Annotated in this window: 138 protein-coding genes, 3 tRNA genes and 1 riboswitch (1 of these 142 only partly in view); of the genes, 69 read left to right on the top strand and 72 right to left on the bottom strand. The window is 43.1% G+C overall.

Annotated elements, in window-relative coordinates:
- Positions 1-374 precede the first annotated feature (374 nt).
- From ACFQ21_RS26870 to ACFQ21_RS26830, 9 genes are all read left to right on the top strand, one after another.
- Complete coding sequence (locus ACFQ21_RS26870; protein ID WP_377584952.1) at positions 375-914, top strand: RNA polymerase sigma factor; 540 nt, start codon at positions 375-377, stop codon at positions 912-914.
- 35 nt (positions 915-949) lie between these two features.
- Positions 950-1,723: a hypothetical protein gene (locus ACFQ21_RS26865; RefSeq protein ID WP_377584949.1), complete on the top strand. Its 774-nt coding sequence runs from the start codon at positions 950-952 to the stop codon at positions 1,721-1,723.
- Positions 1,724-1,846: 123 nt separating this feature from the next.
- The gene (locus ACFQ21_RS26860) at positions 1,847-2,611 is read left to right on the top strand and encodes a DUF4097 family beta strand repeat-containing protein (protein WP_377584946.1); all 765 of its coding nucleotides are present in this window, start codon (positions 1,847-1,849) and stop codon (positions 2,609-2,611) included.
- A 61-nt stretch (positions 2,612-2,672) separates the two neighbouring features.
- Positions 2,673-3,413 carry a hypothetical protein gene (locus ACFQ21_RS26855; protein ID WP_377584944.1) on the top strand — a complete coding sequence of 247 codons (741 nt, stop codon included), beginning with the start codon at positions 2,673-2,675 and terminating at the stop codon, positions 3,411-3,413.
- 512 nt (positions 3,414-3,925) lie between these two features.
- Positions 3,926-4,037: riboswitch (SAM riboswitch) on the top strand.
- 313 nt (positions 4,038-4,350) lie between these two features.
- On the top strand, positions 4,351-5,199 hold the full coding sequence (locus ACFQ21_RS26850; RefSeq protein ID WP_377584941.1) for a phytanoyl-CoA dioxygenase family protein: 849 nt from the start codon (positions 4,351-4,353) through the stop codon (positions 5,197-5,199).
- Between the two features lie 41 nt (positions 5,200-5,240).
- The gene (locus tag ACFQ21_RS26845) at positions 5,241-6,176 is read left to right on the top strand and encodes an ATP-grasp domain-containing protein (RefSeq protein WP_377584938.1); all 936 of its coding nucleotides are present in this window, start codon (positions 5,241-5,243) and stop codon (positions 6,174-6,176) included.
- A gap of 348 nt (positions 6,177-6,524) precedes the next feature.
- Positions 6,525-7,802 (top strand): YeiH family protein, encoded by a 1,278-nt coding sequence (locus ACFQ21_RS26840; RefSeq protein ID WP_377584936.1) that lies wholly within the window; start codon positions 6,525-6,527, stop codon positions 7,800-7,802.
- A 210-nt stretch (positions 7,803-8,012) separates the two neighbouring features.
- Positions 8,013-10,940: a TonB-dependent receptor gene (locus ACFQ21_RS26835; protein WP_377584934.1), complete on the top strand. Its 2,928-nt coding sequence runs from the start codon at positions 8,013-8,015 to the stop codon at positions 10,938-10,940.
- A gap of 364 nt (positions 10,941-11,304) precedes the next feature.
- Positions 11,305-11,889 (top strand): SET domain-containing protein, encoded by a 585-nt coding sequence (locus tag ACFQ21_RS26830; protein WP_377584932.1) that lies wholly within the window; start codon positions 11,305-11,307, stop codon positions 11,887-11,889.
- A 163-nt stretch (positions 11,890-12,052) separates the two neighbouring features.
- Here ACFQ21_RS26830 and ACFQ21_RS26825 read toward each other — a convergent pair whose 3' ends face one another.
- The 9 genes from ACFQ21_RS26825 to ACFQ21_RS26785 form a co-directional block, all read right to left on the bottom strand.
- Positions 12,053-14,992 carry a tetratricopeptide repeat protein gene (locus ACFQ21_RS26825; RefSeq protein ID WP_377584929.1) on the bottom strand — a complete coding sequence of 980 codons (2,940 nt, stop codon included), beginning with the start codon at positions 14,990-14,992 and terminating at the stop codon, positions 12,053-12,055.
- A gap of 95 nt (positions 14,993-15,087) precedes the next feature.
- Positions 15,088-15,375, bottom strand: coding sequence for an Asp-tRNA(Asn)/Glu-tRNA(Gln) amidotransferase subunit GatC (gatC, locus tag ACFQ21_RS26820; RefSeq protein ID WP_377584927.1), 288 nt, complete (start codon positions 15,373-15,375; stop codon positions 15,088-15,090).
- Positions 15,347-16,129 carry a lysophospholipid acyltransferase family protein gene (locus ACFQ21_RS26815; RefSeq protein ID WP_377584924.1) on the bottom strand — a complete coding sequence of 261 codons (783 nt, stop codon included), beginning with the start codon at positions 16,127-16,129 and terminating at the stop codon, positions 15,347-15,349. The genes gatC and ACFQ21_RS26815 overlap by 29 nt, the downstream gene beginning before the upstream one ends.
- Positions 16,130-16,300: 171 nt before the next feature.
- Positions 16,301-17,632 (bottom strand): M24 family metallopeptidase, encoded by a 1,332-nt coding sequence (locus tag ACFQ21_RS26810; protein ID WP_377584922.1) that lies wholly within the window; start codon positions 17,630-17,632, stop codon positions 16,301-16,303.
- A 5-nt stretch (positions 17,633-17,637) separates the two neighbouring features.
- Positions 17,638-18,195, bottom strand: a complete 558-nt coding sequence (locus tag ACFQ21_RS26805) for an acyl-CoA thioesterase (RefSeq protein WP_377584919.1) — start codon at positions 18,193-18,195, stop codon at positions 17,638-17,640.
- A gap of 181 nt (positions 18,196-18,376) precedes the next feature.
- The gene (locus ACFQ21_RS26800; protein WP_377584916.1) at positions 18,377-18,616 is read right to left on the bottom strand and encodes a hypothetical protein; all 240 of its coding nucleotides are present in this window, start codon (positions 18,614-18,616) and stop codon (positions 18,377-18,379) included.
- 105 nt (positions 18,617-18,721) lie between these two features.
- The gene (locus tag ACFQ21_RS26795) at positions 18,722-20,299 is read right to left on the bottom strand and encodes a DHA2 family efflux MFS transporter permease subunit (RefSeq protein ID WP_377584914.1); all 1,578 of its coding nucleotides are present in this window, start codon (positions 20,297-20,299) and stop codon (positions 18,722-18,724) included.
- Entirely contained in the window at positions 20,300-21,376 is a 1,077-nt protein-coding gene (locus tag ACFQ21_RS26790; protein ID WP_377584912.1) for an HlyD family secretion protein, read from the bottom strand. It abuts the gene before it with no gap.
- Between the two features lie 23 nt (positions 21,377-21,399).
- Positions 21,400-22,731, bottom strand: coding sequence for a TolC family protein (locus tag ACFQ21_RS26785; RefSeq protein WP_377584909.1), 1,332 nt, complete (start codon positions 22,729-22,731; stop codon positions 21,400-21,402).
- Between the two features lie 141 nt (positions 22,732-22,872).
- Between ACFQ21_RS26785 and ACFQ21_RS26780 the strand changes: the two genes are divergently transcribed.
- The gene (locus ACFQ21_RS26780; protein ID WP_377584906.1) at positions 22,873-23,364 is read left to right on the top strand and encodes a MarR family winged helix-turn-helix transcriptional regulator; all 492 of its coding nucleotides are present in this window, start codon (positions 22,873-22,875) and stop codon (positions 23,362-23,364) included.
- A gap of 80 nt (positions 23,365-23,444) precedes the next feature.
- Here the strand turns inward: ACFQ21_RS26780 and ACFQ21_RS26775 are convergent, their stop codons facing one another.
- Together ACFQ21_RS26775 and ACFQ21_RS26770 are read right to left on the bottom strand one after the other, a co-directional pair.
- The gene (locus tag ACFQ21_RS26775; protein ID WP_377584903.1) at positions 23,445-24,800 is read right to left on the bottom strand and encodes an MATE family efflux transporter; all 1,356 of its coding nucleotides are present in this window, start codon (positions 24,798-24,800) and stop codon (positions 23,445-23,447) included.
- 1 nt (position 24,801) lies between these two features.
- On the bottom strand, positions 24,802-25,359 hold the full coding sequence (locus ACFQ21_RS26770) for an NUDIX domain-containing protein (RefSeq protein ID WP_377584900.1): 558 nt from the start codon (positions 25,357-25,359) through the stop codon (positions 24,802-24,804).
- Positions 25,360-25,566: 207 nt separating this feature from the next.
- Between ACFQ21_RS26770 and ACFQ21_RS26765 the strand changes: the two genes are divergently transcribed.
- From ACFQ21_RS26765 to ACFQ21_RS26755, 3 genes are all read left to right on the top strand, one after another.
- Entirely contained in the window at positions 25,567-26,163 is a 597-nt protein-coding gene (locus ACFQ21_RS26765; protein WP_377584898.1) for a ribonuclease HII, read from the top strand.
- A gap of 105 nt (positions 26,164-26,268) precedes the next feature.
- A complete protein-coding gene (locus tag ACFQ21_RS26760; protein WP_377584894.1) occupies positions 26,269-27,687 on the top strand; it encodes a serine hydrolase in 1,419 nt (472 codons plus the stop codon).
- Between the two features lie 43 nt (positions 27,688-27,730).
- On the top strand, positions 27,731-28,357 hold the full coding sequence (locus ACFQ21_RS26755) for a JAB domain-containing protein (RefSeq protein WP_377584892.1): 627 nt from the start codon (positions 27,731-27,733) through the stop codon (positions 28,355-28,357).
- On the opposite strand, the gene ACFQ21_RS26750 is transcribed toward ACFQ21_RS26755, so the two are convergent.
- Positions 28,350-28,820 carry a CPBP family intramembrane glutamic endopeptidase gene (locus ACFQ21_RS26750; RefSeq protein WP_377584889.1) on the bottom strand — a complete coding sequence of 157 codons (471 nt, stop codon included), beginning with the start codon at positions 28,818-28,820 and terminating at the stop codon, positions 28,350-28,352. The genes ACFQ21_RS26755 and ACFQ21_RS26750 overlap by 8 nt on opposite strands.
- A 228-nt stretch (positions 28,821-29,048) precedes the next feature.
- Here ACFQ21_RS26750 and ACFQ21_RS26745 point away from each other — a divergent pair, with 228 nt between their 5' ends.
- The 4 genes from ACFQ21_RS26745 to ACFQ21_RS26730 all read left to right on the top strand — a co-directional run bounded on the left by ACFQ21_RS26745 (position 29,049) and on the right by ACFQ21_RS26730 (position 32,254).
- Positions 29,049-29,819: an NRDE family protein gene (locus ACFQ21_RS26745; RefSeq protein ID WP_377584886.1), complete on the top strand. Its 771-nt coding sequence runs from the start codon at positions 29,049-29,051 to the stop codon at positions 29,817-29,819.
- Between the two features lie 50 nt (positions 29,820-29,869).
- Positions 29,870-30,751 (top strand): alpha/beta hydrolase, encoded by an 882-nt coding sequence (locus ACFQ21_RS26740; RefSeq protein WP_377584884.1) that lies wholly within the window; start codon positions 29,870-29,872, stop codon positions 30,749-30,751.
- Between the two features lie 166 nt (positions 30,752-30,917).
- Entirely contained in the window at positions 30,918-31,643 is a 726-nt protein-coding gene (locus ACFQ21_RS26735; RefSeq protein WP_377584881.1) for an ABC transporter ATP-binding protein, read from the top strand.
- Positions 31,644-31,705: 62 nt separating this feature from the next.
- Positions 31,706-32,254 carry a cob(I)yrinic acid a,c-diamide adenosyltransferase gene (locus ACFQ21_RS26730; protein WP_377584878.1) on the top strand — a complete coding sequence of 183 codons (549 nt, stop codon included), beginning with the start codon at positions 31,706-31,708 and terminating at the stop codon, positions 32,252-32,254.
- A 119-nt stretch (positions 32,255-32,373) separates the two neighbouring features.
- On the opposite strand, the gene ACFQ21_RS26725 is transcribed toward ACFQ21_RS26730, so the two are convergent.
- Positions 32,374-35,118, bottom strand: coding sequence for a putative LPS assembly protein LptD (locus ACFQ21_RS26725; protein WP_377584876.1), 2,745 nt, complete (start codon positions 35,116-35,118; stop codon positions 32,374-32,376).
- A 46-nt stretch (positions 35,119-35,164) separates the two neighbouring features.
- Between ACFQ21_RS26725 and ACFQ21_RS26720 the strand changes: the two genes are divergently transcribed.
- The 3 genes from ACFQ21_RS26720 (at position 35,165) to ACFQ21_RS26710 (ending at position 38,741) form a co-directional block, all read left to right on the top strand.
- The gene (locus tag ACFQ21_RS26720) at positions 35,165-35,947 is read left to right on the top strand and encodes an N-acetylmuramoyl-L-alanine amidase family protein (RefSeq protein ID WP_377584873.1); all 783 of its coding nucleotides are present in this window, start codon (positions 35,165-35,167) and stop codon (positions 35,945-35,947) included.
- Between the two features lie 47 nt (positions 35,948-35,994).
- Complete coding sequence (locus ACFQ21_RS26715; RefSeq protein ID WP_377584871.1) at positions 35,995-36,948, top strand: MlaD family protein; 954 nt, start codon at positions 35,995-35,997, stop codon at positions 36,946-36,948.
- A 161-nt stretch (positions 36,949-37,109) separates the two neighbouring features.
- A complete protein-coding gene (locus ACFQ21_RS26710) occupies positions 37,110-38,741 on the top strand; it encodes an acyl-CoA carboxylase subunit beta (RefSeq protein WP_377584869.1) in 1,632 nt (543 codons plus the stop codon).
- A gap of 147 nt (positions 38,742-38,888) precedes the next feature.
- Here ACFQ21_RS26710 and ACFQ21_RS26705 read toward each other — a convergent pair whose 3' ends face one another.
- Positions 38,889-39,590 carry an SIMPL domain-containing protein gene (locus ACFQ21_RS26705; protein WP_377584866.1) on the bottom strand — a complete coding sequence of 234 codons (702 nt, stop codon included), beginning with the start codon at positions 39,588-39,590 and terminating at the stop codon, positions 38,889-38,891.
- Positions 39,591-39,793: 203 nt separating this feature from the next.
- Between ACFQ21_RS26705 and ACFQ21_RS26700 the strand changes: the two genes are divergently transcribed.
- Complete coding sequence (locus ACFQ21_RS26700) at positions 39,794-40,648, top strand: transglutaminase-like domain-containing protein (protein WP_377584864.1); 855 nt, start codon at positions 39,794-39,796, stop codon at positions 40,646-40,648.
- 180 nt (positions 40,649-40,828) lie between these two features.
- Here ACFQ21_RS26700 and ACFQ21_RS26695 read toward each other — a convergent pair whose 3' ends face one another.
- From ACFQ21_RS26695 to ACFQ21_RS26655, 9 genes are all read right to left on the bottom strand, one after another.
- Positions 40,829-41,584: a LytR/AlgR family response regulator transcription factor gene (locus ACFQ21_RS26695; protein ID WP_377584861.1), complete on the bottom strand. Its 756-nt coding sequence runs from the start codon at positions 41,582-41,584 to the stop codon at positions 40,829-40,831.
- A 9-nt stretch (positions 41,585-41,593) separates the two neighbouring features.
- The gene (locus ACFQ21_RS26690; protein WP_377584858.1) at positions 41,594-42,115 is read right to left on the bottom strand and encodes a GNAT family N-acetyltransferase; all 522 of its coding nucleotides are present in this window, start codon (positions 42,113-42,115) and stop codon (positions 41,594-41,596) included.
- Between the two features lie 51 nt (positions 42,116-42,166).
- Positions 42,167-43,186 carry a sensor histidine kinase gene (locus ACFQ21_RS26685; RefSeq protein ID WP_377584856.1) on the bottom strand — a complete coding sequence of 340 codons (1,020 nt, stop codon included), beginning with the start codon at positions 43,184-43,186 and terminating at the stop codon, positions 42,167-42,169.
- Positions 43,187-43,278: 92 nt separating this feature from the next.
- Positions 43,279-43,428 carry a hypothetical protein gene (locus ACFQ21_RS26680; protein ID WP_377584854.1) on the bottom strand — a complete coding sequence of 50 codons (150 nt, stop codon included), beginning with the start codon at positions 43,426-43,428 and terminating at the stop codon, positions 43,279-43,281.
- 100 nt (positions 43,429-43,528) lie between these two features.
- The gene (locus tag ACFQ21_RS26675; protein WP_377584851.1) at positions 43,529-44,200 is read right to left on the bottom strand and encodes an ABC transporter ATP-binding protein; all 672 of its coding nucleotides are present in this window, start codon (positions 44,198-44,200) and stop codon (positions 43,529-43,531) included.
- Between the two features lie 19 nt (positions 44,201-44,219).
- Positions 44,220-45,464, bottom strand: a complete 1,245-nt coding sequence (locus ACFQ21_RS26670) for an ABC transporter permease (RefSeq protein ID WP_377584848.1) — start codon at positions 45,462-45,464, stop codon at positions 44,220-44,222.
- 6 nt (positions 45,465-45,470) lie between these two features.
- On the bottom strand, positions 45,471-46,589 hold the full coding sequence (locus tag ACFQ21_RS26665) for an efflux RND transporter periplasmic adaptor subunit (RefSeq protein ID WP_377584845.1): 1,119 nt from the start codon (positions 46,587-46,589) through the stop codon (positions 45,471-45,473).
- Positions 46,590-46,752: 163 nt separating this feature from the next.
- On the bottom strand, positions 46,753-47,385 hold the full coding sequence (locus ACFQ21_RS26660) for a peroxiredoxin (RefSeq protein ID WP_377584843.1): 633 nt from the start codon (positions 47,383-47,385) through the stop codon (positions 46,753-46,755).
- A 94-nt stretch (positions 47,386-47,479) separates the two neighbouring features.
- Complete coding sequence (locus ACFQ21_RS26655; protein WP_377584840.1) at positions 47,480-47,920, bottom strand: RrF2 family transcriptional regulator; 441 nt, start codon at positions 47,918-47,920, stop codon at positions 47,480-47,482.
- 74 nt (positions 47,921-47,994) lie between these two features.
- Between ACFQ21_RS26655 and ACFQ21_RS26650 the strand changes: the two genes are divergently transcribed.
- From ACFQ21_RS26650 to ACFQ21_RS26630, 5 genes are all read left to right on the top strand, one after another.
- Positions 47,995-48,066 (top strand) — tRNA-Thr (locus ACFQ21_RS26650).
- A 13-nt stretch (positions 48,067-48,079) separates the two neighbouring features.
- Complete coding sequence (gene crcB, locus ACFQ21_RS26645) at positions 48,080-48,460, top strand: fluoride efflux transporter CrcB (protein ID WP_377584838.1); 381 nt, start codon at positions 48,080-48,082, stop codon at positions 48,458-48,460.
- A gap of 73 nt (positions 48,461-48,533) precedes the next feature.
- Positions 48,534-48,617, top strand: a tRNA-Leu gene (locus ACFQ21_RS26640).
- Positions 48,618-48,680: 63 nt separating this feature from the next.
- Positions 48,681-48,762, top strand: a tRNA-Leu gene (locus ACFQ21_RS26635).
- Positions 48,763-48,941: 179 nt separating this feature from the next.
- Complete coding sequence (locus ACFQ21_RS26630; RefSeq protein WP_377584835.1) at positions 48,942-49,484, top strand: lipocalin-like domain-containing protein; 543 nt, start codon at positions 48,942-48,944, stop codon at positions 49,482-49,484.
- Between the two features lie 66 nt (positions 49,485-49,550).
- Here the strand turns inward: ACFQ21_RS26630 and lysS are convergent, their stop codons facing one another.
- Both lysS and ACFQ21_RS26620 read right to left on the bottom strand, forming a co-directional pair.
- A complete protein-coding gene (lysS, locus tag ACFQ21_RS26625; RefSeq protein ID WP_377584832.1) occupies positions 49,551-51,278 on the bottom strand; it encodes a lysine--tRNA ligase in 1,728 nt (575 codons plus the stop codon).
- Between the two features lie 129 nt (positions 51,279-51,407).
- Entirely contained in the window at positions 51,408-52,607 is a 1,200-nt protein-coding gene (locus ACFQ21_RS26620; protein WP_377584828.1) for a proline dehydrogenase family protein, read from the bottom strand.
- Between the two features lie 108 nt (positions 52,608-52,715).
- On the opposite strand from ACFQ21_RS26620, the gene aroB reads away from it, so the two are divergent.
- A complete protein-coding gene (aroB, locus tag ACFQ21_RS26615; RefSeq protein WP_377584825.1) occupies positions 52,716-53,759 on the top strand; it encodes a 3-dehydroquinate synthase in 1,044 nt (347 codons plus the stop codon).
- Here the strand turns inward: aroB and ACFQ21_RS26610 are convergent.
- On the bottom strand, positions 53,750-53,941 hold the full coding sequence (locus tag ACFQ21_RS26610) for a hypothetical protein (protein WP_377584822.1): 192 nt from the start codon (positions 53,939-53,941) through the stop codon (positions 53,750-53,752). The two genes, aroB and ACFQ21_RS26610, sit on opposite strands and share 10 nt — an antisense overlap.
- Before the next feature lie 97 nt (positions 53,942-54,038).
- Here ACFQ21_RS26610 and ACFQ21_RS26605 point away from each other — a divergent pair, with 97 nt between their 5' ends.
- Positions 54,039-55,253 carry a 3-phosphoshikimate 1-carboxyvinyltransferase gene (locus ACFQ21_RS26605; RefSeq protein WP_377584820.1) on the top strand — a complete coding sequence of 405 codons (1,215 nt, stop codon included), beginning with the start codon at positions 54,039-54,041 and terminating at the stop codon, positions 55,251-55,253.
- Between the two features lie 60 nt (positions 55,254-55,313).
- On the opposite strand, the gene ACFQ21_RS26600 is transcribed toward ACFQ21_RS26605, so the two are convergent.
- The 17 genes from ACFQ21_RS26600 to ACFQ21_RS26520 all read right to left on the bottom strand — a co-directional run bounded on the left by ACFQ21_RS26600 (position 55,314) and on the right by ACFQ21_RS26520 (position 80,556).
- Positions 55,314-56,096 carry an ABC transporter substrate-binding protein gene (locus tag ACFQ21_RS26600; RefSeq protein ID WP_377584818.1) on the bottom strand — a complete coding sequence of 261 codons (783 nt, stop codon included), beginning with the start codon at positions 56,094-56,096 and terminating at the stop codon, positions 55,314-55,316.
- 13 nt (positions 56,097-56,109) lie between these two features.
- Complete coding sequence (locus ACFQ21_RS26595; RefSeq protein ID WP_377584816.1) at positions 56,110-57,576, bottom strand: hypothetical protein; 1,467 nt, start codon at positions 57,574-57,576, stop codon at positions 56,110-56,112.
- A 113-nt stretch (positions 57,577-57,689) separates the two neighbouring features.
- Positions 57,690-58,067: a hypothetical protein gene (locus tag ACFQ21_RS26590; protein WP_377584814.1), complete on the bottom strand. Its 378-nt coding sequence runs from the start codon at positions 58,065-58,067 to the stop codon at positions 57,690-57,692.
- 61 nt (positions 58,068-58,128) lie between these two features.
- The gene (locus ACFQ21_RS26585; protein ID WP_377584812.1) at positions 58,129-58,431 is read right to left on the bottom strand and encodes a hypothetical protein; all 303 of its coding nucleotides are present in this window, start codon (positions 58,429-58,431) and stop codon (positions 58,129-58,131) included.
- Between the two features lie 144 nt (positions 58,432-58,575).
- The gene (locus ACFQ21_RS26580) at positions 58,576-59,157 is read right to left on the bottom strand and encodes a hypothetical protein (RefSeq protein ID WP_377584809.1); all 582 of its coding nucleotides are present in this window, start codon (positions 59,155-59,157) and stop codon (positions 58,576-58,578) included.
- 6 nt (positions 59,158-59,163) lie between these two features.
- Positions 59,164-64,473 (bottom strand): Ig-like domain-containing protein, encoded by a 5,310-nt coding sequence (locus ACFQ21_RS26575; RefSeq protein WP_377584807.1) that lies wholly within the window; start codon positions 64,471-64,473, stop codon positions 59,164-59,166.
- A 43-nt stretch (positions 64,474-64,516) separates the two neighbouring features.
- Positions 64,517-64,942, bottom strand: coding sequence for a hypothetical protein (locus tag ACFQ21_RS26570; protein ID WP_377584804.1), 426 nt, complete (start codon positions 64,940-64,942; stop codon positions 64,517-64,519).
- Positions 64,943-64,968: 26 nt separating this feature from the next.
- A complete protein-coding gene (locus ACFQ21_RS26565; protein ID WP_377584802.1) occupies positions 64,969-68,970 on the bottom strand; it encodes a PKD domain-containing protein in 4,002 nt (1,333 codons plus the stop codon).
- Between the two features lie 363 nt (positions 68,971-69,333).
- Positions 69,334-70,230 carry a BT_3987 domain-containing protein gene (locus tag ACFQ21_RS26560; RefSeq protein WP_377584799.1) on the bottom strand — a complete coding sequence of 299 codons (897 nt, stop codon included), beginning with the start codon at positions 70,228-70,230 and terminating at the stop codon, positions 69,334-69,336.
- A gap of 20 nt (positions 70,231-70,250) precedes the next feature.
- Entirely contained in the window at positions 70,251-71,813 is a 1,563-nt protein-coding gene (locus ACFQ21_RS26555; protein ID WP_377584796.1) for a SusD/RagB family nutrient-binding outer membrane lipoprotein, read from the bottom strand.
- 19 nt (positions 71,814-71,832) lie between these two features.
- Positions 71,833-74,967, bottom strand: a complete 3,135-nt coding sequence (locus ACFQ21_RS26550) for a SusC/RagA family TonB-linked outer membrane protein (RefSeq protein WP_377584793.1) — start codon at positions 74,965-74,967, stop codon at positions 71,833-71,835.
- A 498-nt stretch (positions 74,968-75,465) separates the two neighbouring features.
- The gene (locus tag ACFQ21_RS26545) at positions 75,466-76,110 is read right to left on the bottom strand and encodes a response regulator transcription factor (RefSeq protein ID WP_377584790.1); all 645 of its coding nucleotides are present in this window, start codon (positions 76,108-76,110) and stop codon (positions 75,466-75,468) included.
- A gap of 471 nt (positions 76,111-76,581) precedes the next feature.
- Positions 76,582-77,649 (bottom strand): PAS domain-containing sensor histidine kinase, encoded by a 1,068-nt coding sequence (locus tag ACFQ21_RS26540; protein WP_377584788.1) that lies wholly within the window; start codon positions 77,647-77,649, stop codon positions 76,582-76,584.
- Between the two features lie 44 nt (positions 77,650-77,693).
- Entirely contained in the window at positions 77,694-78,206 is a 513-nt protein-coding gene (locus ACFQ21_RS26535) for a YfiR family protein (RefSeq protein WP_377584785.1), read from the bottom strand.
- Between the two features lie 93 nt (positions 78,207-78,299).
- On the bottom strand, positions 78,300-78,812 hold the full coding sequence (locus ACFQ21_RS26530; RefSeq protein WP_377584782.1) for a YfiR family protein: 513 nt from the start codon (positions 78,810-78,812) through the stop codon (positions 78,300-78,302).
- A gap of 109 nt (positions 78,813-78,921) precedes the next feature.
- A complete protein-coding gene (locus ACFQ21_RS26525) occupies positions 78,922-79,992 on the bottom strand; it encodes a M42 family metallopeptidase (protein ID WP_377584780.1) in 1,071 nt (356 codons plus the stop codon).
- A 156-nt stretch (positions 79,993-80,148) separates the two neighbouring features.
- Positions 80,149-80,556, bottom strand: a complete 408-nt coding sequence (locus ACFQ21_RS26520; protein WP_377584777.1) for a C40 family peptidase — start codon at positions 80,554-80,556, stop codon at positions 80,149-80,151.
- Positions 80,557-80,688: 132 nt separating this feature from the next.
- Here ACFQ21_RS26520 and ACFQ21_RS26515 point away from each other — a divergent pair, with 132 nt between their 5' ends.
- The 3 genes from ACFQ21_RS26515 to ACFQ21_RS26505 all read left to right on the top strand — a co-directional run bounded on the left by ACFQ21_RS26515 (position 80,689) and on the right by ACFQ21_RS26505 (position 83,398).
- Positions 80,689-82,104 (top strand): FAD-binding oxidoreductase, encoded by a 1,416-nt coding sequence (locus ACFQ21_RS26515; protein ID WP_377584774.1) that lies wholly within the window; start codon positions 80,689-80,691, stop codon positions 82,102-82,104.
- 92 nt (positions 82,105-82,196) lie between these two features.
- Positions 82,197-82,523 carry a hypothetical protein gene (locus tag ACFQ21_RS26510; RefSeq protein ID WP_377584772.1) on the top strand — a complete coding sequence of 109 codons (327 nt, stop codon included), beginning with the start codon at positions 82,197-82,199 and terminating at the stop codon, positions 82,521-82,523.
- A 98-nt stretch (positions 82,524-82,621) separates the two neighbouring features.
- Entirely contained in the window at positions 82,622-83,398 is a 777-nt protein-coding gene (locus ACFQ21_RS26505) for a 3-keto-disaccharide hydrolase (RefSeq protein ID WP_377584769.1), read from the top strand.
- 179 nt (positions 83,399-83,577) lie between these two features.
- On the opposite strand, the gene ACFQ21_RS26500 is transcribed toward ACFQ21_RS26505, so the two are convergent.
- The 4 genes from ACFQ21_RS26500 to asnB all read right to left on the bottom strand — a co-directional run bounded on the left by ACFQ21_RS26500 (position 83,578) and on the right by asnB (position 89,957).
- Positions 83,578-84,612: a glutamine synthetase beta-grasp domain-containing protein gene (locus tag ACFQ21_RS26500; RefSeq protein ID WP_377584766.1), complete on the bottom strand. Its 1,035-nt coding sequence runs from the start codon at positions 84,610-84,612 to the stop codon at positions 83,578-83,580.
- A 108-nt stretch (positions 84,613-84,720) separates the two neighbouring features.
- Positions 84,721-85,890, bottom strand: a complete 1,170-nt coding sequence (locus ACFQ21_RS26495; RefSeq protein WP_377584763.1) for an outer membrane beta-barrel protein — start codon at positions 85,888-85,890, stop codon at positions 84,721-84,723.
- Positions 85,891-86,140: 250 nt separating this feature from the next.
- Entirely contained in the window at positions 86,141-87,499 is a 1,359-nt protein-coding gene (locus ACFQ21_RS26490) for an ammonium transporter (RefSeq protein WP_377584760.1), read from the bottom strand.
- Positions 87,500-88,055: 556 nt separating this feature from the next.
- Positions 88,056-89,957: an asparagine synthase (glutamine-hydrolyzing) gene (asnB, locus tag ACFQ21_RS26485; protein ID WP_377584756.1), complete on the bottom strand. Its 1,902-nt coding sequence runs from the start codon at positions 89,955-89,957 to the stop codon at positions 88,056-88,058.
- A 63-nt stretch (positions 89,958-90,020) separates the two neighbouring features.
- Here asnB and ACFQ21_RS26480 point away from each other — a divergent pair, with 63 nt between their 5' ends.
- The gene (locus tag ACFQ21_RS26480) at positions 90,021-91,169 is read left to right on the top strand and encodes a carboxylate-amine ligase (protein ID WP_377584754.1); all 1,149 of its coding nucleotides are present in this window, start codon (positions 90,021-90,023) and stop codon (positions 91,167-91,169) included.
- Here the strand turns inward: ACFQ21_RS26480 and ACFQ21_RS26475 are convergent.
- Positions 91,166-95,164, bottom strand: a complete 3,999-nt coding sequence (locus tag ACFQ21_RS26475; protein ID WP_377584751.1) for an AAA domain-containing protein — start codon at positions 95,162-95,164, stop codon at positions 91,166-91,168. The genes ACFQ21_RS26480 and ACFQ21_RS26475 overlap by 4 nt on opposite strands.
- A 90-nt stretch (positions 95,165-95,254) precedes the next feature.
- Positions 95,255-96,163, bottom strand: a complete 909-nt coding sequence (locus ACFQ21_RS26470) for a ComEA family DNA-binding protein (RefSeq protein ID WP_377584748.1) — start codon at positions 96,161-96,163, stop codon at positions 95,255-95,257.
- 292 nt (positions 96,164-96,455) lie between these two features.
- Between ACFQ21_RS26470 and hemA the strand changes: the two genes are divergently transcribed.
- From hemA to ACFQ21_RS26450, 4 genes are all read left to right on the top strand, one after another.
- Positions 96,456-97,715 (top strand): glutamyl-tRNA reductase, encoded by a 1,260-nt coding sequence (gene hemA / locus ACFQ21_RS26465; RefSeq protein WP_377584745.1) that lies wholly within the window; start codon positions 96,456-96,458, stop codon positions 97,713-97,715.
- A gap of 30 nt (positions 97,716-97,745) precedes the next feature.
- Positions 97,746-98,216 carry a DinB family protein gene (locus tag ACFQ21_RS26460; protein ID WP_377584742.1) on the top strand — a complete coding sequence of 157 codons (471 nt, stop codon included), beginning with the start codon at positions 97,746-97,748 and terminating at the stop codon, positions 98,214-98,216.
- Between the two features lie 9 nt (positions 98,217-98,225).
- Positions 98,226-98,711 carry a 1,2-phenylacetyl-CoA epoxidase subunit PaaD gene (paaD, locus tag ACFQ21_RS26455; RefSeq protein WP_377584739.1) on the top strand — a complete coding sequence of 162 codons (486 nt, stop codon included), beginning with the start codon at positions 98,226-98,228 and terminating at the stop codon, positions 98,709-98,711.
- A gap of 142 nt (positions 98,712-98,853) precedes the next feature.
- Positions 98,854-99,465 (top strand): hypothetical protein, encoded by a 612-nt coding sequence (locus tag ACFQ21_RS26450; protein WP_377584737.1) that lies wholly within the window; start codon positions 98,854-98,856, stop codon positions 99,463-99,465.
- A 65-nt stretch (positions 99,466-99,530) separates the two neighbouring features.
- Here the strand turns inward: ACFQ21_RS26450 and porU2 are convergent, their stop codons facing one another.
- Complete coding sequence (gene porU2 / locus ACFQ21_RS26445; RefSeq protein ID WP_377584734.1) at positions 99,531-104,456, bottom strand: putative type IX secretion system sortase PorU2; 4,926 nt, start codon at positions 104,454-104,456, stop codon at positions 99,531-99,533.
- Positions 104,457-104,952: 496 nt separating this feature from the next.
- Here porU2 and ACFQ21_RS26440 point away from each other — a divergent pair, with 496 nt between their 5' ends.
- From ACFQ21_RS26440 to paaA, 8 genes are all read left to right on the top strand, one after another.
- Positions 104,953-105,288, top strand: coding sequence for a PadR family transcriptional regulator (locus ACFQ21_RS26440; protein ID WP_377584731.1), 336 nt, complete (start codon positions 104,953-104,955; stop codon positions 105,286-105,288).
- 29 nt (positions 105,289-105,317) lie between these two features.
- Positions 105,318-107,738 carry a PspC domain-containing protein gene (locus ACFQ21_RS26435; protein WP_377584728.1) on the top strand — a complete coding sequence of 807 codons (2,421 nt, stop codon included), beginning with the start codon at positions 105,318-105,320 and terminating at the stop codon, positions 107,736-107,738.
- A gap of 327 nt (positions 107,739-108,065) precedes the next feature.
- Positions 108,066-108,500 carry a carboxypeptidase regulatory-like domain-containing protein gene (locus ACFQ21_RS26430; RefSeq protein ID WP_377584725.1) on the top strand — a complete coding sequence of 145 codons (435 nt, stop codon included), beginning with the start codon at positions 108,066-108,068 and terminating at the stop codon, positions 108,498-108,500.
- Positions 108,501-108,584: 84 nt separating this feature from the next.
- Complete coding sequence (locus ACFQ21_RS26425) at positions 108,585-109,172, top strand: RNA polymerase sigma factor (protein WP_377584722.1); 588 nt, start codon at positions 108,585-108,587, stop codon at positions 109,170-109,172.
- Positions 109,156-109,932 carry a hypothetical protein gene (locus tag ACFQ21_RS26420; protein WP_377584720.1) on the top strand — a complete coding sequence of 259 codons (777 nt, stop codon included), beginning with the start codon at positions 109,156-109,158 and terminating at the stop codon, positions 109,930-109,932. The genes ACFQ21_RS26425 and ACFQ21_RS26420 overlap by 17 nt, the downstream gene beginning before the upstream one ends.
- Positions 109,933-109,938: 6 nt before the next feature.
- Complete coding sequence (locus tag ACFQ21_RS26415; RefSeq protein ID WP_377584717.1) at positions 109,939-110,928, top strand: hypothetical protein; 990 nt, start codon at positions 109,939-109,941, stop codon at positions 110,926-110,928.
- A 176-nt stretch (positions 110,929-111,104) separates the two neighbouring features.
- The gene (locus ACFQ21_RS26410; RefSeq protein ID WP_377584714.1) at positions 111,105-111,698 is read left to right on the top strand and encodes a TetR/AcrR family transcriptional regulator; all 594 of its coding nucleotides are present in this window, start codon (positions 111,105-111,107) and stop codon (positions 111,696-111,698) included.
- 113 nt (positions 111,699-111,811) lie between these two features.
- Positions 111,812-112,795, top strand: coding sequence for a 1,2-phenylacetyl-CoA epoxidase subunit PaaA (gene paaA / locus ACFQ21_RS26405; RefSeq protein ID WP_377584712.1), 984 nt, complete (start codon positions 111,812-111,814; stop codon positions 112,793-112,795).
- Here paaA and ACFQ21_RS26400 read toward each other — a convergent pair.
- Positions 112,792-113,016, bottom strand: coding sequence for a hypothetical protein (locus ACFQ21_RS26400; RefSeq protein ID WP_377584709.1), 225 nt, complete (start codon positions 113,014-113,016; stop codon positions 112,792-112,794). The two genes, paaA and ACFQ21_RS26400, sit on opposite strands and share 4 nt — an antisense overlap.
- 194 nt (positions 113,017-113,210) lie before the next feature.
- On the opposite strand from ACFQ21_RS26400, the gene ACFQ21_RS26395 reads away from it, so the two are divergent.
- Positions 113,211-113,819 carry a phenylacetic acid degradation b gene (locus ACFQ21_RS26395; protein ID WP_377584707.1) on the top strand — a complete coding sequence of 203 codons (609 nt, stop codon included), beginning with the start codon at positions 113,211-113,213 and terminating at the stop codon, positions 113,817-113,819.
- Between the two features lie 29 nt (positions 113,820-113,848).
- A complete protein-coding gene (gene paaC / locus ACFQ21_RS26390; RefSeq protein WP_377584704.1) occupies positions 113,849-114,598 on the top strand; it encodes a 1,2-phenylacetyl-CoA epoxidase subunit PaaC in 750 nt (249 codons plus the stop codon).
- 171 nt (positions 114,599-114,769) lie between these two features.
- Here the strand turns inward: paaC and ACFQ21_RS26385 are convergent, their stop codons facing one another.
- From ACFQ21_RS26385 to ACFQ21_RS26375, 3 genes are all read right to left on the bottom strand, one after another.
- Complete coding sequence (locus ACFQ21_RS26385) at positions 114,770-115,750, bottom strand: helix-turn-helix transcriptional regulator (RefSeq protein WP_377584701.1); 981 nt, start codon at positions 115,748-115,750, stop codon at positions 114,770-114,772.
- A gap of 98 nt (positions 115,751-115,848) precedes the next feature.
- Entirely contained in the window at positions 115,849-116,166 is a 318-nt protein-coding gene (locus ACFQ21_RS26380; protein WP_377584698.1) for a hypothetical protein, read from the bottom strand.
- A gap of 192 nt (positions 116,167-116,358) precedes the next feature.
- On the bottom strand, positions 116,359-117,645 hold the full coding sequence (locus ACFQ21_RS26375) for a hypothetical protein (protein ID WP_377584695.1): 1,287 nt from the start codon (positions 117,643-117,645) through the stop codon (positions 116,359-116,361).
- Between the two features lie 121 nt (positions 117,646-117,766).
- Between ACFQ21_RS26375 and ACFQ21_RS26370 the strand changes: the two genes are divergently transcribed.
- On the top strand, positions 117,767-119,167 hold the full coding sequence (locus ACFQ21_RS26370) for an alpha/beta fold hydrolase (RefSeq protein ID WP_377584692.1): 1,401 nt from the start codon (positions 117,767-117,769) through the stop codon (positions 119,165-119,167).
- An 82-nt stretch (positions 119,168-119,249) separates the two neighbouring features.
- Here the strand turns inward: ACFQ21_RS26370 and ACFQ21_RS26365 are convergent, their stop codons facing one another.
- Together ACFQ21_RS26365 and ACFQ21_RS26360 are read right to left on the bottom strand one after the other, a co-directional pair.
- Positions 119,250-119,939 (bottom strand): DUF2461 domain-containing protein, encoded by a 690-nt coding sequence (locus ACFQ21_RS26365; RefSeq protein ID WP_377584689.1) that lies wholly within the window; start codon positions 119,937-119,939, stop codon positions 119,250-119,252.
- Positions 119,940-120,027: 88 nt separating this feature from the next.
- On the bottom strand, positions 120,028-120,723 hold the full coding sequence (locus tag ACFQ21_RS26360) for a hypothetical protein (RefSeq protein WP_377584686.1): 696 nt from the start codon (positions 120,721-120,723) through the stop codon (positions 120,028-120,030).
- 196 nt (positions 120,724-120,919) lie between these two features.
- Here ACFQ21_RS26360 and ACFQ21_RS26355 point away from each other — a divergent pair, with 196 nt between their 5' ends.
- A complete protein-coding gene (locus ACFQ21_RS26355) occupies positions 120,920-121,117 on the top strand; it encodes a GldL-related protein (RefSeq protein WP_377584684.1) in 198 nt (65 codons plus the stop codon).
- A 23-nt stretch (positions 121,118-121,140) separates the two neighbouring features.
- Here ACFQ21_RS26355 and ACFQ21_RS26350 read toward each other — a convergent pair whose 3' ends face one another.
- Positions 121,141-123,051 (bottom strand): GAF domain-containing protein, encoded by a 1,911-nt coding sequence (locus ACFQ21_RS26350; protein WP_377584681.1) that lies wholly within the window; start codon positions 123,049-123,051, stop codon positions 121,141-121,143.
- 575 nt (positions 123,052-123,626) lie between these two features.
- On the opposite strand from ACFQ21_RS26350, the gene ACFQ21_RS26345 reads away from it, so the two are divergent.
- Both ACFQ21_RS26345 and ACFQ21_RS26340 read left to right on the top strand, forming a co-directional pair.
- Entirely contained in the window at positions 123,627-124,430 is an 804-nt protein-coding gene (locus tag ACFQ21_RS26345; RefSeq protein ID WP_377584678.1) for a CPBP family intramembrane glutamic endopeptidase, read from the top strand.
- A gap of 47 nt (positions 124,431-124,477) precedes the next feature.
- The gene (locus ACFQ21_RS26340) at positions 124,478-124,981 is read left to right on the top strand and encodes a M23 family metallopeptidase (protein WP_377584676.1); all 504 of its coding nucleotides are present in this window, start codon (positions 124,478-124,480) and stop codon (positions 124,979-124,981) included.
- 101 nt (positions 124,982-125,082) lie between these two features.
- Here the strand turns inward: ACFQ21_RS26340 and ACFQ21_RS26335 are convergent, their stop codons facing one another.
- Positions 125,083-125,682, bottom strand: coding sequence for an FMN-dependent NADH-azoreductase (locus tag ACFQ21_RS26335; protein WP_377584673.1), 600 nt, complete (start codon positions 125,680-125,682; stop codon positions 125,083-125,085).
- A 211-nt stretch (positions 125,683-125,893) separates the two neighbouring features.
- Here ACFQ21_RS26335 and ACFQ21_RS26330 point away from each other — a divergent pair, with 211 nt between their 5' ends.
- The 7 genes from ACFQ21_RS26330 to ACFQ21_RS26300 all read left to right on the top strand — a co-directional run bounded on the left by ACFQ21_RS26330 (position 125,894) and on the right by ACFQ21_RS26300 (position 131,001).
- Positions 125,894-126,301 (top strand): winged helix-turn-helix transcriptional regulator, encoded by a 408-nt coding sequence (locus tag ACFQ21_RS26330; protein WP_377584670.1) that lies wholly within the window; start codon positions 125,894-125,896, stop codon positions 126,299-126,301.
- A gap of 98 nt (positions 126,302-126,399) precedes the next feature.
- Entirely contained in the window at positions 126,400-126,912 is a 513-nt protein-coding gene (locus ACFQ21_RS26325; protein ID WP_377584668.1) for a GyrI-like domain-containing protein, read from the top strand.
- A complete protein-coding gene (locus ACFQ21_RS26320) occupies positions 126,885-127,517 on the top strand; it encodes a Crp/Fnr family transcriptional regulator (protein WP_377584665.1) in 633 nt (210 codons plus the stop codon). Before ACFQ21_RS26325 ends, ACFQ21_RS26320 begins: the two co-directional genes overlap by 28 nt.
- Positions 127,518-127,578: 61 nt before the next feature.
- Entirely contained in the window at positions 127,579-128,430 is an 852-nt protein-coding gene (locus tag ACFQ21_RS26315; protein ID WP_377584663.1) for an acyl-CoA thioester hydrolase/BAAT C-terminal domain-containing protein, read from the top strand.
- Between the two features lie 43 nt (positions 128,431-128,473).
- Positions 128,474-129,418, top strand: coding sequence for an MBL fold metallo-hydrolase (locus ACFQ21_RS26310; protein WP_377584661.1), 945 nt, complete (start codon positions 128,474-128,476; stop codon positions 129,416-129,418).
- Positions 129,419-129,468: 50 nt separating this feature from the next.
- Positions 129,469-130,248, top strand: a complete 780-nt coding sequence (locus ACFQ21_RS26305; protein ID WP_377584659.1) for a VanW family protein — start codon at positions 129,469-129,471, stop codon at positions 130,246-130,248.
- 75 nt (positions 130,249-130,323) lie between these two features.
- Positions 130,324-131,001: a 2'-5' RNA ligase family protein gene (locus tag ACFQ21_RS26300; protein ID WP_377584657.1), complete on the top strand. Its 678-nt coding sequence runs from the start codon at positions 130,324-130,326 to the stop codon at positions 130,999-131,001.
- A 24-nt stretch (positions 131,002-131,025) separates the two neighbouring features.
- Here the strand turns inward: ACFQ21_RS26300 and ACFQ21_RS26295 are convergent, their stop codons facing one another.
- The gene (locus ACFQ21_RS26295; RefSeq protein WP_377584655.1) at positions 131,026-135,300 is read right to left on the bottom strand and encodes a hybrid sensor histidine kinase/response regulator; all 4,275 of its coding nucleotides are present in this window, start codon (positions 135,298-135,300) and stop codon (positions 131,026-131,028) included.
- 334 nt (positions 135,301-135,634) lie between these two features.
- On the opposite strand from ACFQ21_RS26295, the gene ACFQ21_RS26290 reads away from it, so the two are divergent.
- Positions 135,635-136,513: a c-type cytochrome gene (locus ACFQ21_RS26290; protein WP_377584653.1), complete on the top strand. Its 879-nt coding sequence runs from the start codon at positions 135,635-135,637 to the stop codon at positions 136,511-136,513.
- Between the two features lie 187 nt (positions 136,514-136,700).
- Here ACFQ21_RS26290 and ACFQ21_RS26285 read toward each other — a convergent pair whose 3' ends face one another.
- Positions 136,701-137,180 carry a YHS domain-containing (seleno)protein gene (locus tag ACFQ21_RS26285; RefSeq protein ID WP_377584651.1) on the bottom strand — a complete coding sequence of 160 codons (480 nt, stop codon included), beginning with the start codon at positions 137,178-137,180 and terminating at the stop codon, positions 136,701-136,703.
- A gap of 243 nt (positions 137,181-137,423) precedes the next feature.
- Between ACFQ21_RS26285 and ACFQ21_RS26280 the strand changes: the two genes are divergently transcribed.
- Genes ACFQ21_RS26280 through ACFQ21_RS26270 form a run of 3 tightly spaced genes read left to right on the top strand, consistent with a single transcriptional unit; the run spans position 137,424 to position 139,424 of the window.
- A complete protein-coding gene (locus ACFQ21_RS26280; protein WP_377584649.1) occupies positions 137,424-137,915 on the top strand; it encodes an RNA polymerase sigma factor in 492 nt (163 codons plus the stop codon).
- Positions 137,916-137,917: 2 nt separating this feature from the next.
- Positions 137,918-138,529, top strand: a complete 612-nt coding sequence (locus ACFQ21_RS26275) for a hypothetical protein (RefSeq protein WP_377584647.1) — start codon at positions 137,918-137,920, stop codon at positions 138,527-138,529.
- Complete coding sequence (locus ACFQ21_RS26270; protein WP_377584645.1) at positions 138,513-139,424, top strand: TraB/GumN family protein; 912 nt, start codon at positions 138,513-138,515, stop codon at positions 139,422-139,424. Before ACFQ21_RS26275 ends, ACFQ21_RS26270 begins: the two co-directional genes overlap by 17 nt.
- A 16-nt stretch (positions 139,425-139,440) precedes the next feature.
- Here ACFQ21_RS26270 and ACFQ21_RS26265 read toward each other — a convergent pair whose 3' ends face one another.
- The gene (locus ACFQ21_RS26265) at positions 139,441-139,791 is read right to left on the bottom strand and encodes a hypothetical protein (RefSeq protein ID WP_377584643.1); all 351 of its coding nucleotides are present in this window, start codon (positions 139,789-139,791) and stop codon (positions 139,441-139,443) included.
- 82 nt (positions 139,792-139,873) lie between these two features.
- Between ACFQ21_RS26265 and ACFQ21_RS26260 the strand changes: the two genes are divergently transcribed.
- From ACFQ21_RS26260 to ACFQ21_RS26235, 6 genes are all read left to right on the top strand, one after another.
- A complete protein-coding gene (locus ACFQ21_RS26260) occupies positions 139,874-140,857 on the top strand; it encodes an alpha/beta hydrolase (protein ID WP_377584641.1) in 984 nt (327 codons plus the stop codon).
- Positions 140,858-140,988: 131 nt separating this feature from the next.
- Positions 140,989-141,996, top strand: a complete 1,008-nt coding sequence (locus ACFQ21_RS26255) for a patatin-like phospholipase family protein (RefSeq protein ID WP_377584638.1) — start codon at positions 140,989-140,991, stop codon at positions 141,994-141,996.
- Positions 141,997-142,203: 207 nt separating this feature from the next.
- On the top strand, positions 142,204-143,151 hold the full coding sequence (locus ACFQ21_RS26250; protein WP_377584635.1) for a hypothetical protein: 948 nt from the start codon (positions 142,204-142,206) through the stop codon (positions 143,149-143,151).
- 286 nt (positions 143,152-143,437) lie between these two features.
- Positions 143,438-143,800, top strand: a complete 363-nt coding sequence (locus ACFQ21_RS26245) for a hypothetical protein (protein ID WP_377584632.1) — start codon at positions 143,438-143,440, stop codon at positions 143,798-143,800.
- 96 nt (positions 143,801-143,896) lie between these two features.
- On the top strand, positions 143,897-144,778 hold the full coding sequence (locus ACFQ21_RS26240) for a LytR/AlgR family response regulator transcription factor (RefSeq protein ID WP_377584629.1): 882 nt from the start codon (positions 143,897-143,899) through the stop codon (positions 144,776-144,778).
- A gap of 166 nt (positions 144,779-144,944) precedes the next feature.
- Positions 144,945-145,358 (top strand): hypothetical protein, encoded by a 414-nt coding sequence (locus tag ACFQ21_RS26235; protein ID WP_377584626.1) that lies wholly within the window; start codon positions 144,945-144,947, stop codon positions 145,356-145,358.
- 59 nt (positions 145,359-145,417) lie between these two features.
- Here the strand turns inward: ACFQ21_RS26235 and ACFQ21_RS26230 are convergent, their stop codons facing one another.
- From ACFQ21_RS26230 to ACFQ21_RS26210, 5 genes are all read right to left on the bottom strand, one after another.
- Positions 145,418-147,997, bottom strand: coding sequence for a membrane or secreted protein (locus tag ACFQ21_RS26230; protein ID WP_377584623.1), 2,580 nt, complete (start codon positions 147,995-147,997; stop codon positions 145,418-145,420).
- Between the two features lie 81 nt (positions 147,998-148,078).
- Positions 148,079-149,290 (bottom strand): glycoside hydrolase family 53 protein, encoded by a 1,212-nt coding sequence (locus tag ACFQ21_RS26225; RefSeq protein WP_377584620.1) that lies wholly within the window; start codon positions 149,288-149,290, stop codon positions 148,079-148,081.
- Positions 149,291-149,330: 40 nt separating this feature from the next.
- The gene (locus ACFQ21_RS26220) at positions 149,331-150,506 is read right to left on the bottom strand and encodes a glycoside hydrolase family 53 protein (protein WP_377584617.1); all 1,176 of its coding nucleotides are present in this window, start codon (positions 150,504-150,506) and stop codon (positions 149,331-149,333) included.
- Positions 150,507-150,599: 93 nt separating this feature from the next.
- Positions 150,600-152,099, bottom strand: coding sequence for a RagB/SusD family nutrient uptake outer membrane protein (locus ACFQ21_RS26215; protein ID WP_377584615.1), 1,500 nt, complete (start codon positions 152,097-152,099; stop codon positions 150,600-150,602).
- 13 nt (positions 152,100-152,112) lie between these two features.
- Positions 152,113-155,217, bottom strand: a complete 3,105-nt coding sequence (locus ACFQ21_RS26210; RefSeq protein ID WP_377584612.1) for a SusC/RagA family TonB-linked outer membrane protein — start codon at positions 155,215-155,217, stop codon at positions 152,113-152,115.
- A 101-nt stretch (positions 155,218-155,318) separates the two neighbouring features.
- Between ACFQ21_RS26210 and ACFQ21_RS26205 the strand changes: the two genes are divergently transcribed.
- On the top strand, positions 155,319-159,572 hold the full coding sequence (locus tag ACFQ21_RS26205; protein ID WP_377584609.1) for a hybrid sensor histidine kinase/response regulator transcription factor: 4,254 nt from the start codon (positions 155,319-155,321) through the stop codon (positions 159,570-159,572).
- A gap of 21 nt (positions 159,573-159,593) precedes the next feature.
- Here the strand turns inward: ACFQ21_RS26205 and ACFQ21_RS26200 are convergent, their stop codons facing one another.
- The 6 genes from ACFQ21_RS26200 to ACFQ21_RS26175 form a co-directional block, all read right to left on the bottom strand.
- The gene (locus tag ACFQ21_RS26200; RefSeq protein ID WP_377584607.1) at positions 159,594-163,751 is read right to left on the bottom strand and encodes a two-component regulator propeller domain-containing protein; all 4,158 of its coding nucleotides are present in this window, start codon (positions 163,749-163,751) and stop codon (positions 159,594-159,596) included.
- 8 nt (positions 163,752-163,759) lie between these two features.
- Positions 163,760-164,272 (bottom strand): phosphoheptose isomerase, encoded by a 513-nt coding sequence (locus ACFQ21_RS26195; RefSeq protein WP_377584604.1) that lies wholly within the window; start codon positions 164,270-164,272, stop codon positions 163,760-163,762.
- A gap of 119 nt (positions 164,273-164,391) precedes the next feature.
- The gene (locus ACFQ21_RS26190; RefSeq protein ID WP_377584601.1) at positions 164,392-165,525 is read right to left on the bottom strand and encodes a glycoside hydrolase family 26 protein; all 1,134 of its coding nucleotides are present in this window, start codon (positions 165,523-165,525) and stop codon (positions 164,392-164,394) included.
- A 256-nt stretch (positions 165,526-165,781) separates the two neighbouring features.
- Complete coding sequence (locus ACFQ21_RS26185; RefSeq protein WP_377584598.1) at positions 165,782-166,843, bottom strand: cell shape determination protein CcmA; 1,062 nt, start codon at positions 166,841-166,843, stop codon at positions 165,782-165,784.
- A gap of 27 nt (positions 166,844-166,870) precedes the next feature.
- Positions 166,871-168,439 carry a RagB/SusD family nutrient uptake outer membrane protein gene (locus ACFQ21_RS26180; RefSeq protein ID WP_377584595.1) on the bottom strand — a complete coding sequence of 523 codons (1,569 nt, stop codon included), beginning with the start codon at positions 168,437-168,439 and terminating at the stop codon, positions 166,871-166,873.
- A gap of 23 nt (positions 168,440-168,462) precedes the next feature.
- The gene (locus ACFQ21_RS26175; protein ID WP_377584593.1) at positions 168,463-171,621 is read right to left on the bottom strand and encodes a SusC/RagA family TonB-linked outer membrane protein; all 3,159 of its coding nucleotides are present in this window, start codon (positions 171,619-171,621) and stop codon (positions 168,463-168,465) included.
- Between the two features lie 539 nt (positions 171,622-172,160).
- Here ACFQ21_RS26175 and ACFQ21_RS26170 point away from each other — a divergent pair.
- Positions 172,161-172,552 carry the 5' portion of an FKBP-type peptidyl-prolyl cis-trans isomerase gene (locus ACFQ21_RS26170; RefSeq protein WP_377584590.1) on the top strand. The gene runs 79 nt beyond the window's last position, so 392 of the gene's 471 nt are visible here — the first part of the coding sequence; it begins with the start codon at positions 172,161-172,163; the stop codon falls past the right edge of the window.

Raw genomic sequence — 172,552 nt, 5'->3', positions numbered from 1 at the left:
CGACTGTCTGTTTAAATTCTTCGCTAAAAAGACGTCTGTTCGCTAATGTAATTCGCTTTGTCATAAGTTAACCTTTTGTGGTCAACCTATTTCAGGGACTGACAAGTATGGCCGCTGGCTTCAGACTGCCTGCTACAGGAAAAAGACAAAACGGCATCTAGAGTATATTTCCTTTGTGCCCCTTTGTGTCTTCTTCGTGCTCTTTGTGTCATTGGATTTCGGGACACTCTTTAGTAAACGCATCAACACCTCAACAAAAATCACTCTCGCAGCTGACAGCTAGCAACTAGCAGCTATTTTTTTTATCTTCTGCTCTGTAACCTTTCCTCCCCCTTCCGGTAACTAACACGAATTTGACAAAAAGAGCGTACCTGATGACAGACGAACTACTTATGGAGGCCGTAAAAAACGGTGATCTTCAGCAGGCCTCTGCGCTTTTTGAGCGCTATAACAAGCGCATATTCAATTTCCTGGCACGCTTAACCATGGATCGTGCCCTGGCCGAAGACCTTACGCAAAATGTTTTCCTGCGCATTATAAAATACAGGAACAGTTATCGCGAAGGAGCCCGGTTTCAGTCGTGGATATACCAGGTAGCCCGGAATGTTTTCTCCGATCACTACCAGGTACACAAAAACAAGTTCTCTGACTTTGTTGATGTAGAAAAGGTGAGTGATGCTTTATACGATACCGAAGATAGCGATGTGCTGGATGAGCAGGAAAGACTTCTTCAACGGTCGATGGCGAAGCTCAGTGATGAACAACGCGAGCTGCTGATCTTAACACGGTTTCAGCACATGAAGTATGAAGAAGTTGCTGCCATCATGGATACAACGGTGGCGAATATAAAAGTAAAGGTGCACCGCGCTATACTGAAATTACGCGAACACTATTTTGAACTTGAAAAAATATAAACAGAACATACGCTGCAACGTGGTTCTATAGCATTATGGACAGAGAAACACTCGAAACACTTCTGATTGATTACATCGATGGAAGGCTTGCACCCGAAGAGAAACTTCAGGTAGAGCAGGAATTGGTGAACAACAAGGAAGCATATATACTATATGAGCAGCTGAAGGAAGTGATTCACAGCATGGAACGCTCTTCTAAACTTGAGCCGACTGCTAAACTAAAATCATCTTTTGATAAACTGATTGAAGAAGAAATACGGTCTTCAAAAAAAAATAAGACCATTTTCTTTCAGCCTGCCTTCTATCGCGTTGCAGCTGCGGTGGCACTGGTGGTGCTGGGCGGAGGTATAGGATACTGGATCAGTAAATATGAGCGACAACAACAGGAGCTTGCTGATATACGGAAAGAGATGCAAGCCACCAAGAACATGATGATGACGATGCTCGACAATCATCAGTCAGCAAGTCAACGAGTGTTGGGTGCAACGGTAGCACTGAAGATGGAGCGGCCCGATGATGAAATTATACTTGCACTTGCCAACGCGATGAATGAAGATTCAAACACCAATGTACGCCTGGCTGCGCTGGACGCACTCAGCAAATTCAACAAAGAACAAAACGTACGCAAAATATTGATTGCATCACTCACCACACAGAAGGATCCGATCGTACAAATAGCACTCATCCGAATACTGGTAGAGATACGGGCACAAGGCACCGTGAAAGAGCTTCAACGCATTACGAACGATGAAGAAGCTTTAAAAGAGGTAAAAGATGAAGCACACGCAGGAATACTGAAACTTTCATGAAGATATATTATAGCATGCTAAATCACACCCACACAACTTTCAAACTCGAAGCTCAAAGCTAAAAACTCGAAGCTGAGAAAATTCAAGTCACATTTAGTAAGAAAATCAAAACATCAACGAAATATGAAAAAGGTATTTGCAGCGGTAGCCCTGGTGGTTTTTATAACAGGGTTTATACAGGCACAGGAATATAAACTTGCCAAGAGCACAGGTCGCCTGGAAATTAAAGAAGTAAACCACGTAGAGATTGAAGGCTACGCTGGCAATGAGATAATCTTTACATCGCGCAATGGTAAAAAAGATGATGACGAACGCGCCAAAGGACTACGCGCCATCAGCAGCATGGGCCTGGAAGATAACACCGGTATAGGTTTATCGGTAGTAGAAAAAGGCGGGGTAATTGAAGTGCAGCAATTGAAGAAGATGGATGGTCCTGATGTCATCATCAAAGTTCCCAAAGGAGTCGTGGTGTCTTATTCCCATACATCACCGTATGGCGATCGTGTAACATTCAAGAACTTTGAAGGTGAGATCGAAGTATCAACTGTACACAACGGTGTTGTACTAAACAACACAACCGGCCCGATGACGATCAAAACTGTACACGGTGACATTGACGCTTCCCTGAGTCCGAATATAAAGAACCCTGTATCGATCATATCGGTACACGGCCATGTAGATGTAGCCTTCCCTACTACACTGAAAGCAAACCTAAAATTAGGCACGGTATACGGAGAGATCTTTGTTGATCCAGATTTCAAGATCGAGATCGAGAAGACCAACAACATGGTAAAATATAGCGACAATGTAAGCGGCAAGCTCAACGGTGGTGGATTGGACATCTACTTGTCTTCCACACACAGCAATGTATACCTCCGGAAGAAATAAAATCTGACTGCTTCGATCTATACCTATCGATCGGAGCAGCTTCACCCCCAAACTTCTTGCTATGAAAAATATACTGTTCATCATAGTCGGGCTTATTATTCCGGTAAAGGAATACGCGCAAACCGCTATCAACAAATCTATCGCGGTTAAGCCCGGACAAAATATAGTCATGCACTTCGATTACCCCGAACTGGTCCGGGTTAGCACCTGGGATAAAAATGAAGTCTCCATCCAGGGAACTGTAAGTATCAACAACGGAGAAAATGATAATGCGTTTACATTAGACCTCTCTGTATCTGGTAATACGGTTAACATTCGCAGCCAGATTGCTGACATGAAAAACCTGCCCCGGTTCTATACAATTAAAGATGGTACGCAAACCATCACTTTTAAAAACAAGGAAGAACTCGATAAATACAAACAGCAAACCGGCAAGAGTAAATTTGATATGATGTCTAATGGCGTTGATATTGAAATTGTACTGGAGATTAAGGTACCGCGTAACACCGACACCCGTGTTGAATCTGTTTATGGAACGGTGGAGATCAAAGAGTTTACCGGGCCGCTCTCCGTTACATCTACATACGGTGCTGTAGATGCAGCCCTGGTTGAAAAAGCAACGGGAGAGCTAGTCGCTGAAACAAATTATGGCGAGATCTTCACTAACCTGGAAGCCAAGTTTGGCGGCATGGACAAGGATGAACATTTTCACACCTATGTCTCTGCAAAACCGGGCAATGGTCCACGCTATAGCTTCGAATCAAAATATGGCAATGTATACATACGCAAGGCCAATCCATAAAGTATATCCCTGCTATATATCCGGTGAAACAGGGTCGATGGTTTATTGGTTAAAAAAACTTGCTGCAAAAGCTGTCTCATTGATTTGGTTGCGCAAAACACCCTGACCACCCGATAATGCCGGGGATGAAGAGCTCGCTATACTGCGGGCTCTTTACATGTATACAATGTGGTATCTTTATTGCTTCTGAAGAAATACCTGAACCCACGCATTATGGAACTTAACTACCATTGGATCAACCTGCTCGTTTGTTCGGAGCACTGCAAGGCCCGCTCTTCTGCGTAATACCAGGCAACTGCTTTTTACCATGAAAATTTATGACTGGGCGCGGTAGCCCATTTTTGAAGTAGATGACGAACTATTTCTGACATCGATTCGCAAATCATGGCAGCCAATGAATTATAGCGGTGCTTTAAAATTCTAAATATTTTTTTCAAAAAGATTTGCACGTTAACGATTAATACTGATATTTGTCTATCGATTTAGTAGACAAATCAATTCTCACCAGATTGGTTTTATACAGAAGGGAGTAGAGACTAGGCTCAGCGATCCCCTAGCAACCTATCAACCGCAGGTTGAAAAGGTGCTAATTCCTACCAATAAAAAAAATTGGAACTATAAAATTTTTAACCAACATGAAACACACAAAAAATTTCTCCGTTCGTAACAGTATGTACGCCCAGGCCATCAACATGAATTACTGTATGAACAACTGTTGTTGTTGATTTCGCCTTTTCAAAAATCCCCTATAGAAATTTTAATGACTTGCAAACACTGCATCCTCGCGCGGGGAATGCACAGGGAATATTTTGTACCGCAAAAAACAAGCGTATGAAAATGAACTGTTTCCATATACTATACCGATGTTGATGAGCACTGAATTCATCACACCCTTACTAAATATATACTTATACGTCCACCTTAACATTGAACGATCATGGCTTCTTATAAAAAATTCACATTCGAAGGTACATTAACAACAGAACAAATTGAGTTCTTTCAAAAGAACGGCTTCATTCACTTTGAAAACTATGCGTCACAGGAAACTGTTGATACTATTATTAACTCTACCGAGCAGGTGCAACGCCAGTGGGTAAAATCAAATGTTCAGAAAGTAAATGGTGTGCCGATCAAATATGGTACAGATGAAAATGGTGATACCATTGTACAACGTTTTGCATTTACCAATCAACACAGCGATGCCGTAAGAGCATTCGCCAACAACCCGGCTCTGCAGGCATTAAAAGTCTTAATGCCGGAAGGCGCACGCCTCGGTCTCGAAGAGAAAGATGGTGTGGTATTCAATCACTATGTCAATACAGAAGGAAGTAATTTCTACCACATGGGCTGGCATACCGATAGCGCACGTGATATATTCTACGGTAAGAAAGTAGCGCCTATGTTAAACATCGGCTTTTACCTGGATGATTCTACAGCCGATAAAGGCGGACTCCGCGTTTTGCCCGGCACCCATAAACAAGGACTGTGGGATTTACTCTTCCGAAAAAAATACTACCTGAATAACTATGGCGATAAAGACGAGGTATTGGTAGAAGCAAAAGCAGGCGACCTCGTTATTCACGATGGCAGAATATGGCATCGCGTGGCGCCATCGCCACTGACCGGTGCAGCCAGTCGCAGAAGAGTAATGTATATACCGATGATCGTGGGTAAGTATAAACCTAAAACGGAGCAAAGCACAACACCGCTATACCTGCACCTGCTGCCACTGGTAGGAAGTAAGAAACATAAAAATCTTATTCCGGCATTCCGCAAGGCTGCCTGATGGACTATATAAAACTGTTACGCTAAAATTAAACTACAACCATGTTCACATTTTTTGAAAGACCGGTCGGCATTATATACGGCCACCCTGAACAATATAATCCCTTGTTTGAAAAGCTGCTGACGCGGGGAATTCCCTATGAAATAATAAATCCGGCAGACCACCTGTATGATCCTGCCCAATATGAAGTGCCCTATAGCCTCGTGTTCAACGACATGAGTTCACCACCTTACCTGGCGCACAACGCACTGGGTATTGCTCAAACCGTAGAATATGTAAAACATGTGGAAAAGGTAAGTGGTGTACACAACAGCAGTCAGGTTGTAAACGGGTCGCGCGTTACGGAGATTATCAGTACCCGGTCGCGACAACTGGCCCTGTTCGCTTCGCTGGGTATACCTTTTCCGAAAACACGCATCGTGAGCAGCATTGACCAGTTGCTGGCCGCCAGCAATGAACTTCGCTTCCCAATCATTATAAAGAGTAATGGCATCAGCGATCCTGCTGTTACCATGCGCTTTGAAAGTGCAAACGAACTGGTGAATGCCCTCGTAAAAGATGAACTGCATTTACAAAACGATAAGTCATGGCTGGTGCAAGAGTATATCCGGCCCAAGGGCAACCATATCAACCGCGTTGAGATTCTGAATGGTCGCGTGCTCTATGCTGTTAAAATATACCATGCCGGTGACGAACCCGAGCGCTGGCCGATTGAAGTTAAAGCGAGTGTATTTGCACCATCCCTGGAAATTCTGAACACGCTGGAGAGAATAGCGCATGCAGCTTTGATCGATACCGGCAGCATCGAATATGTTACCGATCGAAAAACAAACCAGGTATATTTCTATGCGATCCGCCCGCATACAAGTTCACGCAGCATACATATTGAAGGCATTGATTTTAATCCGCTAGATCACCTCAGTCAATACCTCGAGCAGCGGTTGCAAAAGATAAGAGAGATCGCGCTTACCATTTAAAAAAAATTATAGCACGAATACTTGCATATAAAGTATCGTTACTTACATTTGTCTATAGATTTGGTAGACAATAAAAATTATACCGGGTAACAGTGACGTAAAACGGTATATACAAATCTGGTCAGGTGAGTTGAGATCCTCTTCCGGCCATGAACAAAACGGCTTCCGGATGCACCGGTCTTAAAAAGAATTTTGGTGGAATTTCTCGAAAGACACTGGTGCATTCCGTAGCCACCAAGCCACTCTCCTGCTACATTCTCCGTTCATGAAGCTTCACCGTTTTTGTTTTCATATGTTCTTTCGGGTTGAGTACATTTATACATTCTTAGTTTATCACGCGCCCAACATATGAGTACTGCAACACAGACCTTAAGCGAAAAAAAAGGATTTGTATTACATGAAGACTGGACAGCCGTAGCGCTGGGAGGTATCACAATTCTTTTTTCACTTCTCTGGTTTATTATACCAACACCGGCATTCTCCTGGAAAGAAGGAAACGACATCACTGAAAAAATATTAGCCAGTGAAAATCTCTTCAAGATCGGTGCGCAATTCCTCTATAGTTTCGCGATTGCTATACTGGGAACGCTGTTAACCGGCAAACCTGTAAAAAATATGCTCGTTGTTTTTCCGGTGTTATATATACTTACGGTAATAGCCGTAGCACTGGCCGGGAACAGCGCGATAAAATCATTGAACCTGGAAGCTGTTATCTTCAGTCTCTCCATCGGTTTACTCATCAGCAATACGCTTCCGCTTCCGCAGTGGTTTCGTTCGGCACTCTCTACTGAATTATTTGTAAAGACCGGGCTCGTGTTACTCGGCACCGGAGTTATTTTCTCCGATATACTCAAGGCAGGTGGTCTCGGTCTCATTCAGGCACTCGCGGTTGTAGTGAGCGTTTGGTATTTCGCATACTGGATCTGCAAGAAGCTAAAGCTTGATGAAGAGTTAACCATGATGATCTCCAGCGCAGTTTCCATCTGCGGTGTATCGGCTGCCATCGCTACGGCCGGTGCTATACAAGGTGATTCTAAAAAGCTCTCGTATGTTATATCATTGGTACTGATCGTTGCTATTCCGATGATGATCTTCATGCCCTATATCGCGAACTACTTTCACTTTCCGCAGGAAGTTACGGGCGCATGGCTCGGGGGTAGTATTGATACAACGGGTGCGGTAGTGGCTTCCGGAACGCTCGTAGGTGAAACAGCACTCAAGATCAGCACGATCGTTAAATTTTCTCAAAACGTTTTGTTGGGTGTTGCTGCTTTCGCCATCAGTATATATTGGACGTATACTGGTAAAGATCAGGCTGATGGTAAAGTAACCAAACCATCGCTCGGTGTTATCTGGGAGCGCTTCCCTAAATTTGTGATCGGCTTCGTTGCTGCCTCACTCCTTTTTTCATTCGCATTAAGTGCAGACGCCGTGAGCAGTGTAAAAGAAAGTTTAAAGAGTATACAAACACTATGGTTTGTGCTGGCCTTTACAAGCATCGGGCTTGAGACTAAATTTTCAGACCTGTTTAACGCCAATAGCCGGAAACCTTTATACGCTTTTCTTATCGCCCAGGGTTTCAACATCATTATTACGCTGATTGTAGCATTCCTGCTGTTCAGCTAACAAGTATTCCGACTCCTATATACAGTAAGAGTTTGTTGATGAAAAGCGTGTCGTAAAAAGCCTCTGCAGCGTTTCGGAGGCTTTTACTATTGTCCGTTAGGCAAAAAATTCTACAATATTTTCATAAAATTCTTTTAAGTCTATTGATTTAATAGGGATTACTCCTAGTTTTGCTAAAAATCTACCAAAGCTATAGACTTAAACTGCTATATGAACAACTTTTACCACCGATTGCTTTTCTTACTCGTATTGATTTCCGCTACAACATTTGTCCAGGCGCAAAACCTGATTAGTGGTAGCATTGCCGATGGCGAAACGCAGGAAACACTGGCAGGTGTTAACATCGCTGTGAAAGGGACTGTGCTTGGAACAGTAACCGGTGCTAACGGAGACTTCAGTATATCTGTAAAACAATTACCGGTAACATTAGTAGCTTCTTTTATAGGGTATAAAACAGAAGAGATCGAAGTAACTGTACCTAATACAGTATTAAAGTTTCAACTGAATCCAAGTGCGTTGCTCGGTGAAGAAGTTGTTATCACGGCATCGCGTGTAGAAGAGTCTCAACTCAAATCTCCGGTAGCCATTGAAAAGCTTGACCTGCGCGCGATCAGGGAAACACCTGCACCAAGCTTTTACGATGCGTTGGAAAATGTAAAAGGTGTACAGATGACGACCTCGAGCATTACCTTTAAAGTACCGAATACACGCGGCTTTAATATACCCAACAACTTTCGCTTCGTACAAGTAGTAGATGGTGTGGATATGCAGGCCGCTACATTGGGTGTTCCGCTCGGCAACGCTATAGGCCCCACTGAACTCGATATAGAGAGTGTCGAGATTACCCCGGGTGCTGCATCTGCACTCTATGGTATGAACGCCATCAACGGTATGGCTAACCTCATTACCAAGAGTCCATTTTTATACCAGGGGTTAAGTATATATCAAAAGACTGGTGTAAACCATGTTGACGGTATCGATTATGATCCGAGTGTATTAACTGAAACAGCATTGCGCTATGCCAAGGCGTACAATAACAAAATAGCGTTCAAAATAAATGCAAGTTACCTGCGTGCTACAGACTGGCGCGGCAATACCAAAACCGATCAGAATCCAAACTCTACGCCCGGTACCGGCAATCCTTCGTATCCTGAGTTAAATGTTGCCGATCACCCGGCATACGATGCGTGGAATAAGTATGGTGATGACAGCGGTAGCAATGCTGTAACCGTAAGTGGCATCACGTACAACGGTGTAGCTAATCAATCTTTTGTAGTTCGCAGAACCGGCTATTGGGAAAAAGACCTTGTGCCCGGTAAAGTAGATAACATCAAGCTCGATGCTGCTATACATTATAAGATTGGCAGCAATGCAGAATTGTCCTATAGCTACCGTTTCGGTTTACTGGATGGTTTATTTCAGCGTGGTAACAAAATACAACTCAACAACACGCGTGTGCAAAATCACAAGCTTGAACTGAAAGGTGCCAACTATTCTATCCGCTCGTATGTATCGCTTGAAAACACTGGTGACTCCTATAACCTCAAACCGCTTTCTGACAACCTCGACCTCGCACATCTTTCCAACAATGCATGGCGCGATAAATTCAAAGCGTCTTTACAAAGTACATTGAATGCCAACCCCGATATAGAGCTGGCAGAAGCGATGCGTATAGCACGTGCCAATGCAGACGCTGGTCGTTACGAACCGGGCACCTATCGTTTTGATTCCATGAAGAATGTTATCATCGGTATCAATAACTGGGATCATATCAGTGCTGTGCCTACCGGTACATCTTCCGGCGGAGCCAAGCTTCACCAGATGAGCCGCATGTACCACACCGATGCACAATGGGATCTATCCAAGAAAGTAAAGATTGTTGATCTGCTGGTAGGCGCTGATCTGCGCATTTATCAAATTATACCCGATGGAAATAACTTCGTTGATTTCTCTCGTCCGGTAGCAGAACGCAACACACCGCTGGAAGATGGCAGCTTTGGTAACAATGTATACTATACTAAATATGGTTTCTTCACGCAGGTCACCAAAACTTTATTCAATGAAAAACTGAAACTGTTCGGATCGCTTCGCCTGGATCACAACCTCGAATTCAATCCGAAAGTAAATCCGCGTATAGCAGCGGTATATACCGTGGCCGAGAAACATAATTTCCGCGCATCATTCCAGAATGGTTTCCGCTTCCCTTCGCTGTTTGAAGCGCTTTCATTTGTGAACAACGGAAACATCAGACGTGTAGGTGGATTGTCCTATATCAACGATGGTCTCAACTACCTCGACAACTCCTATACGCTCGCATCCATCAATACATTCAATGCTGCCGTAAATACGGATGTAAAAAACGGTATGGCCGCCAATGATGCAGCGTTGAAGAACCGTGCATTGCTGGAAGCGACCAACCTGTCGCCTACACGCCCGGAACGCATCAACTCCTTTGAAGTGGGCTATAAAAGCGTATTGTTTGATAATACTGTGGTGGTCGATATAGATGCCTATACCAACCAGTACGATGGATTTTTAGGACAAGTAGAAGTAGCTGTTCCATACCTCGCAGATGTTTCCGGTAAATATCCTGATCCTGACAAGCAAGTACAGGTGGGTACAGATGACGCTGTGATCTCGATGCTGGCTGCCAACCGTACTCCACGCCAGGTTCGCTACCGCGTATATACCAACGCCAAACAGAAGTATAACAACTACGGTTCTTCACTTGGCCTTACCTATAACTTCTATAAGAAATTTACCATCGGTGGTAATGTGAACTATAACAATATATCGAAGAATAAAGAGAAAGATGTTTTTGTTACCGGCTTCAACACACCGAAGTGGGCAACCAATATCTCTTTCGGAAACCGCGAAGTAATTACCAACCTCGGCTTTAACATTGTGTGGAGATGGCAGGATTCATTCCTGTGGGAAAGTCCGCTGGCCAACGGTAGCATACCAGCCTATAGCACGATTGATGCACAGGTTACATACCGCCTGCCGGCTATCAAGACGAGCATTAAAGTTGGCGGAACCAACATTCTCAATAACCGCTATATCCAGTATGCAGCAGGTCCTACCATTGGTGGATTGTACTATGTATCGCTTACACTGGACGGTCTGTTAACAAATTAACCTAAACTGGAGGGCGCTTCCGGAATTCAAAAAAAACAATTTTGTTTCCGGCAAGTACCTCAAGGGGCAAAAACGTTTGGGTTATGTATTTCTGGTTGTGAGAGCTTGCTGCCACGAATTGGCAGCAAGCTTTTTTATGGCAAAGCAATCGTTGGCTGGCACAATTCTTTAAATATTTTACGCGAATACGTGTCGATTGAAAATAGTGTAAATCATATCATCACTCCCGCCCACATACTACACGGCCATGTTTGTTTTGATGTGACTGAAGACACTCTGGAATACCAGTGCTCTTTCGAGTGATTTTTTTGGAATGCTATTTATTTTATCTTCACGCACTTTTATTTAAGATCTGATAATTTAAATGGCACTCCTGGAAAAACAACTCTACGTTAAGAAGTCAACAATCCCTAACGCAGGGAAAGGTTTATTCACCAAGAAATTTATACCCAAAGGAACTCGCATACTGGAATACAAAGGCGTGATCTCTTCGTGGAAAGATGTGAAAGACGAAGACGGGCGCAATGGCTATATCTTCTATGTAAAGCGCTCTCACGTAATTAATGCACTGCCAACACCCAAGGCTCTGGCGCGTTATGCCAATGATGCCAACGGGTTAACCCGCGTACCCGGCCTTAAGAATAACTGCGATTACGAAACGGAAGACGTTCGCGCATTTATCGTTTCCATTAAAGATATACCGGCAGGTTCCGAAATTCTGGTAGACTATGGTAAGGATTACTGGAAAGTAATTCGCGAAAACATAAAGCTCTGGGCAAAAGAAGCGAAGGAAAAAGAGCAGAAAGAAAAAGCCAAGACAAAGAAGGAAGAAGCAAAAGCAAAGAAAAACGGAAAGGCTTCGAAGAAGAACGGAAAAACTTCCAAACACGCCACCCAGGTAAACGGCCGCAAAGTGAAAAAGAAAACCACCAAGCGCGTAGCCGCCTAATATCATAAAAAAGTCAGGTTAACCCTGACTTTTTTATTTATATAGGTGTTGGTGTGCTGATGTATTGAGGTCTTGATGTTAGGACAAAAACTAAAGAGAGCAGAATTGTCCTAAAGAGTATATCAATACATCAACACTTCAACACATTAACACATCAACACAATCAGGGTGCCAGTTCCTGCAGACGTTGCTGCGCACTTAATGCATATTCATCGAAGCCCTGCCGGACAGCTTCTGCTGCATACGCCCGAAGCAATCTATAGGAGTTTGAATTAACCTGGATCGCTTCCGAAAGAATAGTATAGGGTTTTAAACTCCCGGCATCCCGGCTGCGATAGAAATCGGCTGCAGCCAGTATACCTTCTTCAAAGTATGGATTATAGTGGCTCAGGATATCAAAGTTTTTCCGGGCATTCAGTGTGTCTCCGTTGGCTTCGTTAAGTAGTGCCGTATAGAGTGTTTTCTCCAACAGTCGCGAGGCAGGAAACTCAATTCCTTTATTGATCTGTGTGGCCAGCGCGCGCAGTTCTTTTCGCGATGCCAGCATGCGCAGCTCAAAATGACGTACATCATCATACAACAGTTTATCGCTTAATTCAAGCCCTGCAATGCGGTTGAAAAAGCGTATAGCCGGACCGTATTGTTCTGCCTTATAGTATTTCCGACTGATGTCGAGTAGTGCCTGCGCTTTATAGTTTGCATTGCTGAATGTGTTCACGATACGATCGAACAACACTGAGTCCCGCAGCCCGATGCGATAACGGCAGAATTGATACTTTTCACCATCACTCAGCTCCAGTGGGTTCTGTCCGGGCAACAACAGTATATTTTTAACTGTAGCTGCAATGCGTTGCTGAGATTCTTCTTTGCCGATCGCTACAGTGTCCCACGCAGCCAGTGCCGAACCCAGCAATCCCGCTTCGGTCAATGCAATGGCGTGATAGAACTTTGCATTTTTATAATCATACGTATCAGCATAGCTGAAGTACTGCGCTGCTATAGCAGGATTACCCTGCTCGAGTGCCCACAGTCCCATTACATAATTATACTTACCCTGGTTGGCTTGCCCTACATATACCTGTTCTGCCAGGATGGCCAATGCCTGTGTTACATTTCCCTGGTGATAGAATGCGTGCGCCAATGCTGCTTTCAGGGCAATGCCATAGTCGCTGTTGAGCGAATCAGAAGCTATAGCGTACGCTCTCCGCGTAAAGGTTGTATCCAGTGTAGCAGCATTTTTAAGAATATAGTTATTCAACAGGGTTGCTGATTTCAGGTCCAACCGTTTTACAGCCAACGGATCAATGTTGACTTTTATAGGCTGACCATACAACCCGGCTAAAGCAAGTGCATTGGCCGTGGTGGCAGGCGATGTAGTATTGAACACGGTGAGAATGGAGTCAGCCTGCAGCGGCAATAACTCGGTTGCTGCCATGGCGAAGAAATTAGTCTCCGCTATATCTTTGGAAACGTTGTGCTCGCGTGCCTTGCTGAAATATACCAATGCGGAATCCAGGTTATGAATCTTGGCGTACGCCAGTCCCAGGTTGTTGGCAACAATACCTGACTCCGGAAGAATGCCATACGCTTTACGATACTCACGAATGGCATCGAATATTTTTCTGTCCCATATAAAAACATTACCGGTATTGGTAAGCGAATATTCCGAAGGATGTATATAATTAGCCGATGAATAATCTTTGAGTGCACCTTCAAAATTATAGCGCATTCCTTTCATTGTAGCCAATGCATAGTTGGAGCGGTGATTGGCGAAGCCGTGCGTTCTGCCCTGATCATAAAACGACTCGGCATATACATCGTTTCCCTGCAGGGTATACAGATCACCAGCTGAATTATAGAAGGCAGCCATACCGTTGTAAACATAGCTCCTCCAGTCGGCCACAAATACAAACCCCAGCATCGCGATAATACCCGCGAAACGATACGTGAAATAAGGCATGCGATTAGGCTTGTACAATACGCGGTATACCGGCATGTTCTGCGACAGCATTACGATATAGTTCGAGAACACATACGTGAGGAATATAATACCAAAGCCTGCATGACTGAAGATGATTACTTCACGAATGATCTTTAGTCCCGGATCGTTGGCGTTGCCTAGTAGTTGTCCCGTGGTAGCGAAGCATATAGCTCCCATGGCCAGATAGAAGTATGCACCAAACGGGTAGAACGGAAAGATGCTGCCATAGATAGGCTCACGCTCGCGATAACCCCATATACCCAATACAGCCGAAATGGTAAGCAGCAGGTATATATTGATATAAATAAAGTTCCACTCCACAACGCCCAACTCGTGCAACGCAGTGATGATTACGTTAGCCATGTAGATAACGCTGATGATCGAAAGATGCTGCAGACTTTTGGAAGACCCCTGACTCACTACATTAATAAACGTTGCCAGTATTTCATGCGCCACCATAATGATGAACAACAGCGTTAAGATGAGACCTGGCGTATACCCGGTAAGTGTGAGATGATATAGCGGAAATTCAACTTGCGAGAAGAACGCTACTGCGAGCGCCAGCAACATGGTTATAAATGCAAACAAAAGCAGACGTGTTACAAAGGCAACCGATGTTCTGAAGCGATTAAAATAAAATGAAGGTATACCGTATAGCAACAGTATAACAATAGAAGGTATACGGTTGAACTGTCCGCCAATACCCAATACCTCCAGGCGCAGACTCACAACAAAAAGAATGAACAGGGCCATGGCCACAAAATACCAGAAGCCTTCAATGGTAGTAATTACCGCCAGCAGCACCACGGCACTTACGGCCAGCACCGCCAGGAATATATAGGATGCCGTAGTGTTCGGCTCGATACCGCTGCCATTAAAGTATTCTACAAGGGCATAGTTTTCAGCGGGTACATTTAGTATAAACGGCCCCACGCGAAAAGTGTGAACCGTTGTCTCAACTGTTTTTTGTTCCTGTATAGTGTCCCAATGGATAACACCATCCGTTCCCTGAAAGTACGAGAACCAAAGAAAGAACAGTGCGAAGAAAAAGACAGCAGCAGCAAGGTATCCGGTCCAACGGTAATCTTTCAGCCAGTTTTTCCAGAAAAAAAGTGATTGCATTTTATAACAGATGAGGTTTGTTAAGCTTACAAGTATAAAAAAATAAACCCGGAAGGTTTTACAGTCTTCCGGGTTTACTCCTGAACAGGAAAAGATTATTCAAGTACTTTCGGCACTCTGAAATAATCGGCATCTTTTTTCGGTGCATTGAACAGCGCGCGCTCGTGACTCAAATGTTCTTTTACTTCATCTTCACGCAGTGCATTAATTTCGTGGCTCATGGTGGTGAGCGGTTCCACACCGTCTGTATTTACTTCTTTCAGTTTCTCAACCCAGTCCACAATGGCCGTCATGTCTTTCATCATCTTCTCGGCATCCTTCTCATCAAATTCGAGGCGGGCGAGGTGAGCAATTTTATCCAGCAGGGCGCGATCTATATTCATTGTTTATGACGTTCGTTGCTACAGGCAGGTTTGCCAAATGTTGTTTCAATTCCGTATCAATTACGCTGAACACCCGTTCTTTCAACGCATCCACATCGTTTAACGTGAGGCCTGTGGTTTCCACAGGTTCATGAAAAATGACTCTCAGCGGATGCCAGTGCAGCTCAAACTGATCGGCTGGCAAAATTATCCAATTATATGGAATGGTTACAGGCACAATAGCAATTTGTTTCTCGATCGCCACGCGAAATGCCCCGTCTTTAAAGCGTCCTAACACCGGGTCGCGTTCCGTTACTATACCTCCTTCCGGAAAGATCACGAGGCTTTTTCCTTCATCAATAGCTTCCAGCGAACGCTTCAGCGAGGTGTACCGGCTTTTCAGTTTGCTGCGGTCTACCGTAATATGAAGTTTTCCATACATATAGCCGAACAGCGGAATTTTTTCAATCTCATTCTTGCCGACAAAAATTGTATTGAAGTGATTCAACCCGGCCGTCGGGATATCGATGTATGAAAAATGATTGGGACAAAAGATATATTGTTTTTTCCGATCGAGCTTTGTACGATACTCAACGCGGAACGGAATAAATACAAAAAACAGCAGCAGTCTGGCCCACCAACGGTTAACGATACCGGTTAATTTGAACTGACTTGGAAAAATAATGGGAATGAGCAGGAATGGAAGCAAGATCGCAAACAACAAGGCAAACACAAGCATGCCATAACAGGTATGTATAACGCGCAGTATCTTCATGGTCTTCCAACAACCGCATTCTTCAGGGTTGTTTCCGAAATATGGAAGATAAAAATAGTTATTTATTCTGTTTAAAAATAGAAGCCAGAAGTAAGAAGTAAGACGTTTGGGTTGATGAATTGATTCCTCACCTGTGGTTAAGTATATATGTGCTATATCTGTTACTCGTTTTTATCGATTGATGGCATCTTTATCGGGGATGGCGATCAGTTTGGTTTGGCGGCCATCGATATAGCGGAAGCCGCCTTCATCAAAGTAGCCGTCTTCTTCCAGTTTTATCTGTATATCTTTTTTCCATTCGGCTATGTTTACTGTAACGTTGAGCTCGATGGAGTATGCTGTGTTGTAGTATAGCGGATAATCGCCTTGTACGGGCACCCCCTGCTGCATGTCCCACATCCCGACTGTCATGCCAGCGGCATGACCATGATAGCCAATAGGATGTGTATAAATGGATGGACGCAACCCCTGGGCTATTGCTTGTTTACGAGAATCAGCGAGGATAGCGTTGCCGCTTTTTCCCTGTACAAAGTTTTTGGTGAGTATATCCTGTAATGCATTGCCTTTGGCGAGTGCGTCTTTCAGATATTCGGGAGCATCTGTCTCACCTGGTTTTAATATATAGGCGTGCTGTTGCGTGTCGGTGTTCAGTCGCAGGTACGTGATGCCGAAGTCAACGTGTAGCAGATCGCCCGGCACAATTACCACGGGCTGCGGACGCCTGGTAAAGATGGCGTCCGGCTCGCTTCGCTGTATTGATACAGACGGATGAAACCACGTATCTAATTTTAATTCCTTGATACGCTCGCGATACCACCAGCTCACATCATCGGTAGTGGTTACGCCCGGTTGAATTACTTTATCAGAGAAACCTTCCTGGATTATAGCATGTGCTATGCGGCAGATCTGTTGATAGATCACCATCTCGCGTTCGCTGCGTGTCTCCAGCCAGGCGATGGCAATCTTCTCGGCAGACACAACACGTGACTGATATTTTTTATCGAGCGATTTCAATAGCTCATCGTAATCATTCGATGATATACCATCAGCCAATCCAAAGTGCACCGACTTGTTCACGGCAATTTTCTTCGGATTTCGTTCTGCTATAATTCCGGCAAGCTGTGCCCACTGATCCGGTTGACTTTCCGGATTCCACGCAGGTCTGAATACTTTCCCGACATTGTAGCGCGACACAGCTATATATTCCATGTCTTTTCCCTCACCCGGATCGAACATCACCAGCATGGTTGTTCTGCGTGCAGCCATCCACGTTGCAGGCAGTAATGTTTCAATTACCGGGTCTTCGTTGTACTCGCGCGATATCACCACCCACATATCTATACCTTCCCTGCGCATCAATTTTGGAAGAACGGTGCGCAGGCGATCATCGAGCAGCTCATCAATCACACGTGCCTGATCGCGCTGTGAGAGGATGAGCGGTGTTTGTGCCGCTGCTATAGATACAACGAGTATATAGAGTGTGGTGAATAAATATCGGAACATAGCGTTTACAATAAATGAATATCGATTATACAGCGTTCATTTTTCAGAAGCTCTCTTGCTTCCGGAAGTTCGATTTGAGACTTGGCATCATCAAGTGCTTCGCGTATGCGGGTCTTGATTTCTTTCATACGAAGTGCTTCTACAAAACGTCTTACCTCTTCTTCATTTTCAAGAATCAGTTTAGGCACCTTGGTTGGTTTATCATCATCACCTTTTGCCACCATGGTAAAGTATGATGAGTTGGTATGCGTAATGGTGCCTAGTTTTACATTCTGTGCTTCCACGCGTATGCCTACAATCATGGAAGAATTACCAACGTAATTTACAGAAGCGTGCATAGATACCAACTGTCCTACTTCAACGGGTTGAAGAAATTCAACTTTGTCTACTGTCACCGTTACACAATAGGCACCGGCATGTTTACTGGCACAGGCATAGGCTACTTTATCCATCAATGAGAGTAAAATACCCCCGTGAATTTTACCACCAAAATTGGCATACGAAGGGATCATCAGTTCGGTAATCGTTGTCTGCGAAGCGCGAACAGGTTTAGAGTCTGTCATGGTTAGTGTATGAAATCAGGAGGAAATATAGCTATTATCCGTTATTCGTTAATCGTTATCCGATAACAGAAATACGAAATGCTAGGAAGGCACTGAAAATCACGAGTGAAAAACCTGTGACTTCTGTGCCTTCCCGAAAAGGTACGTTAAAATAGATTTACTAAATCGTAACGGGTTCGCTCTACATATCCGAAAGTATAGATGCACAAAGTAGCGATGCAAATTCCAAGTGATCGCAATCGATATCATAAATAGTATCCGCCTCTATTTCATCCTGAACAAAAAGCATCGCGAGTATATCAAAGGCTATACCGGATGCAATCCATGTACAGGCGGAGTATATACAATATCCCGCAAACTCCTTCACATGCTCTGCTACTGAAACTTCCTGATCCTTGGTACCTGCTACTCTCCCTTCCATGTATATATTTACTTTTAACGATTTTGAATAAGGCGCTATAGCAACGTATCCTGTCAACTACAACTACCCTGTTGTGTCGCTATAGCGCAATGTCTTTATGTGCTTTTAGTGTACACCGCCAACGTCAACCACTTCTCCTTTTTTGATCTTTGCCAGAAATACCAACGGCAGAATGATGGCACAAATTATACCGATCATCATAAAGCCTTCGCCATAGGCTATGATAGCAGACTGTGTTGATAGCGAACGATCCATTATACTCATGGCCATTTGTTGTGCCTGCTGACCCGAAGTTCCATCGGCAACCAGTTGGGTTGTGATGGATTGCAATCTTTCATTGGAGGCGGGATTATATATAGACAAGTTTGCCATCAGGTCAATGCGATGCTCAGCTGTTCTGCGCGTTACATACGTGTTGATGAGCGCGAGACCTACCGAGCCACCCAGCAACTGCAACATGTTGGAAAGACCAGAAGCCTGCCCTATATCTTTACCTTTCAACCCCGCCAGCGTAAGACTTGCAGCCGGCACAAAAATGAAACCGAAGCCTAACCCTCTTACAAGCTGTGGCCAGAAGAAATCCCACTCGCCTGCCGCAGGGGTAGCTAACATATAGGTTATATATTCATAGGCTATTACGGCACTAAAACCAAAGATGAGTAATGCTTTAGGACTTATACCTTTCTTTATCAATGCACCATTTACTCCCATAAGCATACCGGTGAGAAAAGCGGAAGGCAGAATGAGTAAACCGGTTCGCGTAGCATTCCATCCTAAAAAGCTTTGAACAAAAACCGGGTATAGAAATATGGAGCAATATATACTCAGTCCGAATGCAAACCGCAGGGCAGAGCCTACGGCAACATTTCTGAATCGCAGCACACGCAAGTCTACTACTGGGTTTTTAGCTTTGAGTTCGCGCAGTATAAAAAACACGATTCCACCGATGGCGAGAATAGAGAAAACAATAATGAACATACTGGAGAACCAGTCTTTTCGTTCACCTTCTTCCAGCACCATTTGTAAACTACCTATACCTACGATTAGTGCCAGTATACCCCAGTAGTCGATCTTGCCTGTAAATTTACCTTTGGTACCCTTTATAAATTTCCACGAGAGAATGGTGGCCACTATACCGATGGGTATATTGATATAGAAGATCCAGTTCCACGAGTAATTATCAGTGAGGTAGCCGCCCAGCACCGGGCCGAGCGTTGGCCCCATCACGATGCCGGCACCAAATATACCATTGGCTTTGTCCAGTTCTTCCGGGGGAAATGTTTCCACCAGCACTGTTTGTGCTGTAGCCAGTAACGCACCACCGCCTATACCTTGTACAAATCGCCATGCCACCAGCATCCATATCGAACTTGATACACCACACATGAACGATGCGATGGTAAATAACAACACCGAGGCTGTGAAGTAATTTTTACGTCCGAAGATATCACCGAGAAAACTTGTGAGCGGTATAACAATGATGTTGGATATAGCATACGCTGTAATTACCCAGGCCGTTTCTTCCACCGTGGCTCCAAGATTACCGGCAATCTGTCGTGTGGCTACATTTACAATCGAAGTATCAATCAGTTCCATGATGGCGCAGGTGATCACGGTGATCGTGATCAGCCATTTGCGCGCACCTACTTCATAAGCAGGCTGCTCTATTGCTATAGCACTCATCTAGTTTGTTTTAACCGTTACATATACACTCATGCCGGCACGGAGCGGATAGCGCGAATCTTTACTTTCCGCCAATGTGATCTTAACCGGAACACGCTGTGTAACTTTTACAAAATTACCGGTAGCATTATCAGCCGGTAAAAATGAGAAGCGGGCACCGGTAGCCTGTGCGAGTGATTCTACTTTACCAGTAAACGTGGTATCCGGATATGCATCTACTTCCACTTCTACATCTTGTCCGGGACGTATATCTTCCAACTGCGTTTCTTTGAAGTTGGCTACCACCCAAATCTTTTTATTATCTGCTACGGCCATCAATGCTTGTCCTATGGATACTACCTGACCGATCTGTACATTTTTCTTCGAAACAATTCCATCAGCCGGTGCTACTATCGTACAATATGAAAGCTGAAGATTGGCCGCATCCAAATCCGTTTGTGCTTTCTTCACAGCGAGTTCTGCCAGTGATATATTCTCCGTGTTACTCGATAGGTTGTTGCGTGAGTTTGCAACCTGATATTCGCTGGCATCAATCTGTTTCAGCAAAGCATCACGCTGACCAATGGCAGCCTGCAACCTGGCCTCTGCTTCTACCTTCTCTGCATTTACCTGGTCGAACTGTTGCTGGGTTGCCGAGTTACTCTTCAGCAGTCGTTCATAGCGTTCATAATTTTTCTGCGCTACCGCGAGACGCACCTTTGCTGATTCAATAGCTGCATTTGCAGATGAGAGCGTAACAACAACAGCTCTTGAGTTTGCCGTAGCATTGGAAACATCTACATGCGATACGGTTTTATTTATACCCGCTACTTTCAGATTCTGTTTGGCCTGCAGTAAAGCTATACGCGCTTGTTCTACTGCTATAGTAAAGGTTGCGTTGTCCAGCAGCACAAGTGTATCGCCTTTCTTTACCGGTTGATTATCTGCTACGAGAACCTCCACTACCGTACTGTTTACTTTTGGTATTACCGGGCTTATATCAGCTTCCAGTTGTGCGTTATCGGTGCCTTGGCTGGAACATGACAACAGAAGCGATGCGAGAAGAACAAAAGAGGGAAAAGTATATATGGTTTTCATGATGTGATTAAATTTTCAGTTTACTATTGAGCGGTTTCACCGGTTGATGTTATCAGCTTGCGATAAGCCAGTTCTGCATTAGCCTTTGCTGTGGCGAGATTCAATTGTGCCTGCAAAAATTTTACGTTGGCATCGAGGAAATCAGTAGGTGTTGTAGTCTGCGCATCGAGCTTATTTTGTTCAACTCTGAAATTTTCAGATGCCTGTTCCAATTCGATTTGGACAAGCGTCATTTTATCGAGTGTCTTTTTAAACTCGAGGTAACTTGTATTTACCTCCATGCGGATATTGTCTTGCGTCTGCAATATATTCCGATCGAGTTGCAGTGCACTCAATTTGGTTTCCCGCACGCGGGTATGATTAGTATAGAATGCAGATATTCGCCATGTTAGGTTTGCTCCCGCGTATGCCGAGTATGTAAATTTATTTTCGCTGGGTATAACACGCTGGTTAGGCTTATCATAATTATAGGAGCCGATCAGGTTAATGGTCGGAAAATAATCTGACCGTGCTGATTTAATTCTATAAGAAGCAGCCTCGCTTCTGAATTTGAAACTTTTCAACTCTGGTCTCTTCGCTAAAGCATCATCGATATATACCTGCAACGGAGCTATTGCTACAACGGCCTGCAAGTATGCATCCGGAATTTCAATGGTTGTTGCCGGATCTGTACCCGTTGTTAAACATAAATTATAGTTCAGGCTTCCCGCGAGACTTGCCATGTCGGCCAGGCTGGAGCGAAGGCTTGTTATGGAGAGGTCAATCTTCAGCACATCGTTAGCCAATGCTATACCTTCCACACGAAATGTTTCAAGGTCAGCGCGCTTCTTGTTGAGCACCTCTATATTCGCCTGTATAATTCTTTCGGATGCTCGTGCATTGTAGAGATTGAACCAGAGATCCGTTACTTGCTGATCCAGTGCCAGTATATTTTTCTCATAGTCAGATCGCGAAGCTTCGAATTCACTCTTTAATGCGCGACTGGTATATGTAACTTTCCCTCCGCTATATAACAGTTGTGTAAGTTCTACAGAATTATAAGACTGATTTAATATCTGCGGATTAAGGGTAAAGGAAACATCAGGCGACAGGTTTATGACAAACGGTGTAATGTTATTACTCATGCGTCTGTAGCTGGCGTTAGCAACAAGCTGCGGCAGTGCATTGGTCTTGTTCTGTGCAACACGACTTTGTGCAATGTGATATTGCATGCTATCGGCTTGCAGCTGGTTGCTATGCTTGCGTGCCAGCGTTAACGCCTCGTGCAACGTCATCGGTTGTGTTGGTTGTGCGTAGATTACTGAGGGCAGTAGCAGTAAAAGAGGCAGCAACCTCTTCTTGAACTTGTCTGACATTTTAGAATTGGAGTTAATAGAAACTATAAATGAGTTACCGGGCAAAATTTCAGCGCTTTAAATTCTGACCGAGGCAAATGTAAACATTGTTTACTATTTTAGTAATCATTGTTTACTAATTATTTTTATTACCTTTGGGCTATGAAAATTGATGATCGTTTGAGAGAAATCGAGAACCAGAAATACAGAAATTGGCAACGATTGATTTATATTCTGAGAAGACACCTTGATATATGGTCTCATAAAAACATCCGGCCGGAATGGGGCCAGATGAAATTATCGTACTGGCCGGTGATCTGTAATATAGCTGCAGAAGGCAGCACGGCCATGGAGATATCCCGCAGCTCGATGGTTGCCAAACAATCGATGAGCCGTACGATAAAAGAGCTGGAAGAAAAAAAGATGATCACCAGCAAACCCAGCAAAGACGACCGGAGAAGCGAACGTCTGCAACTCACCGCCAGCGGCAAACAGTTAATTGTTGATGCCAACGACAACGTGTTTAAATTAATGGAGACCTATAAGGAACTCGTGGGCGAGAAAAACCTGGAGACTACGATCAATACATTGAACAAGATTATCGAGTATCATGAAAGCCTCGCTATGAATGATGATGGAGATAATGATGAGTAAGTATATATAGTGACTCCAACAATCCAATTGCACAAAGGGCACGAAAGAGACACAAAGGGGCACAAAAGTTTTGCTGATATTTATACTGGCTGCCTACGATTAACGGCTAATGAATAACGATTAACCATCCACTGGAGTCGCCAGAACATACCCAGGGCCGTAAGTGTAAGTCCGATGAAAAGTCCCAGCCATATACCGATAGCTCCGTAGCCTGATTTAAAGGCAAGCCAGTAGCCCAGTGGCAGACCGATGATCCAATATGAAATAAGAATAAAGACGGATGGTATTTTAACATCCTGCAATCCGCGAAGCGCAGAGGCACACACCACCTGCGTGCCATCCGATAGCTGAAATAATGCCGCAACCACCAGCAACGATGCAGCAATGGGTATAACTTCCGAATCATTTATATATAAAGTAGGAAGCCAGTTGTTACCGATTATAAATATACTGGCAAATATAGTCATGAGCAGTAGTGCCATGCCGAGTAAAGTATATACTGCGAGGCGCATGTTCTTGTAATCGCGCGTGCCGGAGAAATAACCAACGCGAATGGTGGCAGCCGTGGCAAGTCCGGTGGTGATCATGTAACTCAGCGTTGCCAGGTTTATAGCAATCTGGTGAGCGGCCTGCGTTTTGGTGCCGAGCCATCCCATCATTACCAATGAAAAATCGAATGCTGCAGCTTCAAATATAAATTGTACACCGCTGGGTATACCGAGGTGCAGCATCTTTGAGAACAATCGCTTTGAATAATTACCCAACGAAAAACCATCACGGAATTTTCTGAATGACGGCATGTAGTATATATATACCGCTATCGCGATAGCCATAAAAACACGCGATGTAAATGTTGCCCATCCTGATCCGACCAAACCCAACGGAGAGAAACCCAAATGTCCGTAGATCAAAATATAGTTTAGTATGACATTCAGAATGTTGGCGAGTATCATCACCACCAGCGCCACGCGTGTATTGGACATTCCTTCAGCAAATTGCTTGAAGGTTTGAAAGATCATCATCGGCACCAATGAAAAAGCAATGATGCTCAGAAATGGTATAGCACGTTCTACAACTTCTGCCGGTTGATTGATGTGGTATAGCAAGTTCTTACCAACCTCCACGACACCAATCAGTATAGCAGCATTTATAACGTTGATGACGAGTCCATGACGTAACGTCTCGGTTATTGTGCTATCATTTTTCTCGCCATGCGCAGCTGCAACAAGCGGTGTTATAGCATACGATACACCTATACCAAACAGCATAAAGACATTGAACACCACTAAAGCAAGACCAGCCGCAGCCAGCGACTCTGCATTGAGGTGTCCCACCATCACCGTATCCGTAACTCCCATCAGCACGTGACCGAGATTACTGAGCATTACCGGAAATGCCAGGTGTAAATTTTCGCGTACGTGTGAGCGAATCGTCATCTTAAATTCCCTTCAGGCGACCCAGTGTGAGCAGGCCTATAACGCTTGGGCTATCGGTTATTTCGCCACGCATTACCATGTCGATCGCTTCTTTAAGCGGAAGCTTCCATACTTTCATATCAGCTTCGGTTTCTTCAAGGTTATTCGCGCCATGCTCAAGGTCTTCTGCCAGGTAAATAAAACCTTCTTCGTCCGTTACAGAGTTAGAGGTGTGCAGGCGCGCAATCTTGGTCCAACGTTTCGCTACAATACCCGTCTCTTCGCGCAGTTCGCGTTTGGCAGCATCGAGCGGATCTTCATCCAGCGGAGCACCACCTTCCGGAATCTCCCAATGAAATTCATTTAATGTATAGCGGAATTGTCCTACCAGCCACGTGTTACCTTCAGCATCCACAGGAATCACACCAATCGCTTTATTCCTGAAATGTACTTTACCATAAATACCTTTTCCTCCGGCCGGATTAATAACCTGAAACTCGGTGACCTGTATCCAACGGTTGGTATATTTCTCTTCGCCTGATAAAGTTGTCCAGGGATTTTTAATTTCTTTTTGATTCATAAACGTGTTTCGCGATTAGCCAATGACATTTTTAACTGAAGTCAAACCTTCGACTTCAAAGCTATTGATTTCTTTTTTGTATGAAATCAAATCTCTTTTAAGTTTGTGGGAATGTTATCCGCGATTCAGTTAGTCGTTATCCGTAACTGAATCGCGGATACAACTAACGGATAACGATTCACGGATAACTGATAACGAATAACGAAGGTGCTACGATCGTCTTTCACAAAAGATCTGACTGAAGCTGGCTGCGATGAAGCCGGGCGCGGCTGCCTTGCAGGACCGGTTGTAGCGGCTGCTGTTATCCTTCCAAAAAAATTCAGACACAAATTACTCAACGACTCCAAGCAACTTAAAAAAGAAGCGCGCGAAGAACTGCGTGAGGTTATTCAAAAGTCTGCTATAGCATGGGCTGTTGCTGAAGTGAGTCATGCGGAGATCGATGAGATCAATATTTTAAATGCTTCGTTCAAAGCCATGCACCTGGCGCTTGATAAACTGCACGAGCAACCTCAGCTGTTATTGATTGATGGTAACCGATTCAAGCCTTATCGTGATGTGCGGCATGAATGTATTATAAAAGGAGATGCTACTTATTTCTCTATTGCAGCAGCTTCCGTGCTTGCTAAAACATACCGCGATGATCTGATGCAAGGCCTGGCCAACCAATATCCCGGCTACGGTTGGGAAACAAATGTAGGCTACCCTACAGAAGCACATCGCGATGGCATCAAACAACTGGGCATCACTCCGTATCACCGCAGATCGTTTACGCTGCTGCCCGAGCAGCTCGAGCTTTTTTAAAGCACTTCCTATCCAATAGTGCACACATACTACCTCTCATCCCCAAAATAATTTCAGCTTCAAAAGCATTCCTTTTATCTTTATCAGTACCAGAGACCCTATACCATGATGCTGAAGAAATTATTTTGTCTGCTCTTTTTTGCCCATACTTTTATTGCACACGCACAAACCGCTTCAACTGAAAATGAAGACGCTTTTAAATTGCTGGACGAGTGGTTCAAGGCACAGACAGAGTTTGATAACCTTCCGGGGATTTCAGTAGGCATTATAAAAGACCAGGAGCTTATCTGGAGCAGTGCGTATGGCAAAGCTGATATAGCGAAGAATGTGCCGGCACAACCCAACACGATCTATAGCATCTGTTCTATATCCAAACTATTTACAGCCGTTGGTATTATGCAGTTGCGCGATGCGGGTAAACTGCGTCTCGATGATGAAGTATCATCTATACTGCCGTGGTTCAGTATAAAACAATCCGCGAGTGATAGCGGGCCTATTACGATACGAACGTTACTTACGCACTCCTCCGGACTGCCACGTGAATCTGATTTTCCGTATTGGACAGACGCCAACTTCCCTACCAAAGAACAGGTAAAACAAAAACTTAAAGAGCAACAAACGCTATACCCTGCATCAACTTACTTTCAATACAGCAACCTGGGTATATCACTGCTCGGGTATATCATTGAAGAAGTATCGGGTATACCCTACGAGAAGTATATTGAAGACAACATCATCAAGCCGCTTCGCATGAGCGACACGCGCACATACTTTCCGCAGGAGTTATGGCATGGGAGAATGGCTACCGGCTATAGCGATGCGAGTCGCAAAGGTGAACGCAGAATGCTTGACAGGTTTGATACGAAAGGTATAACGCCTGCTGCTGGTTTAACATCAACGGTTGAAGACCTGGCACGTTTTGCTTCGTGGCAGTTCAGATTATTGAAGAATGGCGGTTCTGAAATTCTGAAATCTTCTACGTTGCGCGAAATGCATAATGTACAGTATATGGATCCGAACTGGCGTACTTCGTGGGGTCTGGGATTCTCGGTATCGCAGGTGGATGGGAAGACGTATGTGAGTCATGGAGGCTATTGCCCGGGCTATCAAACACTCATCATGATCAACCCGAAAGATAAACTTGCCTTCGTGGTTATGATCAATGCTATAGGGGTTGATCCGAATAAATACTTTGAAGCGATGCGCGCGGTATATAACAAGGCGTGTGACGACAAGCTGAATGAAAAGAAAGAGAAAAAGTTTGAGGAATACTGCGGAACCTATGGTTTTAAACCTTGGGGTGGCGAGATGATCGTTTCCCCTTGGGGCGATAAGCTTGCTATACTATATATGCCGAACGACAATCCTAAAAATATAACGCTGCTCAAGCACGTGGAGAAAGATACTTTTAAGCGCGTGCGCGATGATGGTGAGAATGGCGAGGAAATAACTTTTGAACGCGACAAGAACGGAAAAATAACCAAGCTTTGGAGAAATAGTAATTACAGGTTGAAGTTGAAGTAAACAAAATTCATACTTTTGTTTACATTCCCTTTACCACGTTAACATGACTATTGAACTAAGCGATAAACAAAAGATCAAGCTGCTAAACTCTGACGATGTTTATACCGTGATGCAGGGTATTCTTCTCCGTGAGGAAAAGATAGACCAGGAGAAAGAACATTTCTGGATGATTGGCCTTGCCAACAACAACCGTATACTATATATCGAGTTGGTGAGCCTGGGGAGTGTAAACGCGGTTACTGTGGAGCCCATGAATGTATTTCGTGTGGCTGTATTAAAGGGAGCAGTAAAAGCAATTATAGCCCACCCGAGCGGAGAACTGAAACCATCGGATGCCGACAAAGATCTGACCGACCGGCTTATTCAGGTAGGGAGAATTCTAAATATACCGGTAATTGATCACCTGATTATATCTGTAAATTCATATTTGAGTTTTGTTGATACCGGTTTGTTCGAGCAACTGGAAGATAGCACAAAATGGGTTCCGGCATTCGAATTGATTGAGCGCATAAAAAAGGAAGAAAAGAAAATTCGTGATCAAGCCGTTCAGGAAGAAAAAGAGAAGACCATTAAGAAGGTCGTAAAAAATGCTCGAAGAAAAGGATTATCTGTTGATGACATTGCAGAACTAACTGGTTTAACTCCCGAGGAGATCGCAAAGATTAAATAGGATTCATCCAATTGTCAATAAGACCTATCAGATTATAGCAGGCGTGAATTATTGTTGTATGAAGCAATGGCCTGGAATGCAGGCGAAGATAAAATGCCGTTGAAAAAAGTAAACCTCCCAAAAAAGTAAAGACAAAATAAAGGGGGCTATAGGCAAGATGAAACGATCCAAAAAAAAGGGCTGACAGCAGAATAACAGCGCGCGGCCGCATATACTTTAACAGGTAATGAAACGGCATATACTGGCATAGGTATGTTTCAAAAAAAGGTCCCACACATACAGCAAGAATAAACTGCTCTAACGGGCTGCCGAAACTCGGTCCGCCAAGAGATTCGTGCTCAACGAACGACAACACGATCGAAAAAACAATTGCCAGCAAAACCTTCAGCGTAACAAACACGCTAATAAACAGCAGTGAATTATTGATTATTGTTTGCGCTATTTTTCCTTTGAAAATTTTCATGCTGCTTATCTCCATATTAAACGTATATCCAGATGAAGCAAAATCACTTTAAGCAATTGGTATCAACCTGTAAGCATGGGAAATTGATTGTGTTTGATATAGTATAGTATCGATAGCAACAACATTTTGTAGCAATAGATTTCAGTTGCGCTATTTTTGAAAAATTCAGTTCGATAACGATAGACGTTTGTAAATCAAAATAATACCTTTAACAACTTAATTTGATCTATGTGTCTGATCTTCTTCTCTGTTCACAACCATCCAACCTATAAATTAATTGTAGCGGCTAACCGCGATGAGTTTTACAATCGTAAAACGGCAGCGGCCGCGTATTGGGAAGATCACCCGGAGCTATTGGGCGGTCGCGATCTGGAAGCATGCGGCACGTGGATGGGCATGACAAAGTCAGGACGCATCAGTATGCTTACCAACTATCGCGATCCGCTTAACATCAACCCGAATGCACCTTCGCGCGGAAACCTGGTAAGTGATTACCTGCTATCGAAAGAAGAGCCCGAACAATATCTGAAACGCATTGAGCAGAACGGCAAAGTATATAATGGTTTCAACCTGCTAGCCGGCACAATTAACGGACTATATTATTACTCGAACTATAGAGAAGGTGTGGATAAAATAGAACCAGGCTTTTACGGCATCAGCAATCACCTGCTGGAAACACCATGGCCTAAAGTTGTGCGTGGTAAAGAAAAAATGAAACCGGTGTTATCGAAGTCCACTATAAATCCTGACGACCTGTTTGAAGTTTTATACGATAATGAAATTGCAGACGACAATAAATTACCCAACACGGGATTGACCATCGAGCGTGAGCGAGCGCTGTCGTCTATGTTTATCAAGACCGAGAATTATGGTTCGCGTTGTTCTACCGTTGTACTGGTCGATCATGATAACCACGTGCTCTTTGCCGAGCGCGTTTATGATCTGAAAACTTTCCAGTTCACCACGCAAACCTTTCAGTTCACAACAGAAGCATCGTAAGTATATACACGCAGCAAACGCGAGTTGAAAAGTTTTCGTAAACTTCGGTTATGAAGAAAGACAAGACTCCCTTTATGTTGAAAGCCGTGCGCTGGATTTTTCCGAGAGCCGAGCGGATCGCCCCCACGCTTACGCATCGCTACTTTGTTAATCTTTTCTTCACGCCTCTTCGTTATCCAACGCCCGAAAAAGAACGCAAGGCTGAAACGTTCAGCAACACATTTTCATTCGAGATCGAAAATAAAAAAGTACAGGCCTATACCTGGGGCGATAATACCCGGTATATCCTGGTCGTTCACGGATGGGCCGGTCGCGCTACACAGTTCAGACGATTTATTAAACCTCTTCTTGCAGCAGGCTATAGTGTAATCGGTTTTGATGCACCGGCACACGGCAACTCTGAGGGCAAGCGCACAACCATCTTTGAGTTTGAACAGGTACTTCAGAGTATATATGAATTGAAAGGAGAACCCGAGGCGATCATAGCACATTCCTTCGGAGGCGGAGCAGTTTTACATGCAGCGATGAACGGGTTGCCAGTAAAGAAACTCATCAACATTGCCAGTCCTACCATTGGCGATGAGATCATTCGTACATACCTCCGAACTATTAATGGCTCACCGGCAGCTGCGGCATTCTTCAAGAATTTTATAATCAGCACATACGGCAAACCGTTCGATGAGTTTACTGCACTACATTTCATTAAACATTTACCTTATCCACTGGAGCTTTTATTGATCCATGATACTGATGACAAGGAAGTCGTTATACAACATGCCAAAGCATTGATAACAGTCTATCCCTCCGCCCGTCTCATCAGCACGCAAGGTCTTGGTCACACACGCATTTTAAAAGATAACGCAGTTATCGAGGCTGCCGTAACATTTATCACTGCCGGGGCGTCTGTCAAAAAAAGTAACACTGCGTTGTAACCGCTGGTGGATTAATGCACTGAATTTGCAACCAAACGTGGGATTAAGAGTATATTGAAAGGAAACTTTTCAATAATTATATACATCCTTGTAATTAGAACGTTAAAACACAAACTAATACCCACAACGCACACCAAAGCTTGTTAAGCCCCTAAAACAGCAGCCGATGAAAATTATTGAGACACATCACATTGCCAAAGTTTATCGCATGGGTAACAACATTGTTAACGCCCTGCAGGATGTAACCATTTCCATAAACAAAGGCGAGTATGTTGCCTTTATGGGTCCTTCCGGATCAGGAAAGTCAACACTCATGAATATTGTAGGTTGCCTGGATACTCCAACCAGTGGCACCTATAGTCTCAACAATCACCTGGTAAGTGAAATGACGGAGAATCAACTGGCGGAAGTTCGTAATAAAGAAATCGGCTTTGTGTTCCAGACGTTTAACCTGTTGCCTCGTGCTTCTGCTTTGGAAAATGTAGCGTTGCCGTTGATCTATGCAGGCTATAGCCGGTCGGAGCGTGAAGAGATGGCCATGGCTGCGCTGGAAAGTGTAAGCCTTGCCGATCGTCATCATCATAAACCCAACGAACTCTCCGGAGGTCAGCGTCAGCGTGTAGCCATCGCGAGAGCATTGGTTAATAATCCTTCCATAATCCTGGCCGATGAACCTACCGGGAACCTCGACACTAAAACATCTTACGATATCATGAATCTCTTCCAGGAGCTTCACGATAAAGGCAACACCATTATTATGGTAACGCACGAAGATGATATAGCACACTATTCCCACCGCATTATTCGTCTGCGCGATGGACTCATTGAATGGGATCGCAGGAATGAAAATGTTACCCGCAGCAAGCCGGTGGAAGTGGCGGCCGAAAGCTGATGCTTTAAATCGTACTGCAATTAAAATCTTTCCTATAACTTCCCGTCTGCAAAGGAAGTGTTATGAAAATATATACCAAGACGGGAGATAAAGGTACTACGGCTCTTTTTGGAGGCAAGCGTGTATCGAAGGCCGATCTGCGCATTGATACGTACGGCACCATCGATGAGCTTAACTCGTGGATCGGCATGGTACGCGACCTCGAAGTAAACCAGAAACGAAAAGATGTGCTGGTTGAAATTCAGGACAGGCTCTTCACTGTCGGGTCAATTCTCGCCACAGAGCCCGGCAATACTAAAGTTAAAATTCCTTCTTTAACGGAAGCAGATATACTCTTTCTGGAGAAAGAGATTGATGCCATGGATGCTGCATTACCGCCTATGCGTTTCTTTGTTTTACCCGGTGGACATACCGCTATATCGCATTGCCATGTAGCGCGCACCGTATGCCGCAGAAGCGAACGACTTATCATTGCATTGAATGAACAGGAACCTGTTCCGGATGATGTGATCAAGTATATAAATCGCCTCTCGGATTATCTTTTTGTACTCTCCCGAATGGTAGCGCACGAACTTGGCGCTGAAGAAACCCCGTGGAAACCGCGGCTTTGAAATCCGTGACTCGTTATCCGTTAATGGTTATTCGTTAATTGAAAAATCCAATTGCACAAAGAACTCAAAGAAGACACAGAGTTACGCAGAGTAAAATACGGATAACGCTTAACGGTTAACTAGAAGTTATCCAGGAATGACTTACGTCTTTCAAGTTTCAAATCCTGGAGGATGCTTGCCTTTACATTGATGGTAAAGTTGAACGACTGGAATCTTCCGAACGGTGTCCAATTCAAATGCATCGTCCAGCAGTGGAGATCGCGCGATATACCTAAGTTCGTTTGTGTAAATTCTTTCGACTCGAAGTGATAGCCGGTGCTATAGGTAATCTTCCATTTCTCCGAGAGCGACAGATCTCCGTTCGCAGATACGGTCTGTATAACATTCGGATCGGAATTTACAGCATGGGTATAGCTCAGGTTATAGCTAACATTGAGACTCCACGGTATTTCAAAATCTAAATAGGCATCCGGGTTTTGTATCAGGAAGTCTTTCTCCTGCTGTGGTAAATTTGACTTCGCTATTTTTTCACGACTCGTTGTCTCCTTATTTCTCGCTTTCGGGTTCAGGTTCGTACTCATGGCTAATGTAGCACTGGTTATACGACCTACTCGTCCGCTTTTCCACGCGAGTTGATCTCTGCGTCTTTCTTCGGGCTCCTCTCCCTCTATCGGCATCATCACATAGTTATAAGGATCCAATGTAGCAGACAAGTTGAGGTTAAGTTTGTTGTCAAGTATGTTCGTGTTAGCAGATATACCTATAGGAGCGAGTTTAAATGAGTCTGCAATAATATTATAGCTGGTACTGAACGAAAGGTTGTTTAACAACATTACTTTACGTGCTACAGAATCTTGCGGGCCTTGTACTTTTGCTTCGAGGTTGTTTCCTAAACTAAAACCGATGGAACCGCTTTTTCCAGTGTTAGAGCCTCCGTATACAAAACCGTCATGATAGGATTTATATACATTGAGGGGCTTTCCTTCGCTATCAACAGTTTCAAACTTTTGAAAATAGTTTTCATTTCCGGTAAAGTCAGGAGTATACCCAAAGGATATCGATGGGTTAACGATATGTCGTATAGCCTTGATCTTACTAGTTTTCTTTTTAAAGAAGTGAGTACCGTATACCCTTGTTGTTAAACTTGTACTGAAAGAATAATTTGAAATGCGATTAAATCCTTTGGTCGTATCACCCCGTACAATTGATCCGTTCTCTTCTTTCCATCCAACTTTCTCAAAGTACCACTTCTCTTCATAGCTAACCGATGGAGAAACTGTAAAGAAACGAAGTGCTTTAAAAGAGAATGATGCCGGTATAGAATGCCGTATACCTTTCTTACCATTTTCGAAGAAGGTGCCGAAGTTGTTCATGTTGAATGATGCTATACTATCGGTAGACGATGTCCCAATCTTTCCGAGGTTGTTGGTTACACGATTCGATGCCGCCATTGACCATGATACCGAGAAGTTATCCAATGGACCGTTGCCGGCTCCGGTCTTCTTCTGGAATGGATATATATTGGTCATGTTAACGGTAAGGGTAGGCAACGATAAGTCAACAATTTTAGTAACAAGGTCCTGGTTGTGACTCATGTTCAACCCCATGGTAAATGGTGTTCCTGTAAAGCGTTTGCTATACGATATGTTTGAACTGAGCTTGGTAGATATATTACTAAGACTTGACGTAGTCAGATCGTACGATGTACCATAGCCGAGATAGTTATTCTGGTTATAGGTAGTCGTGGCAGCGTTCACCGAAGCAGAAAAACGTCCTGTTCCTTTTGATTGTGGCGAGTGGCTCCACGTTAAACGAAAGTCTTTTGTAAAGTTTTGTGTTTCGATCTTATCATCCTGGTCAGGGTTCTTTGAGTATGAGAAGTTCAGTGAGCCACTATAGTGATAGCGTTTCAGGTAGCTGGAGTTGGCATATAGTGCATGGCCGCCTTTGGAGTAAATATCTCCCGTAAGGGCAAGCTTCATATACTCGCTGATGTCGAAGAAATATCCACCGCCCCTCAAGTTAAAACCTCTTCTCCGTTCCTCGCCATACGAAGGTACAATTATACCCGAAGCACTTTTACGGGGTGAAGGGAACATACCAAACAGAAACCCAAGCGGCAACGGTATATCATTGAACTCCATATAAAACGGTCCGGCAACAATCTTATCGTTGGGTATAGCCTTGGTTTTAGTAGCCCGAATGCGGAAGTGCGGGTGTTCAAGGTTACAGGTAGTATAGCTGTTGTGTACGCTCAATATTTCATTCTTCTCGTTCTTAAAGGCAGCCTCACTGTGTAGATAACCTTCGCCCTGTTGTGTTACCACTTCGCTGATGCGGGCGCGCTTCGTTTTAAAATTATAGACAATGTCTTTCGTCTCGTATAGTTCAGGGCCGTTCTTAAATACCGGATAGCCTACACGTTGGCCCAGTGAATCGCGCCTGCCATGTGCAGTAAGTGTACTGTTGGCATAATCAATTACTATTTCATCGGCTTCCAGTTCAATCTCTCCATATACTATTTTTGCTTCACCGTATAGCCATACCATCTGGTTATCGAGGGTAGCGCGTATAGAATCTCTGGCAGAATAGTTGATCGTAGTTTCTATATCACCTTTGGGTGGTGGCGTATTGGTGGTATCAGATTTTAAAGTATCGGCTTTTGCAGGAGGAGGAATGGTATCGGCCGGAGCTTGTTTGAGTGAATCGGTCTTTAACCGCAGCGTATTCCCTGGTGTTTTAACGGTCGGCTCCACCTGCGCATAGGAGGCAATTGATAGGATGAAAAGTAAAGTAAATATAGAAAGTCGCTGCACAGGTGCTGAGTTGAATGTCAGGGCTTTAGCTTTTAGTGAAAAATTCACATTTTTGCGTAAAGTTATTGCAAATAGATTGAACATTGTAAGGCCTGTGAAGAATATTGGATTAACTGTGCTTCTGATAGCAATAACCTTGCTAAATTCATCATCTACCTGTTTCCGTACAGACGCGAAGGTAGATGTAGTGGTAATTGATGCCGGCCACGGAGGCAAGGACCCTGGAAATATAGGGAAGCAAGCAAGGGAAAAAGACATCGCGCTGAAGCTGGCGTTAAAGCTTGGCGACTATATAGAAAAGAATATGCCGGATGTAAAGGTAATTTACACCCGTAAAGATGATCGTTACCTGGCGCTTGACGAACGTGCGGAGATCGCCAATAAAAACAAGGCTGACCTCTTTATCTGTATCCACGCTAATTCGCATTCCAACACCAAAGCCTTTGGCACCGAGACCTTTACCATGGGTATGCACGTAGATGAACGCAACCTGCAGGTGGCCAAGCGTGAGAACTCTGTTATCCTGATGGACGAAAACTATAAGGAGCGATACGAAGGCTTTGATCCGAACAGTCCGGAGTCCTATATATTATTTACACTTACTCAGAGTGCTTACCAGGAAAGTAGTCTTAGCTTTGCCCAGAAAGTTGAAGCACAATTCAAAAATAAAGTGGGTCGCTTTAGCCGCGGTGTTAAGCAGGCGGGTTTTGTTGTACTGTGGCGCACCACTATGCCGAGCGTACTGATCGAAGCCGGCTTCCTGTCCAATCCTCCTGAAGAAAAATTCTTAATGACTGGCGATGGCCAGGATTTAATTGCCTCTGGTATTTACCGGGCCTTTAAGGAGTATAAAAATGAAGTAGAATCTATAAATTGATGACCCAAAAGGTTATTCTGAAATAAACAACTTTCACTTTCCTCTGCATGAAATTATCCAAAGAATTTAAGGTGGGCCTCTTTATGGTAGTAGCCCTCGCGTTGCTGTATTTCGGATTTAACTTTCTTAAAGGCATCGACTTTTTCTCAACCACCAATAAATACTATGCGATCTACCAGAATGTAGATAAGCTTACGGAGTCTAACCAGATATTTTTAAACGGTTATGCCGTAGGTCGCGTAAGCAATATTGAAATTCAGCAGAGCCGGGATCGTGTTATTGTTGAACTTGATATTGATTCAGATATCGTTCTTACCGATTCATCGATCGCTATGCTGAATGGTGAGATTCTCGGAGGACGCTTTATTCAGCTCGATGTTCGGGGAGGCGGTAAAAAACTTGATCCAAAAGACACCATGCGTTCTGAAGTAGCCAAAGGTATCATGGACTTCATTACTCAAAATGCACAACCGGTAGCTTCCAGCCTTACTACAACTTTAAAGAAAGTAAATGAGTTACTGGAAAACCTATCGGGAAACAGCAAACGTCTGGATACATTGTTTGCCGGCTTGCAATCAACACCGCGGCTGCTGAACACAACACTCACTACTGCCAACACGAACATTAACGACCTCGGTGCCAATTTCAAAACTGTAGCAACTAACCTGAATGGTACACTGGAGGAATTGAAACCTACTATTGCCAACCTTCACGTTGTATCTGACTCTTTAAAGATGATGCAATTGAATGGCACGGTTAAGAAAGCTCAGGAAAGTCTCACAAAACTGAATGAGACACTGGCCAAGCTGAACAAAGGTGATAACACCGCGAGTAAACTGTTAACGGAAGATACACTCTATGTTAACCTGAACAAGATGCTCCAGTCAATCGATTCTTTGGCTCAGCATTTCAATAATAATCCGCGTCACTTCCTGTCACCGCTGGGTAAAAGCAGCAAGAAGATCGAAAAGGAGTTGTCACGCCAGCGCAAGAGTAATTAACAACGAAAGGCTATAGTTACTATAGCCTTTCGTTTTGAAGATCCGATATTTTAGTTCACCTCTCTTTATAGCGATAGTCTATACCGTATAGACTATGGACTATTCAGTATTTTTCCAATCTTTAGGTCTTTCATTATCTTCAATTCAATCCATCATTCAGCATGACGCGCGATCTTGAATTCAACAAAAACGAAGATCAGTTTAAGCAGCTCATTTATCAGCTTCAATCAAAGGCAAAGAAGACCAAGCTTGGCGGAGGCGAAAAGAAAATTGATGAGCAGCATCAACGCGGAAAACTTACCGCTCGTGAACGCATCGATTATTTAACAGATGATGGTTCATCGTTCGTAGAGATCGGGTTGTTTACCGGCGATGGTATGTATAAAGAGCAAGGTGGATGTCCGTCCGGAGGTGTTGTTGCCGGCCTCGGCTATATACATGGAAGGCTCACCATGATTGTAGCAAATGATGCTACCGTAAAAGCTGGCGCATGGTTCCCGATCACAGCCAAGAAAAATCTGCGTGCGCAGGAGATCGCGATGGAGAATCACCTTCCTATAGTATATCTCGTGGACAGTGCAGGTGTATTTCTGCCCATGCAGGATGAGATCTTCCCTGATAAAGAACACTTCGGCCGACAGTTCCGAAACAACGCAAAGATGTCTGCGATGGGTATTGTACAAGTTGCGGCTATCATGGGAAGTTGTGTTGCCGGTGGTGCCTACTTACCGATCATGTCGGATGAAGCTATGATCGTTGACAAAACCGGATCTATATTTCTGGCAGGCTCTTATTTAGTAAAAGCAGCCATCGGTGAAGACATAGATAACGAAACATTAGGAGGTGCTACAACCCATTGTGAGATATCCGGTGTAACAGATAATAAATTTCCGAACGACCAGGCTTGTCTTGACTATATACGCTCGCTCTTCAGCAAATTCGGAGCGACCGAAAAAGCTGGCTTCGATCGCAGTACTCCTGCCCCGCCCTCACTCGACCCGAAAGAACTATATGGCATCATGCCGGTAGATCGTGTGAAGCCTTACGACATGGTGGAGATCATTAAACACATCGTTGATAATTCTGAGTTCGATGAGTATAAAGCGCTCTATGGCAAGAGTATCATCTGCGGTACAGCACGCATTGATGGTTGGGCTGTTGGTATAGTTGCCAATCAACGTAAAGTTGTCAAGACTAAAAAAGGCGAAATGCAAATGGGCGGAGTTATATACTCTGACTCTGCCGATAAAGCTGCACGCTTTATTATGAACTGCAATCAGCGAAAAATTCCGTTGGTATTTATACAGGATGTGAGTGGCTTTATGGTGGGCAGTAAAGCAGAACACGGTGGTATAATTAAAGATGGCGCCAAGATGGTAAATGCCATGGCAAATTCAACAGTGCCTAAATTCACAATCATTGTAGGTAACTCATATGGAGCGGGTAATTATGCCATGTGTGGCAAAGCGTACGATCCGCGCTTAATTGTAGCATGGCCTACTGCACAGATAGCAGTAATGAGTGGCGCCTCTGCTGCGAAAACTTTACTACAGATTCGCGTGAGTACATTAAAGGCTCAGGGCCAGACGATCAGCAAAGAAGAGGAAGAAAAGTTATTGAAAGAAATTACGGATCGCTATAACGAGCAACTGAGTCCGTATTATGCAGCGTCACGTTTATGGGTTGATGATGTGATTGATCCGCTCGAAACGCGTAAAGTTATATCGATGGGTATAGAAGCCGCAAATAACGCTCCTGTCGAAAAATTCAATGTAGGAGTTATTCAAACATAACTGGCGCAAGTCTGAAGACTTGTGCCAGCATTGTCAGCAGTCTTCAGACTGTCTTATTATATTCTTAACTATATATTTCTATATATACTAGCTTTCAAGTCTGAAGACTTGAGACACTTGTGGTACAAGTCTTCAGACTTGCACCAGTTATTTGATTTCGAACTGGGCTGTTACCTGAGCCTGCAGCGTAATTTTTCTGAATGCGGTAGGATCTTCCGCTGGCATATCACCGGCAGCTTCGTAGTTAGCTTTGCTGCGTACCATTACATTGGTAGCCATGTTATCCATCGGATAGTAATTTTCGAATTCTCTTACCATCAATGTCTTGCCCATTTCTGAACCGATAGACTTCAGCAATGCGTCTGCTTTTGCTTTGGCTGCCTGCAACGCCTTCACTTTCAATTCAAGTCTATATTTCTCAAGTTCGGTGTGTGTAATTTTTGTCAGTGTGATCTGGTTAACTTTTACAGGCTCAACTTTCTCCAGCAGCTTTTCAAGTTCTGCACCGCTGCTTAAAATTACCTGGTATGTTTTCTCGCGGAAGGCATCTTTATCTTTGCGACCCAGTTTACCAAACTGTGAACCTACATTGGCGATGGTAACTTTTTTACGATCGATCGATGCGTTCTTGATAGCATCCCAGAATTCCTTATCAAGTTTTTCCAGCGATACTTTCTCACGATTCTCTTCAAACTCACGGAGTTGTACGTTCACATAAATTTCGTTCGGCTCTACCTCCTGACGTGCCGTGCCGCTCACTTCTATAAAATGTTCACCTTTAAATCCCTCCTGCGCAAATGTTATGGTCGTCAGAAAAAAGAAAACGGAAAATAAAACAGTAGACTTCATGATTGTTATTTTAAATGAATAATTGGTTTTCTAAGTTTATCAAAAAATATTCCAGACAATTTTCAATGCTGTTTTTTGCTGATCGTGAGAGATTAGACACTGCAACGGGATAAAAAGTGGGTAAGCGTTGCACTTTTTTTAAGTGCATTATTCGCATGAGTATCGAATAGTTTTTACTTTAGCAACGACCATTTATCAATTACTTGAAAGACACTGAATTAAAAGCTCTTGTTTCCCTGCTCGATGATGAGGATGTGCAAATAGTTTCCCATGTCGAAGAGAAAATTCGTTCGCTGGGTACTGCTATTATACCTTTTCTGGAGCAAGAGTGGGAAAGTAATTTCAATCCGCAGGTACAGCGAAAGATTGAAGAGCTGATCCATGCTTTACAGTATGAGTTATTGAAAGAACGAATCAAGTCGTGGTACGAAACGCCTGAACAAGACCTGCTCACGGGTATGTGGCTTGTGGCAACGTACCAGTATCCTGATCTTGAGCTTATTAAATTAAAGCAGGAGCTTGAGCAGATCTATTACGAAACGTGGCTTGAGTTCAAACCCGATCTATACCCGTTCGATCAGATTAAAGTTGTAAACAGTGTACTGTTCAATAAACTGAAATTCGGTGCCAACACCAAGAATTTTCATTCACCCGGCAACTCGATGCTCAACGTTGTGCTGGAAACGCGCAAGGGAAATCCGATAACATTGTGTGTGATTTATTTACTGGTGAGTCAGAAGTTAAAGCTGCCGGTACATGGCGTAAATCTTCCGAACCTGTTTGTTCTCACCTATAAAGATGAGCGACACACGCAATTCTATATAAACGCCTTTAACAAAGGGCTGATCTTCTCCCGACAAGACATCGAGAACTATATCAGTGAGCTTCACCTCACACCACAAACATCGTTTTTCGAACCTTGCTCCAACCTCGAAATCATCCGCAGAGTATTCCGCAACCTCATCATGTCGTTCGATAAAATGGGCGAACACGCGAAAGCGGAAGAAGTAAAAGAACTGCTGCTGTTGATTGCAGACGGAGCTGACCTGGGCGTGTGAAATAGCTGCGAGCTGCCAGCTGCTAGAAGATGATATTTATACCGCTATTTCGTTACATAATGCAGATTTCAGCCTCACTCAAAGACGTATATATACATCATTACTACGAATAATTCACTCTATAAATTAGCAGTAACGTCCTGTAGCCAGAGGCCAGCCGCCATTTCTCGTAGCTCACAGCTAATTCCCTATCCACTTCTTAAACGCTACGGCTTTTTCACGACTGATGTCGAGTTCGAGGTTAATCGGTGGTTTGAGTTGTACGGTGAGGCCTTTGTGGGTGGTTTTTATTTTGGCTACCGATTGTATATGTATTATATATTGGCGATTAACGCGAAAGAATACTTCGGGACTCAGCAGACTTTCAATTTCATCGAGGGTGTGATGTTCGGTAATATACTTTTCATTATTAAGCGTGTGCAGGTATATAAGTTCTTCCTTATGAAAGAACGCGATCTCGTTTTGCATTACCGGGATCAGTGTGTTACGATGTACGGTTAGAAATCGCTCTTTATACTTTCGTGACTGATTACCCCACGTACTCATTAAGGATTTCAGTTGTTCGCCTAATATAGTCTCGGTGGAGAGCGATTTATACTTGGCTACTGCCGCACGTAATTCAGCTTCATCCACCGGTTTTAATAAATAATCTATACTGTTGAGTTTGAATGCACGAATAGCATATTCATCGTAAGCCGTAGTAAAGATGATGGGACAATGAATGTGCAGTGTCTCAAATATTTCGAAACTTATACCGTCTGATAATTGAATGTCAGACAGTATCAGGTCGGGTAAATTATTTCCATCGAACCAACCCCTGGCGGCCTCCACACTTGTAATGGTGTCGAGTATCTTTGCTTCCGGCTCTGCCTTTGCGATCAGGTTCTTCAGATCCTGCGCAACCAGTGGTTCGTCTTCGATGATCAGTATATTCATTACCGTTTCTTAAAATTCGAAATTAGGATTCTGCCACCCCATCGGTATATCTGCCTCGTAAAGTCCTGCAGGTGTTTTAATTCGCATCTCCATTCTTCCTTCAATCTTGAAACCAAGCGCCTGATAGAACTTGATCGCTTTCTCATTCCCCTCGCGTGTAATCAACTCTACCTTGCCTATATCCGTTCGGTTAAGTGCTATCTCTTCGAGGAAAATGGTAAATAACGTGCGACCGATCTTTCGTCCCTGAAACTCCGGATGCACAGCAATCGTCAGGTCTGACAATAAATGCTTGAATACATGTATACCTGGTTTATAGGCGTGCATCTCTCCTATAAATCGCTCCGGGTCTTCGGGATGTATAGCCACCAGTATCAAGCCATCCGCAATACTCTTCTTAACAAAGTTCTCTACGTATTCTTCGGTAATTTCGTTTTCCAATCGTGCGATACCGCCTTTGATCCTGGCAACTTCTTTATATAGTTGAACGATCTTCGATACATCATCCATTGCAGCAGTTCGTATATGCATAAGTATTTATTTCATTTCGCTGCAAAATACTATTCTTTGTCGTGGCTGCCATTATATCAACGGCACTTTCACATAGAAACGATCTGTAGTCGGTTCAATCAACACTGGTTTGTCACTAAAAAAACTATACAGTGAACGCAGATTTTCGAGCCCCAGCTTGTTGGATGTCTCTACGCGTTTGCGTAGTTGCAGGTTGTTGCTTACCACCAGGTAATCGCCAATGGAAGTGATCTCGATAGTTAACGGTTTCGTCTTGTCAACCACATTATGCTTGAGTGCATTTTCAATCAATATCTGCAAGGTTACGGGTACAATTGCCTGACTCCGGGCATCATCGCGTATATCAATTTTAAAGTGAATAGCATCTTTAAACCGTGTATCCAGCAACGATATATAGTGTTGAATGAAGTCCAATTCCGTTTGCAGTGTAACAAAGTTTTTGTCTTTGTTCAGCAAAACATAGCGGTATATTTTAGAGAGCTGTTGCAGGAACTGCGAAGCGAGCTTCTGATCTTCAAAGATTAAACTGTTAAGCGAAGTAAGCGCGTTGAATAAGAAGTGCGGATTAAGCTGGTTCTTGAGATTATCGAACTGCACCTGCGATTTCTCTTTCTCCAATCGCTCCGCCAGCACAAGCGAATCTTTCCAGCGATCAATAAAATAATTGGAAATAAAACCGAGGTTGATGGCGGTGGGCACGATCATGTAGATTGCCCACGTTGCTGCCAGAAAAAGACTATCGAGTTTAAAAGGCAGAGCCGGCTCTCCAAAGAAATATACTATAAATCGAACTGTCAACCCGATGCCTACACCACAGCTGATCTGGATCAGCATACGTTTGACAAGATTCACTTCAAAGGGATACACTTTATTCAGCAACCGATGAACTAAGCGAAGCGATTCCCACATAACCACCACCAGCACTATGGATGCGATGGTTGTTTTTACCTGAAGGCCTACGCTGAATTCTCTCCACTTAGACAGCCTCACGAGCAGGCCTGCCACGGTAATAGAAAGAACTATACTATAGGTAATGAGAATTTGCCGGGTATTTTTATATCCTAATATCACTGTATGAATATACTATATTTCACTGTAAGTGAGGCAGGATATATCTTCTGGCCTGATGAGTTATAGCTTGCCTCAACGGCCAAAACAAAAAATTAATCCCGCGCCTTAAGCTGACGTTTACTTTTTTCGATACGCTTCTGCAGTCTCTCCTCCTCAATCAACTTGTTAAAATTGCGTTGCGCTACATAGAACTGTCGCAAATAAGGATTTACAGAAGTAAAAAGGTTGATCTTGTTCTCCATAATCGTGTTATTTCCGTTATGACACCCATACTAACGTAAACCCCTATGGGTTGTGTTGTAAAAATCTGAACGACTTGCAGAAAAAGTCGACCAAAGACCGTTACGACACGATCTTTCCATCACTCATCTCTACAATACGATCTGATTTTTTTGCGAATTCCTCATCGTGCGTCACGGCAATAATCGTTTGTTTATAGCGCTGCGTGAGCTCGTTGAATATATCAAAAACTACATGCGTGTTGTAGGAGTCGAGGTTACCGGTAGGTTCATCACCCATAATTATATCCGGGTCATTAATCAATGCACGTGCTATGGCAACTCTTTGCTGCTGTCCTCCTGAAAGTTTGTTTGAAGGTTTCAAGGCTTGCTCCTGTACACCCAGCATCGTTAACTTTTCATAGGCACGCTCTTCTATTTCATGTGGCGAATAGCGTGCAAGTTTCAATGCCGGTATCATTACATTCTGCAACACGCTAAACTCGGGCAACAAATAATGAAACTGAAAAACGAATCCTATATGTGCATTTCTGAACTTTGAAAGTTGATTCTGATCCTTACCGGTAAGGCGTTGCCCGGCAATTTCAAGCTCGCCTTCATAATCTGTATCCATAGTGGAAAGTACATACAGCAATGTAGATTTACCACAACCTGATTTGCCTACCAGGGAAAGAAACTCACCTTTACTTACAGAAAGGTCAATCGCTTTCAACACCTGGAATTTTTCAGGCTCATAAAAGTATTTCGTTACCTTATGTGCTTTTAATACCTGCATATACTATAGACGCTTGAATTTATCCTCGCAAGATTTCAATCGGATCAACATTGGCTGCTTTGCGTGAAGGCATATACCCGGCTATAGCTGTGGTGACTATACCAAATACGATACCCACTATATAATATTTTGCCTTGAAATTTACCGGCAGGTGATCAATGCTGATTACATCGCCACCATCAAACGGAGCGCGCACAATAAGCGATGAAAGTAAAAAGCCAATAGCAAGACCAGCCAGACTTCCGATGAGACCAATGATCAACGATTGTATCATAAAGATCTTCCGCACATCGCTTCCGGAAAATCCCATCGCTTTAAGAATGGCTATATCTTTCATCTTGTTCATGATCGTCATGTTCAGAATATTATAGATCCCGAAGCCTGCAACAATCAACAAAGTTATTGAAACAGAGTAGGTAAGTATATTTCGGATAATAACGCCCAGCAACATCGTAGCATTCGCAGTCTCCCAGTCTTCTGATTTATAGCCAAACGTCTTTTGCAGTTGTGGTGCCATCGCTTTTGCAAGATGAAAGTCTTTTAGCTTGATATTGATATCTGTGAGATAACTCTTATCGCGTTGCAGTATATTTTGTACCATCGAAATGTTGGCGTAGCTCTTTACGTTATCGATCGTTCCTACGCCCATTTGAAAAAGGCCTACGACCTTCAGGGTCATGGTAAAGCCTTGCGGGGTAGTAATTACTACGCGGTCGCCTGTTTTGGCGTTCAGTTTTTTAGCGAGTCCTTTACCCATAATGATTCCTTCCGGATTTACAATCAGGTCTTCAATACGACCTTCCCGCATTTTGGCTTTGATATCAAAGAGACGATCCTCCTCCACGATATCTACACCGGCAATCGTACCATTCAGTTGCACAGGTCCATAATTGTAAAACACCTGTGACGTAAGCTGAGGCGACACGCCCCGCACCTCCGGGTTCTTCCGAATCATCTCTGCGATCTTCAACGCATTGTGCACCTTCTGACTTTCATTCTTGGGCTTTGTGTGATACACTATATTTATACCTTGTGGATTTACCTGCTCCGCGAGCGAAGAACGATCGGCTGTGATATCGTGGTATATCCGTATATCCGGTGACGATGTCATGGCGAGGTCTTCCGTCATATCATTCAACCCGGTCATTAAACTTACCATCGCTATGAACATACCTATACCAAACGTTACCCCCAGCATGGCAACAATAGTTTGCTTGGGTTTTGATACCAGGTGTGTACGCGCTATGGTGAATGGCAGTGACATATCGTATCAATGTATAGTGGTGAATGATACCAAAGGCTGATCAGCTTTTATGCCCTCTGTTATCTCTACTTCATCGAGTGTCTTAATGCCGGTAGTAACATGAATCTTTATATCGCCATCATCGGTCTTGATGATCACCGAATCACCGGGCAATAGCGCTGTCTTCGGCACAACGATGGCCTTCTCTTTTTGCCGGATCACAATATTCGCTTCAACAGCGAGTCCTGAGTAAGACTCCGGTAATTTACCTTCCAACACAGCATCAACCCGCAGCGACTGCTGCTGCCGGTTTACCATCGGGTATATTTTACGAACTTTGGCGTGAAAGATTTTATCCGGAAAAGCATCGATCTTTACCAATACCGTTTGCCCTTCTTTGATGCGTTGTATATCGAGTTCATCTACGCTTAACTGCAGGTAGAAGCCGGTGTCTCTTCCCACAACCGCGAGCAGTTCACTTCTTCTTACCAACTCACCTTTTTCTTTCACAGTTTTAAATATTCTTCCATCTACTTCGCTCTTCACTATATATTTACCGCTTTCGTCTCCGGCTATCTTTAGCTGGTTGGTGGCATTCTGTAACTCAAGTGCCACTTGGTCTTTCATACGTCTCAGCCGGCTGTTTTGCGCGGTATATTCGTTGCGCGAGTTCTTATACAGTAATATATACCTATCGTATTCCACACGCGTAGTGGCACGCTGGTTCCACAAGTTGGTATAGCGTTCTGCATTGATCGAATCGAATTCCATTTTTGATTTTGCAGCGTCTGCAGCTGCGCTCAGTTCATGTAATACGGGAGAGTTGTCGCTTTTATTCCGAAGGGCAAGTTCATAATTCTCTTTCGCGATGCGGAAGCGTGCTGACTGCTGGCCGGATTCTATGATAAATATAGGAGCGTCTTTTGAGACAACATCTCCATCGTTCGCCAGCTTGGCGGTTATCGTTCCATCAACCTCGGAGAAGATCTGGTGTTCGTCTTCCGATACCACAAAGCCAGATGCATATACCGCCTCCATCAATGGCTTTACCACGGGTGTTACTACATCTCCGCGGTTATTGCAGGAGTATGCCACAAAAAGCAAACCGAGTATTGTTGTCCTATTGCGTATCGGGCGCGTATCCATACCGTTAATGTAAATAGAAACACGATGCCCGTTGGTGACGAAAATCAGGAAGTGTATGAAAAGTAAATCAAAGTGTAGCGAATAGCGATTGAACCGTATATAAAAAAAGCTCCCGTTGCAATAACCGGAGCTTCCTTATAAGACTATATTCCAAAAGAACGACTTACAAATTAGGCTGTGGTGTTGTTCTCAGGTAAGGCTTCACACGCTTGTGGCCTTTCGGGAATTTAGCGGCTATATCTTCATCTTTCACAGCTGCCGTGATGATCACATCTTCACCATGTTTCCAGTTAGCAGGTGTTGCCACGCTATAGTTGGCAGTAAGCTGAAGACTATCAACCACACGAAGGATCTCATCAAAGTTTCTTCCGGTAGAAGCCGGGTATGTAAGCGTCAGTTTAATTTTCTTATCCGGACCAATCACAAACACAGAGCGTACCGTAAATTTATCTACCGCCGGGTGAACCATGCCATACAGGTTGGCTACTTTAAATTCAGGATCTGCAATGAGAGGATATGTTACCGTGGTGTTTTGTGTCTCATTGATATCGCCAATCCATTTGTTATGGGACTCGAGTGGATCTGCACTAATCGCCAGGATTTTTACATTACGTTTATCAAACTCTGGTTTCAGTTTCGACATGGAGCCAAGCTCTGTTGTACAAACCGGAGTAAAATCTGCAGGGTGCGAAAACAAAATGCCCCAGCTGTTGCCGAGCCATTCGTGAAATTTAACAGTACCTTGAGTGGTTTCTGCTGTGAAGTCGGGGGCTACATCGCCTAGTCGGAGTGACATATTCTATCGTGTTTAAGTGAAACAAATTATACTGAAGTCCTAAAATACTTAATCCCTATTGAATTAATAGAGTTATACTGAATATTGTGTAGGGTTAACGCTTTTTACGCGCTTTCAGTTTCGCTTCTTTCTTTACAAGCGATTCAAGTGTATCAGCTTTCAACATCTCGACCGTAGCGTTTCGTATTTGTAAAAACGCATCGTGCACGGTACAGGTCTCTTCATCTTCACATTCTGCACAAGGCTCATAAAATTTATGAGCCGCACAGGAAACGAGTGCTATAGCACCATCGAACTGACGCACAACTTCTGCCAGGTTAACATCTGCGGGTTTCATCCGAAGAAAGTATCCGCCTCCTTTACCCTGCTTGCTGCCCAGTACACCGGAGCGCTTCAGGTCAAGCAGAATGGCTTCCAGAAATTTTTTCGGAATGTTACAGGCTTCAGATATATCCTTGATTAAAAATTTTTCTTCCGGGTCCCGGGCCATATGGACGAGGGCATGGATAGCATATTTACACTTCTTCGATAGCATAACTGGGACAATTTAATGGATTTACAGGTTTTGTAGTTACCTTCTTTCGCTTAATTTTGATAACACCACGACAGGCCGAGGTAGCTCAGGGGTAGAGCATCCCGCTCGTAACGGGAAGGTCGTGGGTCCAATTCCCATTCTCGGCTCTATATTTACTTCATGGATCTTATTAAAATAGTACTGGTTGGTATAGGAGGCTTGCTTGGAAGTATTGCCCGCTATATAACGGTTAAGTCTATAACTATTAAAATACCCGCAGCGTTCCCGTATGGTACGCTCACGGCTAACCTGGTGGGGTCGTTTATCCTGGGATTTGTTTATGGATTAGCACTTCGAAAGACAGATATGTCGGAGAATGTAAAATTGTTTTGGGGTGTTGGTTTCTGTGGCGGGTATACTACGTTTTCGTCTTTCGCGTGGGAAAGTGTAACGCTCTTTAATCAGAAGATGGCGGCTACTTCGCTATTATATATTTCCACAAGCCTGGTACTCGGCATTCTTTCTTTGCTGGCCGGGATGTGGTTAAGTCGTTTTTTATAACGACTGTTTTTTGTTTAATCTAATAAAGCTTCTTACTTTTGTCGCCCTTGCAAAAAGGGAAATTTTACACCTTGCCCAGGTGGTGAAATTGGTAGACACGCTACTTTGAGGGGGTAGTGCCTTAACCGGTGTGCTGGTTCGAGTCCAGTCCTGGGCACATTGTTTAAAGGATAGATAACGTTGGCCAGTTGTTTTTAACGTAAAGCAACGGTCAACATAAACCGAAGTGGTGGAATTGGTAGACACGCACGTTTCAGGGGCGTGTGTCGCAAGACATGAGGGTTCGAGTCCCTCCTTCGGTACGAAAGCTTTCAGTAAAAAAACTGGAAGCTTTTTTATTTATAGCCCATCACACCCTTACTCTAAATATTTTTGATCGCACAAAAGATTTAAGAAGTTTTTAACAAGCGAATCTTTTCAGTGAGCTACCTTCGTCAACGCCACCCCTATCCGTCATTTAAACTAAATAATAACCCGACTCATGAAACGACTATTGCCCCTCGTGCTTCTCATTGGAAGTATAACCGTGTTGCATGCCCAGCAGAAAGACAAAGCATCTAACGCTGATAAAAAAGCATCCGCTTCGAAAAAGTCATCGACTCATAAACTAGTTGGAACATGGACGCTCGTGTTGGTTGACAATATACTTCCCGATGGCAGTCGCGTGGAACTATACGGACCATCACCACAAGGTATACTTATGTTTGATGCTCGGGGTAATTACTCACTCCAGATATTGCGGGCCAATCGCGCGAAGTTTGCTGCAAATGACAAAGGTCAGGGTACACCAGAGGAGTATAAAGCTGCTGTGCAGGGAAGTAACACCCACTTCGGCAAATATACTGTTGATGAAACCACCGGTACGATAACATTCTACATTGAACATGCTTCGTATCCGAACTGGGAAGGCACTGAACAGAAACGACTCTTTACCATCAGCAACGATGAACTTAAATATACCGTACCTACACCCACTACCGGAGCAGGTGCTACCGGTGAAGTGGTTTGGAAGCGTATCCAGTAATGCACAAAAAAAATAGCAGCAAGCTTTCTAAACTTGCTGCTATAGCTTTTGGTTATTGATCCTGATTTATTTCAACCAACCTTCTACATCTTGTAATGTAGGGTTCGGTATTTCAAGTTTCATCTTCTTACGTGTTCCGCATACATCGTTGAACAGCTTGGAAGCTTTCATCTCTTTCATTTGTGCCAGCGACTGGATGCCGAGTTTCTGTATTACCGGTATCAAATCAGCGCGAACACCGGCATCTAAAAATTCTTTTTCATCAAAACCAGCAACGGCTTTCTCCGGCTTCATCTGCGGGAAGAAGAGTACATCCTGGATTGATGCTGAGTTGGTCATGATCATCGACAGACGATCAATACCGATGCCTAGCCCAGCCGTTGGCGGCATACCAAATTCCAGTGCACGAAGGAAGTCTTCATCGAGTGTCATCGCTTCTTCATCACCACGTTTACCGAGTTCGAGCTGTTCTTCGAATCGCTCGCGCTGATCGATCGGATCGTTCAACTCAGAGAACGAGTTTGCTATTTCTTTACGATTACAGATTGCCTCGAAACGCTCAACTAACCCAGGCTTGCTTCTATGTTTTTTAGCAAGTGGCGACATCTCCAACGGATAATCCGTAATGAATGTTGGCTGAATCAGGTTCGGCTCGCATTTCTCACCGAAGATCTGATCGATCAGTTTTCCTTTACCCATGGTAGGGTCCATCGGCACATTCAATTGCTGACAAGTATCACGCAACTGTTGTTCATCCATGGCAGATATATCTACACCCGTGAAATGTTGAATTGCTTCAAACATGGTATAGCGTTTCCATGGACGTTTAAAATCGATAACATTCTCGCCTACTTTTACTTCGGTAGATCCGTGGAGATCGAGTGCTACTTTCTCAATCATCTCTTCCACAAGGTCCATCATCCAGTAGTAATCTTTATAGGCTACATACAATTCAACCTGCGTAAACTCCGGGTTATGGAAACGTGACATCCCTTCGTTACGGAAGTCTTTCGAAAATTCATATACACCGTTGAACCCGCCTACGATGAGGCGCTTCAGGTACAACTCATTGGCTATACGCAGGTATAGCGTCATGTCCAGCGTGTTGTGATGTGTTTTGAACGGACGAGCCGCAGCACCACCATACAAGGGCTGAAGTATAGGCGTTTCCACTTCCAGGTACCCTTTTACATTGAGGTACTGGCGCATGGAGTTTACCAGTTGCGTACGTTTGATGAATGTATCGCGCACGTCTGGGTTTACGATCAGATCCACGTAACGCATGCGGTAGCGTTGCTCTGAATCCGTAAAGGCATCGTGACGTTGCACATTGCCTTGCTCGTCTGTTGTTTCTTTAACAACTGGTAACGGACGAAGTGCTTTTGTTAAAACCGTAAAGGCTGTAACGTGAATGGAGATCTCACCGGTTTGTGTTGTAAAGCCGTAGCCTTTCACACCGATGATGTCTCCTATATCCAGTAATTTTTTAAATACGGTATTGTATAAAGTTTTGTCTTCACCGGGACAGATATCGTCTCTGCGAATATAGATCTGTATGCGACCGGTCTCATCCTGTAACTCAGCAAAGGCAGCGCTTCCCATGATGCGGGTGCTCATGATGCGGCCTGCAATGGAGATCTGACGATAGTCGCTCTTCTGACGTTCGTAGTTTTCCAGGATTTCCTTCGCAGAGGCATTCACTTCAAAAAGTTCTGCCGGATATGGATCGATACCTAATTTCCTGAGATCGTCCAGTTTTTGTCTGCGGATGATCTCCTGTTCGCTAAGTTGCATGATTAAAAATTTTCGCAAAAATACTCTAAATAGGGAGAAAAGGAATACTTTGACGCACGAAGGTAGCGCACCGAAAAACGGTTTGTCTTTCGTTTACACCACGTTACGCCTTGTACATCATTGGCAGAATTACTTACGATTCGCTTTTTCGCGCTTTCGTCTCTCGAGTTCTTTTCTGATTAAAATTAACTCACGGCTGCTCTGGCCGGCCACGGATGTATTTTCCTGCGCCCTGCGGAAGAGGTATGGCATCACCGAACGCACCGGACCGTACGGAACATATTTGGCTACTTTATAGCCAGCCTTCGCCAGGTTAAAAGAAATGTTATCGCTCATGCCATAGAGCTGGGCAAACCACACACGCTCATCGTTGTGTTTAATGCCATACTTCTGCATGAGTGTAGTGAGATACTGGTTGCTGTACTCGTTATGTGAGCCGCACATAAAACCAATACGTGCTATATTTTCAACGCAGAATTCCAGTGCTTCATTAAAGGCTTTATCGGATGCTTCTTTACTAGGTTGTATCGGGTCTGCATAGCCCATCGCTTCTGCCCGCGCACGTTCTTTTTCCATATAGGCACCACGCACAAGCTTGGCACCGATGTGATAATTTTTTCGCGAAGCTTCCGCGAAAGCGTTCTTCAGATTTTGCAAGGTGGCAGTGCGGTATAGCTGGTACGTGTTGAACACAATCGCTTTGTCCTGATTATACTTCGCCATCATTTCATAGGCGAGTGCATCGATGGGATCTTGTATCCAGGTTTCCTCTGCATCGATAAGTACCGGAACATTTGAAGCGTGCGCCCGTGCGCAGATTTTATTTACGCGTTCGCGAACGCGTTCATAGGCACGTTGCTCTTCAATGGTAAGTACCTCTTCTTTCTGAACTTTCTCCAGCAGATCGCTATCCCCTATACCGGTAACTTTAAAAACAGAGAAAGGTATACCGGCCGGATTAAGCTTTGCTTTATCGATGGTGTGTAAAAGTTCTTCTGTTACCAGGTCAAAACCTTTTTCGGACTTCTCTCCTTCCACTGAATAATCCAGGATGGTGCCCACACCATACTTTGAAAGTTGCGCGATCTCTTCATCACAATCATCAATGCTTACACCTCCACAAAAATGGTCGAACGCAGTTTTGCGAATGATGCCTTCCACCGGAAGATGTGCCTTCAATGCGAACTTTACAGAGCCTATCGCTATCGCGGAGATCCATGGATGATTAACCATAGAAAAAATAAAGTTTGCCTTGCGCAGAGCTGCGTCTGATTTGTAAGAGAATGCTACGGATGTGTCTTCAAATGAAATCCTGGGTGATGCTTCCATGCCGAAAAAATTCGGGCAAATATACTGCTTACAATTGTTAGCCCAAGTTCTGCCGTAACAGTTCTGATGTTTTTAATAACTTTCGAGCGAAAGAACTAAAAATCACACATGCTACCCGATAACATTTTGTTTTCTACCGATCCTTCCAACGATTTGCTGGCATTCCTGAATCAAAAAAAGTATAGCAAGATCGCTGTGCTCACCGATGAGAACACACGCACTCATTGTTACCCGATTCTGGAGAAGAAACTTCCAGGGCATGTTGTTATCGAAGTGAAGAGCGGTGAAGAACAAAAGAACCTGGACACGTGCGCAAAAATCTGGAAAGACCTGACGGAGCTTGCGCTTGATCGTCATGCCGTGTTAATCGTGTTGGGTGGTGGTGTGCTTGGTGACATGGGAGGCTTCTGTGCTGCTACCTACAAACGCGGAATTGATTTTATACTTATACCAACAACATTGCTCGCACAAGTGGATGCTAGCATTGGCGGCAAACTTGGTGTTGACTTCGAACATCTGAAAAATCACATTGGGGTGTTTCAACAGCCAGCCCTCACGTTGCTTTATACCGGCTTCCTGAAAACTTTACCGGAGGCAGAACTTCGTTCAGGTTATGCTGAAGTCATCAAGCATACGCTGATCTCCGATAAAGCGATGTGGCAACAGATCAGCGCAAAGTCATTACAACAGCAAGACTGGGATGGACTCCTGAAGCATTCGGTAATTTTTAAAGCGCACGTAACCACGGAAGATCCGAAAGAGAAAGGCCTGCGTAAAATTTTAAATGCCGGTCACACGATAGGTCATGCCGTTGAAAGTTATCTGCTGGCAAGCGGCAACCGTATTTTACACGGTGAAGCTATAGCACTTGGTATAATCGCTGAAGGCTTTATTGCACATCAACGCACCATGTTAACAGCTGCAGACTTTACCAGTATAACAAACTATATACTTTCTGTTTACGGCAAGGTTGCCCTGAATGATATGCAGATAGAAGAAGCTTCACAGCTAACGGTTCAGGACAAGAAAAATAAAGGAAATAAGATACTATGCGTTCTTCAGGATGGTATAGGAAGAGCGCGTTGGGATTGCGAGATCAGTCTTGATGAGGTAAAACGTGCTTTAGCATTTTACCAATCGCTTCAGATGTAGTGAGCGTCTGAATCATCAAAGGAACGTTTCTTTTCGGTTTTAATGGCATTCTTCAGGCCGTCAGCTTTTTTGGAGATATACTCTTTGGTTTTCTTTTTCCGATTGCCGGTAAGCAACCAGGCCGCCAACAAAGCACCCGATGCAATGCCTAATCCTACTGCTATTTTACGGGTTGTACTCATATATACAATTTAACCTTTTTCAGAATTAAAAGTTTCAACCATCTGTTAAAAAATCTTTTTACAAAGAGTAATTTGCCCGCTCAAATTTCTGATACCATTGGACACAACAATTCATCTCAAGCGAACGAATGTTTTGAAGGGAACTGCAACCTTGCTTCCTGCATCGAAAAGCATTAACAACCGTGCACTCATCATTAACGCACTGGCCGGAAGTAAATCTGAAATTCAGAACATGTCGGATGCCAACGATGTACAACTGATGCTGCGCCTGGTAAATTCAAAAGATGAGACCATTGATGTGGAAGATGCCGGAACAACGATGCGCTTTCTTACTGCATACTTCTCCATCACCAATCAACACAAGGTGCTTACCGGAACATCGCGCATGAAAGAGCGCCCCATCGGTATACTGGTTAATGCATTGCGAAGCCTGGGAGCAACAATAGACTATATAGAAAAAGATGGTTACCCTCCGTTAAAGTTATCGGGCTTTGCCGGGCAGAAAACCGACACGATCAAGATTCGCGGTGATGTAAGCAGTCAGTTTATATCTGCGCTTATGATGGTAGCCCCTATATTACCGAAAGGACTTACGCTTGAGCTGGAAGGGAAGATCGGAAGTCGCCCCTATATAGAAATGACGGCTTCTATCATGAAACACTTTGGTGTTAGCAGTGATTTCAAAGACAATAAAGTTATTGTTGCACCGCAGAAATATATACCTGCACCATTCACAGTAGAATCTGACTGGTCAGGTGCGAGTTACTGGTTTGCATTTGCCGCGCTTGCTGAAAAAGCTGAGATATATTTACCAAAGCTATATCTTGAATCACTGCAAGGCGATAGCGTGATTGTAAAGATCATGGAGCAACTCGGTGTGCAAGCCTCTATGGAAAACAGTTTGTTGAAGTTGACGAAAAAAGAAAGTGTAAAAGAATTGCATTGGGACTTTACACATTGTCCTGACCTGGGCCAGACCGTTGCTGTTGTTTGCGCGGCAAAAGGTATAAAAGGATACTTTACAGGATTGGAAAGTCTGCGCATTAAAGAGACCGACCGCATTGCTGCACTTCAGAATGAGTTGCAGAAGATCGGAGGAAACCTCGTAGAAGTAGATGCGGCTCACTGGACGCTTATACCATCATCGTCTTTGCCGGATAAAGCTTTCTTCAATACATATAAAGATCACCGCATGGCGATGGCGTTTGCTCCACTGGCTACGTTGATGAATGTTGAGATTGAAAAGCCTGAAGTGGTAAGAAAGTCGTATCCTAATTTCTGGAATGATTTGAAGGAATTTGGATTAGTTTAAAATCTATTGCACCAAGAAGACAAAGGAGAAATCACGGAGTTTCGCAAAGTATATATACAGTTAGCGGATCGCGTCTTGCAGAGAATTGAAATATAGAGGGGCGTGCAGCAGGCGACTTCCATACCAGGAGAACATTTCTCCGTCTACCAGTATAATTTTGGATGATGGGCATAGTTCCCGCAACTCAGCTATATGTTTCTCCTGAAAAGGGTAAGGTTCTGACGACAGAAATATATACTCTGGCTTTAGTCTTTGGATTTCATCATTGCCTAGGTCAGGATATCGCGAAGACGTTACAACGTTTCGAAGGTTCAACTTCTCCAACATCGTATGGATGAATGTATCTCTTCCGGCAACCATCCACGGCTTCCACCAGATAAAGTAAAGAACGGATTGTGATGAGAACGTTATTAACGATGCAAACGCCTCGTTAATAGAATTGATGATATCAAGTGCCCCTGCCTCTCTATCGGTGATTCTCCCGATACCGTGAATCATGCTGAAGACATCGCTCCAATTAACAATATCACTCATCCACACAGGATACTTCTTCTGCAGCTCATATATACCTTCCTGGTAATTTTCTTCTTTGTTACCGATAATCAGGTCTGGCTGAAGTTCATTGATAATATCATAATGAAAATTTTTAGTGCCGCCAACGATCGTCTTGGATTTCAGCCATGCAGCAGGATGCACACAGAATTTTGTTACGCCTACAACTTCATTTTGAAGTCCTAATGATGCCAGTAACTCCGTCTGTGAGGGCACCAACGATATAATTCGCTTGGGAGGAAAGGAGATTGAGACTTCTTTGTTAAGTTGATCTGAGAAGGTGTATAGCATACATAAATATATACTATTCCTGTGGCTGTTGCTTTTTGATTTTCTTCTTCATCGGGAATTCAAAACCAACACGCATATTCAACACATCACCATACGGGCTTTTGTTTTCATGATTGAAAACGCGGAGCATAATCTGTGCTGTGCCTTTTACTTTCCGCATGAATTTATACTCCTTCTTCAAGCCCACAAATACACCCGGTACCCATTCTCTGCCCACCGGATCAGCGGGTCCGGAATGAAGTCTCGGAGGAACATATGTATTCATTAACTCAGCTTCTGCCCTTGGAGAAAAGCCTTTACCGATTTTGAATTCGGAATAAACACGAGGGCCGTATATTCTCGTTCCCGGACTAAACGTATTACGATCTGTATCGTAGCCATACCGTTGGTTCCAGCCTAGTCCGGAAGTGAGTCGACCAGAAAGACGGTAGCCTATATAAGGATTGAAATCTACGAGTATATTATCTCCTTTACGTTGTATTTGTAATGCTATACCCGGAAGCAGCCGCTCGATCAACGGCTTACCTCGCATTTCATTCGGACGCTTCTTTCCTACTTCGCTCAGGCTGTTGAGACTTGAATATTTATTCTTCAGCTTCGACATTTTTTCCATCGCTTGCTGCAGTACTTGTTCTTTGCCAGCAAAGTGATTCACCGCTACTTCCTTTACTTTCTTCACAGCCTGTTCTTTCATCGCATCCGGGTTTTGCGCTGCGTCCAGCATAGGATTCAATGACTCTGCTGATTTCTTAAGATCACCAACACCTGCCACATCTCCAGCCTTGGATTCCAGTGCATTCGGCAATTGTTTAACGTCCTGCAAATTACCTTGTGCTAAATTTTGAATATCACTTTGATAACCACCGGCCTGTTGTGTGATTGAAGAAAGGTTACCAGCTTTTCCGGTTATCCCTTGCAGACCATCCAATTCCCCAATCTTGCCAACAGGCGAATCGATTGATGTATTCAGTCCATCCAGATTTTTCAACGGGCTATCAGGCAAGTCCAGTGATGGTATATTCATATCCTTTACCGGAAGTTTGAATCCCTGTATGTCTCCTGTTAATGCATCCGCTTTGCTTTGAAGCTCGGGAGAGAGTTCCAGTTTATTAATTTTATCGGTAGCCTTTGACTTAAGATCATTCATCTTTTCATTCAATGAAGCCACCGCTTTTTCGCGCTGCTGCATTACGCTGTCAAGTTTGTGGGTGTACTTGTCGGTGGGGAGTTGTAACGCATTCAGACTATCAATATTTGCCTGAAGTCCGTTTCGTGTTGAATCAATCGAATTAAATTTCGATTTATATTCAAGCTTCAGACTGTCTGATTTACCGTAAAATGAATATTGAATGGAATCTAAAGCATCTGTTTTCGCAACAGGAATGCTATCCAGAGACAACCTGTTTAAAAGGCTATCTACTTGTTGCGCCTGTAAAGAAGCCGCAACGAAGGACAGGAAGATTAGGAGCGCATAACGCATGCGGCAAAGATAGGCGTTTCGGGGGGAAGTTTAAAGGCAATATTTACAGAGCTCAGTAAAAAAACAAAACCCGGTGTAATGCCGGGTTGCTTTTTACTGCTTCTCGATGTTCTCTAGTCCTCCGTTATCGTCCTGTTGGCAACAAAGGTGTACTTCTTTTCATTGTGTATTAAAACAATCGTATCGGAAAATTCTTTCTTAAGCAAAATATCTCCTTCTGTTACAGCACGTGTTAAACTCACTTCTTGGCCATGCTCGAATATCTTCGCCCAAGGAAGAGTAAATTTTTTATTTGAAGTCGAAGTTATTCTTACAGAGCCACGTCCGTCAGAGATGACTTGGCTGACAGTGTCTTTAAGGGAATCGCTTGTTTCTATTGTCGGGTATTTTCTTGTCAAGAAAATACCACAAAAGTATAGCCCAATGGTTATCAGTATAAATAATAAAATAATCATTATAATGAATCGTAAAGTATAGCCTATCTTGTTCATTACTTAATCAATTTAGTTTCCCCAATATTTACGTTCCCGCTCACCGGAGTACCTTCGATGCCTACCCTAAAGAAACTGTCCTTGATAAAATGAACATCTTGGAATTAAGTCCGTTAACGGGGGCGATCGAAAAGCCCACTCCCACACTAAGTACACCAAAAATATTTCCATCAAGTCCTGCCGAAAGTCTTGGTCCAGCATGGTCGCTGATTGTAAAGTTATATGGCTTGCCTGAAAGATTAACATAGTAATATTCCGTAAAGACAACATTTGCACCATCATCAATACCAACTAATCCAATACCAACATCTTGATATTTGCTTTGGCCGCCTTCCATCAAGCATATATATTTTTCCTCTTTCATAAACTCCACCTCCCGTCAAAGGAATTGCCTCAACATTTCCACCAAAGGAAATCGCATTCGGCATGTGAACAAGCATGCGTAAATACAATTCGAATACATTTGTACTAGGATTTGAAAGTGGTCCTGGCCTTCCTTGCTGTGCTGCTATTGTTCATTTGTTGTATTTTCTACGAGAAATTTGTATTCAAACGGAACTGATGTTGAATCAGACAAAAGTGTTCCTCTGAATGAATAAATACCTTCCGCAGAACACTCAAATTCGTAATTATAATAATCCTGTATTATTTCACTTTTAATTATTAGCTTTTCAGGCTCTTCAATCTCTATTACATACTTCTTATACTTAGCCCAAACAGAAGCAGTAAATATCTCTCCAACATCCAAAGTATCATCATTAATCGTGACACCATATGAATCATTCCTGTAATTGTCCTTATATATAATTCTACTAATCTTACCAAACTTATCGTATGTTGGGTCACCATTATTATCTATATCAAAAGAGTATGTGACCCTACCGTTAATTGAATTAGGAACTTCTTCAATTTTTGAGTTAAATTTTAGAATCACCTTATTCCCATTTTCATCTATGTAAATGGAATCCTTTTTGATTTTTGATATATTCTTCCAATCACTGGCCGAAATCTCACCAGTACTTTCTTTTTTACATCCACATATTGTGAGTAGAATTATTCCTATCAAGTATAATTTCTTTATCATTTTCATTTCTAGTTATTTTTGAATTGCCGGATGAATCACTTCAATCATATAATGATCACTCCCTTTCATTACATACTTAAATGCAATATTGGGGTATTTATAATAGTAGTTATCTGTTAAAGTTGATGGTCCTGGAGTATAGTATCCAGGATAACCAGGAATTGGATAATAATACATTAAACCGTTCTTGTCGTATCTGTTTCTTGGATCTTGTTGTCGTATATTAACAAAAGTCGAAACACCATCCAATTCATTAGAGATCACAAGCATAGACAACACTGATAAGAGGTTAGAATTATCATTCAAATCCAAGACACCAACCATTTTATTTCCCTTATCCTTCTGCGAATAATCAACTTGTACTTTTTGACCGTTGGAACCAATAATTATGATCCCAACTCCTTTATTTAAAACTTTACTATGCAATCCTATAGCATCTGCTAGATTCCACCAATAGCTATCCCAAGCACTCTTCCACACCGAAGGATCACCTGGCCCTCCTTGCTGCGCCTCATATTCTTTTGATGCCTGCACATATTTATATCCCGTAACACCATAGCTTATTTTAGCCGTTGCTCCATTATACTTGAAGTTTTTTATACCATACGTGGCCTCAACAGAGCCACCACCTCCATCATTCATCATTTGTTGAAAAGCAGCAACCCACATATCTGCTTCATTGCTCGATCCGAACATGTGCTGTCCACCATCATCACTCCAGGTACCACCATTGCCGGCTAATGCTTTGTCTATAAAATTATTTAGTTCTTCCCTGGTAGCTTTCAGTAAACCTGTAGGGTCATTGAACAATATAGGATTATTTCCGGCATACGCAAACGGAGACACCGAGTGATCAACGTGAGCGAGCGGATCTACCTGCATAAACCTTCCCAGCGTAGCATCATATCCACGGTACATGGTTTCATACCACCCGCTAGTTGTATTCAGTTCAGATGCTTCGTTATATAAAAAGTTATTCTTATTGGTTTCTCTTGTCCAGCTTGTACTTGCCTGAAGACCAAACGGATAGTAATCGTTGTATTGAATCACATTCGTTTTGGTATGCGTTACTTTAAAATCATCAAAATATACCCAGTTATCGGAAGCATCGTCATAACTCAGCCAGGTATAGATATAGCCTTCTTCCTTAATGTTTTTTGTTGGGAATGAAATTTTCTGCTTCGTAAAGGTTGAAGCCGGAGCCAGTTGCCAGCCTGCATCGAGTACATTGTAATTTTTATCAAACAGTATATAGTTCAGATATGCCGCCGGCCTTGAATCTCCTTGATTCCCCCCTGTACCATAAGCTGTGATAGCTGTATTCACACCACCATAGATTGCCCCACTTTCACCTATAGCTCCGCTTACACCGTTAAAGGCCGCTGCTACATTCGTAATTAGAGTATTAAGTGGCGTACCCGTGGTACCAAAGCCGCTAGCCCCTTCATGATATTCCCATACTTCTATATCGATTTTGTCACCCGGATATACTTTCACACTTTTGGATGGACCTATCTTATAGCTCTGGTTCATGCGCACCACCTTACTACCACCGGTGGTATGGTTAGCACTACCAAACGATACAATGTTGGCAGCATTGATTGTATATTGTGATGCACCATCATTGGCATCACCTTCCAGCGTAGCCAGCGGTGCATCCGCTGTAGGTGTAACGGAACTGAATACTACGCGTGTATTTCCCTGGTTGTCGGCTATTGCGTACTGATATTGCAAAGTTCCATTGTTATTCACCACTCTTCCTTCCGGTGAGCCGAAGAAGCTCAACGTGTTATTCTCATATACAAAACCGTTCACATAATCTGTAGTGGTTTGTGGTATGGAGCTGCCGGCTGCGTAGCTCTTCATGGTGAGTTTGCTTCCGAATACATCGTATATATACTCAATCTTGCGGCCATCGGTGAAAGTCATCACAGCAGGTTTACCCAGAATGTTATAGGTTATATTGCTGATGCCCTTGTTCAGATCAGAAAGTGCATTTCCGTTAACATCGTAGGTATACTCGGTTGCTGCGTTTGTTCCATTGACAAAACCACCCGTACTGGCAGCGGCATCTTCTACTTTTAGTAGCTGCTCACCAATGCTTCCGCTATAGGTATAGCTTAGGTTATCGATGGCATCGCTGGTATACGAAGGCGTTGTGCCTACAAGTCGGTGTTTACGCTGATTGCGCAGGAGCGAACGTATGTTACCGTTTTGGTCGTAGGTCATACTTTCGCTAAGCGTACCGGCTTCTTTCGTCCAGGCACTGCCGGTATACATCTTCGAGGTTGCTGTTTTCAGTTTGCCACTCTTGTCGTAGGCATAGGTATAGCCACGCTGGTCTGTAGTTCCTGAGCTTCCCCCTATACCTTTCCATTTTACGGCACTGATGTTCCCATTCCAGGCCGCGCTATTTCCCAGCGAAGCATCGGCTGTGTTATACAGCAGCTCCATGCCGAAGTAATCTGTAGCTTCATCATTGTTCGCTGCATTTACCGCAAGCTGCGCATTGTTGATTGACTCAAGTTGTCCACGAATGGTATAGCGGTAATCCACGGATTGCAAAAACGTATTCCCCGTGGTATTGTGCAGTTTTTTATCTACGAGCTGGCCGAGTTCGTTATAATCGTATTGCACCAGCAGTTGGTCGGTAGCAGCACCGTTGTTGTTCTGATATACCTTGAGCGGACGACCCTGATTATCGTAAGTATATTTGTTCGTTATGGTCGTGATCTTTCCTGCTCCTGCATTATGGTATTGCTTTTGAACAGTGACTTTACCTTCAAAATCATATACCTGCGTAACCAGGTTATCTACGGCAGCACTGAGGTGGTTGTTGCTACGTACTTGTACCGGGCGGCCGTATTCATCATAAAATATATAGGTATAGAGCCATGTGGTTGTTCCCAGTACCAGTCGCTTGGAACCGGTAGCCACACCGTAAAGGCTTGCCGGAGATGTTACACTTTCACCTGCCAGACCTTGATTGGTATAGGTATAGTCAGCAACACCATCGGCATCATCAAAATCATAGCCATCGTAGAAATTCACGGCCAGTATTTCCAGTGCGGTATTGTCTGCATTCGTTTTTGGAAAACTTATATTGGTATAGCCATGCAGCGCACCCCCGCGTACATCATACATAGCCGAAGCCGGGTAGGTTACGTTGGCTGCTGTATATAGTGCATCTACCAGTGTTTGCACGGCAGCGCGGGTCGTGTTCGTAGTATTTTTATATAGCCCTTGCAGGATAATCCGGCCTCGGTTATCGTACTTAATAAAGCTCCATTTACCGGATGCACGCAGTAGTCCGTCCTGCGTCAGCACCAGGCGATCCAGTGCATCGTACACAAAATATACCCAGGCCTGTCCGGGTATTTTCTTCTGTACAAGTCTTCCGTGCTTGTCATAAAGAAAATGGTGTACATAATTGTCTTTAATACTCTGGGTAAACGACCATCCGCTGGCTTTAAGCGCAACGGTACCCTTGGGCGATATCATACAATTTACACGACCGAAGTCATCGTATATATAGTATGTTTCGAGCCAGTTTACAGTAACACCATCAATCACCTCATCCAGTTGTTTTTTTATGGCGAGTGTTTGTCCCTGCGCGTTGCTATACGTAATCTCTTTATTGCCGTTTTCATCTTTACTTTCTACGCGACTTAATATATTGGCAGCGTAGAATCCTGTGCTGGAACCATCGGCATTGAGCTGGCGTACTTCTTCGGCAGCATTGGCGGTAGCCCCGGTATTGAAACTATATATAGCCGTATAAGTATGATTTGTGCCGGGTTGAAACGCCTGCCCTACGGAACCTTGTTCAACCGCTCTGCCGAGTGGAGAGTCTTCATATTTTGTTAGCGCATACGCAGCATTGTCGTTCGCAACCTTGTCGTTTGCTGCCGTATAGAAAGTTGCTTGCTCAGCTTTGAATGTTGAATGAAAAGCTCCATTGGTTGTAGCCGGTATATACGGTGCATAGTGTTGCGATATTCGCCCGTAAGCATCGTACTCCACTGGCTGCACAATATCTTTTCCGAAAGGACTTCCTCGCAGCACAACCTGCTGATTGACCCGTGCCATTCCATCGAGATACTCGAACGTTGTAGTCTTTTCAGCATCGGTAAGTGTTACCAGATCAGCATCTGTCTTTTTTCCCTTTGCACGAATTGCATCGGTCTGAACACTTGCTGAAGCCAGAATAGGTTTTACAACAGCGATAAGCTCGGACAGACTACTTACACAGTTGCTTGTTATACTTCTGGCACGCGCATAATATGAGGTGGTGGTGGTTAGCGGAGGCGTGGTATAGCTGCTACCCGTGGCTATAGGAGTAACAACCGAAGTGGCATCAGCAAACCACTGTATTTCTGTGTCAGCCTCATTACCTCGCACCCCGGCATCGAGCGTAATAGTACCGGAGCCGAGTATAATATCATCGGTCAGGTTTAAAGGCCTTAACATGTTTACAACGGTAGCCGTAACAGGTGTGCGTTCTGTTGAAATGCAACCGGCAGTCGTATTGTAGCTCGCGGCATAGTAGGAAGTAGTTGTACTCAGCGAGGGCGTAGTATAGCTTGTACCCGTAGCAACGATTGCTTCACCGGTTGGCGTGGCATACCAGATTATACTGTTGGCATCGGAAGCCGGTGTAGCCGCAAGTGCAACACTTCCGGGTTGACAGTTTACTACCGAGGCCGCTGCCGGTGCTGCCGGTATCGGATATAATATTACTGTTACGGGTGTACGTGGAGAACTCTCGCAGCCCATGGTGGCATTGTAGGAAGTTATATAATACGTGGTGGTACTGGTGAGTACAGGAGTATTATATAGCTGTCCCTCCTGTATATAACTACCCGACTCGGTATACCATCGTACAACTGTACCGCTACCACGCGGTGAAGCGGTTATCAACACAGAACCGGATGTACCACAGAGGTAATTCTCAAAATCAAATACAGGTGCTTCGATGGTTGGACAAGTAACGGTAACAGCCTTCGTACTGGTTACGCGTGTGCCTTGCTTAAACGTAACGGTAGCAGCGCCTACAGTATTCCATTTTACAACAGCGTATGCAGTCAGTTTATCGCTGCTTAAATATTGGCTGGTAATGGTACCCTGGCTTGTTACAACCCAGTTCGGACTGGTAAACCAAGTGTCCACGGCATCAATCGGATCGATGGCATAGCTATAGGTTACCGAGCTGGTGGCTGTTATGGTAGCTGGCCCCAACATGGTATAATATTGCGCAGACAAGGAGGCAACCGGCACAACGATCAGAAAAATCAGAAATATTATCGGGTAGTGTTTCTTCATTTGTACATTCAATTTCATCGTATAAACAAGCGCGGTTCGCGGATCAATTATTTACCTTAACCTTGTCGATTATAAATTTTCGCTTTACACCATCCGGTGAGGAACCCGTTGTATCAATGATCAGGGATGTATCAGTAGCATTTTTCTCAAGCGTCACAATACCTTCCTTCCCATTCATCAGCACAGAGTAAACAAGTTTACCGGGAAGCTGAAAATCATTCCATATACCTTCAACTTTTGTTACCTGTATATCGCTTAGCATTCGATTCGGTATATCTATACCCTGGTCACCACGTGTTGTAAAGACTACATTTTTCGTATAAGTTTTACCGATAAGCAAGTCGATGCTTTCAGAGGCGGTCCCGGTGATGGTGTTCTTTCGTACATCTACAGCTTGTGCTGTGCTAACGCTGGCGCTAATCAGGCAAGCCAGAAATGTAACCAGTACATATATAATCTTACTGTTCATACTGAAACTATATATTTTAAAATTCTTTATTGGGATACAGTAACCGTCATGATGTCGGAAGAACCTGTGCGCCCTGTATCCGTGTCGGTTACATCACATTGTACTTCAAAGGTCTTGGTAGTACTTACTACTTTGACATAGTTGTATTGAATACCAGTACCTACTTGTGTCCAGGTATAAGACCCGGCATTTCTCAGCTTCCATTTATAAACAAGTTCACCATCCGCATTCATACCACTCACACGGAAAATCACTCCATACGGAGACGGTGTATCTGCAATAGATGAACAGGAATAACTGGACACAACAAGGTTATTGGAAGCACTGTACTCCTGCACTCCTTTAGCACATATTGTCATCGATATAGGCCGTAACGATACAGTGATCGTTTGTGAAATAGTCTTCACCAGACTACCAGCTGTTACCCGCAACCGTATTGTTTTTGTACCGGATGATGAAAAAGTAAAAGATTGCACGCGGTTACCGGTAGTATATCCGCTTCCAAAATCCCAGTCGTATACTACCCCCGATACACATGGATTGTCAGATGCAGTAAAGGAGATTGGCTCCAGGGCATATAACAAAACCGGCACCGAGAAGTTAGCCACCAGTGGCACCTGGTCAGTAGCAAATGTGTAGGTTTTTCTTGCTACGATGTTTTTATCTTTATCAAGCCTATATTTTTCACGTCCCAGTTTATCATATACTGTATGGGTCGTTATCCCCCCCTGCGATATGCTTTTTGTACCATATGGTATTTCATAGGTATAGGAAGTTACCGAAGCGTTTTCAGGATAGAATGCTACATCATCAATTACCGGCAGCAATCCGGCTGAAGAACTGACAGGATTGGTAAGTCCCTGCGCGATAAACTCCATCCGAAACATACCGACTGGTACAGTCGTAACCGGTACTGTGAATTCTATATACCTGAAATCGGTTCCACCGGAAGTGGGTACTGAAAGTGTATTGGTATAATACGTGGTAGTGGCTGCAACATTTTTTAGCGTGATGACAAAATTCTGATTCGCGGTATTCTTTACCCAGAACGAAAGTATATAGTTACTTACAGGAGCCTTATCGATGTTCTTAAATAGTGTAACAGCCGGATATAATGCATTGGCTCCGGTACGCCCTGTTCCGAAACGCGCATTGGTTGCTTGCAGCTCCTGCCCCGTTGTTGTTTCAAAATCTGTAAAACCAAATTGCAGATGCGTGGCATTGATAGCTTGTGCCACCGGTAAGGTGTAATTATACCCCCACGTAACAGCTTGTGCTATTCTGTTTGTACCTGTAACACTAGACGAATTATTATAATTAAAATAATCGTTATAGGATACAGTCTGCTCATAAGCAGGGTCAATATCAAATTTATAGGAGCCCTGTAAGATTACAGACGACACGCGGAAGCTATCGATGCGAACAGGCTTCTGTATTCGTAGCATCCACTCCGAGATCGGAAGCGGTCGGCCCAGGTTGAACGAACTATACTTGGTTACGCTTCCATTGAGCACACGTTCATAGTCACCGGGCTTTTTTACTGTGCTATACTGTTCTATCGGAAGTCCATGTCTACTATTGTTTTGCATGTTTGTTAACATCAACACAGTCTCTTCTGCATTGCTGGTAGCTTCCGCATAATCCTTGGGGTATCGGATATAGGAAGTGTATTGCGTACCATCCGGTGTAGTTTTTCTCACTTGCGCCAGCAACTTATGGTTAGGACTGGTATAATTATACTCCGTTGTCTCAGCGGTGAACCTGGCCGTTGAGGTGGCATCATAGGTAGTTACCTTCTCCTGTTTCAGTACTTTGTCAACATCTGTCAATAAATAATATTTACCATAAAAAAATGCTTTGCTACTGTTATCACCACTGAAAGGATATTTATCGTAGCGAAGTCCCCATACCTTCAGTGGTGCTGTACCGAATCGGTACAGGTATTGGTACGTGTTCTCGGTAAGACGAACTATATTTCCGCTGGAACTATATTCTGTTTTCTTCCACAACAATCCGCGCTCATAATCATAGTTGGGATTGCGTGTATAGGGCAACGCCCAGGCACCCCACGCAGAAGCTACTCCCATTTCCAATGCAGGTGTAACGGAAGGTCTCGCAAACCTGTTCTGTGTAGCAGACCATTCGCCATTGGAAGTTTCGCCATAAATACCCGGTTCATAATATTCAAACTTGGCCGACCCGGCTCCTGGTCGGGTAACAGTAACTGTAGTATAACCTACCGGGCTTCCATACGTTTCTTCATTCGCGGCAAGATCTATATCTGTACGAAGCGTCAAAAACTTCCACACATCATTTCCGGAGAGGCTGGAATATAGCTTTGAGTCAGCGGTGTTAGTGCTATTCAGTTTATTGGGATCTTTCCATTTATAGGCCGGCATAAAAAATACAGGCTTCACCAAAAGTCTTCCGGAAGAATTAGAGACAGCATCCTGGTATTGAATCTTCTTGGTGATCGTAACAGGATTTATACCATCCCAATACGTGGCAGAAACAATACGCATGCCCCCTCCCGGCAGCGATTGTCCGGTGCGGGCATCATAGTAACTGTTAGGTTCAAATTCCAACCGGGTTACGCCACCCCCGGGGTATATAATGGAGTATAATGTACCCATCGTCATCAAACGACTGGGCGAGCGGTCGGCTCCATTCAGTATAATTTCGGTTCCGGTATATCCGGGTATGGTGGTATAGCGGTATCGCTCTGCCAATGGTTCATTGGGATATATGTATAGCTTGGGGAAAAGAGTTGTATTGCTTCTTCCGTTATAATACCCCCAAAGATCTATGGCATTGCCGGGATATGGAAGTTCACCTTGACTGTTAAGACCGGCATAGCTAAAAGTATAAGGGGCCAAAACATCGCAGCCGGAAAGTTCTGTTACCTTTTCCAGGAATTGCCTGCTATAGATTGTCGCATTGTTCTCGGTATATGCCACCAGCCGGTAGCTGAAACTAAATTGCTTTACCAGGTTATCGCTACCCCGGCGATTATCTTTTATATACAGGGCATTCAGCGTTTTTGATGCACTGGTATAATTAAGCTCTACAACCGTGCCTGACGAAGCGGTAATCGAGGAAACATACTGCCGGGTAACGGATTGCTTAACGGTATATAGCTTCATAGGCTGTAAATCCGTTGATCCTAATTCTATGGCACTAATGGTCTTATAAAAACCTACATTCAGATCATCGTTATCCTCAAACGTATCCGATATATAGGAGAACGTGAGGTATGCACCGGAGGGAGAATCAATACGGGATACTTTCCATTCTGAGTTATAGGTTACTGCCGTCTTATATAGCTCATACTCCGTATTCTGCGCAAAGATATCGTTCAGAAAAGGGTTTTTCTCTACTGTTTTCGTGGTGGTTGCTATCTGTGAGAATGTATAGCTATAACCAGTGTTTGTAGTGATCTTGAAACTGCTGAGCTTCTTGTCTGTGTAAAGGGTGTATTCAATTCTCAGATCCCTGTATGGAATCATGCGAACCGTCATGTTTCCATCAAATACGAAACTTCCGGAATAACCTCCTACGCTATAGTAAAAGATATCAGGCTCCGGGTCTGTACGATAATTGTAGCCTGTAATCGTTTCGTAATCGGTTGCTTCATCTGTAAGCGTTGCTGCACTTTGGTCTGCCGTATTCGGAAAACTTGCAATATCCAATCCACAGGTCTCTCCGGAATTGTTGACACTGAACCACCCCTTGCGCACATCATTATTTCCCCAGTCATCTGGAAGGCCTCGTACCTCGCGTGAAATGGTATAACCAGCTTGCAATCCCCACCCAAGACCATAAAACCCTGACGGTCCTCCGGCCTTTACACTATTGGGATTATACACAAGTCCAACCGGTTCACTCAAATCATGATCCGTAATAGTCCAGAGTGGAATTGTAATGGCGGGAGATCCTGTATACATATTTACAGGCACTTCTATTTGCGCTTCACTAACAGAAGTATAAAACAATAGCACTGATAACAGTAGCTGTAACTGTCTCTTCATAGGCAGATTAGATTTTAAGTAAAGATTACAAGTATATATGCAATAAGTAGCGCTTCAGATTACCACTGTTACCCAACGCTTCATCGACATTGATTAATCGAATTGTATATATCAAACATCTTTTTACGAAACAAATATGCAGAAAAAATGATCTACAGAATCAATATATACTATAATAAATTATTATCAATATGTAAGCAACGTAGTTAATAATATATTCACAAATACTATCATCACCTATATAGTGTTATCATTTATAAAATCAAAAGATCGGTGAGCTTTAAAAGCTAAGGTTGATTTTCCACAAAAGAAAAAGAGGCTAGCATTTACCAGCCTCCTTTAAAAAACTTCAAAAATCCAATTTTATTTCTTTACGAGAATCTCATCAAATTTTCGATACAATCCCGAGGCATTTACATACTCATAGTATAAATGAAAAGTTTTAGTTTCAGCGTTATACGTTGATGTCTTTCCTGCAGTGGGACCAATTGTTATACCCGCCTTTACTGCATCTTCATCAGAAGTGATGGTTACAGTATTGTCAGCATTCACCGAAAATCTGAATTTGATACTGCTATTACCAAAAAAAGCATATCCAGCCAATGCTTTAAGTGTTTTAGAATCTACAGCCTCAATATTTTTAGGATCTTCCGAAAAATTCTGAACAGCATTACCCTGTCGCTCCAAAGTATAATTCGACACATAAGGACCGGCCAAAACATTACCAATAAACGCAAGTTTAGCGGTTCCGAGATTAGCTGCTACTATAGCTCCATCAGCACCATTAATCTTTACCGGCAGTAAATAGTTCTTCGATTTATCCATTTTATACTGATAAATACGAATATAAAAAGGAGCTTCAGTGGTGTCCTTAGGAACAGTAATGCTGGTTGAAAGCACATCATATACCGAATCTGGTAACAACGTATACTTTTCATCAGCGCTCGTAATGGAAGCATTTACCTGAGCCACTACGGTTTCGTCAATTGAAACAGTTACAGTAACATCCTTATTAACAATATGCGATGAAGTTGCCGATATATTGAGCTCATAGTCAACAGTATCCTTACCTGCCGTCAATTGAACCGACTGAGTACTCGTTGTACCTACATTGCCATAAAAACTTAAGATAATATTATCACTGTTAACTCCGTCAATAATATCCGTATAAACTTTATCCTCTAAGCAAGAAGTTAAAAATACTCCTGCTGCTATTGGTGTCACTAGCATTGCCAGTAATAGTCTTATTCGATTTTTCATAATAACCAATACATTAAAATTTACTGTGCGTCCCAAAATATTTTACTTGTGAATTGATTGATATCACCTTGTGCAGAAACGTTATCTGCATTATTGCTATACTCTGATAACGGATAAAGAAGTCGCGCAGGATGTTGAGTACCTTGAGCACGAGTAGACAAAGGAACATTCGGGATACCTGTTCTCCTATATTCTGTCCAAGCTTCAAATCCACCGTAATTAGCCAGTGCAATCCACTTCTGAGTAATGATGGCTTCAATTTTATTTGAAGAAGCTGACCAATCAACATTATTGATACCTGAGCTTAGATATTTTTTCAATCCTTTCTTTACACCAAGGCTTGATGGCCAGCTATTTTTTAAGGTAGTAGTATCAGCTTGTGATGCCAGCGTATAATAAGATTGCGCTACACCTTTTTCATATAACTGTTGTGCAGAAAGATTACTCGTTAATAATCCACGCTGAACAGCTTCAGCTTGCAGAAAGAAACTTTCTGCTGCACTCATTACAATCTGATCATTCTTGTAAATGGAAGAAGCCTTCACTGTATTATCGTTAGGAAGGAACGCAGGACCGAATCCTGAAATTTTTGAATATAAATAAGTATCATTCCCCTCACCGAATGGAACTCCGATAATTTTTTTATCGGTACCTGTACCCACAGGATATGTGAGAAGTTTTATACGAACACTGTCTTGAGTATTCGACAAAAATGAAATGAAGAAATTGCTCCAGCAATAAAAATCGTGGCTACCAGCTCTTTGATCAGCAGCAGAATATCCATAATTTTCATACCAAGGATTTTCTTTCCCTGCAGTTTTCAGATAACCCGGATTTGCAGAAACATTCTCTCCACTATCTAGGAACACTGTATTTGATTTAAAAGAAGCTAATTCAGATGCTATCAATGCTTGTTTGTCGGATACGTTGGTAAGTCTGAGAAGCATTCTCAACTTGAGTGTATTAGCAAACTTGACCCACAAAGCATTATCCCCGTTAAAGTAAATATCCGCTGAACTAGCTGATGGGTTTGTAGACGAAATGGGAACACTCAAATATGTAATAGCAACATTGATATCACGAATTAAACTATCATATATAGCGCTTCCATTATCATATGCAGGGCGAATAGCTACGGTTCCTTTAAGTGCTTCAGAATAAGGCGCATTGTTGTATGCATCTACTATAATCTGAAAATTAAAGGCTTTCATAACGCGGGCAATACCAGCAATAGCCTGTTTGCCTTGTTTCAATGCAGTCTCTTCTACATATTTATAGTCTTCAAGGTTATTATAGGGGCTTGTCCAAATTCCCGTCCTGAAAGTTGTTTGAATATCATATGTCTTCTCAGGGGTAAAACCAGAAACAGATCCGGACGGAGACCACTGGCCAACCCAGAAAGCACCAATTTCATGGTGAACAAGTCGAGACGCTGTTACATTTAACGCATTTGTCAGCACAGTCTCAGGAGTTGCAGAAACAGCTTGGTTTGGATTGGTATTGACATCCAAATAATCATCACCGCAGCTCATTATAGTTACCGCCATTGCTGACAGTATGTAGTATATAAATTTCTTTTTCATAAAAATGACTCTAAGGAGATTAAAATGTTATTGATACATTGAAACCATAGGTTCGCGTAGGTGGCGTTTGAGCAGTGCTGTTCAAGCCAACTGAGTTACTGTTATCAAGCGCATACTCAGGGTCGGTATATTTATTCTCTTTCGGAAGGAACATCAATAAATTTCTACCAACTAAACCTACGGAAGCTGATTTGATAAACTTAGCAGAGGATAGAATGCTTTTCGGTATATCATAAGTCAGAGATACTTCTCTAAGCTTCCAAAAACTACCACTGGTAACAAAGTTTTCTCCAACCGTTCTCAAGTTAGAGTCCCATGCGCCTAGTCCACCGTCTTTGGTAGCGATAGTTGTATTTGCTACATAATTACCATCGGCATCCTGATAGGATGAATTCGGGAATATAAAGCGTTCACGTCCGTAAGCAGCTGTTGCCTCTGCCACACCGGTGAACCACATTGAACTCGCCAATCCATGATATACAACATTTCCGCCTCTGTATTCGGCCAATGCATTAAAAGTAAATCCTTTGAATTTCAAACTTGATTGAATGCCCAGGAAATACCGGGGGTTTGCTTGTCCGTACGTTTTGAGATTTGGATCCTTCAGAGGATATCCTGTAGATGGATCAACAACTACTCGCCCTTCAGGATCTCGCTGGTATGAAACTGCTTTTATGATTGGGTATTGACTACCCACCTGAGCAAATACTTGTCCTAAGCTTGCATCACCAGTTTGTCCGTAATAGTTTGATAAGTTAATACTGCTGAGTCCTTGATAAAGCTCCTTTATTTTTGTGCCTCTATCAGCATAGTTTATGTTCACATCCCATTTCAGACCACCGGAAGTCGATACAGGTGTAGTCTTTAACGTGATTTCATATCCACTATTCTGAAGAGTACCTGCATTTACAGTAGCTCTTGAATATCCGGTAGATGAAGCAATGTCTATATTAACGGTTTGGTCAACTGTCTTTTGAGTATAGTAGGCCAACTCCAGGTTAACACGGTTATCTAAAAATCCGAACTCACCACCTACCTCGTATGAAGTAGTTAATTCAGGTTTCAGGTTAGGGTCTGCATATGTATCGCCCAAAGTATATCCAGCTAAACTTCCATATGGGAATCCTGCCCCGGCGTTAAAAACATTTTGTAGTGCATATGCACCAACGTTAACGTTACCAACTTTAGTAGCTGAAGCTGTTATTTTAGCGTCACTTAATATGCTGCTGTTTTTAAGAGCAGAGATCGCTTCTGATGCGACAAAGGATACATCTACACCAGGATAAAATGTATTTCTATTGTCCTTTGAAAGAACAGAATATGCGTCTCTTCTACCGGAAGCATGCAAATAGAGATATTCATTGTAACCAAGAGTTAAATCTCCATAATATCCGACAACGCGAGTGGTTGACTCAAACTCATTTGCAGAAGCTTCACCTACACGGTTGCTCACATTGTACAAGTCAGGCAATACCAATCCATTTGCTGACAGGCTTACAAATTTTGCCTTCTCTTCGCGTACGTTACTTCCAACGATCAGATCAGCTGTTACTGGACCTATATTTTTCTTAAATGTCAGGATGAAGTCCTGAACAATTTTATTGGTATAACCAACTGCGTCTGTCAGACCACCTGCTATATCCGACTGTGCTATATATTTTCCTGTGGATTTAGCATAGGCATTATAGCTATACTTCTCCTGAGTGAATTTATAATCATAACTCTGATAAGTCATACCGGCTCTATAAAGAGCACTCATCCAGTCTGTGATCTGATAACTTACTTCTGCATTACCCTGTAAGTTTCCATAACGATCTTTCTGACGATTCATATCTTTTGCCATGAAAGGATTATAGAAGTAATCGTTGAAGTAGTTGTTTGGATTAGCATAGTTCAACGACCCATCAGCGTTTTTATAATTTCTCCAGTTTCTATATTCATTCAGCGGAATATGTCCAGGCGTATTTAATACGTTAAAATAAAAGTCAGACGTTGTCCTATCTGTTTGTCTTAAAGCATAAGCGACATTAAAACTCGTCTTTAATTTTTCAAACATGGTACGGCTGGCATTAAATCTAACAGAGGTTCTTCTGTTTTTATCACCCGGCACTATACCTGTTGTATTCACATCCTGTAGGGAAAGGAAATAACTGCTGACCTTATCTCCTCCGGTTAGTGACAAGCTGTTCTGAACTGTGTGACCCACATCATACGATTTACGCTTTGCATCTTTTTTATATGAATAGGTTGTCTTCTGAATTGTACCGTCTTCCAATGTTCTACCTAAATCTACAGTACTGCCATCAAACTCAGGGCCATAAGACTGATTTTCAAAAGGTATATATACTCTGCTGTAATTTTCAGTTCCAGAACCAAAACGCTCCTGAAACTTGGGCATGAAGCTTATGCTTTCCCAATATGTAGTATTTGAGAAATTAATTGTTGAAGCTGCATTTGTACCTTTCTTTGTTGTAATGATCAAAGCACCGTTAGATGCATCTGCACCATATAGTGCCGCTGCGTTAGCACCTTTCAGCACTGTTACACTTTCTATATCATCCGGGTTCAGATAATTAATAGCATCGGATGTTGATTGTGTTCCATCAATTACGACCAGTGCCTGGTTGTTTCCTGTTAACGAGCGATTACCACGAAGCGTAATACGAGTTGTAGGGTTAATACCGTTGTTAATAGTATTGATCTGCAAACCTGCAACTTTACCCGAGAGAGCAGTAGCAACATTTACTGCCTTGGATTGAGTAAGATCTTCATTCTTAACTTTTGAAACAGCATAACCAATTGATTTTGCTGATTTCTCTATACCTAACGCTGTAACTACAACTTCATTTAACTGCGTAAGGTCTTGGCCCATCGGAACATCTACAACAGAACGATCACCAACCTCTACTTCTGAGGACTTCAATCCGATGAAAGTAAATACAAGTACGGTACCTGAAGAAGGAACAGACAGCGAGTACGCTCCGTTAGCATCTGTTACTGTACCTATTGTTGTACCCTTTACCACAACGTTAACTCCCGGCAGTGCAGAGCCGTCTTCCGCCGAGGTTACTTTGCCAGAGATTGTTCTGTCCTGGCCCACGCTTTCAAAACTTATCCATAGCGAGATAAGCAGAAACAGTAGAGTTTTCTTCATACTTTAATGTTTAGGTTATAAAGCCTTAAAGTTGAAGAAGCTTAAACCAGCAAAAAATCGCGTTGTCGAGGTAATCTTAAAAATATATAACCACTACAAATGGGGTACATATATCCATAACTCAGAGCGCAAACGATGTCTTCACGCTGAATTGTGACGACCTTGCCTCTTTCATTTAAAGAAATATATGTTCGCTTGTTGAAATAAGCTTTACAAAATTACCTCCAACTGCCTCCAGGAACACGGGTAAAGAACAACTTCCTATATCACCACAATATCGTATGGAGGCGTCATGCATAACATATATAGTCTTTCGACATTCTATGATATTTAATGGATATATAGCCGAAGGAATTCAATTATATACTTCTAATTTCGTATAGCTTAACGTGACAGAGAAATAAAAAAAGAAAGGCCATCAGATGATGGCCTTTCAAAGAACCCGATTAATCAGGTATACTTCATGTGAAATTATTTATAGTTTTATCTATAGCAGTCTTAGATAATCGACACAAGCTTATCGTTAATAGCTTTCTTAACCACTTCCGATTTACTTCCCACTTTCAATTTGCGATATATATTCTTGATATGTGTTTTGGAAGTTTCCTGCGATATCTGAAGTTGCGCTGCTATCTGGGTATAGCTTTTACCTTCTGTTACAAGCTTTAATACTTCGGTTTCGCGGTCAGATAATGGAGATACAGGGTTTACCCAGAAGGTTTCCAGCAAGGTGCGAGTAAATACAGGGCTTAGGTATGCGCCTCCGTCAAGAATTTTATCCAATGCTGTTAAGAAATGCGACAGGCCTGATTCCTGCAATACATACCCGGTAACACCGGCTGCTATAGTTGACAGGAATAATTCACGCTGACGCTCTCCGGTAACAACCAGAAATTCTGTCTGCGGACGTTTCTCACGAATACATTTGATGGCTTCGATTCCTTCAATACCCGCAAAAACCAGATCCATTACAATAAGATCCGGAGATGTCTTATTGAGTTCTTTTATAGCTTCTTCGCATGAGCTATACGAGTTAATGAGTGAACAACGGCTATTTGATTCAATAGCGTAACTGAGTCCTTCACGTGTTCTGGCATCTTCTATAATCAGAATCAGCCTTGCCTTAAATCTTCCTTGTATCATGTTACTCTTTTTAGATAAATCGTTTAAATCCTTTCAATTTCGCATAGAGAACAGTTCTCATTTGCTTTGTCAAACTTATCTAAGAAGGTATATGTGGCACAATCCTGTTATTACTCACTACCATGTGGGTAATTCACTCAGTAGGGTATCCGTATTTTTACTTATATAGTGGTAGAGATTGCATGAGAAATACTACGGAATTCAGACTATATATGAATACTGCTGTTGCCAAACGATTTTATCTGAAACTATCCGCGTGATGTGATGGAAACGCCTGAGAATGGAATCTAAACAAAGAACGCACAGAGTACGCAGAGAAAAGACCCTCTCTATAAAAACTCTGCAACCCCGTGCGTAGACTTTCAATGTTTAAAGAAGCACAGCCTGCTTCTCTCTATTTCTTAAAAACGCACAGAACTCACAAAGAAAAGACCCTCTCTATAAAAACTCTGTGGCCCCGTGCGTAGACCTTTATTCTATTTCTACCGGCTGGTGGTATAGCTGATTAGGAATTTGTATTCTGAAGATTGTTCCTTCTCCTACTTTCGATTGAACTTCAATCTTTCCCTTCAGCCGTTCTATTGTATCTTTTACAATGAACAAACCTAAACCTGTTCCTTGTCCTTGATCGGTAGCGCGAAAGAACAAGTCGAATATTTTATCCAGGTAGGCTTGTGCTATACCTATGCCGTTATCTTCTATTCGAATATCACAAACTTCTTCCGTGATCAATGCTGCAATTTTGACGAATGGATTTTGCTTTTGCAAGTCCATGTACTTTATAGCGTTGGAAAGAATATTTGTGACTATAGTTTGTACTCTGACCTTATCTGATAATAACTCAACATCCCCCGCTATATTCCATACTATACTAACGGACCGATCGGGGTAAACATTTTTAAGGTTCTCTACTTCTTCTGAGAGAAGTTTTTCAAGGTCTATCCTTTCGCGCTGCAACGCCAGCTTCTCATTACGATAGAAATTATTCATTTCATCGATAAATGAATCCAGCCGCTGCAGGCTTTTCTTGATCAAACTTAGGTATTGCGCCTGCTCTTCGAAGGAGGCTTTCTCTGCTATTTTAACCAATCCGAGTGCCGACATGAGGGGGGCTTTCATATCGTGTGTGGTCTTATAGATAACCTGATCCAACTGTTGGTTCGAGCGGATCAGTTCCTGCTCACGTAATTTTTTCGGAGTAATATTATATAGCTTTAATACTAATCCCTGAGGTTCGTTCTGATCAAAGAGCTTCGTGACATTCACATCGAAGTAAACCTCGTGGTTGTTACCATCGGTGAATACAAATTCATCTGTTATATGATCTTCGCTTTTATGCAGACTGCTGGTCCACTTCAGCAATCTCTGCTGATCCACGAAGTCAAGAATACTCCGTCCTAGCAAGGAGGGTATTTCAACTCCCAGCACTTTGGTAACAGACGATGAAACATACCGGATGTGAAACAACCGGTCTATCACTATAAAAATGTCCTCAGAGTTTTCAACAAGCTCTCTGAACAGTTCTTCCCTACATTTCATTCTCCACAAGCAAGTAAAAAACCTGCTCTTTTGTTCCTGAACTACTAAATCAATATCGCCATGCTGCTTAGCTGGCTTGATATCTTAAGATTTGAACCATTAACCGTTGCCTGGTTTAATTCAAATTTCAATTTTCCATCTACTACTTTGAAGTTTATGCAACTTCCCTTCTGTCCTAAACCATTACCATCGGTTATGGTTAGAATAGACTTTCCTGCAGTTGTATTTTTAATGGTGTCGAAATCTTTGTTCTTTGATTTACCGACATACACTACCTGGCAATCAGAAGATTCGGCAGGTGAACTCAATTTCTTGATCACATACTTCTTGCTTCCTTTTGGCTTGCCATCGTACCACTGCTTGAGGGTATTGAAGACGTTGTCATCTCCGATAACTCCAACTACAAACTCACCAGCTTCACCTTCATTGGGCCACTGCACATACTTAATAAAGTTGTACAACATAGCTGCATGAATTTCATGGGGTGGCCTTTCCTGAGCTACACCCGTCCCGATCGTAATGAAGATCGAAAAAACTAACAAAATAGAGGTTCTCATAGATTAAGTTTATTTGGGCTCTTACTACTAAATCTATGAATTAATATGGAAAAAACCCCGAAGAGTAACCTCCGAGGCTTTCCAAACAACCCATTAAATCAATATCGCCATAGAGGAAAGCGAACCGGATACCTTCAGGTTAGATGCTTCGATAGCTTTCTGGTTCAATTCGAATTTAAGCTTGCTATCAACTGTCTTGAAGTTGATACCACTTCCTTTCTCTCCTAATCCGTTCTTATCCGTAATTACCAGGGTACCTTTACCCTTTACCTTTGAATTTACCGCATCAAACTCGCCACTTTTCGATTTGTCAATGTAAAGTACGTGACAATCACCTACTTCAGCAGCGGAGTTGAATTTCTTAATAACATATGTCTTAGATCCTCTTGGTTTACCACCATACCATTCAGTAAGCGTTTTGTAAACGTCATTGCTTCCAATTACACCTATTACAAACTCGCCACCAGTTGCCTGATCAGGCCACTGAACATAGCGGGTGAAATTGAAAACCATCATGGAATACACTTCGTGCATGGGCCGCTCTTGCGCCCGTAGGCTCCCCGTTATAAGAAGGAGGGCTACTGCAAGGGTACTTAATTTTCTCATAAAACTGTTGATAGGTTGTTGTTTGATGACACAAAGATAGATCAGCCCTAATAATTGGGGGATTCCCATATATGGGTTAACCTTATCGATGTAAGTTTTTTCCCAATGATTACTTAATATAGCGGAAATCGTGGCCCGCCTTTAACTGAAGTAGAAACTCATAAATGAGATTGATAACGTTTTCTACATCATCTTTGTGAACCATTTCAACTGTGGTATGCATATATTTAAGTGGTAATGAAATGAGTGCAGATGCTACTCCTTCTGCAGAATATGCAAAGGAGTCAGTATCAGTACCTGTAGAACGCGATACGGCCTGGCGCTGGAACGGAATCTTGCGCTTCTGGGCTGTTTCGATAACCATTTTAAGAACGTTGTTCTGCACTGCAGGACCGTAACAAACTACCGGACCGCTTCCGGCCTTCAGGTTACCACTCTCCTTTTTATTATACATAGGCGACTGCGTATCGTGCGTAACATCTGTACAGATAGCCAAATCCGGCTTCAGTCTGCGGGAAATCATTTCTGCTCCGCGTAAACCGATCTCCTCCTGTACAGCATTTACTATATATAGTCCAAATGGCAACTTCTTTTTGTTTTCGTGTAATCGGCGCGTTACCTCTGCGATCATATAGCCGCCCATGCGATTGTCCAGCGCACGACCTACGAGCCAGTTCTTATTCAGCTCCATCAGTTCATCTTCAAACGTTATCACGCAGCCTACGTGCACCCCCATATCTTCGACTTCTTTCTTGGAAGCGGCACCTATATCAATAAATATATTCTTTAATGAAGGAGCTTCCTCTTTAGCAGCATCGCGCACGTGTATAGCGGGCCAGCCGAATACACCTTTAATAACTCCTTTGTCTGTATGAATATTTACGCGCTTGGACGGTGCTATCTGATGATCTGATCCTCCATTTCTGCGCACATATATATAGCCATCTTCGGTAATATAGTTTACAAACCACGAGATCTCATCAGCATGCGCTTCGATAACAACTTTGTAAGATGCTTTCGGATTGATAATACCTACAGCTGTTCCGTATACATCTACCATGTGATCGTTGATATAGGGCTTTATATAATCAAGCCAGATTTGCTGTCCTGACGATTCGAAACCGGTTGGCGATGCATTGTTAAGATACTCGTAAAGAAATTGTTTGCTTTTCTTATCCATGGTCTGTTTAAAAATTTAAAGTTCTTAATACTATTAATTTAATAAGATGGTAATTCTACATTACCGCTATATATCTTCTTACTCCACTGCAGGTATATATTTCATCGCGACAACGCCTGCAACAGACTGGTTTATTATACTATACTATAGCTATACTTAATCAATGATACGCCTCGCTCCGCGAAACCGTTTTATATAGTAATCCGAAAAAATATTAGTCTCCACCACTCCCAGTGAAGAGGAAGCGTGAATAAATTTGACATTGTCTTTTGACTTCACATCAGTAACAAGACCTACGTGTGTTACCTTCCTCTTCTTTTTACCGGTTGCAAAGAACACCAGATCGCCCGGCTCAATGTCGTTCATCTTTTTTATTTCCTTGCCGATCTTGCTCTGATCTTCCGAGCTGCGTGGAAGTGATACATCGATGGCGCGAAAAGAATTGATAAGTAAACCGGAGCAATCCATACCCGATCGTGTTGTGCCTCCGTACTTATAGGGAGTACCTATAAATGTACGGGCCGTGTTGATCACTTTGTCCACTTGCTTATCCCTAACATTCACTTGTTTGTGAGAAGCACAAGAGAAAAAAAGTGTTGCTACCCCAGCGATTGTAAGAAGAAGCTTTTGATTAATTTTGAGTTGAAAAAATGGCTTCATAATCTAGCTTAAAAAGTAAAACAAATATACTGATTCATGGCATTTGCAGAAGTATCCACCGGCATCATTAGCGAATTTGAGGCCATTGTTGGCGAACAAAATGTAATTATTGACCCCGAAAAACGCTACAATTACTCACACGATGAGACTGAGGACTACTCGTTTCTTCCGGACGTAGTGCTTAAACCTGGCACTCCGGAAGAGATCAGCCAGATATTAAAACTCTGCAACAAACATCTGATTCCCGTAACACCTCGTGGTGGCGGAACCGGCTTGAGTGGCGGAGCACTGCCGATCAACAAAGGTGTTGTGATCTCGATGGAGCGCTTCAACAAGATCCTTGAGATTGATGAACTCAACCTACAGGCTACTGTTGAGCCGGGCGTGATCACAGAAATATTTCAGAATGCGGTTAAGGAGAAAGGTCTCTTCTATCCTCCAGACCCGGCAAGCCGCGGAACCTGTTTCATTGGCGGAAATGTATCGGAGAACAGTGGCGGTCCGAAAGCTGTGAAGTACGGTGTAACCCGCGACTATGTGTTGAATCTTGAAGTTGTGTTGCCAACCGGTGACATCATTTGGACTGGCGCGAACGTTCTGAAAAATTCAACCGGCTATAACCTTACACAGTTAATGTGTGGCAGCGAAGGCACACTGGGTATCATTACCAAAATTGTTTTCAAGCTGCGAGGTTTTCCTCAAAAATCAGTAACCCTGCTGATGCCCTTTGTTACCAACGAAGAAGCATGTAAAGCTATAGCAGAAATATTCAGAGCGGGAGTTCAACCTTCCGGGATGGAGTTCTTTGAACGCGAAGCTGCGATGAAGACGATCGATTATTGCGAGAAGATATATGCCGCGAAAGTAACAACACAGTTCCCGGAGAACATGGATGCATACCTGCTCTGCGAGTTGGATGGTAACGATGATGAAGTATTGATGCGCGATGCAGAGCGTGTGATGACAGTAGTAGAACAATTCCAGGTGGGAGAAATTCTATTCGCTGACACGGCTGCACAGAAAGAAGAGTTATGGAAAATCCGTAAGAATATATCTCCGGCTGTTAATGCGTACTCATTGACAAAATCAGAAGATGTAGTGGTGCCACGCGCGAATCTTCCGAAGCTGATTGTCGGTATAAAAGAGATCGGCAAAAAATTCGGATTCAATTCGGTATGCTACGGACACCTGGGCGATGGCAACCTTCACGTAAACGTAATGAAGGAACAGATCAACGATGAAGATTGGAATACCAAAGTAGTAGAAGGTATAGGCGAGATCTTTAAACTAACGGTAAGCTTGGGCGGCACACTATCAGGCGAGCACGGTATTGGCATTGCCAAAAAGCCGTATATGCCGATAGCCATGCGCGAAGCAAACCTGGTGGTGATGCGAGGTATAAAAAAAGCTTTTGATCCGAATGGTATATTAAATCCCGGTAAGATCTTTTAAACCCATACAATTTTAACACGAAAGTCCTGTTGTTATAGCTATATACTTCAGGACTTTTTTATTTCATACCGATATCATTTCTTTGCCTGCTTATGACGAACACCATTATTACCATACTCGTTATTGCCGCAGTTATTGTTGTGCTATATATACTCTTCAAAATCTTTAAACTTATTACGAGGATTCTCCTGATTGCTATCTTTTTGATTATAGCATACCTTACCAATCCCAGCCTGGAAAAGCATACATTGAAGGTGAAAGAGAAAGCAGAGAAAGACAACGTAAAGTTTCATAACAAGAGCGTTGCTGTCAGCGATTTTAAAATCTTCTCATTAACAAAAGTGGTTGATGGTGATGATGAGCGATTGGTTGGCGCAGGATTATTCACGCGGGTCTGGATCTTCCGCGCATTGGAATAAAGAAGTCTCTTTTACAACCTATACTCCGCTGATAAAAAATACCGATCGCGATTTCCATGCGTTTCATTAACTTCCGCTTAATTAAAAAAAACGCAACCATGAAATCACGTTTATCGATTGTCTTTGCCCTTGCCGTTCTCGTGGCGTGTCAGCCTAAAAAACAAGACGAACAACCCGATGCTCCCACCAATACTGCTGCGGATTCAGTATCAGAAACCGGTGGAGAGAATCATGTATCAAAAGCACAACACGCGGAAGGCTGGGTGTCTTTGTTTGATGGCAGAACTACAGAAGGATGGCACTTCTTTAAGAATAAAGAGAATAACAGCTGGGAAGTTAGCGAAGGCACGATTCACTGTAAACCCTTTGTTGAGAATGCAACCAACCATCGTTCTGACCTCACCTCTAACAAACAATACGAAAACTTTGAGCTCACTTTCGAGTGGAAGATATCAGCACAGGGAAATAGCGGTGTTATGTTCCGCGTAAGCGAAGATTTTGATGAGCCCTATGCTTCAGGTCCTGAATACCAAGTGATCGATGACGAAGGCTATCCGGGCGATCTGAAAGATGGTCAGTTAACCGGTGCCAACTACGATATGCACCCACCATCAGCGAAAGCAGCCAAGCCTGTAGGCGAATGGAATCAAAGTAAAATAATCGTTCAGGGAAATCACGTTGAACATTGGCTCAACAACACCAAGGTGGTTGAATATGAACTTGGATCAGAAGACTGGAACAAACGCAGAGCTGAAAGCAAGTGGAAAGATTTTCCGGGATATGGTTTAACCAAGAGTGGCTATATCGATCTGCAGGATCACGGCAACGAGGTATGGTATAAGAATATATTCATCAAACCGCTTAACAATCTTTAACCGGATATAGCGGATATATTATAGTATATATATAAAAGAAGTCATCGCAGATGTTGCTCGACCAAGATCAACCCTGCGATGACTTTATTTTTTTCAGATCGCTGCTTTTTTAAAAAGAAGCCGGACATTTCTGCCCGACTTCAACTACAACCAGACGCCCTGAAAGAAAAGGGGTATTTTTAGTGCCCGTTCGAAGTAGCGTACTCCGGAACGGTCTTCACTGTCTTAATAATACGTGCTGCTACTTTATATGGATCAGCAGCAGAGTTTGGTCTTCTGTCTTCCAACCAACCTTTCCAACCGTTATCAACAGTTGCAATAGGTATACGGATTGAAGCACCACGATCGGATACACCATACGAGAATCTATCGATTGATTGTGTCTCGTGTTTACCTGTTAAGCGCAGGTGGTTATCAGCACCGTAAACAGCAATGTGTTCTTTCACTACAGGAGCGAATGACTGACACACTCTGTCGTAAATTTCTTTTGAGCCTGCTTCTCTCAACAAGGAGTTAGAGAAGTTTGCGTGCATACCAGAACCGTTCCAGTCGGTTGCACCCAGCGGCTTGCAATGCCAGTTAATAGCAATACCATATTTCTCTGCAGTTCTTTCAAGCAGGTAGCGAGCAACCCAAACCTGATCGCCAGCAGCTTTCGCTCCTTTGGCAAACACCTGGAACTCCCACTGACCTGTAGCAACTTCTGCATTTATACCTTCTACATTTATACCTGCTTCGATGCAGTAGTCAAGATGCTCTTCTACAAGCTCGCGACCAAATGCATTCTTGGCACCAACAGAGCAATAGTAAGGACCTTGTGGTGCAGGGTATCCGCTTGAAGGGAACCCGAGAGGTTTGTTGGTTTCAGGATTCCACAGGAAGTACTCCTGCTCGAAGCCGAACCAGAAATCATTATCATCGTCATCGATCAATGCACGTCCGTTAGATGGGTGTGGTGTTCCATCCGGGCTCAATACTTCGTTCATTACGAGGTATGCATTTTTACGTGCAGGATCTGGAAATATAGCTACTGGTTTAAGTAAACAATCAGAAGAACCACCTGGAGCTTGTTCTGTAGAACTACCATCAAAGCACCAAACCGGGCAGCTTTCCAGTTTACCATCGAAATTCTTTACAATTTTAGTTTTGCTGCGAAGGCTTTGCGTAGGCACATAACCATCAAGCCAGATGTACTCTAATTTAGTCTTTGACATAGGGCGTTGTCGTTAAAGTTAATTGTTGTTTATAGTTTAAAATTTGTTTCGGTCTGTTGTTATACTTTACTATAGCCGGGTGATGTGCTCACCCGACTATAGTTGATTTTAAAATTTATATACTGCTGCCAATGTTAAAGTTGTCATCGCATCTTTTGCATCGCCATCCTTGTCTGTAAAAGAGTTTTCAGAAGTTTTATCAAATCTGATTTCCGGGATGATGGTAAGACCACCAACTTTATAGTTACCGGAAAGCGTTGCTGCCACAACATTACCATCGCCACTTGCATCTACACCGATCGGTGATGCCAACACGTGTCCTTTTGCTGTGGAGAAGTATTCACCGCGCAAACCGAGTGCAAATACATCCGACAATGTTAACTTCGGATATACTGCTACACCGAAGAAAGAAGTTGCATCGCCATCGATATCCACCACATCACCAGCTAATGTATAGCGCTCACCTGAAGCGATTGTCTGGTAAGAAGCATTTGCTCCCAGGAAAAATGCTTCGCTTAAAGTCCAACCGGTAGTGACATCTACTTGAAAGAGAGTTCCGGCAGAGCTTACCACGGTTCCGGTAAAGTCTTTTTCATCCAAAGTACCATCCTGATCTCCGTACAGAAGGTTTAACCAAATACCACCAGCATCTGTTGTCTTTCCAATCTGAGCACCCAATGTATAGGTGTTCACAGGATTGAATTCAAGCATATCGGTAGGGTTCATGATCGCTAACTTTGCTACACCACCGTCACCAAATGAGAAATCAGCGCGAAGACCAGTATGATTGAATGGTCCGTTTGAAAACAGGTATGATGTAGAGTAATTAACATTCACAGCCGGGGAGATCACTTCATAACCAACGAAGGTGTTGAACTGTCCCATGTTCAGTGTAACCGCATCTGATATTTTATAGTAAGCGTACATTTGGTTGATGATACGCTGGCCTGTATAAGAACCTACAGAAGCGTTGCTGTAAAACACAGCATCACGACCTCTTGGACCAAATACAACATCCGCAACAAAACCGGCTTTCTCACCCTGGTATGATGCAATCAGGTTAACCATACCCAATGAGAAGCCCTTGAGGTTTGCAAAAGCTGTTGTAGGTCCGTGTGTTCCAAATGCATCATTGGTAGCACCCAGTGACGTGTGCACATAAGTATCTACTGAACCAGACAAAGTAAATGTCTTGGTTGAGTCAGATTGGCTATATGCAGAGAACGAAAAAATCATTAGGGCTACAGTATATATAGTGCGTATATTTTTTGAATTCATCTTTTTGTAATGTGTTGGTTTAACATAAGGCCATAGTTATCCTGGGAGAGGTCTCTCACACCTCACACAAGGAATTTTAGTTTGCTGTCACCTTGTATAGACAGCTTGGGTCTCTAAATAGAATCGGGCAATTTCTTCAAGTACTTCCCTTGGATTGAGATGGGCAGTTTTTCATAAGGTTTAGGTTTTAGGTTTGGTTTGTTGAAATTGGTTAATGAGTCTATTTAGAGGCCGGTTTCCCGGCCTTCCGTTAAACAACTTTCTCTTTCAGCTCGCTGAAATCCATAGGGTATAGATTTTCACCATGCTGGCTGTAGTCTGAACCTACCTTCTTCTCTTCCGGAGTAATGCTTAGTCCGAAGATGAGGTCGGTAACTTTCAGAAGTACAAGTGCTCCAACAAATGAATAGGCTACTACCACTACAAGCGCCTTAAGGTGTACAATGAACAGTGTGGTTTCACCGAAAAATAAACCGTTACCCGTTGTGTTCGCTGCGTTAACAGCTACGTTAGCAAGTAAGCCGGTCATAACCATACCTACCGCTCCACCCACACCGTGGCAAGGGAACACATCAAGTGTATCTTCCAATGAAGTTTTAGATTTCCATGATACTACTATATTACTGATCAGTGCAGCGAACGTACCGATGAACAAGCTTGATGGAATGGTAACGAAACCTGCAGCAGGCGTAATCGCTACAAGACCTACAACAGCACCGATACAGAATCCAAGTGCAGATGGTTTTTTACCTCTTGTTGCATCGAACAGGATCCATGCAAGACCAGCAGCAGCAGAAGCTGTGTTTGTTGTAGCGAATGCTGAAGCAGCCAACGGACCAGCAGCTAATGCACTACCCGCGTTGAAACCAAACCAACCGAACCACAGTAAACCTGTACCTAACAATACGAATGGAATATTGGCAGGAGATATATGTGATTTAGCTTCACCTTTGTTACGCAGATATATAGATGCTGCAAGCGCTGCAAAACCAGCTGACATGTGTACAACAGTACCACCGGCAAAGTCAAGAACGCCCCACTTGAACAGGAAGCCTTCAGGGTGCCATGTCCAGTGTGCTAACGGTGCATATATTATCAAAGAGAACAGTACAAGGAAAAGTATATATGACTTGAAACGGATACGCTCAGCAAATGTACCTGTAATAAGCGCTGGAGTAATGATAGCAAACTTCAATTGGAAGAAAGCAAACAGAACCAGTGGAATAGTAGGCGCTAAAGACCAAGGCTTACCATCGAGGACATTCTGGAACATGAAGAACGAAGTAGGATCACCGATAAGTCCTAAACCGTTAACATCTGTACCAAATGCAAGGCTGAATCCAACCAGGATCCACAACACACTGATCACACCCATGGCGATGAAACTCTGCAACATGGTTGAGATAATGTTTTTGGTATCAATCATACCACCGTAGAAATACGCCAGGCCGGGTGTCATGAGCAACACCAGCGCTGTAGCCGCCAACATCCATGCAGTATCACCAGAGTTAATACCCTCGGTAACGATGGTTGTGGGTACTGACGGCATGAATACTGCCAGTATGCTTATCGCGATAAGCAAGACAAGAAAAATAACGGACTTTTTCATAGTTATTTAGTTATTAGGTTTAGATAAAGACGTCCAGCGTCATTTAACGGTATAAATTTTTTAACAATAGGGTAAAAATCAAACCACTTTTCAAAAAAAATTACAGAAATCGTTATAGATAGCCTTAAAATTTAACTGACTACGATCTTAATTCGTAATATTTCAAAAAACTACGGATATCAAAATATTGTTTTGACTACCAAACAACGAGTCGATTAAAATTTTTAGAATAATTGAATTTTTAACATTTTATTTCAATACGGACAAAAATAAAGGCCAGGTGTTTCCACCTGACCTCACTAAACAACCAGACGCCTGTCCGTTAAACTTGGCGTGACCGGAAGCTCTTAAATAAGAATTTTGCCGGGTTGTTCGTCAAAAAGGCAATAAGTACTTAGAAAGTTCAAATTTTGAATATGCTGGATTAATTTAGAACCATTTTTCGATAAAAATAGCAGAAATCGTTATAGCAATAATCAAAAATAACCCAATCACTCTTAAAGTTGATATTTTAACAACACTTTCAGGTTTGTTTTAACCGTGCGTTTCGAAAAGATCACATGAATTTCTTCCACCACCATTGAAAGACCACCAGTCCCCAGATGCGCGCGTGCGCATCGCCTGGGTTGGACGAGAACAGTTGCTGTTTCAACTTCTCAATCTCACTGTATTCAAAGATGCCCTGCGAATGGATAAACTCTTTTGACAAAAGATCATCTGTTATCAAAGACCTCATTTCATTTCTAAACCATTTCAACAACGGAACTTCAAAGCCTTTTTTAGGACGGTTGTATAGTTTTGCCGGAAGTATATCACGGAAAGCATCCTGAAGAATTCTCTTTCTATATTGAGAATTGATTTTATACTCGCCCGGCAAACTAAATACAAAATTGACAACTTCGTAATCGAGGAAGGGGACGCGTACTTCCAGCCCATTCGCCATGCTCATCAGGTCAACTTTAGTAAGCATGTCGTTTGGCAGCACGAGTAACATATCCGTTAACAGTATATCATTGATGCCAGCGTTATCGGGCAAATGTCGGAGGAGAGTATTCTTGCGTGCTGCAAATTCCTGATGCGAACTTTTCACTTTTATATCAGCATGCAGCATGGATAGCGCTTCATCATTATGCGCATACCCGGCCCAACGCCAGTAGCGATCTTTCGCAGATAGCTTCATACCTTCACTAAAGCGCAATAACTGACGAGCTTTGTTTGCCAACGGATTATTTCTGGACTGCGGCAGTACCTTCCATAACGGATGAAATGCTCCTACTAATTCTTCCTTAAATCCTTTATGAATAATGCGATTAAAAGCTGCATGTTTGTTATACCCGGCAAACATTTCGTCAGCACCATCTCCGGATAGGGCAACCGTTGCGTGCTTACGTGTCTCTTTGCTCAATATATATACTGCGATGGCGGATGAGTCTGCAAACGGTTCATCGATATAATCAAGCACAGCATTTACGTGTGCATAAAGATCATTGTTGGTGAGTGAGAAAACGGTGTGCTCGGTTTTAAAATGCTTCGCGACCAACCGGGCATATTCTGTTTCATCAAAAAAACTTTCGTCTTTAAATCCGATGGAAAAAGTGTGCAGGTCGGGTTTATGTTTGCTGGCCAATGCTGTAACCACAGAAGAATCAATACCTCCGCTGAGAAAAGCGCCGAGCGGCACATCAGCAACCAATCTTCGTTGTACAGATTCTTCCAGTAACTGTTTTAGCCTGATTTGTGCATCCTGGTAAGAAATTGTATTTCGTTCGGACTCTTCGCGGTTATAAGGTATATCATAGTATGATTGAATATCCATCTTCTGCCGCGATACCTTCATATAGTGTCCCGGCATCAGTTTCTTTACATTCTGAAAAATTGAATCGGGAGCCGGAATATAGTTTAACTGAAGATAAATATGGAGCGAATTATAGTCGACAGTCTTCTCAATACCATATTCCAAAATAGATTTCATCTCGGATGCAAACAGAAACTTATCTTCATCAAAGAGATATAGCAGTGGTTTGATGCCGAAACGATCGCGCGCCAAAAAGAAAGTTTTCTCTTGGCGATCATATACACAGAACGAAAAAAATCCGTTAAGCTTTGAAAGACATTTCTCTTTCTGATCGATATATAGATTGAGTAATACTTCTGTATCGGAATGAGAGAAGAACGGGTAGCCCTTCCGTTCAAGCTCTTGCTTCAGCGATTGAAAATTAAAAATCTCACCGTTGAAGACAATGCAATAGCGTTTGCTCTCATCCCACATAGGCTGATGTGCCACAGCCGTTGTATCAATGATCGACAATCTGCGATGACCAAGACCAACCCATTCGTCATGATAAACATCCTGATAATCGGGACCACGTTTTTGTATAGCCTGTGTGGCATTGCTGATTTGTATCTTATTGAATTTACCTACGAGGTTGAATGCAAAAATTCCCGTTATACCACACATGAACTTCTGTGAATTGATTTCCGAAAGTTAATGGTTTACAAAATATCTTAATTATTTTTCCGCATGCAAGAAAGTAATATAGTTCACCTACCCTTCCATTCGAGTAAGCAGGAGCTTTCTATGGGCATTGAGCTGGAGCTGCAGGTTCTTGATCAAAAAAATCTTTTATTAACACCACGTGCTGCCGAGATCATTGAATTAATAAAGCACGATGCTTTTAAACAAGAGTTCTTTCAAAGCACGATTGAAATTATTACTGGCGTTTGCAGCGATGTGCAGGTTGCAGAACAAGATTTAAAACATTCACTTCAAAAAGCACGACACGCAACATCTCAACTTGGATTAACGCTTGCCTCCACCGGCACGCATCCTTTAGCAGATTATCGCGACCGACTGGTTACACCATCACCACGCTATCACGAATTGATTGATCGCAACCAGTGGCTTATACGCAGAATGGCCGTATACGGTATGCACATTCACCTGGGTATGAAATCAGGCGAAGATTGTATTCGCTTCAATTATTTTTTCATGCACGTGCTGCCACATATACTCTCGCTTTCGGGAAGTTCTCCGTTCTGGCAAGGCATGTATACCGGCTTGTCATCGTGCCGACCTACAACATACGAAGCGTTGCCTACTGCGGGTATGCCGTATCTTGTTAAAGACTGGAAAGAATTTCAGAAGCTATATCATTTTTTACTCCGCTCCAAAGCGATTCAAAGTATGAAGGATCTCTGGTGGGATATACGACCGAGCCCACAGATCGGAACGCTTGAACTTCGCTTCTGCGATGAACCAGCAACTCTCACGGAGGTGTTAGGTATAGCTTCGTTTGTTCACGCACTGGCGCATTGGTTTCGCGATCACCAGGAAGAATGGACAAAATCACACACACCATTAAAGCGATGGATCTTCCGTGAAAATAAATGGAGAGCCATGCGCTACGGACTTGATGCAGAAATTGTAACGAGTAAAAACGGAAAGACAACGCTGCTACGCAAGGACATTAAAAACTGGTTACGCCTTGTGGAGCCTTATATCAAGCAATTGAATTACGGACAATATATATCTGTGATTGAAAATATTATTAAGAAAGGAAACAGCTCAGACCGCCAGCATCGCGTGTTCGAAAAAACAAGCGACCTGATGGAAGTTGTGAAGCTGAATGTTTCAGAATTTGAAAGCGAAATTCCGAACTGGAATTTTTAATGACTCGTTGCAGTACCGGTAAAGAGTATAATTTCATGCTCCATCTTTTCGCGGTCGCGCCAGTAATTACGACTGTATACCATGCGGTAACTCCAGTTCTTTTGCGCTAGCAATAAAGGTGTGTAGGCATGTGCCTCTTTTACCGATTGACTTTGATGATAGCGGGCGTCATCGGTTAGTAAAATACCGAGGTAATTATCTCGTTGCTTTACGCTGATATCGGAGAATGGCAACGCGTTTGTCTCGAATGAAAATTCGTTCAAACGCGATGTACTCCATTTTTGTAAATGATTTTTTAAATACCAGTGTGTGCGTTCACCATCAAGTGATGTGATCTGTGGTTTGAATCTCCGCTGATCTACATCACGGGCAAACGTGAGATACTCTTTTAATAAACGCGGTCCGTCATTTCTGGAATCGTCCGTCTTCAACTGTTCAGGCCATATACTGCTTACGAGAACTATTTTTTCCCGCGCGCGCGTAACCGCCACGTTGAGTCGATTCTCTCCGCCGGTAGCATTCAGGCTTCCAAACAACATCATCATTTTTCCTTTTTTATCCGGTGCATAGCCGATGGAGAAAATGATAATATCTTTTTCATCACCCTGCACATTTTCAATATTCTTCACAAAAAGTGTTGAAGGTAAAGATATACCGGCCTGTACAGCTGCTGCCTCCAGTAAATCAAGAATCAACATTTGTTGAAGTGCATTGAATGTAACGACACCAATCTCTTTTCGAGGATATGTCTTTAACAGGTTCATTACTTTCTCAACAACACTTGCAGCCTCCACCGGGTTAGTCTGGTTGTCCCATATACCATCTACTTTTATATACTCGATGGCAGGTTCATGCTGGTTCATCACATGCTTATCGGGCAGTAACTGGAGTCTTCCTTCATAAAAATGCTTATTCGAAAAATCGATCAGTTCGAGTGACTTACTTCTATAGTGACCTTGCAGGTGTACGGTAGATACATATCGTTCCACCAGTTCCAGCACGGAGTCAACTTCAAGCTCCGGTTCATCACGGTCATCTTCCCAACGCACCTGGTACATTTCATTCGGACGAAGCTGCTTGTTATCTCCCGCCACTATAATTTGTTTGCCCCTATACATGGAAGGTATACCACGCTCGGCAAAACACTGCGATGCTTCATCGAAGATCACCACATCAAACAGCTCCATCATTGGAAATATAGCCGACACCGATTCGGGTGAAGCCATCCAGCAAGGTATAAGTTTAAAGAGCTCTTCCTGAAAATCCGTTATCACTTTGCGCATCGGCCATACCTTTTTCTTCTTGCTTACCTGGTGATACAGGTCGCGGTATGTAATGCGGTTATTCAACCGGTTATATTCTATACCTTCGTATACCAATTCGCGCGCGCGAACCAGTAAAATTTCTTCACTTAGTTTTTGTTTCTCAACCACCAGTTGCTGTATCTCGGTTTCCATCGCATCCATCTTCATGGTAGATACCGCGCGCAACACAGGATATTTAGTTTCAATGTGATCGATCCACGCGAGACGCAAACTGTTCTGGAATAAATTTTCCATCGAAGCAGCATCCCAGTCTTTCAGGTGATCATTCAATCTTTCAATCACTTCTTTCTCGTATGGCCGTAGTCCTGCTTTCAGTTTATCATAAGCACACAAGTTATCGAAATCGCGTTTCAGCGTTTGTATATACTCACTCTCCAGCGAAGGCTCCTGCACCAGGTGTCTGTATTGATACAGCGACACGTAATGCATCCACGCTGTTTTTCTGACAGGTATACCGCTCACTGCTTTCAGCAACTGCTGAAGCAAATCGATAAACTCTTTTCGCGATAGTCCTTGTACATTAATTGACTTGTTTACTTCGCGTAGCGAGTTAAAAACAAGCTTGGCACGTACTGCAAACTTTTTACGCTTAAACCATTTTTTTAGATTGTCAGCATTGTAATCGCCTGGCACTTCTTTCAACCAGATCTTCGTACGAAGCGCCGTAAGATGATGCTCCAGATTTAAACGACTATCAATGCGCTGCTCGAGTACGTTCAGTCCAATCTTGTTATAGGCAAGACCATTGGCTACCAGTACACGCTTTACGAGGTATTTATTTTCAGAGAAGAATTCCCATCGCGCCATACGTATCAGGTTTGTGCGCGCATCTACACGTTGCTGTAGCGCTTCCTGTACTTTTCCAAGTTGATCGCTTACGATGGTTGTCTCCGGTCCTTCTTCCTGAAAACAGTTTAATATAACGCGCTCCATGTTAGCAAGCCACAGTAAACTGGTTTCATCATCAGTCTCCTGCATCATGGCCTGAAAGTACCGATAGGTTTCTTCATCTTTCAGTATGCTGATCATCCCGAGAATTTCATCTTCACGGAAATAAAATGACTCAGCATTTTCAAGATTGATGGATATTCCGATCAGCCTGAAAACTTCTTCTGAAACTTGTTTCTGATATTGAACAATGTCGTGAACAGTCTTCTCAATTTCTTTCTGATCAGCGTACTGAAAATCTGCGAATGATTTTCGTTCGCGCCATATATAGTTTTCGCCTTCAAACCATGCAGCATAGTTTGCATACATTTTGAGTGTGCGCGAAAAATCAGGTAGTTCGGAAAAAGTAAAATAGTGATACTCCTGCTTGATGTTCATGGAGGGAGCATACGGATCGGACGTGAGGTATAATTCTTTTACAGGCACACCACACTCACCGTCATGATATAGCGCGCTTCTGAACTCTTCCAGTTCTTCCGTGATCTGATCTATTCTGCGACTTACCTGGAAAAATCTCCGCTCGGTTTGAATTACATCAACACCACGGTTCTTTGTTTTATAGTCATCTATACTATCAATCTGCCGCGCGATTTTGGCAAAAATTTCCTTGCGATCATTTCTGAAATCGTGAATGAGACCGAGAAAGTCATGCAGGTTTATATCGTGTAGTCTGTTATATACTACATCCAGCGCGGCACGTTTCTGGCATACGAGTAATGCTTTTTTACCAGATGCCATAGCATCTGCCAGAAGATTACAGATGAGTTGAGATTTGCCTGTGCCGGGAGGCCCCTGCACTACTACCGACTTACCAACTTTAACAGATTTAATAGCACTCTCCTGGTGAGCATCTAACAGGAAAGGAGTAAATATTTTTTCTTCGCTGATGCGCACATCAGCAACTTGCTGCGATTTACCAGTAAAGAAATCCTCAAGGTCGCGAATAGATTCCTTCTCCAGCAGGTATTGATAATCTGGGACTAGCTGAGAACCTGCCTGCGGAAATATACCCAGTACGGCTTCCGGGTATAATTTGATCTCACCGTTTTTATGCGATGCATCAAAGGCATCTTTCTTGAACTCCTGAAACGGAATCAATTCATCTCGAAAGTTATCGGGGTTGAAGTTGATCTCGATCTTATCTTTGATGAGCTGATAAAGTTGTGTACGAAAAACAGTACTGTCTTTATCAAAGTCATCGAAGGTTGTATCGGTTAACGATTCATCCAGTTTTACTTTGTTATATAGCGAGTAAGCGAGTAAAAATGTTTTGTTGAATGTGATACCTGCATCTTCGCGCGGTTCAAGCACCCAATGCTGTCCTGATTGGACAATGGATACCGGGAAGAATAGCAATGGACAACGCACCATGGTGCCGTCCGAAAATTTACCATGAACAAACGGCCAACCTACGTGGAGATCATTGGAGCCTCGCTCTTCATATATAAAGCGGTCGATGCGCTGCAGGTTCTTGATCTTGCGGCTTGCTTCGTTGTTTGCTTCCAGGCGACTGTCCAGTACCTGACAAAGTTTTTTATTGCGACCGGCAATCAGTCCGTTGATAATTTCGAAGGATCGCTCGTTGTTCAGAAAACTTAATTCATGCACATCCATTAATTGCTCTGCAGGCAACCGGAATAAAAGCAATGAACGGCTGTTGCCGGTAAGGTTGGTAAGCCTGCGCAGGTAAGTTCGAAGAATGTGTTTTGTATTTTCTGACATGTACCGATCAATCAGTAAAAGTTAAACATTATGAGCATCAGTTGTGATATATATCGTGAAGTCTTTATCCAATTGCCCGACATCTAACTTCTATTCAAAATCCAAATATGGCGTGATTTTCTGAATGGTCTTGGCATCGAAGGCCTGTATCTTTCGAAGATCCTCAACACTATTGATTTTTCCATGCTGAAATCGATAGGCAACTATAGCTTTGGCGACAGACTTCACTAAATAGGGATGAGCCGCGAGCTCCCGGTCGCTGGCTGTGTTAATGTGGATTTTTTGTGGAATAAATTTATCTCCGACAAACGTTGCCTGCGATAACTTATCAATCACAACAGAATCCAACGTATATACTTCAGCGAGTTGATCCATACTCACAAAACCACCCAGCTTATCGCGGTAGGCAACAATTCGTAAAGCACGCTTCTCCCCTATGCCGTAAATCTTTTTGAGCTGTGCCGTGTCTGCCATGTTTATATCGAATTTCAAGGTCTCTTTTCGCGCCCTGGCAAACGGCATCGCTGGTTTATTTTCAGCCAACAGCTTCTGCACATTTTTATCAGGCAACAATATATAGGGATAGAGTTCATGATAGAACGTTGTATCCATACCATACATTTTAAGCAAGTCTGATTTTACTTTGAACCGTCCGCCTTTCGCGCGGTAGTTAATAATGCGTTTGGAAATCTTCTCTGTAAATCCGAGTGCCTGAAATTGCTGTTGAGATATCCGGTTAGGATCGAATTGAAAAAACGATTGAGTTTTTCGTGATGACAAGGTCTTCACACTGTCGCATGTTGCCTGTTCCCATTGCGCGATCAGGCTGTCCAATGAGTGCACCTCCGGAGGATGGTGTGTTCCATAGTGACTGATATACCAACGGTATGCGGGTTGTGAAAAAATCAGTGCTGCCATTAATGGCAGCAAAATCATAAAAGCATTTACCTGCGAACGCGAAAAACCAAAGAAGTTTTTCAGCCAACGTCTTATCACCATAACGATTTGGACTTCTTACAACTTAACTTACTTCAAGAACGACATTTTTTTCAACTCACATCTTTGCGTTTTGTCTTACCGGGAACAACGGCCTGCATTCCCGGGTTGTAGAAGAGCTATTTCCAAGGCGCTGTATCCCACATAATGATGGGTGATGAACAACCCGTAGATAGCGAGCTTCGTACTAGTGAAAGCAATTGCCATACGAACTATTTATACTCATTCTAAATTATATGTTCGCTGATTTTTATCATGATTGATTTTCGCTCAGGCTTTACCTTTGCTACTCGAAATGACACAGAATTTAAAAGCACTCGTTTTAACTTATAAAACCGCTCCGGTAGCAGTACGCGAGCAGGTTTCGCTGACAGAGTCTGCTGTTAAGCAATTGTTGAATTTTATCCGCGATTATACGGCAACTACCGATGTACTGGTGGTTTCTACGTGCAACCGTACCGAGATTTACTATGTAGCGGAACAGGACTATGCTTCTGAAATTTTCAAAGGTCTTTCATTTGTAAAAAATATTGATTCAGGTTTTGAACAGCACTTTACAACGTTAGCCGGAACGGATGCTGTTAATCACCTTTTTGAAGTTGCTATCGGCCTGGATGCCCAGGTAATTGGCGACCTTCAGATTTCTGGGCAGGTAAAAAATGCTTACCAGTGGAGTGCAGATGAAAACATGGCGGGGCCTTTCCTCCACAGATTGATGCACACCATATTCTTTGTAAACAAACGCGTAGTGCAGGAAACTTCTTTCCGCGATGGTGCAGCTTCTATTTCGTACGCAGCGAAAGAAATGGCTGACGACCTGACTGCCGGAGTACGCGAACCTAAAATACTGGTTGTTGGTGTTGGTGAAATAGGACAAGACGTATGTCTTAACCTGGTGAACACGCGCCTTCAAAATGTTACGATATTAAACCGTACGCTCGACAAAGCTGAAAAGCTTGCGCAGAAGTGCGGATTCAAATTTGGCGGTATTGAAAATCTGAAGGACGAAATTCAGAAGGCTGATGTTGTGATCAGCTCAGTATCGGGTAACGAACCACTTATCAACCGTGAATTATTAAAAGACATAACCATATTCTCGCATAAGTTCTTCATTGATCTTTCCATGCCTCGCAGCATCGAAGCTTCGATCGAAGAAATTCCCGGAGCAATTGTCTATAACCTTGACGACATCCAGGAAAAAACAAACGAGGCCGTTGAAAAACGGAAGGCATCCATTCCAAGAATCCAGGCGATCATTGGTGAAGCCATTGGCGAGTTCGAAGATTGGTCGAAAGAAATGGTGGTGTCTCCTACTATCCAGAAATTAAAAAATACACTGGAGAAAATCCGCCAGGAAGAGTTGGCGCGTTTCCTGAAAAACTCGAAGCCGGATGAAGCAGAGAAGTTGGAAGAAATGAGTCGCTCCCTGATGCAGAAAATTCTGAAGTACCCGGTACTCCAGTTAAAAGCAGCGTGTAAACGTGGCGATGCCGAGTCGCTTACCGAAATGCTGCACGAGCTCTTCAATCTTGAAAGAGTTTCCGAAAAGAAGTAATCAAAACAGCGCTGTAGCGCTTATACTTTCTTGAAAATTATAGCACTCGAACTGCTACAGATCGTTCACGATTTTTCGGAACGATTGCATGCTGTTTCCGATCATGATTTTTTGGCCAAGTCAAATGCTCATAAGTGGAGCAAGCAGGAAATTCTCGGACATCTCATCGACTCCGGTCACAATAACCTGCGCAGATTTATCTGTGGCCAATACGAAAATCAACCGCCTCATATCATTTACAACCAGGACTTCTGGGTAGCTGCCAATAATTACCAGGCATCCAAAAAAGATGATGTCATTACCCTTTGGCGATTGATCAACGAACGTATTTATACTGTGCTGATCACAATGCCAGAAGAGAAGTATTTGCGTGAATGCAATACCGGCCGCCACACAAACGAACTTCACTCGCTCGAATTTCTCGCTATAGATTATGTAAGGCATTTAAAACATCACCTGAATCAGATTCTTCCAGGTTCATTTGATGTTGTATATTCATAGCTTTATAGGATGCCTTCATTTACCGTAGACCATATTTATCAATGGCTCGAAGAAGTCAAAGACCCCGAGATACCTGTGTTATCGTTGGTGGATCTCGGTGTGATCACTTCAGTAGCTATAGCAGCAGACACGGTAAAAATCGAAATGACACCCACGTTTGTAGGATGTCCCGCGCTTGATGTAATGCAACGCGACATAACGGAGACACTACAGGCGAAAGGCGTTCCTGAAGTTTCTATTACGGTTAATTTTCACAAACCCTGGTCGTCTGATAAAATCTCTGAAAAGGGGAAACAAGCGTTGAAAGAATTCGGGCTCTCGCCTCCGTTTTCAGCCCTTATCCATGATATTGAGCTGCTGGAGCATGTTACCTGCCCACGATGCAACGGTACCAATACTGAACTGCGCAATACATTTGGCTCCACGCTCTGCCGGTCTATTCACTATTGCTATACCTGCCGGGAAGCTTTTGAACAGTTTAAGCCGGTGCAGTAACAATCATTGAAAGTATACTTTTGAAATATGAGTTTCCGTCATGAAAACATACTCGTTTTATAAAATGCTGAAAACCAGAGGAACATTTTATTTCTTTGCACCGTATTGGTCACTTGGAGCCCTTTTTATTTTGAAGTAACGCATGAGAACCTTGTTATCTGGTATGGTCATTACCAGTTGTGCTTTTGTTTTTTGGAACTGCGGTAATAAAGAAGTTACCCAGGATCAAACTGCTACAACGTTTACACGGCTGGATTCGCTTACAGACGCATATCTTGGTTTGCAAGACAGCCTGCTACAGGCCTGGAACGTGATGATCCATGACGACAACCAGAAAATAAAGGCCATGCACAATCTCATTCACGAATTGATGATATCATCGCCTGAAAAAAGTGAAGAGCTTGCCATCTACGAACAACGACTCGACCAGCTATTGCGTCTTCGGTACACACAGAAAACCATGGCGAACGCAGATGTAGTGGAGGAATACGACTTTGCGTCCAACTCACTGGTATCAGAACTACTTTCGCTGGCAGAATCTCAAACCGAATTCAATTATAACACCACCCTTCAGAAACTCGCGGAAGAAATAAGTCAGGCCGACCAGCGCGTTAATAATTACCGTGAAGAGTACGATATGATTGTAGCATCGTACAATCGTTTCATTGAGCGAAATCAGAAAGACATAAAAGATATTGATGCACACACTCCTCCGGAGAAGCGCCCCATGTTTCAAATGGTCTCGGAAGAATAAGAATCATACAAAAAAATGCCCTGCAAAATCTCTTTGCAAGGCACAAGTCTCATCAAAATATAGTCTTATCGCATCAGCACAAGTTTTCCTTCGCGGATCACTTGATTACCATTCACGCTGAACTGCATTTTATAGATATATACTCCGTTCGGTAAAACGTTGCCTTGCAAATCCGTTCCGTCCCACTTCAGGTAATTTACACCGATGTGAAAATCATTCGCATCATCTTGTGAGAAAGCATGCAGCAGTTTACCATTTACATTTACCAGTTCCAGGTTAAAATTCTCAGGTGTATACTGGCCGCTCAAAATTACCCGGAAGGCAAAATCAGAAGCAGAAGGATTCGGATACGGTTCTGAAATTGTAACGGAAGTTTCATCGCTTACAACAAAGTCTACCAGGTATGGATCGGCACCGCTGGTGTTGTTACGTGCATCAGCAGCCTCTACACGCAAGGTATATTTACCGGCAGGCAGATTTACCGGCTTGAATTCTATTCGAAAATCCGATGTCTCGGTAGCCGGGTACCACGTTACTTCACTGCTGCTAAGATCAATAGTGGTTGGTGTACAGGTTTCGTCTTCGCAGGGATACGTGAGATATACTTTCATACCCTGAAGATCCTGCTTAAAGTTCTTCTTGTTCTCATCCCAAACCCGTATCAGTATAAATGGGTTGGTAGATACGAAATCACCATTCAGCACATGCCTGTCATCAATGGTAACATCCAGCACGGGGTCAAAACCATCCACCGTTACGTTGAGGTAATCAGGAAGCGACAACACATTGTTATCGTAATACTGCTCAGGGGTTATCTGCGGGTTTACGAATACATTTACGTCATTGGCGCCAATCATATCTGCAGTAGCCAAATTTATACTGAACAAGGAAGTATCTCCCGGAGCCGGCTGTTTGATCTTCTTATAAGACAATTGCGATATACGTTGATCTTTATTGAAGAGCTCGTATCGTACCGAAAGCGAATCTGTAAATTCTTTATCACTGATGTTAATGAATCCGTATTTCCCTTCCCATACAACACCTTCCGTTACCGTTTCTGCCTTCTGATTATTTTTAAAAACAAGCAAGCCCTCTGGTACAGGCGTGTATAGTACCAGCCATTTTCTTAGTTGTGCTGCTGTCAGTTTTATATTGTCCGCAGCTTTATATACCAGTTTTATATAGGGGTATTGAACAGCATCTATTGATGACAAATCCAGATCACCCGTAAAATCGGTATATAGTACTTCTTCGTCACCATTCAGTTTAATACCCAGAAGATCAAAGCTCACGATATCCTGCGGCTCTACACTTTTGGTATTTGCAATGAATGATTTCCAGGCCTGAGCAGGACCAATTACTTTAGAAGTCATGCTACCGGAAGTATAGCGACCCGTGATCGTTTTACTAACTGTTAACACCTGTTTATTCGCAGGCGTACCAGAAGTCCGGAAGAACTTTGCAGTTCCGGCTGCTGCTCCTTTGCGTGCGAAAATAACAACAGGTTCGCCTGCCGTAAGCGCATTAATCTGTGCTACAGATATACCAAGCTCACCTAATTTCGTTTTTGCTGCTGCCGGCCACGAAGGATAATTAGCATTACCAAGACTGAATAACACAACAGAATCTCCCTCCGCTATATTATCCACATACGTGCGGATATCATCGTTATTACTCGTGATCAGCTCCGTATACAGAAAACTATTCACTACCCAGGGCGAACGTCCACAGGAGCGTCTGCCGCTGGTATACCACTTGAATGGTATACCTATATACGGATTGGTTGAACTCTTTTCAAATGCAATCAGGTTAATCGTATTATCACGACACACATATCCCTGCCGGTAGAGATTGTATTCCGCTCCTCCTATTTTATAACTATAATCCAAATACGTAGCACCATAGGCAGACCCGTAGATTCTAATATCAACCGAAGTTACGGTCTCTTTAAAATTCAGTTTACGCAAAGTGGCATCTTCCACCAGCCCGTCCGTTGTATTGGCCAGGTATTGTGGAAAATGTACCTGAGCCCAACCTTCTGGCCCGTTATCAATGTAGGTAAAGGAGCTATGCACCCAGGCATCCGACTCTCCCTCGGTTGGCTGCGCCAATTTAGTTCGCCAGTAATAGGCAAGCGTATCCACCTGCAAAAGTTCTATGCCCTGACGCGCCAACAGCGTTCCTTTTACCGTAAATGTTTTTTTATACTGACTATCAAATGTATTGACGGTATCAACTTCTACGATGAACTCACGTTCGCCTGACCGCAAATCTGTAGTTTGAAAAGACAGCGTTAAATCTTTGTTATGTACTATAGCAAAGTCAGAAGGGAAAAGATTCCTAGTTCCATTTAATGCAATAGGCAATGTTAACGATGCGGTGTTATTGCTTTCATTTAGTTCATTGATTATACTATCTGGATCAAGCGTTATTTCAAACCGGTTATTACCCCCGCCATTCTCGCGGCCTTTACGAATAACAAAAGTTAATGTATCGCTATATAGCGTGGATGGATACAGTGAATCGTAAACGATCAGTGAATTATCATTCAGGTAGCGCTTCACTTCAATGCGCATCGTATCTTCCCTGGCACGGCCAAAGTTTCGAACAATGATCTTCAGTGCAAACGAATCGGTTAGTGCAGTGATCGTTTCTCCATCGAATGATTCGAGGTATACATTCTCATCTTTTATTTCAAGGTCAGGTTTGTTCGCACCGAATAATGGCACAGCCGGATCACCGAGTAAAATCATTTGCTGTACCTGTGTTGTGTTCGCTATAGATGAGCCGGTTTGCGCTATATGCCTGCGTGCTGTTTCTTTCTGTATATCGCCAATGCCTTTATGGATAAATACGGAATCCGCGAATCCAACCTGATAAAACTTTTCGGAGTAAATACGCAGATTCGAAACAAAGCCGTAACCACTATGTGCTATAAAGGCAGAGGCACCTTTATTGGCTGCGAGTACCCAATCTTCACCAAATAATGTCTTGTTGGAAAAGAATGCACCGGCACTACATCCATTCATTAGCATCATTGGATACTTGTTAGGATTGTTATATCCCATGATCGGGTCGGTTACATATCCTATATCAAAATCCAATGTTGTGGTAGACGCGTGTCCAAAAAATGTTACCAGCCCAAGTCCTTTATTTATTTCTTCAGCAATGTTAATGAGTTCAATATCGGTCGATTGTTTAGCAAGTGCCGAAACCTTTCCTCCCAAATAATAACTGCGGGCAATAGTTGCATAGTCCTGCAGAAAAGAACGGAAAAGCTCGGGCTCACCATCTTCTATACCTCCGCTTAGGTGAAGTATATCTTTTCTTCGCAAGTCATCAAAAGGTCTTGCTTCAGTCTCTATTATCTTATTGAGATAAGCAGCAACATCTGCCGCTTTCGTTGCTGTAATACGGCCTGTAGCCACCGCAGGATCATCGGTTGTACCTGCGAGACCTGCCGTATAGTAACTATCCGAAGCAGGATGCCCGGTTGAAGGCACCAGGTCTTTATTGGTTGCAAAAGAACTCGAATTAGGATTACGATGATATTGCCCCCCGTAGTCAAGTCCTTTACCTATAATGAAGAGATAACGGGGAAGGTTGGTAGCAGCAAGATACTGCATGAACTTAAATATAGCTCTTGGCGATATCTCGCCATAGTTAAACTGGTCATAGAGTTGCCCTATATTTACTACCAGCGTATCATGACCTCCACCCGCTGCCGAGGCCCTGTATTCCGCATAAGCTTTCACCGGATCGCTGTAACCGGAAGCTGCTCTTCGCAAGAGTGGGTGACTAATGATTACATAGTTATGATCACGCGGGTTTATGTCTCTGAACTTAATGGGTTTAATCTTCGGAGCTATAGTAGTGGTAGTCGAAAATATTTTGCGTGCGGAACTTGTTGAAGGAACAATAGCATTTAACGTAGAAGATGATGTAGTTCCTATCTTTACTACAGTGGAAGGATCCGTTACATCAAAGAGACGAAGTCCGGCTGCAGCATTCTGTATTTGTACATACGATTTACCGTTTCCATTGGCAACAAGATTAAATACCTTTTCGCTTGCTGAAGCGGCATTAGTTTGCTGCGCATAACGCAGCTTCAGATACGATGCGCTCAATCGGTCTACAGCTCCTCCGACACCGATAACTTTTATGCGTACCAGTAACGAACCGTCAGCGGCAATATCGCTCCACGCCAGATTCTGAGTAAAAGTATAGGCATCATAACCCGAGAAATTTACGGTTCCTGCCAAACGTAAACCTGTGCCTACATATACTTCTGCAACGTGTGCCATCGGACCACGCCCAACCAGCAAGAGTTCAAGTTTCGGAACAGGGGCCGAAGTAACCGTATTTGTAATACCCGTGATGGTATAGTCTACATATTGAGCCTGTACAACCTGTGCCCCGGTAAATCCTTCTCCGCGATCAAAGAAGCTATAGCGCATCTCTATTTCATAATCAGTTCCCTGCGAAAGCTGGCTGACGAATACCTGCAACTTCTCATCAACATGATAACTCTCTGCGGCAAGCCCCGATGTATTGTTTTCGCTGAAGGAAACCATTCGCTTGCCGTTCAGTGCTCCGATGGTAAGGAAGTAACTGGTGGTGTCGTTATAGAGGTTATAGTATTTATGAGGCTGAAGTGATGCGGGTTTATAAAGATCAGCATCGAGTGTACCATCGTTGCGTCTTCCGTAAAACTCTATAAAATCAGCGCTGTTGAACTGGCCATCGCCCTCTCCTTCTACATAGATGGCCTGTTGAACACCACGATGAAAGAGCTGAATACGCTGCGGATCAATTGAACCTACCGGAAAGCCTGCGGCCTGCAAACTTGTATAGTCAAGTTTATATATACCGTCTTTACCAACGGGAATTTTAAAATACGACTGGCTAAAGTCAATCCACTCATTACCTACCTGGGCATTGACCTCTACAATGGCTGCTAAAATCAGGATTACGAAAAAAAACTGCTTCATTAAAAACCTCCCCAAAGACCTGTTAACAAAGGTACATACTAAGTTAGCTTATGAAGTAAGTTCTTTTAAATCAATATTCTGCAAATATTTAGCACTTGTAATTATCTGTTGATACGTGAATAAAAATTGAATGCCCGGGCTTGTCGCTAACTAAAAATGTAAAGTCTAAAGAAAGCAGCTATTGGTCTACGCACTTCCTGTCCTCAGTCCTTAAAATCCCGCGCAAAGTCTCGGTGATTTATTCAAAACTGAACAGCGCTGTGTTCACTTTCAGATCAAATCCCTTAAACAATTCAGGTCAGAAAACCTCGCTTCAAAAAAAAATGAAAAATTTTTTAAAAAGATGTAATAACCTGTAAATAAGACACTTGAATTCATTTTTTAAGATAAAAAAGTGCCATTTTCTTTGCTCTTTTTAACCGAACAATAAAGTACTTGGCCATACATAGTACTTATCCGTATATAGATCTATATTGAAACAAAAAAACAGGGATGTATGAACCTTGAAAACACGCAAGTACAGATGAGAAAGGGAATTCTGGAATACTGCATCCTCCACATAATTTCGCGGGGCGAAGTATACGCTTCCGACATGCTGGATGAACTTACCGCAGCCAAAATTATAGTGGTGGAGGGTACCCTATACCCGCTCCTTACCCGCCTTAAGAATGCGGGGCTTCTAGAATACAAATGGATTGAGTCAAAGTCAGGGCCACCTCGAAAATATTACAAACTCACTGATAGAGGAAGTAAATTTTTGGGCAAACTTACCGAGACTTGGGATGAACTCGTACATTCCACACAAATGATCACATCCAAATCCAACTTATAATTGTATAACATCTCACGTCTATTGACTATATGAAAAAGAATATCAGCATCAACATCAGCGGCATCATCTTCCATATCGAAGAAGATGGATATGATAACCTGCGAAAGTATCTGGATTCGATCAATAAATATTTCTCTTCTTTTGAAGACAGCAGCGAGATCATGGCCGACATCGAAAGTCGCATTGCCGAAATCTTCCTATCAAAACTGAATGAAGGCAAGCAGGTAATTACGGCTGACGATGTACATACGCTTATTACAACCATGGGTAGTGTAAGCGACTTTAAAGCTGTTGAAGAACATGAATTCAACGGTACCAGACCTTCAACCGAAAATACAGCATACGAAAATACTACTACTTCAGGCGAAGCTTCGTCTTCCGACAACACGAACAGCAAAAGCTATAAAGCATTTACACCTTCACGACAATTGATGCGTGACCAGCAACGAAAAATACTGGGTGGTGTTTGTGCCGGGCTGGGTAATTACTTCAATGTAGATCCGCTTTGGATCCGGTTATTATTTGCCGTGCTCGCCTTCGCGTATGGTGTTACTATCGTGGTATACCTGGTTATGTGGATTGTTGTACCCGGATCCTATACGCTCGAAGAACCGATCGTTGATAGGAAAATGTTTCGCGACCCGGAGCGTAAAGTATTAGGTGGTGTTTCGGCCGGTGTAGCTTCATACTTCGGTATAGATATAGTAGTGATCCGCTTATTGTTTGTAATCTTCACAATTGTTGGTGGTTTAGGTCTGCTGCTATATATAGTATTGTGGATTGCGCTGCCGGAAGCAAAAACACTTACCGATCGCATGCAGATGCAGGGCGAACCGGTTACACTGTCGAACATAGAGTCGACAATAAAAAAAAATCTAAACGTTGATCCTGAAAAAGAAGAAAGTGCAGCCACTAAAATACTGCTCTTCCCTTTTCGTCTTATCGGAATGATTCTGTCGGCACTGGCTAAAATCATCGGCCCGCTCGTAGAAGCATTCCGGATTATCATAGGAATTCTTATCGTGTGTATGGGTATTGGCTTTGCTTTCACGGTGCTGGTTACAGGTGGTATAGCCCTCGGCTTCTTCTCCGGTGCAGCACTCTCTGTACCGTGGATGGTAGAAGGTGATAACTTCAGCTTACCGGTAGATGCCATGACACGCGCGTTCCCGGGCTGGATAGCACTAGCAGGATTTATAGCCTGTCTCATTCCAAGCATACTGATATTGTTACTCGGTATATCCATGATCGCCAAACGAATTGTGTTTGGAGCTGCAGCCGGCTGGACATTGTTTGTATTGTTCTTCGTGAGTGTTGTGATGCTCAGCATCGGTATACCCAAGATTGTGTTTGCATTCAAAGAAGAGGGAAGCTATAAAGTAGAAAACACGTATCATGTAAGCGGCAAGCGCGCATTACTGAAATTGAATGAGACAGGTCTCGATGATTATGATGAGACACATCTGTCGCTGAAAGGATATGATGGCAAAGACTTCAAGCTTGTACAGGAGTTCCAGGCAAATGGCAACACGCGACAAAAAGCAATTGAAAATGCACACATGGTAGACTATAACGTTACTGTTGAAGACTCGATCTTTACTTTCGATTCAAATATAGTCTTCCAGCAAGATGCAATTTTCCGCGGACAGAGCCTGGACATGACGCTGTATATACCGTACGATTTCCCTTTCACAATGACGGAAGATGTGAGTCGCTTCATTACACAATATGTAGACGGTAATTACCTGGATGGCGAAACCTGGCGAATGACTCCGAAAGGACTTGATTGTCTTACATGCCCAGTTGCCGATGGCGATCCGGAAACAAAAGAAGAAACCAGCGATCAGTATGGCTTGACAGACTTCGATGAACTGGAAGTAAGCGGAATCTTTGATGTACGCATTACCCGCGGAGATGAGTATGCGATTGAATTGACAGGACCTGAAAGTGAAAAAGAAAAATATAAGATCGAACGCCAGGGCAGTGCATTGGTAATAGACTACGAGGATGACCGTGGTATAAACTGGAGTCGCGATTTTCTGAGTGTAGACGAGATCAAAATCAACATTACTATGCCGAAGCTTGAAAAAATCAAAGCGAAGGGAGCTGGTAAAATAAACTTCAAAGAATTTAAAGCTGAAGATCTGGATATAGATATAGTGGGCGCGGTAGATGTTACCGGTGAAGTAGAGGCAGACGATGTAACTCTGCACCTGAGCGGAGCGTCAAAGCTTTCGTTGGAAGGATCGGGCAACAACATGGAAGCCACGGTGCAGGGCGCATCATCGCTGCGTGCGTATGACTTTAAAGTTCGCAATGCTTTCATCGAAGTAAACGGAGCGTCATCAGCCAAAGTAAATGTTACCGACCATCTTGAAATGGAAGAAGGTATAGCCAGCGATATAGATTACAAGGGCAACCCTACTACCGTTACCAAACGCGATCACTAGTAACTATATATTTACCGGGAGTGAGGAGACGCCACATCCTTGCTCCTGGTATAATCGCTTTGTTGCAGAAACTGCCTCAATTTCGAGCTGTGCCGGCCGTAACGATTCTGAATTAAAAACGTTTAAATCCCCAATCCCCCAAACCCATGATCATCTTCCTGTTAGTAGTACTGGTCTATATAATCTTCCAGATCGTCTAATCTCTGATCGGAATTTATATTTGTTTGCAAGATTTATAGATACATACCGTTTTTTTACTTGTTACACCAGCTAAAAGTATATATAGTAAATACGGCAGGTTTCTATTGAATTTAGTAAATTAGATGTATGAGAAAACTTCTCCTGTTTATAGCATTGATAAGTTTACTCGAAAATGCAGCGGCTCAAAAACCGGGCATTCTTCAAGGGCAGGTATTTTGGGTAAGTGGCGATCAAATGCCCGGACCTGATAAAACCCGAAATCCGCAACAGGGCATCGTACGTGAAATTTATATTTACAATGCCGCCAACCTGAGCGATGCCACGCAACAAGACGGATTCTTTACAGTGATACAAACTGCCCTTGTTGCAAAAGTAATGAGCGAGTCTGATGGTTCTTTTAAAGTAAAACTGCCACCCGGAAAGTATTCTGTCTTTGTAAAAGAGGACAAAGGCCTCTTCGCCAATCTGTACGACAGCAATGGCTGCATCAATTGCGTGAATGTAAATCCACGGAAATCTTCCTGGATCACCCTTACGGTAGATTATCTCGCAGCGTACTGACCACGCTTTTCTTTTTCAATAAATATTTTTTAGCCCACGCAACCTCCCGGTTCGTATACGCATCTTAGTGCCAGAATCATTTAAATGCGATTAAAGATTTACCGGGCAAACGAAGATGAGTTGATACAAGGGTGTTTAAAGCGCGATAAGAGCGCTCAGAAACGCCTTTATGAAACTTATTCGTCCAAAATGTATGGACTATGCTACCGGTATGTAAAAGATCCGATGGAAGCGGAAGATGTTCTGGTTACTGCTTTCATGAAGATATTCGATAAGATCGATCAGTTTAAGAACGAGGGAAGTTTTGAGGGGTGGATCAGAAAAATAATCGTAAACGAATCGCTTACCCACCTGCGCAGAAACCGGTCTATGTATCTGGAAACCGAACTGGAACAAGCCGACCGCGAACCAGACTACGATCGCCTCAGCGATCACCTCGAAACCGAAGATCTCCTCAACATCATTCAGGAATTACCCGCAGGCTATCGCATCGTGTTCAATATGTATGCGATCGATGGATACTCGCATAAAGAAATAGCCGAGCAACTAGGCATTAGCGAAAACACATCAAAATCGCAGCTAAGCAGAGCACGGGTATATCTTCAGAAAAAATTAGTAGAACACGATTGGGTGTCCAATCAAAAAATCAGTAACGATGAATCAGCAACCTGACAAATTGTTTCGCGATAAACTGGAAAGTTTTTCAAGACCTGCTCCGGCAAGTGCGTGGGATAAAATTGAGGCCGGCCTTGACAAAAAAAATAATACCCGCGGTATCGTGTGGAAGGTAGCAGCCTCGCTGCTGTTGCTGGTAGTGGCCGGATATATACTTTGGTCTGTGCTTCACAATACCACTGCGCCATCACAACAGTTGGTGAATACAGACAAGCAACAACCCAAGCAAAGTATACCACAAAAAAATACGGAGCGTACGCCTGCTGCTGACTCAGCACAAAAAACAGATACCGCTATATATACTGAACCTGCAACGCAGTCTGTTCGAAAAACAGAAACGAAAGCTATTGACAAGTATAAAAAGGAACCTCAACAAGCTATAGAAAGTCAACCGTTTGATGATGCAACAACACAACCACAACTGGTTGCTGAAACTACTATGCCTCCGGCAGAAGAAGTTCCTGCTATAGCTATAGAAGAAACACCAGCGGTAGCAGTAACTCAGCACGAACGCGTAGTGGCTACACAACAAAGTATAACACTTGTGTTCAGTGCAGACGAAACTGATAATTACCTGAATAAAAATCTTTCATCGGAAGCAACCGATGAAGAACAAAAACCATCTACGTTTAAAAAGCTGCTGAAGAAAGCACAGGATCTGAAAAACAACCAGGATCCGGTTGGCGAACTGAGGCAGAAGAAAAATGAAATTCTCGCGCTGAATTTTAAAAATGAAAAACGTGGACAAAACAAGTAATCAGGTATGAAAAAGGTATTGATAATAACAGCGGTTGCTTTACTAAGTATAACCGCTATAGCACAGGAGAAGCGGGATACCGTAATTGTTGAACTGGCAAAAACGAGTCGCGTAATATTTACTATACAGGATCGTAAAGACCTGGAAGTATTGAAGAACTATAACTATAACGAGCTCTTCAAAAATATACTTACCAAGTTAGAGAACAACGATACTACAGCACTGGCACAGGACTCTACGCGTAAAGAAGGAGACAGCGAAGAAGTTTACTGGACGCGCGAAGGCAATGACAGAAACGATGACAATGATGATGATGACGACAATAATGACGACTGGCACATGCACCACGGCAGACACTGGGGGCGCACATGGCAATCGTTCAACTTTGATCTGGGTACTAACAATTACCTGCAGGATGGCGACTTCCCATCCAGCAATGCAAACTATGCTGTAAGACCATGGGGCTCCTGGTATGTAGGTATGTCTTCTATACAACGATCAAGATTAGGCAGAAAGTTTTTCCTGGAGTGGGGTCTTGGTGTAAGCTGGTATAATTTCAAGTTCCAGGAAGACAACATTCTCATTCAGAAAACTGATGATGGTGTACAGTTCGTACAAGACACACGCGATGTTGACTTCATCAAAAGTAAATTAACCGCATCGTATGTAACCGCATCGCTTATACCGGTAATTGACTTTGGTGATAACAGCCGCAAGTCACGCGTGTGGGAGAATGATGGCGAATCGTTTCGTATAGGTATCGGTCCCTATATCGGCTATAGAATAGCAAGTCACTCCAAGCTGGTATATAAAGATGATGGCCGTGAAAAAGAGAAAGACAGAGATAGTTTTTACCTGAACAACTTCCGCTACGGAGCACGTCTGCAAATTGGGTATCGTTCTACCGATCTCTTCTTCAACTATGATATAAACGAACTCTTTGAAGCAGGTAAAGGTCCCAAGCTCAATGCCTTTAGCTTTGGTGTGATTTTTTAAGAAGTAATTATTCGTCCGAATGTATACCTTACATTCGGACGTATATATAACTAACAGTCGTTACTTGAAATTACTTTCTAATTTTTCTTTACTTCCTTTCACTGCATAATTTCTAGTTACTACTTTTAAGGGGAATTGATTATTCCGTAACTTTAAGGTAATTGTCGATTGAACTTATGAGTGAAGCTATTTCAAACTTATCGAGGAAAGAACAAGTAATCAGAAAAGCAGCCGAACTTTTTAAAGAGAAAGGCTATGCTGCTGCTTCGATGCGCGATCTTGCCCATTTACTGGGCATCGAAGCTGCCAGTTTGTATTCACACATCAAATCAAAAGAGGAAATACTTCGCAGCTTGTGTTTTGATATGGCTGCCGAATTTCAGAAGTCGCTGGCAGAAGTTGAGAGTAAGAATGTAACAGCCAGCGAAAAACTCCGCAACGGTATTATCGGCCACATCCAGGTGATGGCGAAAGATCTTACGGCGTCTGCAGTATTTATGAATGAACACCGGCACTTAAGTCAGCCATACCTGCGCGACTTTCTGCTGATGCGCATCAACTATATCAACCGCTTTAAAAGTATTATCGAGCAAGGCGTAAAGTCTGGTGAGTTTAAAGACTCAATCGATAAAAAACTCGCGGTAATGACACTCTTCTCTTCCCTGAACTGGATGCCGATGTGGTATGATCCAGGATCAGCCATCGATCCGCTTCAGCTCGGCCTCCAACTGGCCGACATGCTCGTGAACGGCTTGAAGAAAAACGCCTGATTTTCAACTAACAATCGTTTGTATTACCATTTTTAATTCGTAACTCGTTCGTGGTTAACCGCGATTAGCTACTGCTATAAGCGGTTTTTCGGTTCACGATTAACGATAACGATATGTACGGAGGTGGTAATACATTCGAAGGCATTCAGACCGAAAGCCTGCAGGAAGATCCAGAGAAACTTGCAGCGTTCGAAGCACGCATTGATCGCGGGGAAAAGATAGAACCTGTTGACTGGATGCCTCAACTCTATCGCAAGCAACTCATCCGCATGATCGAGCAGCATGCGCATAGTGAAATAATCGGTGCGCTACCTGAAGGTACCTGGATAACCCGCGCCCCGGGATTCAAACGAAAATTAGCGCTCATTGCAAAAGTGCAGGATGAAGTTGGCCACGCACAATTATTATATAGTGCTGCAGAAACGTTGGGCAAATCACGCGAAGCAATGATCGATGATCTCATCACTGGCAAATCAAAATACTCTAACATTTTTAATTACCCGGCCTATACCTGGGCCGATGCATGTTTTATATCATGGTTGGTAGATGCAGGTGCGATCGTTAATCAACTCGCCAACGCCAAAGGAAGTTACGGTCCGTATTGTCGCGCGCTCGAACGAATTTGTGCTGAAGAATCTTTTCACCTGAAGTACGGACACCATTGTGTTATATACCTCGCAACCGGCACGGCTAGACAACGCGAAATGTTTCAGGAAGCAATTAACCGGTGGTGGACTCCGATGATGCACTTCTTCGGCCCGGCTGATAAAATATCAACGCATACGCAAGTATTGATGAAATGGAAAGTAAAGATGGCGTCCAACGATGATACCCGAAATCAGTTTCTCGATATGTATGTACCGAAAATTTTAGAGTTAGGCTTCACCATTCCCGATGAGAAGCTGAAGAAAAATCCGGAGACCGGAAGATGGGACTATACCGAACCTGACTGGGAAGAATTCATGCGCGTGATTAATGGTGATGGTCCTTGCAACAAGGAACGACTGGAAGTAAGAAGGATTGCGGAAGAGCGAGGCCGATGGGTACGTGAAGCACTACGTTCGTCTAAAACAGCTTACGTTACACCGCTTGCCTAATTCCTTCGGAAAGCCGTGAACGATCCGGTGATCAGTAGAATCTCCTTCCACACTGCAGTCAATGCTTCGGTGGGCGAATTATAGATGCTCTTCAAATAAATCAGCGCACTGCTGTCTTCCGGTAATTCATTGTTAATCCATTTCCAGATGTCTTCAGCTAAAAGAATCAACTCGTTCGAATGGTATCGCGGGTAATACCTCGACAGTAGGTCTAGCGCCATGAGAAGATCCAGGTATTTCATAATAATGGTGGAATTGTAAAACGATATTAAGCAAGAATAAGTTTTTATAAAAGAAGTGAAAAGCAGAAAGGTAAAAGACATTGAAAAACGGGCTATAAATTAGTTAGACGCTGAAAAGCAGGGATTGCAGGTAGCAACGCAGAAACATATAATCAAATAAACCTATACATATAGTGAAGTCGCTTGACCCCAGGGTAAATCGCTTGCAGCCGGACGTAACCGGAAAAAGTATTGCACCGAAAGCCGCGCTCGATCAGTTCGGCACCTTTGAAGTTTTTGTACAACCGAAAGACGGAAAACCTTTTCAGCACGAAGGCATTGTACATGCGCCCGACCTGGAGCTGGCATACGTGCTGGCCAAAGAAGCTTTTACCCGCAGATTTACCTGCACCTCGCTATATGTAGTCGACACACGCGATGTATATACTTCGCCCACTACCGAAGGAGATCAATCGGTATATAGCCTGATAGAAGCACCGCTGGCAACGAACGAGGTAAAAACATCATACGAAATATACCACCTGCTGAAACGCGGCAAGCAACATCTGCATGCCGGAACGGTAGAAGCTTCAACACCCCAGGAAGCCATGTATACCGCACGGCAAAAATTCGGCACGGATAAAACTGTTTACAATGTATGGGCCATCCGCACCAACGCAATACGACTTACAACACTCGAAGAAAAAGACCTCTGGAGCACACTCCCCGAGAAAAAATTCCGCGATGCTACCGACTACAAAGGCGGAGACAAACTCAAATCCTTCCTCGAACGCTCCTCCTGAAAAGTATAAACTTCTTACTTCTAACAAAAATGCAATCCCTGAAAGAACTTCTCTATAAAATAGCCGATGACCAACTCATCCTCGGCCACCGTAACTCCGAGTGGACAGGCTTCGGACCATTGCTGGAAGAAGATATAGCTTTCTCTTCTATGGCACAGGATAAAATAGGACAAAGCTATGCGCTATACCAGATATTGCATGATTTAGGCGAGCAGGCTCCCGATACGGTAGCATTCATGCGCAACGCCAATCAGTTTCATAATTGCATATTGGTAGAATTACCAAATGGTGAATATGACTTCAGTCTCATTCGACATTTTTTGTTTGATACCGCGCAGGCACTTCGATTCGATATGTTAGCCGAATCATCCTTTCAACCCCTGGCAGAACTTGCCCGCAAGATTAAAGGCGAACTGAGATACCATACACTACACGCGAATACATTTATCAAAAAACTCGGATCAGCCACTACTGAAAGTATAAACAGGCTACAGCAGTCGCTTGACTTCGCGTTACCGTATGCCCTCGGTATATTTGAAGAATCTCCTTACGAAACAGAACTGATTGCCGAAGGTATATTTGCAGGTGAGAAAGTATTACGAGAAAAGTGGATCGAAAAAACAGAAGATATAATCAAGCAAACCAGTTTACACCTCCCCGACTGGCATACCATCACTCCCATAACCGGAGGCCGCCTCGGACAACACACCGAACATCTTCAGCCACTACTCGATGAAATGTCTGAAGTATTTAAGATAGACCCTGCCGCGGAATGGTGAAAATTAGTTGCGAGCCGCGAGGAGGAGGCTGCAAAGCTGCTGGCCTCTGGCTGCTGGAAGAGAGTGCTATATATAGACTCTCAGCTTAACAAGCGAACTCAAAATATAGCAAGCAAACTATAGCCTAAGCAGAATCTTCCTGCAGCCAATAGCCGCCTCTCATCTCGCAACTCACGGCTCAAAGCTCGCAGCTATTTCACTAGGGCTTGTGCCGAACTTTCTCTTAAAGGCTGTCGAAAAGTGATTGGGATTTTTATAACCTACTGCACTGGACACTTCGTTTACATATTTCTTTTGGTCGCGTAAGAGATACTGCGCGTGATTCATCCGGCATTCGTATATATAGTCGAATACAGTTGAGTGAAATAAATCTTTGAAGCCTTTCTTCAGTTTAAATTCATTCAATCCGAACATACGCGATAAAGCATGCAGCGAAAGATCATCTGCAAAATGCTGATCGAGGTATTTACGAAGATCGTGGAAGGTGTCAATATCAGTTCGCCTCAGTTTAGGACAATCAGGTTTCGTTTTATCGAATGCTATAAACTGCTCTATCTGCAAAGCAACAAGCTCCAGCAACTTTGCTTCGATTAACAACTTGCGCAGCGTTCCACTCAGCGGATTGTTACAGATTGCAGCAATCACGTGTTGCATATCTTTATTAACGGCGGCATCACCGTGCATCACCAATTCCTGTTTCAGTAATTTTTCCTTGAGCTGTGCGGTCCAACGGGTTTGATCGCACAGGAGGTTTGCATAATATTCGCGTTCGATCGCCACATGTACACCATGGATATTTTTACTCACCATGAGATCATACTCCTGCTCGTATGAATATAGCGAGTGATGTCTCAAACCCGTTAATGCAGCGGACAGCCCGCTTTCCTTCAGCTTTACTTCCACCATTCCCTGCAGGGCTATGCATATATTCATGCAGTGTGGCAGTTGTTCTTCGTTATACCGGATGTTAAAACGGGAAGCAGGACGTGCGCTATATTCCATAAAGCGATAGTGCGAGCTGGTGAATACTTTCTCTTCAAACGCGCCCCAGTGTTGTTGTCCGGTGGCACGATGTATAAATCCGGAAGCATCTTTCGATGCCGGTTGAAAATGAGCTTCAACGTCAGTGTAAGAGAGGGTCAGGGTTTTCATGGTCTTTCAAACGAAAGTGCTTCGTTTAACGGACTCATTCCTCTAAAGTTTGGATTGCTCCATCATCATGGGGGAGAATGAAGTATTACTCTGAAGACCTAGTTGTAATCTTCTATTTTGAATTTACTGCGTTGCGGATAGGTCTTACCCTCCGTCAACGACACATCTACCAGTTCCTTGCAATAAAGAAGTGTAACCGGAAAATTATCTATATACTCCGTCTTTGCTTTTATGACAACTTTTTTCTCCTCATTGAGGAGCTCCCGCCACTTGAATATTTTTATACGGTCATAATCTGCAGAATCAAGATATAGCTTAACCATCGAATCTTCCTTTACCCTGATGTCAACAAATGGTTTATACAGTAGGCCCTTGTCTTTAAGAATATTATAGACTTCGAAGAATCTTCTATCCATACTATCAGCTTTTGCAATATTTATCGTATCGATAGTGTGCTTTACACGCTTTATCAAACTATCCGATAGATTGTAAAAGTTACCAATTCGGAACTCACTAAAACCCAGGTCTCCAACCAGTAGATCCCTTTCATTTTTTGAAGCGCAGGCAACAAAAGGAGTAACTAAAATCAAAAGTATATATCGCATACGCTAAAATGCAATCACCCGACCATTACTTTCAAACTTCGTATCCTTCACTGCACCAACACCATTAAAGCGATACTGCAAGCCAACTATACCGGTTGGCGTATTGGGGAATGTGAGCGAGTATGCTTTCTGATCGTTTACATAAATAGTAGCATGGCGGTTTACGGTTTCAATGCGGAGCTTCGTCCATTGCGTTAGGTCAGCACCGAATTTTGAGAGATCAGCTTCTTTACTGGTTACAAACGCACCGCAGAATGCGAGGAATAAATCTCCTATACAGGGTTTGGCAGAGAACGGTATAATAATAATATCATCTTTACACTGAATGAGCACTTCTACCGGCTGGCATACGTTGGTGCCTTGATTGAAATCACTTTTAATTGTTGTCTCAAAAACAAAATTATCACTCATCAGATCTCCGAGGTCGCCCTGGTTATAAATCCGGATGCGTGGCGCCTTCGGATGAAGTGATAGATTATACTTCTTTAAAATTTCCTCACCTACTTCTACACGATCGGATTTAACACATTCCTCCTTTTTGAAATATAGCGGCACCACATCATCTTCTGCCAGGCATAGCCATCCCCCGGAAGTGATCCATAAGTCGTGCGTCTTTACAATTGTAGTATCGATAATCAGCTTCGCGCGAAAATACCCGGGATAGTAATATATAGTCGAATGCTCCGTTTTGTTTTTCGGCACCAGTTTCTTCCGGGTAATATCCCAGGTCTGTGCTATATAGACCGAGTCCGTTGGCGATGCCAGTGCATCGTAATGAAACACGACAGAGTTGGGAACTCCCTCCGTTATCATTTTATCTGCGCGAAAAGAAAAGCGAGTACTGTCAATCGCGTAAGACGCCACGTGCTTCTTCGCGGGGATCAGCGCATAGCCAAGCAAACCAAACGGAATCAGTAGCAGCAACCAGTAGTACCGCGCGCTTCGCTTCACAACGGTAGGGCCAGACGCAACTGTCGGTATCGCCATCTCCTCTGTTACTACTTCCGGCACTTCATCACCATTTTGCTTGAATGTTCTCCAGTCATTATAACCGGCAAATTGTGCCAGAGCATTCAGTGTGGTAAGCGTTGGTGCACTGTCGTACTTCAGCCTTCCCCATATACGTTTCAGGGTGGTAACACTCAACCGCACACCGGTGCCTTCGTGAATTGCATCGCTCAGCTTTTCAAAATCATAATTTACCCATTGCTCACTCGGCCCCCAGGCAAGTCGGGTTTCGATCAGCAACAGGCACCGGGTAACTTCAGCTTCTTCTGCAATTCTGGTCATAACAACAGCAATGATACTGGCTTGTACGAATTTGGCGCAAACTTGAACAACAAAAAAGACTCCTTATACATGAATTTAGCGTTTGTTCAATTAATCCATAAACCAAACACAACAAGTACCTATGAAATATTTGTTATCCCTTATTCTTTTTACAGTCGTCTTTATTGCGGACGCTCAAACATTTCGCCCCGATCTACACAATCTTCAGGCATGGGAAATTGCCAATCGAAAGGTTGAGACATTCCAGGATGTTGAGAAGAAGGCTGTCCAATTCAGTCAGAAGATCGGACAAGGATTTATGATCCTGAAAGATTATGAGTTCTCCAGCGGCACCATCGAGTTTGATGTTAAAGGGAAGAACATCCCGCAGCAAAGTTTTGTCGGTATAGCTTTTCACGTTCAGGACACCAACCGTTGTGAAGTGGTATACTTCAGACCGTTCAACTTTATGAACCCGGATACCATCCGAAGACCACGATCGGTTCAATATGTTTCACATCCAGACTATCCGTGGGACAAACTTCGGGCTGATCATACCGGCAAGTATGAGAATAAAGTTAATCCGGTTCCCAATCCGGAGGACTGGTTTCACGCAAAAATTACAGTGAACGGAAAGTCCATCAAGGTATATGTGAACTACGCTTCAAAGCCAAGTCTGGAAGTAGAGAGTCTTGGAAATCTCAGCGCAGGTAAAATTGCACTTTGGACAGGTATGATGTCCGGTGGTTCCTTCGCCAATCTTGAAATCACTTCCGCAAAAGGATCTATACCGTATGGAAATAATCCAAAATCCGGAAAGTATATATCGGTTGGTGATGCGAAACTATATTACGAGATCTATGGACAAGGTGAGCCCATTGTATTATTGCACGGAGGTGTATATGGCTATATAGATGAGTTTGCACCATTCATTGAACGCTTCTCGAAAGATCACCAGGTAATCTGCATCGCCACACGCGGTCATGGCAAATCAGAGATTGGCACGGCACCGTTTACGTGGCAGCAACGGGCAGACGATGCCTATAAAGTTATCCGTTCTATAACCCGCGACAGTGTAACGGTATTAGGATTCAGTGATGGCGGATACGCAGGCTATAAACTTGCTGCCACGCATCCGGAATTAGTGAAGAAACTGATTGCTATAGGTTCAGGTGACCGTCCTAGAAACCGAAAGGTAGACAAGGCAAATTATACTCCTGACTTATTGCTCGGTCAGGCGAAAGAATATTTCGAAAGCCGGTTAGTGCTGATGCCAGAACCCAAACGATGGGCCGAATGCCTGACGAAACTAAATAAGCTATATAATGAAGATGTGTTGAGTAAAGAGACATTTGAAAAGATAAAATGTCCTGTGCTCGTAATGGGAGGCGATCGCGATGACGGACATCCTGTTGAAGCCCTTACTGCAGTATATAGATATACACCAGGAAGCAAGTTGACAATCGTGCCCGGTTGTCATCATGTAGTATTCTTCTGCAACTTTCCCGCAGTATGGGAAAGCATAGTCCCCTTTATATATTAAAAAAACTGGCGCAAGTCTCCGACTTTGTGCCACCCCATGTCTGAAGTCTCCAGACTTCAGACATATATTTTTTTACCGCGAATCAATACAACGACTCACCATTCGAGTCAGTTGTGAGCAGCTCACTCATATAGTCAAAGAAAGGACGAATCGCCTTAAGAGTAGCATTCACATTATTCAGAAAGTCATCAGCCAACACTTCACGGTCCGTAAATTTGCGTTCGAACCAGAATTGCTTATACCGCAGCAATGCTATAGCAGGATCATCACCTGAAAAACCTTTCGGAGTAGTTTTCACTTGCTCGCCCTGCATGGATTCAAAATTCTGAACGATCGATTTCGTTTTTAACAGCTTCTTCCAGTCGCTATAGTTGGCGGCTATATCTTCACGAATACGCTTCAGATCATCTGCATTCGGGAACATAAAACCACACACTACCCGCGACTCACCCGGCCGGATGCGTATATAGTAACCACCGCGTAACAATGGCTTGCTGCGTTTCAGGTGGCCAGCAAATCGCGGATTATACGGTGCCTTGCCCTTGGAAAAACGAACATCGTTATAGATGCGAAAAAGACTTTTCTTTCCGGAAGGTGTCTCAAGCTGATCGTGCACGTTCATCTTGGTAATGAGCGCATCCATAAAAGCTTCGGCATTCTCTTTCGCCTTTTCGTATTGACTTTTATGTTCGTCAAACCAATCGCGATCGTTATTGGCTGCCAGTTTCTTCAGGAAATCAAGTGTTGTTTTCTGAATTATATATTCGCGCACGGTACTATCAATTTTTATTCAATTCCGGATCACGAAAGTATACAAAAGATCATCACAAAAAATTCCCGGCAGCGTTGTCTTACTGAATTCACGATCCGAAATTATACAGCAATCCCAAGCGGATAGTATAGCTTCCTTCCAGAAAAATATGCTCTGTGTCTTTAGACGTTTGCTGCCTGATTGGAAGTGTAGGATTATCAATGCGCCTCTCTGAATATCGCAGGTCATAAATCTTTAACGGCACATTCAAATCAACCGCAAAGCGATTACTCAGTTTGAAGTTTAGTCGCGGCACTATATTAAATACACCACCATAAAATTTATAGGAACGTGAATATTGGTGCTCAAGCTGTGATCTATAATCAACGGCAACATAGTAGGGATTAATACCCAGGCCCAGATTTAATGTAAACTTGTCTGACATTGTGAGTACCTGCTTACTAAGCTCATAGCGGAATGAATATGTATTTCCTTCTTCTTCAAAACCAGAGCTCAACAGCAATTCATAGTTCATCGGATACTGTAGCTTATCCGTTGTTTTAGAAAATTCCGGCACAAAGAGCTCCAGTTCGTGAATGAATCCATTCCTGGTCTTGACATCTATAGCCAGCGAAAAACGATTCATATTAAAATGGTCATCCGAGGTCTGCACCACACCCCCGCTTGCCGTGTACCTGGTTTTATAGATATCTGTATTATGATATACTTTGATGGCAATGGTGCTTTGAGCAATTGAGCAGGCCGTTATCAACACCAGATTGGTCAATAGTAATAAGTACTTCATGTTTATTGGGCGGGGATTTGGGTTACAAGACAATGGCAGTAAATATAGTTCCTCAATACCTTCTGCAGCGTACAGGTAACAAAATTTTTTAGTTGAAATGCATGATCCTAAATGTCGATGAGACAAGCCACGCAATGACAACAGCTAAATAAAAGAATTTATACTTTAGCAAAACCATAACTTAATCCTGACCTATATGAAAACCACGCACGCCATTATTCTCATCATTCTTGGCCTATGTGTAGATATACTCGGAGCACTGTTCAAAATACTACACCTGACAGGTGCAGACCAGATGCTTATGCTGGCTGCCATGTTCCAGGTATGTGGTGGTCTACTCTTTCTAATCAAACTCCTGACGAATCCGAAGTTAAAAGAGTTTTTGGACTGGTAAGTCGGTCGCGGGTTCGCCCGACATCAAATAGACTCTTCGGCAATCGTTATTATATATGACACAATATTACCAGTCTCATTACGAAAGGGTTGAGAAACAATTTTAACATTGTTAACCGTAACACCTCCTGTCTCTCCCTGAAGAATTGCTTCATTTAATATATTCTTCAATGTTTCGTGCATGCTGCTGTCTGATAGGATTAACAGGTTTTGTCCGGCAACAACAGGCTTATCAAACAGTTTGCGCATAGTGTAGTCGTTGTATTGGACTACATTTTGCACCATCAGGTTCTTGTCAACAACAATGATATTCTGTCCGATAGCACGGAGTATGGATTGAAATTCATTCTTCTGTTTTATGGATTCATTTAATTTGATCTCCAGGCCACGCTGGACATCCCGCAGTTCATCAATATAGCGAGCCGTCTCCTCTTCACGCGCTATCATTGCTTCGGTCTTCAATTGAGACTCACGCAAAAGCTCCTCGGTATTTCTATTCGATTGTCCGGTAGCAACGGCTGATGCCAGTTGTTCTGCAAATTTTTGAATGAGCTCCGTATCGTTCGACTTAAACATTTTGAAGGAAGCTATTTCCAACACACCATGTACCCGGTCATTTAACAACAACGGACACACAATTAAACTTTGCGGTAATGCTTCACCTAATCCCGAGGTGATCTTTATATAATCATCCGGCATCTCGCGAAGCATAATACTCTGGCGCTCCAGGTATACTTGTCCAGCCAACCCCTCTCCCGGCTGTACGAGACCTGAAATAAATTTCTTTCGATCATACGCATATACTGAAGCCAATTTTAAATGCTCGCGATCACCATTTTTCTCCGCTATATACAGCGCTCCATGACTCGCGCCAACGTATTTCACTATATACGACAATGCATGATCGCAAAACTTGTCCAGAGTTTGCTGTTGTCTCATCATGTTTCCTAAATCAGCTTGCCCCTGGATGGTCCAGTTGCGCAGCGATTCATCAACAGCATGTTGCTTAAGACTATCGCGCATGTTAATCAACGCTTCGGCAATAAGACCTTTACCTTCAAACATCTTTGCCTCTTCTTTAAAATTCTTCCGCGCTACATTGCTCACAAAGCTTAACAGATTTGTCATCTGTTCACTAAATCCCTTCAAGGAGTTTAACATGACTGACAATTCATCTTTCCCCTGATACGCTTTAATGGCAGGCAACCCCCCTTTCGAAAGCAGTTCCAGCGACATTCGGGTTTCATGAATGGGTGTCAGAATAGATTTAGCAATGATGCGGATCGTAAAAAATATAGTAACGATCAATGTTCCCGACAAAATATAAAACAGTAACATCATGGTATGTATTTCCGATTCAATGCGAACTTCATTTCGTTCGGTATTATCATATATAGCATTCAACGTATTCAGCGCGCTGTAACGAATATTCTTATAGAGCTCGTTTGACTCTACTACGATAGTTTTTCGCAGGTCTGTAAAATCCGCTGAATCTCTTCGTGAAACATCTGTGGCCAGAGGAAGTTTATCTTTACAAAAAGATACATACTGATCGACAGCCATATTCATGGAGTCGTAGTTTGCTTTGATATCAGCAGGTATTACGCCCCAGTATTCTGCAGCTTCTTCATAGCTCGCCAGATCTTCCAGTCGCTCATTAAAAAATTCAACAGCCTCCTGATGGCTTTCACCCTGCGTTAGCGGGTCAGTGATCAATATTGTAAGAAAATCGCCACGAAGTGAATTATAGGTCTTGATGCGCATCCACACATCAAGCGTCATCGAGTCAAATATGCGCACTGTATCCGTAACTTGTTCCTCTTTGCGCTTGGTATAAAAAATCAACGTAATTAAAATGCAAATAAAGCTTATGGATACAAATGAAATAATTTGAAGTCTTTTGCTGATCGAGAGATTACGTATTGCTCTAAACATACCACAAACTAAGGGTCTGAAGTGTGCGTGGGCAATGATAAATTCACTGTGGAGTTTATCCAAAATATACGGTAAGTCGTATCCGTATTAATACTTACAAATGCGAAGTGCGTGACTATCAATGGTTACCCGAACGACTAAAAGATTCTGACACTCGTATATTGTATGCATCAAAAACCTGCGTAACATCTGACCCTATATATAGACTTATAAAATTATTGTGTATGGCAAGTATTCGAACAATGTATACAACCATCGCCAAGGTAAATTTTGTTGTTCGGCATGTGAACACAACCATCCTTGTGCACTTCATGGTTGCCGTTGGGTTGAGCGCTTCTGTTAAAATAATACTTAGTCATAATTTTTTTGAGTTTAAACGTTAATAAAAAAAACCATCCACGGCAAAAGGATTTTTGCAATTGGATGGGCTCCTGCCTTCCATACTATATTTTAACGATCCTACTATTAAGCAAAGGGTCCGATGCCCAACAAGATTTATTATATTCAGGATTGATTGATTCGTACTTTAGCATTTTGAGGCAAAAATTATTTAATAAAAAAATCATATTGTATACATGATACCCGAAAACGAAATCAGTTATCCTGACGTGAAACAAAGCTGGGGAATTGCGGGCATATCTATACTGGCAATGCTTATATTGAGTCCGATTACAATCGTATTGGATCGACTTATAGATAAAGAGTTTGCTGTTTTGGTATACTACCTCCTGGCGATGGGAATAACGTTCTGGTTTGCTCACACCAACAGGAAAAAAAATATGCAGATAGCAACCTATGATTTTGATCCAGCTTCTCTAAAAATTACCGTATTTGCTTCCGTTGCTGTAATTGCCATTCAGATCGGTGTCGTATCGCCCATCGTCAACGCAATTCCAATACCGGAGTTTATGGAGCAGATATTTATCGAGTTCGGTAAACGGAAAGGTATATTCTCAGCCATTGCTATAGTTCTAGCTGCTCCTATATTGGAGGAATTAGTTTTCAGAGGAATTATACTCGATGGACTTCTTAAAAAGTATTCACCGTTAAAATCCATTCTAGTTTCCAGTATGCTTTTTGGCCTCGTTCACTTAAATCCATGGCAATTTATTGCTGCATTTGTTATCGGAATTCTACTGGCGTGGACTTATTACAAGACCAGAAAATTAACGCTCTGTATTTTAATTCACTTCGTAAATAACCTGTTTGCATTCATGGCCATCTATTTTTCAGATATCGAATCATGGCTCAATAAGTCATTGACAGAAGTATATGGAGGACTCTTTAGTTTTATCCTAATCGTTCTAAGTTCCATAACTACAGCTATTGTCTGCATCTACGTTCTACGATCCGAATTTAAAAAACGTGAATTTGCATAAAGGCCAAACTCAGATTATATATATACAGTCCTAACCTTCCGAAAATTTTGAAAAAGCGAACGCTTATCCTGACACTGATCGTGGTGATTATGATCGGACTCATATTACCGCAAAGCTTTGTTATTCCTGTTGAGAAGGCGAACAAGAGCAGCTATCATGCAAAGTCATTCTGGTTTTATCCCTGGGGAAAATCGGGCACACATAAAGGTGTGGACATCTTCGCTAAAGAAGGCACCGATGTAAAATCTTCAACACACGGCCTTGTGCTTTATACCGGTAAAATTGCCCTGGGCGGAAACGTAATTTTGATTCTTGGTCCAAAGTGGCGCATACATTACTATGCGCATCTCAAAGACATCCGGACAACACCTCTCTCCTTTGCTGAAAAGAATGAAGTAATCGGAACGGTAGGCTCAACCGGAAACGCGAAGGGTAAATCTCCGCACTTACATTATGCTATTACAACATTAATTCCGTATCCGTGGCGATATGATAATGACCGGCAGGGATGGAAGAAGATGTTTTATCTCAATCCGATTGAGTATATGTAAGTTCAATAGGATGAAAAAAAATACAAATGTAGAAAGTTATGGCAGTCTGAAGACTGCATAAATAGCTGGCACAAGTCGGGAGACTTGCGCCAGTATATATATCAGATCAATACACTTTCCAAACCTTTCTTCACAGCTGTTTCCATAACGCCAGCCATACCGGAGCCTTCTATTCTATACGTAGTAATATCCGTCATGCCCATAAAGCCAAGTATAAAGCGCATGTAAGGCTCTGCATGATCCATAGGCTTCATCGGACCATCTGAATATACACCGTTGGAAGCAATCGCCAAATATACTTTTCTTCCGGTCAGCAATCCTTCTGGCCTTCCGGCTTGGTAACTAAACGTTTTTCCGCCACGTACTACATGATCTACCCAACCTTTCAATGCTGCCGGTATATTAAAATTATAGAGTGGTATACTAATAACAACAATGTCTGCATGGAATAACTGTGCTACCGCTTCATCGGAATTCTGCAAGGCTTTCCGTTGTTCCGGTGTATGACTTTCATCTGGCAGTTTATAGGCTGTAACATGAACCGGCTGTAGCGGCAGGTAATTTTTGTCCACTACATTATTTGTTACTACAGTACTTCCGGGATGTTGCGCCTGAAGTTTTTCAATGATGCTTTTTCCGAGTAAGGTGCTGTTGGACTCTTCTCTCCGCGGGCTTGAAATGATATGCAATATTTTTTTCATGTGTGTTCCTGGTGTTTGTTTCTGAAAGACACACGTGTGCACTGCCTATAGCGCTGCCCTTCGAAACGATGTTTACGAATCGATTTAGATTTTTCTGCGCGTCATGACAAGCGACTTTGGTATCACAAAAATAGATACCTTTGCTATGCATTTGTTAGTAGTATACAAAAGGTTAGTAGTAACCTTTACATCACTTAACTATTGATTGAATATGAAAGGCCTGGGACAGAATATCACACCAAAGGAATGTAATTCACATTTACAGAGTGTAGGCGATGCGCTATATGTTATTGGCGGAAAATGGAAACTTCGTATCATCATTTCACTTTCGGAAGGACGGAAACGGTTTAATGAACTTCAACGTAGCATAGGCGGTATATCAGCTCGCGTGCTATCCAATGAACTTAAAGAACTTGAGATGAACGGCTTCGTGCATCGGAACGTACATACCGATGCAACACCGGTAATTGTTGAATACGAAAGAACAGACTATGCTGATTCACTACGGGATGTACTCGGTGCATTATCTGCCTGGGGAAAGATGCATCGTGCCAGGATTAAAAAAGCGGCCGAGCTCGGTCATGCAAAATCTTCCAACACACTTATAACACAAGACTAAACTGGTGCAAGTCTCCGACTTGTACCACCTTTGTTCACAGTCTCCAGACTGCGCTAAAAACTGCCACATATCCCTTACTATATATCCAGCCCCAAACCATGCAAGCCTACGCACAACTACACGGAGCAGAACCTCGCATTGAACTTCTACCAGAAAAGAAACTGGTAGGCAAAAAACTCACCATGACCTTGACCAACAATCGTACAGCGGAGCTATGGGGAAGTTTTATGCCCAGGCGAAAAGAAGTGCAAAACACAATCTCGTCCGATTTATATAGTATGCAGGTATACGATCCCTCTCTCGATTTTAAAAACTTCACCCCGGATACTGTTTTTGAAAAATGGGCAACTACAGAAGTTACGGAATTTACAGATATACCCGAAGGCATGGAACGCTATATTTTGAAAGGCGGTCTGTACGCTGTGTTCATTCACAAAGGTGCACCGAGTGCCTTTATGAAAACCTTTCAGTTTATATTCGGATACTGGATACCGCAGTCAGGATATGAAGTTGACAACCGCGAGCATTTTGAATTGCTTGGCGAAAAATACAAGAACAACCACCCTGACTCTGAGGAAGAGATATGGGTACCAATACGAACGGTCAATTGATCAAAAGCACGAAGTATATAAATCTACCGGTCATCGAACACCACGAAATACTATATCATCATTTTGAAAAGTATATTAAGCTGAACGCTTCCCTGAAGCATGAATTAACCAGCAGGATTACTTTTAAAACTTTTCACAAAGGAGAGCTCGTTCACGATGCAGATATGATCTGTACCAAAAGTTACTTTATACAGAAGGGACTGTTGCGCACGTATTTTCTGAAAGACGGAAAAGAAGTTACGGAATACTTCTGCAGTGAAGGTGAGTGGATAAATTCTCCGCACAGCCTCATGCAGCGCACAAAAGATATATACTATATCGATGCCCTCGAAAATACCGATGTATTCTGCCTGCACATCAACGACCTCGGATTTCTGTTTGATAATTTCCCGGAGATGGAACGCTATGCCCGTCTTTCCATGGGCAGCATCTTCGGCCACTTGATGGAACGAATAACATCCCTTCGATTTACTTCTGCTAAAGAAAAATACGACCATTTCTGCCAGGTTTATCACGATATATACCACCGACTTCCGTTGGGTATGGTGGCTTCCTACCTCGGTATTACCCAGGAAACACTCAGCAGGATACGGGCAGAAAAATGATTTTTTGATCTGGATCAAAAGTGCTGTCGCTTTTTATACGGAACGTTGTAAAAAAATAATCATGAACAGCACAACAATCCGAAAGATCGCAGTTACCCTGATCATCGCTTTACTCTCACTAACAGCTTTTTCACAACTGCAACTCAACACGCCCCGAGTTGAAAGTAAGTTGTACCTGGGCGCTGGAAAAAAGCAACCGCTGCTGGTAGGACTTGGCGGATCGGAAGGAGGCAACGCCTGGGCTAGTGAACATTGGAAGAAAACCAGGGACACTTTTATCGACAAAGGCTATGCGTTTCTGGCGCTCGGTTATTTCGGAGCTACGGGCACACCGGATACACTCAATAAAATTGCACTGGAAGATATACACAACGCTATACGAGAGGCCTGTAAAAATCCCAACATCAATAAAAATAAAATTGCCATTATAGGAGGCTCACGTGGCGCAGACCTGGCGTTATTGATCGCGAGTTATTATCCGGATATTAACTGCGTGGTTGGTATAGTACCCAGTCACGTTACCTTTCCCGGGCATACCAATCACTTCACCACCTCTTCGTGGACTTACCAGAATAGAGAACTTCCTTTTGTACCGGTAAATTTTGAAGCTGTACCTTTCTTGATGAAGCGCGATTTGCGCGGAGCTTTCGAAGCCATGCTGCAAAACCAGGAGGCCGAAGAGAAAGCACTCATCAAAGTTGAAAATATACGCGGTGCCGTGCTACTGCTATCCGCCACAAAAGATGAGATTGCTCCCACTACACCCATGTGCGAAAAGATGATAACCAGAATGGAAACTTTGAATTTCCGTTACGCGCACGAGCATGTTGCCATCGAGGGCGGTCACACAGCTCCGTTAAAGCACATGGATCTGGCCGTAGCTTTCCTGGACAAACACTTTCCCGTTCGTTAACCGAGGTCGTGTACTTCTCAACAATACGGTGTATCATTGCAACATGGTACATCGTATATATCTCCTCGCCATTATTCTTGTTTGCTATACCGGTATAGCATGGTCGCAGGCCTTCCAGGTAATTCCTTTGGGAGTTAAAGGTGGCAGCGATGAGAGTAATTTATCGGCCTATCTTGTAGCAGCAAAAGGCACCGGCAATTATGTTTGTCTGGATGCCGGTACGGTGCACGCAGGACTGCAAAAGGCTGTCGAAAAAGGAACGATAAAAGGCACTGCTGCCGATGCTCAAAAGAATTTCGTTAAAGGATACCTGATCTCGCATCCGCACCTGGATCACGTTGCAGGTTTGATCATTACTTCTCCGGAAGATTCACCTAAACCTATCTATGGACTTCCATTCTGCCTGGATGTTCTGAAAGAAAAATATTTCAGTTGGAAAAGCTGGGCGAACTTTGGCAACGAAGGTGAAAAGCCCACGCTGAACAAATATCGCTATACTCCGCTCTCTACGGAGAACGAAATTCCGCTCGAGCAAACATCGATGCAGGCGAAGGCCTTTGATCTGAGTCACTCCGCTCCCGGACAAAGTACTGCATTTCTGTTACGCGAGAATAAAAACTATATACTATACCTGGGTGATACCGGTGCCGATACAATCGAACATAGTCAGAAGTTACGCCAGCTATGGCAACACGTGGCACCGCTTGTGAAGACCAAACAACTTCGCGCTATTTTGATCGAGGTATCTTTTCCGAATGAACAACCTGATAAATCTTTATTCGGGCATCTCACACCACGGTTGCTCATGAACGAACTGGCCACACTTGATCGCTATAGTAACCATGCGCTGAAAGGTTTGCCCATTGTGATCACACACATAAAGCCATCGGGCGATAATGAAGTAAAGATCAAAAAGCAATTGCAGGAATTGAATACGCTGCAGGTAAAGCTGGTTTATCCGGAGCAAGGTATAATGCTGGAGTTTTGAAACCACGAAAATTATTAAGTCAACGGCATCCCGCCTTATACTTTCTGGCTGTGTGGACCAGAAGAGCAAAGCGGTATATAGACTGGTACGTTGACAGCAAACGATACGCTTCACAAAGAACCAACGATAAACTTCCCTATCGCATTAAGAAACATCAGTCTGTGCTATTGAAACGGCTTGGTGAAAGTGATATGCAATTGCAGATCAACAAAGTCACCAACCTGGCCATAGCGCTCCGGCAGATTACCGGTATTGTGATACGACCGGGTGAAACATTTTCATTTTGTAAACTGGTAGGACGCCCTACACAACGGAAAGGCTACTTGCACGGTATGGAGTTGTCGCTTGGAGAAGCCCGCCCGGGAATCGGTGGCGGTATATGTCAGATCTCAAACCTGATTCATTGGCTGGTAATGCATAGTCCGTTAACCGTGACGGAACGCTACCATCATTCATTCGATCCTTTCCCGGATGATGGCCGCGTACTTCCCTTTGGCAGTGGCGCTACTGTTTTCTACAATTACCGCGATTATCAATTTACCAATAACACGAAATATACTTTCCAGGTGAACTTATGGCTCTCTGGCAAATGCCTGGAGGGGGAACTGCGCATCGATACGGAACTTGACTATGCTTATCACGTTTTCGAAAAAGATCACGCATTTCTGAAAATCGATGGACAGTTCTATCGGAGAAATGAAATCTGGCGCGAGAAGATATTGAAGTTTGAAAGTGGTCGTGTAATCGACACTGAACTCGTAACCAAAAACTTTGCCCGCGTTACCTATACACCGGATGTGTATCATACAGAATCATCAACAACTTCTTAACCATATAATTTATACCAGGTTTTTAAACACCAAATGGTATTTTTTACGTTGGTATTCACGGTAACAAATTAATACATGAATCTACAGGAGCATTACGAAACGCTCTATAACGAATCGATCGCAAAAATAAAATCAGGAAACATTCAGACAGATGACCTGATCGATTCTGCTGCTGACAACCGCTCCGGTATAACATTGCGCATACGGCCCGACACCAATCTCACCAAACGGATTCTTGATTTTCCTGAACAGCTACGCCAGGTCGATCCTGCTCAATACTACTACCGCGAGTCTGATGTACACGTAACGGTTATGTCGATCATTTCCTGCTATACCGGGTTTGATCTTCAACGTATAGCAATACCGGACTATATCCGCGTCATTAAGCAAAGTATAGCTGGTAAAACTATAGCAATACGATTTACCGGAATCACGGCATCACCTTCATGCATTATACTTCGGGGTTTTCCGGAAGACGACACATTGAACATTATACGCAACAACCTACGCACGAACTTTAAAAACTCAGACCTCGAGCAAAGTATAGATAAACGCTACGCCATTCAAACCGCTCACACTACGGTAGTGCGCTTTCGAAAACCTATTGCTCGCTTAAATGAATACTTAAAAATTCTGGAAATATACCGCGACTATGATTTCGGCACGCTCTATACCAATACACTCGAACTGGTACACAACGATTGGTACCACCGAACAGAACGCACAAACCAACTCTATACATTCAAACTCTAGCAGCCCGAGGTGCACAGTTCGCTGCTACTTTTCAAAGTCTGCCTTCAAAGCCCACTTCTCCAGAATAGATACGAGTATCTCCAGCTTTACAGGTTTACTTATATAGTCATCCATACCGGCACGTAAACACTCTTCACGATCGCCCTGCATGGCATTGGCAGTCATAGCAATGATAGCGGGTCTGTCGCCCGTCATGGCACGCAGGTTACGCGTGGCTTCCAGTCCATCCATCTCCGGCATTTGCACATCCATGAGTATAACATCGTAAAAGCTAGCTGCAAATTTCTCAAGTGCTTCCAATCCGTTTACGGCTATATCTATCTCTTTGTAACCTAGTTTGCTGAGTACACGCGTAGCAAGTTTTTGATTCACCGGGTTGTCTTCCGCGATCAAAATACGCAGCGGATATTTTGAAGCAAACTCTTCAGACAATGTATGTTTAGGCTTGTGTGCCTCCACAGTTACCAGCGTTCCTTCTGGTCGCAGTGCCGAATGTATAACTCTGCAGAGCTGTTGTTGCTTTACCGGTTTGTTCAGTACAGCGTTGAACAGGTCTGGATATTTTTTCTTTGTCTCATCACCAACAGAGCTTAGGAGTATAATTGGCAAGCGCGGTTGTTTTGCTTTAACACGTTGTGAAAACTGTGTACCATCCATATCCGGCATTTGCATGTCGGTAATGACGAGATCAAATTTACCGGCATGTGATGATAGTATCTCCAACGCCTGGAAACCGGAGATCGCCAGTGTGGGTGTGAGGTTCCACTGCTCAAGTTGTGTCTTCAGTATAATCAGGTTCGTAGCGTTATCATCTACGATCAACACTTTCTTACCTTCATTGCCAACGGTGTTACAATGCACATATTGACGAATAGATTCCTGGCTCACACTACATCTTACAGTAAAGCTAAACGTAGTGCCGACTTCGGATTCGCTCTCTACAGTAATTGTACCGCCCATCAGCTCTACCAGGCGCTGACTGATGATCAGTCCTAAACCTGTGCCGCCATATCTTCGGGTAGTAGAAGAATCTACCTGCGAGAACGCTTTGAACAAACGCGATATCTTATCAGCCGGTATACCTATACCCGTGTCGCGCACGTGGAAGGCCAGCTCCAGCTGATCGTCTTCCAATGATAAAAGATCTATACTTAAAAAGACTTCACCCTGGCTTGTAAACTTCATGGCGTTGTTCACCAGGTTAATCAGTATTTGTCTCAACCGGTGGCTATCACCAATGATCTGTGCGGGCACCTGGTAATCGATCTGGTAAACCAGGTCCAAACCTTTCTGCGAAGCTCGGGTAGAGAATACATCCATTACCTCCTCTACGCATTGTCTCAAATCAAAACTATGGCAATCCAGTTCAAGATTACCCGATTCAATTTTCGAGAAATCAAGTATATCATTTATTACCGTAAGCAGTGCATCACCACTTGTGCGAATCGTTTCGGCATACTCCTGCTGTTCAGCCGTTAGTTGTGTCTCGGCCAGTAACGAAGCCATGCCCAGTACGCCATTCATAGGCGTTCGTATCTCATGACTCATGGTTGCCAGAAATATACTCTTGGCCTGGTTGGCGCGCTCGGCTTCCTTGCGTGCACGTTCCGCTTCTTCCGTTGCTTTCTCGGCTTCCTTGCGCTTCGCTATATTTTCTTCTTTCTGGTAATTCAATTCGGAATTGATCGACTCGAGTACTTCCGTCTGATCCTGCAATTTGTCGTTCAGTTCTTTCAGATCACTTGCCTGCAGCTCCAGTGCTTCCTTTTGTTTTACAACCTTGGCTGTTTGTTTCTGTACTTCTTCTTCCAGGTGTACTTTCTGTCGCTTGATGGAATTGATGCGCGCTCGTATGAATGTAAAAATCATAGCCGTTACCCCCAGCACGATCAATGTTCTGAACCACCAGGTGCTCCAATACGGAGGCGTTACTATAATTTTAACAGAGGTACCTTCTTCGTTCCATATACCATCGTTGTTGGAAGCTTTTACGCGAAGTATATATTCACCCGGATTGAGGTTGGTATACATGGCTGTTCGCTTCGTACCGATATATAGCCATTCCTTATCGAACCCTTCCAGCATATAAGCATACTGGTTCTTTTCAGGCTGCTGATAGTTCAGCGCAGAGAACTCAAACGAAACCATGTTCTGCTGATGAGTGAGCTGAATCTCGCGCGCAAGAATAATGTTCTTCTTCAAAACTTCGTGCGCCCCTATATTAACAGGGCGGTTAAAGAGTTTAAAGTCGGTAATAAAAACCGGAGGCTTGTAGGTATTGTCCTTTATACTATCCGGATGGAATACATTAAAACCATTGGGACCTCCAAACAAAAATTCACCGGTAGATAATTTACCAAAGGCCCAGCGATTGAACTGATCGCTTTGTAAACCATCTTTCTCGCTATAGTTCTTTACCGTATGTTTATCCGGGTCAAAACAACTCAGTCCTGCGTTCGTGCTCAACCACAGGCGATGGTCTTCATCTTCGAGTATACCAATGATGGCATCATTTGGCAATCCGTCTTTTTTACGAAAGGCCTTAAAAGTTTTTGTTTTACGATCAAACAAATTCAGACCACCGCCATGCGTGCCAACCCAAAGTCTTTTTTGAGAGTCTTCATATATACACGGCACATTGCTGTTCGATATACTTCCCGGTTTCGTGCTGGTTCGGTAGTGCGTAAATTTGTTTGTCTCCGGATCATACATATCTATACCCTGCTGCTCCAGCGCGATCCATATTTTACCATACGAATCTTCACATAAATACTCTATCCCCGAAGCGCTGATCGATGCAGTATCACGCGGGTCATGTATAAATCGGGTGAAGTCATCTGTAGCCGCATTATACCGGCTTATTCCATTGCCCCAGGTAGCAACCCATATATACCCGTTGCGATCGCTCAATATATGAAATACATTGTTATCGCTAAGGCTTTTCGGATCGGCAGGATCGCATCGATAGCGCTTAACTTTTTTTGTTACGGGGTCGTAGTAATTCAATCCACCATCCCACATACCAACCCATAAACCTCCGCGTTTGTCTTTCTCGATCGCCAATACTTTTTTATTGGTAAAGATATCGAGCACGGTAAAGGTATGCGACTTCCGGTCATAGTAATTCAGTCCGCCACCGTCCGTGCCAACCCAGAAGTTTCCATTCTTGTCTTCTTCGAATGAAGAGACATTGTTATTGCTGAGGCTATGTTTATCGAATACATTATACCGGAAATGAATAAACTCATATTTATTCTTGTCATATATATTTACTCCGCCAAACCGTGTAGCCACCCACATTCTGCCATTCACATCAACCATAACACGTGTAACAGTAGAGCCCAGTATACTGGTCTCATCGCCCTGCACGGGCATAAAGTGATTGAAGGTGTGTTCCTTTTTATTAAGACTGCTCAGTACTCCATCGCACGCAACCCACAGGTCACCGTTCGCATCGTTGGCCAGATCGATTACGTAACCATTCACAAGACTGCCTTTACCACCGGCACCAGGTTCATAATGAACAAAGCGGCCCTCTTCTGAAATCATTTTGTCGAGGCCCTTATCGAACGTGCCTACCCACAGGGTATGATCGGCATCTTCCAGCAACGCGGTAACTTTATTACTGTTGAGACTTAACGGATCTGCGGGGTTGTGATAGTAGTTGGTAAATGTATTTCCATCGCGGTTCAGAAGACTTAGTCCCCCTAGTGTAGCGATCCATAGCCGCTTTTGGCTATCCTGTAAGATGGCTTTAACAGAGTTGGAAGGCAACGAACGTGGATCATTCGCCACATGATAGAAGTTCTGGAATTTTTTGGTGTGTGGATTAAATTTATTCAATCCATGTTCTGTGCCAACCCACAGATTACTATCCGCATCAAAGGTCAGGGATATTACATCATCGCTGCTAATGCTGTTGGGCATATTTTTATTAACCGAAAAATGTTCGAAGCGATTGCTTGCGCGATCATATACATTTAGTCCGCCCTGCGTGCCCAGCCATATATTACCGGCAGCATCTTCGGCTATGCAATGAATAAAGTTATTGCTGATGCTGAGTGAGTCGGTTGGTTCATTTCTGAAAATAGAGAAGGTATAACCATCGTAGCGATTCAATCCGTCTTCGGTTCCGATCCAGATAAACCCGAGACGATCCTGGTGGATGTCCCACACATTGCCATGCGAAAGACCTTCCTTTACAGAAAGATGGTCAAACTTTATTTTTTCGGTTTGGGCAAAAGTGTGCGTGGTAAGTATAAGAAGTAACAAAACAGAAAGTATACAACTTGATCTCATTGTGAAAACGTAGTGGTTGCAAAAACGTACCCGGAGTATTTCAAACTTAATATACCCGATAGCTTTACTTGTAACTGCCCGCGCATCAGCGATCTGCTGAACATTCTTACATCATTGCTTTTCCGGAAATTACAATTACAGGTTCACGTTTCCGCGCTTTCAGAAAACTAAATAGTGTTCCTTTATTTCCACAACCTGACTAAATCTAAAGCGTACTGCCCCTGCTGCCGGGTGTTTTTAAATGCTCCGTTTAACGAAGATCAAACTCCGCATAGCGTAGGCTTTCCGGTATAGCACATCCGTATTCAAGTGCTAAACATCTGACAGAAAAAATATGGTAAAGAAGATCCTTAAAGTTACCGGAATTGTATTGGGAATTATTGTAGTGCTGGCTGCCGGCTTTTTTTTAAAGGCCTATATCAGCGTGGAAAGCAGAAGAAGCACGCACTACAATGTTGTTACGCAACCCATCACCATCAACCACGATTCTGCAACGCTTGCCCTGGGCGCACGCCTGGTAAAAGCAAAAGGTTGCACTGAATGCCACGACAACGACCTGGGTGGAAAAATATTTGTTGATGATGCTGCGCTGGCTCACCTCATTGCACCGAACCTTACAAAAGGTAAAGGTGGTCTTGCTCCAGATCATAATGTTGAAGACTGGATACTGGCATTGAAACATGGTATACGCAGAGATGAAAAGCCATTGCTGTTTATGCCTTCGCATGAATTTACTTTTCTAAGTGAACAGGACATGGGTGCGATCATCGCTTACTGTGTGAACCTTCCCAAGGTTGATCGCGAGTTTCCGGAAGGAAATACGTTAGGACCGCTGGGATATATATTAACGGATATGGATAAACTTCCATTGTTCCCGGCAGAGATGATTGATCATAACCGGAAGCTTGTAAAAGAAGTGAAGGCTGAAGTCTCCGTTGAGTATGGTAAATATCTGTCGACCTCATGCCAGGGATGTCACCGTGAAAACATGAAAGGTGGAGAACCGGTTGCGCCTGGCTTCCCCGTTGTAGCCGATATTTCTTCTACCGGTAACGCAGGCAAGTGGAGCGATGAACAATTCATTGAGACACTGCGCACTGGTAAAACACCGGAAGGTAAAATTTTAAAGCCGGAGGAAATGCCGTGGACTATGGCGAAAGAGTTTACCGATACGGAGTTGAAGGCATTGCATTTATACCTGAATAGTCTTTGATCGTTATCCGAGCAACGTTGATATATACTGAGCATATAGATTAAAAGGTGGGTTTCCTTTATTGTGTGCATGTGTGAAGCAAAATCCGGTTGCCAGAGAAATCAAGATAGCGCTAAGTGTTTAATTAAGCTTTTTCCTTAGCCTTTCTTCGTGGTCTTTGCGCTTCCGGATTTTTGCCTTCAGCCACTCAAAGCGTATCCTCCTGTCTGTATTTTCTTTTTTTCACATCAGGCCACAGGCTTTCGGCTTTTTGCAAAAGTTTTGCTTCGTTCTTGTTCCAGGTCTCAATGGAATTTACCGATCCGTGGGTAGTCTTTCCCTTAAAGAACAGGTATAGTTTATCATTGGTGATCTTGAATGTGTTCGGATCAATGGAGATCTTTTTACCATAGCTCACAGCCAATGCACAGTACCCGCCAAACTGAGGTATATACTTTTCAGGATTTTCCTTGAACAAATTCAAATTCTCAGTACTGATAAAGTAATACGTAACCGAGTTATATACATACTTTAAAATGTTGTTGCCCTTCTGTGGTCCGCCGGGTTGAAAATAAGACACCACATCATAGCCGCCAATAGCAACGCCATCCTTGTTAACCGGATCAACCTGTGCTTGCGCAATCATTAAACTCAACAAAAGAAGCTTGGTAGTAAGTACGAATTTCATGGCTTTACCTTTTTTCGATCATAGCTACAAATAGATAACAGGCAACTGTAAATAATTGTCATTCATGCGACACTGTGTGCAGTTATCGGGGAATCGTTAATGGTACCCCTCCTCGCGCATGCGTCAGCCACGGATAACGATTAACCATCAACGGATAACGACTCAGCCAATGAATAACTTTCCCTCCTCCTGTAATTTTCTTTCCCTATCTTCGACCCATTCATCAAAGTTATTCCAGTCAACTTGGCGAACGGAGAAGAACAGAACTTCATTAACCTTATCAACGAGCACCAGGGGCTTATCCATAAAATATGTTTTATGTATGAGCACGATCCCGATGCACGCAATGATTTATTTCAGGAGATCGTGCTGCAGCTATGGCGATCGTTTCCCTCCTTCCGGGGCGAAGCCAAGATCACTACGTGGATGTATCGCATTGCGCTGAACACCGCTATATCTGGTTTCCGGAAACAAACAAGGTTAGTGAAAACAGAAGATCTGCAGGAAGTACACATGAACATTTCGGACGCCTGGGGTGACGATCGCGAAGAAGATTTTCAAAAACTGCAGTGGGCTGTACGCCAGTTACCGGAGATTGAACGCGCCATGATCATGATGGCACTGGAAGAGGTTCCGTACGATGAAATTGCCGAAACCATTGGAATAACACAAAACAATGTGCGCGTGCGCATGAACCGCATTCGCGAAAAACTACGAAAACTTATGTGCCCGTAAGTATGGAACTGGAAGAATTAAAAAGCATATGGAAAAGCAGTGATCCTGGCTTCAGTCCTAAAAACGAAGCAGAGATTGCGCAGATGCTGAAAGGCAACAGCCAGTCAATCGTTGACAAGCTGAAACGAAGCGTATGGTTTGAACTCATCTTTACACTGGTAGCGGGTGTAGCGCTGCTGGTATATGCGCTTACATTACCGAGTGGTGCTTTGAAGTGGACTTCGGTATCCATATTGATATTGTTTGTGGGATACTCGTTTTACTATATCAAAAAACTCACCCTGCTGGTAAAGTATAACCCTGCGGCTGAAAATATACGGGCATCACTGGAGCGCCTCACAGATAATTTGTCGAGCTACCTGCGCTTTTACAAGCGAAGCTATACCATGCTCTATCCGATCTATTTTGTATTGGGATTACTCTTTGTCGCGATGGAACGAGGGATGGACAAGTTCCTGGCAAACCTCTCGCAACCACGCACCATTATATACCTGTTGGTAGTCGGACTTGTCTTCTTCTTCTGCAGCACATGGCTCACCAACTGGTATTTGAAAAAGTTATACGGTAATCATCTTGAAAAACTGAAAGGTCTGTTACATGATATCAAACAGTAAAACTATATATACCAGAGCACTGCTTTTTGTACTGGCCGTTACATTTACACAATACGCCCTTGCACAGAAGAAGATTGCTGTTGAAAATTCTGTTTTCTGGGAAGTTACCGGCAACGGACTCTCACAACCTTCATACCTCTTCGGCACATTTCACCTGCTGAGCCATCGGTATGTTGACAGCTTAACCAATGTTACCAACAAATTTACCACAGCCAAAACCATTGTAAGCGAATTACTCATTGACAGCACGATGACCATGAAGATGATGGCTTCTGCACAAATGAAAGGCACTACGCTGAACAAACTGCTGACACCGGAGCAATTCAAACAAACCAACGACTGGCTTCACGAACTTTCCGGGTACGACCTTACGATGTTCAATGGTATGAATCCGATGACGATCGAGATACTGCTCATGACCATGATGCAGCAAAAATACTTCCCGCTCGATCCAGGCCAGGATGTAGTGATGGATCTATACTTTCAGCAGCGCGGAACCCGCGACAAAAAGCAGGTTATAGGACTGGAAACATTCGATGAACAAACGCATGCTATCTTCGGACAATTCACGTATGAACGCCAGGCACAATTACTCACTACGGCTGTAAAAAAACGTAATACGGCAGAGGAAGAACTTCGAAACATGAACAGATTCTATCGCGAAGGCAACCTCGGAAAATTGGAAGCATTAATGTACGATGAAATGTATACCGCGGCCGAAACGGCTGTAATGCTTGACAATCGTAACAAAAAATGGATGCAACAGTTACCGGGCTTGTTCAAACAGCAGCCTACATTTGTAGCTGTTGGCGCCATGCACCTGGCCGGAGAAAACGGCTTGGTTACACTCTTACGTAAAGAAGGCTATACCGTAAAGCCTATACAAACAAAATAAGATCACGAGGCTATATTTATACTTCTGCCATGGTTATACGCGTGGGATTGCTGAGTTTATAATCACTTTTGCTGTTGTTGATCTTGTACCGGGTGTTAACATACCCTTTGCGATATTCTTTTATCCGCGCATCAAACTCCAGCAGTACACCTTCGGTCAGTTTTACTTTCTCAAAGCCTTTGGTATAACTGAACCAGATGTGATCGGTAACAACCTTGCCGGTTTCCATATCCACCACATGCTGCAGCAATACAGTTTCCGCTGAGTAGCCTTTGAAATTTACCTTCTTGCCGAACCGGCTGAATACCGCCCTGAATCGCTTTCGCTGTCCCGCCTCTTTTGCCAGTTCTTTTCGCATTTGTCTCAAAAATCAGGTACAATTTTAAAAAACCATGTTATATACTGCAACATCCATTTTGTATTTTGCTTATCTGTAATATTTGCTTTGTATGCTGATACACCATCGTTACTCACAAAACCATACTCCCCGCTTACATTTTACACTGATCGTTCTTGCACTGAGTTTACTGAGTATAGTCCATACCTCAGCACAGCAGGTAACGATCGATGCCGACATTGAAAAGAAGACCTTTACGTTTGCCACACGCGATTCTGCTGTATTGCAACTGGATGTCTACCGCTATAGCGGAACACCTGCGAACAGTCCGTGTATCATATTTGTATTTGGCGGTGGCTTTATACGGGGCAGTCGCGATGCGAGAATATACAATCGGTACTTCAATACGCTTGTTAAAAATAATTACGTTGTTATCTCTATTTCATATCGCCTTGGTATGCAAGGCGCGAAACGCATTACACCTTTTCGCGTAAAGCCGTTGCGAAATGCTATAGCCATGGCTGTTGAAGATCTTTACGATGCCACCAACTGGACTCTAAAGAATGCGCATACCCTGGGCGTTGATCCTGCCAAAATTATTCTCTCCGGTTCCAGCGCTGGCGCCATTACGATACTTCAGGCCGACTATGAAAAATGTAACGGACATGAAATTGCGAAAGTGCTACCGGAGAATTTCAGGTATGCTGGCGTAATTGCTTTTGCAGGTGCTATTCTAAGCTTTAACGGAGCACTGAAATATAAAAATTCGCCTCCGGCACCAACCATGCTTTTTCACGGCACCAAAGATAACCTGGTAGTATATAACAAGATCCGCTTCCTGTATAAAGGGTTCTATGGATCGAGTCATATTGCCAAAGTGTTCCGGAAGAAAAAATATCCGCACTATATCTATCGTGAAGTCGGCATGGGCCATGAATCTTCATATACCCCCATGAACAATAAACAACAGGAGATCCTCTGGTTCATTGAACAATATATACTCAATAAGAAACCTTACCTGATGGATATATCGTTTGACGATTTGCAGAAAGTACGCACGATGCATATTACGCGAGACGCGCTTTATGAGCGTTAATCGCTAACCGTTATTCGTTATTTGAAAATACAAAATCCCATTGCACGGACGACACAGAGAAGACACAAAGAAATCACAAGGTATATATAACAACTAATAACGATTCACAATTAACGGGTAACGATTCACAGATGTGGAAAACTATAACGATAATACTGATAGCTGCTACCAACGTTATGCATGCACAACCTAAAAACCTCGTATTTGAAGGGGCGGGTGTACGCGGGGTGGCATATGTAGGAGCTATACAGGAACTTGAAAAGCAAAATATACTTGCTGGTATTGAACGTATTGGTGGTACATCGGCCGGTGCTATTGCTGCACTTACGGTTGCTCTTGGGTATAGCAGTACAGAGATTGAAAAGATTATTTACGATACCAAGCTTCAGAAATTCAATGATGGTAAATTCTTTTTTATAGGTGGTATATCACGCATCAACCGAAACTTTGGGTGGTATCGTGGAGCTGCATTTACAAAGTGGCTTGAGCGAATCATTGCTGAGAAGACCGGCCATGCAGACATCACCTTTCGCGAGTTGCATGCGCGGCATTTTCCAGACCTATATATTACCGGCACTAGTCTTAACCGGCAGCAGCTTATTGTATTCTCGCATGAGCAATATCCGGATATGAAGGTAAAAGATGCCGTGCGAATCAGTATGTCTATACCGCTATACTTCGAAGCGGTATGTATTGATTCTTCCGGACACGTATTGAAAAACCGAAAAAAGGAAAAAGCTTATGACATTATGGTGGATGGCGGCTTTACCGGCAACTTCCCGATTTATATTTTTGACGATGTTCGTACCGAACAGAATAGCACGATACGCACCGCGAATCCTCATACGATCGGGTTGCGCATTGATACACCGGAGCAAATCGGTTATGATAGCCTCAACAAAGGTCTCGCACCCGTAGAGATCAGTCGCTTCCGAAATTATATCGGAGCATTCTATAGTTATGTTATCGAGAACCTGAATCGCGCAACGCTTACTCAGGAAGACTGGCAAAGAACTGTCTCAATCAGTTCCGGAAGTATAGGTCCGAAAATACGGAAGCTTTCACTGGTTGAAAAAGATCTACTTATTCGCAACGGTCAGGAAGCTATGAAACGCTACCTTGCTGCTGCTCCACAATAGCATCACGACTTACCCTATAGCACACTATATATACTATAGAAATAGCAAACTATATATAGTGTTGCAACTTCTAATCAGCATCACATAATAGTGGTATATAGGCAAATTAGCCAGGTTCTTTTTACCGGGATTGATTTCCGTTGACTAATTTCGTTCCCCGTTTAAATCAAATTGTCAATGAAGTAAATCTTTAATCTTAAATCACCCATGAAAAAGACCCTAAAAACCCCGGCCTTACTGGCTGTCCTCCTCTCTTGTCTGACGCTCAGTTGCGTTCTTTTTACCGGTTGCGATGATCATCCGGATGTATGCGTAAAATGTTCTGCCACGTATGCTAAAGAAAGAAAAGTAAAACAGATTGTATTCTACGATGGTGAAGGAAGTCTGAAAGCAAAGTATAGATTCTACTATACCAACTTCCTTGTAGACAGCATTACCAAAGTATCGTATGGCAGTGCCAGTGCCAAAGTTGCCGCTACGGATAGTGTTATTACCCGTTTGAAAGTACAGTATGCTTCCGGTGAATGTATTCCTTCTGCTTATACTGCCAAAACGTATATACCGGCAAATCCTGTAAGCGTTGAGAAAGCGTTCTTCTCTATCTCCGGAGATGAAATCACTAACAAGCATCTGGCGTTCTATCCGGATGAAGACTTCCTCGCAGTAGATAAAACTGCTGATATAGACTATTCGTATGATGGCAGCGGAAGAGTATCTATCCGCAACGGTACGGACTATGGTATACTGGTTTGGCCTAACCTGTATGGCAATGAAAATTACTATACCTATACCGGCAATAACATTACGCACATCGTAGCACAGAAAGAACAAGCTGGTTATACCCTGGACAATACATTTGATGCCCGCAACAGTCCGTTCAATATACAGGGAGGCGTATTATACTATCTGAACCTTATCTCCTACCCTGACGATGAATATTTTGAGACACTGGCAGTGGATCGCAACAACCCAACCAAAATGGTATATAAAGGTACGGATACATCTAACAGCCATGTTACCATAACATTCACCTTGACATACAGCTATGATGGATTGAGCTACCCTGTGAAAGTAAATATCCATGAGGCAAAACAGGATGAAATTTATGGCGATAGCCAGACTAACCACGGCACATACCTGTTCTCTTACTACTAGTATATAAGTCTATAGCAAAACCAAGAGAGGCCTTCCGCGCGGGGGGCCTCTTCTATTTATACCAGCCAGATGTATACCTGCAGGCAGAACGTAACAGGCCCCCTGAACCTTCAACACGGCAAATTTGTTACACTTATGTTGGGCAGCGTTTTCCGCAATCGGCATTTCTGTCGGCCAGCTGCTCTGCGTGGTTTTCAATTTATGTAGCAAAACATTGGCCTTGTCAATATACTTATGTACCTTCCTTGGTCGTTTATAGGTAGTCGTATATAAAAATTCGAAAACTATGTACGTACGATTCATTCTACTGCTGTTTGTATTATTGACCGCGTGCCAGTCGGGCAGGATTGCCTGCCCCGAGCCGAAGTTTGCCAAACTGAAAAAATCAACTCCGCACCGGAGCTACTATTCGCCACAATTCTCTGCAGCGAATGAAGCCGAAGAAGAAAACCGACAAACCAAGGGCACCCGACCCAATTCGAAAATGATCACGCATGTGTCGGTTGAAGAATGGGACTGTCCACAACCCGGCAAGAAAAAGTATATGCCGAAAGAGGTTAAGCAGAACATTCGCAAAAACATGAAACGGATATCTTCCGATAAACAGAATGAAGCTGATTCTGTGCAGACCCAATCAAACAGACGTTAATAGCTTTTCTTATCAACAGGTTCCTATACCTTATCATCGAATCAATTCGTACTTTTCGGAAAGAATTTTTTCCACCGTATGAATTGGTCTGAGAAAATGAATACTCCATTTCCTTTTTACCTGGATGATGATCGAAAGAATATCATTTTCATCCTGGTAGTAAGTCTTTTTGTAGTAGCATTTCTCAGTATTTATCAACCGGCATTCTCCCAGCATGTGCCGCTTTCCGTTGCGCAAAACTTTCTGTTCGGAGGCGTTACGTTCGCGATTCTCTTCATCGACATTATACTGTTACCCAAATTTTTTCCAAAGGCATTCGATAATTTTACACTTGGCAAGTATATACTTATCACTATACTGCACCTGGTGCTTATCGGTATCGTCAGTACTATTATCGATGAGTTATTTATCTGCCCGCAACTAACGTTGTGGCAAAATATAAAAGGTGCAAACCTGCAGGTTGCTCTTACCGGCTTTATGCCTGTAACAATTATTTTTCTTTTTCTGAAGAACAAGATGCTGCAACAAAATCTGAAAAGCGCGCTAACAGCAAACCAGCAACTTGAAAAGATCAAGACCTTAAAAAAGGAAGTAACAGTTAAGCCGGGCGCCAACAGTCTCATCGTGCTTCATTCGGATACGAGTGAAACACTCAGCCTTCATCTGCCCGATCTTTTATTTATTGAAGCCGATGACAACTACGCTACCGTTGTATGGAAAAACGGACAAGGCATTCAAAAGAAATTGCTGCGGGTAAATCTCAAGAACCTGGAGACGCAGATCAATAATTCGTTTGCTATTCGCTGTCATCGTTCGTACATCGTTAATGTCTATGCGATCAGCAACATTACCGGTAACACGAACGGTTATAAGCTTCAGATACTGGATACCGATCACCTCATACCGGTTTCGCGAGCCAAGGGAAAAGAGCTCATCGAAAAAATACAACAATTACGAAACGTGATGGAACTAGCCTGACCGTTGTAAAAAAGGTAATCGTTCCCATTCACCATCTGCCACAAAAGGCTTCCTTTTGCCCCATCGACTCGCCATCCGCGACAAGCAAGCTCCTGTTTACTTCATTGCACGGCAATTTTCATCAGCGGCCTCTTTCTTCGCGTAATCAATTTTAAAACTACAGCTTATGAAAAAATATATTCTCACCATCGTATTGGCAGCCGCTGTGCTGACCGCATCCGTTGCTCAGGAAAAAACAGCACCACGCACTGAGTTCACCGTAGAACTATCAACTTCTTCGCTGGAAATAAAAGCCGGTGAAACAAAAGAACTCACATTAACACTGAATCGCTCGAAGCAATATTCGAAATCAAAAGCAACGCTGGGTCTTTCATCGGGTTTGCCGGAAGGCGTTACCGTAACGTTCGAACCAACAGAAGGTGTATTGGACAATAGTATTGTAAAAGTTGCCGTAGCAGAGCATGCAAAGGCAGGAAGCTACATGATTATACTCAACAGCACGATGCAACATAAAAGCAAAGGTGCAACACTAAAGCTTGTTGTAACAGGCGGAGCAGGAGAAGCAGTTTCTAAAAATTAGTCATGAGCTGTCAGCTGCGAGTTTCGAGTTTGAAACGGCAGCTGACAGTTTTATAGTTTTTACTCCAGTCGGATGCTTTCTATAGCAATGCCATGTTTGGCTTGTAGCTGATCAACCGCGATGCCAGGACCAATTGATACCTGGATCGTTTCTACACCACTGATATCAAAATCACATACTGCTGACGGCTTGAAGAAATAGGGGAGGAAACCCGGATACGGTCTCGGCAGTGTTACAAGGTTTACACTTTTAAGATCCGTCAGATTAATGCTATAATCAGCTGCGTCTACCCCTACCGTTATAACGCCACCATACGCAGAGCCATCGCGCATTACCAGCGCCAGTTGTAACTTGCACGGACTTCCATTCATTGCCCGGCCGCGAAATACCAATCGCTTGCTCTGCAACACGTCTTGCTTACGACCGGAGATTTTCTGTCCAAAGAAGAAGCGCATGGAATAATCGTGTATGGCTTCACCATTTTTATTTTCCGGATCGACCTCAAACAATTTGGCAACATTTACCTGCAACTCGGCTTTGCCCGGTTCGGCAGCAGGAACTATAGTCGAACTGCGAAGCCACTGCCGTGATAGCGCACTGGCATCTGTAGCGGCATTGAATATATATACCGGTGCATTCTTACTGAGTACGGCCACTGTATACGGTGTGCCGTAAAAATCCCAATCAGACGGTTTGCTTTCCAGCGCAGCGGAGCCGGTATAGTATATATCATTTGCTTTTGCAGTAATGAAATACCGAAGCATTCCGGCCTTAATATACTTTTCAGGAAGTATCAGCCGATAGGTATAGCCACTTACATGCTCCATGGGCAATACGTCCGGACGCCACCCCGAACCAAACACACTCACCTCTACAGATTGAGGAATATTTTTGGTAACAATCGTTGCCTCCATGGTATGACTGTTGCCTTCTTCAAGTTCTGACGATGGCTTATGCAAGATATATACCTTGTCTACCTCGGTTGCAGGGGCTGTAAATTCTCCCAGAGTAATATTTTTATAGCGGGTTTGTGCATTTACGTTCGTTGTTACGCCTTGCTTCGTTATGATATACGTTCCCGGTGCAACAGTAATCGTGTTGCCTTGTGCCTTTGCTGTATATATATTACCGGCATTAATACCTTTAACCGTATAGTTGCTGCCCAGATCCGGAAGCACAATGGACAACGGCCATGTTCTGTAGTTTACCACCGCGATCTTTTTCTTCGGACTGTTTTGTCCAAACGGATCGTTTATCCATATAGCATCCGGTAACACTTCAAGTCTCCATACCCCAGGTTCAATGCGATCGAGGAAGTAGGCCCCGGTGCCGCTATATTTTACGATCGGAGAATTTCCCCAGCCTGCAATTTCCTGCAGTTTATCAACAGCCGCTGGTGTTGTTGAGGTATGATTGGTATAGAAGAATTTAGTTTCCGTTACCATCTCCGCCAGGTCCTTCTCATAACTCACTTTGAAATTTCCGAACGATGCATTGGCCGGATAGCTCCCATAGTTTTTATATAATGGTACCTGGTGAAATACCTCAGCCGATATTTTGAGACTCAATGCTTTTTGAGGAGCATACGCCAGGTTCATGTAATGTGTATTATACTCCGTGTTTACATCGGCCATATAGGTGGGGTCGTATGCAAAGTGTGTTGCAATCTGCATACCGGCTTCCCGGAAACTTCTGGCCATGGCCGGGTATATATAGGAGCGACCTACATCTGCCGCATCAAATTCATACACCAGTTTAGCAATCTTTTTAAATTTGGCATTTGAGGCAAACGGTATACTATATTTATCAACGTTGGGGAGCAGGTTGCCGCCAAGCTCGTGGCCTGAACCTAAACCAGTAGGATACCACTGAAATGTACCACCCTGTATACCGGCATTGAAGTACGCATCGGCCAGGTGGACACTGTGACTGATGTTGTAAAATACAGGTTTCTTGCAGCCCGTGTTCTTCATTGCCTTGATCATACGACTAATGAAAGTCGTTACTTTTTCTGGTGCTTCACCATGGTGCGGTTCATTGGAGATTTCGAAGGCAATAATATCCGGATCGTTCTTATAAGCTATGCCGGTATAGGGGTTAACATGATTCAAAAATTGATACAAGTATTTCTCCTGCGCCTTGATGGCATCTTCATTTGTGAGACACGCTTCTTTTCCATACTTCGTAGAAAAACCGGGGGTCTTTTCTTCCGGCTCCGGGTATCCATTTGGCCAGTACGCTATCGGGGTTAGCATGAATTTCATACCACGATCTTTCATTTTCTTCAACATATAGTCAAAGAGTTTGAGGTGTTCATTATTCAATATATTTCCCACGCTATCGCTGATCTCACAGTCCCATACGTGTACTCGGTACAAGTCAAAACCCAGTCGCGCAAAATGGTATACATCGTTATCGATTGCCTGCTCTAGCGGGATATCCTTCTTTTTCGCTGCGCGATAGCCGTGCGCAAACGGTGCAGTATAGTTTACACCGAAAGCACGCACTTCTTCATTTGTTTTACCCCAGCGCATTACGCCATTCTTATCTACATATACATCGTTCGTCTTTTGAGCCACTGCCCCGATGCATACAAACAGTAAAAGAACAATGCATAAAAATTTTATATACTTCATCATTACTTCGCTTGTCTCCTTATAGTTAAAATTTACTAAGCTCCATTTCGCGATCACTATTCACGAAAAGTGTTCACGCAGATGTTATTTGTAAGCGTGCTTGGTATAATCTATAGCCTCCACCGTGTTACCGGCAAAATCAAAGAACGCGCAGTTCTCCCACGAAGAACCCGTGCCCCACAGGTCTTTCATTTGTGAGCTGATCCATGCAGGTTCCCAGTATATTATACCCTGACCGCCACCGTCCAATACCTCCTGTGTCATCTTTATCATGATGTCGGATTGACCTTTTTTGGTATAGGGATATCCTGCAATAGCCGATTGACTTCCAAAGTGATTATTATAGTTATCGTTGCTACTGGTAGTCCATGGGTAGGCCGTTTCGAGGATAAGCACGGGGCGGTTATACTTACTTTTAAATGTCGCTATCTTATCAGACAATTGATCCAGCCCTACCGTTGTGTGCCACAGCGGATAGTATGAAAAGCCAATCATATCAAACCCTGTAACAGTACCTTTCGTTGTCATGTTATCAAACCACCATTCTACATTCTTGGGATCTGCAACATGCAACAGTGTTTTTGTTTTTATCGCAGAGTTTGCCGCTACCGCCTTTACAGCATCGAGTGCTCCGTTTACAACTATTCCCATTTGCTGCCAGGCTCCGTTGCAAACATTGCAGGCAGGGAATCCATCGGGTGCTTCCGTATATAGAAAGCCGCAGTTGGTTTCATTACCAATCTGCACCAGTTCGGGCATCAGTCCTTTTGCATTCAGATACGACAACGTGCTATGGGTATAATTATATACTGAATCTCTGAGCACGGCTATATCTTTAATATCCCTCCAGGCTGCCGGTATCTTTTGATTTTCCGGATCGGCCCACGTATCAGAGTAATGAAAATCAAGTAATATAGCCATGCCTTGTGCACGTGCCAACTGAATGGACTTCGCTACATCCTGCAAATCGTTATAGCGTTGCGTACCGGCATCGCCATATACTTCCTTCGTCCAGGAAGGATTGTGCCACAGGCGAAGACGCACAAGGTTGGTGCCGTGCTCCTTAAAAATCACATACGGACTTTTCGTGATGCCGCCATCTTTATATATACCCTGATGATCGAGTATCTGGTTGACATACGAAAGGTCGGCCCCCAAATAAAAACCGGTGAGGTCGCGGGGTTTCTGTTCTTCCACTTCTTCCTCAGGCTCGGTTAGTGTCTCATCTTCCTTGCAATTCACGAATGAGAGCAGACCGATCGTAAGCACCAGCGGCCATATACTTTTGAATTTCATTTCGACTTAAACATTAATAGATATATACTGAATTATAGTGCTAGTTAAACGCACTGAATCCTTGCAGCGCTTTCCAGCTAAAATCAAATAGTGTTGCATTCTCCCAGCTTGAACCATTCTCCCAATCCGTAGCAGACGATCCGTTGTAGGCTGTCCAATCAGGTTCCCAGTATACTACGCCGACTCCGCGATTGTTGGGTATAGATTTTACAGTTGCCATGAGTTGTTCCAGAAATGCCTGTTGTCCTGCCGGAGTAAGCGGATAACCGGAAATCAGACTTCCTGATCCCAACACATTGCCCGCTTGATCAACATAACCGGTTGTCCATGGATATGCGGTCTCAACCACGATGGCCGTTTTACTATACCACGATGTCAGGTTGTTTAACTGGTTATATACATCCGTGAAACTTTTACCGTGCCACTGCGGGTACCACGAGAACCCCATGATGTCGTACTGTATACCAAATTTACTACAGCGCCAGAAGAAATTATCAGCCCATATACCGGCATAGTGTAACATTACTTTTGTATTGGGAAACACGGCCTTCACAGCATTATACCCGCTGTTGATAGCATACTCGAAACTATTGTCCCAATTGGTATCGCTGTCTGCAGACACCTTGAACGTTGGCCAGAGAAAACCTGCGTTGATCTCGTTACCAATCTGCACAATAATTGGTGTTGTTCCCTGGCTCTTGAGCTGGTTCATAACATCGGTGGTATAGGACCATATCTTATCGATCAACTGTTGTTGTGTAAGACTACTCCATGCTGCAGGTTTTGTTTGTGTACCGGGATCAGCCCACGTATCCGAGTAATGAAGTGTCAGCATGAACTGCATACCCTTCGCCACAACTTTTTTAGCTTGTTCCTTTACCGCTGCGAGGCTACATTCTTTATGATTAGCATCCGGATTTACCCATAAACGCAGGCGCACCAGATTTACATTGGCACTCTTCGCTATATCGAACACTGTACCGGCCGTGCCATTGGCATAATAAAATTTACCACCGCGCTGCGTTTCAATTTTATAAGCGAACGACAGATCCATTCCGCGGTAAGTAAGTCCGCTTGCTCTTGCATTCGCAGATGCCTGTTCGGATTGTATGGTCTCATTCTCCGCGCTCTTCTCCTCTATAACAACCTCCTGTTGACAGCCCACAAAAAATACCAGCAGCCATACGGCTGACATCGTTACTATATATTTCTTCATGACTAACAGTTTTATATGTATATATTTTGAGAATCAAGGAAGGATGTGCAAGGCAACCTGCCCCACACATCCGGATTGGTTGGTTAGTAGCGATCAGTTGGTATACCCATCGTTTTGTTCAATGATGCCTTTTCCTTCTATGATCACAGCGCTTGGTATCGGGAACAATACCTGGTAATCTTTAGCGTCTTTACCACGTGCTTTGGCACTCGATATAAATTTACCGTGACGGATCAGATCCTGTCTGCGTACACCCTCTGCAAATAACTCACGACCGCGTTCGTCCAATATAGCATCGCGGAACTCATCCTGCGTCATGTCTTCAAAATCAGCAACGTTGCTGCGACTGCGCACTTCATTAACATACGCGTATGCTTCGGCCGGGCCGCGTTGTTCGTTGATCGCTTCCGCTACCGACAGATATACTTCTGCCAGACGGAACACCACTGCATCGATCGCGTATCCCGGGCCATCTCCGTTAAAGGAAGTATACTTCAACGGCAGCGGGCCTTTCCACCAGGTATCGGTGCGATCTACTTCTCCCCAATCGGCTGTATAAGCGTCAATGATCACCGACTTGCGTTCATCGTTCGCATCAAATTTATCGAAGAAACTCCACGGCATGTTGTAACCGCTCCATCCACCTACTTTACGCGTGATTGATCCCGCCTGGCGGAAATCAGAAGGCAACACTTCCTGTATATAGTAGTTTGGTGTAGCATCGCTCGCAGGCACAGCATAGATCAACTCGTTATTACCGCGTTTTGTAAATATATCGGCATAGTTTGGTTCAAGAGCATATCCCATTTCGAGTATCTCTTTTCCGATAGCTTCAGCTTTTGCCCACTGTTTGGTATGCATATATAGTTTCAACAATACCATTCGTGCTACACCTTTGGACACACGGCCCCACTGTGAAGTATTTCCATTATACATATCTTCCAGGTCAGGGATTGCCTCTGTAAGATCTTTCTCCATCTGCGCAGTGTATTCGGCATCGCTCAGGCGTGGTGTTATCTGGGTGTCATTGAGGGTAGCCGGATCGAGTTTTACATTTACCGGTCCGAAGAAATCATAGAGTATATACATAAGCCAGGCACGCAGTACTTTCGCTTCGGCTACATATTTCTTGCGTACTTCTTCTGTTCCGCCGGTAGCATTGCTGATCTTGTTGATCACATCCGTAGCACGGGCAACGTAGCGAATCTTATAGTATACGGTCTCATTCGAACCTGACCATGTAGAAGGGCCGAATGTAAAGTTCTCCAGGTTTGGGTCCCAGCCATTTACCATCTCATCCGTAGTAAGGATACTGCGCATCAGGTAAGTTTTATTATCGGCATTGTAGAGTGAGTTATACCACACACCATCACCGGGATCAGTCATGCCCCAGTTGGTGGAGAATGGACTATATAACGCAACTACTGCTACATTAAAGTCTGCTTCGGTTTTGAAAAAGTTCTCAGGACTTACCTGCGTGTATACTTTTGTTTCGAGCGCATCGTCACAGCTTGCCAGTGGCACAAGTATAGCTGCCATGGCGATCAGAGTACGCATCAGGGAACGCTTGCTATAGTGATGTATATTTTTCATACGTACGTTCATTTTAGAATTTGAGATTAACACCAAAGGTTGTTGACAATGCCTGTGGATACGGGTTCACTTCCGTGAACTCCGGATCATACCCGTTATAGTTCGAGAACACGGCCAGGTTCTGCACATCTACGAAGACGCGTGCTGACTGAATGAACTTCCTGTTACCCCATAACTTGTCAGGTAAACGATAACCCAATGTTATATTCTTCAGACGAACAAAGCTCGCTTTCTCCAGGTAGAAATCATGTGTACCGGTAGGGTTGCTTCCGCTATATGGGTTGCTCGCTATACCAGGCAGGTCGCCCGTTGAATTTTCCGCTGTCCAGATGCGCGATACATCGGTTAATGTATTCTGCGAGTTGGTGTTCGCGATGCGCAGTGGATCATAGAAGCCAGAGTAATTATTGAACGCTGATTGTCCTAAGAAACCATAGAAGAAGAAGTTCAGATCGAAGTTCTTATAGGTAACAGTATTACCCAAGCCTACATTCCACTTCGGACTGGTGTTTCCCAGCATCACTACATCTTTACTGTTCAGTTCACCATCACCGTTGCTGTCGATATATTTAATGTTACCCGGTTTGGCACCTGCCATGTATGAAGGCACATCGCCTGTGCTGGTAATGATACCATCGGTGCGCCAACCGTATACTGCGTTGATCGGATCGTTCTCCCCTATATATTCCGGTAATGCCACCTGCGGATTACGTTCTACCCAATATGCTTTGAAGGTTGAGACGTTGAGCGTAGTAGTCCAACGCAAAGAACCATTATCAACGTTGGTTGATGTAAGCGAAAGCTCAATACCCTGGCTGCGGGTAGACCCTACGTTGGCAGCTACTTGCCCATCGGCATTGTTGGACGGAAGTCTGTTGAAGTCCAATAGATCTTTTGCTGTACGTTGGTAAATTTCGAAGGAACCACTGAGGCGGTCGCTCCATAATCCAAAGTCGAGACCAACGTTGATCATCACATCGGTTTCCCAGGTCAAATTCTGATTACCAACCTGCGCGAGCGTTACACCATTATAATAGGTGTTACCAATGAGGTAGTAGAAACCTGATTCATACAAGTCGAGTGCATTTGTTGGTGAGATACGATCGTTACCCACTGTTCCGTATCCCGCACGCAGTTTCAGATCAGAGATAAGTGTTGAGTTCTTGAGGAAATCTTCCTGATTGATACGCCATGCAGCCGATATACCGGGGAAGAATCCATATTTATCTTCCGGGAATGTGCTGGAACCATCGCGTCTGCCGGTGAACGTAACGATATATTTATCGAGAAGTGAATAATTCGCTCGGAAGAACTGCGATATCTTGGTTGCGTTTGGCGAACGATATGAACTCATAATCGCCTTCTCCTTATTGGCACCTATACCAATGTTATTATACTGTAATGCATCGGTGAAGAAATCAACGGCCTGCATGCTGAACGACTCCTGCACGCTGTTATAGTATCCGGCACCGAGTACCAGTGAAAGATTACCGGGACCGACTTTTTTATCGTACGTAAGGAATGCTTCCGTTGTATAGTTGTCCAGACTACCCTGTCCCAATTGCGCCATACCTTCCGGTAACTGCGAGTTCTGCACTGCGCGTGGCAAATAGAAGTTACGCGTAGATGATTGCTTATCGATACCTACTACTACATTACCTTTTAAGGCATCAGTGATTTTTACTTCCAGTGTTGGCGAAGCAATGATGCGGCTCGTGCGCGTTTTATCTTTAATAGCAAGGAACGCTACAGGGTTGGTAATAAGCGGATCGAATGTCTTCGTATAGTTACCATCTTCATCGTATACCCCCACCGTTGGCGAGAATGCATACGCAGATTGCAGCATGTTATATTTCTCCACACCACCCGCGTTCGCACCAGACGATGCGTTGTTGTTGTTGATCTGGCTTAACGTAAGGTTCAATCCAAACTTAACCCGACCTCCGAGTTTTTGCTCCAGGTTTACGCGACCGGTATAGCGAACAAAATCAGAGTTCTCCAGAATAGCTTTGTTGTTATAGTAGTTGAACGAAGTATAGAGTTTGGTTTTATCCGTTCCTCCCGAAAGCGAAATGTTGTGTTCCTGTATACTTCCATTGCGCATTACCTTATCGGTCCAGTCAGTACCGGCACCGGCAGTGCGAATTTGTTCATCGGTAAATTTCGGAGTAAACGCACCTACGGAAGATGGATCGGTAGTGCCATACGGAGCAATTCCGTTATCATAGAGATATTTATCTTTCGCCAAACGATTCTGCTGTTGCATGAACTGTGTGGCATCGAGCAGGTCATAATAATCTTTCGGAGATTGTATAGTATAGCTTCCGCGATACTCTGTTGTTACAGCTCCGGCCTTTCCACGCTTCGTAGTAATCAGCACAACACCGTTTGCTGCGGCAGATCCATATATAGCGGTAGCACTCGCATCTTTCAATATATCGATCGACTCTATATCGGAAGGATTTATACTGCTGAGCGGGTTGCGATCTACACCACCATAGTATCCTAAATTACTGTCGTTAAGCGAAGGCTCAGCGCTGCCGTTGTTGAGTACGGGTACACCATCAATGACATATAGTGGAGTATTATTTCCGTTCGGAGAGATAGCACCACGAATATTTACATTGAGACCACCACCGGGCTGGGCGCTGCGTTGTGTGAGGTTAAGTCCGGCAGCACGACCTTGCAACAGGTTATCAATTGAAGTGTTAGCAACCTGCGGAAGTTCGGATGCCTTTACCGATGACACAGCACCGGATATATCCTCCCTGCGCTGTGTACCGTATCCAACCACCACAACTTCACTCAGCGTCTGGATGTCGGGCATCATTTGAATATTTACCGAGGTCTGGTTGTTGATCGCCAGCTCTTCAGACAAGTATCCTATAAAAGAGAAAACCAGTGTTCCCGAACTTTGAGACTCTGGTATAGAAAGCGAGTAAGCACCAGCCTGATCGGAAACAGTTCCCAAACTTGTTCCTTTTAAAAGAACATTCACACCGGGCAGCTCACTTCCGTTTTCATCCGTAATCTTTCCCGTGATAACCTTCTGCTGTGCCTGGAGACCGTAGCACACCGTTATCAGCATGGCCATTGTAAAGAGTAATTTTTTGATCATACGTAGATGGTTTAAGTTTTTCATCAACCGATTGCAATGTACCTTCAAACGATTGCAGCGATTGACACAAATCGTACAGGAATCGACAAAAAACCAACCACGTGAAGTTGGAATCCTTCTTTTTGCATGAATTTTCAGTCATCCGCAACGGATGGTGCACACGCGTGCAAAAATCGATTGCATACAAACCAAAATGTAGCGTACTTAATATCGTGATGATGTTTCGTGGTATGATCAACTTCCGCAAGATCCTTCGACCTGTGCTCGGCCTTTTGTTCCTGCTGGCTGGAGTTTGCACCGCTTTCGCGGAATCTCCTTTCTTCTCAACGCTGTCGGTACGCGATGGACTTCCCTCCAACATCATCAGTGCGGTAGCGCAGGATCAGCGTCAGTTTATGTGGATCGGCACTGCCAACGGTGTGTGCCGGTATGATGGTTATCGCTTCATTACTTTTAAAAAAGGAGAAGGTATAAATACGCTACCGGCAAACGAGATCAGTTCGATGCTGGTAGCTGACGATTATTTATGGGTGGGCACCTGGAAGGGACTCTGCAAAATCAACACTGCTACATTTGAAGTAACGCGTATCGACCTCGGTAAAAATGTGGTGGTTCGCACCTTATATAAAGGAGCGAATAATATACTCTGGATTGGTACCGCCAACGGACTTGTTCGCTATACACTGTCTAACGGGAGATATACTGTATATACAGCACAGAATAACCATTTGAGTCATAACACGGTACGTTCGATCTATGAAGACTCACGCGGGAATCTCTGGGTGGGCACGTATGACAAGCTGAATAAACTGGCGAAAGGCAAAAATGCATTTGAGACATTTGATCTGAAAGGCGACTATAAACCTTCCCTGAAGAACAACCTGATCTGCGGAGATATTAAACCTGCTTCTGCACAATCTGATTCATTGGTTTGGGTTGGGACAGAAACTGGTCTTTGTCTTTTCAATACCTATACGAATACGTATAAACGTTATTCAGAAAAAGATATAGCCTTCAGCAACGAGGTAATTAAATGTATATACCCGGATGGTAAAGGAAATCTCTGGCTGGGAACCGATTTCGGGCTTAACGTTTTCAATCCATCCACCAAGACCAACGAGGTATATTTTCACAATCCACAACTGTCCTATTCCATTGCCAACAATGTTATCTGGCAGATCTATGAAGATACCGGTGGCGTAATCTGGTTTGTTACTTCCAACGGGTTAAGCAGGCTCAACAAGTTCAGAAACTTTTATACCTATCACGAAGTATCGTACCCGATTAACAATGAAACCATTGGCAACCAGGTAAAGTCTGTATTGGTAACGCGTAAAGGTATACTCTGGCTTGCCACATTGCATGGCGTTATCCGCTTTGATCCTGTAACCAAAACGCGCAAAGTTTTTGAAACCGGTGCTCCGGAAAATAATCGCATTCAACTGAATAATACTTTTGCTTTAGAGGAAGATGACTACGGTCGCATCTGGATCGGCACAGCGGGCGGTATAAATATATGGGACGAAGCCAACCAGAAGATGTATGCCATCAGTGCAAATGCTACCAATGGACTTACTTCAAATTATATAGCACGCTTTACAAAAGGTACCGATGGCTCCTTCTGGGTAAGCGCGTGGGAAGGCGGATTGTTCAAAGTTGTAGGGAACCTGCGCGAGCTTTCCTCTATACATTTCGAACTGGCCGGAGATTTCGGTTCGTCCAAAAATGTAAGTGGAGCCAATGCTATATGGGCCACACATTATGCCGAACTATTTCGCATTGATCTGCAATCGCACAAAAGCACGAGTATAAATGCATTCAATGCTGTGTCCAACAAAAAGGACATAAGCTGTTTATACTTTTCCCGAAGAGGAAGTTTATGGGCTGGCGTGCCCAACGGGCTGATCGAATATAAACCGCAAAAAGACTCTGCTATATTCTACCCGGTAACTACAGGTAACGATGTAACCCTGGCGAGCATTACCGAAGACAGCGAAGGAAATATATGGTGTGCTGCCAATAACTTTATTCTGAAATTCTCTGTTCCCGATCATCAACTTGAAATATTCCCGCTTGAGAAAGATATACCTTTAAAGAGTTTCTTTGACGGCTGTGTGGCAAACACTCCGGAAGGCGATATAATTTTTGGCGGGGACAACGGCTATATACGACTTTCACCAGCCATCAAACCCAACGTGTTCGAGCCGAACATTTACATCACCACACTCGAAATCAATAACAAGATCATTGCTACCGATGAAGCAATTGATGGCACGATACTGCTTCAGAAAGATATAGCGGTTACCGATAACTTAACGTTGGACTATGCACAACGCTCACTCGCCTTCGAGTTTTCATCCTTGCATTACTGGCAACCTTCGAGCAACGTATATGCCTATAAACTCGAAGGCTTTGATCGTGATTGGAACTATGTTTCAGGATTAAAGAACTTTGCCGTATACTCCAATCTTTCTCCCGGCACGTATACTCTTTCGGTAAAGGGTACGAACAACTATGGTATATGGAGTGATCGCATCGCTACCATCAGCATTCGAGTAAAGCCACCGTTGTTTTTAAGCACCGGATTTATTTGTCTGTATGCCGTGCTGGCGATAGCAATAATCATTATATCGCTTCGAACATACTCTGCGCGACTCCACCTGAAGAATGAATTGAAGATAACGCGCATGGAGAAAGAACATGCTGAAGAGATCGTTCAAACCAAGCAACAGTTCTTTGCCAATATCTCGCATGAACTACGAACACCGATCAGTCTCATATTGCCGCCGATCCAGCAACTGCTCAAGCAAAACAACTTACAGGAAGAGAATAAAAGATTACTGTCGCTTGCTGAGAAAAATTCACAGCGACTGTTACGTGTCGTAAACCAGATACTGGATTTCCGCAAGCTTGAAAACGATAGTCTGCAGTTGCGTGTTACTTCTTTTGATATTGTCTCCTTCTGCCAGGAAATGTATTCGCTCTTTACCGATAAAGCCGCTCGCAAAGAGATCACGTTTGCGTTCAACAAAGGTATAGATGAATGCCTGGTGTGGGCCGATACCGAGAAGATTGAAACCATTCTCTTCAACCTGCTCTCCAATGCATTCAAATTTACTCCTAAGGGTGGAAGCGTTCACCTGATGGTAGAACTGCATGGCAAGAGTGATATTTATAGCAAGGGCGCTATTGAAGTAATGGTAAGTGATTCCGGTATAGGTATACCGCCGGATGAACTGGCCCATATATTTGAGCGCTTTTACCAGACACATGCTGCAAAGAAAATGGAAGCAGGATCCGGTATAGGATTAACACTGGTAGCTGAATATGCCAAGCTTCACCACGGGGAAGTAAAAGTAGAAAGCGTAGTAGGTAAAGGAACATCGTTTACATTAATCCTGCCGTTAGGTTCCGAGCATTTCCCATTTGAAGCAGCTGATAGCGATGAAGTAAATCTGATTGCCGTAAAGTCTGCTTATCCCGATGATCACGCTAAAGCCTATCGCTACGGACTGGAGTCTGGCAAACCGTTAGTCCTTATCATTGAGGACAATTATGATATAGCAGAATTTATACAGGTGAGTCTCAAGGGCAAGTATAATTTTGTTACCGCGCAAAATGGCGAAGAAGGTTTAGCGAAGACCAACAGTTTTCTGCCCGACATCATCATCAGTGACATTATGATGCCGGTGATGGATGGACTTTCCATGTGCAGGAAAATAAAGAGTAATCCGAAGACCAGTCACATATCCATTATTATACTTACCGCCAAAGGACTTACCTCTCAACAGATTGAAGGTTTGAGCACCGGTGCGGATATATACCTTACCAAGCCTTTCGAGATTGAATTACTCGAAGCGCACATCGATCACTTACTGAAACGCAAAAAAGAACTCGCAGATTATTTCCGTCACGAACTGATCGTTCAGCCTTCTGCCTCCACGGCCGGTGAAAATGTAGACGATAAATTTATTCGCAAGGTGATGAACATCATCGAAGCCAATATATCCAATGCTGATTTCAGCGTAGAGATGTTGAGCGAGGAAGTTGGCATGAGCTCTACGCACCTATACCGCAAGCTGAAATCAACAACACAACTTTCTCCTAACGATATCATCCGTAAATACAGGATCAAAAAAGCATCGCTTTTGCTGGGTAATAAAGAAGGCAACATTTCTGAGATCATGTATGAGGTAGGCTTCTCGAATCTCTCCTATTTTTCCAAATGCTTCCGTGCTGAGTTTGGTGTTACACCTAAAGAGTATCAGCAAAAAGTAAGTAAGAGTTCGGGTGAGATTGATTCGGTTAATCCTGCTGATCTTGGTAATCTGTCCGAACAGGATTCTAAGGAGTAAATATATACTTCAGCCATATATTTACTCCGGCTGCAAATCACCACTGGTTCTCTGCACAAACTCTGATGGCGTTACACCAAAGAGTTTTTTAAAACACTCCCGGAAATATTTCAGATCGGTAAAGCCTACTTCGTAGGTAACTTCGGCAATGGTAAGTTGATTTTGTTCCAACAACTGCGCGGCACGTTTCAAACGGATCACGCGTATAAATTCATTGGCGGATTGTCCTGTTAGTGCTTTTAGTTTCCGATAGAGTTGGGTGCGGCTCATACCTACATCGCGACCTAAATCATCTACAGCATAATCAGGATTACTCATGTTCTTCTCGATACTCTCCAATGCCTGCTGCACAAATGATTCATCGGCTGAAGTAAGCGTTACGCGTTTCGGTTCAATGTTCAGCACTTCGTTATCGCGGAACATCTTGCGCATCAGTTCGCGCATGCGCATCAGGTTACGCACTTTTAACTGAAGTACTTTCGGATTGAACGGCTTGGTTATATAGTCATCGGCACCGGTTTCAAGTCCTTCTACTTTAAAGATCAAAGATGTTCTGGCTGTAAGCAGTATCACCGGTATATGCGATGTCTTCACATTCATCTTCAGCTGCGTGCATAACGTGATACCATCCATTACCGGCATCATTACATCGCTGATCACCAGGTCGGGCATTTCCTCCAGCGCTATATCCAGAGCCTCTTTACCTTCGGATGCCTGTAGTATTATATAGGTTCCTTCAAAGATTGACTTGATATAAGCGCGTACTTCGTCATTATCTTCAACTACCAAAAGCTTGGGTAAATCTTTCAGATTATCGCTGACTTCGGGTTCTTTCTCCGGTATATATAGCGGATCGGGTGTGAGCGCAGGGTACCGATCCATAGTCTCAATATCTTTTGAGACCGGCAGCAATTCTGATGCATCAAAATGTGCAGAACCCTTCGGTAATGTTATCGTAAAGCGCGTATAGGAATTTTCTTCGCTCGCCACGGTTAATTTGCCATGATGCATATCGACCAGGCTCTTCGCTAATGCAAGACCTATACCCGTGCCGGTATGATTCTTGTCTTCATCGTAACTGAAGAATGTTTGAAATATACTTTCGAAATGCTCGCGCTTTATTCCCTTACCGGTGTCTTGCACCGTAATCATCACGTCATCCTTACCTTCAATAACCTGCATAACAATTTTGCCACCTTCGGGAGTGTGCTTGAAGGCGTTAGACAACAGGTTGAACATGATCTTCTCAAACTGATCGCGATCGAACCACACTTTTACAATATTGGAAGATGCATAGAACGAAAAGTCAATCTTCATCTGCTCTGCCAGCGTATCAAACGAAAGCTTGACTTCCTTTACAAACTTGATGATGTTACCTTCGGATACTTCGAGTTTAAGATTACCGGATTCTGCCTTCCTAAAATCGAGCAACTGATTTACCAGTCTCAGCAAACGTTGTGCGTTCGCATTTATATTCAATAACTGATCACGCACTTCTTTACCACCTTCTCCTCGATCAAGCAAACTTTGTGATGGTCCGAGTATAAGTGTAAGTGGCGTACGAAACTCGTGCGATATATTCGTGAAGAATTGCAGTTTGGCATAATTGAGTTTCTCCATGTTCTCGCGCTGCAATCGCTCGAGTTTAAGATCGTGCTTGAAGTTAGCACGCATCAACACCAGCATGCGAAACAAATGCAGCAGCACCAATGCCAATACGATATATATAATTCGTGCCCATATTGTTTTCCACCAGGGCGGGTGGATAACAAGTTTTACCGAACTGATCTGTTCGTTCCAAACACCTTCGTTGTTGGCAGCCTTTACTTTAAAGGTATATTCACCGCCATTCAGGTTGGTATAGTTGGCGTAGCGCCTGGAGGCATTGGTATAGTTCCAGTCTTTATCAAAACCTTCCAGCATATAGGCATATCGTGTTTTCTCAGGAGCGGCATAGTCGAGAGCTGTAAATTCAAATGAGATCGAGTTCTCGTTATACTTCAGCGCCACACGATCTATAGCAGCTAACGGTTTATCCAAAATTACGCGACCATCAAAAGGTTGACCGAAGGGTACCGAGCGATTGAATATCTGGAAATCATTAACTACTACTTTCGGGAAGTTCGGATTGGTAACAACAGCATTGGGGTTGATAATGTTGAAACCTTCTGAGCCACCAAAAAGTAAACGACCGGTATCATCTTTAAAACTTACGTTGTTATAAAAGAATCCACCCTGAATGCGATCGTGGTGATCATAGTGTTTTACAAACTGAGCATCTGAAGGATCGATGATGGTTAAACCGTCCCAGTGGGCAAGCCATAATTTACCGCTGTCATCTTCCTGTATACTTACAATTACATTATTGCTCGGACCTTCTTCGATCTTATGCTGCTTGAACACCTCCGTTCTTCTGTCCAATGAATTAAGACCACCTTCTGTTCCAATCCACAGGAGTCCGGCATGATCTTCATAAATTGCATTGACAAAATCGTTGGATATACCTTCTTCCGTTTTAACAGGATGCTTGCTGAACCGGTGTATATCCAGTGTATCACCTTTGGGTTTAATACGGAACAATCCATTACCACGTGTGCCCGCCCAAACCGTTCCGGTACGATCTGCTTGCAATACAACCAGCGGAGCTTCGCATAACAGTCGATAATCAAACGGAGTAATTTTACCATCGGGAGAAATTCTGTTCAATCCACCACTCCAGCTGCCGGCCCATATATTCCCGGCATTGTCTTCGGTAAACGACATTACATAGTCGCTATTGGCAGGAGATATACCAATGTAGTGATCAAATCGTTTTACCAGTCCGGTAGCAAGCACATCGCGCTGGTGAAACCTATATATACCGCCACCCGCTGTACCCAGCCATACATTGCCGTGCGTATCGGTATAGAGTGTCTGAATGAAATTAACGAAATCATTATCATCACGATCTACAATACGGATTCGCTGAAATGTTTTGCCTTTCAATTTATATAGTCCACCACCGATGGTAGCAATCCAGTAACCATGATCAGTTGAACTGCGCAGTCCTGTTATAATATTTTTACCTTTATCAAACGTAAGGGTTCGAAAAGCTTCAAAATCTTTCGAGTAACTATCAAATTTATTTAATCCCTTCTTGGTACCCACCCACAATACACCACCGCGGTCAAGATATATAGATGTTACCGTACTATGTGAAAGATTTACGGTCTCATCAGCATCACCCAGTAATTTTGTAAAGCGATTAACAGCGGGATCAAAAAAAGCTAATCCTTTTTCGGAGCCGGTTATAATATAGGGATTCGTGCCGGAAACCACGTACATGGAACGTATCAGGCTATAGCTTTGTACTTTGTCAGGTATAGCATAGTTGGTAATAACGCCATCTTCCAGTTTCTTCAGTCCGCGAATGGTACAGAACCATATAGATGTTTTTCCTTTTAAACTAAGTTCGCGAACCTTGAATATATAGTTGTGATGGTACTGATTGACTACATCCTGCGTATAACGATAAGTTCGAAATGTATAGTTACCCGAAGCCTGCTTTACAACTTTACTCAATCCGTTAGCGGTAGCGATCCACAACTCCTTCGAAGATGACAGGTATATATCGGTAACAATATTATTGGTCAGTGAAGTACTGTCGTTGTCACGGGCAAAGAAGGTTGTAAACTTACCGTTGACGGTATCATAAACATTCAAACCATTTTCGGTTCCTACCCACAGATTGCCGTGCTGATCTTCGCCAATGCAATTCACGTAGTTGTGAGAAATACTGCCGGTATCCTGTTCGTTGTGAATGAACTGAAGAAATGTGCCGGTACTTTTATCAAAGCGAAACAAGCCCCCCATGTGCGTGCCTACCCACAGGTAGCCATGGTGGTCTTCAAATATGGCGGTGATTTTATTGCTCTTGAGTTTACCGGGAGCATTACCCGAGTGGTATACAATGGTAGAATATCCATCGTATCGCAGCAGACCAGACCATGTGCCGATCCACAAAAATCCTTCGCGATCCTGGAGGATGCAGTTAATTGAACTTTGAGACAACCCCAGCTTCTCAGGAAGCTGATCAAAAATAATTTCTTTATCAGGAAGCCCGGAAGGTTGAGCTACGACCAATCTTAGTATACATATAAAGATGGCAGTAGCCCAATATTTTTTCCGAACGATATGCATGTTGTTTCTTATCTGCCGAAGTCATCCTGCACACGCACGATGTCGTCTTCGTTGGAAGGCTGACTCGCATCCGTATGCTGCCATATTTCCGAGATCATACCCCAGCCTTTAAGTCCTACAAGACGATGGCGCTGTCCGCAGTTCAGACGGATGATCTCACCGATCTCCAGTTTTTGAAGTGGTCCTTCTGTATCCGTTTGACTTGTAATAACTCCAGCCTCACCTGCTACAAGTTTCCATATCTCTGCGCGTCTGTGGTGATACTGCCACGACAAGCGTTTATCCGGCTGCACCATCAGAATTTTCGGACTCAGCTTTTCGCTGATCTTGAGATCATTTATCTCGATGCCCGGAAAAAAGTGACTGGCAAATTGCCGTGCCTGTGTCTCATCGATTACAAAGAATCCTCCCCACGGACGTTCAAAATCTTTTGCTACTACTTTCAATCCTAACTCATCGAGGTACGATTGTACTTTGCTGAAAATTTGCTGCTTAGAGTCTGTGTTAGAAAAAGTTACCATTTGGGTTTAATTACATTAGATGTGTATTACCGGATGCCTGGCGGTTTACGCTGGGGATCCGGTCTGAAATATCGGTAATCCGAAATTAATTTCGTACTGCATCTACTGTTTTCGGGTAATCATTTTATAAGTGTTTTGCCTGGCTCGTACATATTCTGAATGTCACTTTCAAAAAGCGAATGTTCGTCTTGATAGAAGCGCACAAAATCTTTTTCAGATGTATGACCGGAATACGGAGCATAGTGATGTATTTCGTTGGCATTGCGCCACACGAGGACGTAAGCGACTTCAATGTCTTTGTTTGCCTTTAGCGGCTCCAGTATAACTTGTGTAAACCATTCAGGGTTGGTAACGCCTTCCAAACCAGTCTCTGTGAGTGCAGCCACTTTGTTACGCTCTTTGGCGAGTGAAGAGATGGTGCGCATTACAGTAATAAAATCCTGTTGTTGTTCACTTGCTGATTTTTTATTCCAGGTAATACCCACATCCATATAGTCATCCAGTCCTAACAGATCAACGTAGTCATCGCCAGGATAAGCATATAGGTAAGAAACTTTCGCATCCTGCAGGTTCATACGACTTCTGTCGGGCGAAAATGAATAGATAATGTTACGGAGCTTCTTTGTATCACGCAGGTATGTTACTGTAAATTTCCACAAGGCTATATATTCCTGCTCGGTGCAATGTCCTTTTCCCCACCAGAACCAATCACCGTTGTGTTCGTGATATGGGCGGAATATTACTGGTATAGATGTGCTTCCATCTTTGCAATTCTTCAGAAAATCTGCTACGGCATCGAGCTGCTTTACAAAGTACGCGTGCTCCTTGCCACCGGGAAGTATATCTTTTACCGCGCGTGTCGTATCCCATGCATTGCGTTTTGACACCGGGTTATCTACATGCCAGGATATCGTGCTAATGCCGCCTCGTTTATAAATAGCGTGTATCCAGTTATGCAACTTCGATATATACTCTTTATCACCAGACTTGCCAAGATTACCTATATCCCACCCGTGTACCGCAGGAAATGCACCACACACATCCTTTACATCCGAACGATCTTTTTCATCTTTCCATTTTACACCATACGCATCAGCATCCTGGTGACCGAACATAATGCCCTGCGATGAAATTCTTTTCAGGTTCACAAATAGTGTTTTTGTTTTATCGGTGGCTTGCTTATCAATCAACGTCTGCGCAGATAGTTGCAATAACCCTGATACCAACGCTAAACAAATCAACATTACTCTCATATATCTAATTCTACTTTGTCATAATAATTATACTGAAAAACGGTACTATAGTATATCCTATAGCATTAAAAAAAGAAGCGTAAACCGCTAATTTAGAAAGCACGACTCCTGACTAAAATGTTACGGAAGTATTAAAGCAGCCTTAACTGGGAAAATCACAAGAACACTTGAGGATTGAATTACTACAATTTATCGAGAACATAGCTGTCTATATAAAACCTGCAGAACATAGTCCTGCAGGTTTTAATAATTTCATCTATTTTATCAAGATCACATCATCTATATAGAAGGTCTCATCCTGATCATCCGGTCCTTGAATTCTCCATCCAATCTGATTCCAAGGTGTCGTATTATTTTCACCAAAAATTTTCAAACTGCTTACCTGAAGTTTATAGTAAGTCCATACGTTGGCAGGCACCAGAATTTTCTTAAAATCCTCATATGTATTGAAGGTCCCCGGCTGGGCTGAAGACCACACATAAAGCGTATAGTCTTTTGATGCACCTTTTAACCAAAACGACAAATATTTGTAACCGTCATTGGATATATTATCCCATCCAAAGCCATCCTGGCTCCAGTTACCTTTAGCATATCCCAAAGACAACGAAGCGGTTCCTGATTTAAACTGCGTTGTACTTATAGATGAAGGTCCCCACGATGCATTTTGGAATGCATTGCCCGAAGGATTTATACCATAATCATCCGTAAATATTTGTAAGGCATTGTCAATTGCTACAAATGATTGTGTAGTAGGCGCGGGGCCAGCAGCATTCGTAATTGTTAAGGTAGATTCATAAAAACCCGGATCAGGTTGTGGAAATTTTACCGTGAGTGTTGTCGCACTTTTATCAACAATTTCAAGCTCTGTAGTTGTTCCGGTAAAAGTAACCTTCGTTACATCGTCCAGGTTTTTACCTGTCAAAGTAATTTCAGTATCCTGCCTGAAGTTATAGTCGGAAACATCATTAATAGTTGCCAATCCTAAAACAGTAAATGGCACCGTAAATGTTTTGCCGGACGCATTCTCAAAAATGATATTCTGTTGGCCGGGAACAGCATCAATGGGTACTCTGAAAAGAATGGCGCCATCAGTGTTAAATGTTGAAGTAAAGCTGGCGGGCACATTTCCATTTTCAAAAGTAATTTTCATAATGTCCCTTAAGCCCGATCCGGTAACAGTCAAGAGAGATTTAGAAGCCGCAGACTGTGGTGAAATCTGCGCAACAGATGGGGAGACTTCATCGTCTTTACAGGAGGTCAGGTATAGTGCTCCTGCAAACAAAACCATCTTGAATATTATATTTAGATAATTCTTCATAGTCGATATTTTAACTTTTGAAAAAGGTTACTTATAATAAGGAACAGCAGGTTCTCTTAGCATAGGACTAGCTGTTAAATCTGTTTGCGGAATAGGCAAAAACATTTGACTCGGAGAACTTAATATGATTTTCTCGCTTTGAAGTTTACCGTTAAAGTCATACGATCCTCTCTCTTGTTTGCTTATTATTTCCTTGGCTTTATCAAATCCCTGACGCTGAATGTCAAACCAATAGTCGCCTTCAAAGGCAAACTCATGTCTGCGTTCTGCCAATATATCATCTTTGGTTATGGATGTTAAATCAGGTAAACCTGCTCTCTCTCTTACATCGTTTATCGCATCTAGTGCAGCTCCATCACTGGTAGACGCATCATTACCCAGAATTGCTTCTGCGTATATCAATTCAATATCCGCGTATCTAAGAATATAAGTACATATATCAGTCGAAGATCCATTTACATTCTCTCCGTTAGAACCCGGGCCAACAACATATTTCATTGCATTTGCACGTGAGCCATTTTTTGTTTTAAAGGCTTCATCACCACCTATAGATGTAGTATCATAGGTATATCCGTTAGGAAAATTTATATTCGTCCAGTCCTTTCTAAAGAATCCGTGCTGCATGATTGACCAGCCTTTTCTTTTATCTAACGGGTCGTATGATTCTATCAGGTCTATAGTAGGAATTACAGATCCGTAACCTACCCCCGTTGTGGGTTTCAGTAAAGCCTGAGTTCCACAGTAAGCTTGAATTGGATTTCCAATTGAATATCCTCCCGCTGCAATCCATTGCCATGCAAATAATGACTCAACATTATTGTTTGCGGCTGAACTTGTAAACATTTCATAGTAGTCTGGGTAGAGTGAATATTTCTTAGAATCAATTACTAACCCGGCTTTGATTTTAGCATTTGCATAATCTCCTATATAGAGGTAAACTTTAGCCATCATACCAGACGCTGAGAGACTTGTAACTCTTCCTTTCTGACTGGCTTCGCTCGCTAAGTTTGCTTCTGCATACTGTAAATCTTCTAATACATATCTTAATACATCAGCCTGTAGATAACGGGGAGAATTAAATGTACCGGAAGAAGCGAAAGCAACTGGGTCGTCAACAATAGGTACATCACCAAAGGCTCTGGCTAGAAAGAAAAAAGCAACCCCTCTCATAAATCTTGCTTCCGCGATACCCTGGATCAGATAGGCCGGATCAGACACTTTTGCTTTCTTATTCTCAAGTGTTTGAATCAGTGAACTTGAAGCGCCAACAACAGAATATAATGAAGCCCAGCTGGAAGCAACTAAAACATCGCTACTTGTAAACGTAAACTTATTATATACCAGACCTCCGTAGTTAGGATCGTTAGCCGTGAGCATATTACCGCCCAGCGCCTCACCTATAGCATGGAATGCTTTATCCTGATAATCATACCAAACCTTATTATATAATAAGCCCGTAGCACCATTTACTTCTACAGCCGAATTATAATAATTTTCTTCTGTCGGGTTATTCTGTGATGGTCTCTCCAGGAAAGACTCGTCACAAGATGTTACCACGAAAAGCAGTGATAACGATAATATATATATATACTTCATTTTTTATATATTTAAAAATGTTGTTAAAATACAAAGTTACCACCAATTGTAAATGTTCTTGGATTTGGATAATGCCCATCATCAATGTTCATGTTAAACACGTTATTGTTATAGGCACCAATCTCAGGATCGTATCCTGAATACTTTGTGAATGTTTTGAGGTTTTGCGCAGATACATAAACGCGCACCGATGTAAACTTGGTCTTGCTTAAAATAGTACCTGGAATGTTATATCCCAGACTTACATTCTGAATTCTCAAATAAGAACCACTTTCCACATATCTGTCGGATAACCTTCTGTTGTTGTCGTTCCATTGATTGTAGCGGGGGATTGTTGCATCCGGATTTTCGGCAGTATATCTGTTCAATACATCTGTCGACTGGTTTAAATATGAATTATAAAGACCTTCTGTAAGACGTTTGGTGTAATTCAAAATTTTAGCACCATAACTTCCCGTAATTAGTATGGAGAGATCAAAACTTTTATAGTTTACGGTATTGGTCATTCCATAGGTAAACTTCGGAATAGGACTACCTATATTTGTTAAGTCAAGGGAGTTTACTACATCATCGCCAGTTATGTCCTTATAACGAACATCTCCTAAATATATACCTTGCGGGCCGACAGCTAATTGGTTATTGCTATTTGCCAACCCAAATGCATCCAATTCACCTTGTGTACGGAATAGTCCATCTGTTTTCAAACCATAAAACGATCCAACGGCTTGGCCGGAAGGAGAATTAGTTACCTGAATTGCATTGCCATACTCTCTGTATGCCGGCTGAGGTACACCACCATTATCGTTCAAAACATTTTTATAGTGCGTGAATATGAAATTAGTTTTCCATGTAAGAGTACCTTTCCGAATGTTGTTAGTGGTTAAAGATATATCTATACCAGTATTCGTCATTTTACCTGCATTTGTAACCGGAGGTTGTACAGGGTTATAGGTATTACCAGAGTTAAGACCGCTATATACAGGGAGTTTAGCCTGTACCAGCATTTTTGTAGATACCTTTTGATATACATCCACACTAAAGTCGATAACGCCATCAAGCACGGTGGCATCAATTCCCACATTTTTAGTCACGACAGACTCCCATTGCAAATCAGGGTTACCCACGTTGAAGTTCTGAGCACCGTTTCCAAATGGACTGATTGCAACCAACGATACATTTGTTGCATAAGCATTATTTTGGTTAGCAGTATTAGAGTTACCAACAGATCCTATACCTGCTCTTAATTTTAAATAATTAATAGCTGAAATGTTTTTAATAAACGCTTCTTCAGAAAGTGTCCATCCTACAGATACTGCAGAGAATACACCCCATTTTTTGTTAGGGCCAAAAGAAGAAGAACCATCTCTTCTGATAGAACCCGAGAGAGAATATTTGCTATTGAATGAATATAGTGCTCTTGCAAAATAGGATTCATATGCAGTAAGATATTTACCTCCGTTTATAGTCTGATTTGTGGCGGAGCCAGCGTTTATAGACTCCAAATTATTTGTAAGATTCTGTCTTGATACAGTGATCTGGTCAAAGTTGCTTAGCGTGGATTCATGGCCAACTACCGCGTTTACATAGTGCTTGCCAAACGTTCTATCAAAGGTCAGGTAGTTTTTTAAAGCCCAAAACAATGCTGTAGTTCTGTCTTCAACTAATTTGCTTGGCGATAATATAGTTGCCCCGGTAGTTGTATTCTGTACGAGCGGTTGAAATGCTGAATTTTGACCAAGGTTAAAATCATAATTTACTTCATTTCTAAATGTAAATGACTTCAGGAAACTAATATCCGTGTATAACGAGCCAAACGCTTTATACTGTATTGCTTTAACATTCCGCATAGTAGCCATCGCTACTGGATTATTGGGATTACCAAAATTACTCCCCCCTATATTTGATACTGAAGTGAATTGTCCGTCCAGCCCTCTTACAGGTGCTGCAGGGCTATTGTAAACTGCCAAACTAATAACCGCATCCGATCCATCGGTTAAAGTAATTTTCTGATTTGATTTTGAGACATTGAGATTAATCCCGGTTTTAAGCCAGGATTTTACCTGCTGATCTATACCGAGTTTGATATTAAATCTTTCGAAATCAGAGCCAATTACAATCCCTTCATTCTTATAATAATTAAAAGAAGTATAGTATGTTGTTTTGTCTTTGCCACCTGAAAAAGACAATTGATGATTTTGAATTGTTCCTCGCTGAAAAATTTCGTCTTGCCAATCTGTTCCTCCTCCAAGAACAGCGGGATTTTTAAATTCTGCTAATGTATCCAAACTGCTACCGGCAGCTCTTATTTCGGGTACCAGTGAGTTTTGATAACCGGCATACTGCTTCAAATCCATTAAGCTTAACTTTTTCCGTAGCTCCTGTACCCCATAGTATACATCGTATGTAATTTTTGGCTCGCCAGCCTTACCAGATTTTGTTTTAATCAAAACCACTCCATTCGCACCCCTCGCACCATATATAGCTTGCGCTGATGCATCTTTTAAAACATCTATAGATTCGATGTCATTTGGATTAATGGCAGCTAACGGACTCTGTACATTTTGTCCGGCCATTCCTCCTAGTTGATCTTGAGCTATACTGCTTCTACTTCCGTTTAAGATCACACCATCCACTACATATAAGGGCTGGTTGCCATTAACAGAAGTGATACCTCTTACATTTATAGAAATACCTCCTCCAGGCTGACCTCCATTACTGGTTATTGTTACACCAGCGAGCTTGCCCTGTATAGCCTGATCTATACCTGCAACAGGTAAGTTTTTAATATCTTTTTCAGATACTGAAGATATCGATGATGTAACGTCCGCCTTTTTAACAGAACCATAACCGATAACGACAACTTCTTGTAATGTAGATACGTCTTCTTTTAATGTAATTGTAATAGAAGTCTGATTCAATACAGCAATTTCCTGAGGGGCATAGCCAATAAAACTAACTACCAGTACATCATCGTTATCAGCTTCGATAGAAAATGCACCATTTACATCAGAACTGGTTCCAACAGTTGTTCCTTTCTTAATAACATTTACACCGGGTAATACTTCACCAGCCTCATCCGTAATTTTTCCTGTTACAAGCCGGGCTTGCGAAAAGGCCAACGCGTGGCTTAGTAAGAAAAATACGGAAGCAATACATAAGCTTCGGTAGATTTGTTTTAGCATAGATTTAAGTTTAAAGTTTTGTTTCTGTCAATCGTAAACCTTCAGGATGACTCAACATCCCTCCTTAAGGCAATCATTATCAAACCCCAATAGTTAATCACGTCTGCCATCGAATTGGTTATAGAAAAATTCTCAGGAGTACGAACAGGATCACGAGCAGCAAGAGCCCCAACAGGACTTCGAAGAACAGCAGGAGCCTGACCTTGCGCTGCTCTCTTTCGGGCGACTTCCGTTGGATGGTTAATGCTTTGACAATCCAGTTAAACATGACTCTCAAGGGTTAATCGACTTGAAAGTTGAGATTTTGGGGGCTATAGGCAGGGTGGTAAATCTTCCAAAAACACTGGACAAACGTTTCCGGGTAATTTTAAACTGCTAACGTGTGCATGAAAAATGAATTTTCAGGCTCCAAATCGCTTTTCCGATGGATGAGCACTTTTAGAAAATAAAAGAAGTATTTTTGTCCGATTACAGAGATTGCCTGCCTATTTCATCCCGAACCGTGGATAATCTCTTGAAACTTTAAAAAATCATTAGCAATGCAAATCACTAAAAACACAGTAGCGGCCATCCATTACACGCTGCGCGACAACGAAGGAAATGTTATTGATACCAGTAGCGGACGCGACCCGTTGCACTATCTGCACGGTGCTGGAAATCTGATTGCAGGAATGGAAGAAGGTTTGGAAGGGAAAATTAAAGGCGACAAGTTCCAATTAAAGATAGAACCGGCTAAAGGATACGGAGAGAAAGATCCTGCGATGATTCAGCAAGTACCACGTTCGGCATTTGGCGATCAGGACGTTCGTCCGGGAATGAAGTTCTCTACCAACCACGGTAATGTTGTTACCGTAACACACGTAGGTCTAGAAAGTGTAACGGTTGATGCCAACCACGAACTGGCAGGCGTTGAACTTAACTTCGATGTTGA

Source organism: Ohtaekwangia kribbensis (assembly GCF_042676245.1).
Classification (GTDB): domain Bacteria; phylum Bacteroidota; class Bacteroidia; order Cytophagales; family Cyclobacteriaceae; genus Ohtaekwangia; species Ohtaekwangia kribbensis.
The sequence above is the reverse complement of the archived record's forward strand: the minus strand, read 5'-3'. Positions and strand labels throughout refer to the sequence as shown.

Bases quoted from the DNA above. Each gene is read 5' to 3' on its own strand.
- ACFQ21_RS26865 (WP_377584949.1), top strand. From the start codon at position 950: ATGGACAGAGAAACACTCGAAACACTTCTGATTGATTACATCGATGGA.
- ACFQ21_RS26600 (WP_377584818.1), bottom strand. From the start codon at position 56,096: ATGCTATACACCTTCTCAGATCAACTTAACAAAGAAGTCTCAATCTCC.
- ACFQ21_RS26545 (WP_377584790.1), bottom strand. From the start codon at position 76,110: ATGATACAAGGAAGATTTAAGGCAAGGCTGATTCTGATTATAGAAGAT.
- gatC (WP_377584927.1), bottom strand. From the start codon at position 15,375: ATGAATATAGATCGCGCCCTGCTGGATAAAATTGCTCACCTCGCCCGC.
- ACFQ21_RS26210 (WP_377584612.1), bottom strand. From the start codon at position 155,217: ATGATCAAAAAATTACTCTTTACAATGGCCATGCTGATAACGGTGTGC.
- ACFQ21_RS26705 (WP_377584866.1), bottom strand. From the start codon at position 39,590: ATGAAGTCTACTGTTTTATTTTCCGTTTTCTTTTTTCTGACGACCATA.
- ACFQ21_RS26185 (WP_377584598.1), bottom strand. From the start codon at position 166,843: ATGAAGAATTATCTAAATATAATATTCAAGATGGTTTTGTTTGCAGGA.
- paaA (WP_377584712.1), top strand. From the start codon at position 111,812: ATGTACGGAGGTGGTAATACATTCGAAGGCATTCAGACCGAAAGCCTG.
- ACFQ21_RS26570 (WP_377584804.1), bottom strand. From the start codon at position 64,942: ATGAACAGTAAGATTATATATGTACTGGTTACATTTCTGGCTTGCCTG.
- ACFQ21_RS26550 (WP_377584793.1), bottom strand. From the start codon at position 74,967: ATGAAGAAAACTCTACTGTTTCTGCTTATCTCGCTATGGATAAGTTTT.
- ACFQ21_RS26530 (WP_377584782.1), bottom strand. From the start codon at position 78,812: ATGAGAAAATTAAGTACCCTTGCAGTAGCCCTCCTTCTTATAACGGGG.
- ACFQ21_RS26255 (WP_377584638.1), top strand. From the start codon at position 140,989: ATGTGGAAAACTATAACGATAATACTGATAGCTGCTACCAACGTTATG.
- ACFQ21_RS26200 (WP_377584607.1), bottom strand. From the start codon at position 163,751: ATGCATATCGTTCGGAAAAAATATTGGGCTACTGCCATCTTTATATGT.
- ACFQ21_RS26580 (WP_377584809.1), bottom strand. From the start codon at position 59,157: ATGAAAATGATAAAGAAATTATACTTGATAGGAATAATTCTACTCACA.
- ACFQ21_RS26285 (WP_377584651.1), bottom strand. From the start codon at position 137,180: ATGAAATTCGTACTTACTACCAAGCTTCTTTTGTTGAGTTTAATGATT.
- ACFQ21_RS26870 (WP_377584952.1), top strand. From the start codon at position 375: ATGACAGACGAACTACTTATGGAGGCCGTAAAAAACGGTGATCTTCAG.
- ACFQ21_RS26420 (WP_377584720.1), top strand. From the start codon at position 109,156: ATGAATCAGCAACCTGACAAATTGTTTCGCGATAAACTGGAAAGTTTT.
- ACFQ21_RS26815 (WP_377584924.1), bottom strand. From the start codon at position 16,129: ATGAAGATACTGCGCGTTATACATACCTGTTATGGCATGCTTGTGTTT.
- ACFQ21_RS26850 (WP_377584941.1), top strand. From the start codon at position 4,351: ATGGCTTCTTATAAAAAATTCACATTCGAAGGTACATTAACAACAGAA.
- ACFQ21_RS26715 (WP_377584871.1), top strand. From the start codon at position 35,995: ATGAAATTATCCAAAGAATTTAAGGTGGGCCTCTTTATGGTAGTAGCC.
- crcB (WP_377584838.1), top strand. From the start codon at position 48,080: ATGGATCTTATTAAAATAGTACTGGTTGGTATAGGAGGCTTGCTTGGA.
- ACFQ21_RS26855 (WP_377584944.1), top strand. From the start codon at position 2,673: ATGAAAAATATACTGTTCATCATAGTCGGGCTTATTATTCCGGTAAAG.
- ACFQ21_RS26490 (WP_377584760.1), bottom strand. From the start codon at position 87,499: ATGAAAAAGTCCGTTATTTTTCTTGTCTTGCTTATCGCGATAAGCATA.
- ACFQ21_RS26440 (WP_377584731.1), top strand. From the start codon at position 104,953: ATGAACCTTGAAAACACGCAAGTACAGATGAGAAAGGGAATTCTGGAA.
- aroB (WP_377584825.1), top strand. From the start codon at position 52,716: ATGCTACCCGATAACATTTTGTTTTCTACCGATCCTTCCAACGATTTG.
- ACFQ21_RS26330 (WP_377584670.1), top strand. From the start codon at position 125,894: ATGAAAGGCCTGGGACAGAATATCACACCAAAGGAATGTAATTCACAT.
- ACFQ21_RS26260 (WP_377584641.1), top strand. From the start codon at position 139,874: ATGCTGATACACCATCGTTACTCACAAAACCATACTCCCCGCTTACAT.
- ACFQ21_RS26770 (WP_377584900.1), bottom strand. From the start codon at position 25,359: ATGAATCAAAAAGAAATTAAAAATCCCTGGACAACTTTATCAGGCGAA.
- ACFQ21_RS26740 (WP_377584884.1), top strand. From the start codon at position 29,870: ATGAAGAAAGACAAGACTCCCTTTATGTTGAAAGCCGTGCGCTGGATT.
- ACFQ21_RS26585 (WP_377584812.1), bottom strand. From the start codon at position 58,431: ATGAAAGAGGAAAAATATATATGCTTGATGGAAGGCGGCCAAAGCAAA.
- ACFQ21_RS26195 (WP_377584604.1), bottom strand. From the start codon at position 164,272: ATGGTAACTTTTTCTAACACAGACTCTAAGCAGCAAATTTTCAGCAAA.
- paaC (WP_377584704.1), top strand. From the start codon at position 113,849: ATGCAATCCCTGAAAGAACTTCTCTATAAAATAGCCGATGACCAACTC.
- ACFQ21_RS26470 (WP_377584748.1), bottom strand. From the start codon at position 96,163: ATGGTGATAAGACGTTGGCTGAAAAACTTCTTTGGTTTTTCGCGTTCG.
- ACFQ21_RS26805 (WP_377584919.1), bottom strand. From the start codon at position 18,195: ATGACAGACTCTAAACCTGTTCGCGCTTCGCAGACAACGATTACCGAA.
- ACFQ21_RS26375 (WP_377584695.1), bottom strand. From the start codon at position 117,645: ATGACCAGAATTGCAGAAGAAGCTGAAGTTACCCGGTGCCTGTTGCTG.
- ACFQ21_RS26220 (WP_377584617.1), bottom strand. From the start codon at position 150,506: ATGAAGAAATATATAGTAACGATGTCAGCCGTATGGCTGCTGGTATTT.
- hemA (WP_377584745.1), top strand. From the start codon at position 96,456: ATGACACAGAATTTAAAAGCACTCGTTTTAACTTATAAAACCGCTCCG.
- ACFQ21_RS26835 (WP_377584934.1), top strand. From the start codon at position 8,013: ATGAACAACTTTTACCACCGATTGCTTTTCTTACTCGTATTGATTTCC.
- ACFQ21_RS26555 (WP_377584796.1), bottom strand. From the start codon at position 71,813: ATGAAAAAGAAATTTATATACTACATACTGTCAGCAATGGCGGTAACT.
- ACFQ21_RS26710 (WP_377584869.1), top strand. From the start codon at position 37,110: ATGACGCGCGATCTTGAATTCAACAAAAACGAAGATCAGTTTAAGCAG.
- ACFQ21_RS26800 (WP_377584916.1), bottom strand. From the start codon at position 18,616: ATGGAAGGGAGAGTAGCAGGTACCAAGGATCAGGAAGTTTCAGTAGCA.
- ACFQ21_RS26295 (WP_377584655.1), bottom strand. From the start codon at position 135,300: ATGAGATCAAGTTGTATACTTTCTGTTTTGTTACTTCTTATACTTACC.
- ACFQ21_RS26735 (WP_377584881.1), top strand. From the start codon at position 30,918: ATGAAAATTATTGAGACACATCACATTGCCAAAGTTTATCGCATGGGT.
- ACFQ21_RS26180 (WP_377584595.1), bottom strand. From the start codon at position 168,439: ATGAAGTATATATATATATTATCGTTATCACTGCTTTTCGTGGTAACA.
- ACFQ21_RS26245 (WP_377584632.1), top strand. From the start codon at position 143,438: ATGTACGTACGATTCATTCTACTGCTGTTTGTATTATTGACCGCGTGC.
- ACFQ21_RS26355 (WP_377584684.1), top strand. From the start codon at position 120,920: ATGAAAACCACGCACGCCATTATTCTCATCATTCTTGGCCTATGTGTA.
- ACFQ21_RS26290 (WP_377584653.1), top strand. From the start codon at position 135,635: ATGGTAAAGAAGATCCTTAAAGTTACCGGAATTGTATTGGGAATTATT.
- ACFQ21_RS26630 (WP_377584835.1), top strand. From the start codon at position 48,942: ATGAAACGACTATTGCCCCTCGTGCTTCTCATTGGAAGTATAACCGTG.
- ACFQ21_RS26840 (WP_377584936.1), top strand. From the start codon at position 6,525: ATGAGTACTGCAACACAGACCTTAAGCGAAAAAAAAGGATTTGTATTA.
- ACFQ21_RS26590 (WP_377584814.1), bottom strand. From the start codon at position 58,067: ATGAACAAGATAGGCTATACTTTACGATTCATTATAATGATTATTTTA.
- ACFQ21_RS26810 (WP_377584922.1), bottom strand. From the start codon at position 17,632: ATGTTCCGATATTTATTCACCACACTCTATATACTCGTTGTATCTATA.
- ACFQ21_RS26310 (WP_377584661.1), top strand. From the start codon at position 128,474: ATGGTACATCGTATATATCTCCTCGCCATTATTCTTGTTTGCTATACC.
- lysS (WP_377584832.1), bottom strand. From the start codon at position 51,278: ATGCAACTTAGCGAACAGGAGATCATCCGCAGACAAAAACTGGACGAT.
- ACFQ21_RS26175 (WP_377584593.1), bottom strand. From the start codon at position 171,621: ATGCTAAAACAAATCTACCGAAGCTTATGTATTGCTTCCGTATTTTTC.
- ACFQ21_RS26565 (WP_377584802.1), bottom strand. From the start codon at position 68,970: ATGAAGAGACAGTTACAGCTACTGTTATCAGTGCTATTGTTTTATACT.
- ACFQ21_RS26275 (WP_377584647.1), top strand. From the start codon at position 137,918: ATGGAACTGGAAGAATTAAAAAGCATATGGAAAAGCAGTGATCCTGGC.
- ACFQ21_RS26660 (WP_377584843.1), bottom strand. From the start codon at position 47,385: ATGTCACTCCGACTAGGCGATGTAGCCCCCGACTTCACAGCAGAAACC.
- ACFQ21_RS26415 (WP_377584717.1), top strand. From the start codon at position 109,939: ATGAAAAAGGTATTGATAATAACAGCGGTTGCTTTACTAAGTATAACC.
- ACFQ21_RS26695 (WP_377584861.1), bottom strand. From the start codon at position 41,584: ATGAATATACTGATCATCGAAGACGAACCACTGGTTGCGCAGGATCTG.
- ACFQ21_RS26745 (WP_377584886.1), top strand. From the start codon at position 29,049: ATGTGTCTGATCTTCTTCTCTGTTCACAACCATCCAACCTATAAATTA.
- asnB (WP_377584756.1), bottom strand. From the start codon at position 89,957: ATGTGTGGTATAACGGGAATTTTTGCATTCAACCTCGTAGGTAAATTC.
- ACFQ21_RS26410 (WP_377584714.1), top strand. From the start codon at position 111,105: ATGAGTGAAGCTATTTCAAACTTATCGAGGAAAGAACAAGTAATCAGA.
- ACFQ21_RS26385 (WP_377584701.1), bottom strand. From the start codon at position 115,750: ATGAAAACCCTGACCCTCTCTTACACTGACGTTGAAGCTCATTTTCAA.
- ACFQ21_RS26345 (WP_377584678.1), top strand. From the start codon at position 123,627: ATGATACCCGAAAACGAAATCAGTTATCCTGACGTGAAACAAAGCTGG.
- ACFQ21_RS26400 (WP_377584709.1), bottom strand. From the start codon at position 113,016: ATGGCGCTAGACCTACTGTCGAGGTATTACCCGCGATACCATTCGAAC.
- ACFQ21_RS26270 (WP_377584645.1), top strand. From the start codon at position 138,513: ATGATATCAAACAGTAAAACTATATATACCAGAGCACTGCTTTTTGTA.
- ACFQ21_RS26620 (WP_377584828.1), bottom strand. From the start codon at position 52,607: ATGGAAGCATCACCCAGGATTTCATTTGAAGACACATCCGTAGCATTC.
- ACFQ21_RS26335 (WP_377584673.1), bottom strand. From the start codon at position 125,682: ATGAAAAAAATATTGCATATCATTTCAAGCCCGCGGAGAGAAGAGTCC.
- ACFQ21_RS26435 (WP_377584728.1), top strand. From the start codon at position 105,318: ATGAAAAAGAATATCAGCATCAACATCAGCGGCATCATCTTCCATATC.
- ACFQ21_RS26225 (WP_377584620.1), bottom strand. From the start codon at position 149,290: ATGAAATTCAAAAGTATATGGCCGCTGGTGCTTACGATCGGTCTGCTC.
- ACFQ21_RS26525 (WP_377584780.1), bottom strand. From the start codon at position 79,992: ATGGATAAGAAAAGCAAACAATTTCTTTACGAGTATCTTAACAATGCA.
- ACFQ21_RS26755 (WP_377584892.1), top strand. From the start codon at position 27,731: ATGACTATTGAACTAAGCGATAAACAAAAGATCAAGCTGCTAAACTCT.
- ACFQ21_RS26860 (WP_377584946.1), top strand. From the start codon at position 1,847: ATGAAAAAGGTATTTGCAGCGGTAGCCCTGGTGGTTTTTATAACAGGG.
- ACFQ21_RS26785 (WP_377584909.1), bottom strand. From the start codon at position 22,731: ATGTCAGACAAGTTCAAGAAGAGGTTGCTGCCTCTTTTACTGCTACTG.
- ACFQ21_RS26825 (WP_377584929.1), bottom strand. From the start codon at position 14,992: ATGCAATCACTTTTTTTCTGGAAAAACTGGCTGAAAGATTACCGTTGG.
- ACFQ21_RS26510 (WP_377584772.1), top strand. From the start codon at position 82,197: ATGACGAACACCATTATTACCATACTCGTTATTGCCGCAGTTATTGTT.
- ACFQ21_RS26540 (WP_377584788.1), bottom strand. From the start codon at position 77,649: ATGAAATGTAGGGAAGAACTGTTCAGAGAGCTTGTTGAAAACTCTGAG.
- ACFQ21_RS26845 (WP_377584938.1), top strand. From the start codon at position 5,241: ATGTTCACATTTTTTGAAAGACCGGTCGGCATTATATACGGCCACCCT.
- ACFQ21_RS26325 (WP_377584668.1), top strand. From the start codon at position 126,400: ATGCAAGCCTACGCACAACTACACGGAGCAGAACCTCGCATTGAACTT.
- ACFQ21_RS26795 (WP_377584914.1), bottom strand. From the start codon at position 20,299: ATGAGTGCTATAGCAATAGAGCAGCCTGCTTATGAAGTAGGTGCGCGC.
- ACFQ21_RS26680 (WP_377584854.1), bottom strand. From the start codon at position 43,428: ATGGAGAACAAGATCAACCTTTTTACTTCTGTAAATCCTTATTTGCGA.
- ACFQ21_RS26425 (WP_377584722.1), top strand. From the start codon at position 108,585: ATGCGATTAAAGATTTACCGGGCAAACGAAGATGAGTTGATACAAGGG.
- ACFQ21_RS26350 (WP_377584681.1), bottom strand. From the start codon at position 123,051: ATGTTTAGAGCAATACGTAATCTCTCGATCAGCAAAAGACTTCAAATT.
- ACFQ21_RS26670 (WP_377584848.1), bottom strand. From the start codon at position 45,464: ATGTCACTGCCATTCACCATAGCGCGTACACACCTGGTATCAAAACCC.
- ACFQ21_RS26190 (WP_377584601.1), bottom strand. From the start codon at position 165,525: ATGAGAGTAATGTTGATTTGTTTAGCGTTGGTATCAGGGTTATTGCAA.
- ACFQ21_RS26560 (WP_377584799.1), bottom strand. From the start codon at position 70,230: ATGAAAAATCGAATAAGACTATTACTGGCAATGCTAGTGACACCAATA.
- ACFQ21_RS26595 (WP_377584816.1), bottom strand. From the start codon at position 57,576: ATGCGTTATGCGCTCCTAATCTTCCTGTCCTTCGTTGCGGCTTCTTTA.
- ACFQ21_RS26215 (WP_377584615.1), bottom strand. From the start codon at position 152,099: ATGAAAAATATACATCACTATAGCAAGCGTTCCCTGATGCGTACTCTG.
- paaD (WP_377584739.1), top strand. From the start codon at position 98,226: ATGCCTTCATTTACCGTAGACCATATTTATCAATGGCTCGAAGAAGTC.
- ACFQ21_RS26730 (WP_377584878.1), top strand. From the start codon at position 31,706: ATGAAAATATATACCAAGACGGGAGATAAAGGTACTACGGCTCTTTTT.
- ACFQ21_RS26575 (WP_377584807.1), bottom strand. From the start codon at position 64,473: ATGAAGAAACACTACCCGATAATATTTCTGATTTTTCTGATCGTTGTG.
- ACFQ21_RS26250 (WP_377584635.1), top strand. From the start codon at position 142,204: ATGAAAAAGACCCTAAAAACCCCGGCCTTACTGGCTGTCCTCCTCTCT.
- ACFQ21_RS26830 (WP_377584932.1), top strand. From the start codon at position 11,305: ATGGCACTCCTGGAAAAACAACTCTACGTTAAGAAGTCAACAATCCCT.
- ACFQ21_RS26300 (WP_377584657.1), top strand. From the start codon at position 130,324: ATGAATCTACAGGAGCATTACGAAACGCTCTATAACGAATCGATCGCA.
- ACFQ21_RS26780 (WP_377584906.1), top strand. From the start codon at position 22,873: ATGAAAATTGATGATCGTTTGAGAGAAATCGAGAACCAGAAATACAGA.
- ACFQ21_RS26675 (WP_377584851.1), bottom strand. From the start codon at position 44,200: ATGCAGGTATTAAAAGCACATAAGGTAACGAAATACTTTTATGAGCCT.
- ACFQ21_RS26515 (WP_377584774.1), top strand. From the start codon at position 80,689: ATGGCATTTGCAGAAGTATCCACCGGCATCATTAGCGAATTTGAGGCC.
- ACFQ21_RS26315 (WP_377584663.1), top strand. From the start codon at position 127,579: ATGAACAGCACAACAATCCGAAAGATCGCAGTTACCCTGATCATCGCT.
- ACFQ21_RS26690 (WP_377584858.1), bottom strand. From the start codon at position 42,115: ATGCATATACGAACTGCTGCAATGGATGATGTATCGAAGATCGTTCAA.
- ACFQ21_RS26790 (WP_377584912.1), bottom strand. From the start codon at position 21,376: ATGAAAACCATATATACTTTTCCCTCTTTTGTTCTTCTCGCATCGCTT.
- ACFQ21_RS26760 (WP_377584894.1), top strand. From the start codon at position 26,269: ATGATGCTGAAGAAATTATTTTGTCTGCTCTTTTTTGCCCATACTTTT.
- ACFQ21_RS26655 (WP_377584840.1), bottom strand. From the start codon at position 47,920: ATGCTATCGAAGAAGTGTAAATATGCTATCCATGCCCTCGTCCATATG.
- ACFQ21_RS26235 (WP_377584626.1), top strand. From the start codon at position 144,945: ATGAAAAAATATATTCTCACCATCGTATTGGCAGCCGCTGTGCTGACC.
- ACFQ21_RS26665 (WP_377584845.1), bottom strand. From the start codon at position 46,589: ATGGATACGCGCCCGATACGCAATAGGACAACAATACTCGGTTTGCTT.
- ACFQ21_RS26380 (WP_377584698.1), bottom strand. From the start codon at position 116,166: ATGGATAGAAGATTCTTCGAAGTCTATAATATTCTTAAAGACAAGGGC.
- ACFQ21_RS26775 (WP_377584903.1), bottom strand. From the start codon at position 24,800: ATGACGATTCGCTCACACGTACGCGAAAATTTACACCTGGCATTTCCG.
- ACFQ21_RS26475 (WP_377584751.1), bottom strand. From the start codon at position 95,164: ATGTCAGAAAATACAAAACACATTCTTCGAACTTACCTGCGCAGGCTT.
- ACFQ21_RS26535 (WP_377584785.1), bottom strand. From the start codon at position 78,206: ATGAGAACCTCTATTTTGTTAGTTTTTTCGATCTTCATTACGATCGGG.
- ACFQ21_RS26505 (WP_377584769.1), top strand. From the start codon at position 82,622: ATGAAATCACGTTTATCGATTGTCTTTGCCCTTGCCGTTCTCGTGGCG.
- ACFQ21_RS26500 (WP_377584766.1), bottom strand. From the start codon at position 84,612: ATGTCAAAGACTAAATTAGAGTACATCTGGCTTGATGGTTATGTGCCT.
- ACFQ21_RS26240 (WP_377584629.1), top strand. From the start codon at position 143,897: ATGAATACTCCATTTCCTTTTTACCTGGATGATGATCGAAAGAATATC.
- ACFQ21_RS26320 (WP_377584665.1), top strand. From the start codon at position 126,885: ATGGGTACCAATACGAACGGTCAATTGATCAAAAGCACGAAGTATATA.
- ACFQ21_RS26360 (WP_377584686.1), bottom strand. From the start codon at position 120,723: ATGAAGTACTTATTACTATTGACCAATCTGGTGTTGATAACGGCCTGC.
- ACFQ21_RS26750 (WP_377584889.1), bottom strand. From the start codon at position 28,820: ATGAAAATTTTCAAAGGAAAAATAGCGCAAACAATAATCAATAATTCA.
- ACFQ21_RS26480 (WP_377584754.1), top strand. From the start codon at position 90,021: ATGCAAGAAAGTAATATAGTTCACCTACCCTTCCATTCGAGTAAGCAG.
- ACFQ21_RS26430 (WP_377584725.1), top strand. From the start codon at position 108,066: ATGAGAAAACTTCTCCTGTTTATAGCATTGATAAGTTTACTCGAAAAT.
- porU2 (WP_377584734.1), bottom strand. From the start codon at position 104,456: ATGAAGCAGTTTTTTTTCGTAATCCTGATTTTAGCAGCCATTGTAGAG.
- ACFQ21_RS26450 (WP_377584737.1), top strand. From the start codon at position 98,854: ATGAGAACCTTGTTATCTGGTATGGTCATTACCAGTTGTGCTTTTGTT.
- ACFQ21_RS26495 (WP_377584763.1), bottom strand. From the start codon at position 85,890: ATGAATTCAAAAAATATACGCACTATATATACTGTAGCCCTAATGATT.
- ACFQ21_RS26370 (WP_377584692.1), top strand. From the start codon at position 117,767: ATGAAATATTTGTTATCCCTTATTCTTTTTACAGTCGTCTTTATTGCG.
- ACFQ21_RS26230 (WP_377584623.1), bottom strand. From the start codon at position 147,997: ATGATGAAGTATATAAAATTTTTATGCATTGTTCTTTTACTGTTTGTA.
- ACFQ21_RS26610 (WP_377584822.1), bottom strand. From the start codon at position 53,941: ATGAGTACAACCCGTAAAATAGCAGTAGGATTAGGCATTGCATCGGGT.